Genomic DNA, 230686 nt, shown 5'->3' with positions numbered 1-230686 from the left:
AAAGAGGCAAAGTTACCCATGGCAAGACAGGTTAAAGCCTGCATGACTGAACCTTTCTGGTGGGTCATCATCCTATATTTCCTTCTATTCCAGCTTTCCGGCATGGTCAAAAACGGTTCTATGAGCTACTACAGCCGGTGGATGTTCAACGGTGTGACCGGGGAGGGAGCCGCAGGCGGGGCTATGAGCGCTCTTGGTCTGATCGGCGGCATCCCCACTGCTATTGGCATGGTCCTGGCTTGGCCGATCGCCAATAAGCTGGGCAAGAGGAAAGCTGTGGCCTGGGGGATGGTCATTGCCGTCATTGGAGGATCATTCAGCCTTATTGACGTTCATAGCCTGAAAATGGTCTGCATAGGTGTCGCCTTGAAGGGGGTCGGCTCCATTCCTGCCATGTATGTGACTTTGGCTCTTCTTTCCGATGTACTGGACCACTTGGAGGCTAAAAACGGGTTCCGTTCGGATGGATTCACCATGGCAGTCTATGGAGCGATCATGGTTGGAATGACTGGCTTAGGCAGCGGTCTGATCAATATGCTTCTGACCGCGTCAGGTTATGACCCTTCTCTGCCTCGACAGAACAGAACAGTCCAGTCAGTGCTGGTTGTCTGCTACATAGGTTTCGAATTGGTCTGTTATGCGGCCATCGCGGTTCTCATGATTTTTCTCAATGTGGAGCGCCATTCGGACGAGGACCATGCCTTGATTCTCAGGCATCAGAAAGAGAAGGTTTTGGCGGCAGGTGGAGAGTGGTTGGACCCTTCCGTCCGTCTGCAACGGGAACAGGATGAGGCGGTTAGAAAGGCCGAATCCGTAAGACAGGAAGAACTACGCCAACGATGCGTCAGGAAAGGGCTGGACTTCGAAAAGGAGGAATCCAAGTATCAGGATAGGCAAAAAATTCTGCTGAGTTGGAAGCGCAAGCTCCATCTTGAGCAGTAGCAGCAGGGGGTAGAGAAGCAAGACTCGGTGCTTGTTCATCAAGCATCAAAGTCGCACAAACAACGAGGAGGTTGTGTCATGAGAAATGATCGTCGTATACAGGCCTGGAGGGGGATGACAACGGTTTTTGCATCATTGCTGGCCTTGTCTCTTTCAGTTACAGGGGCCGTCAATGGTTTTCGCACGGATATTGATAAGTTTCTGGGAACCAAAAGCTCACGTTTCGTCACAGCCCAGGGCAAGGATGCCAGGAAGGCTTACACCTACCGTTCTGATTACTCAAGTACCAAGGAATTGTTGACATCTGTGGCTGATTTGGGTAGACGAATGAGCGCAGAGGGCTCTGTTCTCTTAAAAAACAACGGAGCTTTGCCCTTGACGGAGAAAGAAACCCATCGAGTCTCCCTTTTGGGATTCTCGAGCTATTATCCGGTCCTGGGCGGCGACATGGGTTCTTCTGTGAGTATGAACAAGGGTACCGATGCCGACACGGTTGATTTGGTAGCCGCTCTTCGCTCTAGGCAGTTTGACATCAACTCAACGCTTCAGCAGCTTTATCAATCTAAAAAAGATGAATTCTCGACAGAAATCAATAATTTCGGTCATAAAAGCAAGGTCACACGTATTACGGCGCCCCTTATCGGTGAACGGTTCTCTAGCAAGGAGCTCTCCCAATCCCAGATGGATCAGGCACGGCCTGATTGGCGGTCGAGTTTGGATAAAAACAATGTAATGATTGTAACCTTGGCAAGGGCTTCGGGAGAGAATAGAAACTATACGCCAGGCAAGGACGGGGTGGACAGCAAACAGCACCTCGATCAACGTGATCCCTTGGGACTTTCGGACGATGAGCGCCAGTTGATCGACGCTGCAGTCAAAGCCAAGCAGACCAATCATGGCAAGGTGATCATTCTTATCAATAGCGTTAATCCCATGCAGATTCAAGAGCTGGCAAATCAAGATGGAGTAGACGCCATCATGCAGGTGGGCCTGCCAGGCGCTTATGGCTTCAATGGTGTTGCTGATCTTCTCTGTGGCAGAGAGAATCCATCCGGACGCTTGACAGATACCTGGGCTGCCAACAACACCAGCGCTCCGGCAGTCAACAACTACGGAAACTACAGTTGGACTAATGCGGATCCTGCCCACAGCATTAACTCCGAAATCGTCGAAGCTGAGGGCATCTACACCGGCTATAAGTACTATGAGACCAGATATGCCGATAAGGTGCTGGGTCAGGGCAAAGCAGATGCCAAGGTTGGTTCGACTACTGGCGATGCCTGGGATTACAACAGGGAAGTAACCTATCCGTTCGGTTATGGTCTCTCTTACACCAGCTTTCGTCAAACATTGGACCAAGTAGCAGTAGATATGAAAGAGGGCACAGTAACCGCGCGCATCCAAGTGACTAACACTGGTAAGGTGGCCGGCAAGGATGTTGCACAGTTCTACGTAAGCACTCCTTATACCGACTATGACCGTGAGCATCATGTTGAAAAATCCGAGGTCCAGTTGTTGGACTATGGCAAAACCGATTTGCTTCAGCCCGGTCAATCGCAGACCTTAACGATCAAAGCGGATGCCCAGTATATGGCCAGCTGGGATTCCACTCTTGGCAATCACGGACGTAAAGGGGGTTATGTCCTGGATGCTGGGGACTATTACTTCGCTTTGGGAGATGATGCCCACCAAGCTGTGGAAAATGTCCTTAAGGCCAAGGGCGCATCTGTAGATGGCATGATGGATCAGGTGGCAAGCTGGAATCTGGCGCAGCGCGACACCAGTCGTTACGCAGTCAGCAAGACAGGTGCCAAAGTGACCAACCAGCTAGCGAATGCAGACTTGAACTTCTACAAGCCAGGTTCGGTCACTAACCTGAGCAGAAGCGATTGGGAAAGCACTTGGCCCAAAACTTATAAGGGGTTGACGGCGAGCTCCAGTATGCTCAAGCAGGGTCTGACCAATCAGACTTACCAGATAAAATCCCAAGGCGATCCTAAGTCGGTAAAGTTCGGTGCCAATAATGGGATGACCTTGGCCCAGCTGAAGGGTGTTACAGACATCAAAGATAAGCGATGGTCCAAGCTCATGGATCAGTTGACCTTGCCGGAAGCCATGATCAGGACCGCTTTCGGAGGAACTTCGACCAAGCCCATTCGTTCCATCAGCTCACCTGAAGTAGTTCAGAACGACGGTCCCAATGGATTTGCTTCTTATCCTTTAGGGCAGTATGCCAACAAGGACAAGCAATCAGGTGATCCTTATGCGGTTGACGGGACGGATCACAACCTTTCCTATACCATGGGGGTCATGGCCGTGGAAACCGTTATCGGCCAGACATTCAGCAAGGACTTGGCAGGTCAGTGGGGTAAGGCCCTGGGTAATTATTCGATCTGGGCCAACACTGCGCTTATCTGGGGTGTCGGCACCAATCTTCATCGCACCGCGTACAATGCCCGGAACCATGAATACTATTCCGAGGATCCTATGCTGACTGCCTATCAAGCGGCTTCCTCCGTCCGCCAAGCCAGAAAGTACGGCTGTATTTTGGCGCCCAAGCATTTTGCTTTCAACGACACAGAGATCAATCGCACGGGCATAGCTGTTTTCATGACTGAGCAGAAGGCGCGTGAGGGCGAGCTTAGAGCTAACCAGAGCATAGTCGAAGATGCCGGAGCCTTGGGTATGATGACCGGATTTAACCGGATTGGTGTGGTTGCTGTCAATGCCCATACTGGACTGCTCATGAACATACTCCGTAAGGAGTGGGGCTTTAAAGGTGTGCTTTCCCAGGACTTCATCATGGATACCGAATATCAAAATCTACCGGCTTCTGCCCATAACGGGGTAACCATGCTGACCAGTACCGGAAATGACAGCCTGGATGCCGTATCAAGAAAGTGGCCAGAGTGGAACCTGAAGAATGTCAGCAAGGACGCCCAGCTCATGAGTGACTTGAAAAGGAACATGACTTGGCAGAATTACGCCTATGCGAACTCCAATGTAATGGACGGTTTGGATGCGAAGTCACATTTGGAGACTATCCGCACTTGGTACGACAAAGTTCTGATGTGGTCGACGGCGGGTACGGCTCTGCTGACCCTTTTGAGCTTGGTCATGTACGTGGTCAGTCGTCGCCGTTATTACAGGTCAATCTGAAAGGTGGAGATCATGGATTTTTTCAAGCGTCAATCAATCGGTTTCTATATGGGCACCCTAACCTTCATTGTCACTTTGGCTGCCTTGATTTATGCTGAAATTAACGGGAAAACAGCTTACTTCCAAAATTTGGGAGTCGAGCCAAGTGTCTTGGTTTGTGCCATCGTAGCTATGGCGTCAGAGATTTTCGTCCTTGTCTCCGGGCAGGTTTATCAAGGCAGCAGATGGTTAGCCTTGGCTCGCGATATAGTTCTTTGCTTAGCAGCCGTACTGCTCGTACTGAGTATGGTGAGTTTTCTGGCAAGTCGGATCAATGGCTTTGCCAGCATCATGACTTTCGAGCAAAATGCGCAGAATATGGCTGATTTGCAGAGTGCCTCGATTGCCATAGTCCTTTTCGCGCTGGCCTCTGTATTGGCCATTGTCACCTCTTTCTTTAGGGTGCGTAAGAATACCGGCAGATAAGGCTTTCAAACTGGATTGATGTAACTGTAATCGGATACAGTTGGGGCTCCATCGTAAAGGATGGAGCCCCAACTTTTATTAACCATGACTCAGATGTGGAAGTAGAGCTCGTACTCCAGAGGGGTGGGAGCCAGACGGGTTTGGTCCAGTTCACCGCGCTTCAAGTCCAGCCAGGTCTGGATTAGATCGTCGGTGAAGACGTCGCCTTCGCTCAGGAAGTCGTGGTCCTCTTCCAAGGCGTTCAGGGCCTCCTCCAGGGAGCCCGGCACCTGCTTGATCTGGGCGTGCTCCTCCGGAGGCAGCTCATAGAGGTCCTTGTCAATGGGGGCCGGGGGCTCGGTGTGGTTGAGGATGCCGTCCAGTCCTGCCATAAGCTGAGCCGAGAAGGCCAGGAATGGGTTGCAGGAGGGGTCGGGCGCGCGGAACTCGATCCTCTTGGCAGCAGGCGAGGTGCCGGCCAGGGGGATGCGGATGGCTGCCGAACGGTTCCGAGCCGAGTAGACCAGGTTGACCGGGGCCTCATAGCCGGGCACCAGCCGCTTGTAGGAGTTGGTGGAGGGGTTGGTGAAGGCCAGGACGGACGAGGCATGCTCAATTAGGCCGCCCACATACCAGCGGGCGATGTCGGAGAGTCCGCCGTAGCCATTCTCGTCATAGAAGAGGGGCTTGCCATCCTTCCAGAGGGACTGGTGGCAGTGCATGCCTGTCCCGTTGTCCCCGGCGATGGGCTTAGGCATGAAAGTAGCGGCCTTGCCAGCCAGAGCGGCGGTCTCGTGGACCACGTACTTGTACTTCATCAGGTCGTCGCCAGCGTGCAGCAGGGTGTTGAAGCGATAGTTGATCTCCTGCTGGCCAGCGCCGCCCACCTCGTGATGGGAGCGCTCCAGAATCAGGCCCACTTTTTGCAGGTTGGCCACCATGTCGTCGCGCAGATCCTGATAGTGGTCGATGGGCGGTACAGGGAAGTAGCCCCTCTTGACCCGGTTCTTGAAACCGATGTTGTCGGAGCCGTCCTCTTCGACATCCACGCCCGAGTTCCAGGGGGCTTCGATGGAGTCGACCTCATAGAAGGAGCGTTGCATGCTGTTCTCGAAGCGAACCTTGTCGAAGATGAAGAACTCGGCCTCGGGAGCGAAGGAGGCCGTGTCGGCGATGCCGGTGGACCGCAGGTAGGCTTCGGCCTTGGAGGCGATCTGCCGGGGGTCGCGCGAGTAAGGTTCGTCGGTCACCGGGTCCACGATGGAGAAGGCCACATTCAAGGTGCGGTGGCGGCGGAAGGGATCCAGATAAGCTGTTTCAGGATCCGGAATCAGCTTCATGTCGGACTCGTTGATGGCTTGGAAGCCTTGGACGGAGGAGCCGTCGAAGGCCATGCCGTCCGTGAAGGCGTCCTTGAGGAATTCGTTGGCGGGGACGGTGAAGTGCTGCTGGACCCCGATCAGGTCTGTGAACCTGACTGAGACATATTCCACGCCCTCCTGGTTTATCAGAGCTTCGCAATCGGCCTTTGACTTAAGTTCGCTCACTGAACTGCTCCTTTCGTGGAAACCGTAACGGTCACCCAGTCTAGGGGACCGGTTTTTTCGGCAATGCGCCACTGAGGTTACGGGGGTGTTTCATGCGAAGGTCCCGGCACCTCCCTGAGGGAGATGTCGGGACCTTGGGAAACATCAGCGCCCGCGCATGGCTTTGCGGCTGACGTGTATCTTGGTCGGATCAATGCCCTTGGGCATCCCCAGGGCGCTCTGCCGCTTTTGCAGGGTGACCAGCCGGTCGTTCAGCGTCTCCAGTTCGGTGGCGGTCAGCTTGACCTTCTTCTTGATCACAGTGCGCTGGAGCTTGTTGAGCGGGACCTGGTCTGGACCGTGGCCCACGCTGATCCGGTAGATGGGGATGGCCGACCCGCGGGTGATGCGGCGGATCTTCTCCTCCTCGCGGTTCATGGCCTTATTGACGCGGTTGTAGTCGCCCTCAGCTATCAGGTAGACCCCGGTGCGGCCGGTGCCCCTCCAGATGGCATCCTTGGTCTTGGCATCAATCCAGACGGGTTCCTGGGGGAAGGAGAATCCTGCCTTGGAGATACTGCTCAGCACGGCAGCGGCAGCGCCTGGACGGCCCTCCATCTTGGCGTAGCCGACCCTGTCGGAGCGCCTGGTCAAAGTCATGGTGGCCAGGAGCAGGCCGACCATGATGCCCAGAAGAACGGTCAGTATCCAGGACAGCCAGCCGAAGTGGGCCAGCAGGCAGATCACCACTGCTATCAGTGTGGGTACCAGAATGGCCGCGGCCAGCAGCCAGGGAAGGGCCTTGTCCTCTTCATAAGTGAATTGGTAGATCTTAACGATCTGGCTGATCGTGCTGCTCTTCTTTTTTGCTTTTTTGCCCTTAGTGTCCTCTGTAGCCATGCCATCCTCACTTGGAAACGTTCACTGGTTGACCAGTCTACCGCATGTCTACCGCATGTTCAGGGGTCTGCCATCAGCCTTGAGCAAGGCTTCTCCAATGGCTTCCGAGAAGGTGGGATGGGGGTGAATGAGCCCGGCTGCCCGGTGCAGGGGGATCTGGTTACCCACCAACTGCTGGGCCTCGGCGATGTTCTCGGAGGCCTGGGGTGAGACCATCTCCAGACCGACAACCATCTGCTTCTCCATGTCGGTGGCCGGGCAGGCGGTGATCAGGCTGAGGGTGCCCTGCAGGCCGCTCATGCGCATGCGCGAGTTAGACATCATGGGGTAGATGGTCTCCTTGACCTGGTTCAGCGATGGATCGTTCTCAGCCTCCTGACGGCTGAGGCCCACCGCTGCGGCCTGGGGAGAGGAAAAGACCACACGAGGGATGGTAGCCTCGTTGACCGGCTCGGGGTCCAAACCGGAAGCGGCATCGGCCAGGGTTATGCCCTGTTGGAAGGCCCTGTGGGCCAGATGATGACCGGGGGTGATGTCGCCCAAGGCCCAGACCCGATCACGGCTGGTGCGCCCCTGAGAGTCGGTCAGAACCTGGCCCTGCTCGTCCAGGTCAATGCCCAGCTCCTGCATATGCTTGGGATCAGTATTAGGATCCCTGCCAATGGCGACCAGGACCAGATCAGCCTCGATCGCTCCTGCCTGGCCCGTGTCGTCAGCCGGTTGGTAGTCGACCTGAATACCCCCATTTGCGGGCAGACGGTGACCGCCCGAGCAGCGGGCATGGGTAATGATCTGAATTCCCTGACGCTCCAGCTCCCGGGTCATGATCTGCCCGGTCCGGCGACCCCAGTGGGAGAGCACCCGGTCCCGTCTGACCATCAGGGTCACCTGGCAACCGGCTTGATTCCAAATGGTGGCGAATTCCAGGGCCACAGCCCCTGATCCAATAATCAAGGCGCGTCGGGGGAAGGGCTTGAGGCTCAGGGCCCGGTCAGTGTCAATGACCAGATCCCCGAAGGGGAGTTCTTCCAGGGCCCTGGCATGAGAACCGATGGCCAGGATGGTGTCGCAGGTGGTCAGGCGTGTTCGATTGCCGTCATCGTCAGTCACTTCTACCAGACCGTCGCCGACGATGGTGCCATGGCCATGCACCACAGTGATGCCACGTTGTTTCAAAAGATTCGACAGGCCCCCGGTCATGGCATCCACCATCCGGTCCTGATAATCCTGGAGCTTCTGGTAGTCGATGTTGGCCGACTCGATATTGATGCCCATGGCGGCTCCGAGATCGGCTTGTTCCAGAACCTGGGTGGCGGTCAGCAGAGCCTTGGTGGGGATGCATCCCCGGTTCAGGCAGACGCCACCAACCACAGGATCCTGTTCGACCAGGGCCACCCGTCCGCCCAGCTCTGCCGTGCGCAGGGCCGTGGCATAGCCCCCCGGGCCGGATCCGATGATGATGGTGTCGTACTGGCGGCTGTCGGCATCCCAAGGGTCAAGAGACTCCGTGCCGGCTTGGTTGATCGATTGCTGCATAACAATCCATGCTAGTGGTACAGGCTGGGAGAATGAAGACCATTCGCAGAATGTGGAGCGAATACGAAAACCGCCCGGAACCTCAAGAGGAACCGGGCGGAGTGACCGACCGCAGGTCGGAACATCAAAAACACTCGACTGTCACTTGGGCCAGTGCCCACGCTTGCTCTGGCTGGGCTTGGGGACCCGCCAGCGCCGGACCATCATGGCTCGTTGCCAGGCATAGGAGGCCGAGCGGGAACCCTTGGCCACCGAGCGCTCGCCGAACTTGTCGATCAGCAGCCGCTTGAGCTTGCGCCACATCAGCCAGGTGTCGATCAGGGCCACGATCAGGTAGCCATATAGAAGGATGGTCACCACCATGGTGAAAGTGGCGTAATGCTGAGGACCCACGAACATACCCATCAGGGTGGCCACGAACATGAGGATGATGGCCGGGAAGATCCATTCCAGCAGATTGAAACGGGCATCCACATAGTCGCGGATGTAGATTCTCCAGGGAAGGCGCTCCGACTTGGGCATGTGGTCGATGTCGCCGGTCCTCATGGCCTCGTACTGGGCATCCTCACGGGCTCGAATCCGGGCCTTGGCGGCCTTGCGCGAGGCCTTGCGGTCCTTGGGGACCAGAGGGCGCAGGTTCCGGGCCTCGGCCTGCTTGCGCTTAGGGGTGGGGCGTCCCTTGCCTCGTACCTCTTCAGTGGAGGCCCTCTGGTCCGCCTCCGCCTCTTTGTCCCGTCGATCCTTGCGTGAGAAGGGGTTCCATGTCATGCGAACAGGTTACGGTGACGCCTAGACTCGCAAGCATTGATACGCAAGCAATTATAGGAGGTAGCGATGGCGGGACTGGGCCTGGAGACGATCCGCACCCGTGTGCAGGACGATAGGAGCCGGATCGTCGATCTGCTCAAGGACAAGATTGCCCTGGCCTCGGTCTCGGCCAAGGGGATCACCGGGGATCACATGCGCCGCTCGGCCGACTATGTGGCCGGGCAGCTTAGGCAGGTGGGCGTGGATGCCCGGGTGGTCCAGGCCACCAATCCTGACGGCACCCCGGGCGCCTTCGAGGTGATCGGATCCCGGCAGGTGGATCCCGATGCTCCGACTGTCCTGCTCTATGCCCATCACGATGTGCAGCCGGTCCCCGATCCCTCCCAATGGTCCACTGATCCCTTTACCGGTGTCGAGAAGGATGGACGGCTCTACGGACGCGGATCGGCCGACGACGGCGGCGGCATCGCCATCCACTCGGGGGCCCTGCATGCCTTGGACAAGGACCTGCGCGTCAACGTCAAGGTCTTCATCGAGGGGGAGGAGGAGATGGGCTCGCGCAGCTTCATCCCCCTCCTCCAGGCTCATCGGGACGACTTCGCCTCGGACCTGATCATCGTGGCCGACTCGGGCAACTGGTCGGCGGACACCCCGAGTCTGACCACCTCACTGCGAGGGAATGCGGACCTAGATGTCACGGTCACAGTCCTGGAGCACCCAGTCCACTCCGGGCAGTTCGGCGGGCCCATCCTGGATGCCAACACCCTGGCCGCCATGCTGATCGCCTCCATGTATGACGACCAGGGTCAGCTGGCGGTGCCCGGCCTGGAGGGCGGACAGCCCATCGGCGGCCTGCAGCGTGACCTGGACCAGGCCCAGCTGCGTGCCGATGCCGGCGTGGTGGACTCCTACCGGCTGGCCGGAACCGACTCCCTGGCCTCCCGGCTCTGGACCAAGCCGGCGGCGGCTGTGATCGGCTTCGATGCCCACCCGGTGGAGGGTTCCTTCAACGTGCTGGCCGATAAGACCCGCTTCCGCATTTCCCTGCGCACTGCGCCCACCCAGCGTCCTGAGCAGGCCGCGCAGGCACTGGCCGATTTCCTGATCGCCCATGCTCCTCAGGGGGCCAGGGTGGAGGTCACGCCCGGCGACATGGGCATGGGATGGGCCATGGATGCCGACAGCCCGGTGGTCCGGCAGGCCGAGGAGGCCATGCGGCAGGCCTTCGGACGCGACCCGGTCAACAAGGGCGAGGGCGGATCCATCCCCTTCATTCCCGAGCTCAAGCGGCTCTTCCCTGAGGCTCAGGTTCTGGTGACCGGCCCCGAGGATCCCCAGTCCAACGCCCACAGTCCGAACGAGTCCATCTCCCTGCAGGGGCTGGTCGACAACATCATCACGGAGGCCCTCCTGCTGGATTCCCTTGACCATCGTATGTTCTAGGATGGCAGGTGACACGGGGGCCGTATGCCTGAGGGCGTGCGGCTGAGAGGAGGCTCAGCCTCAACCGGACGAACGTTTACCGGGCAATGCCGGCGCACGGATGTCACTGGACCCGTGCCTGAACGGGATGGCGCTCATAGGGAGCGCCCCGAGGAAAGGCACAAGATCATGACCGATGGTCATTTCATAAACAACACTTCTTCCGGATCAGAGCCGGAGTCCGGGGGGACTCCCTCCCAGGTCAGAATCCCCTCCAAACGGTGGAGGGTGGTGGATATCGCCGTCGCCTCGGTCATCGGGGTGGCTTCCGCCGTCATCTACTGGGTGGTCGCCATGGTGACCACCATTCCCTGGTCCTTCCTGGACGGGGTTGTGCCCGGTCTGGGAGGTATCCTCAACGGTCTCTATCTATTCGCCGGGCCCTTGGCCCTAGTCATCGTGCGCAAGCCGGGGGCTGCCGTCTATGCCGAGTTGGTCGCAGCCATCCTGGAGTCGCTGCTGGGTAGCCTCTGGGTGCCTGTGGAGACCATACTGATCGGTCTGCTTCAGGGCTTCATGGCCGAGCTGGTCTTCATACTGCTGCGTTACCGGCGCTGGAACATCTCCACGGTGGCACTGTCGGGCGCTGCCGCTGGTTTCGGCTGCTGGCTGTATTCCTTCTGCACGCACCTGCAGGCCATCAACCTGACCGGTCCCTATGGGGTGATCTATCTGATAGCCACCCTGATTTCGGGTGCTCTGATTGCCGGAGTGCTGGTTTGGTACCTCTATAAGGCCATCGCCGCGACCGGGGCTCTGGACCGCTTCGCCTCCGGCCGCGATATTCGTACGGCCGGGAAGTAGAGGCCCGGGCGTGGACCAGAGCATCCAGGACAACCCCTACCGACCAGCGGCCTTGGAACTGCGCGACTGGGGTTATCGGCATGCCTACCGGAACCACTTCGCCGTCAGGGATCTGTCCCTGAGCATTCCTGCAGGTCAGCGGGTGCTTCTGCTGGGAGCTTCCGGCATTGGCAAATCGACCATCCTTGAGGGTGTGGCCGGGTTGCTGGGCGATCATGCCCCGCAGAGCAGCCAGGACCAGGTAGAGGATGACGAGGGCGGGGTGACCCAGGGCCAGGTCCTGATTGACGGTAATCCCGCTGTCTCCAGCCGGGGGCGTGTGGGCCTGGTCCTGCAGGATCCGGATGCTCAGGCCATCTTTCAGCGGCTGGGTGACAATGTGGCCTTCGGGCCCGAGAACATGGGGCTGCCCCGCCAGGAGATGTGGCCACGGGTGCGGAAGGCCATGGCCGAGGTGGGTTTGGCTGACCTGCAACTGACCCGGTCCACCATGCACCTGAGCGGAGGGCAGATGCAGCGTCTGGCCCTGGCCGGCGCCCTGGCCATGCAGCCCGGGCTGCTCTTATTGGACGAACCTACGGCCAACCTGGACCCGGTCGGCGTCGAGCAGATAGTCGATGCCGTCAGGAAGGTCCTGGACCGGCAAGGCTCCACCATGGTTCTGGTCGAGCACCGGGCAGGGCCTTGGATGGACATGATCGACCGGGTCATCGTGCTTGGGCTGGGCGAGGTTGAAGATGGCACCGGCGGTTCGGGTGCTGCGGCCTATCGCAAGACTGTGATCATGGCCGACGGCAGCCCCCGGGAGGTCTTCACTGATTCCGGGTTGGACCTGGCATCCCTGGGTGTCTGGGTTCCAGAAGCCTACAGGAGCGCCGGGGATTCGCTCCCTGAGCTTGGACGGGTCCAGGCCAGGTCAAGGCAATCCTGCTCCGGCCAGGATGATCATCCCGTCCTGCTGGCTGCTCAGGATCTGGCGGTGGGTCGTCAGGGCAAGGCAGTGGCCGAGCACATCAATCTGGAATTCAGGGCCGGTCAAGTCACCGCCCTGGTGGGGGCCAACGGGGCCGGCAAGTCCACTTTGGCCATGACCCTGGCTGGTCTGCTGGAGCCGGTGACCGGTTCGGTCCTTGCCCGGGATCGCCTGCTTCGGGGACCCCAGGGGCAGATGCCTGCGGAGCCCGAGCCCATCCGGTGGACCTCATCCCAGCTGGCCGCGCGCATCGCCTACGTATTTCAGAATCCTGAGCATCAGTTCGCCCGGGGTACGGTCCTGGATGAGGTCAAACTGGCCCCTATCCGCACCGGCATGAGCGAGGAGCAGGCCCAGGTTCGCGCCCAGGAACTGTTGGGCCGCTTCAGGCTGAGGCAGTATGCCCGCGCCAACCCCTACACGCTCTCGGGCGGCGAAAAGAGGCGGCTCACCGTGGCCTCGGCCCTGGCCGCTGCACCCCAGGTGCTGATTCTTGACGAGCCCACCTTCGGCCAGGACAGGAACACCTGGGTCAGCATGGCCCAGTTGATTGCAGACCTGCGCGACCAGGGAGCCTGCATCATCCTGGTCACCCACGACCGGGAGCTGGTTCAGGCCCTGGATGCCCGCCTGGTGGAAATGACGCCTCCGGGAGCCCAGAAGACCGTCTGGCCTGCAGCCGGGTCAGATTTGCAGACTCGTCAGAAGACTGTTGCCGCCAGGCTGACCGTCACACCAATGGACCAGCGGGACGAGCCGGTCAAGCCGGCCAGCCGGTCGCCATACATAGCCTCCATCAATCCGGCCTTCCGTCTGATCGGGGCCTTTCTGGCGGCTCTGCCCCTGCTGATAAGCTTGGACCCGGTCTCGGCCACGACTGCCCTGATTCTGGAGTTCCTGCTGCTGGGCTCGGCAGGCTTCACGCCCCTGCGCGTGGTCAGATCCACCTGGCCCATCTTCCTGGGGGCGCCAGGTTCGGCCCTGGCGATCATCCTCTATGGCAAGAGCGGTGGCGCCACCTTCTGGCAGTGGGGGATGATCCACATCACCCAGCGCTCGCTGGACCTGGCCCTGGCCACTGCCCTGCGAATCCTGGCCATCGGAATTCCCGCCATCATCACCGTACTGGGAATAGACGCCACCGACCTGGCCGATGCCTTCAGCCAGGTGCTCCACCTGCCTGATCGCTTCGTCTACGGAGGGCTGGCCGGCATGCGGCTCTTTACAGTTCTCAAGGATGATTGGTCAGCCCTGACCGCTTCGCGCCGCAGTCGTGGACTGGGCGATGAGAACCGTTTCAAGGCCTTTATGCCACAGGCCTTCGCCCTGTTGGTCCTGTCCATCAGGCGTTCGACGACCTTGGCCACGGCCATGGAGGCCAGGGGATTTGGCGGCGGTACACCACGCACCCATGCCCGGGTCTCCCAGGTCGGACCACGTGATGCGGGCTTCCTGCTCATATGCCTGGCTGTGCCCGCGATCTCCCTGACCGTGGCTGCGCTGACCGGCTCCATCGCCTTCTTCGGCAACTGACTGCCGGGGATTTCTGCAGCAGACTCCAGATATGGAGGGACCCTGGTCCTTTCCGCCTCCCGCAGAGAGGGGAAAGGACCAGGGTTCGCCTGTGGTTGGAAGCGCTGGTCTTTTACCTGGCCAGTGTGGTGTTGATGTTGCGCACCTCGTCGAAGCGCTTGGAGGCATCCTCCCAGTTGACGATGTGCCACCAGGCCTTGACGTAGCTGGCCCTGTCATTCAGGTACTCCAGGTAGTAGGCGTGCTCCCAGAGGTCCAGCAGGACCAGCGGGAAGATGGTGACGGGCAGGTTGCCCTGGTGGTCGTACATCTGCAGGGTGACCAGGCGCTCACCCAGCGTATCCCAGGCAAGGACGGCCCAGCCGGAGCCCTGGATGCCTGCGCACATGGACTCGAAGTAGGTCTGGAAGCCCTGGAAGGACCCGAACTGGTCCTCGATGGCGGCCTTGAGTTCGCCAGTGGGCTCCTGGCCGATGGCCGGGGCCATGTTCTTCCAGAAGATGGAGTGGTTCTTGTGCCCGGCCAGGTTGAAGGCCAGGTTCTTCTCCAGCAGGTTGGACTGGGCCACGTTGCCGGACTCGGCTGCGTCATGAATCTGCTCCAGGGCCTTGTTGGCCCCGTTCACATAAGCCTGATGGTGCTTGTCATGGTGCAGCTCCATGATCTTGCCGGACACGTACGGCTCCAGTGCCGAGTAGTCGTAGGGCAGATCGGGAAGTGTATATACGGGCATATTGTCTCCTCACAATGATTCTGGCCAAGCCAGATGTGCCATGGTCGGTCTGCGCCATACCAATGACGGACGTGGTCGACCCGACCAGTTCTTTTACCCTAGCCCCTTGTCCGGGGAGCACAAGGGGTGCAAGCCTTTCTTTCAGTGAACTTTCCCACAGATGTAGGCCGATTGAGGTCCGATCGCAGTGCTCTCGACTGTCGAGGCTAGAGTTATGCCCATGCCCTTTGATGATTCCATTCTCGACAATCCCCGTGCCCAACGAATTCGTCGCCTGGCTGAACTGCAGGATCGACGGGCACGGCAGCGTCATGGCCGCTTCCTCATAGAGGGGCCGCAGAGTGTGCGCGAGGCGGTCCGCTGGCGTTCTGACCTGCTGACTGACCTCTATATTCAGTCGGACGAATCCTTTCCTACAGCCCAGGGCGGTCATCCACGGCCGTTCAACGAGACTGTGGGCGCCATCATGAAGCAGGCTCGGGAGCTGCCTGACTGCTACGGACATTTCGTCTCCGCCAGGGTCATGCGTGCCATCAGCGGCAATGCGCAGGGAATCTTGGCCCAGGCGCGTACGGACGGATTTCTGGCACAATCGATGGACCTCGAGGATCCCCAGAGCCTGGCGAAAGAAGGGCCCGACCTGGTGGCAGCTTTCTGGCAGATTCGTGACCCAGGCAATGCTGGCACTGTGATTCGCACTGCCGATGCCACTGGCTGCAAGGCAGTCATCCTGGTGGACCAGTGCGTGGAACTCACCAATCCTAAGGTCATTCGCTCCACGGCTGGATCGGCCTTTCACATACCCCTGATGACCATGGGCACCGAGGACTTCCTGGACCTGTGCAGACGGCAGGGTCGGACCACGGTGGCGGCCGATGTCTATGGAACACCGGATAAGCCTGTCCGCTCCCTGGCTGATCTGATGGCGAGCGGAGCCCTGACCAGGCCAGACTCGGCGGGTCGGCCCATGGTTCTGCTCTTCGGCAATGAGGCACGCGGCCTGCCCAAGGAGTTGCTGCAGGCCATGGATCAGATCGTCCGCATCCCTATATACGGGCGGGCTGAATCCCTCAACTTGGCCACCTCTGCTGCGGTGCTGCTCTACGCCATGGCCATGTCGAGTCGTATTGAAAGAATGTGAAGGCGTCAACGACCGGGATTTCCGCTGATTTGCGGCCCGGATACGGCATTGGCAACAGTGGAAAGGTCCATGGTGGCACAGGAAGAATTCGACCCCGCGGCGATGACCGACGAGGTCAACGAGGGCATCGGCAGGATTCGCGAAGCCTCCGATTTGGCAGAACTCAAGGCGATCAAGGCCCGGTATGCGGGGACAGGTTCAGCCCTGGCCGGATCCGGTCGGATTATCGGTACGTTGCCAGCGGATCAGAAGAAGACCGCCGGCCGCCTAGCTGGCAAGCTCAAGGCCGACTTTGGCCGCGCCTACGGGCTCAAGGAGCGGCAGCTGCGCCAGGAGGAGGAATCCCGCCGTCTGGCTGCCGAGCAGGTGGATATGACCCTGCCGGTCAACCGCCATCCTCAGGGCGCCCGGCATCCACTGTCCAAGCTCATGGAGGACGTGGAGGACTTCTTCGTCTCCATGGGTTGGAGTATCGCCCAGGGCCCCGAGTTGGAAGCCGAGTGGTACAACTTCGATGCCCTTAATTTCGGCCCTGACCATCCTGCCCGCCAGATGCAGGACACCTTCTATGTCAAGGGCAGCCAGGCCAGGGACGCCGCCGGTTTTGTCGGCTCCAACATGGTCATGCGCACCCATACTTCGCCCGACCAGGCCCGTTCTCTGATAACCCGCGGCGTGCCGCTCTATGTGGCCTGCACGGGCAGGGTCTTCCGCACCGACGAACTGGATGCCACCCACACCCCGGTCTTTCACCAGTGCGAGGCCATCGCCGTCGATGAGCACCTCACCATGGCCGACCTCAAGGGCACCCTGGACAAGCTCGCTGTTGCCATGTTCGGTCCCGAGGCCCGGACCAGACTGCGTCCCTCATACTTCCCCTTCACCGAGCCCAGCGCCGAGATGGACCTCTGGTTCCCCGACAAGAAGGGCGGCCCTGGATGGATCGAATGGGGAGGCTGCGGCATGGTCAATCCCAACGTTCTGAGGTCGGCCGGCGTGGATCCGCAGCGTTATTCAGGCTTCGCCTTCGGCGTGGGCATGGAGCGCACCCTGCTCCTGCGCCATGACATCAACGATATGCACGACCTGGTCGAAGGTGACGTGCGGTTCAGCCAGCAGTTCGAGATGGGGGAGTGACCGTCAGATGCCAATGGTAGATATCGACTGGCTCAAGGAGCATGTGCAGGTCCCTGAGGATCTGACCTATGAACAGCTGGCCAAGGACTTGGTTCGGGTCGGTCTGGAGGAAGAGGACATTCATGAGTCCACGGTGACCGGTCCTATCGTGGTCGGCTATGTGGTGGATGCTGAGCCTGAACCTCAGAAGAACGGCAAGACGATCAACTGGTGCCATGTGGATGTGGGCGAGCAGTACAACGCGGTGGATGACCAGGGCCACAAGGTGCCCCGGGGCATCGTCTGCGGGGCACCCAACATGGCTGCGGGCGAGAAGGTGGTGGTGACCCTGCCGGGGGCCGTCCTGCCTGGGGACTTCCGTATCGAACCGCGCAAGACCTACGGCCACATCTCGGACGGCATGTGCGCCTCCGAGCGTGAGCTGGGGCTGGGTTCGGACCATCAGGGCATCATCCTGCTGCGCAATTACGGGTTCACCCCCGAGCAGTACGAGCAGCTCAAGCCAGGTGACGATGCCATAGCTCTGCTCCATATGAACAGGCCTGTCCTTGAGATCAACATCACACCCGACCGCGGCTATGCCTTCTCCTACCGGGGGGTTGCCAGGGAATACCACCACTCCACGGGTGCTGAGTACACGGATCCGGTGATTGAGCTGAACAAGACAGTGCCGGCCTCTGCAGCTCAGGAGGATCAGGCTCCGCTGGCCGTGCGCATTCAGGACGAGAACCCTATTCACGGTCAGCCAGGCTGTGATCGGTACTACCTGCGTGCCTTGACCGGCTGCGACCCCAAGGCGGCCACTCCCAGCTGGATGCGTCGGCGGTTGGTACGTGCCGGCATGCGCTCCATCAGTCTGCCGGTGGACATCACCAACTATGTCATGCTGGATCTGGGCCAGCCCCTGCACGCCTATGATCTGGACAAGCTCAGTGGGCCCATCGTAGTCCGTAGGGCCAGGCAGGGTGAGCACCTGACCACTCTGGATGGCAAGGATCGCGAGCTCAGCACCGAGGATCTGCTCATTACCGACTCGCCCGAGGGGCAAGAGGGATCCCGTATCTTGGGTCTGGCCGGAGTCATGGGCGGTCTGTATGGAGAGGTGACCGATCAGACGCGGAATATTCTGATTGAGTCCGCCCACTTCGACCAGGTGACAATCGCCAGGACCGCACGTCGCCACAAGCTGCCCTCCGAGGCTTCCAAGCGCTTTGAGCGCGGGGTCGATCCGCAGATGCAGCCGGCTGCCGCGGCTATGGCCGCTGACCTGCTGCATCGCCTTGCCGGTGGCCAGGACCTGGATGCTCCGCTGGATATGAACCAGACCAAGCCCATGTCAGTCATCGACTTTGCTGTCAGCGAGGTGGCCAGGCTGACTGGACTGGATGTGGAACCCCAGCGCATTGTGGCCATTCTGCGCGACATAGGCTGCACGGTCCAAGGCGATCCTCAGGACCGGCTGTCCGTGACTCCGCCAACCTGGAGGCCCGACCTGGGCGAGGGCTGCGACCTGGTCGAAGAGGTGGCCCGCCTGGTGGGCTACGACCGTATCCCCGTCACCGTGCCATCACCCAAGGTTTCCGGAGCAATTGGTCTGACCGATCGCCAGCAGCGTCGCCGTTGGGTGGCTGACACCCTGGCCGAGTATGGGCTGACCGAGGTTCTGGACTATCCATTTGTTGGTGACAATGATTTCAAGGCCTTCGGCATGGATCCTGATGAGGTCCATATCAACAGCGTGGAGCTGGCCAACCCCATGGCCGCTGATAGGCCCTATCTGAGGCAGAGCCTGCTGCTGCCGCTGGCCAACACCGTGGAGCGCAACCTGCGACGTGGCAACACTGATGTGCGTCTCTTCGAGATCGGTTATGTCTTCCGTCGCGATCCCAAGGCTCCTGCGGTGCCTACACTTCCGGGCGGCGTGCGGCCCAGCGACGAAGATTTGGCCCGCCTGGACCAGGGTCTGCCAGAGCAACGGCTGCATGTGGCGGCCTTGCTGACAGGCCGGGCCCAGGAAGACGGCTGGCTTAAGGACAGCAGGGATGTGGACTGGACCGATGCAGTCGAATCGGCTCGCCGGGTTTTGGACAGGCTGGGTGCCGATTATCGGCTGGAGCAACCCTCAGCCGAGCAGGTGCCTGACCAGTGGCATCCGGGCCGCACCGCCAGGCTGGTCCTGGATGACGGCACGCTCGTCGGCATGGTGGGCGAGCTGCATCCTCGGGTTGATCAGGCTCTGGGTTTCCCTGCCCATTCTGCCGCTTTCGAGCTGAGCCTGGACATGGTGCTGGACCACCTGGACTACACACCCCTGCAGGCCAAGCCGGTCTCTACCTTCCCGCCGGTCCGTCAGGATCTGGCCTTCACTGTGCCGGACACGGTCTCGGCAGCTGATCTGACTTCCGCCATCAGAGAAGCGGCTGGGTCTAGTCTTGAATCCATCGAGCTGTTCGACGTTTTCACTGGCGATCAGATCGGTGAGCATGCAAAATCACTGGCCTTCGCAGTCACCTTCCGCGCCCCGGACCGCACCTTGACGTCCGAGGACAGCGAATCCCTGCGTCAGGCCATCGTTGACAAGACTGCGGGTCTGGGTGCCGTACTGCGCGCTTGACCGGGCATCACAAGGGGGCCGAGGGGCATGACGGATTCTCAAGAACAGGGCACAGCCGGTGGACCTGACCGCCAGGATCATGATGGAGGCGACCAGCCCTTGTACGGCGCACGCGCCGATCGTTATCCAGGGTGGAATCCGTACATATACGGTCGCCCAGACCCCGAACCTAAGGCCAAGGAATCCGATTCGTCACAAGGCAACCCCGCCAACCGGCCTATGCCCATGGCGGGGCAGCCGGCCCCAGGACGCGGCGGAAATCCCGGGAATCCTCAGGCCAGTCCAGGCGCTCCGGTCTGGCCTCCACAGGGCCTACCCGATCTGAACGACCCCTCCCAAAATCCGGTCTACGGTCACTGGGATCCCTGCGCCATCATCGCCTTCCTTATGGCCCTCTTCTTGCCCATGCCTGTGATTCCCGCTCTGCTGGGTGGCGTTTCCATGTATCGGACCCGCCGACTGCATATGAAGGGCTATGGATTGGCTATGGCTGCCCTGATCATCAACCTGCTTTTCACGCTTGCCTGGATCTGGCTGCTGGTCAACGGCATCTCCCTGAATGATTTCTACCAGCAGATGATGCCATCGCCCTCGACGGGCGGCGGCGGATCCGGCTCAGGTGGCGTCAGTGCCTGAAAACTCAAGGCGCTGGCTCCTTCTGGATGCGATTATGCATTTGCATTAGCCGGAATTCATGTTTGTGCATATGCTGTCAGCCTTGAGATATAGAGATCTACGAGGGGGATGTTCAATCAGATGGGTTTGGATATTAATATCGTCGTATTCGACGGGTTTGAACCCTTGGATGTTTTTGGCCCCTTTGAGGTTTTCATCAATACTGATGGCGCCCGAGTGCGGCTTTTCTCTCTTGACGGGCCCGGCATGAAAGTCGGTGAGGGCGGTGTCAGGGTCGAAACTGTAGGGCCAGAAGATATCAATTCCCAAGGGGTTCTGCTGATACCCGGCGGGTCCGGTACTCGAACTCTGGTTGGGGACGACCAATGGACAGGGCAGCTGGCAAGCTTGGCCGCCAGGTCGCCGCAGGTAATGACGGTCTGCACAGGCTCGGCTCTCTTGGCTGCCGCTGGTGTGCTCGACGGTCGGCGTGCGACCTCAAATGACTTGGCCTTTGACTGGGTCGTCAGCACAGGGAAGCGTGTGGACTGGATCAAGGATGCGCGCTGGGTGGTCGATGGCAAGTTTCGTACATCTTCGGGTATCTCGGCCGGCATCGATATGGCCTTGGCCTTTGTAGAGGAGGCGTGCGGGTCCGAGGCTGCGGAAAAGGCCAGCAGGCAAATGGAATATATCCGCAACAGAGACTCCGGTTATGACCCCTTCGCATAGTTGAAAGTGTTGCACAGCTAGAGCAGATATATAGCGACACGCCGAATTGCATAAATATGCGTTTTACTGCATGAGTATGTATGATGGTGCCCGATGAAGGGAGCACTCATGCGGCAATACACGGTGGCTGTAGCGGGAGCTTCGGGGTATGCCGGCTCGGAGATGATCCGTCTATTGGCGGCCCATCCAGCCTTTCAGGTATGCACGGTCACCGGTCATGGCTCCGCTGGCCGGTTGCTGGGGGAGTTCTCGCCCAACCTTCCGGAGTCGATAGCCTCGCTGCAGATTCAGGATACCGATCCAAAGATCTTGGCCGGCCACGATCTGGTGGTTCTGGCACTGCCTCACGGGGCTTCGGGTCCCTTGGCAGAGCAGCTGGATCCGCAATCGCTGATGGTCGACCTGGGTGCTGATCACCGGCTGGAGGATCCTGGCGACTGGCAAGACTACTACGGCGGGCCTTTCTCAAGCCCGTGGACCTACGGGATGCCTGAGCTGCTCAATCCGGGTGGCGGTCGCCAGCGTCAGCTGCTTGGACAGACTCGGCGGATCGCTGGTCCTGGCTGCAATGTCACGGCGGTCACTCTGGCCTTCCAACCTGCTTTAGCCGCCGGACTGGTGCAGACCGATGATCTGGTTGCTGACCTGGCGGTCGGTTACTCGGGCGCCGGACGCTCAGGCGGCAGAATGGATCTGCTGGCAGCCCAGGCCATCAATTCAGCCCATCCCTACTCGGTCGGAGGCACCCACCGGCATATCCCTGAGATTCTGCAAAATCTGCGTAAGGCCGCAGCTGCGAACCCGAGCATAGGGGGTCTTGGGAAACAACCCATCCGCATGGGGCTGACCCCTATACTGGTCCCCATGTCAAGGGGGATTCTGGCTGTGGTCTCAGCCAAGCTGAGTACGCGTGGACGGAGCATGGAGGTGTCTGATATTCGCAGAATCTGGGAAGAGGTCTATGCCGAGGAGCAGTTTGTCGATCTGCTCCCCGAGGGCAGGCTTCCCTCCACGGCCGATGTCTACGGCTCCAACCGGGCCCAGGTCCAGGTAGCTGTGGACCAGCGCGCTGACCGCCTCTACGCTTTTGCAGCCATCGACAACCTGACCCGGGGCACCGCAGGCCAGGCTCTCCAGGCCGTAAATCTGGCCTTGGGCCTACCTGAGGAGACCGGACTGACAACTATAGGAGTGGCACCATGAGCATCACCTACCCTGCAGGCTTCCGGACCGGCACCGCCATCGCCCACCGTCCGGGAGGCTCACAGCGCCGCAATCTGGCCCTGGTCGTCAACAGCGGACCCATGGACACGGCTGTGGGGGTCTTCACACCTAATCGTTTCCGGGCCGCTCCGGTTATCTGGACCAGCAAGATCCTTGAAGAAGGCCGTGCCGGAGCCGTGGTCATCAACTCTGGTAATGCCAACGCCTGTACTGGTCCTGAGGGCCTGGACCAGGCCAGAGCCATGGCCGAGCGGACAGGAGAGAAACTAGGCCTGCCGAGCAATCGGGTCGCTGTCTGCTCCACCGGGATTATCGGTCATCTGCTTCATCTGGATTCCATATTGACTGGCATCGACCAAGCTGCCCAGGGGATGTCGTCCAGTCAGGAGGCTGGTGAAGAGGCCGCCAAGGCCATATTGACTACCGACACCTGCACCAAGACAGTGGCCGTGGACGGGTCTGGCTGGCGGCTGGGAGGCATGGTCAAGGGTTCCGGGATGATTGCCCCGCAGCTGGCCACCATGATCTGTGTAATCACCACTGATGCCATTTTGGAGCCGGAACAGGCACGTCAAGCCCTATCCGAGGCTTGCCGGCTCAGCTTCAACCGAATCGACGTGGACGGGTGTATGTCTACCAACGACACCGTCCTGCTGATGGCCTCCGGGGCCTCTGGTGTACGGCCTGACTCCGAGCAGTTCCAGGAAAAGCTCGGTCAGGCATGCACGGATCTAGCTCATCGGATCGTGGCTGACGGCGAGGGCAGCAGGCATCGGATCCGCATCCGTGTGGACGGTGCCGAGAGCGAGAATGCAGCCCTTGCCTGCGCCCGCGCGGTCTCCGGCTCCACGCTGCTCAAATGCGCTGTGGCCGGGGAAGACCCTAACTGGGGTCGAGTGGTATCTTCCCTGGGCACTGTGCCTGTTTCTACGGCGGCCTATGATCCGGCCCATGTTGATGTCAGCTTCAACGGCATCAAGGTCTGCCAAGGAGGTCGTCCCGGCCAGGACCCAGAGCTGGTCGACCTGCACGTTCCCGAGGTCCATATAGACATCGACCTTGGCCAGGGCGACAACCAAGCCACGGTATGGACCGATGATCTGACCCACGAATACGTGACCATCAATGCCGACTACCACACCTGATAGGAAGTCTGATCGGACGCAGTGCCAAGAGCCGCAGCAATCGGAAGATGGTCATAAGGAAGGGGAAGAGGATGGCGGATGACGAGCAGGATGCCGAAGCTGAAAAGGCCTTGGACGACGCCCGCAAGGCCCAGGTGCTCATTGAGGCCCTGCCCTGGCTGGAGGAGTTCGCCGGCCAGCGAATCGTAGTCAAATACGGCGGCCATGCCATGGTGGACGACCATCTGCGCCAGTGCTTCGCCCAGGATATGGTCTTCCTGAGGCAGGTGGGCATGCATCCGGTGGTGGTGCACGGTGGCGGTCCGCAGATATCCCACATGCTTCAGGCCCTGGGGATTCCATCAGTCTTTCGTGGCGGCCTGCGGGTAACCACTCCGGAGACCATGAAGGTGGTTCGCATGGTGCTGACCGGACAGGTAGGCAGGGATCTGGTCGGTGCCATCAATGCTCATGGTCCCATGGCTGTCGGCCTGTCAGGGGAGGATGCCGGCCTGTTCAGTGCGGCCCGCCGTACTGGCATAGTGGACGGCCAACCGGTTGATTTAGGCCTGGTAGGCGAGGTCGTGGGCGTGGATGCCTCGGCCGTCGAAGACCTGATCGATGCCGGGCGGATCCCTGTCGTCTCCTCCGTGGCTCCTGACGAGCAGGATCCCACCCAGGTGCTCAACGTGAATGCCGACGCGGCCGCATCTGCTCTGGCAGTAGCTCTGGGGGCTCGGAAACTGGTCATTCTCACCGACGTGGAGGGATTGTACGCCAACTGGCCCCAGGCCGATTCACTGGTCTCCAGCATCGGCGTGGACCGACTTGAGGATATGTTGGAGGACATGCATGAGGGGATGCGCCCCAAGATGGAAGCCTGCCTGCAGGCCGTGCGCTCCGGGGTGGGCGAGGCGCACGTCATCGACGGACGGCGACCGCATTCCATGCTCAACGAGATATTCACCCGCAACGGCATCGGCACGGTGGTCGTGCCGGGCCGGGACATGATCATGAGGAGGATCCATGACGAAGGCTGATGCGCCCACTGCCGAAACTGCTGAGCCTATGAGGACTCCCGAAGGGCCGCAGAGCAGTCAATGGGCAGACCGCTATGACCGCGTTCACATGAAGGTCTTCGGACGCCCGGGCAGAGTCATGGACCATGGCCGAGGCGCCTGGATCTGGGACCTGGACGGCAACCGCTATCTGGACATGATGGCCGGAATCGCGGTCAATGCTCTGGGTTACGCCCATCCTGCCTGGAACAAGGCACTGGCTGAGCAGGCAGGAAAGATGGCCCACATCAGCAACTTCTTCGCCTCCCAGCCTCAGATCGAGCTGGCCGAACGATTGCTGGACCTGGCACAGGCTCCGGAGGGGTCCCGCGTCTTCTTCGCCAACTCGGGAACCGAGGCCAATGAGGCGGCCATCAAGCTTGCCCGGCTGCATGGCGCTCGCATGGGCGGTCACCCTGGCCGGATCCTGGCTCTGACCCATAGTTTCCACGGCCGCAGCATGGGCTCCTTGAGCCTGACATGGAAGCCGGCCATCCGTGAGCCCTTCCAACCCCTGGTCCCGGGTATGGGCTTCCTGCCGGCAGAAGACGGCGATGCTATAGAGAAGGCCTTTGCACAGGGGGAGACCTCAGGAGAGCCGGTGGCTGCCGTCATTCTGGAGCTCATCCAGGGAGAGGCCGGGGTGCTACCGCTGAATCCTGACTATGTTCGTGAGGTGCGCGAGCTCTGTAGCCGGTATGGGGCCCTGATGATTTTGGACGAAGTGCAGACCGGCATGGGCAGGACCGGTCACTGGTTCGCATTCCAGGACCAGAGCCTGTCCGGCGGAGCCTGCCCAGACGTGCTCACCTTCGCCAAGGGGGTCGCAGGCGGCTTCCCCATGGGCGGGATGATCACCTTCGGTCCTGGGCCATCGGGCCTGCTGACCCCTGGCATGCACGGGTCCACCTTCGGTGGCAATCCTCTGGGATCGGCCCTGGCACTGACAACCTTGGAGACCATCCAGCGGGAGGGTCTGCTGGAACGGGCGCGGCAGATGGGGGAGAGGCTGCGTGCTGGCCTTACTGATTGCGGCAATCCCCTTTATAACCAGGTCAGAGGCAGGGGGCTGCTGGATGCGGTCCAGCTGAGTGCTCCCTGTGCCGGGGATCTGGCCTCCTGGGCTTTGGACCATGGGCTGATCGTCAATGCAGTGGCCCCTGATGCCCTGCGGCTGGCTCCGCCCCTGATCATCGAAGCCGACCAGATCGACCTGGCCGTGGATATCCTGTCTAAGGCTCCGGTCAGTCTCGGGAAGGGCTTGGGGCAGGATGATCAGTGAGATCAGCCATCAATGACGTGCGTAATCATAGCGATAGGGAGGCAGAGATGAGCAACGGTTTGCGGCACATGCTGCGTGACAACGACCTCAACCACGAGGAGCAACTGGAGGTACTTCGACTAGGCATGGCCTTCAGGACCAATCCCTATTTGTCCCAGCCTTACCATGGGCCTCAGGCCGTGGCGATCATCTTCGATAAGCCCAGCACGCGAACCAGAACCAGCTTTTGCGTAGGCGTGGCCCAGCTGGGCGGCTATCCTATGGTCATCGACAGCTCTGGCTCGCAGCTTGGCCGTGGCGAGCCTGTGGCGGACACCGCCAACGTGTTGACACGGATGACGTCCACCATAGTCTGGCGCACCTTTGGCCAGGATCGGGTGGAGACCATGGCTGCCCATGCCACCGTGCCCGTCATCAACGCGCTGACCGATTCCTTCCATCCCTGCCAGGTTCTGGCCGACTTCCTGACCCTGGCACAGCACCGGGGCGGGGTCGATGCCCTGGCTGGCATGACCATTGCCTACCTGGGCGACGCTGCCAACAACATGGCCAACTCCTATCTGCTGGGCGGGGCGGTAGCCGGTATGAACGTGCGGATTGCCGGACCCCATGGTTTCCTGCCCGATCCGGGTCTGGTGGATCAGGCGCGGACCCTGGCTGCTGAAAACGGCGGATCCATTCTGGTCACTACGGATCCGGTGCAGGCCGTGGAGGATGCCGACTGTGTCTTCACGGACACCTGGGTCTCCATGGGCGAGGAGGATCAGTATGAAATTCGCTCCCACCCATTCATGCCCTATCAGGTCAACGCCGCACTTATGACCCATGCCCGCCCGGATGCCCTCTTCCAGCACTGCCTGCCTGCATACAGGGGTCGAGAGGTGACGGCTGAGGTCATTGACGGCCCCCAGTCCGTGGTCTGGGATGAGGCCGAAAACCGACTGCACGCCCAGAAGGCACTGATGACCTGGCTGGTAGCCCGCTCCAGGGGCGATGAGTCACTCCTGCAAGGGGTGTGCTGATGCGTCCGACGACCAAGGTGGCCCGGCTGGATGCCATCCGTCAGGCCCTGAACCGACATCGTGTCAATTCCCAGCAGCAGCTGTCAGCCTTGCTGGCGGAGCAGGGCATCGAGGTGACCCAGGCCACCCTGAGCCGGGACTTGGACGACCTGCACGCCACCAAGTTGCGGTATGCAGACGGCAGCATGGCCTACTGGATTCCCGCCACCACCGATCAGCAGGCCATGGAGGCCGCTGCCGCCGAGGGGCCTGAGGTCGAAGGGGAGAACAAGACTGATGCCTACCTGGCCAAGATTCTGACCGGGCTGATCACCTCGGTGGCACGGGCCCGCAACCTGCTGGTGGTCAGAACCCCGGCCGGTGCCGCCCAATATGCGGCTTCCGCCCTGGACCGCCAGCCCATCAATGGAATCCTGGGCACAATAGCTGGGGACGACACGATTCTGATCATCGCTGCAGACGATGAATCGGCTTCATCACGGGCCGACTGGCTGATGACCATTGTCTCCGGCCAGGAGGATGCCCGGGGCCGATGATCGCTGGAAGCACGGACTGAATATCTAAAAGTGTGAAATTAGAAGGAAAGAGGATCGCCATGACCGAAAACAATCGCATCGTGCTGGCCTACTCGGGCGGCCTGGACACTTCGGTGTCCATTCCCTACCTCAAGGAGCGCACCGGCAAGGATGTGGTGGCCGTCTCCCTGGATGTGGGGCAGGGCGGGGAGCGTCTGCAGACCATCCGCCAGCGTGCCTTGGACTGCGGGGCTGTCGAGTCCGTCGTGGTGGATGCCCGGGACGAGTTCGCCAGGGATTACTGCATGCTGGCGCTCAAGGCCAATGCCATGTACGAGGGCGTCTACCCGCTGGTATCAGCCATCTCAAGGCCGCTGATCACCAAGCATCTGGTTCAGGCGGCCCACCGGTACGGTGCCGACACCATAGCCCACGGTTGCACCGGCAAGGGCAACGACCAGGTCCGTTTCGAGGTCTCCATCATGTCCATCGACCCCACGCTGAAGGCCATCAGCCCCATCCGTGATCTGGGATTGATGCGGGATGTGGAGATCGCCTACGCCAAGGAGCACCATCTGCCCATCGAGCAGACCGAGGAGAGCCCCTATTCCATCGACCAGAACGTCTGGGGACGGGCCATCGAGACCGGCTACCTGGAGGATCCCTGGAATGGGCCCACCAAGGATGTCTACTCCTACACCGACGATCCAGCCTTCCCGCCGGTCGAGGATGAGGTGACCATCGACTTCGAGCAGGGTATCCCAGTGCGCATCGACGGCAGGGCCGTCACCCCTCTGGAGGCCATCGAAGAGATGAACCGGCGCGCCGGAGCCCAAGGGATCGGACGCGTGGATCTGATCGAGGACAGGTTGGTGGGCATCAAGTCCCGCGAGCTCTATGAGGCTCCTGGCGCCGTGGCCCTGATCACCGCCCACCAGGAGCTTGAGAACTGCTGCTTGGAGCGCGAACAGCACCGGATCAAGCGCGACATCGACAAGCGCTGGGGAGAGCTGGTCTACGATGCCCAGTGGTATTCGCCGGCCGTCCGCTCGCTGAACGCCTTCATCGAAGAGACCCAGCGCTATGTCTCCGGCCGCATCCGCATGGTCATGCACGGGGGACGGGCCGTGGTCACGGGTCGGCACTCCGACAGCTCCCTTTACGACTACAGCCTGGCCACTTACGAGTCCGGTGACAGCTTCGACCAGAATGCCTCCAACGGGTTCATCGCCATCTATGGCCTGGCCGACAAGGTGGCCGCCGCCCGTGATATGCGCTTCGGCAGCGGCATTGCACAGGACGGACAAGAGCAGTGAGCACCGGCGACAAGCCTATGGCTCTCTGGGGCGGGCGCTTCAGCGGTGGTCCCTCGCCGGCGCTGGTCGAGCTGAGCCGGTCCACCCAGTTTGATTGGCGACTGGCCGATGACGACCTGGCCGGTTCCCGGGCCCATGCTCGGGCTCTCAACCGTGCTGGGTTGCTGGATGATGACGAACTGGCACGCATGGAGAAGGCACTGGATGAACTCCAGGACCAGGTGGATTCCGGCGCCTTTGCCCCTGAACCTGGTGATGAGGATGAGGCCACTGCTCTGGAGCGTGGTCTGATCGACATAGCGGGGGATCAGCTGGGAGGCAAGCTGCGGGCCGGGCGTTCGCGCAACGATCAGATCGCCACCCTGATTCGGATCTGGCTGCGCCGTCACGCCCGGGTGCTGGCCAAGGACCTGCTGCGTACAGCACAGGCTCTGATGGATCAGGCCCGTGCGGCGGGAACTACGGTCATGCCTGGCCGCACACACATGCAGCACGCTCAGCCTGTCCTGCTGTCCCACCAGCTCATGGCCCATGTCTGGCCTCTCATCCGTGACCTGGAACGCCTGAGGGACTGGGACCAGCGTGCCGATGCCAGTCCATATGGATCCGGCGCGCTCGCCGGCACCACCCTGGGTCTGGACCCACTACCAGTGGCACGGGATTTGGGCTTTAGCCGGGTCTGTGCCAACTCCATCGATGGGACTGCAGCAAGGGATGTGGTGGCCGAGTTCGCCTTTGTCGCTGCCATGATCGGCGTGGATCTGTCCAGGCTGGCCGAGGAGATCATCATCTGGAACACCCAGGAGTTCGCCTTTGTCCGCCTGGACGACAGCTACTCGACCGGGTCCTCCATCATGCCTCAAAAGAAGAATCCGGACGTGGCTGAGCTGGCTCGTGGCAAGGCCGGTCGGCTGGTCGGGGATCTGGCTGGCCTGCTGACCACTCTCAAGGGGCTGCCGACAGCTTATGCGCGCGACCTGCAGGAGGACAAGGAGGCGGTCTTCGACCAGGTGGACACCCTGGAAGTCCTGCTGCCCGCCTTTGCCGGCATGGTCGCCACTTTGACCTTCAACAAGGATCGCCTGGAGGAGCAAGCCCCCACAGGATTTGCTCTGGCCACCGACTTGGCCGAGTGGCTGGTCAGACAGGGGGTGCCCTTCCGGCATGCCCACGAACTCTCCGGGGCCTGCGTCAAGCTGGCCGAGGGTCGTGGTTGCGAGCTGGCTGACTTGGATGATGACGATTTCGTCAGGGTCTTCGCTGACTGGGTACCTGCCGATCAAGCCCCGAAGGTCCGTTCAGTCCTGACCGCCGGGGGAGCCGTGCGTGCTCGCCAGGGCCAGGGGGGCACTGCGCCGGAGAGGGTAAAGGAGCAGATGGACCAGGCTGCACATGCGTTGGAGGAGCTGAAGACCTTCGCTGACTCGCAGTCTGATGGGCCTGCCTACCGTCCGCCCAGGTGAGCTTTCTGGTTTCCGCCAGGCCGGTGTCCGCGTTAAAATTCCGAACGGCAATTCCCCAAGAGGGACGGCAAACGGCGAAAGGCGGCGGCGGACATGAATCCGGTGGCACTGGTCCAGGCTTGGTGGGCCAAGGAGCACATCACTCTGGCAAAAGAGCCGCCTGGCTCACGCTGCGGGCTGTGTTCGCCTCCGGACCAAGGCCGTGACCTGGAGCCGCTGACCATGCTGGTGGTGGGCGACTCCATGGCGGTCGGCTGCGGGGTAGAGGACCAGAGTCAGGGCTTCGTCCCTGACATAGCCGCATGCCTTGCCACTCGGCTGGGGCGTCCGGTCTCCTGGTCGACCCAGGGTCGGCTGGGGGCCACCATCCGCAGGGTCCGCTACCGGTTCCTGCCCGCCTTGCAGGACCATCCTGATCTGCTGGTCCTGTGTGCAGGTTCCAACGACATCATGGCCAACCGCACCGATGAGCAGTGGCGGGATGACCTGGCAGCCAGCATCGAGCTGGCCAAAGACAAGGGCCGCCAGGTGCTGGTCCTCAGCTCCGGTCAGCTCTATCGGGATCCAGCTCTGGGCCGGGCGCTCAGGGCCGAGGTGGAGCGTCGGATAGCCCGTCAGACACAGACCAGCCGTCAGGTCTGTCAAGAGGCCTCGGTACCTTTCGTGGATGCCACCCGCGACGACGTTGGCACCGACCGACCCGACTTCTGGGGCATCGATCACTTCCATCCGGGGGTTGAGGGGTACCGGCGCATGGCTGCCTGTGTGGTCGACCATATTCCCCAAGACTTAATTGATCAGTTGTCTGTGAATGCGCATTCCTGACCTGAATGCAGCGATTACGCTGAGACGTTCCCGCTGGTCGTTCTGCCTTAGCGAGACGGTTAGCGGTCAATAGTCAATCAACAGCGACTGATTAGCAATGAATAATCAGTCCGGCTTGATGCGGCCTTGTCTGCGGTGGTCCGGGGCTCTGCCGTGTCGGTATCTGTTGCAAGAATAGTAGGGTTTAGCATACATTCATTAAATATTCGATAGGGAGTAGCCTCTCATGTCGCAGGTCACCGATTTCAGGCAGGCGGGTTTCGACTCGCTTTTCGACGAACTCAAGTGGCGCGGTCTCATTGCCCAGTGCACGGACGAGTCCGAGCTCAGGAAGGTGCTGGCCGACCCCTCGGTGACCTATTATTGCGGATTTGACCCCACGGCCCCCTCACTGCACGTGGGCAATCTGGTCCAGCTGCTCAACATGCGTCACCTGCAGGCGGCCGGTCTGCATCCCATCGCCGTTGTGGGCGGGGCCACCGGGCTGATTGGCGACCCTCGGCAGTCGGGGGAGCGTACCCTGAATCCCAAGCAGACCGTGGCCGAGTGGACCGAGCGGCTGCGTGGCCAAATCGGACGCTTCCTGGACACCGAGGGGGACAACCCCGTCCGGTTCGTCAATAATTATGAGTGGACCGGCTCCATGAGTACCATCGACTTCCTGCGCGACGTGGGCAAGAACTTCCGCATGGGTACCATGCTGGCCAAGGACACGGTGGCCCGCCGTCTGGACTCCGACGAGGGCATCTCCTTTACCGAGTTCAGCTATCAGGTGCTCCAGGGCAATGACTTCCTGGAGCTCTTCGACCGCTACGGATGCAGTCTGCAGCTGGGCGGCAGCGACCAGTGGGGGAACCTGACCAGCGGCCTGGACCTGATTCGCAAGGTGCGCAATGCCTCTGTCAACGTCATGACCAGCCCGTTGATCACCGACTCCCAGGGCAAAAAGTTCGGTAAGTCCGAAGGCAACGCGGTCTGGCTGGATCCCACCATGTTCAGCCCCTATCGCTTCTACCAGTTCTGGTTCAACCAGCCTGACGACCAGGTGGTCAAGCTGCTGAAGACCTTCACCTTCCTGCCCAAGGCCGAGATCGAGCGTTTGGAGGAGAGGACCGCCCAGGATCCAGGCGCTCGCGAGGCCCAGAAGGTTCTGGCCTGGCAAGTGACCTCATATGTGCACGGCGAACATGCCGCACAAGGGGCGATTGATGCCTCTGGTGCCCTCTTCGGTCGCGGCAAGACCCTGGAGGAGCTGGACGAGGATGTGCTGGATTCCGCACTCGACGGCCTCAAGGTCGATGATGGTCAAGGTGGGCGAGCTCTGCCCGCGGCCAGCGAGGGTCAGCGTCTGGTTGAGGCCGGGGTTGCGGCCGGGCTCTTCCGCTCGGTCTCCGAGGCACGCAAGACTGTGGCATCGGGTGGTTTCTACCTGAATAACCAGCGGATCGAGGATCCGGATCAGGTATTGGGGAACAAAGACTTTCTGCATGGGCGCTTCGCCCTGGTTCGCAGAGGAAAGAAGGCCCTGGGCGCGCTTGAGCGTCGGGCCGGCAAGTAGGAACGTAGGAATTAAGGACACTAATGGCAGAAGAACACAATCATTCCCGGGGCGATCGCGGACGGGGCCGGGGCGGTTCGCGTCCGGGCGGATTCCGGTCGGGTGGCCGTCGCTCTTCGGGCTTCCACAAGGGCGGTTCGCACTCGGGCGGATACCACTCCGGAGGCTATCGTTCGGGGGGTCACCGTTCCGGTAACTTCCACAACCATGACGGCGAGGGCGGCGAAGAGCGCCGTTCCGAGAATAGGAATGGCCAGCGGCCCTTCCGCGGGCGCGGGCACGACCGGTTCGAGCGCGACAATCGCGGATACAGACATGACCGTCAGGATGGTCACGGCGGCTTCCGCAGGGATTCCGACCGGGATCGGCATTTTGACAGGCGTGACGACCGCCACGGCCGTCGGCAGGATGGCGACCGTCCACGTCGCGACTTTCATGCCAACGGGAATGGCGGATATGGGCATCGTGATCGTGACAACAACCGCGGTCGGTCGGGGTATGGCGATCGACGTTCCGGGCGCAGCTACCAGCGGCATGACCGTGACCGTGATCGTGGCCAGGGCTTCCACGGGGACCGCCGCCGGGATGACGACCGGAGGTTTGATCGTCGGCAGGATGAGCGGTCCGGTGGGGGTCGCCCCTGGAACAACCGCTCACGTGATGACCGTCCACGTCAGGACCGTTCACGTGGGGATCGTCCCTACGGCAACCACTCCTATGGCGATCGTTCCCGTGATGACCATCGTCAAGGCGGCTATCGGGGCGACCGTTCCCGTGACGGCAGGTATCAGAGCCAGCATGGCCGTGATGACCGTCGTCGTGATGATCATCGCCATGACGACCGCCGAGGGGCCTATCAGCGTGACCGCCAGAATGGCTATGACCGTGGTCGCCGCAACTCTGACGGGACCATCTCCTACCCCTCGCAGAACCCCTATACGGATCGTCGGCCTGGCGAGCCTAAGATGCCCAAGGGCCTGGAATGGTCCATGCTCTCCAAGGATGATCGCCTGCGCCTGCGCGGACTGAGCAAGGAGCACGCAGAGAACATCGGCCTGCACATCCTGGCCGCCTACGCGCTGGAGGAGACTGATCCCCAGGGGGCCCTGGCTCATGCCAAGTGGGCTGCCCGACAGGCATCCAGGATTGATCTTGCCCGTGAGACCCTGGCCCTGGTCGCCTACCGTCAAGGCGACTACAAGCTGGCCTTGAAGGAATTCCGTACTGCACACCGTATGAACGGCTATTCTGATTACCTGCCTTTCATCGCAGACTGCGAACGTGGTCTTGGCAATCCCCGCAAGGCCATTGAGGAGGCTACCTCCGAGGAGGGCAGCCAGCTGCAGGGCGAGTCCAAGGCGGAGATGTTCCTGGTTTATGCCGGAGCGCTGGGCGATTTGGGCTTATGGGACAAGGCTATCGAGACCGTTCAGGCCCTGGTCAAGGCCCGCGGGCTCAGCGGTGACTACCGGATGCGTGCCGTGCAGGCCGAGCAGAACTTCCTTGAACAGGCTGGTCGCAGCCAGGAGGCTCTGGAGTTGGAACCCCTGCTGAATCGACTGGAAGCGGAGTATGCCGACGAGGATGAGGGCGAGGATGGCCAGAAGGACGGACAGTCCGAGGAGATCCTGATTGACTACGACCTGGAGCACCTGGATCCGGCCATGATGGAGGAGCTCTCCATTGACCCGGATGGTGGTGAGGATGACTCGGATGAGGCTGAAGCCACTGATGCATCCGATCAGGGTGCCAATGGCAGTAAGGTTGAGGAATCTCCTGAATCTGTAGCTTCGAACAATTCGGCTGACTCAACTGACACAGGTGACTCAACTGATTCGACTGAATCTTTTGATTCAGCTGATACATTCGATACATCTGATTCAACTGGTCCGTCTGACTCAGCTGGTTCATCCGAAATGCCGGAATCGTCAGATGCTGTGAAGGAATCAGGCGGAGAGCCAACCCACCTTGATGCAGAAACTTCGGACGATGGTTCTCAAAGCGGTCAAGCTGGTGACGGAACTGACGTGGCTGTTGCCGATGATTCGGCTATCGACGACAGTGACGCGACTGCACAAGCTGCAGGATCCGAGGCAGACACTATCGATCAGGAAAATGAACAGACAAAAGATAAGCAGGTCAAGGGGTCCGATGCTTCTACTCTAGGCAAGGCTGAATCATGACCGCCTTCCTCAAAGGAACTGATGACGCTCCGGCAAAGATTTACCGTCTGGCTCTACTGGACCTGGATGGAGTGGTCTACCGGGGCGCTGATCCTGTAGAGCATGCGGCCGAGGGCATCGACCGCGCTCAGACGCTCGGCATGCGCATGGCTTACACCACCAACAATGCATCCCGGTTCCCTCATGTGGTGGCCGATCAGCTGCGTGGGTTCGGTCTCACCCTGGACGATGGCCAGGTCATCACTTCGGCCGTCGTAGCCGCACGAATGCTGCGCCGACACTTGAAAAAGGGTGCCAGGGTGCTCGTCATTGGTTCCGATCATCTGCGTGACCAGATTCGCATCAACGGGATGGTTCCGGTAGACAAGGCAGCAGATCAGCCAGAGGCCGTCATCCAGGCTTGGTATCCCGAATTGAGTTGGCAGGATCTGGCCCAGGCCGCCTTTGCCATTGAACACGGTGCACGTTACTTCACTACCAACAAGGATCAGACTCTGCCCCGGGAAGGTGGCATGGCGCCCGGCAATGGAGCCATGCTCCAACCGGTGATTCTGGCTACTGGTGAGCAGCCGGAGGACTCGGCCGGCAAGCCGGAATCGGCCATGTACGATGAGGCTCGGCAGCTGTTGGCCGACAGACAGGAGAAGATCTTGGACATTGACCGATGCCTGCCTGTGGGCGATCGTCTGGACACCGACATCGAGGCAGCCAACCGGGGCGGGTACGACTCAATGCTCGTCCTGACGGGTGTGGCCCGAACACCCGCCATTCTGACTGCACCTGCCAAGTTGCGGCCTACCTATCTGGCTGAAGACCTGCGCGGCCTGACTGCACCACAACCCCAGCCCAGTAAGGAGGCCGACCAGACCTGGCACTGCGGCGGCCAAACCGCAAAGGTGAATGATGATGGGCATGTGACTCTGCATGCTCTTGATGGTGGCGGCGACCCCCTGTCCGATCTGGATGCTGTGCGGGCCTGCGCCTGTGCGCTCTGGGAGTACCAGGATCGTGGCGGAGACATGGACGCGCTGGATCTGCCCGCCTTCGTCGTAGGGGCATAGAGGCCATGACGGAAGAGGTCGACTCCGGACAGCCGGGAGCGAGTGGACCATCCCAGGAGTCCAATCACTACGGGCCACCTGAGCAGTCCGGCCAGACCGGGCAGCCTCTAGAGTCTGAGCGTTCTGGACGGTCCTCTCAGGCAGATGACGAGGATACGACTGCCTCAGTACCCGAAGAGCCCATGGATAAGCAGGCTATGGCACCTCTTTTGGAACGTTTCCCTGATTTGGCTCAATTGGATGATCTGGACGATGCCCAACAGGTCGAGCTGCTCGGCAAGGTGCTGGCCGGGCTCCAGCAGGACCTGAACCGGGAGGGCAAGTGAACGTTGAGGACACGGTCGTCAGCGCTGGGGACGGTCGTCGAAGGACTGTGGCTCACACCCGCGACCGGCTTGACCGTATCCTGTCTGCACAGGGGCTGACGGATTCACGTGCCAGAGCCCAGGTGTTGATTCGGCAGGGCCGGGTTACGGTCAACGATCATCTGGCATCAAAGCCTGCTCAGAGCGTCCAGCCAGGCGATGTGATTCTTCTGGATCCGGGCGATGACTATGCCTCCCGGGGAGCGCTGAAACTGGAGGGCGCCCTGACGACTTTTGCGGCGCAGGGGATGCCCGGTCCGCAGGACAGGCTCTGTCTCGATATCGGGGCTTCCACGGGCGGTTTCACTGACGTTCTGCTCAGGCACGGGGCAAGGCGAGTTATCGCCCTTGATGTGGGCCACGGACAGCTGCTGAAAAGGATTGCTGCTGATCCTAAAGTGATTGACATGAGTGGTGTCAACATACGCGAAGTCCAGCCGGGGGACCTGCCTTATCGCCCGGAGTATGTGGTCTCGGATGTGTCCTTCATCTCACTGACCTATGTCATTCCTGTCCTGCCTGCCTTGCTGGCGCATGCTGCCAACTGTCTGTTGCTGGTTAAGCCCCAGTTCGAGGTCGGACGTAGCCTTCTGGGCCATCATGGCATTGTGACGGACGAAGACCGCAGGCAAGAGGCTCTGGAACGTGTCTTGGCCTGTGCACGTGAGCATGGATTCGTTATTCGTGCTACCATGCCATCGCCCATAACAGGAGCCCATGGCAACGTGGAATATTTGCTCTGGCTGTCTTGGTCAAAGTCGGCCTAAAACCTGTGGTTTCTCGCTTTCTGTGCGACACACCAGACTGGACAGAATCCACAATTGCGGTAATATAAATGAGTTGTCAAAAACGAGTTCCTCGTCAAGATGACATGCGCCAGTAGCCCAACGGATTAGAGCAGCTGACTACGGATCAGCAGGTTGCAGGTTCGAATCCTGTCTGGCGCACCGAGAGCCTCTGGAAGCATTAGCTTCCAGGGGTTATTTAATATCCGGGTCATTCCCCTTCAGACACGATTAGACACGATGGGTGAAAGTGCTTTAGTTCAGTGGCCTGTCTCGCTGTTGTTCCAGGATCTGGGCTATAGGAACTAAACGCGTTGTTTATGTTGGGGGTTTGGCCTTGTGGCTGTAAGCGTGTTGGGTGGTTGTTAATAGGTCGGGTTGTTAATAGGGGTCTTGCAGGGGTGCCCGTTCCTGTTCGATTGGGGAATGAGAACCAGATCGAAGAGGGCCAGGCATTGCCCCATATGCCATGGGCGGATGCGCAAGCATGGGCGCAACAGATCAGGCACGCAGCGCTGGATGTGTCCGTCCTGCTCGATCACGTCCACCGCGCGCAGGCAGGACCGGGCCCGCGCCGCGCAGTTGAGGGAGTTCCTGGACTGGCTGCTGACGGGCAGGACCCAGGAACAGATGGGGGCCATGGGCGCCAGGGCCTGGCGTAAACGGGTCGGCTGGTGCTGGAACATCAAGCCGGCAATCACACCGGACGGGGTGGTCCATCACACGCTCATGGCCGACGGCACGTATATGGCACACGGCTGGTGCCTCCTGATAGCGATCGACGGGCAGACGGGCCAGGTCATCGACTGGCAGTGGTGCCATCAGGAGAACACGGCGGCCTACACGGCCCTGTTCTCCCGCATCCCCGGGCCCGACGTGCTCATCACCGACGGCCTTCGCGGCGTGCAGAAAGCCTGCCATGCCTGCTGGCCGGGCACGCGCATCCAACGGCACGCGCATCCAACGCTGCCTGGTGCACGTGCAACGCAACACCAAAACCGACCTGACACTCAAACCACGACTTCAGGCCGGCAAGGAACTCAAGCGACTCTCCGACCAGCTCACCCGGGTCCATACCATCGAGGAAGCGGTGCGTTGGGGTGAGGCCTTGAACGCCTGGCACGAAAGATGGAAAACCCTCATCGACGAACGCACCATGGCCAAGGACGACCCAGCCAACCCCAAAGCCAGCCACCAATCCTGGTGGTGGACCCACCAGGAACTCCGCCGCTGCTACCGCAGGCTCGAACACCTCTTCCAAGACAGGCAGCTCTTCGCCTTCCTGGAACCCGAACTCACCGCCGGCGGGCCAGTGGAACGCACCACCAACCGGCTGGAAGGAGGAGTCAACTCACCCATCAAACGCACCCTCCTGCAACACCACGGCCTACCCGAGAGCCACATGAGACGCGCCTGCGAATGGCACTGCTACATGAAAACCGACAACCCCGACCCCGCCAGCCTGATCAGGGACGAACACCACCAGCCACAACCAGCACCCAAACGGGAAACCAGACAGGAACAGGACGAGCCCGAACACTACGGCACCGCCATCAACTGGAACGAGTTCCACACACCAGTCAGATACCCCAACACCACACTCTGACCAACACACAACCAAACCCACACACAGAACCTAAAACAACGCGTTTAGTTCCTATAGGCCCTAAATTAGGTATGCCCTTAGCGCATACGAATCGTACTTTACAATAACTTTTGACTTATTGCATCTTTTGTCAATAATTTATGGAAGACTTTTAACCGTCACGCAAGCAATACTTGTATTGCGTCTCAGTGTAAAGTTCGCTGTAGCTTTTCGCGTTGTGGATTCGTATGGTGCTCGGGGTTTCGTCGGGCTGTGGATTGGGGTTGGGTATGGCTGGTGAGTTTCTGTCCCTTGAGGGTGTCTCCTATCATTACGGTTCGGGCGGGGCCGGCATCACCGACGTGTCCCTGCAATGCCCGCCTGGGTCGTGGACGGCGATCATGGGGCCCTCGGGCGCGGGCAAGTCGACCCTGCTGAATTGCGCCTCGGGCCTGCTGCCGGTCGACCAGGGCTTGGTGCACATCGGGCAGCATGACCTGGCCCGGATGGGAGAGGCCGACCTGACACGTGTCAGGCGTGACCTGATCGGGTTCGTGTTTCAGGACTACAACCTCGTCGAAGCGTTCACATGCCTGCAGAACGTGATGCTGTCCTTCCTCTTCGGCGGGCCGCGCATCGAGGTCGACGACGCCGTGCGGGCCCTGCAGGCGGTGGGTCTGGATGGTTTCGCCGACGTCTATCCCTCGGACATGTCGGGCGGGCAGCAGCAGCGTGTGGCGGTGGCCAGGGCTTTGGCCTCGAGGCCCTCGGTCGTCTTTGCCGACGAGCCGACGGGCGCCCTGGACACCGCCGGCTCCCAGCTGGTGCTGGACGCCTTCGGCCAGGTGGCGGCGCGGGGGTCCACGGTGCTGATGGTGACCCACGACCCGGATGTGGCGGCCCGTGCTGGCAGCACCGTGTTCCTGGTCGACGGCCGCATCCACTCGGTGTGGTCGGGCTGCACGGCCGAGCAGCTGGCCATGCACCTGGCCGAGACCACGTTGAGCGGGGCCGACCGGTGAGCGCGGGCATGGCCTCCCCGGCCCAGCAGGCGAGCCGACCCTGGCGCAAGCGGCCAACAAGGGCCAGCCTGTCCTTCTCCCTGGTCAGGGCCCACCGCTCCTCCTACTGGATCATGTGCCTGGCCGTGTTCGCCGCCACGACCCTGTCCTGCGCGACCCTGCAGGCACGTCAGGCGGGCCTGGCCTACGACGGCCTGCACGGCCTGGAGGGCCTGAACGCCTACCACCGCATTCTGACCAAGGCCTACTACGACCTGGCATTGAACACTGTGTCGCTGATCGCGCTGGTGTTCTGCCTGCTGGTGACGGTGTTCCTGGTCCTGTCATCGGTGTCCTTCCTGGTCCAGGAAAGGCGCCGGGAATACGGCCTGATGCGGCTCAACGGCGCCTCGGGCAAACAGGTCGTGGCCATGGCCCTGCGAGAGTTCTCCCTGCCCCTGGCCCTGGCCGACGCCGCGGGATGCCTGGCCGGATCCCTGCTGACCGTTCCTGTGGGCATGGCCTTCATAAGGGCCATGGGCACCACGGACATCGACCTGCTCTTCCACCCCAGGGCCCGCCTGTGGGTGGCGGCCGTGGCCTTCGCCCTGATGATGGCGGTCTGCCTGCTGGGCGTGTGGCTGGCCACGCGCAGGTTCGGGGCCGAGACCCCCCTGAAGCTGATGACACAACCGGCCGTCAAGGACAAAAAGGCCAGCCGGTTGCGGATCGTATGCTCCCTGGCCCTGTTCCTAGCCTCTATCACGGTCGCCTTCATGCCGGTCGACCGCTCGGAGTTCTACGACCGGCTGCTGGGCTTGATCGTCCTACTGATAATCACCGTGTACGTGGCCGCCCCCCTGCTGGTCCCCCCGGTAGCATCCCTGCTGGGCCTGCTGGCCGAAAAAACCGCGGCCGGACCGGGCCTGCTGGCCCGGCAACGGGTCCGCAGGGGCAGGGCAGGCGCCACGGCCATAGCGTTGCCGGCCATGATGGCGCTGACCATTCTGGTCTCCTTCATCCTCATCATGCAGGCGGGCCGCATGAGCTCGGTGGTGCTCAGCATCGAGCCCATGAAGGCCGACGTGGTGGCCTCCTCGGACGACCTGTCCCAGGCCGGCAGGATCTCGCGCACGCTGCAGGGGCTCGGACGGGAGGTCGGCACAGCCGACATCTACCAGACCCAGCAATGGGTCCTGACCGACAAGCACGGAAACATCCAGATGGACACCTTCCCCCAGGTCACCTGGGCCCAGGCCCGTGACCTGGCCGACCCCAGCCACAAGGACACCGCCCCCAAGGTGCTCCAGGGCAGCCTGGCCGACCTGGGCGCCGGCAAGGTGGCCATAAGCAGAGCATACGACAACCAGCGCAAGCCGGGCGACACGATCACCCTCATCGACCGCCACGACAAAAGACACCAGGTCCAGGTCGTGGCCGTCATCGAGCCGCCCAAGACCACCCCCCACGTGAACATGGACATGCTCACGACCGAGGATGGCCTGCCCAGGGAGGGCGAGAACGGCCGACTGTACGCCTTCATCACCGCCCGCGACCACACCCAGGCCGACGACATAGCCCAACAGATAAGGGACACCACCCACAAGATCACCGCCTTGAACAGGCAGGACTTCATCGACGACTACATCAAGACCAGCATCAAGGAGCAGCAGGGAACACCGCTCATGATAGCCGGCGGCACCATCCTGGCCCTGATATTCCTCGTCCAATCTATAGCCATAGGAATCAGCGAACGACGCATGCAGAACCGGCGCCTCAACCAGATGGGCGTCACCCGCGGCGCCCTCGCCTGGTCAGCGGCCATCGAGACCACACTCGACGTCACCGCCGGCATCATCCTCTCCCTCGTCGCCGTGGCCATCACCGAGGCATCCGTGGCGATAAGCTTCGTCCGGGACGGGGTCGGCATACAACACACACCCATCATCGCAGACATCTTCCTACCCATGTCCCTCCTGCTCCTGGCCGTCGCCATAGCCACCACCATCCTCTGCACACGCCTCACCCACAAGAACCAACCCACAAAACACTAGAGGCCAGGCCAACCATGAACTTTATCCACGTCGTCAGGAAATACATGCCGGGGCACATTCTTGCATACACGGCAAGCCTTCTGCTGGGAATCCTCGCACAAGCGGTCGTCCTGCTGCAACCACAGCTCAGCGGAGCCCTCATAGACGGCGTGCAACAACACAAAGCAATCGTATTAATCGCGGTGCAATTGGGAATACTGTTCATTCTTGGCGCTGTATTGACAGCAATCCAGCAAGCCATACTAGGCACAATAGGGGAGAAATCATTATATTCCATTCGCAACAGCATGGTCGACAAGTTTTTCCGGATGAGTTTGCTTGATAGGGAACAGAAACCTCCGGCCTGGTATTCGCAAAGAGTTTCCAATGATGCCGCTTTGATAAAGTCGGTTCCATCGCAATTCCTCTCACTGGTGCAAGGAATAATCCTGATTGTAGGTTCAGGGCCTATAGGAACTAAACGCGTTGTTTTAGGTTCTGTGTGTGGGTTTGGTTGTGTGTTGGTCAGAGTGTGGTGTTGGGGTATCTGACTGGTGTGTGGAACTCGTTCCAGTTGATGGCGGTGCCGTAGTGTTCGGGCTCGTCCTGTTCCTGTCTGGTTTCCCGTTTGGGTGCTGGTTGTGGCTGGTGGTGTTCGTCCCTGATCAGGCTGGCGGGGTCGGGGTTGTCGGTTTTCATGTAGCAGTGCCATTCGCAGGCGCGTCTCATGTGGCTCTCGGGTAGGCCGTGGTGTTGCAGGAGGGTGCGTTTGATGGGTGAGTTGACTCCTCCTTCCAGCCGGTTGGTGGTGCGTTCCACTGGCCCGCCGGCGGTGAGTTCGGGTTCCAGGAAGGCGAAGAGCTGCCTGTCTTGGAAGAGGTGTTCGAGCCTGCGGTAGCAGCGGCGGAGTTCCTGGTGGGTCCACCACCAGGATTGGTGGCTGGCTTTGGGGTTGGCTGGGTCGTCCTTGGCCATGGTGCGTTCGTCGATGAGGGTTTTCCATCTTTCGTGCCAGGCGTTCAAGGCCTCACCCCAACGCACCGCTTCCTCGATGGTATGGACCCGGGTGAGCTGGTCGGAGAGTCGCTTGAGTTCCTTGCCGGCCTGAAGTCGTGGTTTGAGTGTCAGGTCGGTTTTGGTGTTGCGTTGCACGTGCACCAGGCAGCGTTGGATGCGCGTGCCGTTGGATGCGCGTGCCCGGCCAGCAGGCATGGCAGGCTTTCTGCACGCCGCGAAGGCCGTCGGTGATGAGCACGTCGGGCCCGGGGATGCGGGAGAACAGGGCCGTGTAGGCCGCCGTGTTCTCCTGATGGCACCACTGCCAGTCGATGACCTGGCCCGTCTGCCCGTCGATCGCTATCAGGAGGCACCAGCCGTGTGCCATATACGTGCCGTCGGCCATGAGCGTGTGATGGACCACCCCGTCCGGTGTGATTGCCGGCTTGATGTTCCAGCACCAGCCGACCCGTTTACGCCAGGCCCTGGCGCCCATGGCCCCCATCTGTTCCTGGGTCCTGCCCGTCAGCAGCCAGTCCAGGAACTCCCTCAACTGCGCGGCGCGGGCCCGGTCCTGCCTGCGCGCGGTGGACGTGATCGAGCAGGACGGACACATCCAGCGCTGCGTGCCTGATCTGTTGCGCCCATGCTTGCGCATCCGCCCATGGCATATGGGGCAATGCCTGGCCCTCTTCGATCTGGTTCTCATTCCCCAATCGAACAGGAACGGGCACCCCTGCAAGACCCCTATTAACAACCCGACCTATTAACAACCACCCAACACGCTTACAGCCACAAGGCCAAACCCCCAACATAAACAACGCGTTTAGTTCCTATAGCCCCAGGATCTCGGCTACTTCATCCAGACGGTCAGGCCAGAGCGACGCATACACATTCAAAGTATGCTGGCATCCGCATGATTCCAGGTGTTTTGGACCGTTTTCACGTCTGCCCCTGCAGCGATGGATAGAGATGCGAAAGTGTGGCCGAGACTTATGTATCGTGAGCCCAGGTAGCTCAAGTCCGTTCCTGGCCACCGCTTTCACCCAGATGCGGTTATACCAGTTCTTTATGTTGATGTGCTCTCCGCGTTTGGGGAGGAAAACGAAGGCATCTGGTGGTAGCCCTGAACAGACCCTTTTGAGGGGGACGACGAGGAAGCGGGGAATCGCAACACGCCTGCGTTCCCAAGTTTTCGAAGATCCTAGGACCGGTTTGCCTTTGTCATCTTCCTTCCAGGTTCGTAGGACACTGGCCCGCCGCTTCTCAAAGTCCATATCTGAGACTCTCAGCGCTGTTGCCTCGCCGATCCGCGGACCCACATATGCGAGGAATCGAACTAGAGTACTTGATATGGCTGGATCAATCTTGTCTGCTTCCTCTGCCAGGTTTTCTACTTTCGCATAGGTCAGATATATCTGTTCGACTGTGACCTGTTTGCGAGGGAGTGTGATTCCTGACAGTGGGTCGATGGTAAGCCACCGGCGTTTAGGGGCTACCGTATACCGTAGCACGCTGCCGAAAGTAACTTCCGCTGTGCTGGGAATGCTGTTGGGTGACAGTGGCTTGGGGTTTGTGGGTGGTACTGAACTCGCAAGGGACTTCGCCTTTGTTGAGATCCTCGATCCAGGTGTTTATGTCCGTCTCCGTTACGGCGTTCACTGCACGTTGCTGCATCGTGGAAGCATATACTTCTTCTGTTCGCCGACAATATCGATTGATGCTTGATGCCTTCAGGTTATGCTTCGAACTCAGCTAGTCCTTGGCTGCCTCCCTGAAAGTAATTCTTCTGAGTGTGTCCGGTACGTACTTGCCGCTTCTCAGATCCCCTTCGACTGCATCCCTGTATGATTAGGCATCATCCAGCTTGGGGATATGCATCTTTGGGCAAGATATCAATACCTTCATGCCTTTTATCAGGCGGTGGTGGAAGCGTTCGGGACAGAGATGTCACGGTGGTGCTGTTGGTTGGCCGTGATTTCGACCAGGCAAAGTTGGGGCGGATTCCTGAGGATATATTCATCCACCAGTCTGTAGACCAGCTGACGGTCCTTGAGAGGGCTGACCTGTTCATCACGCATGGCGGCATGAACAGCGTGAACGAGGCTCTTTGCTACACGATGCCCATGGTGGTCGTTCCCATGGCCGATGATCAGCCGATGGTAGGGGCGAGAATCGCTGAGCTCGGGCTGGGAACGGTCGTGAGCCGAAGAAAGATCAACGGGCAGACACTAGGGCGTGCCGCCTCGAAGATTCTGGTAGACAAACAAATTGCCGACAATGTCAACAGTATCAGCGAGGACATGCGAAAGTCCGGCGGCAACGAGCAAATAGTCAAAGATCTGGATCACATCCTCAACCAAACCTGACCAACCCAACCCAGCAATCCGTGCGAAAAAAGATAGGACTAGCATCCCCACCAGGAAACCCTTGTGCCTGCTTATCATATCAACCATTTCCGCAAAAGAGACAGAGAAGTGTTGATCCTGCATTTAGGAGCTGATGAAGTTCGCTCGACCAGATAAGAGTAAAAGCACATTGAACAACGAGAAGATTTTTATCCAAAGTAGCTTGATCCTAGCATTTATACCGGTCTTCTGACTGCCTGCATGAATTTATTGCCTCACAAATGTGATGATTTTATATATTTGAATACTATCTGTATTCTATATAATCGCTTTTTTGACATATTCGTATGACATATGTATTCTCTTAATTACGAAAGGCAATTGCAAGGTCGCAAGGAGAAGAATGGTTGTACACGTCGTCATCATGGGTGTTGCAGGTTGTGGTAAGACCACGACAGGTGAGGCTGTGAGCAATCGATTAGGCTTTGTCATGGCAGAAGGTGATGATTTTCATTCTCAAGCCAACATTGAGAAAATGAGTCGTGGCATTCCACTCACAGATGAGGATCGTTGGCCTTGGTTGAGGGCCATCAACCGGTGGATGATTCGTTGCGATACTCAAGGAAAATCAACTGTGGTCTCCTGTTCGGCTCTTAAGCGTGCCTATCGTGACATTCTTCGAAATGACGTTCCGGTGCTTTTTGTGCATTTGTCAGGATCTTTGCAGCTGATTGCCGACAGGCTCGCCAAACGGACTGGCCATTACATGCCTGCATCCTTGCTGCCCAGTCAGTTTGCTGACCTAGAACCGTTGGAGGCTGATGAAACGGGCAGCACTGTATCAATTGACGGTACAGCGGATGAGGTTGCAGACCACGTCGTTGATGTCATTGATGAATACCGTCGTGTATCAGAAGGAACTGATGCAGATCGGAAACATTGAAACTTGTGATGTGAACGCGACCTCATTTATGGCGCCCTCCGAGGGTGGCTACTGCCAAGTAAATGAAGTTCAAATAATACGACATCTCTACAGAAAGGAAAACAAAGTAATCAAAATGATGCAGACATGGTGAAATACATGGATGATGTCCATAAAAAGTATTGGCAATATACTCTGACAAGGGAGTCAATAATGACTACATTAAGAACAGCTATCATTGGTTGCGGCAAAGTCGCCGACTTTCACGCTAAGGCCTTCGTAAACCTGCCTGATTCGCAATTCGTGGCAGTGTACGATCGCAATCTTCAAAGAGCCCAGAAATTCGCTGAACCGTACAAGGTTCACGCTTACGATGACATTCGGGCGATGATCAGCAAAGAGCATATAGATGTTGTCAGCATCTGTACACCCCATCCGGCTCATGCGGCGCCGGCGATTGAAGCTATGAAGGCCGGTGCGCATATTCTCGTTGAAAAACCGATGGCTTCGTCTTTGGAGGATTGTGATGCCATGTTGGCTGTGGCTGAACAGGAGCACAAGAAAGTCGGAGTAATTTCGCAGCGTAGATTCTATAGACCATGTATGCGTATTAAGCAGGCGATTGATGCAGGGAAGATCGGCAAACCAGTGCTTGGCGCGGTTCGTATGCTTGGATGGAGAGACAAGCCATACTACGACAGTGATCCATGGCGGGGAACTTGGGATGGCGAAGGTGGCGGTGTTCTGGTGAACCAAGCTCCGCACCAACTTGATCTGCTGCTTTGGTACATGGGTGAGGTTGATGAGGTCTATGGCGTTTGGCGCAATTTCAATCACCCTTATATTGAGGTAGAGGACACAGCCGTCGCCGTGATCAAGTTCAAAAATGGCGCTTTAGGAAATGTTGTAGTCAGCAATTCCCAAAATCCCGCGTTGTACGGCAAGGTGCACGTGTATGGCGACAACGGCGCAGGGGTCGGCGTGCAGACCGATGGGGGAGCAATGTTCATCGCTGGAATGTCAACGATCACTGAACCCCCGTACAACGATTTATGGACCGTTGAAGACGAGGCCGATAAATTGGAATCTTGGAAGAAAGAGGACAGCGACTTCTTCAATAGCGTGGATTCTATGCACTATTATCATCAGCTGCAGGTCGAGGACTTCCTCAAGGCTGTCATCGAAGACGGCACGCCTTTAGTCGATGGATATGAAGGACGCCGAACGGTCGAGCTGTTTACCGCCATCTACCGGAGTACCAAGGGCGATGCTGTCATCAAGTTTCCCCTGCATGCCAGTCAGGATCGGTGATCGGTTATGAAACTTGGATTTAACGAAGCAACTTCTAGAGATTGTTCTGATTTATCAACCGATTTGAAATTATGCGAACGCGCAGGTTTTGATTCCATTGAAATCCGTTTGGACATGCTCAGGAACTACATGAAGGATCACGACCTTGATGAGCTATCAGATTTCTTCGCTACGAGCCATCTGAAGCCTCATGCAATGAATGCCCTCTATCTGTATGAGAAGCTATTCGCGCAAGACGATGATCCAGCCGAGCGAGAAACCGCCATGAACGATTTCAATCTGGCCTGTCGTGCAGCCCAGCATATCGGTTCCAGATATCTGATCGTGGTGGTGCCTCTGCATAGAAAGCCGGACCTTGAAGGCCCTTATGACGAGCCGTGGCCAGAGGTATTCTCCAACTGCGTTCGAATTCTGATGACCCTAGGGCAGATGGCTGCGCCATTCAAGGTGAATCTGTGCCTGGAATTGGTTGGACACGAATACAGCGCCGTTAGAACGGTAGAACGGGCTTGGGACATTGTCAAAGCAGTCGATATGAGCAATGTCGGTCTTTGCTTTGATGCATGCAACCTTTATCTTTATCATCATCTTCAGGATTTTTCTGTGATGGAGTTGGTGAATCCGGAGAAGATCTTCGACGTGCACATCAATGACGCGGATGATTCTCCCATGCAAGGATTGATGCAATCCAACAGGGTCTTCTGCGGAGAAGGAAATATAGATCTGATGGACTTCCTTCGTGTGCTTCAACGCCTCGATTACCAGGGCAATGTATCCATCGAGACATTCCGGCCCGAGTATTGGAGTCGTTCGCCGCAGTGGGTGGTGGATAATGCCTATCAGTCCACTCGATCAATGATGCAGAAGGCAGGTATCGTCTTCTAGCAATACCAGCTAACGATGCGGTGAGCAGGAAATGCGACTATGCCGTCGATTGCTGACCGCATCTTTAGAGGGGACAAGAACGTCAACATACCAGGAGGTACACCGTTGACACCGACAATTTTTCTTATAGTTTTGGTGCTAGCAGTCGCACTGCTTGTCTACACCACCATCAAGCTGAAGATTCATCCGGTCATTTCCCTGTTCGTCATAGCCGTAATACTGGGTTTGGTGCTCGGCGGCTCTCTTGGCGACACCATGGACAAGATCAATAAATACTTCGGATCCACTCTGGCGGGCATCGCCATTGTCATCATCTTCGGCGCCATTATCGCCATGGGTATCCAGGACACTGGTGCAGCCACAAAAATTACTAATTTCTTCATACGAATCTTCCGAGGCAAGCATCTTGAGCTTGCGCCATCCTCGGCTGCTTTCGTAATGACGTTGGCAGTGTTTGGAAATATTTCCGAGGTCCTGACCGCGCCGATTTCTGCCATCATAGCCAAGCGCAAGAAGATCACTATGGCGTTGATTGCGCCTCTGGTCTGTTTGGGATTGACACTGACCCACGGACTTGTTCCGACACATCCGGGGATTCTAGCAGTGAGCATCATGTTCAAGGCCAACATCGGCAAGGTGATGGTATGGGGCATCATCATCAGTTTCATCGCTTTCGTTGCCTCTTATCTCATCAGCAGACCCTTCTTGGGCAGAGAATACATCGCGCCAAATCCTGAATTCGCGGCTGGCTATGAGGAGGCGCCGGAAAACGCCCCGCTCGATCAGCTCTACATCAAGGAAGAAGGCACTCCTTCGACCTTCTGGTCTTTCATGCCTCTGATTGTGCCGCTGGTTCTGATAGCCGCCGGATCCTTGGGAACCCTTGGCGTGAAGAAAGGCAGCACAGCATATGCAGTTTTCAATTCCCTAGGCAACACCACATTTGCCCTTTTCGTAGGGGTCGTCCTGGTTGCTCTGCTGGTTGTCGGGCGCAAGAACAAGGTGCTCGCCAGCGCTCGCAAAAGCGATGCATCCTTGTCCGACAAGTCTTCTGCCTTGGAGATCACTATGAACAGCTGGGTGGGTCGTGCCATGAAGACCGCCATCGACCCATTGATCATGATTGGCATGGGAGGAGCCTTGGGCGGGATCCTTCAAGATAATGCCGTGGTCAAGCAACTAGGCGCCATGATTGTCAACCTCAGCGTTCCTGCGGTCATCATTCCCTTTGTGCTGGCGGCAGTGATGATGGGAGCCACAGGTTCTATGACCATTGCAGTCATGATCTCTGCATCACTGGTCAACCCTATGATGGGCGCTTTGGGATTGTCTCCGGTCGTCGCAACTCTTGCTATCGGCTGCGGCTCCATGGTATTCTGGCACGTCAATTGCAGCGGCTTCTGGATGATGACTTCGCTGTTCAATCTCAACACCAAACAGGGTCTCAAATATCTGACCACACTGAATGCCTTGGGGGGAATCATCGGTTTCGCTGTGCTTTGCGGAGCTAGCGCCCTGGGCTGGGTCTGATTAGACATTCTGGAATCTCGAATACCCAACGGGTCATTATCAGGTGCGGGCTAACCTGCATAAACAGGTGCCTGCACCTGTTTATGCCATAATTGCAGCTTCTTCATTCATTTGCAGAGTTTCAAGGTTCAGGCCTGTTCAGTTGTGGTCCGTACTTCGTCGACGATACGAGTCATGGCCTCTCTGGCAAGGTCAGGTTCTCCCTTCCATATCGCTTCTGCCGCCTGATCATGTGCCTCCAAGGCTTCCGGTCTGGGCTTGGCTGGGTACATGCCTAGTTCGACCCTGCTGGAGAGCATGGTGTTGACCAGCGGTGAAAGCGAGGCGAACAATTCATTGCCGCTGTATTTGAGGATTTCATCGTGAAATCGGATATCGAGCTGGTGAAATTCCTCTAATTTCCGGATTTCCCGTCTTTGTGCATTTTCATTGCTAGAACCGGCATCAAGGCACGAACTTCAGTCGGAGCCCTTCGTGCGGCATCTTCTGCAGCTATCGGTTCCACTGCCAAGCGTAGTTCAGTTAGGGAAAGCAGCTGTTCCTTACGATGAGAGGAATGTAATTCCCAACACATGACTTGCGTGTCCAATGAATTCCATTGATCAAGGCTCTTGGCAATGAGCCCCACCCTATTTTCTAATATTCACAGCTTGCACGGATTGCGACGTTTGTGCTGTCTCTCTGGCTATAATTCGGGAGACCGAAAAACGTTGCTGTATGTCTGCCAGGGTAATGCTCGTTGTAGGCGGCCAGCGTCCCTCGATAATGTCAATGGCAAGCAGCTCCGCAATATGAGCAGCATCGGGCCTGGCGGATTTTTTCGGTGTCACAGTGGCCGGATGCTCTGCTGCGGGACTTTTGCGAAGCACTCAGTGTTTTGCCGCTTCCCGTTCTTGTTGGTGACGTTTCAAGACTGCTGGTAGCGCTCATAATTTACAGATCATCAATATCATATGGCCGAAGAGAGTTCCTTCTGGGAATTTGGATAAGCGCAGGAAAGGTGTGCTGTAATAGGTGCCCGGCCGTCCAGCGTTTCATCATAATCTGGGCGGCCGCTGCTCAGGTTACTCTGGAGCAGAGTGTACTTGTTATTGCGCCGTATACCCGCCATCAACAACGAACTCGGATCCAGTTGAGAAGGAAGAATCATCACTGGCGAGGTATAGGGCCATATTGGCTATTTCGCGGGCTGAACCCAGTCGACCCATGGGGTGCAGCTTCTCTAGATCGCTGCGCATCTGGGGATAGGCATCGACCATGGGAGTGTGGGCGTATCCGGGATGAATGGAGTTGACCCGGATTGGGTATCCCTGCTGAGCGCAATAGAGGGCGGCCGACTTGGTCAGCAGCCGTACCGCGCCTTTGGCGGCGTTGTATGCGTACAGATTGGCTATGCCAATCAATCCTGCAATAGAGCACATATTAATGATGGAGCCGCCATGCTCCTTCATGTGCCCGATAGCATGTTTGACGCCCAGCATGACCCCATCCAAATCCACAGATAGAATTTTATGCCATTCGTCCATTTCAATATGCTCAGCGTCGTCAAAGAAGAGGATGCCCGCATTGTTGACCAGTACATTGGCTTCGCCAAACTTGTCGCGTGCGGCACTGAAGACAGGCTCCCAGCTGTCCTCCTTTGCGACATCTTGGGCTACGAAAGCTGCCTTGTCCCTGCCTATGGTGTCTAGGGCCTTCTGACCACCTTGCTCATCCAGATCGGTGATGACCACCTTGGCTCCCTCCTGCACGAACAGTTGTGCAGTTGACAGACCGAAGCCCTTGGCTCCTCCAGTAATAATTGCCACTTTACCGTCCAGTCGTGCCATGGTTGACCTCCTTGTTCATATGTGTGCGCCTTGCACACCCGCTCCATGTCTATGCTAGTCGTGTGGTCGATAGCTGGGTGGCTCCTCTATCATGCAAGCTTGAGCTGGATCAAGTGAGCCTGTCGGATTGGGGCCTGACGGATGAGCGCCCATATGGCAGATATAGGAAGAATCCGCTATAGTTGTCAAGTCTCCATGTGAGGTCCTGTTGGCTCCTGGGCCGACGCCAAGGTTGTGTTACTCACATCTGTAAGAAGATAAACGATAGGAATGACAGTAACTCCCAACTATAAATCCCCCCCCCCCCCCCCCCAGAATCCCATCTGTGCAACGTTGCGCAGGCGTGCTTATAGCCCAGGTATGAGCCCTTTATCGAGGGGATGGGTAGTCTGCAAATCTAGTCCAGAGGGGAATGTGTCAAAATTACGATATACAAAATCCAACTTTTCTGTCAGTTCAGCAGATGCGTATCCGCTGTTTTGAGAAACAAATAGAAATAATCATTGCATAATAAGTTATTCAAATACTTCGAAATCTAATAACGAGAAGCTGGACATCACAAATCATTGATACTGGCTGTCTTCAGGCAATTTGAAAAGAAATCAAGACCAATATCTAGTAAAACTCTATCGTTTTCGTTAAACTCGGGAAGATCCTTAAGCTCGCCCACAATCACAGTGCAGTGATTCAGCTCAAATAAGTATGGGCCTCTGAGCAAAAACCTTAGTAGTGAGCTAACGCTTATTGTTCCAGCCTGTTTTTCGAGCAATGACATGAATGACACAGGAGATGAGAACTAAATTCCGTCTGGAACCACCCAATATAGTTTCGAAACATGACCTACTTATATAGCAAAATATAACCAGTTAGAATATCTGTAGAACCCTCATATTGATATAAGAAACTATCTCTTCTTCTGAGTCGAACCAATCTGAATGATTCTCACTGGAGAGAAATCTATATTTTCTTTCTTTTGCAGTCCAGCTTCAATCCAAATGAACTTCTAAATGGATGCAAGTACCTTGGTGGACATTATATTGATCCCACGGTTTTAAAACTGAATTATGATTATCGACTAAATGCTGTTTCTCACCAGGCAGCATAAGGCTAAACCTTTTCTACTCGATGTCGAATCATAGTCAATCCCGCAAAAATTCCTGCGCCTATTAGACTAGCTGCCGCTAGAATTGCGGTATTCGTAGGACCGACTAAGTCTGATAACCAGCCGGTTAGAGATCCTCCGATTAGATATCCGACCGTACCTACCGCGCCTATAGTGGACATCACAGAAGCTCTATATTCATTGGGGGAGAGAACTTGCTCAAGTAATTCTTCAATTACATTGGCAATTGTGTAGAATAAAGAAAATACAAAAAAGCTGCAGAAAGCGAAAATCAGAGATTGACCGCTCAATGCAAACGCGCAGAAGGCTATTCCAGAAGCGATGAGGGACATTGGCAAACTATTTATTGCTGATCGGGTATTTGAGGAAAAAGGTGCAGCTAGTGCTGCTCCAATAAGTGCCCCAATGGATCCAATCGTATTCAAATACCCGTAAACAGAGTTTGGAGCATGTAACACCGTACGGGTAAAAACGACGAGTAAAGTTTCTTGTAGTCCGAGGCCGAACCAAAGTGCAAGAACAACAATGGACAGGGCAGCAAGAAGTCGTTCCTTTTTGATAAGGCCTAAAACGTTTTTTAATCGAATGTTGGTTGAAGAAATTATCCTTTTTAACTTAACCCAGAAGGAAATACTATGACTTTCCCGAAAACCATTGTGTGAATCGACAGTTCGCTTCGAATTATGTTCCTCATGTGAATAGCAACCGTCAAGCGAAGCAGCAATTAAGCTACCAAAAGCAGCAACCGCAAATGCAGCGATACTGTTGAAATTGGTGAGCAAACCGGCAAGGGCGCCTGAGGCGATACCTGCAGCATTGATCATGAAAGATAAAACAGAATTGAGAACTGACAGTTTTGAATCTGAAACTAGTTCAGCAGCTTTTGCATATCGCGCTGGCTTCATAACCGCAGCTATACTTGTTATAACAAAAGCAAGAATAAATGAAACAGCAATGTTATGGTTAAATGCGAGCAACAAACAACAAAGAGCTCGTAGCGTTCCGCCCACTGCTAAAACAATTCTGCGATTATATTTGTCAGCTATACCAGAAAGCAGCGGAGCTACGATTAAATTTGGCATAAAGGTAACTAAAAAAAGGGCACTGACCGCTAGTGGCGACGATCCCGAAATATCGTATACATGAATGGTCAGTAAGAGATTAACGATTCCACCGACAAGACTGGTAAAGAAAGCACCAAGCGACAATGTAACCAATGGTTTGTGTCTCAAAACGTCTTTGAGGGCTATGAATGTTGTCGCTGCTTTACTTAACATGTGGCATACATCCTTCGTCTACTTATGGCTCAGTCAGCAGAATGTTGTTAACCTTCAAGGATTTCATCGTGTGGAATTCAAATTCCTTAATAAATAATATTATGCCTTCCGTGATTTGTTTATCTCTGATTTCAAAATGGCCGATTTGGGTCTAGTAAAATCCGCGCTTCGGCTCAGTACCGTATTTTATGCTCCACGAGTTTAGGTTCAGGTGCTTCGGGGACTTCTTAATCAAATCTTGTCTTCTTGAAAACGATATGCTGCATCTTTGCGGCATTTATATATCAGATTTCCCATGTTGGTGCTACTGCTCGATATGCGTACAGCCATTAGGTATTCTTCATATATTTGTTCGCAATCAGAACTAAAATCCCGGCGATTCCAATAGTAGTGATTGCGGTATTTCGATCCGCACTCCAACCTATGATCGAGTTGCAGACCATGCCAATCAAGCACCTAGCGAGCTCGGAATATTAAGAACAGTGGAACGCTGATCAGATGGAATCAGACTATTCGCAACTGCCGAAGTTATGGGTCCCCTTCCATTCATACCCATTACGACAAGCAGGAATCCGATCGCTACAACGATTGGTGAAGGAACTGCCATGAGCGCGAAACCAGCCGCCCCTATAGTAAAGGCTAAAAAGAGAGCTTTTGATCTTCCCAGGTATACCTCAAGCTTGTCAGAAAGGTAGCTATAAACTGCGGCTAAAATAAGAGCAGTGGATGACAGCAAGCCCCAGTATGACATTGGCAAATTCGTATGTTCATATAAGGGTTGATTTAACGCATAAACAGCGTTGAAAAGCACGAACGAAGCGTTAGATGTGATGCTAACGAAAGCGAGAACAGGCCTTCTTATCAATACGTTTGCTCCCTTCATCAAATCCTGCAGAAATGACCTCTTGCTTGTACTGTGTTTGCGATTGCTCACAGGAATAGAAGGCAGTCTAAGCATGAATAAGAACCCGATGAACGGGACATTAGCGGTTGCATGTGCGGGAAACGAGATATTTAGGTGAGCGAGGTATGATCCGCACAATGAGGCAAGCACGCCACTTATGAGTTCCAGTGATTTACAGAAGCCGAAGACCCCTATTGCAAGCTTGTCTGCATCCTTATTAAGAGATTCGTAAACATATGCTTCTAATATGCTTGAGATTAGCGCAATGCTGAAACCACTCATGTTGTAGAACACCGCATACCAAGCAAAGCCCTGGCCTAGAGCATAGACTATATTTGAAACAGCACTAAGCGCAAACCCAATATAATCGGCGCTTTCTATCAACTTTATCCGCCAAACACCAGAGGGCATTTCGACTAACAATATTGAGAGGAGAAGCACGCTTTCCAGTGTGAAAATCTCTGAGTCGTCTAGGCCTCTGGAAGTAAGAAGGACAGCACTTACAGGAGTATAAAAGTAAGGGCAGAAGCAATTTGGCCACATGCTATCGTGGAAAGACCTTTAGACCCTTTCACTGCCAATCTTGCAGTTGAACTCGTTCTTATTTTATTATAATTCTCTTTCTTGGGCTGATGGAGAATATAATTTATCCGGTCACTTTTCCGTATCGTGAGTGTATCCAAAACGCTCACGGTTGGACCTACGAATGAGTCTGCAATTTCAATCAGGTTTTCTATATTCGCCTTCGTATAAACCCTACACTGTGTGGTAAATACGGAGCGTTGATCCTTCGCCTAATACAATGTCGTTCAATCCAGTTGATTCGCATCAAGATGGCTTCAAGCTCTAGTGACAAAGAGCTACGCTTGGGATGCGTCATAGGAATAGGTGGTTCACTAATGCTGAGGCAATATTCGAAGCAGGGCATGGTGCAGATATGGCAGGATCGTAGCTGGCTAAGACTTTTGTGTTTGAGACCTTAAGCGGGTTCCGGTTCGACGTGATGTTCTCCGGAATCTTGATCATTGTTCTTCTTATCTGAAGCAGGATGAAGCATGTCATTGAATGGATTTGGTCTTCACTGTAAGTGTTCGTGATGGTTCTTAATGGTTTGTCGGATTGGTGCTCTCTGAACGATGGCACGCAGACGATGAGATGTTCATAGGAGTTGAGAACCGAATATGTTCGAACCGATGCGCGGATCTCCGATATTCCTGAAGGCTTTTCAGCAAGGTCACAGACCTGTGGCAGCAGGGTCAGCCTGGTACGGTCAAGGGATTGACCGTGGGATTGTTAATAACCATCCTGTATTGGATAAAAGTTTGATGTCTGCAATCTTCGAAAAATGATATGCAAATTATTTATCATTTTTCTGATAAGGCCGTTACCTTTGTGCTCCGAAGTGGTCATATTATTGCTGGCAAATTCAAAACTATAGATTAGTAGTTGTTGAACTATAGTATTTTAACAATTTTACTTCTTCTTACGTCAGCTGTTCGTTTGTGCAAAATCCAGGAGAACGAGAGAGACTTTTGCGTTGCTCGGGTAAACAGACAGTTTAATTTTTTTTTTTGAAGCAGATAAGGATTACCGATAGACAGCATATGACGATTGTCTCTAATCTGAGGTAAAAAATCGTTAACGTAAGTTGATCATTTAGAGCAACTATCCAGATCTCAACCCAGAGATTCAATTAATCTATCAACTTTAGGTGACACCTTGGAATTCTATACAAAACATGTTCGGCAGACCCAAACCATCAATTCTTTTGAGCAAAAATGCCCCCCCCCCCCCCCCTGTCGCCCGGTACCATGCTTGCGGGGGGGGGGGCAGCAACTGACGGGGAACCCTCACTCATTCCCCGGTCATGCCCTACTTGCAGAATTGGTTCGATACAAGAGGGTAATAATGATTTTGTTAGTCATTTATATCCGTTTATCTCCCGTGGTTGATCAAGATTTTAAATAAATTATGACATATACAATTGCTACTATTTGACTGTATCGAATAACACTATGGACGAGCTAATGGTGGAGAAACTAGTAGATTTAGATTAAATAGTCGTAATTTGTATGGATGCTGTCGCTCTAGAACGAGACGTTCACTCATATAAAGTAATACTAATCGGAGATAAAGGCCTCGGATATTTTCATGGACAATTTATTAAAGAATAGGAACAACAGATTATATCTTTCCTCAGTAGTTACAGATAACTTTGGGAGTTCTTTAATGATGTTTGCGTTACCTCTCATGGTACTGGATATAACAGGTAGCGGAATACATCTGTCATTTATCTCTGCGATCGAAACAATACCGTTCCTTATCTTGGGTCTTCCGATAGGTGCGATAATAGATAGATTAGATGTAAAGAAGATCATTGTCTTTAGTGATTTGATCAGGTTGCTGAGTTATTCGGTTCTTGCTCTCGCATTGGCGTTGAAAATACCGTCAGCATTTATGATTTTTGTCATTTACATAGTTTCGCTTGCAGTAAGTGTTATGAATATTTTAAGTACAGTGTCGGAAATTACTTTTGTTTCATTCTTAGTCAAAAAAGAGGATTTTTCGAAATTAAACAGTACGGTTTACGGAATACAGTATGGTGTCAATTTCGCTTTACCCATACTAGGGGGAGTGCTGTATAAATATTTTCCTCACAGTTTGCTGACTGCAATTTGCGCGGTTTTCTATTTAATTAGCCTATTGCTGGTGAATAATATAATTCTGGTATCCCAGAGCGACCCTTCTGCAAGGTTATCCTCTGTTAAGTACAGTATAAATGTAGTATTCACAGATATAAAGGATGGGGTGCGATACACTGCTAAAATTCGCGCTGTTCTGTACCCTCTTGTGCTTGCCGCCTTGGTTAATGTAGCATCGGCTAACTTTCAGAACGATAGTCTGATCGTCTTACGTCAACAAATAGGTCTTTCTTCTGACCAAATTGGTTTGATTTTGTCCATCGCAGCAGTCAGTGCCCTAATTGGAACAGTCGTAGTAAATTGGTTAAATAAAAAAATCGAGTTTGGTAAACTTTTGGTACTGTCGATTATTGCTGGATCTCTATTTCGGACAGTATTTGCATTAAGCACGAATTTAGTAATTTTAGTTTCTTCTATTGCATGCATTGCGATTAATGAGTCGATTCTCAATATCAGTATAATCACGAATCGACAGAATGAAGTTGGGCAAGAATACCTTGGTAGGGTCACGAGTATATACAAGGCAGTTCTAATCGGTGTGAATTCTATAGGCTATTTACTTGGCGGATTTGTTGCCAATAAGATAGGTTCAAGATTAGGTATCGGAATATCAGCGGTTGAACTTTTCGTAGTCTCAATAGTAGGTATACTGTTGATGACTTTTGTGAGGGTGCATAACGATTAGTTTCACCGTGAAAGATATCCATGAGGACTTTATCGTTAAAGAGAATAGTTATATCTGAGATAGGGGCGGGATGCTTTGATAAAGCTATCGATCCAATTTCCACGGAGTTTTCAGGGCATGCTATAGTGCATCGACCTACAAAGCGACAGTTTTCTAAAACAAATGCAACTCAGGGGCTGCTTTGCGTGCGTCGTTGACTACTGCTTTGACTGGGACTTCATTGATAGCCAGCTTCTTGAGTGCAATTTTGGCGCATGGATTTGGGGTTCGTTAGCTTCTTACGTATGCCAGTGGAGCAGTGAGTAAGCCATTGCTTTTGACGCGTTGTATTACCGTGTGTACACCTCGTATAGCTCTTATATTTTTCATACATTCTTTTGATGTCTGTGTATGTTATTTATGCACTAACGGGCGCACTTCGCTGGGGGTCTGTTGTATTTTACCTTCTGCCATTTGGTTGATCGGCAATTCACTTAACGATACGTGTGGCAGTTAAATACTATAGGTAACGTGTAATCAGGTGATCAGCAGACGCTCAAAGTACTCAATGTATCATTGATTTATGCTGTAGGTGGTTCTTCGGTTTGTGAGAGAAGAACCACCTTCCAGTTAAATATATATTGAAATAATGATGACTAGTCTGCTTTGTGGCTCACTAGCAGTGAACCGGTGTCGGTGATGGTGATGAGTGGTGTGAACAGGGCCATCGTATCGATTGCCAGCTTGTGGTTTTCCGGTGTGGATCCAGCGCAGGCATCTGCTGCCAATCGAACGGCGATACCTTGGTCTGCAGCCGCCAAGGCGGTCTGCAACACACAGGCATCGGTGGCGACACCGCACAGGGCTATCTTCTGGGACCCCTTTATTGCCGCCTGCAATTCCGGCCCCCACTTGCCGAAAGTGCTGAGCGAGACAATTGGATGCCCCTTGGCGAGCTCGGCGGTCTCTGGTGTGAGGTCATACATGGGATCGTCGGAGGGGACCTGGAATTCCGGCCATTCGTTCATATATTCCACCCATACGCCTTTTGGCGGCTGCGGCGCAATGTATCTGGTGTAAGCAACGCGGTCGCCGTATGCCTTGGCGAGACGGATGTAGTTCTTGTTGGTCTGATAGTAGGTGCCGTCGGAGCAGGCCCAACGGGACCACTCGTTGTGGGCGAATACCTCCTGGCGGTCAATCACCACTAGCCATTCATCATCGTTGATCATGATAATTTCCTTTCCTGTTGTGGAGCGTGGAGCGCATCCCTCTGCGCTCCTTGCGATTTCAGTTGATGCTCTCCTGACGACGGATATCGCCCTTCTGGAAGAAAATCGTTCCAAGGAATCCGACAGCCAGGGCTATGATGACACCCAGGTTTGCTGCCGCCCAGGTCCCGTACTTACCTCCGATGGGGCCCAGTAGGTATCCCTGCCAGTTGAGCCAGTTGGCGGAGGAGTTTACGACCAGTCCCCAGCCAAGGAAGGTGGCGATGGTAAGGATGGCAAAAGCGGTGATGTTCCAGGAATCATATCGTCCCTCGGATTGATAGAGGTCGGTGGTGTCATAGTCCTTCCGGCGAAGCAGGATGTCGGCTACGAACATGCCCGCCCAGGCGGCCATGGGTACGCCGAGCGTAATCAGGAAGCCTTGGAAGGGGCCGATGAATGTGGAGGAGAAGAAGGTTACATAGACTACTCCGATTACGGTCAGCACGGCGGTGATGGCCGCTGCGAGTGTCCGCGGGAGCTTGATGCCGAAGGAGAGCAGGGCCAGACCATTGGAGTAGTTGTCCATGATGGCCCCAGCTATCAACCCCAGCACCGCAACGATGGTGAATGGAATCAGATACCAGGTAGGCAATATGCTGGCCATGGCTCCGATGGGGTCATTGCCTACGTTTTCGGCCAGGCCTTTGTTGGAGACGGCCAGAAGCAGGCCGTAGACGATAAGGAAGATGTTGGCGATGGAGGCGCTGAAGGTGGTCCAGACAACGATTCCTGTGTTGGAGGCGCTGTGGGGCAGGTATCGCGAGTAGTCCGCTGCGATGTTGACCCATCCCAGGCCAAAGCCTGTCATCACGAAGAAGCAGCAGCCCAGCATGGCTGGCAAGGAACCGGAGTGGGCGGAGGAGATGGCGGAGAAGTCGATATTGCCCCAGCCGATGATGAAGAAACCTGCAATTACGATCGCGGTGACGATGGTGATGATCTGTTGGAGGCGCATGATCAGGTCGTAGCCGTAAATGCCGGCAACGACAACCAGCCCGATGATTATCCAGGTAGAGATGATTTTGGGGCTTGCGCCTGATCCCCAGCCGAGTTTTTCGATGGTCGAAGACGCTGCCAGTACGGCCGTGGTCGTTAGGGATATCTCCCACCCTAGTGTGGCTATCCAAGACATGGCGGCCGGTACTTTGGCGCCCTCCACGCCGAAAATTGCCCGGGTGAGGACCATGGTTGGGGCGTTGCCGCGCTTGCCTGCGATGGAGATGATGCCAACAAGCAGGAATGAGATGACGACACCTGCGATGGTGGTAAATGTAGCCTGCCAGAAGGAGATGCCGAATCCTAGTGCCCAGGCGCCATAGGACATGGCCAGCACTGAGATATTGGCGGAGAACCATGGCCAGAAGAGACTTGATGGCTTGCCCTTACGCTCAGACTCGGCAATGGTGTCGATGCCTTGGGCCTCAACGCTCAGGGCTGAGCCTTTGCCGGTTCCTTCTTTGGATGCACTGTGCTCATTCATGTTGATTCCTCATATCTTGTGGCGCTCGTTGACGGATTTTGGACGAACGCCATGTTGGTGTTGGTAAAGTCTTGGATTTTCTGTGGTGCGAGCGGGTGGCCGGATCGGCTTTTGTCACAGACAAGGATGCGGCTGGTTTGGCGTAAGAGTTTGTTTCGGGTCGGGGCAGCACTTGGATGGTTTAGTGCAGAGCAACCTATGTATGGCAGTCGCCTGCCTTTTGGTATCCAGAGGGATGAGGGGGGGTCCAAGGATGTCTCGGACCTAGCTGCCCAGACAGAGCTGGGAACCGTAAGGACCGATCTGCACAATCAGAGTCGAGTCAAGGGTTTGGCATAGTTGCGGGAAGGCAACTGTGCCGCCGTCTTCTGTTTCGCCTGTATTAGCCGGTTATTCCATACCAACTTTCTACGCGATGATAGGTACCTCACCATGGTTGGAGGACCAGATGGGGGAGTAGCCCACCAGGGCCTGCACAGCCGTATCTTCTGCCTGACCAAACACTGGTGAGGCATCGAAAATCGTTGTGAGCTGTCTCGGGCTCGGGTGAGACCGAAGAAATCTGAGCAGCGCCTGGGCGCTACGGTGCACCAAATGATGGCTGGTGTTATGCCCGACTTTTGAGCAAGTTGAAGTTTCAAGGAGGGTCGATCACCGTTCAGCGGTTCACCCGCTTCGATCCGCTTGGCGAAATGGCCCGCCACGCTCTGAGATTGGGACCGGCGACCACTGTCGACCGGTTTGGACATCCATGTCATGTCTTCAGTATTGTACAGGTTTATTTGCATGTTGGTTCCGGTTTAGTGAAGAGGAACTTCTGGAAAGTGTGCTCGTTGTTGCCTGATGCTGGCGCGCCACATTTTCCGTAAATCCTGTATGGAAAAGATGAAACTCAACGAAGGGGTGCAAAGTGACCATACCCGGTACCTTTATAGGGTCTCATCGATATCCGCAACATGCTTTGCTCCAGGACCTCGTCTTGCCCGATGGAACGACCTTGCCGCGGGTGGAGTGGGAGGACAACTGTTGCGGTCCGGCATGCATCCAGTCGATTCTGGATGCCGAAGGACTTCCTGTACAGACTCTCGACACTTTGTTGGCTGAGAGGATTGAGAGCGGAGCCTACGATGTTGCCAAAGGGTGGATATTGAGGGTCTTCTTGAAATGGGACGTTCCTTTGGCTTGGATGGTGAGGTTTTCCCCGAAGCCATAATCGGTTTTCTAGAAGGTCTACCCGCAGTCCACGTTGCTCCTATAGTCTCTGTATCCTGCAACTTGCAGCCACTTGGTCGTATTTCGTGGCACTCGGGCGTCTAGCACAGAAGGTGAAGCCTGTTGCTGCGATGATCCTTCAACCTAAGAGCCACTGTCGATGAAGTAGAGCGGACCAAATTTTGGTCAAGCTTCTCCGGTCGTGCGCTTATCTTGAAAAGCGCGAAAGCCTGACAGGAGCTGCTTTCGGTTTATCGTAGATTAACGCTAAGAAGCATATTTTGTTACTCGAAGACCCATCCAGCTTTTTGACATTGCCAATGCTTATCCGTATAGGAATTCTGGACGATACCTGGGTCAGGGCCTGAAGAAGTAGCGAAGTAGGACGGAATCGCCGTTGCCACCAAAGTCTTTCCTCCCCGTCGGATCACTCCAACTAGCGCGTGCATTCCCGTTAGCCTATCATGCAGCAAATCGACTATAGCCTGGAACGTTTGGGCATAGTCTACGTAGACTTCTATATCAGTCACCGCTGGGAATGCCTCGCATCATCGAAGAGAAATGGATGCTCTGCACAATCTGGTGAAAGCAGGAAAAGTACATTACCCGGGAGCAAGCGCCATCTACGCCTGAAAGTTCTAGAAATAACGACACGTGGCGGCAAGCCGCGGATAGGCTCCTTAGTTTCGATGCAGAGCCATATGGACCTGATCTAAATGTGAGGAGCAACGTGAGCTGGTTCCCTTCTGTCAGGACGGAAACATCACCATCGCTTCATACGGCTCCTCTGCCAGGACGCCAAAATCTGACAAGGATCTCAGCTAGGGGAACGTTCATAAGGTCATAGTCCTCGGTTCTGTGACCGTCTACTTGACTTTCGCAATTGCGGACGTATAAATTGCAGCGAGCTTATTCGATACGCTTGCTTTGCTTGCGCCAAGAGATTGGAGCGATCCCGGTTTCTCTGGTGAAAGCCGCGCTGAATGAACTGAGATGCGTATATCCGACCTGCCTGCCAATCCAGGCAATGTCCTCCGTGGTTGACGAGAGAAGGTGGCGGGCCCGGTCCATTCTTTGCTCTCTGATGTACCTGGCGAGACTTGTACCGGTCTGACGTCTGAAGGCGAGGCATAAACGTGTGCGTCCCACATACAGGGATTGGGCTATCTGATCGATCGAGAGGTCGCCGCCAAGATGGGATTGGATGTGAGTTTTGACCTGCTGGACTAGGTCGTGGTCGAGCGACGGTTCGTGGCTCTGTTCAGGTGCAGAGGAAGCCTGGGCCAACATTGCCATGAGGAGGTCGATGTGTGCTTTGATGAGGAACTCCGTCTGGCCCGGCCTTCCGGGGGACAACTTTGACATGGCGGTTAAAGCGGCCAGGGCAATACCGGGTGGCCAGGGTTGGCAGAAGGCGTCAAAGAGTCCCTTGATCTGGCCAGGCCATTGGTTTTCCAGCTCCATGAAATAGTGGGGCAGGATGCAGATGCTCCGGGTCCGTGAGCGGGAGCCTGCCGGCATACGGTTGGTGACTGATCCTGCCCGCTGGACCAGGGAGGCCATATTGCTCTCCTGCATCGTACACGGCTGCAATTCGTAAGGAGCGGCGTTGGATGCCGGGCTTTCATCCAGGGTCAGGCAGGCGTAGTCGGTTATGGCGTACTCACTGAAATCCATCTCGCGCAGGAAGGTGATGTCGTGCCATATGACCAGGCAATAAGGACCTGCCGGATTGGCTTGGAATCTTCCCCGGCAAATGTCGCCATCGACCTGCCCTTCCAGTCCACCCGACCGGTGATGGAGCTCCATGCCGAGTTGTTCCACCTGGGGACGGTACAGGGTCTGAATCTCGCGGGATTCGGAGCGTATCTCGTGGTCTGTCATTGCGCACCTGGTTTCATGCTGCCGGCCTTGCAGCGATCTCGATAGACTTTCGTTTTCGTTCGCACCTTTTATGGATTCATCCGTTGCTCTGTGACGGTCTTCCAGCCGTTGGCTTCTCAGATTACGTTCGATGGCAACGAACGACAAGGCTTTGGATGAAAATCAGGAGGAAAGGGATGACCACAGACCAGGTGGATTCGGGAAGCAAACCGGATCCTATAGAAAGTAAAGCTCAGGGTGGTGGAGGCTGGCCTGGACAGGAGAGGTCGCATGGGCGTAGTTCATTAATGCGGCTGCTTGATTTCGCTGGCCCTCGTAAGGTGTTTTCCTATCTCGGCTGTGGTCTGTCCGCCCTCTCCACGATTGCCGGCCTTGGACCCTATATCTGCATATGGCTGGCGGTAAAAGACCTCCTCGCCGTAGCGCCGAAGTGGTCCCAGGCCACGGGAATCGCCATATACGGATGGGCCGGATTGGGGTTTGCGGCGGCTTCCGTCATTCTGTACTGTGCAGGACTGTTGATGGCGCATCTGGCAGCTTTTCGGAGTGCCTCCAACATGCGTAAAGAGGCCATAAGCCACCTGATGAGCCTGCCTCTGGGTTATTTCGACCTCCATGCTTCAGGGGAGTTGCGTCGCACCATTGATGGCTCGGCGGGCGATACCGAGAATCTGCTTGCCCATATACTCCCTGATGCAGCCGGCTCCTTCGCCATGATTCTGGGTATGCCGATACTGATGCTGATTTTCGACTGGCGTATGGGCCTGGCCTGTCTCTTCCCCATCCTGATTGCCCTGGTCTGCATCCGTGTCATGATGAACGATCAGGGACAGTCCTTTATGAAGGAATACCAGGATGCCCTGGTGCGAATGTCCAAGACGGGAACCGAATATGTCCGTGGCATTCCGGTGGTCAAGGTCTTCCAGCAGACGGTTTATTCCTTCAAGGCCTTCCACGAGGCCATCGAGCATTACAGCCGAATAGCCAGGAACTATGCCATGCAAATCTGCCACCTGCCCCAGACCATTCAGATGACGGCCCTGAACGGGACTGTGGTTTTCATTATTCCTGTAGCTATCCTGCTGGCTCCAGGGCAGAGTGACTTTACCTCTTTCCTGACCGATTTCGCCTTCTATGCCGTCTTCTCGGGCATGGTTCCCACAGCCATGACTCGTCTGCAGTTCTCCAGTGAGTCCTTCAGCAAGGCTGACGATGCCTTAAACAGAATTACCGGCGTGCTCAGTATTGATCCCCTGACGGTAGCTGCCCAACCGAAACACCCGAAGTCGGCGGATGTGACTCTGGATCAGGCGTCATATACCTATCCGGGTGCCAATCGTCCAGCACTGGACCGGATTGACTTCAAGGTGCCGGAGGGTGGAATGGTGGCCCTGGTCGGTCCCTCGGGAGGAGGAAAATCGACCTGTGCCAGCCTGGTGCCGCGCTTTTGGGATGTGAACTCTGGCAGGGTCGCTGTGGGCGGCATTGATGTCAGGTCCATCGATTCCCACGATCTGATGGGGCAGGTCGCCTTTGTCTTCCAAACAAACAGGCTCTTTTCCGCGACCCTGCTCGAAAACGTCCGCGCAGCCAGGCCGGAAGCGACTGCCGAGCAGGTCCTGGATGCATTGAGAGCGGCTCAGTGCACGGACATCGTGGACAAGCTCCCCCAGGGGCTGGATACCATGCTCGGCTCCGGGGGAACCTATCTTTCCGGGGGAGAGGTCCAGCGTGTGGCCCTGGCCAGGGCGATCCTCAAGGAGTCTCCCATTGTGGTCCTGGATGAGGCGACCGCTTTTGCCGATCCCGAGAACGAGGTCCTGATACAGAAGGCGCTGACCAAGCTGACCCAGGATGAAGGGGGTCGGCGGCGAACCGTTCTTATGATTGCCCACCGTCTGTCGACTGTGGCGCATGCCGATCAAATTCTGGTGCTGGATGGGGGCCGCCTGGTTGAGCAGGGCACTCATCGCCAGCTTCTTGATGCGCAGGGTATCTATGCCCGTCTCTGGTCTGATTACGAGCGGGCGGTCTCCTGGAAGGTCGACAACTCTTCGAAGGCTGCCGACAAAGCGGATCAAAACCGCGCAGGCTTCACTGTGGTTGAGGATCGCACCGTTCCCGGTACGGATCCATTCGTTGCGGACATGTCGACCGGTGATTCCGCCGCTAAGAGGGAAGGAGGGGAGGCATAAGTGTTCGCCTCATTCAAGAAGAAGTATGCCCTGTCCGACCAAGGCATGAAGATCGTGGTTCTGGGAACGCTGTGGACCACGCTGACCAATCTGATCATCATGGCGGGAACGGGCTTCCTTCTGCTGGTCATGAAGGTTTTTGTTGAGCACCTGACAGCAGGGGCGCCCCTGCCGGAGATCTTGCCCTACCTGGCTGGTCTCCTGGCTTTTGCCTTGATTCTCTTCGGCTCCTCCTGGTTTCAATACAGTTATTCCTATGGCGCGGTCTTCAGCCAGACCGGAAAGCAGCGGATCGACCTGGCCGAGAGACTGCGCAAACTGCCGCTCTCCTTTTTTGGGCGGCGTGACCTAGCTGATCTGACCGATACCATTCTGGGTGACGTGGCCACCATGGAACATGCCTATGCCCATGCCTTGAGCCAGCTCTACGGTGCGGTCGTCTCATCCGTCCTGATATTCCTGTCGCTTCTGCCTATCAATTGGGCTCTTGACCTGGCTGCCTTCTGGAGTGTGCCGGTGGCCTTCGCTATCATCTTTGCCACTCGACGATTCGTTGAAGCTTCGTCACGGCGCACGAGGCAGGCTCAAATTAGAGTCAGTGATGGCATTCAGGAGGCGCTCGACTGTGTTCGGGAGATTCACGCCACTAACCAAGAAGACAGGTATCTGGACAGGCTCTTCTCGATCATCGATGACACCGAAGCCACCACGGTCCGAACCGAGATGACCAATGGCCTCATATTGAACTCCGCCATGGTGGTTTTGAGGTTGGGTGTGGCAACGACCTTCCTGGTGGCTGCTGGGTTGATCATTGAGGGCAGGATCGACTTCATGGTCATGTTCCTCTTTCTCCTGATGGTTTCACGGATCTATTCCCCGTTTGATCAGGCGCTGATGCTGGTTTCTGAGCTCTTTCAGTCCCAGAGTTCGGCACGGCGGATCCGCTCCATCACTGAGGAACCTGTGGCAGAGGGGAGTGAGGAATTCCACCCCGATGGGCACGATATCGTCTTCGACCACGTTGCCTTTTCCTATCCCGCGCTTGCGGGTAAGGCGGCAGGCGAGCCAGTTCTCGAAGATGTGAGTTTCACTGCCAGGGAGGGGGAGATCACGGCCCTGGTCGGCCCTTCGGGTTCCGGGAAATCGACCTGTGCTCGGCTGGCGGCTCGCTTCTGGGATGCTGCTGCAGGCTCCATCACCGTAGGAGGAGTGGATGTGAGCCAAGTGGATCCGGAGGTTCTTCTGCGCGACTATGCCATGGTTTTCCAGGACGTGATGCTCTTTGATGACACAGTCATGGGCAATATACGGATGGGGCGGAGCGGTGCCAGTGACGAGGATGTGTTGGCTGCGGCCAGGGCCGCCAACTGTGACCAGTTCGTCTCACGCCTGCCACTGGGGTATCAGACGATGATCGGTGAAAACGGCTCCAGACTTTCCGGGGGCGAGCGGCAACGAATCTCCATTGCCAGAGCCATCCTCAAGAATGCACCGATTGTCTTGCTTGACGAGGCTACCGCCTCCCTGGATGTAGAGAACGAGACGCAGGTGCAGGAAGCCCTGTCACAGCTGCTGGTGGGGAAGACCGTCATGGTCATCGCCCACCGGATGCGCACTGTCGAACAGGCCGACAAGATTGTCGTTCTTGACCATGGGCGTGTGGTCGAGCAGGGTTCTCCGCAGGAGCTTATGGCTGCAAATGGTGAGTTCGCGCGGATGGTTCGCTTGCAGGGGGAGAGCGCAGACTGGTCCTTATAGGGAGAGGGATTGAATCGATTCTTCGATGTTGCCTGGTTGGTGCGGGAAGGGACAGTGTTTACGTATTATCTACCTGTCTCACTTACATTGACGATCTCCAATCCCGTGCTACCAGTTTGCGCAAGAGTCACTCTTTTTGAACATTGCTCGCTGACGGTTGCAGAGGGCGAGAAGGTCGCCATCATAGGAGAGCCTGGTGTTGGCAAGAGAGCATTGCTGAACATCCTCGGCCTGCTCGATACATGCTGCTAGGCAGATCCGCGTGCATGCTGTCAGACCTAGAATCTGCCGTATGGAGGAACCAGAAAATCGGGTTCGTGCTGCAGGAATCTGCGCTCATCAGCTCCCTTAAGCATAGTGGACAACGTCAAGCTGCTCCTGCTCCACGTACGGACACCCGGCAAGGGAAATTCCGGAAGATCTGACCAGTTGGTCGACGCTCTCTGGACATCGGGCCTATCGTGGCAAAAACCGCTTGAATGATCTAGTGAGGAAAAGCATGAGCCGTCTTCGCACGGGCCGTCGTCATGAATCCCGAGGGTGTTTTTGCTGACGAGCCCTCTGTCGCTCTCGATTTTGAGAACAGGTCAAAGATTCTACGATTCGGGTTCCACAATCGTCATCATTACGCACGATGCCTCACTGACTGACCAACCTGATCGAATCGCCAAACTTCAACAAAGGCTCAGAACGTGGGTTTCTGGATTAGAGCAGGATCACTCCATGAGTGCCTTGAGCCTGGGACGCTGCTTCAATGCCCAAGCCCCGAGGATGAAAGTAATGATCATGCAAACCGCGCTAAGTGCAAACATTATGGCGTACCCGTGGGGCATGTCCACGATGGTTCCCCAGAAGAGGGCAGCAAAGGCTGAGGCCAAGACTCCGACCATCTGAACTCTGGAGTAAATGTTGGTGTAGTCCTTGGATCCGAATACAGCGCGAACCAGAAGTGGCGTCTGAACCGAGGGGAAAGCATAGGCGAATCCGAAGGCAAAGGATCCAAGTAAAAGCACAGGAGCGATCGTAGGCATCAAGGCCATCAGCGCCACACCCAGAATGCCGCAGCCGATGCCCATCCCCATGCCACCGATGATGCTTCTGTCGTTGGCAGCTCCCAAGAAGACCTTGCCTATGGCCTGTCCGGCCATGCAGCAGGATGCTATCAGACCCGTCAGGGTGGCAATCTGTGGTGCACTGTTCTGGAATGAATGAGCATAGGATGGCAGGAACTGATAGACGGTTTGGTTCATGGTAATAATGCCGCAGAAACCTGCCAGGGCGATGAAGGCGCTGGTTCTCATAGCCCTCGGCGCCATAACGCCTTTGGTTTGGAGCTCAGGTTCATTATCTGCTTCTGTCCGTTCAGAGCCGTAGGGGGCCAAACCCTTTTCTGAGGGATCGGAACGGACGATAAAAATGGTGAATGGGAGAGTGACCACTAATATGATGAGTCCGAATACCAGGTATCCACGGCGCCATCCATCATGCCCTGTTCTGATCAGTACAGTACCCAACTGGTTGAAGATGACCCCGCCGATGCCGGTGAAAGCCATGCAGAGCCCCGTCAGAAAACCTACCTTGACTTTGAACCAGGCATTGATCATGGCGGGTACAGCCAGGTAAAGGAGGGCCGGCAAACCGATTCCCATGACGACTCCCGCTATGTAGAATTGCCAGACGGCCGACATGAAAGATATGGAGAGGCATCCCATCCCCGACAGGAGTGCGCAGCATGTTAAAACGATGCGAAGGTCGAACTTGCTCATCAACTTGCCTGCTATGGGCAGGGCCACCATCATGGTGATGTTCAAGGCGCTGAAGTATCCTGCCACGGCTGCCTTGGAAACATGGAAGTACTCCGAAACGGGTGAGAAGAAGATGCCAGCGCAACTGTAGATCATGGCCCCAGGCACACCGGTGAAAATGATGCCGGAAAGAACGATCAGGAAAGCATATTTGGACTGCTTGGGCTTCTTCATGACTGACCCTGGGTTTTGAGTGGACATAGTTAAGGATTCCTCCCTAAAAAAATGAAATATGCGTCCGGGAACCTAAGACCGGTCAGGCTCCCGGACGGTTCGCCAGGATCGTTAATTTTCCAGGCAATGTTGTGGGATACTGGTTCCGATCAGATAACTTTCTGAGGGTTGAGAATGTTCTTGGGGTCCAAGGCCCGCTTCACAGCACGCATCATGGTGAGAGCCTGAGGCTGGGTTGTGGCAACCAGATAGTCGCGCTTGGCGTAACCGATCCCGTGTTCACCAGAGATCTTTCCTTGAAGCTCGTATGCTTTGCCATACAGAGCGTCGAAGGCCAGACGCAATTTGGTTCGCCAATCACGATCGTTCAGGTCGTCTCGGCATATGTAGAGGTGAAGGTTTCCGTTTCCGGCGTGCCCGAACCCGCCTATTCTGATTCCGTTATTTTCGGAATAGGAGTGCGTGAAGTCCACCATGTCTGCCAAAGATCCTACCGGAACCACAGCGTCAATCTCGTCCATTTGCGATGTCGAGTTTTTGAAGGCCTCGAGGAAGGAGTCCCGCGCTCGCCACACTTGGTCAGAGAGAGATTGGTCATCCAGAACGAATACATCGGCGGCCTCATGGGCCAGGCAGAGTTCAGCCGTTTCCTCATAGGCTTCCTCGATGGCTTGCTGACTGGCTCCATCGAAAGTCAGGAGAAGGTAGGCCTTGAATCCTTTTTCAGGGAAGGAATCGTGGGCGTAGTTCTCCCAGAGGGCAATAGAGTCCTCCTCAAAAAACTCCAGAGCAGTGGGTCTGATTCCAGTGGCTAAAATTCTGGGAACGTTTGAAATAGCTGCATGATAGTCGTTGAATGGGATGAGCAGGCTGGTGCTGAATTTGGGCAGTGGGAAGAGCTTGAGTCGGGCTTCGGTGACGATTGCCAAGGTGCCTTCGGATCCTATGATCAGGTCCTTCAAATCGAAACCAGAGCTGTTCTTGCTGACGATGCCGCCTAAGTTGACGATATCGCCGGAGGCTGTTACCACGGTTATGGCTTCTACCGAATTCCTGGTCACTCCGTATTTTACTGCTCTCATGCCGCCAGCGTTAGTAGATATGTTCCCGCCGATGGTGGCTGTTTTTTCACCAGGGTCCGGTGCATAGAGGAAACCGTGGTCCTTGGCATAGGCCGCTACATCCTTAAGAAGAACACCGGGCTGGGTGATCAGCATGGCATTGGTCACGTCAATTCCGATGATCTTGTTCATGCCGGCCAGGTCAATCATGATTCCACCCTCGACGGCCACCGAACCTCCGACCAGACCAGTTCCCCCGCCTCTGGCAACTACGGGAATCTCGTAGCGATCGGCTATTCTCAAGACCTGGGAGACATCCTCGGTACAGGTCGGCGTAATCAGAATATCGGGCAGGTGGAAGACGGTTTCCATCTCATCGTGCCCGTAGTCAGAGTTGATTTCGCTTCCTGATTTGAGTGCATCCGGGCCAAAGTGTTCTTTCAGTTCCTCCAGGGCCCCTTCGATCCGATCCGACTTCACTGGGTCCATGCTGGTCTGCGAGAACTGAGCAGACTGTGTTGGATTGATATTGTCCATTACCTCATTCCTTTCACGGGTATGTTGTCTTTTCATGTCGTTGCTTTATGCAGAATGATTTGCCCTGCCACTGTGTAGGCCAGTGGCGTAATCTGTGATCCTTGATGGTTAGCTGGAGGATCGGAGCATCTTCAGTCTTGGGTTCAGTCCCTTTCCCAAGTCCTTCTGCAGGAAGAGCCCGAATTCCTTGTACCAGTGGGAAAGCTGACGGCGCGGATCGTAGACGATATAGACTTTGTGGGTGTCCTTGCTGATATTGAGTGGTATTCGTCGCAGCTCGAAGGAATCCAGAAGGATAGTGTCTGCTACCACAGCAACGGCATCGTTGGCCAAGGCTTCGCCTGCTATCGTGATCTCCCCATCCAGGGTGTCGGCTATGTGCAGATCCGCCCAGATATCGGCAAGGCTTTCTCGAATCTCGCGCCCAATAGGGGTGTCATCCCCGTAGGTGATTAAGTTGTATGAGGTTAGCATGTAGGGATTAATGGTCTCGAACGCAGCCAGGGGGTGGCCCGGCGGAACCGCGACCACGAACCGTTCGCCATAGAGAGGAATGAAGTTGAGTTCTTCGAATCTCGGGTCGTAGGAGCAGATTCCCATCTTGTATTTATCGGAGACCAGCCCTTCCAGAATGGGCAGGGAGATCTGGTTGGCCAGTATGAACTTGGGCATTCCCCCATTTATTTCCTGGAAGGCCTTTATGGCGCGGGGAAGATAGGTGCCGATGAAAGTGGGAATGCAGGCTAGGTTCACATAGTCGGCATCACTCTGAACCTTGTCATGGAGTGCTTTGACCCCTTGATCGAATACAGTCAGAGTGGAGCATGCAGTGTTGTAGAACATTTTGCCATATTCGGTAAGTTCTATCTGATGTCCACTCCGCTTGACCAGCAGGCATCCCAGCTCCTTCTCCATGGATTTGATGGAATTGCTGAGTGTCGGCTGACTGATATGCAATTCCTCTGCCGCTATGGTGAATTGTCTGTATTCAACCAATGTTCGAAAGTAACTGAGCTGATGGAGATTCACTGGTCGTACCTTCTTTTCTTCAAGCTACATGAGGAATTTACCTAGCCCGGCAGTCATGTATGAATATGATCTCTTCCTTGCGATTCATTCCCATCGTATGAAAAAAAATCCAACAAATTAAATAATGACTCGCTATGGGTCCATATGTATTTTTAATATAGAGCAACCTTGATGATCTGTTTTGTGAGTTTCTTGTTGGCAAAGTTGCTAATTATATTTTGTTGCCCTATTAAATTATTCCTATTTTACATTGGGAATATGTGAATTGCGTCACTATCGTGAGGCCTAGTTGTGCAGACAGATTGACAGATACTCATCGGGCAAGGAGGCCAAATGGTAGAAGCTGTCACTGGAAAAAACAGAAACCGTTGGTTTGTTTTCACAGCGGCTTTCTTAATTATTTTCTGTTGTGCCGCGTCGTCAGCGTTTTCCGTCTTCGCTGAACCCCTACGCAAGGCTGTAAATGGCACCGCCTCGCAGGTTGCCTTCACATTGACCCTCTACCAGTTCTTCATGGCCTGCTTTGGGGTAGCCTCCGGCTGGATCATGGACAGATTCGGGGCCAAGAAGCTCATGTATGTGGGAGGACTCGTTTTTGGGCTGGGATGGGGCCTGACGGCGTTTGTCCACAGCCTTCCGCTCCTTTACCTGACAGTAGGTTTGATGGCGGGCGCCGGCAATGGAATCATGTACAACCCTGCTCTATTGACTGCTTTGAAGTGGTTCCCTGAGAAGCGAGGCACCATTTCCGGCTTCCTGCTAGCTGCCGCTTCATTGGGGCCTCTGGTCCTGGCTAAGGTCGGTGCTGTCCTCTGTGACAAGTTTGGGATGAACGGCTTCATTCCTATTGGTCTGGCCTACCTCATCATTTGCTGGGCTGTCGGTTGGCTTATGGATTCACCCGAGCAGGTGGATAACACGGGCACAGCGACAACGGCGACCGTAGAGTCCAACGATTACACCCCTGGACAGATGCTCAAGACCGGTCGCTTTTGGCTCATGCTGGCCCTGTTCGCCATCTCCTGCACAGCAGGCATCATGCTGATCGGCTCCTTGTCGCCCATTGCCCAGGTCCAGCTCAGCATGACTCCGATAACGGCAGCCAATATGGTTGTCATAAATACTTTGGCCAACTTCTGCGGCCGTCTAATTACTGGGCGCTTGACCGACAAGCTGGGTCAGACCAAGACCCTGGCTCTGATTCTTATCCTGACCATGGTGGGTTTGGGTGGCCTGAGCGTAGCCCGCAATGTTTGGTTTTTTGCAATTTTCCTCATTCTGCTGGGAGCCTCCTTCGGTGGCGTCTTGGTGGTTTACCCGACCCTGACAAGTAGCGTCTTTGGCCAAACCCACTCCGGTACCAACTACGGCATCATGTTCTTCGGCTATGCCATTGGTGCACTCCTGGGTCCTCAGATCGCAGCGCGTTTTATAGACCAGTCGGCAGGTGTGGGGGCCTATCGCGGTGCCTACATGGTGGCTATTTGTGTGGCCCTGGTCGGACTGGTCATTGATGTATTTCTGATTGCCAAAAAGATTGGCACAAAAGAAAAGGAGCAGTAAGTAATGGAACCAACACAAAAGCTGGTGCATACTCAACCCGGAACCAAAATGACTGATGATGAGTTCCAACTCTATCTGAAGCAGATCCAGCACCTTGCAGAGAACGAATTTGATGAAATGCAGAAGGAGGTGGAAGTTACCAATACCTTCCCCAAGGAGTTCTTCCGACTGGCTATTGACAATGATCTATATAGGTTTGCGCTTCCGCTGAAGTATGGTGGTTTCGGTCTGAACTGCCATCAGATCTTCCAAGTCCAGGAGCGTTTCTCCCGTGGACCCGGCGGCATGAGAATGCACCTGCATTATGCCGCTGATTTGAACTGGAGGATCATGAATGAGTTCGGGCAGCCCGAGCTCAAGGCCGAGGTCATGCCCAAGCTTCAGGACAAAAGCATCTTCACCTGCTTTGCCCTGACTGAGGAAACTGGTGGAACGGGCGCCGATCTGCATACCTCTGCCGTCAGGGATGGCGATGACTTCATTCTCAACGGCGAAAAGACCTTGATTTCTCATACCGACTGTTCGGACGCGGCCTATGTCTTTGCTGTGACCGATCCCGACAAGCCAGGTCCCGAGCGCCTTACTGCTTTCTATGTGCCTGTTGACACACCGGGATATGAGATTGTTCCCATGCCCCACATGATGGGCTGCAGGGGTGCAGGACATGCCGGGCTGCGCTTCACCAATATGCGCGTCAACAAGCGATTCCAACTGGGCGAGGAAGGTGATGGCCTCCATGTGGCGATAGCATCTCTATCCATCTCTCGCGCTCACATCGCCGTTTCCAATCTCGGTATGAGCCAGCGCTTCCTGGAGATGGCCATTGCCCGCGCAAAGGACCGCGTTACCTTCGGTAAGCCCCTGGCCAAGCGTCAAGCTATCCAGCAGATGATCGCCGATATGGGTACCCACATCTTCGCTCTGCGTTGCATGCTGACCGACCTGGCTGAGCAGTATGACAGGGGGGAGGACATCGAGGAGAAAGCTGCCATGTGCAAGCTCTTCAGCATAGACACGGTCAAGCTGGTCTCTGACTACTGCTTCGAAATCTTCGGGGGCATTGGTTACTTCGAGGACAACCCCTATGGTCCTGTAGAACGCATGTACCGTGATTGCCGTGCTATGTGGCTGGAGGAGGGCCCGCGCACGGTTCAGCGCTTGACGGCCTCTCGCAAGCTGATAGCAGACAACGGCATCATCAAGTGACACAAGCTTTCGCCGGCGGTGATGAACCGTCGGCGGATCATGTGGAAAAGGCAAATTTTATGACTGACAAGGTTTTAAGTGGCATCCGCATCGTTGACATGACCACATTCCTGGCTGCACCGACGGTCGCCAGGATCATGGGCGAGTGGGGTGCTGACGTGATCAAGGTGGAGCCTCCCAAAGGCGATGCTGAGCGTACTCAGGGAGCTGTCTTCAACATGCCCTACGCGGATGACGAGAATTTGGGTTTCGATATCTCCAACCTCAACAAGCGTTTTGTAACACTCAACTTGCGGAAGGAGGATGGCCTGAAGGCTTTCATGAAGCTGTTGGAGGGGGCGGATGTCTTTCTGACCAACCTGAGAAGCAAGTCACTCGAACACCTGGGCATTGATTATGACTCCCTCAAGGATCGATTCCCCAAGCTGGTCTACGCTCAGTGTTCCGGTTATGGGGAGGACGGGCCCAACAAGAACACGGCAGGTTACGATGCCACCAGCTATATGGCGCGCGGCGGTGTTCTGGCCACCACTATGGAGAAGGGCACCAGCCCTATGAATCCGCCCAATGGCTATGGCGACTTTCAAGTAGCTATGTGTCTGACAGCCGGCATCTGTGCCGCTCTGATCAGACAGGCCAGAACCGGAAAGGGCGACAGGATCACTGTGGCTCTGCATCATGCGGCCATTTTCATGCAGAACGTTGCCATGGTTTCAGCCCAGTATGGCAATCCCTATCCCAAGACACGCATGGAGGTTTCCAACCCGTTCAACAATTGTTACCAGACCAGCGACAACCGGTGGTTTGTCATGTGTGTGCCGGTATTCAACAGGGACTACAACAAGGTCATGACTCTGCTGGGGCGTGAAGATCTGCTGGATGATCCCAGATACAGGGATATAGACAAGATCAATGCCGAGGGACTCAACCGGGAGTTCATTAGCATTCTGGATGGGGAATTCCGCAAGAGGCCACTTCAGCATTGGCTTGATGCTTTCAAAAAAGAGGATCTGCCCTTGGAGGCTTGCTACCTGCCAACCGAAATCTATACCGATGATGAGGCTCTGGACAATGACGAGGTCAGGAAGATGCGTTTCCCCTCCGGACAGGAGCGGTTCATCCCGACCAATCCCGTCAAATTCGCCTCACTAGGCAAGCCTGAGCTCAGACCTTCGCGTGCCCAAGGAAGCGACACCGAGTCAGTACTGCGCGAAGCCGGCTATACGGATGAGCAAATCCGTCAGATGCTCTTGGACGGGGCGGCGGCTTCTACCAGGCACATCGGCGATCCAATTTGATCCCCATCCATTAAGGGAAGGAAATAAGGAGAGGACATTGGCTTTACTGTATACGCAAGAACAACGTGAATTCATTAGAATGGTTCAGGAGTTTGCTGACCAGACATTGACCCCAGAGGTCGTCAGCAAGTACGACCACTTGGGGCAATGCCCGGTGGAACTCTTCAAGCCCGCTTTCGACATGGGTCTGCACATGCTGGAGATACCCGAGGAATATGGCGGTGCAGGTTTGCCTTATTCCACCACTGCTATGGTCTTCTCAAAACTGGCCGAGTATGATGCTGGATACGCCATCACCTTGGTTTCGACCTTCGTGGCACTTCGCTCAGTCATGCTTGCAGGCAGCGCGGACCAGGCCCGGCGTTTTGCCGACATCATCGAACCAGGCGCTTTCGCAGCTTTCGCGCTGAGCGAGTCTGATGCAGGCACGGATGCGGGATCAGTCAAATCCACGGCCACCCGTGATGGGGATGATTACATTCTCACTGGCGAAAAGACATTCATCACCAACGGCAGCATCGCCAATGTCTATGTAGGTATCTTCCGTACGGCTGACACCGGAAACAAGGGGCTTAGCGCCTTCATGATCGAGCGTTCTCGTGAAGGCATCAGTGTGGGCGCTCATGAAGATAAGATGGGCTTGCGCCTGTCTGACACCTCCACTGTCAACTTCGATCATGTCCGTGTGCCGGCAAGCAACCGTCTGGGGGACGAGGGAGCTGGCTTCAAGGTGGCTATGAACAGTCTTAATCTGTCTCGGGCGTTTGTGGCCACACTGGCTGCCGGCATCATGCAACGTGCGCTTGACGAATCTGTCTCATACGCCCGTATTCGCAGTCAGTTCAAGAGGCCCATCATTCGATTCGAGGCCGTGCAGGAGATGCTGGCCGATATGGCAATCGCACTGGAGACCTCACAAGTGCTGATCCACAACACCATGACCATGATGGATCAGGGCAACCTCGTGCGCAAGGAAGGGGCGATGACCAAGACCTATGTGACCGACGCTTTGCAACGCGTGGTTACCGATGCGGTCCAGGTCTTTGGTGGGTACGGAGTCTCCAAGGCCTATCCCGTAGAAAAACTCATGCGCGACAGCAAGGTCTTTCAGATTTTCGAGGGGACCAACCAGATTCAACGTGTGACCATCGCCAACGAACTTGACAAGGAGTATGCAGGCAAGGAGGTGGGGCGATGAAGGTGCTTGTATTGGTCAAGGGGGTGGTTGATCCTGGCCCCCAGCCTTCTCTTTCTGAAGGTCGTCTCACCAGCGGAGACGTAGTTCTGGATCATTATGGCAAGTATGCGCTCGAAGCGGGTCTTCAGCTGGCTCAGGATCAGGATGACCAGGGTAGCGTGACTGCGGCTTCCGTAGGTCCGGATTCTGAGACGGCACTAAGGGATGCGTTGGCCTTAGGTGCTCAGGATGCTATTGAGGTCAAGACGGACCAGGAAAACGCCGGGCTGGCTGACATTCTTGCCCAGGCTGTCAACAAGGAAGGGCCATTCGATCTGGTTCTTTGCGGGGATCAGGCTACGGATGACAGCCAGGGTGTCCTTCCTGCCCAACTGGCTGCCGCCCTCGATTGGCCCTTAGTGGATGCAGTGGATGCTTTAGGGTTCGTTGGACCTCGTCTTTGCTACACGTCCCTTCTGGACAAGGGGGCGGTGAAAGGCACCGTTCAGCTTCCAGCAGTGGTTTCGGTCCTCGACACCATCAACAAGCCGCGTCTGCCCAGTTTTCGTTTGAAGATGGCGGCCAAACGTTATCAGATCAAGGAGTTCCAAGCGGAATCGAGCCAAAAGGATCCTCTTGAAAAATTGGAGATGGAAGAGGTTCCAGCCTCCAGCAAGGAGGTCATAATGGTGGACTCTGTCGATGACCTGATCCGTGCTTTGGACCAGGTTGGCATTCGACTGAAGAAGGAGTGATCATGCAATTCGATACCGTATTCCTGGTCTTACCCGGTCTTTCTCTTGATGAATCAGCTGGGAGTTTGACTTCCTTTGCTCTTCGTGCGGATCTGGGTTCGAAATTGGAGGCATTGGTCCTGCCTGATCAGGGCGATGCCCGCTACAAGGGACTTGACCAGGTCACTGTTCTGGAGAACCAGGCACTTGGGCCAGCCAATCCCGATGGTGCCGCTCAGGCCGTGGCTGACTATATCAAAGAGCAATCTGATGCTCTTGTGCTCTTTGATGACACCAGATTCTCCCAGCAAATCGCTGTCCGTCTCGCAGCCAGCATGGGAGTACCGGCCGTGACCCATGTCATCGATCTTTCAAAGAAAGCTTCAATACTCACCGTACATAAAAAAGTGTATTCGGGCTCTTTGATCCAGGGCTACCGGTGCAATGTGCCTGCAGTATTCACTGTTGATCTTACGGCTGTACCTCCTGCAGAGAGAGACGAAGCAATTCCAGTGATTCATAAGGAAGCTACCGTCGATGACAATGATGCTCAGTTCACGCTCTCTGATCAAAATCAGGGGCCAGACCTGTCCACAGCCAGATTGGTCGTAGCTGGCGGTCGTGGACTTCAGGATAAGGATGGGGCCGCACTGGTTAACAGTTTGGCGGAGCAGCTGAATGGTGCCGTTGGCGCATCAAGGGCTGCGGTCGATGCCGGGTGGTTCGCTACTTCCACAATGGTAGGTCAATCAGGGAAGACTGTTGCCCCCGATCTCTATCTGGCCGCCGGGATTTCCGGAACGATTCAGCACACTGTCGGGATGGATAAGTCCAAGTGTGTGGTAGCTATAAACACCGATGCCGAGGCGCCCATCTTCGATCTGGCTGACTATGGCTTGGTGGCTGATGCTCGTCAGGCGCTGACAGAACTTATTGAGAAGACTGCAGCGCCAGGATCTGCTGAAGAATCGAACTGATCAAGGTGGTCTGGAGATGAATATGGAGGCTGCAGCCGAAACCGATCAGGTCGTGTCCCGCTCTGTGTTGTCGGGGGATTCGCTCGGCGAACGTTGGAGAAGGCGATGCCGTTCGACGCCAGGATCCGTTTTCCTGATTAGTGAAGAAAGGGAGCTGACCTATGCCGAGGCTGACCGAATGGCCGACCTGGCCATCTCCATTCTTGATCAATGCCATGTGCGTCGTGGCGATGTCGTGGGCTTGCAGATGGAGACGAATCTGACCTATGTGATCATGCTCATCGCATGTTTCAAGGCGGAATTGCTGACCATGCCACTTAGTCTCCGTCTCAATCCAGACGAGGCTTGCTACCTGGTCGAGCAGATGAAGCCATCTCTGCTGGTTATGGACCATGATCAAGGTCCTCTGGCCATGGCCTGCAGGGATGGGGCTCACAATTATAGTGGCGGGAAGGTCCAGCTAAATCAGCGGACTCTATTCATCCAGCGCCGTCTGTCTCTGTCCGCATCTCCTGCGGAATCTGGTTACGACTCCCTGTCTGCAGCCAACCGCCCAGCCGCCATTCTCTGCACCTCGGGCACGACCAGCTATACCAAAGGGTGTCTGCTTTCGAATAAGAATATTCTCGCCAGTGAAATTTCGTTCAATCAAATCTACGAAATTACCGACAAGGATCGATTGATCCTAGCCTCAGGCTTCTACCATGCCATAGGCTTCCATCACGGCATCGTATCGACATTTCTTGCTGGTGGATCCATGGTGCTTCTTGGTCGATACAGCAGCCAGGCCATGATGGAATTGACCAGACGGTACTGTTGTACATACACGGTCACCGTGCCCACCGTCGTCTATGACCTGCTTGCTTGGTATAAGCCGGGTGACCCCCTGAAACGGGTCATCTCCGGAGGCGCGCCTCTGTCACAGGACATGCTGGGTATGGCTTGGAAATCAGGACTTCCCCTTTACAACATATATGGTTTGACCGAGTGCGCCCCCTTTTCCTGTACAACGCCGGCCTATTACCGTGCTCATGAGGGGATGACCACTGCAGGTTTTCCGATATGCGGAACCAAGATTAGGCTGGTCGACAAGACAGGTAGACAGGTGAGGGAATGGGGCCGGTCTGGCCAGATCCTGGTACAAGGGCCCACGGTCTTTCAAGGGTATTACCGAAATCCAAAAGAGACCCATAAGGTTCTCACCAGCGATGGTTGGTTCTCCACTGGGGACCAGGGGCATATGACGCCGGACGGAGCTCTTGTCATAGATGACAGGCTTAAGGACATGGTCATCAGAGGAGGCGAGAATATTTCAACTGGCCTGGTGGAGAGCTATCTGCTGGGGCACCCAGATATAGCAGAGGCGGCCGTGGTCGGTGTTGATGATCCCCGTCTGGGTGAGCGAATAGGTGCATTTATAGTCATGAAAACGGGTAAACGACCGCTTGAATTGGAACAGGTCAAAGAGTATCTGGCCTCGCGTGGAGTAATCAAGAAGTTCTGGCCCGAAGTTTTGAAAGTGCGCAAGTCTCTGCCCAGAACTAGTTCCGGCAAGATCAAGAAGTATCTGCTTTCCTGACGGCATGAAAGAGGTTGTCATGGTCGAGGCCAATGAACATGGATCGTTAACCTTCAGTCCGACCAGGTCGCATGCCCGTCGTAAACCCCGCATGATGCGAAAGAGGTTGGCCTTTTACAGACAGGCCGACTCCTCAATCTTCTTGGACATGGATCTGGATCGAACCTCAAATGCTGATTCGACCCGGTCCAGTGGTCTCCACGACCTTGTCCGAGAAAGCGGCCAAGATGTTCAGACATCGGATGGGGATGTGCCTGGTGTGGTCCAGAGCCTTAGCAAAGCAAGCGAGGATTTGTATGAAGAGGTTTCTGCGCTCCCTCTTGACCAGGATCATCAGTTCTCATATGCCATCGTGGGTGGATTTAATTCCAATGCAATCACTGTTGAGGTAGGCGATATAGACAGAGAGCAGCACGACCTGGACTGGATCGCGCTGCTCACTTTCACAGGCTGTCAGATCACTTATCTGCGACCAGATAAGTCTGGCTATGTTTTTGCTTTGGCTGACGATGACGCCTACGTTTACTGTGACAAGGATCCTTGTGAGGAGTGCGTCTTCAAGTGCAAGAACGGATTTGTCCTGTACCTGCACTGTGCTCAACATGGTGTTTTTAGTCTTCCCCTATCGCCCCGTAGTAAAAACAACAACCGTATCGATAGAGGCAGAGGAAAGAAGGTGACCGGTGACCGAGAGCATTTATAAGGTGCATATCGGCGATTTTTTCGTTGAGCCGAGGATGCTCAACCATTTGAGAATCACCCATGGGGGAGCCATGATCCGCGAGTGCGACTCCGCTCTGGGTCTTTTGGCTGAAAAGTATGTGAATGGGCGTGTTTTGACTGTGTCCATCAGGGACTTCTCCTTTAAGCAACGGACTCATGTTGGCGATCGGATAGATTTCGAAGTTACTATGATCGCCACCAGTACTCATACCATGACCTTTTACGTGAACGTACTGATGCTCGGTTTCGGGCGGCAACCAGTCAGTGTAGGGGAGGGCGTCTTTGTCTTTATTGCAGTGGATGAGAACTTCAACCCCTCGCCTGTACCGGCCTTGGAGGTGCACAGCTCCGATCAGGAGAAGTTCATCAGAGCTGTTAGGAAACGCTATGGCTTGTCCTTGGACGATGTGGCGGTTGCCTGATCATATGCCGACTGGATGGTGATGATCCATCAGCTTTTCCAGTTTGTATCTGGATTAGTGCATTGTCATATTCCTAGGCAGTATGCACCGCTTGTTGCGAGTTCTGAGCTGAGTGAGTTGAGATTATTAGGACAACCCTAGAGATTCTGGATTGCCAGTATTGGACTAAATTAAGAAGCATTGAAAGGCGTGTGTTCAAGAGGCACAGTGCGCATAAAAGGCTGGGACTTTCCTGAATGTTGTGATGTCCGTCATGTGGTGGCTTGGATGCGTGTTCAGTAAAGGGAGGGACGGTAATGGATAAGGGAGGGTGCTGTTCCGGGGCGGCGTGATATGGCTTCATGCATACGAGGGGTGCCCTTCTCATGCTGAATATGCCCTATCAAGGTCATATCAATCCGACCTTGGGAACTGTGTGTCTTTTGGTGGAGACCGGTTATTCGGTCACCTATGTCTTCGATCTACGATGGCGAAAGTAGATAGAAGATTCGGGTGCGTTGTTTGTTCCCTATGATGATTATCCTGAGCAGCCGGACAAGGTGCAGAGTCTTCGTGGCGGGGTTTATGCGATAGAGACAGCCCGGCGTTTGGCAGCCGAGAAGCAGTACGATGCTCTCATGTATGAAGGTCTGCTGCTGTCGGGCAAATGCCTTGCTGATCAGAACGGCGTGCCCTCCATCCGCCTGTCATCCACTTTTGCTTACAATCGATCGATTCTTGCCAAGCTGTCTGATACGGGCGGGCTGCACGTGACCAGTCTGCTGAAGTTTCCTGCCGTTGTGAAACTGATGTCGCTTTCGATGCGACGGCATGGGCGCATTGAATCCGACGATTTCGTCACGGAGATGGTCGACAACAATCCGACACCTACGTACGTCTACACGTCCCGGTCTTTCCAGCTTGACAATGAAGCGTTTTCGGACAAGCTATTCAAGTTCATCGGCCCCTCTCTGGATGGCAGAGCAGCGCAAGCCTAGGATGCCCGTCTGGACGATGAGCTCAACAGAGGTGGGGGGCGGCCTGTCATCTATGCGTCGCTGGGCACGATCTTCAATACCTTTATGCCCTTTTACCAGGCTGTGGTGGCAGCGTTCGGAGATAGAGATGTCACAGTGGTGCTCTCGGTAGGCCGTAATTTCGACCAGATGAAATTGGGCCGGGTTCCTCATAACATATTCATCAACCAGTCTGTAGATCAACTGGCCGTCCTTGAGAAGGCTGACCTGTTCATAACGCATGGCGGCATGAACAGCGTCAACGAAGCCCTCTATTATAAGGTGCCTGTGGTGGTGGTCCCCATGGCCGACGATCAGCCGACGGTAGGGGCGAGAATCGCAGAGCTCGGGCCGGGAACGGTGGTGAGGCGCAAAAAGATCAACGGGCAGACGCTGGGGCGTGCAGCCTCGATGATCCTGGCAGACAAACAAATCGCTGACAATGTCAACAGAATCAGCGAGGACATGCGAAAGTCCGGCGGCAACCAGCAAATAGTCAAGGATCTGGACCACATCCTCAACCACTCCTGACCAACCCAGCATTCCAACGGATTGTTGCGCATCCACATCATGTGAGGCATTGCGACATGCCGACGACCTCTCGTGATTGGCCCTATGAATCATAGAACGCCAATGATGAGAAAGGTTTGGCTTTGTAACACTTGCGAATGACTGACGGGGGGAGCCAAACAACAAGCTTTGATACCTGTGCTTCGTAGTTTTGGACATCTTCCCCTGCAGCGTTTCATGGGCGCATATCGGGTAGTTGAAGCATCTTGGATACAGTCTATTGGCTGATGCTGGCTACTGGCGACAGGCGGGGGGCTCTGATATTGTTCGTCCTGCCGTTCCCCGCGGCGTGGATCGGTCGTTGGCGCTACTGCATCATCCGATGCGGATGTCCTGTCCCGGCTGGCATGGAAGGACGGTTGTCGCGGCTTGGCCTGTATTCACCCGTCTCTGAGAAGGCAGAGGATCTCCGCGCCCTACGGCTCGATGTCCTGCTGATTGATGGCATTGAGAGCAAAGGGCAGTAAGTGAAGATAAGGGATGGATATGCATGAGCATTTCTTGGTATTTGGGGCGGGATCACGAGCTGGGCAGTGTTGCTGTCCTGGATGCCACCAACTAGTTTTCTTGAGCGGTTGCCTGTGTCAAGTCAACCTGGAGCGTATCCGTGTCCTGCAATTTCTTCCTGAACTCGACTTTCAAGGGAGGATACTCCGTCGTATTCTGAGGCATTCGAGCATCTGGCACAAACTGTGAAACGTGCTGCTGCAATAATCTTTCGACCCTAGGAGCCTGTGTCAGTGAAATTAAACAGGGCAGGCCCCGGTCGAGTTTCTGGACCCCATGGTGTCGAGCAATTGGCTGTCCATACAGAAGTAGCCGTTGATTGCCGTCCACTCCATAGTCAACTCCTGGCAGTTCTGAGCTCACTTATCGGATTGTCTGATGTCGGTGTGATGGCGTGGTGTATAAGCCCTCACCCGAGCTGCCATCCTTAAGGTCGCTTTTGAAGATGACCACCATTCCCATGAGCCATCCTTTGAAATTTATGCATATGACTATCCATGAACCGGATCCTTCACGTCTTTGCGGTGGCCAGAGTTGATTTCCAAGCGTAAAGCGCATCCGCTGGCTTAATCCTCCCGATGCGCCTCATGCATTCTACGGTGTATGACGGGGTCTTCGCCCGCTGGCTATACCTTCTTATTCTCGTATCGCATCATTGCATGATCTGGGCTTGGCAATGGGAGGCGAATGTGATTGGTGCTGCGCTGATGACCTGTCCGGGGGTGTTTCTTCAACCTACATTCTGGCTGAGTTATGCTGATAACCCTTGAAAATGAGGGTGTCAAAGACTTTTGGCAGGGAAATTTTTGCTGGGTGAGGGGTTGGGTTGATAGCTTGAGGGGGTCGGACTTGCGCAGGCCTCGATGATGCAAGCGCATAGTCATCAAACCAACATTGGTGAGCGGACGATGGTCAGGGAAAGCGGGTGGCAGGGGTATGGAACTGGGCAATCAGATTCGCCGGTATCGCTCGGAGCGGGGCATGTCCCAGGATGATCTTGCGGGGAAGATATTTGTGGCCCGTCAGACCATATCCAACTGGGAGAACGATCGTACCTACCCGGACGTGCAGAACCTGCTCCTCCTGTCCAACCTCTTCGATGTGACCATCGACCAGCTGATCAAAGGAGACCTCGACATCATGGAGAAGAGCATTGATTCGGAAACCAAAAACCTTCGCCGACTCGGCTTGGTCTGTGGAATTCTCACGGTCTTCATGTTTTTGACCCTTATCGTCGGGTTTGCTCTCTATATGAAGTTGAATAAGTCAGATGTGATTCTGTATGCTATGCTCGCCATGGTTCTAATAACGGGCATTTTGGGTATCATAGCTGCCGCGTACATTGAGCAGATTAAAGCCCGCAATGATGTGCAGACCTATCGGGAGATCAAGGCCTTTCTGTCGGGCGAGGAAGTGGACCGCAGTAAACGAAGCCACTTTGAACGAAAGTGGCTCATGCCCGGAAATCAATACTACAGCCAGGCGTTCAAGTCCCATCCGATTGTGGGGCCGGTCATCCATTTCTGTGTAACTTCAGCCGTTGGATTCTCTCTGGGCGCAGGTATCGTCTGGACTCTGCTTCATATCTTTGGCATGACCTGACTCGCATAGGGAAAGCAGATCGCACCTCAGAAATACGCTTTTGTATGACATTTCTTGGGTAGAAGTTGAGGGGGGGGGGCTATACAGATATTTTTTTTACTACTTCTTGAGGTGAACGGTGGTTGTGGTGCCCATCGCGCTGGCCTTGTAGGTGATTTCACCGTTTTCATACTTGAAATCTTTGGTGTCGTCCTGTGAGGCGAGCAAGCTCTGCGACATTTTGTCCTTGTATCCCTGGCTGGTCCAAGAGTAGCCGTCGGCGGTGGTGGGCGGGGTGAAGCTGCCGGACCAATATAGGCTGGTGGTGTCGGGGCTCACCCAATTGATTTCTATGCTATTAGCGGTCACCGTTGCCTGCTGGTAGTGGTCTTTATCGGAACCGTTTGTCTGCTTCCATGTCCCTGTTAGATCGGCCGGTTGTGGGGCTTTGTTCGTTTTCTTGGGCTCCCTTGTGAACTGGTCGTTTGCTTTCCTGCATCCGAGCTTGTTGAAGAATTTCCTCCGCAGGATGACTAGCCCATCAACATGACTATTGCGGCAACTGTAGCCGCGATGCCCTTACGCATTTGTGCTTCCTCTCGTCTTCAGTGAACGGCAATAGAATATCATGCAGGCCTAAGCGAGATTGAAGTTGGCATTCATATCAGCCCCCCACCCTGTAGGTCACAGAGATGACGGGTTTACGATGCTAATCGAATGCTGTAAAAAACGGCTCCAAGTTTGGAAACAATTCGTTAGCGTTGCTTTTGTACATAGCTCCTATGGACAGGTATTTGATTGGATTGATAAGTTGCAGAATAGGGTCCGCTTGCTCGAAAGTTTAAGCGTGATTCGTGCTTATACTTTTGCAGAGCCAATGTGCTGTCAATCTGTCAATTATTTGAAGAGCAGACGATATTGTTGATTAGGTGCTTGAATGGCAAAGTCATCAGACGATAGATTGAGTCTTTTTTATCAAAGAGGTGTTTGCGTGGCAGGGTTGTTATGTTTGCTGTGACATTAAGGTTAACCCTATTTACCTTAAAGCCCTACCGTTTTCAGGGCGCTTGCTGCTTACTGGGTCAGAATATACGAAAAGTACTGTATTCAGTATGTTTAAGGTTTGATGCAGAGTCACGCCGCATTTTATATTTTTCTTCACATCTTCTGCTGCAGAAGTTATAGCGGACTGGGAAAGCATTGGGAATGTTCAAGAATTTGTTTCAAAGGTAAGTTTGTTTTCAGCAGTCATAGCTAAGACATATAAGCGACGCATCAGTTACTGCCGGTCGATGTTCAGTATCGTCTTGCCGAGTTACTTGATTATGGCATGTTGTAAGTGAGCGAACTTATGCAGAAAGCGATATATCCACACTGGACCTTGCATGAGTCATGCTCTTCGTTCTCTGCAAAGGTGTCCGCTGATGTTTACACGCACTGATAGAGGGAATCCGAATAATGTTGATGGGTTTCCAGGCTGCGGTGTAGCTTATCAATCGTGAGGAAGAGGAAGAATGACAAGGGCACGTTGCTGGGTATTGTCATTCTTGCAGTGCTTGGCGTGATCATCATGCATCCGGTGATCTCAGGAATCATTATTGCGGTTATCATTCTGTTGGTAGTGCTGTATGCGATGGCGCATAAACAGAAGACTCAAGACCTCGGAAATGAGCATATAAGCCCAACTGCTAAGAAAAGGCATGGTCCGAGAGGAAAACATGCAAAACGGCCCGCTGACGAGCTAGTTCCTTTGAACGATAATATGAAACCTGCTGACAACGATGACGGCTTGCCTGCGGATTATGTGGCGCTTGATACCGAGACGACGGGTCTGCGTGCACAGATGGATCAGATCATCGAGATCGGGGCAGTGAAGGTTCGCGGCCGGAGCATTGTCGACAGTTTCGATACCTTGGTCGATCCCGGCAGGAGTTTGGACAGCAGGATTGTCGAATTGACCGGCATTACTGATGCCATGCTGGAGGGTCAGCCGAAGATCGGCGATGTGTTGCCTTTGTTCTGGTCCTGGGTCGGCGACGACCCTGTTGTAGGTCATAATCTGCGCTTCGATATCAGGTTTTTCGAAGCTGAGAGTGCACGAGTGGGGTATACCATGCCCGGCCCAGTGTGCATGGATACCTTGCAAATGAGCCGAGCTTTGTTTCCACAGGAGAAGCACCATCGGCTGCAGGATCTTATTCGCAGATTCGGCATCGCAGAGAACGAGGAGCATCGTGCATTGTCTGACGCCGCGCAGACGCAGGAGTGCTTTGAATGGATGCGCCGGTATATGAGCGAACTAGGTGGAGGGTTCACTACTATCTTCAAATCGTCAGATTCTTCATCCAGTGCTTCTACGGCATTGAAGCAGCCTAGGCAGTCCCGGCGTTTCAAGGGAAGGGGTGTGCATCGCCCATGCAATCAGCGTCCCGATGGTCAGTGCATCGTAGAGGGTATAGATAAGTGGCAGACCGTTGGTGTGTCGGGTGCGGCAAAGCATCAGGATCTGTTTAACCGATTCTCTACCAGTGACGAGGTCTGGGTGAGATTGCTGCATGGATTCATTGAAACAGGTAAGTACAAAGGTTGGCCGACAATCCAAGTCTGGCTTGACGGAGAATATGCGGGATGTCTCACCGTATTGCAGACATCACGCCATTACCGCCAGGTTCCGCCTGAAGGCGGCGTATCGTACGCACATTTCGGCGTGAGAACTAAAAGGGGAACCTGCCAGTTGCGGGTCTCATTCCCCTATGCCCATGCCGAGATGGAATTGAGCCAATTCGCGCAAACAGCTTCACTGAAGAAAGTTGATATGACTGGTTCGGCGCAGATGAAGTTTGAGATGTAGCCAAATATTCAGATCTGCCTTGATAGTTATCGAACAGAACCGTAAAGCAAGGAAGCAAGAAACTTGGCTCAATAGTTCGTATTCCGTGTGAGCTCTGCCTAGACAGACAGCATTTTGAATAGTCGAGGGCCGATGGCTACCTTGCTGTCAGCCGGGCGGCGGGGGCCGCTATCATGAGAGCCGGAACAGGATCGAGCGGGTCCTTCGGATTGGGGCCCGATGAAGGAATGCGTACACTTACATGGCGGATATGGTTGACAATCACAATGACGATGAAGGCCCGGACTTAGGCAGGACCTACCACAGCGGTCCGGTCATCATGCGCGGGCCCATGATTCCCGAGGCGGATGCCAACGCTGGTCTGCTCTCATCAGGCGGCGATACGAACTGGCTGCATATGGACCCCTGGCGGGTGCTACGCATCCAGGCTGAGTTCGTTGACGGGTTCGGTGCGCTGGCGGAGCTGGGTCCGGCAGCCGCCATCTTTGGCTCAGCGCGGACCGGCAGGGATGATCCCACCTATGCTGCTGCGCGCAAGATGGGCGGCGACCTGGCCAAGGCCGGTATGGCGGTCATCACCGGGGGAGGGCCTGGTATCATGGAGGCGGCCAACCAGGGCGCTGCTGAGGTCGGGGGCAAGTCCGTCGGTCTGGGCATCGAATTGCCCATGGAGCAGGGACTCAACCGCTGGGTGAATCTGGGCATCACTTTCCGTTACTTCTTCGTACGCAAGATGATGTTCATGAAATACTCCTCAGGCATCATCGTCTGCCCCGGTGGGTTCGGTACCCTGGACGAGATGTTCGAAGTGCTGACCCTGGTCCAAACCCATAAGGCACCCAGCATGCCCATTGTCCTCTTCGACAGGGCCTATTGGCAAGGGCTCTTTGACTGGTTTTCGGACACGGTGAGGCAGCGGGGCATGATTTCTGAGCTGGACCCCGATCTGGTCATCCGCACTGATGATCCTGATGAGGCTGTCGAAGTCATCCTGCGCCATTGTGGCTGAGAATAATAGGCGAGCAGTGGTCAGCGGGCGCGCGTGGCCATGATCATACCTGTGCCGATGGGCAGCAGACATGATTCCCAGGCATCGTCTTTGCTTATGGCCTCTATGATGGTCCGTAAGGTGGTGGTTTTGGCGGATCTGTTGGCCGGGTTGAGTATGCCACCCTTGTCTGGGTCCTCCAGCAGATTGAAGGCATCCGTGAAAATCAGCTGTCCTCGGTCCTTGAGTAGGCGCGGAGCCTGGTCCATGACCTGTTGGTAGTTGTCCCCATTGCCTGAGACGACGATAAGGTCGTAGTCGCTGGGGTTGAGCCTGGGGAAGTAGGTTCTGGCAGCCGAGTTGACCGCTCGTAGCCTCATGCCTGGGTGGGCCTTCTCCATGCCCGCGAATATTTTTTTTACCAAGGAGGTGCCTTGGGCTGTTGAGTCGACGGCGGTGAACTGGCCATGACCATGCAGGCCCGTCATCAGGCGCAGGGCTTCGACCACGGAGCCGTTGCCGACCAGGATGATGGATGCCGGAGCGTTCCGGCCAGCCAAAAACTGCAGAAAGGCGCCTTGGGACCGGGAACACTGTGCGAATCCGGCCTCCGAAGCCTTGTCTCGCAAGGTCTGCAACTTGTCGGATTCGACGTTCAGAACGCTTGCCTCGGCGAATTCCCATCCTCTGGCGATGTTGTTGTACGAGGTTTTATCCATGCTAACCATGGTAACGACTAGAGGGCACAAGCCTGTCGCCAGCTCTTGCTGTCCTGTATCTGCGTGAGTCTGGCTACTCTTTGACAGCTTCGACTAGCTTCCACATCTCTTCGCCCACGTCGATGCCTCTGGGACAGGGTCGGGTGCAGGCCCGTATGGACTGGCACGCCTGGATTCCGTCCACTTGGTCAATGGCTTCAAGTCGTTCCTGCCGATGGCTGTCACGGGAATCGTTGATGAATCGAGCCGCTGCAATCATGGCTGCCGGGCCGGCGAAGGCCTCACCGCCCGCATAAATTGGACAGGCGCCCTGGCAGAGTCCGCAGGCGATGCAAGTGCTGAGCAGTTCATACCGGGCCAACTCTTCGGGAGTTTGCCGGTATTCTGACGCTGGTTCTGCGTTGGCTGCCTTAGTCTGGGCTGCTTGACTGGTGGCCTTCGCTAACGGGTTCTGGGCAGAATCATGCATTTGCTGCTGATCGGATTCACAGCGATTGTGGTTGCTTTCGGCAAAGGAATCGTCGTGGAGCAGATAAGGCTTGAATCGTCGAATCTGCTCAAACATGGTGTCGGTGTCCACTATCAGGTCTCTGAGTGGGGTGAAGCCCGGGAGGGGACGGATCTCTACCAATGAAGATTTGTTAGAGTCTGAAGTTTTTGTAAGGTGTGTGCTGGCTTTATGGTTTGTGGTTTCTGTATGGTCTGAGGCTCCAGAAGGATCTGTGGCTTTAGGGCCTATGGTTCTAGAGTCTATGCCCGAATCTGAGTGTAATGCCGACGAAGGTGTGGCCGTTGTGGTGGTCGCCGTGCCGGTGCGACGGAAAGCAGGAGGCTGCTGAACCTCTGGACTTCCATTAACAATACCGGGTGTTGCGTACGCATTCGGCATGGTCTCGGAGGCGGACAAGCAGTTGGCGATGGTGGCTGTGCACAGCAGATCCGGACGGCCATTGATGAGCACGGCATCCGATCCGCACATGCCATGTCCACAGGAGTACCGGAAGTTCAGTGTGGGATCCACCTCTCGCTTGATTTGTAGAAGAGCATCCAAGACCGTGCGCTGCGGGGCAATGCGAATGGTATACTCCTGTGTCCAACGACGGCCTCGACTCCTTCGGCTGCCTGATGTGGCGAAAGGATTACTTTTGGCGAATGGGTTGGTTCGTACCGGACGTTCTGATTGAGGTCGTGGAGTGAACCGGGCTATTCGGAAAGTCACCGGACGGGGATCGCGGTCCGATGCGGATGCCTTTGACCCGACTGAGACGGTGGACTGTGATGTCACGGTTGCTCCTGTCCTTGCTCGGGATGTGGCCCGATGCCCACTGATATGTGCGGACTCCATCCTAATCCCTGCCTGACCGGGATAGGTTTTGAACAGGTGCATGTCTGACCAGATTGGACTCAGGATACATCAGTAGTTACGGCCCTCGGGAGGCATGTCGACGATATGAACAGGCTGCCAGGAGACAACTTCCTTGGCATCAATCATAGTGTGAGCTAAGTAGCGTTCGTCATCGCGTTGGGGATAATCGCTCCGGTACAGGGCGCCACGAGATTCCTGACGCTTCAGGCTGGCATTCAGCACGGCTCGGGCCAGGATCAGCAGGTTGTCTACCTCCATGATGGCGGTCACCTCCTGGTTGAGTACTGCTGTGCCACTGTGCGCACGCAACTGCTTGGCATCGGCATCCAGTTGATCTAGGCTGTGCAAACCCTTTTCTATGCTGCTTTGATTGCATCGGACGGCAACGGCCTCCTCCATCAGCCGTCCCAGTTGACCCATCAGTGCGTAAGGGTTGTTTGGGCTGGCACTGTCATCGGGGTCGGATGCTTCGTCAAGGTCGTTAGCCAATGCTGGTTCCGAGAGGTCGGTTTTACTTGCGCCAGAAAGTAACTCGTCCATGAAGGCCTGACGCTTTTGCAGTGCATGTGTGAGCGGAGACGCATCGGCCATGTCGTTTGGCTTGCCGGCATTGGCCATGACGGCGGCGATGGCCTGTCCTGTCCTGGTCCCGAAGAGGCAGGCATCCAGCAGGGAGTTGCCGCCTAGCCGGTTTGCTCCGTGAACGCTGACACAGGAGCATTCCCCGGCGGCGTACAGCCCATCAACGACTCTGCAGCGGCCATCCTGCCAACGATAGACGCGGCCACGATCGGTGATGGGAATGCCTCCCATGGTGTAGTGGGCGGTGGGTTTGACAGGAACCATGTCCACAGTGGGATCCAGGTGGGCGTATCGATGGATGGTCTCGGTGACCTGGGGGAGCAGAGTAGCCATGCGCTGGCTGTCAATGCCGGTCAGGTCCAGCCAGACGCAATCATGAGGCCCGGCCGGGTCCGATGGATCGGCCACTCCCCGGCCTGCATCAATCTCGGCCATGATGGAACGGCTTACCACATCCCTGGCGGCCAGGTCGCCATGTCCTGGCGCGTAATCCTGCATGAAAGCCCGTCCCTGACTGTTTCTGAGCACGCCGCCTTCTGCGCGGGAAGCCTCTGAAAGCAGGATGCCAGTGTGGCCTAGACCGGTGGGATGGAATTGGATGAATTCCACATCCTCCAGCTGCAGACCAGCCTGTAGGGCGAGTGCCATGCCGTCTCCGGTCAGATCCCAGGAGTTGGAAGTCGTATGGAAGAGTCGACCGGCCCCGCCCGTGCATAGGACGATATTGTCAGCTTGGATGGCCTGCAACTCGCCGACGTGGGTGTCTAGGACTATCAGTCCTCGGGCATGGCCGCCGGATTCATCGTCGGTAGGTGGGTCAACGACCAGATCGGTTACATACCATTCCTCTGCAAACTCGACTCCATGACGCAGGCACTGTTGCCAAAGGGCGTGCAGGATCTGGTGGCCGATACGATCGGCTGCATAGGCTGCTCTCCTGACTGGATGGCCGCCATAATCGGCGGTATGGCCGCCGAACTTCCGCTGGGCGATATGCCCATCTTCCGTCCTTGAGAAGGCCACTCCGTCATGCTCCAACTCAACGATGATTCCCGGGGCCTGCTCGGCCAAAATCCGCACGGCATCCTGGTCAGCCAGCCAGTCGCTGCCCTTGACGGTGTCGTAGTAGTGCCAATGCCAGTCATCCTTTTCCTGGTTGCCCAGACTGGCCGCAATGCCGCCTTCTGCTGAGCCGGTGTGGGAGCGCAGGGGCTGAAGCTTAGAGACGACCAAGACCTTTGGAGATAAGCCACTCTTGCTATTTTTGTTCTCTAAAGCTCTGTACAGGCCCAGAGCTGTTGACAACCCGGCCGCTCCGGCTCCGACGATGACGGCATCATAGCGGTTTCTGACCTTCTGGGGATTCATAACAACGATACTGTCACGACCTATTGATAGTGGCACCCCATCCGATCTATGTCTGTTGACGCGGGCAGAATGGGTCTTATGACCGAGCTTTCCTTCTCCCAGCAGGTTTATCAGGTCGTCAGGCGGATTCCTCGCGGCAAGGTGGCCACCTATGGTCAGGTCGCCTCTCTGACTGGTCACCCGCGCAACGCCAGGTTCGTAGGTTATGCGCTTCATGACAATCCCGAACCTGGGGTGATTCCCTGTCATCGCGTGGTCTTTCGTGATGGTTCGCTGGCACCAGGATTCGCCTTTGGTGGTCCGGAGCGTCAGCGTCAACTGCTGGAGGATGAGGGTGTTCGCTTTGTTCCTCCCCATAGTGACGAATCAGCTGGTGCCGATGGTTGGGTGGTGGATTTGGATTGCTGTCGCTGGAAGGCTTGACTCTTCAGGTCTTCGGATCTTCGGCTACCACACATCCGTCCTGCAGACTGACCAGACCACGAATTTCCAGGGATCCCAGCAGCTGCATCAGTTGCCTGACGGAGAGCTCATGTCCCTGATTGGCGAGCTGAACACGAAGCTGTCCCGTCATGGGTGGACCATTCTGACGCTGACAGTTGCGGATCGCCACCAGCACTGTGGTCTCTACCTTGGTTAGGCGCTCATCGCCGGCTTTTTTGCATTCATGGTCCATAGCTGGATTTGATGGCGGGGTTGAAGAATCCTGTTTGCCCTGAGAGCGGGCCGAAAGCCTGTCTCTATCTGTCCGGGATTGTTTGAGTGTGGTTGAAGGTGGTTGACTGCCGTGGCCGGTCTGGGTCGGACGATCGGAGCCAAGCGGCGGTATGCGCTGCGTGGGCTGTCGACTTGCTCGGTGGTTCTCATGATCTTCGGTGGTTTTGACTGAAACGCCGGTGCCCTGTTGAACGGATTTGTCAGGGTGGATAGGTGCATGGGCGGGATGGCAGATGTCTTGGATATCGGTCGCCGACAGGAGCAACTCCGCCTTGCCCTCATGGATGAGTCTGTTGCAGCCGGTGTTTTCTGGCTGGTCGATTCTTCCGGGGGCAGCCAGTACACGACGGCCCAATTCCAAGCCCCAGTTGGCTGTGTTCAGCGCGCCGGATCGGTGTCGTGCCTGTGCCACTACAATGTCGGAGGCCAGGGCGGCGATGATTCGGTTGCGCAGCAGGAACCGCCGTGCCTCGGGGATAGTGCCTGGCGGTAGCTCGCTGATCAGTGCGCCACCATCTGCCTCAATGTTCTCAAACAGACGACTGTTGCGTTTGGGACCCATATGCAGCAAGCCTCCAGCGAAAACGGCCACCGTTCGTCCGCCGCCAGCTGCCAGTGCTCCCCAGTGGGCGGCGGCATCCGTGCCCATGGCCCCGCCGGAGACGACCAGGTGGCCTTTACCAGCAGCCTGTATGGCTATCTGGTGGGCGGTGGACCGGCCATACTCGTCGCATGTCCTTGATCCGACTACGGCCAAGGGGCGGTCACAGCAGATCAACGCTTCAGGATTGCCTTGTCCCCACAAGCAGAGGGGAGGTGCCCAATCAGAGCGACTTGCCAGGTCACCCACCTGACCTGGCCAGCAGGGGTCGCCAGGGGTCATCACCCAGAACCGACCTCCACCAGTCATCATGGTCCGCACCTGGTCAGTGTCCATGGCCAGCAAGGGTGTTAGGCGTCTTCGCCAGGAGTCACTGATCTTATGGAACCGAGTTAGGTCTTCAGGGCTCGTTCGTCGTCCCCATCGAGCCGTCCCCTTCAGAAAGCGTTCGTCTAGTCTGGCGCGAGCAGCATCATGAGGGCCGTCACCATCCGAGTGGTTCGGTGCCCTTAGTTCGATCAGATTTCGACAAAGGTCGGCCGCCTGGTTCGAGCCCAGCAGACAGCTGATCATGAAGGCATCCGGACCGTCTGCAGCCAGGGTCAGCACAGCTCTGGCAAGCCAGTCACTTTCTACCATGGTCATCGGTCGCGGTTGGTCTGCTGGCATGGTTTTCATCAAGGGTTTGGTCATCTCAGACGGCCCTTGTCCTGAGTAGGATGCCGGTGGTCACATCGTCGGCACCGGGGCTGGGCCGTCCGTCCAGGTCTGCCAGAGTCCATGCCAGGCGCATGGTCCTGTCGGCCCCTCGCAGACTGATCCGTTGTCTGCGCAGTGCTTGATCCACGATTGAACGCGCCTTTGAAGATGTGTTCTGACGCAGCCATTCTCCGCTGATCTGGGCGTTGCAGGTCCAGCCTTCCTTGTGGAAACGCTCTTTTGCCGTCTGGCGTGCACGTGTCACACGCTTACGGATCTGGACGCTTTGCTGGCGTGGACGGTGATCGTCGAATCCCGGGTCGATCACCGGGGGAACCGTGGTCTGGATGTCGATGCGGTCCATGATGGGTCCTGACAGCCTGTTCCAATAACGGAGGCGCTCGCGGGGCGTGCAGGTGCAGCGCTCGCCTGTGCCGTATCCATATCCGCAAGGACAGGGGTTGGCGGCCATGACCAGCTGGAAACGAGCCGGGAAGGTGGTGCTGCCCTTGGCCCGGGACAAGAAGATCCGCCCGATCTCCAGGGGCTCGCGTAGGGATTGGATCACCCTTGGAGAGAATTCCGGCGCCTCATCCATAAAGAGGACTCCGCGATGGGCACGGGTGATGGCGCCAGGGGTGGCCAGTCCGGCCCCGCCCCCGACCATGGCCGCCATGGAGATCGTATGATGAGGGGCCTCGAAGGGTGGCATATTGGTAATCCCATACTGGCTCAGCGTGCCGCATAGGGATCGGATGGAAGCCACCTCAAGCTGTTGAACAGCATCCAGAGCGGGCATGATGCTGGGAAGCCGTTCCGCAAGCATGCTCTTGCCGGCTCCTGGAGGACCGACCATGAGCATGTGGTGGCCGCCGGCTGCAGCCACCATCATGGCCCACTTGGTCTCCTCCTGGCCAATCACGTCAGCCATGTCCGGCTTCGGTGGAGCTGGTTCGGCATTGGCGGGGGAGTTGACATTACTAGCTGAGTTCCTAATGTGCACACTCGCTATGGCGGTTGGCTCGTCGGCTTTCTTATGGCCGTCTGCTTCAGGGACGGCGATTCTGCTTCGCCCGCCCAAGGCCTGAATGAGCTGGCCCAGGTGACGCAGTCCGACAACCTCAATATCGGGAACCAGACGGGCCTCGTCAAGGTTGTCTGCGGGGACGAAGGCTCGCGTGATTCCCTGAGCTCTGGCCTGCGTCAGGATGGGCAGCAGACCGTTGATAGGCAGAATCGTGCCATCCAAGTTAAGCTCGCCCAAGATGACTGTATGATCCAGGCCTTCCGTCGGCAGCGCACCGCCGGCTTCTAGGACGCTGGTCGCAATGGCCAGGTCGTGTGAGGAGCCGTGTTTTGGTTTTGAAGCAGGGGACATGTTGACGGTGACTCTGGTCTGCGGCCACCGAAATCCGCAGGCCGAGCAGGCGGATTTGACCCGTTCCCGCGACTCGGACAAGGAGGCATCCGGCAGCCCGATGATGGAGAAGTAGGGCAGCCCTGGGGAGATGAAGGACTGCACGTGGATGAGAAAGGCCTTGAGCCCTATCAATCCTACGGATTCAGCAGATCCAAGACGCATCAGAAGGCCTCTTTGGTGTGCCTGAGGAAGACTGATCCCGGTTTCCATCCGCCCCTGCCCGAATGGTTGGATCCTCTGACGGTTTCGGCGGATGTCTGACAGGAAGTCAGGGGATGGGCACCCTCGGAATACATGCTTCTGCCAGGGTCGGACTTGACTGACAGGCTGATGACATCGAATCGGGTGCTGCGATGCCGTGCGTTGGGTTCTCGGTCGTGGCTTATCAGCCATTGGACTGCTGCGTGACGCAGGTGGATCTGCTTGCGCGGGCCGACAGCCTGTTCTGGGGATCCGAACCGACCGGTGCGCCTGGTCTTGACCTCTACGAATACCAGAGTCGCCTCGGGATCCAGAGCGATGATGTCCAACTCGCCGAATCTGCTTCTCCAATTGCGGGCTAGAATCTTCCAGTTTCGTTGCCGCAGCCACTGGCAGGCGTAATCCTCGCCCAAACGTCCGAGCTCTCGGCTGTTTATGCCACTGACTCTGATCTGTCGTTCAATATCTGCCAGTTCTATGTCGATGGATTCATCGTTGTTCGTACTAAACCTTGCTCCACTAGTTCGTGTGTTTTCTGGGTTGTCGAAGGATCTCTTGGAATCGGGCAGAGCTCTTATGGGTCGCGCGACCAATGGGTCTGTGATCATAATGTCGGCATCGGTTCTGCCACCCCTGTCGTTTACGGCTGTGCGGAGATTATTTGGTCTAGTCAGTTCTTGTGTGTCCATGTTTCTAGGAGACCACTGGAAGTAAGTCGGTGACTAGCCGAACCAGGCATGTGGTCGAATGATCCTGCGCACGCACGAAAGTGGATGAACGAGTGGATTCCCGATGCTGATGCTGTATCGATTGCATTCATCTCTACACCAGGCAGAGTCGGCAGAGGCAAGAAGAACTGAAACAGAAGCGAAAGAAAGCGTAAGCAAGCAAAGCGGAACTAAGTAAAACAGAAACCAAGGAAACACAAACGCACGATACAAATAGAGAGAAATAAGCGAAGGGAGCAGAGCATCAGGCAACTAAGAAACCAGGAATAAAGAGATAACAGAGACCGGAAGGTACCGCCGGCGAATTCGCTGGCAACGCCTTCCGGTCTGCTGTGTTCGGGTTGCTCTATGACTGATTTGTCACATTGTCGACCACGCATCTGGCTGGCAAGAATGCGCCGATTAAGGCGGTCTAGGTTTTATTCATCCACCTTGGTCTTCCACTTTTGACAAATGCCCAGACTCCTATGTCGCTTTCGCGACCTTGGGCTCACAGCTCCTGCACCAGAGCAGTCATCTGCCCCAGGTCCAGCTCAAAACTGACCCCGCGTTGCTGATAGTCGGGTTGATTGCGCGTGTGCTGCATGGCCGAGCGGACGAATTCCCCGGCGATTCGGGCGGCATCGGCCAAGCCTCGTCCTGTAAAGAGCGCCCCGCAGAGGCTGGAGGCGAAGGCATCACCGGTGCCGTGAATCATGAAGGGCAGCTTGTCGTGGACCAGCTCGGTGCGCTCGCTGACTCCGCCATGATCCGCCGAGGCCACGAAGTTGCGCAGCTTGCCGTCCTTCCTGTCGATGCCCTTGATGATGACGTTTTTCGCGCCCATGTCCAGCAGACGGCCCAGACGCTCACCAACCTGGGCATCGTCGAGGTCCTGGCCTTCGTAGTCGATGCCGGTCAGCAGACTGACCTCGGTCAAGTTGGGCATGAGCAGGTCGGCTCCATCAACCAGATTGGTCACGGCCCGGCACATCTCCTCGGTGTAGGTGGGATACATTGATCCACCGTCGCCCATTACCGGGTCGACCAGCCTCAGGGCCTTGGGGTATTCCCGATACATGCGCTGAATAATGTCAACCTGTTCGGCGCTGCCCAGGAACCCGCTGTAGATCCCGTCCAGGTCGACACCCTCCTTCTGCCAGGCATCCAGGTATCTCGGCAGCATCTCGGTGGTGTCGTGGAAGGTGTAGTCCTTGAACATGGTGTGCGCGCTGAACAGGGCTGTAGGCACCGGGCAAACGTCGCATCCGGCCGCCGAAAGAATGGGGATGGCGGCCGTCAGCGAGCACTTGCCATACCCGCACATGTCATGCACAGCGGCGACTCGGGGGATGTACTTGTTGTCGCGCTGGTAGAGCCTGTTCTGATCGTCCGTCTGTCCGGCCATCTTTTGAACTCCTTCATGCCTGCTGAGGCTGTCCGCATCGAAGCTTTCTCCGTTGCTTACTCGACTCTACAGCGGAGGGATTAAACGGGTACTGCCGCGTGTGCAATGTCGAGACAAAAAGGCCCGCTTTCAACCTTTTGGAAGCTGTTATAAAAAAGGACGATACCGAAAAGTCCTTTTTGGCTTGAACAGGTGGGCTTGGGCCGCTTATGGTCACATTCAAGAACTTACAAGAGTACGCACGTCACCAACAGATAGGAATCGACATGACTGACCAGAACCCGCACAAGTACCATTTCGAGACGCTTCAGCTCCACGTGGGCCAGGAGCAGGCCGACCCCGCCACTGATTCCCGGGCCGTGCCCATCTACGCCACCACCAGCTACGTCTTCCACGACTTCGACCACGCCGAAGCTCGGTTCGCGCTGAAGGATCCGGGCAACATCTACGGCCGTCTGACCAACTCCACCCAGGGGGTCTTCGAGGACAGGATCGCCGCCTTGGAGAACGGCACTGCCGGCTTGGCCGTGGCATCAGGGGCAGCCGCAGTGGAGTATGCATTCCGGAACATCACCCAGACCGGAGACCATATCGTGTCCTCCAAGAACATCTACGGCGGAACCTTCAACCTCCTCAAGCACACTTTGCCCCGCGATGGTGTCGAGACCACCTTCGTGGATCCTTCGGACCCATCCAACTTCGAGTCGGCCATCCAGGAGAACACCAAGCTGGTCTTCTTTGAGACCTTCGGCAACCCCAACGCCGACCTGCCCGACTTCGAGGCCATCTCCAAGATCGCCCATGACCACAACCTGCCGGTGATTGTAGACAATACCTTCGCCACTCCTTACCTGTTCCGTCCGCTGGAGCACGGCGCTGACATCGTCGTGGAATCGGCCACCAAGTTCATCGGTGGCCATGGCACCACCTTGGGCGGGGTAGTCGTGGAAGGCGGCAAGTTCGACTGGGCGGCAGTTCCCGGCAAGTTCCCCACCCTGACTGAGCCTGACCCCAGCTACCACGGTCTGCGCTTCTACCAGGATCTGGGTGCTGCGGCCTTCATCACCCGCATTCGTGCCATCCTCCTGCGCGACACTGGCGCCGTCATCTCGCCCTTCGCAGCCTTCCTCCTCCTGCAAGGGACCGAGACGCTCTCGCTGAGGGTTGAGCGCCACGTTGAGAACGCCCTGAAGGTAGTGGACTACCTGCAGACCGTGCCGGAGGTGGAGTCGGTCAGCCACCCGGCCATCGAGGGGCGCCCCGACCACGAGCTCTACAAGCGCTACTTCCCGAACGGCGCCGGCTCCATCTTCACCTTCGATCTAAAGGGCGGCAAGGATGCGGCCAGGGTTTTCATCAACAACCTACATCTCTTCTCACTTCTGGCCAACGTGGCTGATGTGAAGTCGCTGGCCATCCATCCAGCATCGACCACCCACTCCCAGGAGACACCGGAGGAGCTGGAGGATCAGGCAATCCATCCCGGCACCATCAGGCTCTCCATCGGAACGGAGAACATTGAGGACATTCTGGATGACCTCAAGGGTGCCTTCCAGGCATTGAAGGAGTCCGGTCTGGCCAAGTAGCCGACAATCAAACTTCCTTCTTGGTGCCGTATCCGCGTGATATATGACCGAGAAGAGGAAGAAGCACAAGGTGCCTGTCGAAACCTCATTACGTTTCGATGGGCACTTTTGTATATGTTTCCCTCTTCCCCTCTCCGGTGGCGGACAGCATCTGACTGGTCAGGCGGAAATATTGTGGTGGGTAAAATGGAAGCATGAAACATGGAGCAAAGACGAGGACGTCTTCTGATTTGTCGTCCGGTGCGGGGAAACCGAGGCAGATCGCCCAGGTGGCCATCAAGGCCAAGGGACTGACCAAGGACTATGGGAGTGGGGAGAACCTGGTCCATGCCCTACGGGGTGTTGATGTCGAATTCGAACGGGGCAGGTTCACAGTCATCATGGGTCCCTCCGGGTCGGGCAAGTCCACTCTCATGCATGCCTTGGCCGGCTTGGACACCGCTACCTCCGGACATGTCTACCTGAATGGGGCCGATGCTGCCGGGGTGAAGGGCAGTCGAGCCAGCCGCCATGGAGGGCGGAGGGGAGTGGTCGACCTGACCAAGCTCAACGACAATCAGCTGACCCTCTTGAGGCGCCAGAGCCTGGGCTTTATTTTCCAAAGCTTCAACCTCCTGCCCATGTTTACGGCCAAGCAGAACATCCTCATGCCTCTGATCCTGGATGGGGCCAAGCCAGACACAGCCTGGCTGGAGGTTCTGGCCAAGACCCTGGGCTTGGAGGAGAGGCTGAGCCACCGGCCCAGCGAGCTTTCGGGCGGTCAGCAGCAACGTGTGGCCATCGCCAGGGCCCTCATTACCAAACCTTCCATTGTCTTTGCAGACGAACCCACCGGAAACTTGGACACAGCCTCTTCGACCGAGGTCCTCAGCTTTCTGCGGGACTCGGTCCGCGAGCTGGGACAGACCATCATCATGGTCACACATGATGTTTTTGCGGCCTCCTTTGCCGACCGCGCTCTGGTCTTTGCGGATGGGCGAATCGTGGCAGACCAGGACAGACCCACTGTGGATTCTATGAACGCACTGCTCTCCGAGGAGGTCATGGCCTCCGCGGCTACAGCTGACTCGGCTGCTCATCGCTGAGGGTAATGCTTATGTTGTTCGTTGCCAGAAAAATGATGCGGCATGACCTGGGCATGATGGTTCCCGCCGGTATCGCCATTGTCGTCGGAACACTGTTTATTGCCATGACCTTCCTCTTCGGTAACACCATGGACGTTTCCATGCGGCGGATGGTCTCATCCGATGCTGCGCAGGCCAACTACGCCATCATCCCAGCGGAAGGGAGCCATTCCGATCAGAAGAGGGTGAAGGACTTCAAAACCGAGGAGCTGGCAAAAGTCCCAGGCGTTCACGGAGTCAGATCAGACACGCAGCTCATGGTGGATGTTCGCGCCGGCAAGATCAAAAGCGAGAGTGTGATTGCCATTCCCATGGCGGATTCATCGCTGATGCCGGTCGGTTTGTCCAAGGGATCCTGGCCCAGCGCTGATGACCAAGTGGTCTTACCCGGGCCGACTGTGTCCAGACTCAAGCTCTCCCTGGGTGACAAGGTGAATCTGAACCTCTCGCCTAACATGCTGTATATTTCCGATGACCTTGGGCCGAAAGGGCAGGCCAGCGTTGACCAGGTTGTGGGCAGGTTCATATCGAAGCCCCTGACCTTGTCGGGCGTCAGCTCGAACCAGGGCAACGAGGGCGGCGAGTTTGGCGAGTCAGGCGGCGCAATCGTGCTGACCCCCAAGACCATAGATGCTTTTATGGCTACAGCAGGTCTTGGTGAAATGGGTAACCTGTATGCCCAGAACGTTTACCTGAATGTTGGCGGGCAGGGAAGCGACCTTGATGGGAGTCTGGCTTCTCTGCGCAGGCTCATGCCTTCCGGCTATTCCCTTGAAGACCGTCACACCATGGAGGACCGACTGGTCAAGACCGCGCTCGGTGGTTCCCAAAACCCCGTGACCACTTTCCTTCTGGTCTTTGGCACACTGGCCATGTTCGTGGCTGCCACCGTCATCGCCAACACCTTCCAGGTCATGGTTGCTCGGCAACGTCGCTACCTGGCCCTCCTGAGGACTATAGGCGCCAATAAGAGCCAGGTCAGGGCCAGCGTCCTGATTCGTTCCATCATCCTGGGCGCTGTGGCATCCTTGATCGGGGTCGGCGCCGCCATTGGCATCATGGCTATTCTGGGTGCAGTTAAGGCTCATACGAATTCCCTCTACTTCCAATTGAAGCTGACTCCGGCGGTTATCCTGGTGCCTCTCGTTTTCGGCATCGTCGTTACGATCTTGGCCTCCCTCAACTCCTCATGGGCCGCCACTAGAGTCAGTCCTTTGGAGGCGCTGAGGCCTGCTGATCTTCTGGAGAACAAACAGACGAGCAGGATACGTCTGTTTTTCAGCGTTGTCATGATTCTGTCGGGCATCACCATGACTGTCTGGTCTCTCTGGCAGGTCAGGCTCAATGTCGCGGGAGACAAGGCCGGCAAGGCATATGGAGACGGGCCGAATATTGTTGCTGTCATAGCTGTCATTGGCATTATCCTTGCCTTTCTGGGCATTTTGCTCAGTGCCAATCGTTGGATTCCTTTCATGCTCAAGGGAATCGGATCCCTGGTTTCGCGGGTTGGGCCCTCGTCCACAATCGCCGTGGCTAACATCGCGCGGAATCATTCCCGTGTGGCGGCAACAGGTACCGCACTCCTGATCGGCGTGACACTGGTCGCCACGCTGGTCACAGGCGCCGCTAGCGCCAAGCAGACTATGGCCGACATGCTGGATGAGCACTACTCAGTCGATTTGCAGATCAGCGCTGATGGTCTGGATGCCAAGGCTCTGAACGACATTCGACGGATCGACGGGGTTGCACAGGCCGAGCTGGTGCCCCAGTATGCAGCCATGGTCAAATCAGGCGGCGAGAACGGGTCGGGAATGACTATTTTCGCCCTGGATGCGCATAAGATCGATCGTCTTCTGAACTCCAGGGTCGGAAAGGATCTTTCCGGACCGGATGCCCTGCTGCTTCCAGAAAGCCTCATGGACAAGCAGAAGGATTTTCACGACGGCGGGAATCTTGGGCTCAATATTCTCAGCCCGATTCAAGGCGACGCTCATGGCGGATCCACGTCGGTGGCTCAAAGACTCTTCGTAACTAGCATCTATGCGCCCTACCAGGGGATTGATGCCAGCAATTTATATGGCATGACCGACTCATCCTTGCTAAATGGCGTCCAGCCTCAGACCGTGCAGATCTGGGCCAAGGTTGATGGCTCGCCAACAGTCTCGACGTTTATGGACAAGGTGAAGAGTGCGCTTTCTGGATATTCGGCTGTTTCCGTGAAGGGTGGGTTGGCTGAAAAGCAGCAGTGGGATCGGACCATCGACAGCCTGCTCATGATTATCCTGGGCCTGCTTGCGGTTGCAGTGGCCATCGCCCTGATCGGCGTAGCCAACACGCTTTCCCTGTCGGTGTTGGAACGTCGGCGGGAGTCTGCCACCCTGCGGGCCATCGGGATGACCCGCAAACAGATCAGACGTTCCCTGGCTGTGGAGTCAGGTCTGATAGCCCTGGGGTCGTCCTTGTCCGGCATGGTCCTGGGCCTGCTCTTCGGCTGGGCTGCAGCCTATGAGATCTTCTCCTCTCTGGGGACGGTGGCTTTCCCGATTCCTTGGTCCATTGGCCTGGTGATTCTGCTGGTAGCGCTCGTAGCGGCGATTCTGGCAAGCGTCCTGCCTGCAAGGCGCGTCAACCGGACTCCACCGGTCGTGGCTCTAGCAGAGGAATGACGACCAGCAGTCAGATCGCATCAGAACCAGCCAACTTTCACCAAGGCGCACCTTGGTTGGCGTCGGGAATGAATGATTTATTCTGCCAGATGATGTTTTCCTTGAGGCTGCTTGGAAGCGCGCCGGCTTGATCGCGGGGACCTCGTTATTCTCGTAGTCGATTAAGGGGATCGAGGCAATTGTCTCAATCCTCTGGTCTGATGGATCCATGTCTTTAGGCTCATGTCTTTTGTGCTGAACATGATTTGCTTCATCTCCGCAGAGTCCATCCCCCGTCGCCCGCGTTGATTTGAATGGTGCCAGCCTAACAGGAAGAGTTCTTCAGTGCACTCATCCGTAAGGATGATTATCTTCATCGCTCCTAGGGAGCATATCGCTGCAGCCGATAGCCGGATACGGTCGGAAGCTGACGGGAGAAAGGCTTCCTCGCGGATAAAGGAGCACCATGCAGAACAAAGCGGATACTTCGTCTTCACAAGGTTTAATCGACAGAGCAGTCTCGGGTGTCGCGGGACCGCCTGCCGTCAGTGCCAGACAGCTGACCAAGGATTATGGGCAAGGTTCGAACGTCGTCCATGCCCTGCGCGGAATTGACGTGAATTTTGAGCAAGGCCGGTTCACTGCCATCATGGGCCCTTCAGGTTCAGGCAAATCAACACTTATGCACGTTCTGGCTGGTCTGGATAATGTCACCTCAGGCCATGTCTATATGGCCGCTGATCTTCTGCATTCGAAGAGCGGAGATCGTCACCATCCATCGATTGATCAGGCCGGCCGAGTCGACCTGACACGAATGGACGACCGTCAGTTGACCCTTATCAGGAGACGGCATCTGGGATTCATCTTCCAGAGCTTCAACCTATTGCCTATGTTCACTGCCAAACAGAACATCCTCATGCCGCTGGTACTGGACGATGTTCGGCCCGACACCTCATGGATGGAGCAGCTGGTAGAGACTCTGGGATTGTCGGAGAGGTTGGACCATCGGCCCAGCGAGCTCTCGGGTGGCCAGCAGCAGCGTGTGGCCATTGCCAGGGCCCTCATCACCAAGCCTTCAATCGTCTTTGCGGACGAGCCTACGGGAAACCTGGACACGGTTTCCTCGACCGAGGTGCTCAGCTTCCTTCGGGATTCGGTCCGCGAGCTGGGGCAGACCGTCATCATGGTCACTCATGATGCCTATGCCGCATCCTATGCCGACCGTGCGCTGGTCTTTGCAGACGGACAGATCGTTGCGGACCGACAGGATCCGACGGTGAAGGCCATGAATGACCTTCTGTCTGAACAAGTGTCGGCTGGCACTGCTGGCGATTCCCAGGTACGGGACTAGGGGGTGCACTGTGTGGCGGATAACCCGTACGATGATGAAGCGCGATGCACGTATGATGATGCCGGCTGGCCTGGCCATCGTGATCGGCGCCCTCTTTATCTGCCTGACGCTCCTTTTTGGCAACGTGGCGAATGCCTCCATGCGTCGTGAGATTAGCCTGGATGCCGGTCGAGCCAACTATGCTGTGACCTCCAGAAAGGATCAGGACAAGCCAATCCTGTTCGACAAGTTTGACAGCAAAGGACTGTCGAAATTGCAGGGGGTTCGTGGTCTGCGCCCTGATGTCAGCCTCATGATGGATATGGAAGCAAACGGTCAGTCCAGCAAGGGGATTCTTGCCATTGCGGGTGCCAGGCAGGAACTCATGCCTGTTGATCTGGACCGGGGGCAATGGCCGGATTCAGATGATCAGGTTGTGTTGCCGCATTCCGTTTCCGACAGGCTCCGTGTGGGTCTGGGCGATAAGGTGCGCCTGCATTTGTCCTCGGCGATGCTGCCAGGTGGTGATAGCGATAGTGCTCAGGATTCTTCAAGTAAAGAACGCCTTGTTGACCAAGGCACTGTAGACTTGACCATCTCAGGCATCAGCAAGAGCCATGGAGGAAAGTACGACGACTTCGGCGGAGCTGTGGTGCTGACGGGTACTCGGATTGATCGTCTGCTGAGTATGGCGGGAATGGTTGGACTGGAGTCCCCTCCTGTGGGAAACATCTATCTGCAGGTTGATGGCCAGGGCAAGGAACTCCAGAACACTCTGCAAAATATCAGTCGATACGTTCCCGACGGATACCAGCTGGAGGACCGTCGTGCCATGGAGGACAGACTGCTCAGTGAGCAGACCGGCAATGTTGTGAACTTCATGACTGTTTTCCTCATGACTTTCGGTGTGCTGGCCATGGTGGTGGCTGCCCTGGTGATTGCCAACACCTTCCAGATCATGGTGGCCAGACAGCGCAGGTATCTGGCCCTGCTGAGGGTTATTGGTGCTGATCGATGGCAAATCAGGGCAGGCGTGTTGCAGCAGGCCCTGTTCCTTGGCGTTATATCTTCCCTGGTCGGCATCTTGTTGGCTATGGGATTGATGGGCCTTGCCGGTTGCCTTGGTTTGCATTCGGGCACCATGAAGCTTGAACTTCTGCTTACACCTACAGCCCTTCTGGTTCCGTTTGTGCTCGGCGTTCTGGCAACCTTGGTGGCTGCCTTTGGGTCTACTCGTACGGCTATCAGGGTCAGACCGCTTGAAGCCCTGCAACCAGTGGATCATCAGGAACAAGGCAGCAGGAAGCGGACCGGTTTGTGGATCAGCATCCTGCTGGCAGTCAGTGGCTTGGTATTCGTGATCTGGTCCTCTTGGCGCGTCACAGAGCTGGTCAGGACAAACTCTGGCGATACAGTCCAGACCAGTAATCAGCAGGAATTATTGCTAGGTCTTGCGGTATTGGGTGTTTTGCTGATTTTCCTGGGTGCCCTGATGGGTGCGCGTCGATGGATTCCGGCTCTTCTGCGTTGCCTGGGTGCACCTGTGTCCAAGATTGGACCATCCTGCAGGGTCGGAGTGGCGAATATCGCTCGAAATCCCTCACGAGTCGCTGCCACAGGTGTTGCTCTGCTGATCGGCGTAACCTTGGTTTCCACTCTGGCTGCAGGTGCGGTAACCACTAAACGGACCTTGGCCAAGGATATTGATCAGCGTTATTCCTTGGATATTGAAATATCCGGTCAGGGGCTAAATAAGAATAATGTGCGGGCCATTAAGCGTATCGAAGGTGTTGCTGATGCAGAGCTTGTGCAGCGGTTCAATGCCGAGGTCGAGTCAGGAGGCCCCTCACAAGATTCCATGACTGTCTATGCCTTGGATGCTTCACGGATTAGGCGTGTGCTACATGCCAATCTGGGTCCAGGTATGCAAAGGTCTGATGCGTTGTTGGTGTCGACCAGAACGATTTCCAAGCATTCCGGTTACCGGGATGGAAGTCAGTTGAAGTTGTTGATAGCTGATCCTCAGGCGGACGATGAACGTGGAAAAGAGGCAGACGCAAGAAGAACATTGACTGGGGTCTTTGCCGGATTCGGCGGGCTGGATACCAGTGGCGTCTATGCAATCACGGACTCTCAAAATGTTGCCGGGATTGACACCAAGACGCATGAAATCTGGATCAGGACGCAGGGAGATCGCGATGCTGCACTGCTCTTGGATGACATACGTCAGGCTGTTGGAGAGCATGACGACATGGCTATGAGCGGAGGGCTGACGCAGAAGAGGATATGGGGTGAAAGAATCGATTCCTTGTTGGCAATCATGGTGGCATTGCTGGGGGTTGCCGTCATTATCGCCCTCATTGGGGTCTCCAACACTTTGATGATGTCGGTGCTGGAACGCCGTCGTGAGACTGCCACACTCAGGGCAATCGGCATGAGCAGCGTCCAGGTTCGCCGATCCTTGGGAGTGGAGGCCTGCATGATTGCCCTAGGAGCCAGTCTGGCTGGAATGGTTCTAGGAACGCTATTCGGATGGATAGGAGCTTATCAGGTCTTTGTGCCTTTAGGGTCCGTGACCTTCACCGTTCCATGGTCGGCTTTTGCGCTGATACTGCCAGTGGCCTTGCTGGCTGCTGTGGTAGCAAGTGTGCTGCCAGCCAGGGAGGCAGTCAAGGTTTCACCTATTGAGGCGCTCAACGACGATTGATACCGCCTGACGGCCAGGTTCATACCAGGTGGTTTTCGTAAGCGAAGACCACCGCCTGGACGCGGTCGCGGGCATTGATCTTCTGAAGAATGTGAGTTACATGAGTTTTCACTGTGGGCAGTGAGATCCCCAGATTGTCGGCGATCTCCTGGTTGCTCAGGCCCTGGGCTATGTGAACCAGGACCTGCAGCTCACGATCAGTGAGCAGGTCCGCCTCGGGATCGCGATAGATCGATCCCGATGGCATGGACCCGGTCGCAGGCATGTCATGGGCCATATGTTCGATCAGGCGTTTTGTAGCCGAAGGAGCGATGATTGCATTGCCCTGGTGAACTGTACGGATGGAGGTCAGGAGGGTTTCAGGCTCGGTATCCTTGAGCAGAAATCCTGATGCGCCGGCTTTTATAGCCGCCATGACGTATTCGTCAAGATCGAAGGTGGTTAGCACAATGACCCTGGGCTCAGGGCGGTCAGGTGACAAAGCAGTGATCCGGCGGGTGGCTGTCAAACCGTCCATGCCGGGCATGCGGACATCCATGAGGATCACATCGGGCCGTAGGCGCGAGGCCAGATCCACTGCTTGCTCGCCGTCCGCGCCTTGGCCGACCACGGTCATGTCATCCTGGGAGCCGATAACCATGGCAAAGCCAGCCCGGACCAGATCCTGGTCGTCCACGATGGCAACGCTGATGGGTTCGGTCCGTTCCATGACTGCCTGCTTCTTTCCGCTAAATGGTGGCCAGCGCCACCATCCAATTTTATCTGAGTTGAGTGTTGCTCGGAATTACAACTGGATTTAACTTGGATCCAGGGTAATCGCTGTCTGGTTGATTGTTGATTGAGTAATTGTTGGCTAAGCGACTGTCGTCGGAGAGACTTTCAACTGGTGAAGTTATGCTCGTCAGCAATCGATTCCCCGAGTGCCTAATCTTCGGGTGCGTGGTTCATGGAGTGCTCAATTTTTCGATTGTGCTGATTACCTGACACGGTCATTTTCCTGTTTGCTATCCATAGGAGGTGCTCATCATCAAGAACGTTCACGCCTGGAGATTGGGTGGTCCTATTGGTCCGATGGGGCATGCTCTGGTTCCTTATCCTGTTGCGATTGTTGCGAATAGTTGTCAAGCTGATCATCAAGATCTACTGGCAGGGGTTTGGCTGGGTGAAGAGCCGGTATATGTGGGTTTTTACGGGTGGGCTCGCCAATATGGTTCCTGTCTGAGTTGAGGCTCTTGTTTGGGGAATCGGCGGTGTCCGTGTTTGAGCGCAAACCGGTGCTGGAACTGTGACGCAGGACGGTGAGCAGTTGTCGCATGCGAGCCAGGGCCTGGCGTCCTTGAGTTGCAATGTCGCCGAAGGCTTGCGCTACCTGCTCTGGGGAAGGGTTCACCCCCTTGACTTGATAATGGTTCAACTCGGAGATGGCTTTGGTAGTGGATGCAATGACTGTATTCAGGGTTGCAGCCACTTCTACCTGCATGGTAGAGCCAATGAGTTCGCGCTCTTGATTGGCTGCCAGAGCCTGGCTTTCCTGCAGGGTCTGGTTTAGCGCGCGCTCGCGTTCCTGCTGGAGGAGCAGGACCGAACCACGAGTACGTCGGCGTGAGGCAATCAGAATGGTCAGCAGACAGATCAAGGCCGGTGCGGCCATCACTATGAAAAGTGTTAAATGGGATACAGAGAAAGATGATTTTGCCGGGCCTTCTGTCATGTAGGCCAGAATGGTTGGACACCCTTGGTTATTGGCTACACATCTGACAGCCCATAAAACCGTATCCGTGATGACCGCCAACGGAACCCACCGTCGGGTGGTGTATTTACCGTAAACCATTGCTGAATATACAGCGACTGGGGATAAGACTGCAGCTTCTGGCAGCCAGGGCGAGAAGAGCAGCAGCAGGGCGGCAACTGCAGACACTATGGCGGCGCAAATGCCGGGACGGACCCTGCGCACAATCAGAGGCAAAGCGATACCTAGCGTGGCGATGACCTTTACTGGTCGGCCCGGATCATATTGTCGCATGACAGGTGCTATAGCAACAGCTTGACCTGGATTCTCTACCAATACGAGTCCGATTACCAAACCCAGGTCGGCCGTCAATGGATGGCGTTGAAACCAGACGAAGAGCGTGGAGACAATCGAGCGCAGGGACCATTGAGCTTGTCGATTGGCACGTATCCCCGCTTCAGGGTCGGACTTTGGCGGAGTGGCAAAAGGAATCCACGCTTGGAGGTGGTACCCGCCTTCTGTTTCGGGACCAGTTTGAAGGTTGCCTCCAAGAGAAGTCAGTCGTTCGCGCATCCCTATAAGACCGAAACCTGAATGCGTAGGTCGGTCCATCTGTGGCGGAGAATCTGAATTGGTAGAGGCATGGTCAAATGGGCGGTCGTCAATGGTTAGACACAAACCGTCCGTGAGCCACTGTTCTTCAACTAGCACAGCCGAAGCCGGAGCGGCATGCTTGCGAACATTGGTCAATGCTTCTTGCAGCACCCGGTAAGCAGTTATGGTGCGGCTGCGATCCAGCTTTTCTGGGCAGGGTCGGCCTTCAATGCGTCGGCTGAATTGGGATTCTGGCTGAGCAAGTCGGGCGGCATCTATCAGGTCTGACCATGATTTATAGCTGGTCGGCGGATTGTTTGAAGAGATGGCAACCGAAGGCCAGATACGCGCATTGTCGGCCGTATCAACGTTGGCCTTGGCAGTATTGGTGGCTGGACTCTCTTTGATTGTGTGAAGATGGCCGCTGGCTTGGCTCGGCTGAGTGCAATCTGTTCCGGCTGGATTCAGATTATGAGCGTTCCCGGATTGACTAGCGGAATTCGTTTGGGCAGTTGTTTGAGATTGGTCAAGCGGCTGGATATGGGCTGGGTCCGTTGGTGGTGGGGAAGAAGAGTGTTGGCCTGGAAGAGAATCCGCTGTCTTTTGGCTGGTTTCGGGTGCCGGGTTGGTTGGAGTCTTGAGTTTGCCGAAAAGCGAGCTCAGCTCACGTAGGGCGCGGCGGCTCTCTTGATCAATGGTGCGCATGATCTTGAGAGCAAGGTTCGTATCGGCTGTGGCTGCGTATCTGCCGGCATCTGCCTGCACGATGACGATGGACAGAGTGTGGGCGACGACATCGTGCATGTCACGTGCTATGCGGGCCCGCTCAGCGCTGGCAGACAGGGCCGCGCTTTGTTCTGCCTGCAGGGCCAAGGCGTGGTTGCGTCGCCGGGCCTCATCAATGGCATCCCTTCTGGTCCGCGTCCAGTAGGCTGCAACGATGGCTATGAGCAGCAGAAGCCCCTCGATCAGCAAATTCGATAGGAAGGTGATTGCCAGATCTTTGAATGAGGTCGGCAACATTGAGATATGATCCGGCCGCGTCTTGCCCGGAGGCAGAAACCCCAAATCGACCAATGTGAAGATAAGGCAGGATAGGGGCGTCATGACCCAGGCCACGGTCAGATAGAGTCGACGCCAGGATGGACGTCCGTAGAGCAGACAGGAATAGACCATCACCAGGCAGACTGCGTCGGAGAGCATGATGGCAGGTCCCAACAGGAGCTGAGCCAGAGCCACAGCGACGAAGAGCCCGGCTGCTACGTTCGGGAATCGGCGACGGATAACGACAGGGGCTATGAGCAGGACCGTCCACATCAGGATCAGGTTTTCCTGCAAGGGGATCAGGGCCCCATCTCGTAGATTGGCGCTGGAGCCGCTCACCAGCAGAAACAAAAGGATGGCGAAGAGGGCGTCAGTCAGTAGCATTCGATTATAGGACCTGGAGATTGGTCGCTGCGCTGTTTGACTGACTGTGTTCATGGAATCAACAATATTCGGGGACAGCGGGAGGTGCTATCAGTCCGAGGGATGATGAGGTCAAACGTGGTCCCAGGCTCTCGTAAGGTGGATGAGCCTGAGCAGTTGTAATCGGGAACGGGCGCTTAGTGGTGAGTCAAAAGATGGCGGCCTTGCATATGACGATTGGTGATCAGCTGTCTGACACTTGGGCAGACTTGTTGCCGCTCCTTGCCGTGGTGCTGCTCACGCATTCTACCATCGAATGATTCTCTGCATAGCATGCACGGCCAAGACACGCGCGTACTCTCCAATGCACGTCGCGACCCTTAGATGTATTTAACACTGGCGATAAGAACAGATTCAGTGCTTGGATTCAGACGGCAATAAAAGCGGATATCGGACTTGCCCTCAGTTGGTAATGGGTATGGATGCCATATTTGCACTCAAATGGCAACAAGTATGCATCCAGTATCCATCCATCCAGCCTGTATCGCACAGATACCAGTCAGGCCGACGAATCGTCGTGCATTTTTCGCAACGGTTCATCGGCCTGACAACGCAAGGGAGGGGGTCAGCAGCGCTCTACTTGTATAATCGGTGGACCCTGACCAGCGGACCCTGGTTACAAGATCCCGGTGGTCAGGATTCCGATAGCTCGACCTTGATGGCTCCGGCCCCGAACGTCCAAACTCAGGAGAAACGTAGCCTAATCTGCTCGGCCGTGCCGTAGGAGGCCTGCGCCCCCTGCCCGGTGGCGGCGTAGGCGGAGACGTAGGAGGCCAGCTGGGCGGCCTGCACCAGGGTCATGTCGGAGGCCAGGCCGGCCAGCACGGTGCCCATGAAGGCATCCCCGCAGCCAGTGGTGTCCACGGCGTCCACATGCACGGCGTGAATCCGGTAGGTCTGGCCATGGTCCAGCACCATGGATCCTTCGCCGCCCAAGGTGACAATGGCCCGGTGGAAGCCGAAGTCCTGCATGGTCTGGTTGATCTGGTCCCAGTCGGCCCCCAGCCAGTCGCCGTCCTCGGGTTCGTCGATGCCCAGAAGCTGAGCCATCTCATGCTCGTTGACCAGGATCAGGTCCGAGTTGGCGATCAGGTCGGCGGGCAGGTCGGCGCGGAATGGGGAGTCATTGAGCAGCACGGTCATGCCGGCCTCGTGGCCCATTCGCGCGGCCTCGGTGACCGTCTCGATGGGGCTCTCCAGGCACAAGCCCAGCACCTTGGCCGAGGTAAGGGCCTGGCGGGAGCGGTGGGCGTAGTCCACATCCACCTTGCCGTTGGAGCCGGGGGAGTAGACGATGGTGTTCTCACCGCGCGCATCCACAGTGATGACTGTGGTTCCGCTGGCTCCTGGCACGGTCATCACATGGGAGACATCCACTCCGGCGTTGCCCAGCTGTCCCAACAGGAAGTCGGCGTTAGAGTCGGATCCTACGGCCCCGAAGAGCCGCACCTGGGCGCCGATGCGGGCTGCGGTCGCTGCCTGGTTGGCCGACTTGCCCCCGGGAAGCACCTGCAGGGGACCTCCGTTGATGGTCTCGCCGGGCTTGGGCAGCCTGTCGGTGTTGACGGTGTAGTCCGCATTCATGGACCCGACCACCGAGATTGATCCCTTGATGGTATCCAGTCCTTTGAGCACTTGGTCGGATGCCGCCGCCATATCTTTAATCATGTTTCTCCGTTCCTTGATGAGCTTGTCCACCTTGTTGATCACACTGTGACAGGTTCAGGGATCCTGGCCGGTATGCGCGGGCGGGCGCCCCACCGAGGCGCAGTGGCGGTAGCTGGTCTGCAGCCGGACCGACCGCACGGGCGAGCCTGCCATCAGCTGCAGGAGCATGTCTACGCAGCGGGTCCCCATGGCATCGATTTGTTGGGAGATGGTCGACACTGCCGGGGTCAGGATGCGGAAGACGGGCAGGTCGTCGAAGGTGATCATGGACAGGTCCTCGCCGATGCCGATTCCTCGGGACTGGGCCGTTTTGATGGCGCGTATGGCATCCAGGGAGGACCCGAAGAGCAAGCCGGTGATTCCCTGCCGGGCCCAGAGGTCGATCATATCGGGGTCGAAAGTGCCGGTCTCTACCTGGCCGGTCAGGGGGTCGTCCATGCCCTCGATGCCTGCCAGCAGGTTCCGGTATACGTCCAGGCGTTCGCGGAAGGTGGCCGATTCCCTGAGGGGTCCGGGCACTAGGGTGATGCGTCGGTGGCCCTGGGCGTGCAGATCCTCAAGGGCCTGCCTCAGGCCGGGTTCGGGGTCGGCGTCCACGCAGGGGATGGCCCACCCATCGCGTCCGGCGGCACCTTCGGCGGCACGGTCCACGCAGACCAGGGGCAGCCCGCGTCGGGTCAGCTCCTCCAGGGTGTGGGAAGAGTGCGGCCCGGGCACGATGATGGCTCCGTCAATGTGCTGGCCCAGCAGATTGCGCACCTGGGCCCGGTCCTCGCCTGGGTCGCCCTGGATTGAGGTGCAGATCAGGGTCTGGAAGCCATGGTTGAGCAGCTGGCCCTGGATCAGGTAGGCCAGGTCCGCGAAGTAGGAGTTGCGGATGTCGGGGATGAGCAGGCCGATGGTGCGCGAGTGGGCGGAGTGCATGGATCGGGCTCGGGAGTCCGGCACATAGTGCAGGTCGTGGATGACCTGGTTGATGCGCTGTCGTGTGGCGGGGGAGATGCGCCCGGAGTCGTTGAGGGCTCGGGAGACCGTCGATACGGAGACACCGGCCCGTTGGGCCACATCCCTGATCGTCGCGTACGCCATCATGGCCTTTCGTCGAAGTGGTCGGCCGCCGGGCCGGACTGCCGACCTCGGCGGTTGCCTGACCGCCGCCCTGGGCAGGCGAACGGTTCTGACAGCCTTCAGTTATATCAGTGCGGTAACGATACCGCAACTTTTACAGCATGGCCCGTCAAGGCTTGGCTATGAGTGAAGGCGGGCGAGGCTGAATGCTCGAGGATGAGGCTGTTGTTTGCGCGAGTATGCTGGGGTAGGGAGATGAACAGCGGCCGGGCTGGCTGGGGGCTGTTAAGCCTCCTGACCGACCTGGCCGTGTTTCCTCCTCTGCCAGGCAGGGGCGGGGGCGTGCATGCCTGCCCTCGGTTTCCGCCTGCGGAAGTGTGGTGAGGCGCGGGAGGGAAGTGTTGGCTCTCTTGGGGTTTGAGCCTTAAGTGACACTTTTCCTCCCCGCTCCCCATATATGGGCCGGGGGCGTGGGGATTGATACGCCGCCCCCGGCCGTTCTCACCCGTGCGAAGCAAGTGAGAGACTATGTGTTTCCCTCCGGTGGCGGCGTGATGCCAGGACCCCGCCCATGCCGGTCATGCCGGTGGCCAGGGCGAGCAGGATGCCTTCCCCCCCAGCATTGGGGAGCACACCTGCGGGAAGGTACGTGTATTGGAGGGAGGTGTCCGGCGTTTTGGGTGCGCCGCCCAGCGTGTAGTCCACGTTGACCGTGACCGTGCCCGGCGCGTGTGCGGACGTCGTCACGGTCACGCTGCTGCCATCGCCGCGCGTCAGCCCTGATGCGGGGGTCTGGTCGAATCTGACCCCGGTGATCACCAGCTGCAGGTTGAACGACACCGGCACAGGAGCAGGATTCTGAGCTTTACTGTTATATTGCCCTGTGGGAATGCTGTCGTTGCCGAGCTGGCCATTCTCGTTGTCCCCCCAAGCGTAGGCGTTGCCGTCGCTGCCTACGGCTAGCGAATGCTGGTATCCGGCGCTGACCTGTTCGGCTTGCAGTCCTTTGCTCTTGTCCTTGGGGCTGGAGGGGTCGCGCACGCGCATAGGAACAGGATTCGTGTCACCCCACCAGATGGCGATGTTGATGCCGAGCACGCCCTTCTGGTTGGACCCCCATGCGTAGGCGTTGCCGTCGCTGCCCACGGCCAGCGAATAATTGTTCCCGCCGCTGACCTGTGTGTAGGTGAAGTCCGCGGGAGTGTCTGCAGGCGACATGACTTTGACCGGCGTAGTCCGGCGGGTTGTCGTCCCGTCGCCGATCTGGCCAGTGTCGTTATATCCCCATGCGTAGGCGTTGCCGTCGCTGCCCACGGCCAGCGCATGATAGCCTCCGGCGCTGACCTGTGTGTAGGTGAAGTCCGCGGGAGTGTCTGCAGGCGACATGACTTTGACCGGCGTAGTCCGGCGGGTTGTCGTCCCGTCGCCGATCTGGCCTTTGTCGTTTTCTCCCCATGCGTAGGCGTTGCCGTCGCTGCCCAGGGCCAGCGAATAATAGACTCCGCCGCTGACCTGTGTGTAGGTGAAGTCCGCGGGCGTGCCTGCAGGCTTCTTCACTTTGACCGGCGTAGTCCGGCGGGTTGTCGTCCCGTCGCCGATCTGGCCGGAGTAGTTATGTCCCCATGCGTAGGCGTTGCCGTCGCTGCCCAGGGCCAGCGAATGATAGGCTCCGCCGCTGACCTGTGTGTAGGTGAAGTCCGCGGGCGTGCCTGCAGGCTTCTTCACTTTGACCGGTGTCGTCCGGGGGGAAGTGTTGTCCGTCCCGTCGCCGATCTGGCCTTTGCTGTTTTCTCCCCATGCGTAGGCGTTGCCGTCGCTGCCCAGGGCCAGCGAATGCCGACTTCCGGCGCTGACCTGCACGTAGGTGAAATCCATAGGTGTGTCTGCAGGCTTCGGCACCGGGGCGGGCGTGTTCCGCTGGTCGGGCTTGTCGATGCCGAGCTGCAGGCCAGCTGATTCCGGCACCGGGCTGGTGAAATCGGGCGTGTTCCGCTGGTCGGGCTTGTCGATGCCGAGCTGGCCATAGTAGTTGCTTCCCCATGCCCAGGCGTTGCCGTCGCTGCCCACAGCCAATGAAAAGCCATAGCTGATCGAACTGTCGTACATTGATCCGCTGACCTGGGTGAACCTAATGCCTCGGCTGGTGTCTGGCGGGGTGATGGTGGTGGTTTCGTTGCCGAGGCGGCTACCCTGGTCGGGGTTGATTTTCCACGTGTTGTCGGGGTCTTTGAATGTCCATCTGGCGGTGAGGGTGAGGCTCTTGGTGACGGGCTTGCTGAAGTCGTAGGCGACTTCCCCGGTGAACCATCCGTCGAACAGGTAGCCTTCACGCGCAGGGTCGGGGGAGGGTCGTTTCACCCTGCCGTTTGGAGTGGAGACGTTCTGGTCTGCTGGTTCGGGGTTTCCCCCGCCCGTATCGAAGTGGACCGTGAACGTGGATCTTGGTTCGGCGCCTCGTGTCAGCGGCTGGTCGACCGTGTAGTTGAGGTTTTTGGTGAAGGGTTGGCCGTCCTGTCTGCCGACGATGAGAACAGTGGTTGGTCCCGGCTTGCTGGCGGGCATGTCTGTCTGCCAGGCGTCGTTGTTCTTAGTGAGATTGAGCGGCTGGCCGTTCAGGCTGGCTGACTCCAGGATGGACGCTGTGGTGGTGCTGACTCTTGCTGGCTTGCCGGGCTGTCCCTGCCCGTCCACGTCCCACGTGAACATGCTGCCTTGCCGGTCAATGGCGGTGATCCTGCTGCCGGTGCTTGCGGCCTGCATATACCGCTTGTTCCCGTCGTCCGCGCGCATGGGTGCTTCGCCGGGCTGCCAGGACCATACGTGGCCCTCCGTGTCGGTGATAACGGCCTGGCTATCATTGGCTGTAATCGAGTTGGTTTTTATGTTTGCCGGCAGGTTGACGGCTGTGGGACTGGTCGTGTTGTCGGCCAGGTAACGGATCCGCCTTTCCGTGTCCAGGAGGAGGAACCCCTGGTTGAGGGCATGGGCCTGGATGATGCGCATTCCCGGGTCCTGCTTGATGCGCGCGGGCTTGGCGCTTCCGGTATTGGCCGTCTCCCAGGTCCAGGCCTGCCCGTCAGCGTCCACGATGAGGATCCGGCCGGGGGAGGCGATGGCGGTCACGGCCTGCGCCTTTCCGGGCAGGCTGGTCTCGGCTTGTTTTGTGAATTTCGGGTTCGGCTCCTGGCTGCCGGCATCCCTGGTCTGATAGGCGTGGGCCTGTCCCTGCTGGTCCACGGCCAGGAGTCGATTATCGTTCATGCCGATGCTGGTGAACCTGGTGTCCTGTCCGGTGTCGAGGATCGTGGGCGTCGCTTGACCGCTGTTCCAGGTGTAGATCCGCTGGTCGGATCCCAAGGCGGCCTGCCGGTGGCTGCCGGCTGCGGCCTGCAGGTAGCGGAACCCGTCGGCAGCATGGGTGGGGAGAGGAAATTGCACAGGTGTGCTGTCCTGCGTCCAGGTGTAGATGCGGCCGTCGCCGGTCAGGCCGGCAATCTGGTTTCCTGCGGCTTGGATGCTGGCGATTTGAGGTTCCTGCCTGTCGGGCGGGCTGATGGTCAGCCGCGCCCCTGTGGCGGGCCCGTGATCCGGGCTCAGCGTCCAGTCCGTGACCTTCGTCCACCGGGCTTTCAGGGTCGTGTCCTGGAGGACGGGGGTTTGGAAATCATAGGGCCGGCCGTCAAGCGTCCAACCCTCGAACCGGAAGCCCTCACGCTGTGGATTCTGTTGCGGGGCAGCAGCGAGGGTGCCGGTCTTCACGCTCGCCTGGGTGGGCTTGCTGCTGTCGGCCGGGTCGAAAAGCACCGTGTGCGAAGCCTGATCTTCCGTCTTGTCGGCCGATTCAGCCGGAGCGGGGGCTGTGCTGTCAGGCGTGCCCGCCGTCGACGACAGGGTGCTGGGCGTGGGGCTTAATGGTGTGGTGGTTTGTATCGGCGATGGTGAGGACAATGGAGTGTCTGTTGCGTTGCTAGGGAGAGTGCCGGGGGTTCCGTCAGCTACGCTAGGGGTCTGACGATCAAGGATAGGAGCGTCGTCTTGGGCGGATGCGACGCCCAGGCCTGCCAGCAGGCCCAGCAGGACGATCATCATCGCCAGGATGCGACGCAGCCGGGTACCCAGATGCATGAAACCGAAACCCCTTCACCGAACACCAAGCAGGGCAAACGCCGCTTGCAGAATAAGGTTCTTCCCGTCGGGAAGCTACCAATACCTCAACGCCAGTCCGCGCAACAGATTGTGCGAATCATAGAGGAAGCCAGCCGGCTTCCCGACGTCCCCTGTCTCTCAGCCTATCACCCAGCCCACAGACAACACATAAGTCAGGTCCAACCGCCCGGCGACAATGAACCCGACTGACCTGTAGGAAAGGAGCCAGCGTATGACCAACCAGGGATACTATCTGCCGGGACTCTACGTGTGTGAGGGGTCTATCCCCGTTCCTCTGGACTGGGCGGGCAGTGAACCTGGCGTCTGGCGAGCCGAAGATCATTCGGACCAGGCGGTCATCCGCGTCTTCTACCGCGTGGTCTGCGCCCCCGAGCATATCCACGACGATCTCCCGCTGCTGGTCTACTTGCAGGGCGGACCCGGGTATGGGGCTCCACGGCCGCTGAGCGCCGTTGCCGACGGGTGGATGGCCGAGGCCTTGCACCACTTCCGTATTGTCCTGCCCGACCAGAGGGGTACAGGTCGATCCAGCGCCATCGACGGAACCACTATGGCATCCATAGGAGAGCCCCGTGCCCAGGCCGATTATCTGAAACATTTTCTGGCGGACTCCATCATTCGGGACTTCGAGCACTTGCGTCGCACGGTCTTCGCCGGCCGCCCCTGGGTGGCCTTGGGTCAGAGTTTCGGCGGCTATCTGACCCTGGCCTACCTGTCGAACTTCCCCCAGGGGCTTGCTGCGGCCTTCACCGCCGGGGGCGTGCCTCATATCCCCACTGATGCCTATGAGCTCTTCTCTCATACCTTCACCAAAATGGCTCAGCGGTCCCAGGCCTTCTACCAGCGCTATCCGAGGGATCAAGACCGTGTGGCGGCCATTGCCGAACGGCTGGCCCAGGGTGATGTGGTCCTGCCCGGCGGCGACCCTTTGAGCGTGGAGCGGCTGCAGACCCTGGGCGTCGACCTGGGCAAGAGCGGCGGGTTCGAACGTCTCCACTGGCTGTTGGACACGGCCTTCCTGGACGGCGACGGCAGCCTGCCCGCTTCCGGAGCTAGCAGCTACCGAGCCACCCTCTCGCAGACCTTCCTGGAAGGGGTGCGGGCGGCTACCTCGGTCAGCCCGCTCTACTGGCCCTTGCAAGAGTTTATCTACGCCGACGGGGACTGCGGCCCCCTGCACTGGGCAGGGCAGCGGGTGCGCGATGCCCGACCCGAATTCGATACTGCTGCCCGACCGCTCATGTTCACCGGGGAGGCGATCTTCCCTTGGATGTTCGAGCAGGAGTCCGCCCTGCGTCCCTTCGGTCCGGCGGTCAGCCTGCTCATGGAGGAGGGCTCCTGGGGCCACCTGTACGATCCCGACCGTCTGGCCGGCAATCAGGTTCCCCTACAGGCCGTGGTCTACGCCGACGACCTCTACGTGCCCTCCGAGCTCCAGCTGGACACCCTCTCGCGTGTGGGCCACGCCCATGCCTGGGTGACCAACGAGTTCGAGCACGACGGCCTGCACGGGGACAGGGTCTTCGCCCACCTCTATAGGCTGGCCCTGGAGCGCGGCGATCTGGAGGGGCTCTTCCCGGCGCGCGGCTAGACTTGAGGACATGAACACGGACTCATTGACTCTTGGATTCATCGGATACGGCAACATGGCCCAAGCCATGGCCCAGGGGCTTGTCGACGCGGGTGTGCTGCCCGGCGGCCGGATTGTGGCCTGTGCAGCCCACTACGACCGGCTGGTGGAGCGGACGGCCCAGCTGGGGGTGCGGCCCATGCACTCCGGCACCGAGGTGGCCGCAGCCGCCGACCTGGTGATTCTGGCCGTCAAGCCGGGGCAGGTGGCCCAGGTCTGCGAGCCCATCCGCCATGAGCTGGCTGACCCGGACCGCATGGTTCTCTCGGTGGTCGGCGGCATGACCCTTGAGGACTATGCCGACATCCTGGAGGAGGGCACCCACCTGATCTGCGCCATTCCCAACACCCCCATTTCAGTAGGGCAGGGGGTTCTGGTCACCCAGGAGGACGATACCCTGACCGACCAGCAGCGGGAGCTCTTCACCCAGGTCTTCGATCCGATAGCCTTGATCGAACGGCTGCCTCGGGAGCTGGTCTCGGTGGGCACGACCATCGCCGGATGCGCGCCCGCCTACACTGCCATGTACATGGAGGCCATGGCCGACGCCGGGGTGGAGCACGGGCTGCCCAGGCAGGCGGCCTACCGGCTGGCGGCTCGCATGGTTCAGGGGACCGGAGCCCTCTACCTGGCCACCGGCACCAACCCCGGGGCCATGAAGGACGCGGTCTGCTCGCCGGGCGGAACCACCATCAAGGGGGTCGCCTCCCTGGAGAAGCATGGCTTCCGTGGAGCGGTCATCGAGGCCATCGATGCGGTGGAGCGCGGCGACTAGGGGGAGCCACGCCGGGGCAGTCCGGGCAATAGACTGGTACATATGTCGTTAACCATAGGAATCGTCGGGCTGCCCAACGTTGGCAAGTCCACACTCTTCAACGCCCTTACCCGCAACAACGTTCTGGCGGAGAACTACCCCTTCGCCACCATCGAGCCCAACACCGGCATCGTGCCCCTGCCCGACGACCGGCTGCCCGTCCTGGCCAAGCTGGTCCACACGGACAAGATCGTGTCCGCCACGGTCACCTTCGTGGACATCGCCGGCATCGTCAAGGGGGCCTCGGAGGGGGAGGGGCTGGGCAACCAGTTCCTGGCCAACATCCGCGAGGCCGACGCCATCTGCGAGGTGGTCCGCGCCTTCAATGACGACGACATCGTCCACGTCAACGGCAAGGTGGATCCGGCCGACGACATCGACACCATCAACACCGAGCTGATCCTGGCCGACATGCAGACCATCGACAAGGCCCTGCCCAAGCTGGAGAAGGACCAGCGTGGCGGCAAGATCAAGCCCGCCTACCTGGACACCGTTCGCAAGGCCAAGGAGATTTTGGGCCAGGGGCGGACCATCGACCAGGCGGCCCAGGCCGGGGACATCGACAAGGACGAGCTCTACGACCTGCATCTGATGACCGCCAAGCCCTTCATCTACGTCTTCAATGTGGACGACGACGAGCTGCAGAACGAGGACTTGAAGAAGCAGCTGGCCGACTCCGTGGCTCCTGCGCCTGCCATCTTCCTGAACGCCCAGTTCGAGTCCGAGCTGACCGAGCTGGACGAGGCCGACGCCCGCGAGATGCTGACCGATGCCGGTCTCAAGGAGTCCGGCCTGGACCAGCTGGCCCGGGTGGGCTTCGACATCCTTGGCCTGCAGACCTTCCTGACCGCCGGGGTCAAGGAGGTGCGCGCCTGGCAGATTCACAAGGGCTGGACCGCCCCCCAGGCCGCCGGTGTCATCCACACCGACTTCGAGAAGGGCTTCATCAAGGCCGAGGTGGTCTCCTACGACGACTTCGTGGCCGCCGACGGGTCCTACGCCAAGGTGCGCGAGGAGGGCAAGATGCGCCTTGAGGGCAAGGACTACGTCATGCAGGACGGCGACATCGTGGAGTTCAAGACCGGCATTCCCTCCGGTTCCAAGAAGTGAGCGCCAGGCCCGGGTTCGCCATTCGTCGGGGTCATGGGATGCCGCTGATCTTCGTGCATGGGTCCGGCGTGGACCACCACATCTTCGACGACCTGGACTCCGTCTTCGAGCGGGTGGGCGGCTTCGAGCGGATCTATCTGGATCAGCCCGGCTTCGGCCGCACACCGCCCGACCCGTCTATCCTCGATCTGGACGGTCTGGCCCGGTGGCTGGATGATCAGGTGGACATTTTCAGCGGTGGCGGCCCCTTCGCCCTGGTGGGCAACTCCCTGGGCGGGCTGCTCAGTCGCCATGCTGCCGCCGATCGGTTGGACCGCTGCCGGGGGATGGCCCTGCTCTCCTCGGTGGTCGACCCGGTGACCGCACACAGACGTCTGCCCCCGCGTCAGGTGCTGGTCCGGGACGACCAGGGTCTGGCCGACGTGGACGAGTTCACTAGGCATGCCTACCGGCAGATGGCCGTGGTGGAGTCCCGGGAGCATCTTGAGGCCTACCAACGCACCATCATGCCCGGCATTCGATCGGCCGATGCCGATACGGTGGCTCGAATGGAGGGGGGCTACCAGCTGGATATGGACTTCGACCAGGTCTGGTCCGGATTCATAGCCCCTGTGCTCTTCGTCTGCGGCCGCCAGGACGACCGTGTTGGCTACCTGGACCAGTTCGACCTGGCCTGCCGCTTCCCCCGGGCCTCCTACTCGGTGTTGGACCAGGCCGGCCACAATGTGCAGATCGAGCAGACGGCCCTGGTGTGCGACCTGCTGGAGGATTGGGCCAGGCAAGTGCTGAAAGGTTGAGTCCTCCCTATTTCCTTCTGCCGCTAAAATGAACTGTGCATATAGGTTCGTTCGATGGCGACGAAGGGGAAGGACATGGCTGTCTGGGGATTGGATAGCAAACGCCTTAAGCGGCGTGTGATTGCCATGCTCCGTTGGCTGCTGGACCCTATCCGCCGCACACCTGTGGTGGTGACAACCGCCCTGTTGACGCTGTTGTTGACAGTCATGATCGTCAACCTGATCCAGCCGGTGGATGCGGCCCATGCGGAACGTTCAGCTGGTGCGAGCGCTTCCAGCACAGCCACCGTTTCGGCGAGACAATTTCCCAAGGCGCATCATTCCGGTAAATCCGAGTCCTCCGCTTCATCAGCGAAAAAAGAACAAGCAGGGGAGCGGACAAAGGTTCAGAAGACCGAGCCTGCTGGCGCATCTGCTCAGCCTGTCGATTGGCTCAAGCCTTCGCAGCAGGTCGATTACCCGGATCCTGCGGTCCATCCTGGCCTCTCCCTGGAGGTCAGCCTTCAGGATCAGCGGGTCTATGTGCGCGACGGGTCTCAACTGCTCTACACCATGTACGCCTCGACGGGCATGGACGATTCCACGCCCAAGGGCAGCTTCCGCATCCAGTCTGAGCGCGGCGACCACTTCTACAACCCCAGGGAGGGGATGGGCGCCCGTTACTACACCAGCTTTCTGAACCACGGGGTCTTCCTCTTCCACTCGGTCCCCACTGATTCCAGCGGCAGCTACATCAAGGAGGAGGCTGACTTGCTGGGTGTCCGCCCTAGCTCCCACGGTTGCATCCGACTGACCGCGCCCGACGCCCTATGGATCATGCAGTCCGTGCCCGCCGGCACACCCGTCCTGGTCAAGTGAATTTCAGCACGTCCAAAATGTGACCATTCACCTGCGCTCTCGACTTGGGTTTCCTAATTTTGCCCCTACAACAGAGAGAACTATCGAGAGGAAGTGGTCAGGAATCATGCAAAAGGTGCAGCGGTTCAGTGACTGGTTGACTAAGTGGTTCATTCTGGTGGTCCTAGTTTGGGCCGCCATCAACTTCTTTGTCCCGCAGATTAGCATTTGGGCCCGCAGCTACACCAACTACTTCCTGAGCATTATTCTCTTCGGCATGGGACTGACCCTGAGCCTGGACGATTTCAAGCGAATCGTCAAGATGCCGCTCATGGTCATCGTGGGCACCATAGCCCATTACCTGATCATGCCCCTGCTGGCCGTGCTGCTCTGCCGCATCTTCCGGCTGGACGGCATGATCGCTGTGGGAGTCATCCTGGTGGGCTGCTGCCCCTCGGGAACCTCATCCAACGTCATGTCTTACCTGTCGCGTGGCGACGTTGCCCTGGACGTGTCCATAGGCTTGCTTTCCACACTGTGTGCGCCCTTCATGATCCCCATGCTGATGAACCTGCTGGCCAGCCAGTATGTGGCCATCCCCACCAAGCAGCTCTTCCTGACCGCACTTGAGGTGGTGCTGATCCCCATCGCCCTGGGCCTGGCCGTCCACGCCATCTTCAAGGAGAAGGTGCAGAAGGTGACCGTAGCCCTGCCGGCAGTCTCGCAGATTGCCATTCTGGTCATCATTGGTGTGGTGGTCTCGGTCAACCACGCCAAGCTCTTCACCGCTGCCACCGCCTTGGTTCTGCCGGTGGTCATGCTCCACAACCTGTGCGGGTACGGGCTGGGTTTCCTCTTCAGCCGGCTCATGTACCGGATTTACCCCAAAGGCTTCCGCTACGCCCAGCAGAAGGCCATCACCTTCGAGGTGGGCATGCAGGATTCGGGACTGGGTGCGACCCTGGCCCTGCAGGCCTTCGCCGCCGACCCGATTGTGGCCATACCCTCCACCTTCTTCAGCGTCTGGCACAACATCTCCGGCTCGGTGCTGTCCGCCTGGTGGCGTCGGCATGACGACCGTCTGGGGATTGCCGCCGACTCCGCCCAGGGTCGTCCGGAACCGGCTCGCGCCTGATTCCGGAACGCCTTGATTGCTGGCTGGATCTGCTACATGCCCGGTCCGGCCAGCATGAAACCAAGGGCAGTCAGCAGTGGCGGCAGAAAGATTGAAGCTGCCAGATAGCCCAGAGCCGCCAGGTGCCGTCTCTGCCGGGTCAGGGCCAATACTTCGTTGACCGCTGTCGAGAAGGTGGAGAAGCCGCCCAGCAGTCCTGTGGCCAGCAGCAGCCGTCCCCAGGCGGGCAGTCCGTGGAAGGCGGCCAGGGCAGCCACCAGCCCTGCAGCCAATCCGGCCAACAGGTTGATGATCATGGTCGACAGGGGCAGGTCCACCTGCCAGCGGGCCTTGACCAGGGTGTCCAGCAGGTAGCGCAGTGCGGCACCCAGGCCGCCGCACAGGCAAATCAGCAACGTAAACGTAATGGTCATCGCGCACCTGCCTGGATGCGTGCGGCCAAACGCGCTCCCAGCGCTGCCATGGCCAAGGAGACTAAGAGGCCTCCGGCGAAGGAGACCAGCAGGTAGGCAAGGGTTGCTTGGAGTTGACCGCCTGACAGGCCTTGGACCAGTTCCAGCGAGAGCGTGGACATGGTCGACAGTCCTCCACACAGGCCCATGCCCAGGCCCTTGTCGGTCAGCTGTCTTCGGCGCGCATGCCTGCTTTTGGGCAGCCCGGCCAGGAAGGCGGTCAGCAGGGCGTAGCCTGCGCAAGCGATCAGGTTGGCCAGGAGGGTTCCCGGATGCAGTGGGCCGCTCTGGCCCGGCAGCAGGCTTAGGGCGTACCGGCAGCCGGTGCCCAGGGTTCCGCCCAGCATCACCACCAGGGCCGTGGCCATGTCAGGTCCGGTAGGGGGTTTGGTCATGGAAGGTCTCGGTTCCCGACGAATCAGCATCCGCGGGGTCGGGCTGAATGGCATGCGCCTGCACCCGGCCCGCAGACGGGGTCGTCGAATCATGGTGCAGGAACTGTCAGCGGTTTGCGGTTCGGGGCTTAAGCCCCGGGCGGGTTCCATCGCCCGAGGTTCATTTTAGGAGTGCAAGGGGACCGCAGCCGCCACAGCTGTCGTGGCTGCTCACTCGGTGTGGTTCTCCGGGTCCAGGGTCAGCCGGTCGTCGTCGGCGTCGTAGTCGAAGAGCTCGCCGTAGCGGCCCCAGGTGATGGCGGTGTCGAACTGCTGGACGGCCTCCTTGTCCGAGTGGTGGGCCCGCAGCAGGTCCAGGATAAGGGAGCCGTGCAGGCTCTTGTCGTCGCTGTTCTTCAGGGCCCGGTCGATGATGCGGATCAGGGGAACGTGATCCATCAGCATGCGTGAGAACATCTCCTTGCTCTCCAGGATGTCCGCGTCGTGCCAGGCCCGGCCCTGGTCGGTCAGCCTGACGTGCCCGTTGTCCGCCTGGAAGATGCCCAGCATGAGCCCGGCGTCGATCAGGGGGAAGAGGTCGTCCACCTCGAAGGAGAGCTTGGCGGCCAGGTCGGCCAGGTCCATGCCGTTGGGCTGGTTGACCATGACATCGGCCAGACCGGCCAGGCCGCCGGGGGTGGCGTCGGGCAGGTTGCGCTCGGCGGTCTCCTCGTCCCGCACCGAATCCCGCACGGCCTGACGGTTGCGCACCTTGGTCTGCAGACGGCGGCGGATGTCCTCGCTGTCGCGCTGGCCGGTCAGGATGGAGTAGAGGTAGTCCACGCAGGACTGGAAGAGGTCGGACTGCTTGTTCCGAGGCCTGTCCAGGTTGATTGGCACGTTGGCGATGACCCGGCCGGGATGCGAGTCCAGGACCAGGACCCGGTCGGCCATCTCCACCGCCTCCTCGATGTTGTGGGTGACGATCAGGACCGACTTGACGCTGCCTGCCTCCTCGGACCAGACCTTGAGGACCTCCTGGCGAAGATTCTCGGCGGTCAGCACGTCCAGGGCCGAGAAGGGCTCGTCCATGAAGAGGGCATCAGGCTTGAGGACCAGGGCCCGGGCGATGCCCACACGCTGGCGCATGCCGCCGGATAGCTCCTTGGGGTAGGCGCTCTCGAAGCCGTCCAGGCCGATGGCGTCGATGGCGGCCAGGGAGAGTTTCTCGCGCTCCTTTTTGGGCACGCCACGGGCCTGCAGGCCCAGCTCGACGTTGTCCTTGACGGTCAGCCAGGGCATCAGGGCGAAGCTCTGGAAGACCAGAGCCACGCCGGGGTTGGGCCCATCCAGCTGCTTGCCCCGGTATTCGACGCTGCCCTTGCTGGCCGGGACCAGGCCGGCCAGGATGCGCAGCAGGGTGGACTTGCCAGCACCGGAACGGCCCAGGATGGCCACCACCTCGCCCTCGTGCAGGGTGAAGTCGATGTTGTCCAGGACGGTCAGCTCCGCGCCCTTGTCAGACTGGTAGGTCTTGGTCACGTGCTCGGCCGTGATGATCCCGTTGGAATTGATCTTGGTCATTGTCGAACCTTTCAGACTTCTCATGTCAGGGAATAGCGCCGTTGTGCCAGTGATTGCAGGGGAGACCAGAAGAACCGGTCGGCCAGGACCACGAAGATGCTCATCACGGCCACACCAAGGATGATGCGCGGAGTGTCGCCGGTGGCGGTCACCTGGGCGATGTAGGCACCCAGGCCTCGGGCCGTCAGTTCGGTTTTGCCGTAGGAGACCACCTCGGAGACGATGGAGGCGTTCCAGGCCCCGCCGGCCGCTGTGATGCCGCCGGTGCACCATGAGCCGAACAGTGCAGGCAGGATCAGGGTCTTCCATCGTTGCCAGCGGTTCTGGCCCAGGCTGCGAGACATCTCCAGCAGGTCGTCGGGGATGGCTGAGGCCCCGGCGATGACGTTGAAGAGGATGTACCACTGGGTGCCCAGGGCCATGAGCAGGATGCTGCCCCAGTTGATGTCGATCCGCCAGATGATGAAGACCATGGTGACGAAGGGGAAGATGAAGTTGGCCGGGAAGGAGGCCAGGATCTGCACCAGGGGCTGCAGGTAGCGGGAGATGCGCGGATTCATGCCGATCAGAGCACCTATCGGGACCCAGACGATGGTGCAGACCACCATCAGGATCAGCACTCGCAGGAAGGTCAGCAAACCTAGCTGGAAGACGTGCCCGACCTCGCCCAGGCCCAGAGGATGGATGACCATACGGTCCAGCTGCCAGAGACCCCACAGGCCGATCAGAGCCAGGCAGGCCCACCAAACCAGATCGCTTGCCCTCCTGCGTCCACCGGCACGGCTCCAACGCGCTCCAGTGCGGCCCAGGGGGCGGGTGATCCGATCCAGCATGTCCGCCAAGGGGTGGCCAACCAGACCCAACAGGTCCTTGACTCCGGATAGGCGGATGACCGTCAGTACCAGGCTGCGCCGGGGCTCGGTGGATTGGCTGTTCGTGTAGCGGAATTTTTCGGCCCATGCGGTCAGCGGTTTCCAGAGCAGGAAGTCAATCAGCAGGACCACCACGATCATGGTCAGGATGGCCAGACCCACTTTGCCCAGGTCTTGCTCGGCGGTGGCCTCCTCTACGAAGGAGCCGATGCCGGGCAGGGCCAGGGTCCTGTTGTTGACCGAGATCATCTCGGAGGCAGTCAGGAAGAACCAGCCGCCGCCCATGCTCATCATGCAGTTCCAGAGCAGGGGGATCATGGCGTTGGGCACGTCCAGCTTCCAGAAGCGCTGCCAGCGGGTCAGGCGCATCAGCCTCACCGCTTCGTCCAGGTCGGCGGGCTCGCTGGTCAGGGAGTTATAGAAGGAGAAGGCCATGTTCCAGGCCTGGCTGGTGAAGATGGCGAAGATGGAGGCCGCCTCCACGCCCATGATGGACCCGGGGAAGAGGACCAGCCAGATGGAGATGGTGGCCGACAGAAATCCCAACACGGGCACCGACTGCAGGATGTCAAGCAGGGGGATGAGCACGGCGCCCAGGCGGCGGGAGCGCGCGGCGGCCAGTCCGTAGAGGAAGGCAAAGACCAGGGAGATGATCAGGGCCGTGAACATGCGGAAGAGGGAGCGCAGCGCGTAGTAGGGCAGGTTGGCCGGGTCGGTGGAGACGTGCGAGGGTACGCCTGCGGGGCCTATGGGCGCGCCTAGGGCCGGCAGCAGATAGGCCAGAGCCCCCAGCAGGACCAGTGCGCCTATGGCTACGGCCAGACCCGTCCATATTCGGGTGGAGCGCGATGCCTGGCTGCGGTCGTCGTTCAGTGGCGAACGGAGCATTCCTGGCAGTGCGACAGTATTCACGATGGCCTCCCTCCAAGGTGCGGAACATCCCTGTCGGCAGCCTCGAAGACGGCGTGGAGATCGGCCATGAGCCGACCATTGTCATCGTTCAAGCTTCGGCTTCGCATGGTATTTGGCCCTGCATTAGTCCCTGCCTTGATCCGACGGGGACTGTTGACCTGCGCGGGGTGTCTCCACCACTTTGCGGCAGCATGCCTTGTCCATGCGGTAGCTTCACCTACCGACCACCCAATAACATAGATGGGCCCAGGAGCAGTGTCAAGCATTTGCCGAACCAGCGTTGCCGTCCTTGCCAGGACTGACAATGACAAGGGTCTGCACACAGTCAGTGCAGACGCGAAATGGAATGTAAGGAGCGAATCCCCATGAAGATCGTGGCAGTCACGGCCAACCCCGAACCCAAGAGCCTGACCGATGCGGCGGGCAATGCCCTGCTGGACGGGGCGGCCGAGGGCGGGGCTCGCACCGAGTTGATCGACCTTTGCGCAGAGGGGTTCAATCCCGTCTTCGGCATGGAGGACAGGACCCACTACCTGGGCCAGGGACCCATGCCCGAGGATGCCCAGGCCATGCAGGAGCGCATCAAGGATGCGGACGTGCTGGCCCTGGTCTTTCCCATTTACTGGTACAGCATGCCGGCCATCATGAAGGGCTTCATTGACCGGGTCATCTGCCGAGGTTTCGCCTATAACGCTGATGGAACCCCCGGGGCCCTGGCCGGGCGCCGGGTGGAGCTGGTCATGCTAACCGGCGGGGAAAAGGAATGGTACCAGTCCAGCGGCATCGGAGAGGCCCTGGACAACCAGCTGCGCAGGCAGACCTTCCTCAAGTACTGCGAGGTCGCGCAGGTGGAGACCATCTATGTGGACAATCTGGATTCGGGCAACGACGAGCAGCAGGCGCGCGAGGCAGCCGACCGGCACCTGGTGGCCTTGGCCCTCAAGGGTCGCCAGCTGGCCGCAGGGACCGAACCTGAAGCAGGCCAGGACGCTCAGTGACGCTCAGCATTGGGTTCGTCTTCGATGACACCCTGGATGTGTTTGACGGGGTCCAGCAGCACATTCTGACCCTGGGACGTGAGCTGGGCAGGCGGGGCCATAGGGTCCAGTACCTGGTCGGTCAGACCGCCCATCCCCCCGTTGATGGGGTTCACTCCTTGTCCCGCAACGTCATGGTCTCCTTCAACGGCAACAGGATGCGCATACCTCTGCCTGCACCCAAGGCGCCTATCCACCGGGTCCTGGAGGCCGGGCACTTCGACCTGTTGCACGTCCAGGCCCCCTATAGCCCCTTCCTGGCAGGGCGGGTCATCCGTGCCGCAGATCCGGCAACGGCCCTGGTGGCCACCTACCACATTGCCCCCACAGGAAACCTGCAGTTGCTGGGCGGTCGGCTTCTGGGGATGATCAACCGCAGGACCCATAGACGCATCGACAGGGTCATCGCGGTCTCGCCTGTGGCGGCTAGTTACGCCCGGCAGACTGCCGGTGTGTCCAGCAGGGTGGTGGCCAATCCCGTGGACGTGGCTGCCCTGCGTCGGGCCCGACAGGCCGCTGGCGACCAGGAGGTGGCGCGCCTGCACGGCCAGGGGCCGCATCTGGTTTTTCTGGGAAGGTTCGTGGCCCGCAAGGGGGCAGGGATCCTGCTTTCGGCCCTTCAGGCGGGGGAGCGGTCCGGCATCCTGCCCGAAGGCCTGCATGTGACCATGGCTGGCAAGGGTCCGCTGCTGGAGGACTGCCGTCGAAAGGCCGCCACCCTGCGCACCCCGGTGGCCTTCCCCGGCTTTGTGGACGAGAAGGACAAGCCCGCCCTGCTGGCCTCATCCGACCTGACCGTCTTTCCCTCAACCGGGGGCGAGTCCTTCGGTATCGTCCTGCTGGAGGCCATCGCCTCGGGCACGGCTCCGGTGCTGGCTGGGGACAATCCCGGCTACCGGTCCACCCTGATGGGCGACGAGCGGGCTCTGGTCCCCGTCGACTCGCCCAACACCCCCGAACTGATGGCCCGGCGAATTGCCCAGGCCTTAGGGGATCCCTCCTGGAGGCGGAATGTGCGCCACGACCAGCTGACGCTCCTGGACCGCTACGACGTGACCGTGGTGGCCGATCAGGTGGAGGAGGTCTACCAGCAAGCCATTCAAGACCGGCGTCTCATGTAGGCTAGGTACATGTCATTCTTTGATTTCTTCGGCTCCATGTTCGACCCTGAGGGCGGTCCAGGCGGACCAGGTCGGCGTCGCAATGAAGACGACCCGGTCATCCTGCACGTGCAAACCGATGGGGAGGGTTCTGACCAGGGGGGCAGCGGTACACCCCGTTTCCGCTTCCCCGGACCAGGTGACCCCCGGCTGACTTCCCGTAAGAAGTGCAATCAAGGGCCTTCCCGGGGCTCGAGGATCCTGGCCGTGGTTGTGGCCGTCGTCCTGGTCGTCTTACTGCTCCTGTTCGCGCTCAGTCGCTTCATCACCGATGTCATGTGGTTCTCCCAGCTGGGAGCGGCACAGATCGTCTGGACCCAGCTGGGCATCAAGGTGGGTCTGTGGCTGGCCTATGCACTGCTGCTGGCTGCGGTGACCCTGCTCTCGGCCATCCTGGCCATCCACAGCCGCCCTGATTCGCCTGACGGGTCTACCATCAGAGTCAGGGGCGATCTGATCGAGGTGGGCAAGGGAGTCTCTTCACGCACAGCGCTCAAGGTGGCCGTGGTGGTCTCCCTGGTCGTCGGCGTCTTCTTCGGCTTCCAGTTCAACGCCGACTGGAAGCAGGTGCTCCTGCTCTTCAACGCCCAGTCCTTCGGGGTGCGCGACCCCCAGTTTGGCCTGGACAACGGCTTCTATGTCTTCATCCTGCCCGGCCTGCAGCTGCTGGTCTCCTCCCTGCTGATGATGCTGCTGGCGGCCACGATATTCAGCCTGGTCACCAACTTCCTCATGGGCGGCATTCGCTTGACCATGCCCGTGCATGGACGCGGCATTCTGGAGATGACCCGTCCCGCCCGCCGCCAGGTGGCCCTCTGGCTGGTCCTGTTCATGCTGGTCTGGGCGGGTGACACCGCCCTGGGCGTCTTCGGCAGGCTGACCGAGGAGGGTGATCGGATCACCGGCGCCTCCTACACCTCGGTCAAAGCGGCCATCCCAGTGACCCTGATTATGGCCGTGGTCATAGCCCTGCTGGGCATAATCCTGGCCGTCTGGATTCTGAGGTCGCCCACCCTGGAACCCGGTCGTGTCCATGCAGGATCCCTGGGTTCGGCCGTCAAGCAGTGGAGGATTCCCGCTCTGGCTGTAGCCGTTACTATCGTTCTGTCCCTGCTGTTGACCGTTTTCTGGCCGGCACTGGTCCAGCGATTCCGGGTCAACCCCAACGCACAGGAGATGGAGTCCGCCTACATTCAGCGCAACATCACTGCCACCACCACGGCCTATGGGTTGGACAAGCTCAAGACTGAGGCCTACGATGCCACCACCGAGGTCCAGTCGGGCGCCCTTTCCCGGGATGCGGAGACCACAGCACAGATTCGTCTGTTGGATCCCCAGGTGGTCTCGCCCACCTTCCGGCAGCTGCAGCAGTCCAAGCAGTACTACACCTTCGAGGACACCCTGGCCGTCGACAAGTACGACATCGACGGAGTCAGCCAGGATACGGTCATCGGCGCTCGCGAGCTGGACCTGGAGGGCAACGACAACCGCAACTGGGTCAATGACCACACGGTCTTCACCCACGGATACGGCATCGTGGCTGCCTACGGCAACAAGGTCACCCCGGACGGGCAGCCCGAATTCTTCGAGCAGGACATCCCCACCAAGGGCAAGCTGACCGACAGCCAGCACTACGAGCCGCGAATCTACTTCTCGCCCAACGCGCCCGAGTACTCCATCGTCGGCGCGCCCCAGGGCTCATCGGGCTGGGAGTTCGACTATCCCACTGGCTCCAAGGGAGCCACCAACACCTTCAAGGGCAACGGCGGCCCCTCGGTGGGTAACTTCCTGGCCCGGGTCCTCTACGCCATTCGCTTTGGATCCGACCAGATCCTCTTCTCGGACCGCGTCACGCCCGATTCCCAGATCCTTTACAACCGCTCGCCCAAGGAGCGCGTGGCCCAGATCGCCCCCTATCTGACCCTGGACGGGCGCGTCTATCCGGCTGTGGTGGACGGCAGAGTCAAGTGGATCGTCGACGGCTATACCACATCTGACGCCTACCCCTACTCGCAGAAGGTCGACCTGGGTCCCATCACCCAGGACACGACCACCCTGAGCTCAGAGGCCGTCAAGGGCCTGGGTTCCCAGAAGGCCAACTACATCCGTAACTCAGTCAAGGCTACGGTCGATGCCTACGACGGCTCGGTGGATCTGTATGCCTGGGATGCCAAGGATCCTGTGCTCAAGGCCTGGCAGAAGGTCTTCCCCGGCCAGTTCAAGCCGCTCTCGTCCATCTCGGGCGACCTGATGAGCCACATGCGCTACCCGGAGAGCCTGTTCAAGGTACAGCGTCAGCTCCTCTCCCAGTACCACGTCAACTCGGCCAGCCAGTTCTTCTCCGGCGAGGACTTCTGGCAGACCCCCGTGGATCCGACCGGGACCAGCAAGGAACAGAAGGCCGGGATCAAGCAGCCTCCCTACTATCTGACCCTGCAGACCCCGGGGACCGACAAGCCCGCCTTCTCGCTGACCTCCACCTTCATTCCCGCCGGCACCTCCACCAGGGAGATTCTGACCGGGTTCCTGTCCGTGGATTCCGATGCCGGGTCAACCAAGGGTGTGATAGGCCCGGACTACGGGACCATCCGGCTGATGGAGCTGCCCAAGAATTCCAATGTGCCCGGCCCTGGGCAGGCCCAGAACAACTTCAACTCGGATGCCGCTGTCTCCACCGAGCTCAACCTGTTGCAGTCCGGATCCACCAAGGTCAAACGTGGCAACCTGCTGACCCTGCCCATAGGTGGCGGACTGATTTACATCCAGCCTGTTTATGTGCAGTCCAGCGGCGCCACCAGCTTCCCCTTGCTCAAGCGGGTCCTGGTGGCCTTCGGAGACAAGGTCTCCTCCTCGGCCACGCTGGATGCGGCCCTTGACAAGACCTTCCAGGGCAACTCGGGCGCATCGGCAGGCGATGCCGACAACACCGGACGTACCAATTCCGATGCTGACCAGAGCGAGCAATCCGACAAGGCCCCTGACAAGACCGTTGGGTCTGGCGGGACATCGGCCACAGAAGGGCAGGCCCTGAAACAGGCCTTGGACAAGGCCAACCAGGCCATGAGCGACGCGGATGCAGCCCTGAAGAAGGGTGACTTCAGCGCCTACGGTGAGGCTCAGAACCGTCTGCGTGAAGCCCTCAAGGAGGCCTCCGACCAGGAGGGCGGCAACAAGTGAGCGCCACCCCGCGCATCCGGCTCTGTCGTCGCGGGGACCTGGAGGCGGTCACCGCCATCTACAACCAAGCGGTCATGGATGGCGGTTCCACGGCGGATACGGCTCCGGTCAGCCTGGACCAGCGCCTGCAATGGTGGCTGGACCACGATCCTGACCAGGGCCATCCGGTCCTGGTCCTGGAGCAGGAGGGCAAGGTGCTGGCCTTCGGTTCCCTGTCGGCCTACTACGACCGGCCCGGCTACCAGGAGACCTGCGAGCTCAGCTATTACGTGAATCGCGACAGTCGTGGACAGGGCTTGGGCGCCCTGATGGTCCATTCCCTGCTGGAGCGTGCCCAGCAGGTGGGTATGCGTCTGGCAGTGGCGATCATCTTCGATGACAATTCGGCTTCCAAGGCCCTGCTGCACCGGTTCGGATTCAGCCGCTTCGGCTTCCTGCCCCAGGCCGCCTGGGACCGGTTCGCCCTGCATGACGTCTCCTACTGGAGCCTGTCCCTTGAGCGAAACGGGGTCGGGGAGCCTGTGTAGAATCTCACCGTCCCGTTTGAGAGCAGGAGGTATCACCTACATGGCATCCGATTTCTGGCTGATAGCCGGACTGGGCAACCCGGGTGACGAGTATAAGGGCACCAGGCACAACATGGGCTTCATGTGCGCCGATCTGCTGGCCGAACGCTGGTCGGTCAACCTGCGCGACCACAAGGGTCTGGCCCAACTGGGCAGGGGCACCCTGGATCTTGACGGACGCCGCATACCCTTCTTCCTGGCCAAGCCGCTGACCTACATGAACGACTCCGGCGATGCCTTGGCCTCCATCTGCTCTTACTACCACATACCTGTTGGCCGGGTCTTGGTCATCCATGACGACATGGACCTGGAGTTCGGCCGGATTAAGGTCAAGGCCGGCGGATCCTCTGGCGGGCACAATGGCATCCGTTCCATCGACCGCTCGCTGGGTAGCAACGCCTACGCCCGGGTCCGCATGGGGGTGGGGCATGCCCGGAGAGGTCCTGATGCCCATCGGCGTACTGTGGATTGGGTTCTAGGCACCTTTATTGGCGATCAGCGCAAACGCCTGCCTGAGTTCCTGGCCGACGGCGCAGATGCCGCAGAAATCGTGATCACCAAGGGCCTCAGCCAGGCTCAGGAGCAGTTCAATGGTCGATGAGCATACACAGAAGGCGGAACCCCAGGAATCGCTGAACGGGTCTCTTCGTCCTCTTCTGGACGACCTGCAGGCAGATGCTGCCTTCACCAGATTGGTCCAAGGAGACTCCCAGCCCGCGGCCGACACCGACACCTCCCTTATGGTCCAGGCTCCCCAGGGCATCAGGCCAGCCCTGGCCGCCGCAGCAGCCGGTGGGGCAGCGGTTGTTTTGGTGGTCCCTTCCGAGCGTGACGCCCAGGAGATGACCGGCGCCATCCGCTCCTGGTATGAGGGAGACCCTGGCGACGTGGCTCTGCTGCGCTCTTGGGAGACCCTGCCTCATGAGCGGCTCTCGCCCCGAGCAGACACCGTGGCCTCCAGGATGGCCGTCTTCAGGCGACTGGCCCATCCGGTCCAGGACGATCCTGATTTTGGACCCATCCGTATCCTGGTCATGCCCGTGCGCTCCCTGTTGCAGCCCGTGGTCAAGGGCCTGCAGGATGTGGAGCCTCTGGTCTTTCTGCGCGGCCAGGAGCTGCCCCTGGACCAGGCGGTCGAAGCTCTGGTCCGCAACGCCTATACCCGGGTGGACCTGGTCATGGAGCGCGGCCAATTCGCTGTCCGAGGTGGCATCCTGGATGTCTTTGTCCCCACCATGGCCCACCCGGTGCGCATCGAGTTCTTCGGCGACGAGGTGGACACCATCCGCAGCTTCCACGCCTCCGACCAGCGCACCTACGGCCCTGACCTGGACCGGATATGGGCGCCGCCCTGCCGCGAGCTGCAGCTGACCGACCAGGTCCGCGCCCGCGCACGTTCCCTGATCGGGAACATTCCCAACGCCGATGACATGCTGGAGTCCATCGCCCAGGCCATTCCTGTAGAAGGCATGGAATCCCTCCTGCCTGCCCTGGTCGACGACCTGGTGCCGGTAGGGTCCATGCTGCCCGAGGGCGCTCTGATTCTGCTGTCGGAGCCGCAGCTGCTGGCTCGCTCCGCTCAGGACCTGGTCAAGACCGCCAACGAGTTCCTCGCCGCCAGCTGGCATGTGGCAGCCTCCGGGCAGGGTTCGGGCGCGCCTATCAGCTTCGACAGGGCCAGTTTCCTGGACTACGACGAGGTCATCTCATCCCTGGAGTACCGCAAAGGGGAGGTCTGGAAGCTGACCGACTTGTCGGTGGACCCGGACCGGGAGGGGACCGAGCGTCTGGATGCCCTGGCCCCGGACCAGTATCGCGGCGACGAGGATCGGGCCGCCTCGGGCATCGCCTCTCTGCTGGAGCGTGGCGACCGGGTTGTGGTGACCGCTCCGGCCCAAGGGACGCTGAGCCGTCTACGTCGGGCCGTGCAGACCACGGGAATCACCGGGCTGGAGTACCACCGCTCCCTGGCTGTGGACGGCTTTGTGGACCAGTCCGCCCATCTGGCCCTGCTGACCGAGCGTGACCTGACCGGGCGCACCAGCGTGGCTGCCGGAAGCAAGACCTCCAACCGTCGGCGCAAGGCCATCGACCTGGACGAGCTCAAGCCCGGCGACTATGTGGTCCACGACCAGCACGGCATCGGCCGCTTCCTGGGCATGCGTCAGCGCAGCGTGGGCGTGGGCCCCAGCAAGGGCAGCCGGGAGTATCTGGTCCTGGAGTACGCCCCCTCCAAGCGCAACGCCCCGCCAGACAAGCTCTTTGTGCCTGCCGACCAGCTGGACCAGGTCAGCCGCTACGTCGGTGCCGAGATCCCCAGACTCAACAAGCTGGGCGGATCCGATTGGTCGGCCACCAAGGCCAAAGCCCGCAAGCACGTCCACAAGATCGCCCAGGGACTGGTCAAGCTCTACTCGGCCAGGCAGCGCACCAAGGGCTTCGCCTTCAGCCCAGACACCCCCTGGCAGAAGGAGCTGGAGGATGCCTTCCCCTACCAGGAGACCCCCGACCAGCTGACCGCCATCGACGATGTCAAGGCAGATATGGAGAAGCCGGTGCCCATGGACCGGCTGATCTGCGGGGATGTGGGCTTCGGCAAGACCGAGATAGCCATCCGTGCCGCCTTCAAGGCAGTCCAGGACGGCAAGCAGGTGGTGGTTCTGGTGCCCACGACCCTACTGGTTCAGCAGCACTATCAGACCTTTACCGAGCGCTTCGAAGGCTTCCCGGTGGACGTGGCCGCCATGAGCCGCTTCCAGACCGCCAAGGAGAACCAGGCCACCATGGAGGGCCTGGCCAGCGGGGCCGTAGACGTGGTCATCGGCACCCACAAGCTGCTCAACCCGCGTATCCGCTTCAAGGATCTGGGCCTGATGATCGTGGACGAGGAGCAGCGCTTCGGCGTGGAAGCCAAGGAGACCCTCAAGGCCATGCGGACCAACGTGGACGTCCTGTCCCTGTCTGCTACGCCCATTCCGCGCACCCTGGAGATGGCTGTGACCGGCATTCGGGAGATGTCCACTTTGGCTACGCCCCCCGAGGATCGTCTGCCTGTACTGACCTATGTGGGTGCCTACGAGGACGCTCAGGTGACTGCGGCCATTCGCCGCGAGCTCCTGCGCGGGGGCCAGATCTTCTACATCCACAATCGAGTGGAGGACATCAGCAAGGTTTCGGCCAAGGTGCAGACTCTGGTCCCCGAAGCCAAGGTGGGCGTGGCCCACGGCAAGATGGGGGAGAAGCAGCTGGATGGGGTCATCCGCGACTTCTGGCACCGTGACATCGATGTGCTGGTTTGTACCACCATCGTCGAGACCGGCCTGGATATTCCCAATGCCAACACGCTGATCGTGGACCGGGCCGACCGCTTCGGGCTTTCCCAGCTCCACCAGCTGCGCGGACGTGTGGGGCGAGGCCGTGAGCGCGCTTACGCCTACTTCCTCTACGACCCCAGCAAGCCCATGACTCAGACCGCCCACGACCGGCTGGCCACCATTGCCCAGAATACGGCCCTGGGGTCCGGCTACGACGTGGCCATGAAGGATCTGGAGCTGCGCGGCACCGGCAACCTTTTGGGCGACGAGCAGTCCGGCCATATCGAGGGGGTCGGCTTCGACCTCTACGTGCGCATGGTCTCCGAGGCGGTGGAAGAGTACAAGGAGCCTGGGCGGACTGAGCCGGTAACTGTCAGCATCGATCTACCCTTGGAAGCTTCTATTCCGGTGGACTACATTGATTCGGACAAGCTACGTCTGGAGGCCTACCGCAAGCTGGCCTCCGCCCGCAACGAGCAGGATCTGCGCGACCTGCACGAGGAGCTGACCGACCGCTACGGGCGTCCGCCGGCCCAGTTCGACACCCTCTTCGCTGTGGCCAGACTGCGGGCCAAGGCTCGCTCCTTGGGCATAGCGGAGATTGCCTCCCAAGGCTCTAGAGTGCGGATCAGGCCCGTAACCATGCCTGACTCCCTACAGGCCAGGATCGCACGAATATACAAGGGCAGCCAGTACCGCCCTGTGACGCAGACCCTGCTGATTCCGGCGCCATTCGCGGGCTCCCTGGGTTCGGGACCCATGGATTCGGCAGCCATGACCACCTGGGTTGACACCCTGCTGGACGACCTGGCCTGGGGACTGCCCAAGTCCTCCGACGATGGCACGCCAGCGGGTCCCGCGCCCGTCCAACAAAACTAGTATCCTGTAAGAGACATCACAACAACTTATTGAAGGAGCAGTTGTGGCAGCAATTGAAAGCGTGTTCGCGCGCGAAATTCTTGATTCCCGTGGCAACCCGACCGTCGAGGTCGTTCTGCAGACTGAGGACGGCGCCGAGGGGCGTGGTCTGGTTCCTTCCGGTGCTTCCACCGGCGAGGCCGAGGCCTGGGAACGTCGGGATGGCGACAAGAAGCGCTATCAGGGCAAGGGTGTGCTGGACGCCGTCAAGGCGGTCAATGAGACCATCGCTCCCAACGTCATTGGTATGGACGCCACCGATCAGCGTGCCCTGGACGAAACCATGATTGATCTGGACGGTACCCCCAACAAGGGCAAGCTGGGCGCTAATGCCATTCTGGGCGTCTCCCTGGCTGCGCTCTATGCGGCTGCTGAGTCCGCCGAACTGCCTCTCTACCGTTACCTAGGCGGCACCAACGGCCACATCCTGCCCGTGCCCAACATGAACATCATGAACGGCGGCGCCCATGCTGACTTCGCCACCGACATCCAGGAGTACATGATCTCCCCCTACGGCTTCGACTCATACCGGGAGGCCCTGCGCGCCGGCGTCGAGGTCTACCACACCCTCAAGGGCATCCTGAAGAAGGACGGCCATGAGACTGGCCTGGGCGACGAGGGCGGCTTTGCCCCCAAGATGAAGTCCAACGAGGACTCCCTGAAGTACATCGTCGATGCCATTCAGGCTGCCGGCTACGAGCCTGGCAAGCAGATCGGCCTCTGCCTGGACGTGGCCTCTTCGGAGTTCTACAACAAGGACACCGACAAGTACCACTTCGACGGCGAGGACCGCGACGCTGACTACATGCTGGACTATTACCAGGGCCTGGTCGAGAAGTACCCGCTGGTTTCCATCGAGGATCCCTTCGCTGAGGAGGACTGGGGCGCCTGGCAGAAGATCACCGCCGCCATGGGCGACCGCCTGCAGTTCGTGGGCGACGACCTGCTGGTGACCAACCCCAAGAGGCTGCAGAAGGGCATCGACCTGAAGGCCGCCAACTCCCTGCTGGTCAAGCTCAACCAGATCGGCACCGTGACCGAGACCCTGGACGCCATCGAGCTGGCCACCGCCAACGGGTTCACCTCCATGGTTTCCCACCGTTCCGGCGAGACCTCTGACACCACCATCGCCGACCTGGCCGTGGCCAAGAACACCCGCCAGATCAAGACCGGTGCTCCGGCCCGTGGTGAGCGCATCGCCAAGTACAACCGTCTGCTGGAGATCGAGGAGGAGCTGGGCTCCACCGCCGAGTACGCCGGCTACAGCGCCTTCAAGGCCTGCAAGAAGTACACCAAGTAAGGCCTTGCTGGTCGGGCTTAAGCCTTTGCAGGTTTTGACCCGGCCGTACAGTCTTTCACCCGTGGCGGTCCGCGTCGGCTGCCACGGGTATTTTTATGGGTATGGCCAAGAACAAGCGTGACGGCGGCGACCGGCGGACAAGCAGGCGGTCATCGGGACCCATCACCTTCTTTGTGGCGGTCATCATCGTGGCCCTGGGGCTGATTCAGCTGGTCTCCACCTTCCACTCCTACGCCATTAATCTTTCCGAACTCAACGGCCTGCGCAACCAGCAGGCCCAGCTAGTCGAGCATAAGCGTGACTTGGAGAACCAGATCCGGCGCTGGGACGACAAAGCCTATGTAACTGCCCAGGCCAGGGATCGGCTGGGATTCGTCTTCCCCGACGAGGAGGCCATCCGGGTCTTGCATCCGGAGGCGGTCACGGGCAGCAAGGACAAGGACCAGGCCGGAAGCAAGGGGGTCCGGGCCCCTAGGAAGAATTCCCTGCCCTGGTATCAGGAGATGGCCTACTCCTTTGCCAAGGCCGACCAGGACCCGGCGGCCAATGGGAACAAGGGGAGCACAGGTCAGCAACCAGGCGACGGAGCCAGTCCGAATGGGTCCGCCAGTCCAACTGGTTCCAACAGTCCAGGTGGATCTGATAGTCCCTCTCCATTCAAGGGCGGGGGAACGCAGTGAACTCCGAAGGTTCGGATTTCGCCGCGCCAATGGTTAATGAACTTAGCAGTAGCAAACAATCAGGAAAGATGAGGACAGCGTGATCAAGGCCCAGGAAAGGCCCCAGGCAGCAGTGGAAGCTCAAGCCGTAGATAAGGTCCGGGTCGAATCTAAAGCATCCAGCCTGGTTACTGACCGGGACCTGACCATGGTAAGAGATCGAGTCCAGGAGCTTCTGGCGACGCCGGCCACACCGGATCAGATAGCCGCCGTTAACCAGCAACTGGGCCGTTTTCCGCGGGGCATGGTGGCCGTGGGCGCCCGCTGCGTCTGTGGCAACCCCCTGGCTGTGGTTACCCGGCCTCAGCTGGAGGATGGCACACCCTTTCCGACCACCTGCTATTTGACCAGCCCCGAGGCTGTCAAGGCCGTCTCACGCTTGGAGGCCGACGGCATCATGTCCGACTGGAATACCGAGCTTGGTTCGGATCCGGATCTGGCCAGCGCCTATTGTAGGGCCCACGAGCTCTATCTGGCCTTCCGCTCTGCCCTGGCTCAGCGGCTGAGCGACGACGAGAGTCACATAGTCGGAATCTCGGCCGGGGGCATGCCCAAGAGGGTCAAGTGTCTGCATGCTCTGACCGCTCAGTCTCTAGTTATGGGCCCTGGGGTCAATCCACTGGGTGACCGGGTTCTAGGCCTGGTGCGTCAGGTGTTCGATCCGCAGGTCTGCAGGTGCGCCCAGCCCTGGGCCGAGGCATCCATACAAGAGAACCAGCAAGAGAACCAATGAAGGGGGCTTCCATGGATCAGGTAACAGTGGCGGGCGTGGATTGTGGCACCAACTCCATACGTCTGCTGATAGCCCAGGTAGACCGGCAGGGGCTCCATCCAGTGGTTCCCAGGCTGATGCGCGTCATCCGACTGGGGGAGGGCGTGGACCGCAATCATCGCTTCTCCGATCAGGCCTTGGAGCGGGCCTTTGAGGCCTGTCGGCTCTTCGCCCAGCAACTGCAGGAGCACCCGGTGGATGGCCTGCGCTTTGTGGCCACTTCGGCCACCAGGGATGCCGACAACCGGGAAAGTTTCGAAGAGGGGGTGCGCTCCATCCTGGGGGTCACGCCCGAGGTCATCAGCGGTTCCCAGGAGGCTTCGCTGAGTTTTTTGGGAGCGGTCAGTGTGCTGGAGCAGCGGGGCAGCGACGGCATGCCTCCTGCTCCATACCTGGTGGTTGACCTAGGCGGCGGCTCCACCGAGCTGGTCCTGGGCGGGGACGGGAGCGATCTGCCTGTTGACCATGTCAGGGCCTCCTACTCAATGAACATCGGCTCCGTACGGATGACCGAGCGCCATCTGCTGGATGATCCGCCCAGCCAGGTGCAGATCGGCCAGGCGCTTGAGGATGTTGACAGCTGGATCGACCGGGCCTTCGACAAGGTCCCTGTAGCTGGGGTAGGCAGTGTGATCGGAGTCTCCGGCACGGTCACCACCATGAGCGCTCTGGCCCTGGGATGCCAGGTTTACGATCGCCATGCCGTCGATGGTCAGTCCATATCTGTCGAAGCGGCTCGCCGGGTTGACGACAAGGTGTTGAACATGAGCCGGCAGGAGCGTCGGGGACTCAAGACCATCCACCCCGGTCGTGTTGATGTGATCGGCGGTGGCGCCCTGATCTGGAACTGTCTGCTGGAACGTCTGGGCCAGGCCAGTCCGAGTGCGCTGGCTTCGGGAACCTATGTGGCTAGCGAGCACGGCCTCCTGGACGGTCTGGTCATGGATTATGGTCGGACCCTCCTGCGTGAATGATATACTAAGGCGTTATGGGTTATGGCCCCGGTGGCGAAATGGTATACGCATCGGACTTAAAATCCGCCGCCTTCACCGGCTTGTGGGTTCGATTCCCACCCGGGGCACCAAGGCCTCATCGGCTTGGACGGCAGTGTCGCAACTTGTCACCCGACCGACGAACCGATACTCTGGTACGCAAGAAAACCAAAGGAGTTGTCATGAGTGACCAATCCATGCCCGAGGTGAACGCCGAATTCGGCGCCACGCCGACCATAACCTTCCATGGTCCGGCACCCAGCGGGCTGCGCGCCGTGGAGCTGGTCGAGGGGGACGGGCCTGTCGTCCGCAAGGGCGATACCGTCACCGTCAACTATCACGGCGTCGTTTGGGGTTCGGATCAGGTCTTCGACTCCAGCTTCCAGCGTCATCAGCCGGCCAGCTTCGGCATCGGCGTGGGGCAGGTCATTCGCGGCTGGGACCAGACGGTGCCCGGTCACAACGTGGGGTCCAGATTGGTGGTCTCCATTCCGCCGGAGTACGGATATGGTCGTCAGGGGATGCCCCAGGCGGGCATCGGCGGCGACGATACCCTGGTTTTCGTGATTGACATCATATCGACACGGTAGACAAAGGTCTCCAGGCGCCGGTGAGGGCCGGCGCCTTTTTCATACCCTTGACTTTGCAGTTCAGGTCGGGCCACGAGACAAGTGCATCAAACAAGGAGGAATCACATGGCTGAGGAAAAGACGATTCTGCTGACACAGGCCGCTTACGACAAGCTGAAGGAGGAGCTTGACCACCGTCAAGGCGAGTACCGCGACGAGATTACCGAACGCATCGCGGCGGCTCGGGCCGAGGGCGATCTGAGCGAGAACGGCGGCTACCAGGCTGCCCGCGAGGAGCAGGGCAAGAACGAGGGGAGGATCAACGAGCTGATCGTCAAGCTTCGCAACGCAAAGATCCTCAAGGCTCCCAAGGCGGGCACGGTGGGCAATGGCTCCCTGGTGACCCTGACCATGGCCGGCAACGAAATGGTTTATGTGCTGGGCTCCAGGGACCTGACCGTGGCCACGGATTACGACGTCATCAGCCCCGAGTCGCCCATCGGCGCGGCCCTCATGGGCGCCAAGAAGGGTCAGACCGTGACCTACAAGGCTCCCAATGGTAAGGACATCTCGGTCACCGTCAAGGATGCCCAGCCCCTCAAGTAGCGGGACGACCCCTCACCGTCCCAGCTCGGCCTGAATGAAGCCGCTCCTCGCCATGATTGGCGGGGGGCGGCTTCATCTATAGGTGACTGCTCTATGAATGACCACTTGGTTCATAAGGCAGGCCGATGGTCTTTGTTGAAAGGGCGGTTCGGCTGGAGAGCCGCTCAGCGTAGGTTGCAGACCACCAGGTAGATGGCCACGATGTGGCAGGCGTAGCCGATGACCGTGCCGCAGTGGAAGATCTCATGGAAGCCGAATACCCGGGGCCAGGGGTCCGGCCGACGCAGACCGTAGACAATCGCCCCTAGGATGTAGGCCAGGCCGCCGGCCACGATCAGCCAGACCACCGGCGGACCGGCCATGGGGGAGTCCCAGAAGAGCTTCAGGAAGCCCACCCCCGAGACTCCGAAGACCACGTAGACCAGGGTGTAGAGCCAGCGGGGAGCATCGATCCAGAAGACGTGTACGATCATGGCCACCAAGCTGGCCCCCCACATGCCCAGGATGATGATCCGCCGCCAGAAGGGGTCCAGCGCGAAGGAAATAGGCGTGTAGGTGCCGGCGATAAGCAGGAAGATGTTGACGTGGTCCAAGCGGCGTAGCACGTCTGTGGTACCTGGGGTCCAGTCGCCCAGATGGTAGAGGGCCGAGTTGCCGAAGAGGGCCAGTGAGGCGACCATGAAGACCGCGCAGGCCAGTTTGAGGCCAGTGCCGTGGGCCAGGCAGATCAGGACGATGCCGGCGGCCAGGGCCAAAGGGGCGGCCACAGCATGGATCCACCCGCGCAGGAGGGGCTTGGGACGGCCGTGTACATCCAGGCGGACCTTGCGCTCGATCTCCATGTCGGGGATGCCCTCGATTCGTGAGGCTTTAATCTCGGCCTTGGCCATGATCCGCGCAGCCTTGACCTTGGCCTTGGCGCGCACTGCGTCAGCCCTGGCCTGCAGATGGGCCTCGTGAGCCACCTCCGCATCCCGGCGCAGATAGGTCAGCTCCTGGCGGCGCTGCTGGCGACGGCGTTCGAGATCGGGATCGACCTCCTGGTCCTCAGGCGGTCTGCCGTCCTCGCTGGTCCTGGTTGCCATGGCCCTCCCTTGGCCCCTTGACTGGTCCGGGCCTGTAGGGTCCGGTAGCTGGGGCGAAACATCCGTGAACCACCCTACCCCAGACCTGTGTATTGGACGTGCATGTCATCATCGCCTTGGGCATGACCCGCCTGTCTGCTTCCGCGGGCCCTTTGTATGATGGAGGGCATGGCTGATTTTTCCGAGATTCTGGCATCCTGCGACGACTGCAATGAGGAGGACCGCGAGTGGCTCCACCACCTGGTGGCCGACTGGCAGGTCATCGCCGATCTAAGCTTTGCCGACTTGCTGCTTCTGCTGCGCACCGGCGAGGAGGAGTTCACTGTGGCCGAGCAGTGCCGACCCTCTACGGTCATGTCTCTGCGCACCGAAGACGTGGTCGGAGAGCATTTCCCGGCTGATCGCAGCGAGGAGCTGGAGGCGGCCATGCAGTCCAAGGGGGTGCTAAGATCCACCAAGTTGCGGACCATCGGCCGCGCCACGGTCTGCGATGTCTATGCCCCTATCCGTCACCAGGGCAAAACCCTGGGCCTGGTGGTCCGCGAAACCAACATGGCCACGCGCGAGTCCAACGGCCGTTACGAGAGCGAGAGCATCAACGCGGGCAAAGAACTCTTCGAGATGATCACCCGCGGCGAGTTCCCATACGCGGATTCGGTGCTCAACCAGCGTCACAACGCCAGGGTGGCCGATGGTTTCTTTGTGCTGACGGCAAGTGGCGTAGTGCGTTACGCCTCACCCAACGCCATCAGCTGCTTCCGTCGGCTGGGCTCAGTGGAGACCATGATTGGCCAATACTTAAGCGAGATCGGCACCTCCCTGCTTAAGGAGAACGATCCTGTTCCCGACTCTCTGCCGCTGGTCTTGTCGGGCAAGGCGGCTGTGGACTCGGAGCTAGATGCCAACGGGTCGGCTGTCTCCATGCGTTCCCTGCCCCTGTATGGCAAGCAAGGCAGGACGGGCGCCATCGTTCTCTGCCGGGACGTGACCGAGCTCCGTCGCCGGGAGAAGGAGCTGCAGACCAAGGATGCCACCATCTCTGAGATTCATCACCGGGTCAAGAACAACCTTCAGGCAGTGTCAGCCCTGCTGCGGCTGCAGGCCAGGCGCACCAAGTCCGACGAGGTCCGCAAGGAGCTAGAGGAGGCCCAGCGCCGCGTCCAGACCATAGCCGTGGTTCACGAGGGCCTCAGCCAAACCGCCGACGAGATTGTGGACTTCGACAAAGTGATTGCCAACCTGCTGAAGATGAGCGTGGACCTGGCTACCACCAGCGACCAGCACATCACCATCTCCTATGTAGGCAAGTTCGGGATGATGCCCGCCCAGGATGCAACACCCCTGTCCCTGGTGCTGACCGAGCTGGTCAACAACGCTGTCGAACACGGTTTTGAGGGCCGTGAGGAGGGGCATATCACCATATCGGTAGGCCGGGGCGGCAACAACCTCAATGTGGTGGTCGAGGATGACGGCAACGGCTACAGCACCGAGTCGGATCAAGGACAGGCTCGTTCCACCGGGTCTGGGCTGGGCACGCAGATCATCAACACCTTCGTCACCAACGACTTTGGCGGCACGGTCAAGTGGGAGCCTCGTCGGGATGGTGGCACCCGGGTGGTCATCAACATTAAGCTGCGCGTGGCCCAGGACGTGTGATGTCCTGAACCTTGTAGCTCGGAATCCTTTAGTGAAGGGTGTTCTTCAGAAATAGAGAGGGGCGACGGCATCAAGCCGTCGCCCCTCTCTATTTGACGCAATCGGAAAAAGTCAGGACTGCATCTGCATGGCCTGGGACCTGCGCGCACGCATGGCCCGGCGCTTCAGAGCCCTGCGTTCGTCCTCGCTCAGTCCGCCCCAGACGCCGTAATCCTGATTGGTGTCCAGCGCGCACTTCAGACAGGCGTCAATGACCTTGCAGGTCCGGCACACGGCCTTGGCCTCCTCGATCTGCTGATAGGCTGCACCTGTGTTGCCAACGGGGAAGAACAGCTCAGGGTCCTTATCACGGCAAGCAGCCTTGGCGCGCCAATCAAACGCATTACTCATCTACCTAAGCCTCCAAGAAGTTTTTATCGGTGCTTTATCACTACCCTATGCAAGATAAGCACGATGGGTGACTTTTTTCAAGGGTCCATTTGTTTTACGGCTAAAGAGAACACCTGTAGCGGAATGGCGTGACCCGCCTCCAGAACCAGACACCGTCCAGGAATGGTGCTGGCCCGGGTGGATAGGGTGGCAAGCTGATCGGCGGGGATGCCAGCTGCCAGATCGGCCCCCCGTTCGCCACAGGGGAACACCAGACGACGGCTGAAACGCTCCGGTCTGCGCAGAGCGCTGGTCGTATCCACAGCCAGGACCACGCTGGTTCCCTCCTGTCCCAGAGCCTCCTGCAGCAGCTGGGCCAGAGGATCCCGACTGAGGGGATCCAGCAGATCCTGGGCATCGTCAAGAATCCAGACCAGCCGACGCTTGCTATTCTGACGGCTGTGAGGCGGTGCTGGCACTTGACCTGGGAAGTCCCTGCTGCTGTAGCCATGGCTTGTCCGACGAGTTATACGCAGGTCGAAGCTGGACTCTGGCCGGGTTTCCGGTTGCATCAGGGGTAGCAGGGAACGAGCCAGCAGGGCCAGCAGGTTGCTCTTGCCACGGCCGCGAGTTCCGATCAGGGCCGTATGACCTTTAAGCGGCAGGCGATAGAGGTGGAGCAGGACCCCGTCGTCGATGCGTCCGAGAGGTATCAGGGGCCATCCTGACTGCCAGAGGATCTGTCCGTAGGCTGGATCGTGTTCAGGCAGGGGAGGCGAGAAGAGCGGTGCAGGCGGTCGGCTGCCGCAGAAGCGACTGGCCTTGATGATCTGGTCTATCAGGGCCTGCGGGTCAGCTGCTGGGCAGGTGCGGAAGGCTTGTGGACCCCGTCCCCGCTCCAGAAAGCCCTGACCTGGACAGGCTGGGTCAATTGCCGTGGCGCAGGAGGAGCCCAGCAGCTCCCTGGACTGCAGGGGGTCCCGCACTCGCAGGCAGATGCCCAGGTTCATATTGGCCCGCATCTGAGCGCTGACCTGTCCCATGGTCTGCTGGGTGCAGGCCACCAGATTCATACCCAGAGACCTGCCCTGGGAGGCCAGCGAGGTCAGCCTGTCCAGATAGTCAGGCAGAAGTTGGCGCAGGGCCTGGAACTCGTCAATAACCACCACCAGTCGTGCCGGTGGGTCAGCCATAAGGGCAGTATTCTCCACTCCTGCTCCGGCAACCAGGCGCTGACGTCGCTCCAACTCCCGCTGAAGACCGTTCAGCGCGCGCACGGCCCGGTCCAGATCCAGATTGGTCACGCAGCCCACGGTGTGAGGCAGTCGTGCCAGCAGACCGAACCCGGCACCGCCCTTGAAGTCCAACAGGACCAGATTGAGGTGGTCCGGCGGCTGACTGGCGGCCAAGGCCAGACACCAGGTCTGCAGGAAGACCGATTTGCCTGATCCGGTGGTGCCTGCTACCAGGGCGTGGGGTCCGTCGCTGGGTAGATCGATGACCAGCGGACTGTGATCAGGACGGATACCGATGACTGCCGGGGCTGTAGAACCTGATGCGGCAAGCCAGGTGTGGACGATGCTCTGCCAAAGCTGGCCATGTGCTCCCGAAGCCCCTGATCCCAAGAGCCGGGACTCTAGCTGAGGGCCTGGGTAGGATGCCAACTGGGTCATCTCCTGGCGGATTTGGTCCTCTGTGGTCGTCGATGTGAATGCACGACCCGATGCTGTGTTGTATTCCACTTGCGCTCGGGCCGGTGAAGCGGACGGTGGCTGACGATGCGCTCGCAGCAGGCTTAAAAGCACCATGGCCAGAGTGCCCGTCAGGCTGGGCAGCAAGAAGAGAAGCAGCATCCAACGGCCCTGGGCGACCACGTACCAGATCATGCCCGCCTGTGCCAGAGCCGGAGCCGTCTGTGCAACAAGGGTCAGAAAGACCTGTGTTCTGCCCTTGTTGGCAGGGTGCGGATGGTCATTCTCAGTCTCGTTCAAGGTTTCTGGGCCGACCCTCACCCCTTCGGGGGGTGCAGCTGTGAGCGAAGGGGCTTTAGTCATGCTTTCAGCATGAAAGATCCTGCTGCTGATTGCAAAAGCGAATCTGGCATGTGGTCGAATATGGATGGGCCTGAAAGGACTCGAGAAACGCCTGTCGGATGTTGCTGTCAGATGCCACCTACGGTGCCGGGAGCGTGACTGCCCTGGGCTAGCTGTTCAAACAGGTCAGTGTTGCGGGCCTGGTCTAGCAGCACGGTGGAACCGACGCGCCAGTTTGGGTAGTAGTTGGGGTTTGTCCAATAAAGGCTTCCGGTGATGCCCTTTTCACCACTGGCGCTGCGGAAGGCCAAGAGCATGCGCACCAGGTCTATGGCGTTGGTTCGCTCATCCACGATCAAGGAATCCAAGCCAGCCGAAAGGACCTTGCCAGCTGCGGCGGGATTGAGCAAGATCGAAGGTTGCAGGACCTTGGAGGTGATGGCCGAAATGGTCTGACGCTGCCGCTCTGCCCGCCCGAAGTCACCCTTGGGGTCCGAGTAGCGCATGCGAGTGAAAGCCAAGGCCATGCCGCCATCGGCCTGATGGCAGCCCTTGGACCAGACCATGCCGGATTGTGGGTCATTAACGTCCGCGTCATAGCAGAGGTTAATGCCACCTATGGCATCGACTACCTTGCTGAGACCCCCGAAGCGGATCAGAGCAACATGGTCGACCTTATGGCCCGTGATGTCCTCGATCTGGCTGGTCAGGGAGGGGTAGCCCGATGTGTATGCCACGGCGTTGATCTTCATGTATTTCCCATCCTGTTTGACCAGAGAGTCGCGGGGGACGGAAATCAGGGAAGCAGCTCCTTGCTTAGGCTTGGTCAGCACCAGAATGGTGTCGGTCCGGAAACCGGTGATGCTGGTGTCCTGGCCGGCTCCCGGGGAGCCGTCACGCTGGTCTGACCCCAGCAGCAGCCAGGTGGTGGCCCCTGAACCTGGGGCGTCCGTCAGCATTTGCTCATGAGTGAGCTTGGCATTGATCCAGAACCATCCGCAGCCCGCCAGTACGACCAGGGCAAGCAGGATGACCAGGAGCAGTATGGCTACGAACCTGCGCACTGGATGCCTGCGGGTTAGGGCAGCACCGGACAGCATGCCACGATTGCTTCGGTTGCTGCCATTGCCCCAGCCATTCCCGCTGGGAGCAGCCTGGGCCACTGGCCTGCGTGTGGTCCGTGAGGAGCCGCTGGTGCGTCTGGCTGTTCGGGTCGTGCTGGTCCCTGAGGAGGGCGAGAAAGTGGGAAGCTCCTGCTGCCTGCCGCTGCGTCTAGCCGGGGAGGCAGGAGCGCTAGGGGCGGCTTCAGGACGACGATGCCTGGAGGGCATGAAGCTGGGTGGCTCCTGTTCCTGTCCGCCTTGGTCTGTTCCAGTCTGCATGCCTTCGACCTCCATAGCTTTGACCGACTAGGCAAGCAATAGCATGCCTGAACGACCCAAGTGGGTCTATCGGCTATCTCTGCGCCGGAACCGCACAGACTGTGGCGAACAGGTAGCGATCGGCCATGCCAATGTATTGCCCGGTGTTCGCATCCTTGATGGTCCCGTCGTTCGGATCCACGATTCCACCTGTGCTTGGATCGATCAGAGTCTTGTCGGGCATGGTGATCAGTCCCGTGCGTGGATCCGGCTCAGGCAGAGCGCTGGCGGAGGCAGATGGAGTCTGGGTGGCGGCCCCAGTTACAGAGCTCTTGCTAGGGGTTTGAGTATTGTTCTGCGCCCTTTGGGTGTCTTGGGGCTTCTGCTCGTTGTTCGCTTGAGTGTCTGACGAAGATGTGTCTGATGATGAGGTGCGCGACGAAGATGCTGACTCGGCTTCCTCATTGGCCTGAGTTAGTGGCTTGCCCTGACGCAGCAGGTGCCAGATGGTTTCAGCCTTCTCGGTCCATACCACCCGGTTTCTGTCTTGGGACCATTCCTCGACAGGTATGGTCCGGGCGTAGATGTGCGCGGTGTCTATATGCTTGAGCGAGTTGCCCAGGCCTAGCAATGTCTGGAAGCTGCCCAGGCCTTCGCTCAGCTGTAGGGTCGACATGGATGTGGTGGCAAGGCGGTAGGCCTTGGGCAGGTCGGAATAAATATCAACGGTCTTTGCCTCGTTAACCAGGCTCTTGATCAGGTACTGCTGGCGGGTGGTGCGCATGATGTCCGATCCGTCGGCGCCGGTCCCATGTCGCATGCGGGCGTACTCAGTGGCCTGGGTCCCGTCCAGGTGGTGCAGCCCGCGCTTCAGATTGATGCCGGTGTAGCCGTCCCAGGTGTCCTTAGGGATGCACACATCAACACCGCCCAGGGCGTCGATGATGGATTTGAATCCATTGAAGTCGGCCACCACGAACTGCTGGATGTCAAGGCCGGTCAGGGACCGTACCGCAGCCAGGGAGCAGCTGGCGGCTGAGTTCGCGTCGCCTCCTTGGTTGTAGCCCTCAGCGAAAATGGAGTTGAACATTACGTGGCGTCGGGCTGGGATGGTCTTGCCATTGCTGGTGACGCAGGCCGGCGCATTCACGATGGAGTCCCTGGGGATGGAGACCACGTTCACATAAGAGCGGTTGGCTGCGATCTGGACCACCATGGCCGTGTCAGACTGGTGGTTCTCCTCCAGACCATCCCCGCTGCCGCCCACTTCGGAATTGCCCTTGCCGTCGCGTGTGTCCTGGCCCAGCACCAGAACATTTAGGGTTTTGCCCTTGTAGATGTCTTCCGGGGCCTTGTGCGCTTGGGTCAGGTTGATGGGCTCGAGCACGTGCATATGCCCGTTGATGTCGGTCCAGAAGGCTGCCACCGTTGAAGCAAGGAAGCAAAGAACGAAGGTGAGGGCCAGACAGATGCCCGTACGCAGGGAGTGGCTGCTGCGGAACCCGTCGCTGTGCTGGGGCTTGCCGTTCCTGCCCGCCTTGATGTTGGGCAGACCCATCTTTCTGGTTGGGGACGTCAATGGTTATGCCTTCCTCATCGGCTGTCGCTGTAGGGGTCATTCCGGCGGGAAGAACCGGGATGGCGGTGACGCGTGCTTGAACCAGTCACAGTATAGTCTGACCCCCATCCGCAGCTCCTCTTCGGGCGATACGGCCTCCTCGACGTGTTGCTCAGTTGCGCTTGCAGTCATTTAGGGGTTGACAGAAGACCTCCGTAGCGGCTGTAATAAAAGTGTGTAAACACACTAGGGACTGGGGGGTCGCTATGAGTGGTTTTATAGACACTCGATACAGCAGTACAACTAAAAACAGGCTGACGCCGCTAATGCAATGGTTCGAAGTCAACATCGGACCATCTTGGCGAAGCGAGGCGCTCTGTGCACAGACCGACCCGGAAGCATTCTTCCCAGGCAAGGGAGGCTCCACTCAGGAGGCTAAACGGGTTTGCGCCGACTGCACGGTCCGGAAGCAATGCTTGGACTGGGCGGTCGAACACGACGAGCGCTTTGGCATCTGGGGCGGCATGAGTGAACGGGAGCGCCGCCGTTACAAGAAGAGGATGCGCGCGCAGCGTCAGGTCTGAATCGCCGCAAGTGCCCGAGCGAGGCTCCGGTGACCTGGATTGCGTAGACTGGAACGCATGAGTTTCGTCGCGCCTCAAGCCCAGGATGTTCGGCAGGTCCTCTCTGCAGTCATGAACGAATGTTCACCTGCCGCCAGTCCTTATGTTGAGGATGCTGTGGCGGCGGTGATCACGGTCGAGCATGACCTGACCTATCTACCAGACACCCTGCGTGCCCTCTTGCGACAGAGCCTCTTGCCCAGGATCCTAGTTATTGCGGACTGTTCGGGGGCCACTGTGGAGCCTCTCTATGCGCAGTTCCCGGTAGACGGGTCAGCGCGGGTGGAAGTGCAGGTGGTTCGCGCCCGAGGCGCATCCTCCTTCGGCGATGCCGTGGGCAAGGCGCTTGGCTATGCCCGTTTGCCTGGTCGGATTCGCGCTCTTTGGCTTCTGCACGACGACTGCCGTCCGATGGATAAGCATTGCCTGGACAAGCTGGTGGACACCTGGCACAGCAATCCCACTGCTTCCCTGTTGGGTGCCAAGCAGTATGACTGGCAGGGCGAGGGACTACGGGATGTGGGTCGGTATGCCTATCATCACCGAACGGTGAGCCTGGTAGTGGACAGCGAGCCCGACCAGGAGCAGTATGACGCACGCCAGGATGTCTTTGCGGTGAGTCTGGCTGGTGCCCTAGTGCCCATGCAGACCATGAAGGACCTGGGTGGACCAGGCGCATGGGCGAGCACTTTTGGCCAAGCCGACGACCTTTGCCGCCGCATATGCCTGTCAGGGGGACGTGTGGTAGTGGTGCCCAGCGTCCGGATGGCCCATGCCAGTGCTCGGATGAACGGATTGCGCGACCGAAATGGACGGCCGGTGCAGCCCGACCGTCCCTTGGATGCCTCAATGGGCCCCATACTGGCTCGCGAGCGCTACCTGCTGACCGATTTTGCCCTGCCTTGGTGGCTGCTGGTCTGGCTCTGGCGGGTCCTGGCGGCGCTCTGGTTCATGGCCGTTGACCTTATCGGCAAGCGGCCCTACAGGGCCCTCTGCCGTCTGTGCGCGCCCTGGCGGATCCTCGCCCGTCCTGCAGCCTTGCTGACCATGCGTCGCCGTCTGACTTCCGCCTGCCATGGCGGTCCCCGTCGATTGGACGTTCTTCAGGCCAACGGCCAGCAGATCCGGCAGTGGCGTCAGCGCAGGCAGGCCTTCCACGACCAACAGGAGCATCCCATGCTCAGCCACCTGGCCCTGGCTCATCTGCGCCAGCAGTTCCTGCGTCGCCTGGCCTGGGCTTCAGGGATGACCATAGCGGTCTTAGTGGCCTTGGTGGCCACCCACTGGCCCTTGTGCCGTTCCATCTTCTCGGGAGGGGCTATTCATGCGCCCTTCCTGCCCTCGTCAGGAGCCGACTGGTCCCAATTGCTGGCGGCGGCAACCACCTCTTGGTCATGGGCCGGGGGCGTGGGACAGCCCGCCGTTCCTGCTCCATTCCTTCTGGTCCTTCTGCCCTTCGCTCTGCTGACCGGCGGTCATGTGGCCCAGGCCATGGCCCTGATGCTCCTAACGGAGATGGGACTGGCCGCTCTGTCTTTTTGGGCTCTGGCCGGCGTGGTCACCAGGTCCAATCCCATCCGAGTCCTGCTGGGGCTGCTCTGGGCTTGCCTGGCATTCGCCCTGGGCATTGTAGATGGTCTGCAGCTGCCCATGCTGACGGTCATGGCCTTCATGCCTGCCGCCTTTGCCTTCGTTTTCAAGGCCGTGGGGCTGTATCAGACCGAGGCTCCCGTGCACCCCAAGGCTTCGGTGCAGCAGGCGGCTCTGGCCTCCGTCTGCTTCCTGCCGGTCCTGGCAGCCGAACCCCAGCTCATGCTGGCTATAATTCCACTCTTCATCATGGCGATCTGCCTGGTGCCAGCCCATCGGATCATGCTGCTGCTGATGCCCCTGCCTTCGGTGCTGGCCCTGGCACCCACCCTGGTGAACTCCCTGCATCATGCCAAGGATGGGCTTTGGAGGCAGCTTTTCGCAGACCTGATGGTTCCTTCGGCAGACCTGACTGGCCAGCCTCGAACCGGGAGCCTGGGAGAGATGCTGGCCCGCCTGCTGGGCCTGGATGTTTCGGCTCTGTGGCCTATCAGGTGGCGGTCTGAACTCTGGCGTCCGGTCACGCTGGTCTGCTGCCTGCTGGCGGTGGCCCTGCTGGCCTTTGTCGCCCTGGTTGTGTCTCGGGCGCTCAAGGCGGCCAGGATTCTGTGGATCACGGTTCTGTTGGGCCTGGTCCTGGCGCTGGTCTCGCAGGCGGTCTGCACCGGTCTGGATGAAACAGGTCCAGTGGCTGGTTCGGTCCTGCCCGGCGTGATGATGGCCTTCATGGGGCTGCTGACCTGTCTGGGCCTCCTGGCAGGCAGGGCCGTCCGTCCCTTCTCGCCCCTTGCTCCCGGGCATGACCAGACCCCCGACAACGATGCCGATCGTCCGCCCCTGCCTCCTGCGCAGTCCTCCCCGACGTCAGCGGTTGCAGTCGGTGGTGGCGGAAGGGTTTTAAGGCTCCTTCTGGGCCTGCTCCTGACCCTGGTCACTTCAGGCGTGGCAGTGGCCGGTCTGGCTGCGCCTGCCGGCGGGCCCCTGTCGGCTGACGGCCGACGGCTTCCGGCAGTGGCGGCGGACTACCTTGACAAGGACCCATCCCATCGGGTGCTGGTGCTGACCTCGCCCTCCCATGGCCACGTGGCCTACACTGGTCTGCACACTTCACGAGGGGATCTGATCGATGTCTCGCCTGCCCTGCGTGCCCAGCGGGTGAACGGCGGGCGGATGACCGGCGAGGATGTCCTCTCGCATTCGGCGGCGTCTCTGATGGCCAATGCCGACTCCAAGGCCGTAGCCGCGGTGACCGACCTGGGCTTCGGCGGAATCTACGTGCCCGTCGACCGTTCCGGGGCAGCGGGCTTGGGGTCCACGCCCAACGATGACCTGGTATCCAACATCACCGCCAGTGACGGCGCCCAACAGGTTGTGACGAACGCCCAAGGAACCTATTTTCGTTTGAGCTCGCAGTCCGGCAAGGATGTGGGCGTTGATATGGCCGGGGTCGATCAAGCAGAGGCCAGCACCTGGAGGAGGGTCTGGCTGTGGACCCTGGGCCTGATCCTGCTGGGATACTGCCTGGTGGCGCTGCCGCGTCCGGGCTATTTCGGAGGGGAGCAACTATGAGTGGACGAAGCAAGGGATCCCTGGTGGCCGCTCTGGTCACGGCACCCCTGGTGGCGGTTTTGATTGCAGCTCTGCTGATCTGGACGCCTCCGGCCTCCCTGGCCGATGGGGCCAAGGGCTCGACTGTCGTGGCCAGCCGGGTCAGCCAGCGGGAGGTGGCGGCCTACTGTCCGGCCCGCCTGGCGGTGGCGGACGAGGACAAGGTCGGCGATGACCAGTTCAAGGCATCGGAGGGCGATCTGAGCTCCCGTGTCACCGCCGCCGCCTTCGGATCCATCGGCGGTTCCAGCCTGATTCCAATGGGGGGTGGGCAACGCACCACGGTGACTGATCCTGATCTCTTGGACGGGCAGAAGGCCATGGCCGCATCGCTCGATCCCGGTGCCTCGGCAACAGCATTCGATTCCCGGATGCTCAAGTCCCAGCCGGGCACAGGGGCTGCCGTCGGCATGGTCTCATGGGCCACCAAGGGCGATCTTAGGGGGATTCAGGCGCTGGCCTGCCCCCGGGCCGTCATGAATGCGGACTTCCTGCTGCCCGCCACCAGCAGAGGGACCACCCAACGGTTGGTGGCCTACAATCCGTCATCCAAAGCCACGGTGATCAGTATTGAGGTCCAAGGTTCGCACTCCTCGGGCCACCTGTCCCTGGAGACCGGGAAGACCATGACCGTGGCTCCCGGCGGCCATGTCTCATACGATCTGTCTGCTGCGGCCCCTGGCCAGCAGGCTATTTACGTCCGGGCTCGCAGCTCCCAGGCCCCGGTGGCTATGTCGGTCTCCGTTAATGTCATGTCTGGGCTTGATCCACGCGGATCGGATCAGGTGGCCGCCTTGCGGGCTCCCGGCCGTGATCTGGTCATTGCCGGTCTGCGAGGTGCAGACCAGGCCACTCTGCTTCTACAGGGCTCCCATGCCACGGCGGTAGACCTGTCCTGGGTGGATGAAGGCGGTCAGCAATCCTTGCGGCGGGTGGATCTGCAAGGCTCTCAGGCCACGGCGGTGAACCTGGGTGGTGTGCCTGATGGCAAGCTGGCCCTGCAGGTGCATGCCGACCGGCCTGTCCGCGCTGTCCTGCAGGTGACCGGCCAGAGCAGCCAGGACCAGTCGCAGTCCGATCTGGCTCTGATTCCTGCGGGAACTGCTGCCGCCTCTTCGGCCCTTACCATATCCCAGCCCGCCCAGGCTGCGCTGACCCTGGTCAACCCATCGGCGGATCCGATTAAGGCCGAACTGGTTGGATTCGACGAGAAGGGCAACAAGCTGGGGGAGCGCTCGCTGACTATTGAGGCAGGTCAAGCCAATGAGCTTTCGACTCACGATTTGGGCGACCATGTGGCCGCCGTGCGGCTGAATGAGGACTCTGGGCATGGCTCTTCCCGACTGGTTTGGAACGCTCGCTTGAGCGTGGACGCAGTCAACCAGGCTGGCCTGGCTGGTCTGGCGGTCATGGCTCCTGACGGGCTCATGCCCACCACCACTGTGATTCGCTCCGGCCCCGACTCCACCGTCCTGTCCTGAGATCCGGACTTCAGCGTCCCCACATGGGGTCGATTTCCTCGGGGTCGCGCCCGTAGAGGTCAGCCAGCTGCAGGACAAGCTCGTCGCGGATGATCAGCTCCAGCTCCGTGCGGTCTCGGGTCTTGCTCTGGATGGGCATTCGGTAGAGAACGATCCTGGCGGGGATGCCGCGGCCTGCCGGAAAACTGCGTGAGAAGAGGTCTGACTGGTCCTCCCATGGGGTGGGGTCGGAGGGCGGTACGTCCTCGACCGCGAATTGGACGGGCTTGACCAGTTGTGGCCAGCCGGAGCCCAACCGCCGAATCTGGGCTGCGGTCAGATCGTCGAAGATCCCGCATCTGGTGCGATAGCGGGGCAGGCGGGTGCCGAAGGTGGGCCGACGAATCCCCCGGCCATGACTGTCCCGGTAGACGCTACGGGACCAAGGCGGCTGATCGTTGATCATGACACTCACCATAGCCCCCAATCCGGAGGCATTTTTCGATTCAGGGTGTCTTGTAGCATGGAGCGATGATCGACAAGCGGATGGGAGTAATCATGGCGGAGGATGGTGCGGTGAACGTGGCCTGGTGGGGCAGCCAAGACATAAGGTCCATCTGCGCACGGGCAAGGGTGCTGGCCTTCGATCTGGACAACACCCTGGCGCTGTCCAAGACCCGCATGGACCAGACCATGGCTGTCCATTTCGCTGCCCTCACCCGGTTCCGGCCCGTGGCCATCGTCTCTGGTGGGCGGTTCAGCCAGTTCCGCGACCAGGTGCTGGATGCCCTGCCTGAGGATACCTGTTTCAATCAGCTGCATCTGATGCCCACCAGCGGCACTCGCTACTACCGCTGGCAGGATGGAAGCTGGGATTGCGTTTATGCCCACGATCTGAGCACCCAGGACCGGCAAGCCGCCGAGGCCAGCCTGGAGCGCAGGGCCAAGCAGCTGGGAGACTGGGAGGAGCAGGTCTGGGGGCCGCGAATAGAGGATCGCGGCAGTCAGATAACCTTCTCCGCCCTAGGTCAGCAGGCACCCGTCCAAGCCAAGGAGGCCTGGGATCCGGACAACAGCCGAAAGGATGCCCTAGCCCGGGCCGTGGCCGCAGACCTGCCCCACCTGCAGGTGCGATCCGGCGGCTCCACCAGCGTGGACATCTCAGCCAAGGGCATCGACAAGGCTTATGCCATGACCTCCCTGGCCAAGATACTGGGCGTGGATGTCGGTCAGATCGCCTTCGTGGGCGACCGGATGGATCCGGACGGCAACGATTATCCAGCTGCTATGGCCGGGGCCATGGCTCTGCGTGTGCATAATCCGGCCGATGCCCTGGACCTGATCCGGGCTCTTGAGGCAGATCTGGCCTGAACCTACTGAACCTGTCCGCAGACAATCCTGTGGACGGATGGTCTGTTCATGCACATGGCTCTGTCTTGCTTTCCTATCCTCAATGTTTGAGGGTTGGCTAGGCGTTATGCGCAACCTTTCATCGGCATCCGGCCGGTTCCGACAGGCCGCTTGTGCTGTCGCCTCAGCCTTGGCAAGCTCGGCCCTAGACCTGCTGGCTCCTCGAGCCTGCGCCGGCTGTGGCCGCCCTGATCTTCTGCTATGCCCCACTTGCATATCCCTGCTCTTCCGGCCCCTATCGGTGCCTGCGCCCGCCTATGCTATAGGCCTGGCCCTGGCCTGTGCTCCATATCGAGGACCTGTCAGGCGGATCATTCTAGCCTGGAAGGACCACGACAACCGGCCCTTGGACGCACCCTTGGGCCAGGTCATGGCCGATCTTGCCCCGGTCCTGGCTAGACTGATCGATCCTCTGCTCCGGTCCAAGCCTGCAAAGGCGATCCTGGTGGTTCCCGCTCCATCCTCGTCCGCATCCCTGCGCAGGCGGGGGAGAGTTCATCTGCAGCCGATCCTTCTGTCTCTGGTCCAGTCCCTGCAGCAGCAGGGTCTGACTGTCCGTGTGGAACCGGCGCTGATCATGAACTCCGTCAGAACCAAGTCCGTCCAGGCGGGCGGCCGTCGGAACCGTTCACGTCGGCTAGCGGGCCGGATCGCAGTTGCGGATCCCTCACGCCTGGCTGGCCATCCCGTCCTGGTGGTGGACGACATCATCACCACAGGATCCACCATCCGTCAGTGTGCTCGTGCCCTGGAGACTGCAGGCGCCCTGCCGTTGGCTGCCTTGGCTCTGGCGGCCGTTCCTCCAGGCCATGAGGATCTCTAGCGGGCCTGGGCCACGGCCATCTCGTCCCAGCGGGTGGTGGCCCGAGGGGAGAGCATGCCCCGGTTCATGGCCCAGTCGGCCCCCGTATCCTCGTCGCTCCGGCCCTGGCCGCGGATGCCTCCGTAGCCTACGCCCACCCGGAAGGGACCGAAACGACGGGTGGCATCCTCCAGGACATTCCCCAGACCATGGGTGTCCCGGGCTGCGTCCAGACCTTCCAAGGTGTGGAAATGGTCAGCATTGGTCAGGTCCAGCAGAACCACCCCGGCCCGGATCCAGCGGGCGTGCGGATCTACTCGGCCCTTGAGTGCCCGGCTGGCTGCGCCGGCGATGACCAGGGGGTCGTCGCTGGGATCCTCCAGGACGACAGTCCGGCCGGCTGTGCAGAACTGCTGGGGCGCATAGGGGCTGGTGGAGCAGAAGACCCGCACTTTGCCACAGAGGCCGTGCTGCCGACGCAGACGGCGACAGGCCTTCTGGGCATAGATGCTCAACGCCTGGGCCAGGGTGGCGTAGCCCTCGATGGGGTGGGAGAACATGCGCGAGCACAGAATCTGATCGGTGCGCACGCCCCTGGCGGCATCCGTTTCGGGCTCGATGCAGGGCTGCCCCCTCAATTCCAGGACGGTGCGCTGCAGCATGACGGAGAACCGGTGCCGGATTAGGGAAGGCTCAGCGTCGCGCAGATCCAGGGCAGTGGTGATGCCCATGCCCATAAGTCTGCCGGTCAGCCGTCGGCCCACCCCCCAGACCTGGTCAACGGGCACTGATGCCAGAGCCTGGTCGCCATACTGGGACTCCACCTGGCTCCAGAGGGTGATCCCCTCGGTCGAGGGATGGTCCTTGGCCCAGTGGTTGGCTACCTTGGCTAGGGTCTTGGTAGGTGCCACACCCACGCTAACGGGAATGCCGGTGGATCGCAGGACTGCGGCACGCAGCTCCCGGCAGATCTTGACAGTGCATTTGTCGTTCCAGATGCTGTCCATGAAGCACTCGTCGATGGAGTAGACCTCCTGGTTGGGCAGAAAATGGGCCATGATGGCCATCATGCGCCTGGAGAGGCTGGCGTAGAGCTCATAGTTGGAGCTGCGGGCCACCACCCCGTCCTGCAAGGCCCGTTCACGAATGGTAAACCAGGGTGTGCCGTTGGTGATGCCCAGGGCCTTGGCCGGACGGTTGCGGGCCACTACGCAGCCGTCGTTGTTGGAAAGCACGACCACCGGACGGTCAGCCAGGGAAGGATCGAAGACGGCCTCGCAAGAGGCAAAGAAAGAATTGGCATCAGCCAGGACTATCCGGCTTGTCAGAGCGGTTCCGGATGCAGGATCGGCCGGTCTCTGCGCGCTCATGCCGACCCCCAGCCCGTAGAAGGGTAGGTGGGTTTCCGGTCTTGGCTTCCTGTGCGCCCGCGTCCGTGCGGAGTGTGTCCGGGATAGGTGACCTGAGGCAGGGGAGAGCTGCTCCGGGATTCGCCTTTGGTATCCACCCGCTGCCAGTGGTAGTTGCCGATGACCACCCCCCAGATGACCAGTTCCTCGCCCTCCTGGGGCATGAAGTCGGGGTAGGCGGGGTTTTCGGCCCGCAGCATGGTCCTTCCCTTGCGCCTGGCCAGACGCTTGACCAGCAGCTCGTCGTCCAGAATGGCGATGACGATGTCCCCTTCGCGCGGCTCCAGGGAACGGTCGACCACCAGCAGGTCCCCATCGAAGATGCCGGCGCCGGTCATGGAATCGCCGGCCACATGGATGATGAAAGTGGAGTCGGGATGGACGATGACGTTCTGGTCGAAGCTGAAGTCACCGCTGAAGTAGTCCTGGGCCACTGAGGGGAAACCGGCGTGGACGGCCTCCAGGGCCTGGGGGACAGGGCTGGGGTGTCCTCGGAAGAGGCTCAGGGCATCGACCCGGCACTCCGGCAGGGAAGCAGGGGCCGCATCTGGCGACCCATGGATGGTAGCGACCATGGCACACCTCGAACTCGATGGCATTCGAACAAATGTTCGATTTCATTATGAGCCGAAGTGCGCCTCCCCGTCAATGCGGCGCGTCGGAACCGCCGGAGCGGCTCCCGTCCCCCTCGTCCTCGTCGGGTTCGCGATGATATCTGGGCAGGGTGATCTCGAAGTCCGCTCCGCGCGGATCGTCCACCACCTGTACCTGGCCTCCATGCAGTTGGGCCGCCCAGCGTGCGATGGACAGCCCCAGCCCGGTGCCTCCCGACTCGGTGCCTGGTCCGGCCTTGCCCTTGACGAAGCGCCGGAAGATGTCGGTGCGGGCTTCGGGGGGTATCTGCGAGCCGAAGTTGACCACGTTGGTGACTATGGTCTCCTGCTGCCGATCTTCGTGGGCCTGGATCAGCACCGTGGTGCCGTCGGCCGAGTGCTTCAGGGCGTTGCTGATGACGTTGGTGAAGAGCTGGCGCAGCCGGTCCTGGTCGCCCTCCATTCTCAGGCCTTTCTCCAGGTCCACCTGGATGTCGTGGGCGTGCCCGGCGTCGGCTATGGCCAGGGGCTGGAGGGTCTCGTCAATGAAGTCCCCGAAGTCGAAGTCCTCGATCTGCAGGCTGGCGGCCCCGGCCTCCATCCTCGACAGGTCTAGCAGGAAGGCAATCAGGTCGGACAGGCGGTGTGTCTGCTCCAGAATTCCCTCCAGGTTAGCTGGAGTGGGCTCGGTCACCCCGTCCGCCATGTTCTCCACCATGGCCTGCAGGGCCGAGACCGGAGTGCGCAGCTCGTGGCTGACATTGGCCACCATGTCCCGGCGCATCTGGTCGGCGTGCTGGAGCTCCTCGGCCATCTCGTTGAAGGACTGGGCCAGGAGTCCCACTTCGTCATGGCTGGTCGTCGTGGCGTGGACCCGGACCGTGTAGTCCCCGTCGGCCATGGCTTCGGCCGCATCCCGCATCTGCCGCAGGGGAGCGGTGAGCCCTCGGGAGAAGAAGTAGGTAATTCCCAGGGCCACCACCAGGGTCAGCGGCATAGCAATCCAGCCGCTCCAGCCCATCTTCAGCAAGAACCAGGCCATGACAAAAGCAATGGCTGTGGAGATGATGATCAGGACGCTCAGCTCCACCTTCAATGAGGCGAAGGATCCGATAGGCCGTTCGCGATCTACCCGCGCACTCAGACTGGGTCCCTTGCGCCGGCTTCTGCCGTCCTTGCTCATGGCGTGCATCCGTGGTCGTTACCGCTGATCCTGTTCCTGATCCTCGGGCGGCTCGAAGGCGTATCCCACTCCATGCACGGTGCGGATCATCTGCGAGCCCAGCTTGTGGCGTAGGGCTTTGACGTGGGAATCCACCGTCCTGGTGCCCGAGGCATCCACCCAGTCCCAGACCTCCTCCAGCAGCTTCTCGCGGGTGAGCACGGACTTGGGCCGACGGGCCAGCGTGGCCAGCAGGTCGAATTCAGTGGGGGTCAGGTGGATCTGCTCCCCGCGCAGTGTCACGATGCGCTGGGCCGGGTCGATGACCAGGGATCCGAAGTCCAGCACCTTTTCGTTCTCGGAGTTCTTGGCGATGACCTTGGCCCGCTCCACCCGGCGTAGAAGGGCCTTGCAGCGGGCGATCAGCTCGCGCATGGAGAAGGGCTTGGTCATGTAATCGTCGGCACCGGCGCCCAGACCGGTCACCTTGTCGGCCTCGTCGTCTCTGGCGGTCAGAATCAGCACCGGTACCGGCCGCTCGGCCACGATCCGCTTGGTGGCCTCCAGTCCGTCCATGACGGGCAACATGATGTCCATGATGACCAGGTCGGGTTTGATCTGGGATGCGGCCTGCACGGCGCTGGCACCGTCCGAGGCCACCCGGGCCGTCCACCCTTCGGCGGTGATGCGCTGGGCGATGGCGGTGGCCAGGGTGGGTTCATCCTCAACCACCAGGATGGTGCTGGGTGTAGTGTAGCGGCTTGTGTTTTTGATCATGCCTACCTCTGTCTTCGATCACTGATCCGCAAAACGATGCTCGTCATGCGGGGTGGAGCCTTGTCGGCATTCGTTCCACCACCGTCGTTTCTTCCAGAATAGTCTTCAGAGCCTCCAGGGGAAGTGTGCTCGCAGAGAATCGCGTCGCCTCCGAGTCCCCGTCGGCAAGTCCATGCGCAATGACATTATTATATGGTATTTTATCGACTCGTTCTGGAGGACATATGGGTTACAAGGTCGGTGACATGGTCGTCTATCCGCGTCATGGGGCCGCCAGGGTGGACGCCATCACCGAACGGACCGTCAAGGGCGTCACCCGCAAGTACCTGCAGCTGTCCGTGCTCTCCTCTGATGGGCTGGTCATCAACGTCCCCGTCGAGAACGCAGCCAAGGTGGGCGTCAGGGACATCGTCGACGCCAAGGCGGTGGCCAAGGTCTTCGAGATCCTGCGCACCCCGGTGGTCGAGGAGAAGGAGATGAACTGGTCCCGCCGCTACAAGCTGAACGTGGAGAAGATCGCCACCGGCGAGGTCAACAAGATCGCCGAGGTGGTGCGTGACCTTTCCCAGCGCGACGTGGACGAGCACGGGCTGTCGGCGGGCGAGAAGCGGATGCTGATCAAGGCCCGCAAGATCCTGACCTCCGAGATCGCCCTGTCTGAGAAGTTGGACGAGGACGAGGCCCAGCGCCTGCTGGACGTCAACCTGGGCTATGCAGACCCCATGCCCGGTGACGACAAGCACCATACCAAGTCCCCCAAGGAGCCGGCTTCCAAGACCCTGGCACGGGTGGCCCAGGAGGCTGCCAAGAACAAGGGCAAGGGTAAGACCAAGGCCAAGCGCTGAGGCCGGAGCCGGTCATGGGTCATCCAAGCGTCGGACTGGGCTTTGACGCCCATCGATTCGACCCGACTGGCGGGCGCCCCCTCTGGCTGGCATGTCTGTTCTGGAATGACGGAACCCCCGGCCTGCTGGGTGATTCTGACGGCGATGCGGCTGCCCATGCCCTGATTGATGCCATCTTGTCAGCCGCCGACCTGGGCGATATCGGCACTTTATTCGGCCTGGGAGCACAGGCTCCCGGGGCGGGCATGCACGGGGCGGCCATGCTGGAGGAGACCATGGGCTGCCTGCATGAGCACGGTCGCAGGTTGCTTAACGCCTCCCTGGTCATAGTCGGCCAGCGCCCCAGAATTTCCTCCCGCCGTCACTTGGCCCAGCAAGCCATGAGCCAGGCCGTCGGGGCACCGGTTCGGCTGACCGCTACCACCACTGATGGCATGGGTTTCACCGGTCACGACGAGGGCATCGCCGTCATGGCCACCGCCCTGGTGGACTGACCGGCATCAGGCGCGCAGGGCCGCCCACCCCTTGGCCAGAGCCCAGAAGAGAGTGGACAGGGTCACGATGACGAAGCTTGGAGGGGCTGGCACCATGGCCGAAATCACCAGGCCTCCCCAGATGGAAGCCAGGCAGATCAGTCCCGACAGGAGCATGGCCCGCAGGGGAGAGGCCACCAGGATGTTGGCCGTGGCCGCCGGGGTGACGACCAGGGCGAAGATGAGCAGGGTCCCCACCGCCGGCACGGCGATGGTGATGACCCCCGCCATGATGGCCATGAAGGTCAGGTTCATCAGCCCGATGGGCACGCCACGGGCCTGGGCCACCTGCTCATCCAGGGAGCTGAAGAGCAGGGGCCGGTAGATCAGGGCCAGCAGGATCAGCAGGATTGCATCGAAGATTATGAAGCCGATGACCTGCCCTCGGGTGATGGTCAGGATGGATCCGAAGAGGATGGCCTGCATCTGCTGGGAGGCCGAACTGGACATCCTGGCGAAGAAGAGCCCCAGACCGGTGGCGAAGGCCAGGACCGTGCCCGTGGCGATCTCCCTCTGGGAGGCCCGCTTGCCCAGGGCTCCGATGACCAGCGCCCCGCCCAGGGCGAACAGCCCCATGCCGGCAGAGACCGGCAGCCCCAGCAGGACGGCCCCCGTGGCGCCGGGCAGGCCGATGTGGGCCAGGGCATGGGCGGCGAAGGTGGAGTGCCTGGCGATGGTGAAGTAGCCCATGGCTCCGGCGGCCATGGCGATGCACAGTCCAGCAACCATGGCGTTGCGCATGAAGGGGGCGGCGAGGATCTCCATCCAATGGGAGTCGAAGACTGGTGTGGTCATGAGGTCCTTTCCCGGTCCGTCCCGTGTAGGCGGGCCACCTGGCTGGGTTGATAGCGATTGTGGACGGGTCCGATCGGCTCATCCATGTCGGGGGCCACGAATATGTCCCCCTGGGGAGTGGTGACCACCTCCACCTTGGTGCCGTAGAGGTGGGTGAGCAGGTCCGAGTCCAGCACGTCGTCCATGCGGGCGTAGTGGGGGTGCCCGTCCAGCAGGTAGACTGCCCCGGTCAGTACAGGTAGCAGCATGTTCAGATCATGGGCCACCACCTGGATGGTCATGCCCAGACGGCTGTTGAGCTGTGCCAGCAGATGGACGGTGGCGCGTTGACCGGCCAAGTCCAGATTGGCCAAGGGCTCATCAAGCATGAGCAGATCAGGATCACAGACCAGGGCCTGGGCGATGGCCACCCGCTGGCGCAGGCCGCCGGAGAGCTGGGAGAGGCGCAGGTGGGCCCTATCCTCCACGCCGACGAAGCACATGGCCTTTCTAGCGCGCTCGCGGTCCTGCCTGGTGACGGGGTGAATGCCGAACCGGGTGCCGGTCAGCCCCAGCAGAACGGATTGCTCGGCCGTAAGGTTGGAGTCGATATCCGAGGTGTAGCTCTGGGGTACGTAGCCGATGCGGTCGTTGGCCTGGCCGGCCGGCTGCCCCAGGACCTGCAGACTGCCGGCATCCAGGGGGAGCAGACCCAGCTCGGCCTGCATCATGCTGGTCTTGCCGGTGCCGTTGGTGCCCACGATGGCGGTCACGGTTCCCGATGGGATGGTGAAGGTCCCCTCCGACCAGATCAGCCGCCCGGATCGCCGGATGGCGGCATGGTCGAAGACGATGCAGGCCTGCGTGGATGTTCTATCCGTGTCCTTGTCCATGGCGTCCTTCCCGCAGGCATCCCAATTGGTGATCCTGCTCTTATTGAGCATGATTCTCATTATCGCTGGGGAGAGGACAGCGCGCAACTTCATCGCCAAGTCTTCCGTACCGGCTCTTGGACGATGCTTCCGGTCGGGGAGGAATCTGCGCTAGTCTGGCTCAGACGGCTTCGACAAGGGTTTGCGCCCGCTTGGATGATGGAGATGTATTGACTGCAGTGAAACTGGACGGCAAGGCGGCGGCTGCGGAACTCAAGGAGGACCTGCGCGCTCGCGTGGCGAGGCTGACGGCCATGGGACGCACTCCTGGCCTGGGGACCATTCTTGTGGGGGAGGACCCTGGCTCGCTCAAGTATGTGGAGGGCAAGCATCGTGACTGCAGCCAGGTGGGCATCCGGTCGATCAGGATCGATCTGCCCGCCGACGCCGGCAAGGAGCGGATTCTCGCTGCGGTGGATCAGCTCAACCAGGACCCTGACTGCACCGGCTACATCGTCCAGCTGCCCCTGCCCGAGGGCGTGGATACCACGGAGATCATCGATCGTATCGATCCGGCCAAGGACGCCGACGGCATGCATCCATACAACCTGGGCCAGCTGGTCCTGCATACCGACGGCGGGGTGCGGACCCCTCTGCCCTGCACACCGCGGGGGATCCTGTATCTGCTGGACCATCACGGGATTGACCTGGCCGGCAAGGAGGTCTGTGTGCTGGGCCGAGGATTGACCGTGGGCCGCACCATCGGGCTGCTCCTGACCAACCGTGGGGTGGATGCCACAGTGACCCTCTGCCATACCCGCACCAGGGATATCGATGCCCACCTGCGCAGGGCTGACGTGATCATCGCAGCTGTGGGTCAGGCCGGGCTGGTTAGCCCGGACCAGGTTCGCCAGGGTGCCGTCCTGGTGGATGTGGGCGTCTCGCGAATCCGGGATCAGCAGGAGGGGCGTTGGCGGATCAAGGGCGACATTGATCCGGCCGCCAGGCTGTCTGCAGCCGCCTATACGCCCAACCCCGGCGGGGTGGGACCCATGACCCGGGCCATGCTCCTGGTCAACGTGGTCGAATCCGCTGAGCGGGCCGCCGGAATCCCTGCCTGCGACACGCCCGAGGCTCCCCGGCGACAATGACCGTGGTGTCTCCTATCATGGAGAATGTTCGCGCCCGCCGGCGGGAACGCATAACTCAATACGGAAAAAAATATCCACCAACTATACAAGAAACAATTTAATTAATGGCAGAGAACAAGAAGGAAGTCCCCCAGGTCGCAGTCAATGACATCGGATCCGAGGAAGACTTCATCAAGGCAGTCGATTCCACCATCAAGAACTTCGACGATGGGGATCTGGTCGAGGGGACGGTCGTTAAGATCGACCATGACGAGGTTCTGCTGGACATCGGCTACAAGACCGAGGGTGTGATTCCCTCCCGCGAGCTTTCCATCAAGAAGGATGTCGATCCCGACGACGTGGTCCAGGTCGGTGACACCATCGAGGCTCTGGTCGTCACCAAGGAGGACAAGGAAGGTCGTCTGATCCTGTCCAAGAAGCGTGCTCAGTACGAGCGTGCCTGGGGCGACATCGAGAAGATCAAGGAGGCTGACGGGGTCGTCGAGGGCACCGTCATCGAGGCCGTCAAGGGCGGACTCATCGTTGACATCGGCCTGCGTGGCTTCCTGCCCGCATCCTTGGTCGAGATGCGTCGCGTGCGCGACCTGTCTCCCTACATCGGGCAGAAGATCAAGGCCAAGATCCTGGAGCTGGACAAGAACCGCAACAACGTGGTCCTCTCCCGCCGCCAGTACCTGGAGGAGACCCAGTCCGAGGTGCGCGAGACCTTCATGGCCCAGCTCAAGAAGGGCCAGATCCGCGAGGGCACGGTCAGCTCCATCGTCAACTTCGGCGCCTTCGTCGACCTGGGCGGTGTGGACGGCCTGATCCACGTCTCCGAGCTCTCCTGGAAGCACATCGATCACCCCAGTGAGGTTGTCAAGGTGGGCGACAAGGTCACCGTCGAGGTGCTGGATGTCGATATGGACCGCGAGCGCATCTCGCTGTCCCTCAAGGCCACCCAGGAAGATCCTTGGCAGCGCTTTGCCCGGACCCATGTGCCCGGACAGATCGTCAAGGGCAAGGTCACCAAGATTGTGCAGTTCGGCGTCTTCGTCTCCGTCGAGGACGGTATCGAGGGCCTGGTCCACATCTCCGAGCTGGCCAACCGCCACGTGGAGAACCCCGAGACCGTCGTCAAGCAGGGCGAGGAGATCTTCGTCAAGGTCATCGACGTCGACCTGGATCGCCGCCGTATCTCCCTGTCCCTCAAGCAGGCCGATGACTCCGTCGATCCGACCTCCGAGGACTTCGATCCGGCCATCTACGGCATGCCTGCCGAGTACGACGAGGACGGCAACTACAAGTACCCCGAGGGCTTCGACCCCGAGACCAACGAGTGGATCGCCGGCTACGAGAAGCAGCGGGAGGAGTGGGAGTCCCAGTATGCGGCTGCCCACGACCTCTGGGAGCAGCACAAGGCCTTCGTGGCCAAGGAGCTGGAGAACGCCGAGGCTTCGGCCGCCGAGGACAGCCGGTCCTCCCAGGCGCCTGCCGCCGGTTCTCACTCCCACCGTCAGAGCTCCGAGGAGACTACCAACTACAGCTCGGAGTCCAGCTCCGAGGGCACCTTGGCCTCCGACGACCAGCTGGCCGCCCTGCGCGAGCAGCTGCTCAAGGAAAAGAAGTGAGCATTAAGTAGTGAATGGAGGGGTCCGGCCTCGGTCGGGCCCCTCCATTTGTATCTGCCGCCATAAGGTATATGTGGGTATATGTGGGAGGTCGGGATGATACGTGTGGGATTGACCGGCGGGATAGCGGCCGGCAAGAGCACGGTGGCGGCTCGGCTGGCTCAGGACGGGGCCAGGGTCATCGACTACGACAGGCTCTCCCATGAGGTCATCGCTCCGGGCGGACCTGGTGTCGGGCCGGTCCTGGAGCGATTCGGAGCAGACTGCGGGGACGGCCATGGGGGAGTGGACAGGTCAGCCCTGGCTGCACGGGTCTTCGGAGGGCCGACGGCTGACTGGGACCGCAAGGACCTGGACGAGATCATTCATCCGCTGGTCTATGACCTGGCCGCCAAGGCCGAGCAGCCCTGGCTGGAAGGTTCCGAGGTGGTGGTCCATGAGGTGCCTTTGCTGACCGAGGTGCGCTCTGCCATTCCTTTTCATTTCAACAAGGTTCTGCTGGTAGAGGCCCCCAGCCAGGTGAGGATTACGCGCATGGTGAATCAGCGGCATATGACCACGAGTCAGGCTGTTGAGCGCATCGGCTCTCAGGCCAACAGCAGTGCGCGACGCGCTCAGGCCGACCTGCTGGTGAACGGGTCCCAGCCTATCGAACAAATGTTCGAGTCTGTTGATAGAATATATAAAGAATTGAAGGCCTTGGCCAAGGGATCCTCGCACCGTGACTGACGGCCTTGGCGAATGACGCATCCTGGAAGGGAGTTTCATGGGGTTCAACATTGAGCGGACCAATAAGCCCTTCGTGGTCAAGTCTCCCTACAAGCCCTCCGGCGACCAGCCAGAGGCCATTGAGGAGCTGGCTACGCGGATCGAGAATGGCGAGAACGATGTGGTGCTCATGGGCGCCACCGGCACCGGCAAGACCGCGACCACAGCCTGGCTGATCGAGCGTCTGCAGCGGCCCACTCTGATTCTGGAGCCCAACAAGACCCTGGCAGCCCAGCTCTGCGCCGAGTTCAGGGAGCTCATGCCCGACAATGCGGTCTCCTATTTCGTCTCCTATTACGACTACTACCAGCCTGAGGCCTACATCCCCCAGACGGATACCTATATCGAGAAGGACTCGAACATCAACGACGACGTGGAGCGGCTCCGGCACGCCGCCACGGCCAACCTGCTGACCAGGCGCGACTGCGTGGTGGTGGCTACCGTCTCCTGCATCTACGGCTTGGGCACGCCCGAGGAGTATGCCGGACGCATGCTCTTCCTGCACGAGGGGGACCGGATCAACCGGGATGACCTACTGCGCAAGTTCGTGGACATGCAGTACAAGCGCAACGACATCGCCTTCACCCGAGGTACCTTCCGCGTGCGCGGCGACACGGTCGAGATCATCCCCGTCTATGAGGAGCTGGCCGTCCGCATCGAATTCTTTGGTGACGAGATCGATCGCATCTCCACTCTGCACCCGCTGACCGGGGACGAGATTGCCCATGAGAGCTCCGTGCACATCTTCCCCGCATCCCACTATGTGGCCGGTCCCGAGCGGATGGAGCGCGCCCTGAAGACCATCAAGGAGGAGCTGGACTGGCGTGTGGGCCAGCTGCGCAAGCAGGGCAAGGAGCTGGAGGCCCAGAGGCTGACCATGCGCACCACCTACGACCTGGAGATGCTCACCCAGATCGGCACTTGCTCCGGAGTGGAGAACTACTCCCGTCACTTCGACGGGCGCGAACCTGGGACACCTCCCCACACCCTGCTGGACTTCTTTCCTGACGACTTCCTGCTGGTCATTGATGAGTCCCATGTGACCGTCCCCCAGATCGGAGCCATGTATGAGGGGGATGCCAGCCGCAAGCGGACCCTGGTGGAGCACGGCTTCCGTCTGCCCTCGGCTATGGACAACCGCCCGCTGAAGTGGCCCGAGTTTCTGGACAAGGTGGGCCAGACCGTCTACTTGTCAGCAACACCGGGCGACTATGAGATGGGCCTGTCTGACGGGGTAGTAGAGCAGGTCATACGGCCCACCGGTCTGCTGGATCCCGAGGTGGAGGTAAGGCCTGTCAAGGGCCAGGTGGACGACCTTCTGGACGAGATCAAGACCCGGGTGGATCGTCATGAGCGGGTCTTGGTGACCACGCTGACCAAGAAGATGGCCGAGGACCTGACCGACTATCTGCTTGAGCGCGACATCAAGGTGGAATACCTGCACTCTGACGTAGACACCCTGAGGAGGGTGGAACTCCTACGCGAACTGCGCGAGGGCAAGATCGACGTCATCGTGGGCATCAACCTCTTGCGTGAGGGGCTAGACCTGCCCGAGGTCTCCCTGGTGGCCATTCTGGATGCGGACAAGGAGGGCTTCCTGCGCTCCTATCGCTCACTGATCCAGACCATCGGCCGTGCCGCCAGAAATGTGTCCGGCAAGGTCATCATGTACGCCGACGAGGTCACTGACTCCATGGACAAAGCCATCAGCGAGACCAACCGTCGCCGAGCCAAGCAGATCGCCTACAACAAGGAACACGGCGTGGATCCCAAGCCGTTGATCAAGAAGATCAGCGACGTCAACGACATGCTGGCCAAGGAGGATGTGGACACACAGACCCTGCTGGCGGGCGGCTACCGCAACGCCAACAAGGCCGGCAATTCCCACCTGGGCGTGCCCCTCTACGACAAGGAGGAGGCCGACAAGCGGCATCAGGAGATCCTCCAGGCCGGTCTGCCGGCGCAGGACCTCGCCGACCTGATCCGTCAGCTGAGCGACCAGATGCACACGGCTGCGCAACAGCTGCAGTTCGAGCTCGCAGCCCGCCTGCGCGACGAAATCAAGGATCTGAAGAAGGAGCTGAGACAGATGACCGAGGCCAAAAAGTAAGTTTGCTCCTTGGTCCGGAGCTCTTGACCAGTGGCCTGCCCCGGCCATGCTTAGGGCCTGTGATGCCAAGAGCATCACAGGCCCGATCCGCTGACCGCTCTCTGTGAGGATGTTCTGACATGCAGAGGGGCAGATGAGCACGTCATATCTTGCCGCTAGAGTCAGGTGATATGTCCGAGACACCTCTGCCGTTCATGGTTGTGAGCCTGGTTGTGCTGGCCGTTTTCTTCGTGGTTGATCTTCTGGTGATCGGGCGGCGGCCACATGTGCCCTCGACCGGCGAATGCGTGAGGCACATCGGCTTCTTCGTGGTCATGGCCTTGATTTTCGGGGCACTGATCTGGAAGGTGGCCGGATCCAAGCCGGCCATCGAGTTCTACTCGGGCTGGCTGACCGAGTACTCGCTCAGCATCGACAACCTCTTTGTTTTCGTCATCATCATGGGCAATTTCGCCGTGCCCCTGCGGCTTCAGCGTTATGTGCTCAGCGTCGGCATCACCATCGCGCTGCTGCTGCGCGGCGTCTTCATCCTGGCCGGAACGGCGCTGATCACCCGCTTCACCTGGATCTTCTTCATCTTCGGCTTCTTCCTGCTCTACACCGCCTGGAACATGGTCTCCAGCCGAGGCAAGCAGGAGGAGTACCACGAGAACGGGCTTATCAGGGTCCTGCGCCGGGTCATCCCCATCACCAGCCACTATGACGGTGAGCACCTGCGGACCACCTTCGAGGGCAAGCGCTACTTCACGCCCATGCTGGTGGTCTTCCTGGCCATCGGCACCACCGATGTCATGTTCGCCTTTGACTCCATTCCGGCCATCTTCGGACTGACCAAGGACCCCTTCATCGTCTTCACCTCCAACGTCTTCGCCCTGCTGGGCCTTCAGCAGCTTTACTTCCTGTTGGGGTCCCTGCTGGACAAGCTGGAGTATCTGCCCCTGGGGCTGGCTGTGGTCCTGGCCTTCATCGGGGTCAAGCTGATCATGGAGGCTCTGCACGGCAACACGCTGCCCTTCATCAACGGCGGACAGCCCCTGACTGCCGTGCCGGAGATACCGACCTGGGCCTCCCTGCTGGTCATCGTTCTGGCCGTGGGCACCGCGGCCCTGGCTTCAGTGCTTAAAAGCCGCCATCAGTCCTCCCAAACCGATCCACAGGGAGTAAAGCAGTAAGGAAACCATTAAGCCACAAGGGTTGTTAGCGCTAACGGGAAATACTGGTCCACAGCAGCCTGAGTCTGTACAATGGAAAGGTAAGCAAGAAAAAGAACAGGCAGGTAGCATATGCGCAAAGCCAAGATCGTCGATACCATCGGGCCGGCTTCGGAGTCGCTTGAGAACATTACCAAGCTGGTCAAGGCCGGCATGGATGTGGCCAGGCTCAACCGGTCCCATGGCACCCCCGAAGATCACCTCAAGGTTTACAACAACGTGCGTCAGGCCAGCAAGGAGACTGGGCGCAACGTGGCGGCCCTGGTCGATCTGCAGGGTCCCAAGATTCGTTGCGGTTGGTTCAAGAAGAACGAGCAGGGCGAAGACAAGGTCATCCTCAAGGAGGGCCAGGAGTTCACCATCACCACCGACGATGTCGAGGGTGACGAGCACATGACCTCCACCACCTTCAAGGGTCTGCCCGGGGACTGCCACCCCGGCGATCCCATCCTGATCGATGACGGCAAGGTCCGTCTGGAGGTCACCAAGGTCGAGGGCAACCATGTCCACACCAAGGTGGTCGTGGCCGGCCCGGTCTCCTCCCACAAGGGCATCAACCTGCCCGGTGTGGCCGTGAGCCTGCCGGCACTCACCCCCAAGGACGAGGAGGACCTGCGCTGGGGCATCCGCACCGGTGCCGACATCATCGCCATGTCCTTCGTCCGTTTCGCCACCGACATCGATCGCGCCCATGAGATCATGGACGAGGAGGGTCGCCGCATCCCCATCGTGGCCAAGATCGAGAAGCCCCAGGCCGTTGAGAACCTGGAGGAGATCGTCAAGGCCTTCGACGGCATCATGGTTGCCCGCGGTGACATGGCCGTGGAGATGCCCTTCGAGCAGGTCCCCCTGGTGACCAAGCGTTGCATCGAGCTGGCCCGTCAGTACGCCAAGCCGGTCATCGTCGCCACCGAGGTCCTGGGCTCCATGGTTCATTCGCCCATCCCCAGCCGTGCCGAGGCCTCCGACTGCGCCAACGCCGTGCTGGACGGCGCCGACGCCACCATGACCTCCAACGAGACCGCCGTGGGCGACTACCCCGACACCACGGTCTCCACCATGGCCCGGATCTCCGAGTACGCCACCACCCACGGTTTCGACCGCATCCCGGATATGCACAACCTGGACATGTCCAACTCCGGTGCCGTCTCCTCCGCCGCTGTGGACCTGGCCGACAAGATCAATGCCAAGGCCATCGTGGCCTTCACTCAGACAGGCAACACCGTGCACCGCGTCTCCCGTGAGCGTCCGGCCGCCCCCATCTATGCGCTGACCACCGATGAGCACACTTATCATTGGCTGGCACTGAGCTGGGGCACCGAGGCATTCATGTGCGAGCAGGATTACCACGACTTCAACCGTGCAGGCCTCATGGCCTTCGTGGACGCCACTCTGAAGAAGCAGGACAAGGTCTCCGACGGCGATTGCCTGGTGGTGCTGAGCAGCGCCCAGGGCGAGTATGAGCCAGGAAACACCGACTGCATCTACGTGCACACGGTTGGCGCCAACGACTGATTCTCCGGCATGCCGCCTGGCTGTCGACTGAGTCAGCCAGGCGGGTGGCCGTCAGGTTCATTCGGTATTGATAGAGCAAGAAACCGGTGGTCTTTCCCCCGCCCGCCAAGGTAGGGGAGAGGCCACCGGTTCGTCATGCGGGGGTTCCTGCCTCAGTGCAGGTCCGACAGTCCGATTTTCGCCCGCAGGATGGCGATGGTGGTTTTTGCATCCAGTATGGTTCCTGCGATCACCATGTCGTAGGCCTCGTCCACGGTGAAGAGTCGCACATTCTGGTGGGGGGTCTCCGGTGCCAGGCTGGCAGGCTGGACCGGGGTCAGGCCCTCGGCATAGAAGAGGGTGGTGTGCTGCGTGGAGAAGCTGGGGGTGTTGATGAACCTGGCGAACTGGTTGAAGGAGGCGGCCTTGTATCCGGCCTCCTCGCGCAGTCGTCTGGTGGCTACATCGATGGGGGCTTCCTTGTCGTTGAGCGGATGGCCGGCCGGCAATTCAAGGGTCCAGCGGTGGGTGGGCAGACGGTACTGCTCGACCAGTGGTATCCGTCCGTCGTCGGTGATGGCCAGGACGGCGATGGTGTCTCCATGCTTCTCGCTGACGATGCTGCGGTCGAAGGTCTGATTGTCGCTGGATTCAAAGGTGACCCTGTCGACGCTGAAGTAGTGGCTGTCCATAATTTGCTTGCGGGCTTTCTCCTGGACGGGGGAGGTGCGCCAAGGATCGAACCGTCGATAGATCTGAGTGGTCATCATGCTCTCCTTCGACTGCTGATGTGCCTGTATACATAACTGTCTTCATTCTAAGGCAGATTCAACACGGATAACCTTGCGTCGTCGCCAAAGTATGGTAGATTCTCTGTGGTAACGAAAAGCCCCCGTATCCCAATTGGTAGAGGAAACGGCCTCAAAATCCGTGCAGTGTGAGTTCGAGTCTCACCGGGGGCACGATAAAGCGAACCCCATCCGTCATTCATCGGTTTTCGGTGAAGCCAGGATGGACTTTCAGGAAACGAGGTTGAAAGTGGCTTCAGAGAGTAAGAACCGCAGCGATTCCCCAGAAGGGCGGACCGTGGTTGTGGCGGAAGATGAGGCTTTGATCAGGCTCGATACCGTCGAAGCTCTCGAGGATGCCGGCTATGACGTGGTAGGTCAGGCGGCCAGCGGCCAGGAGGCCATTGATCTGACTCGCGAGCTGAGGCCCGATGTAGTCGTTATGGACGTGAAGATGCCCGGCACTGATGGCATTACCGCCGCCACTGAGATCGGCAAGGAGAATCTGGCTCCTGTGGTTATGCTGACGGCGTTCTCCCAGCAGAGCTTGGTCGAGAAGGCGGCTGATGCTGGGGCCATGGCCTACGTCGTCAAACCCTTCGCTCCGGAAAAGCTGTTGCCGGCCCTTGAGGTGGCCATCTCCCGCTTTGACCAGATCAACGCCCTGAAGGACGAAGTCACCGACATGAAGGCCCGTTTCGAAGCCCGCAAGCGTGTGGACCGGGCCAAGGGTCTGCTCATGGAGAGTATGGGCATGACCGAGTCCGAGGCCTTCCGCTGGATCCAGAAGACCTCCATGGACCGCAGGCTGACCATGCAGGAGGTGGCCGACGTGGTCATCAACAACGTGGCCAATCAGAACGACCGTTAGTCCTTCTATGGAAGACCAGACGAAGAAGCAGGACAAGGACGGCCGCACCCTGCTGGTCGTCGATGGACATTCGCTGGCCTTCCGGGCCTTCTATGCCCTTCCCGTCGAGAGCTTCACTACCTCGACAGGGCAGCCCACCAACGCGGTATGGGGCTTTGCCACCATGCTGGCGGATGTCATGGCCAAGGAGAAGCCCACCCACATGGGCGTGGCCTTTGACGTCAAGGGCGGCACCTTCCGCAACGCCATGCTGCCCCAGTACAAGGGCACCCGTGAGGCCGCTCCCAAGGAACTGCTGAGCCAGCTGCCTCTGATCCAGGACTTGCTCAAAGGCCTGGGTATTACCTATATCGAAAAGCCGGGTTATGAGGGCGACGACATCATCGGCACGCTGGCCGCCATGGGGGAGCAGGCCGGGTTCAAGACCCTAGTCCTGTCGGGGGACAGAGATGCTTTCCAGCTGGTGGACGACGACATCACTGTGCTCTATCCAGGCCACCACTTCAAGAACCTCAAGCACATGACGCCCCAGGCCATCATGGACCGCTATAAGGTGACCCCGGAGCAGTACCCGGATCTGGCCGCCATGCGCGGCGAGGGAGCCGACAACATCCCCGGTGTGCCGGGCGTGGGCGACGGTTATGCCGCCAAGTGGATCAACAAGTATGGATCGCTTGATTCCATTCTGGAGCACGCTGACGAGATCGGCGGCAAGAAGGGCCAGGCCTTGGCGGATAATGCCGACCAGGTGCGGCTCAACCGAAAGGTCAATGCCCTGGTGCGCGACCTGGATCTGGGCGTTAAGGTCGAGGATCTGCGTTTCGGCACAATCCATACGGATCAGGTTCTGCCCATCTTTGAGCAGCTGCAGTTTGGCCCGCAGACCCGCAAGAAGATCCTGCGGGGATTCAATACTGTCGCTGATTACGACTATTCGTCGGCTTCCGCCCTGGTCGACGTCAGTAACGAGCAGGAGGAGTTCACCCAGCCTGAGCGTGATAAGGCGGAGTCCGCCGACCAGCTGAGAGACTGGTGCGAGAAGCATCTACCGAACAAGGCCCTTTGTCGGCGCTCGGCGGACCACGTCAAGGCCATGGCTGATTCCCTGGACAAAATCAAGGACATCGGCGATTCCGATCAGAACGCCATGCGCTGCAGCGAAGCCATGAAGGAGCACTGGGTTCTCCACGCCATCGGCTGGGCCAAGCATGGCGACTATGGCCTGGAAGAGTTGGCTATTCTCTCTATGGACGGTCACGGTCTGGTCCTCATGGCAGAAGATATTGACGTAGACATGCGCGGTGCCATTCAGGAACTTATAGACCAGCGGATCGGCACCTGTGTGGTCCATGGCTACAAGGAGCACCTGCATCTACTGGAGAGCCAGGGGCTGCACATGCCATTGCCTCTGTTTGACACCAAGCTGGCAGGCTACCTGGCCCAGCCTGATTTCCATGCCGACAACCTGGAACAGGCCGTCGCCCATTTCCTGGCCATCCCCGTAGAGGAGGAGCCTGAGGCCACCCAGGGAGCCCTGGCTTTGGACGGGCGAGAGGATGAGGACGAACGCCGACGGGGGACTCGGATTTTGCGTCAGGCGCAGTACGTCATGATGGTTTCTGAACGTCTGCAGGAGCTTATGGACGAGCGTCATCAATACGGACTACTGCGAACCATAGAGCTGCCCACCTCCGCAGTCCTGGCGCAGATGGAGACCGAGGGCGCCAAGGTGGACGATGCCCGTCTAAAGGAGATGCACGACCGGTTCGCCGCTGAGGCCCGCCAGGCTCAGGAAATTGCCTGGGATAAGGCCGGCAGCCGTGTCAACCTGCAGAGCCCCAAGCAGTTGAGTAAGGTGCTCTTCGATGATATGGGCCTGGTGCCCACCCACAGGACCAAGACCGGCTCCTATTCGACCAACGTCTCGGTCCTGCAGGACCTGTACATCAAGTCGGTCAACAACGAGCGGGCCAACGACTTCCTGGGCGCGCTGCTCAAGCACAGGGAGACCAACAAGCTCAAGCAGATCGTGCAGACCCTGCGCGAGGCTGTCAATCCCCGGGATGGACGGCTGCACACCACCTACGAGCAGACCGTGGCCGCCACTGGTCGGCTGAGCTCGGTGGATCCCAACCTGCAAAACATCCCCAACCGGGATGCCCGAGGCCGCGAGATCCGTTCGGCCTTCGTGCCTGGCAGCGGGTACGAGGCGCTGCTTTCCTCGGACTACTCCCAGGTGGAGCTGCGGATCATGGCCCATCTTTCCGGGGACCAGGCCCTGATCGATGCCTTCAAGTCTGGCGCCGACTTCCACCGGTACGTGGCCAGCTTGGTCTACGACATCCCTATGGAGGAAGTCACCGGGGACCAGCGCTCCCATGTGAAGGCCATGAGCTATGGGCTGGCCTATGGACTGAGCACCTACGGCCTGGCCCAGCAGCTCAAGATCAGTCCGGCCGCGGCCGATGTGCTGCGCGCCAAGTACTTCGCCACCTTCGGCAAGGTCCATGAGTACTTGGAGTCCCTGGTAGCCGATGCCCGTGAGAAGGGTTACACCGAGACCATGTTCGGTCGGCGGCGCTACTTCCCGGGGCTGCGCTCCAAGCGTCGTCCCACCCGCGAGGCTGCCGAGAGGGCCGCTTTGAATGCGCCCATCCAGGGATCAGCTGCCGACATCATGAAGATCGCCATGATCAAGGCCAGCCGTGCCTTGTCCGATCAGGGGCTGAAGAGCCGCATCTCCCTGCAGATCCACGATGAATTGCTGGTGGAGATCGCTCCCGGCGAGACCGAAAAGGCCACTAAACTGGTCAAGGATTCCATGGAACATGCCGTTGAATTGGCCGTGCCCTTGGATGTATCCACCGGCATCGGCCAGGATTGGGAGCTGGCTGCTCACTGATCTGACATGGGGTGGCCTGGGACTAGCCCGGAAGGATCCGAGGAGGGATCGTCATGTCTGATGAACAGGATGAGGTTCAGAGGCCCTCGTTGCCCCTGGGTCAGGTGGTGGATCTGCTAGAGGGGCTTTACCCACTGGATTACGCGGAAGACTGGGACCATCCGGGTCTAGCCGTAGGGGATCCGTCCTGGCCGGTCAGACGGATCTGGTGCGCTGTGGATCCTCGGCCTGATGTGGTTCAGGAGGCTCTGGACCACAAGGCCGACCTGCTGATCACCCATCATCCGCTTTTCTTCAGATCGGTCCACCAGGTTTCCGGCCTTGACTTCCGCGGGGATATGATAACCAGGCTGATCGAGGGCCACTGCGGGCTCTGGGTGGGGCATACCAACGCTGATGCCGCCTACCGTGGCGTGGCCCAGGCGGCTGCTGATGCCCTGGACCTACAGGAGGCGAGACCGCTGGCTCCTCGGCCGGTCTCAAACCGCGATCTGCACGCCGGTCAGGGGATCCAGGTAGGCCTGGGTCGTTGGGGTCGGCTTCCGGAGCCCATGCCATTTGATAATTTGGTTCATACGGTGGCGGATCTCCTGCCCAGGACGGCTCTGGGTGTTCAGGCGGTCGGTCCGTCCGAGGCCATAGTCTCCACAGTCGCCCTGCTGCCCGGCTCGGGGGACTCCGAGTTCGACCTGGTCCGGTCCACGGGGGCCGACGTCTACATCACCAGCGATTTGCGCCATCATCCTGCCACGGATGCCTACCAACAGGCCCTCTATGAGGCCCGGATGGCCGGTCGGCCCAATCAACCCAAACCTATGCTGATCAACACCCCGCACTCAGCAATTGAGCGCCTCTGGTTCCGCTACGCCAAGGGAGACATTGCCAAGGCCTTGGAGACGGCTACCGGTGTTCGTCCGCAGGTGGAGGTCTCATCCATCGTCACAGATCCCTGGACCATGGTGATGCGTTGACAGCTGAGGGTTGATGGTTGAGGAGGAGTGATTTGATGAGCGATGAAGCACAGGCTCTGCAGGCACGATTGGCTGCCAGGCTGGACGGCCGCGATGGACAGGGACCTAAGGGCATCGATATGACCCGCGCTCCCGAGCTGATGGATGACAGGGAGGTCTTCCGCGGCCCGATATTCGTTATCGACCAGCAGCAGGTGGCTATGTTCCGGCGCGACGGTTCCAAGGAAACCATCGACCGACAGCTCATCTGTCACGACCCCTGCGTGGTCATGCTGGTGCACGACTGCGCTGCTGATGCCTATCTGCTGACCCGCGAGTACCGGGTGGGTGCCCAGGCCTACGTATTCGGCCTGCCGGCCGGCTTCATCGACCCTGGGGAGAGCCCGGCCAAGGCTGCTCTGCGCGAGCTGCGTGAGGAGACTGGTCTGGTGCCTGGACCTGAGGGCGCACCGGCCTCAGAAAGCCATCTGAATCCTGAAGACGGTTGGATCGATGCTGCTCCCGATGTCTACTCCTCCCTAGGCATGAGCGACGAGCTCGGCCACATTGTAGTCCTGCATCTACGTCGCTGGCACCAGGGCTCCACCGACTTCGACCCAGGCGAGCATATCCAGTCTGCCTGGGTCTCCTGGCAGGAGCTCTGCGCAGCTGGAGTCGCCGATGCCAAGGCGGTGGTGGCCATCCAGCATGAGGCTATCCGTCGACTGCAGAAGGATTAAGGTTCCAGACATCAATGCTCGTGATTGGGCGAGCAGAACATACCAGTGGTATGATAGGTTCTTGTCAGAAAAGATGGTCATGCCAAGATGATCAGGCATTGATTGTGCTGACTGGGAAGGGAGTACTGCATGGGCACGCCGAAGGATCCTGAAGGACATCGCAATCAGATCCTCGATGTAGCGCAGCGGCTCTTTCTGGAAAAGGGTTACGACGGAACCAGCATCCAGGACATCGTCGATGGTCTGGGCGGCATGACCAAGGGAGCGGTTTACTACCATTTCCCCTCTAAGACGGCTATTTTCCACGCAGTTACCGAGCGCATGGCCTCGTCCTCATCCCAAGGTGACTGGCTAGGGGACTGGCCGGGCGAAACCGGGCTGGACAAGCTGCGCAACGAGCTGATTGCCTCCTTGTCGGCCTATTCGCGTCTCGATGTCACTTTTTCTGCTAGAACTCTACTGAAGAGTCCCCGAATGGTAGGGGAGATGTACCTGAAATCCATGGACAGGATTGTGGACGTGATCACCCCCTATGTCCGTGAAGGCATGGAGGACGGTTCTATCGCCCCTTGCAATCCCGAAGATCTGGCCCAGGTGCTTTATATCCTGCTCAACATGTGGATAGGGATTCGATTCTCGACCATGACTCGAGACCAGGTGGTCTCCAAGTTCACCCTGCTGGCCGATATGCTCAAGGGAATAGGGGCGCCGGTCATCGATGATCGGGTTATTCATGCAGCCGTGCACTTGCATGCGCATCTGAAGAGCAGTCCTCTGACTGCCACCGGCGGGGAGTCCACGCAAGAGAAATTTGACAAGAATCGAGATCAAGGGGTCTCTTAGAGCCGATAGATCTCTTAAGGCCAGAGGGCTCTGGCTACTAGTAAGATTCGGGTGCTCAACGAGTGAGTGGTTTTTGTTTTCAATAAACATACCGATGGTATTTTATGGAGGGAGTTTCATGAAGGTGCTGGAGGCGGACGGTATCGTCCAAGTATTTGAAGGCAGGGAGGTGCTGTCCGGACTGGATCTGACCCTGGAGCAAGGTGAGATTTTGGGCTTGCTGGGTGCCAACGGTGCTGGCAAGTCCACGCTGTTGAAGATTCTGACCGGGATGCAGAGGCCCGTCGACGGTCGGGTCCGCTTTCTGGGGAAGCCTCTTAGCGAAAGCTACCCAGGCATTCTTGCCAGGATGGGGGTGTCCATCAACGAGCCTGTCTTCTACGAGTTCCTTAGTGCCAGGGAGAACCTGGAGATTGACCTGGCCTACCTTGCGCTGGCAGACGGGAAGCATAGGGTCGCTGGGATCACTGGAATCAGCCAACTTTTGGAGAAGGTTGGATTGACTGCGGATTCAACCACGCCCGTTGGCAGATATTCCATGGGCATGAGGCAGAGGCTGGCCTTGGCCAGATGTATGGGTCATCATCCCGACCTTTACCTACTGGACGAGCCGCTCAACGGACTGGATCCGGTAGCTATCGGACAGTTGCGAGACAGCCTGCGAAGTCTGACCGCCCAAGGCAGTGCGGTCCTCTTTTCCAGCCATATCCTCTCCGAGGTGCTGCGCACTGCCGACCGCGTGATGGTGGTGGCGGACGGCAGGGTCAGCCTGCGAGCCAGCGTGCCGGAACTGCTCAGCAAGGGCCAGGAGACCGCCGAACAAACCCTGATCAAGGCTATGGAGGGCTGATATGAAGACGTTTTTGACATTGGAGCTGAAAAAGACGAGACTATGGCCCTGCATCTTCGGAGGATTGGCGGTGGTGGCTGCAGCCTTGGCCCTGGGTGGCATGTTCCTGGCCATTGGCCACACGAGCGGACGGTCTGATCCGCGGCTGTCCAGTCTGGTCTTCGTGCTGCAGATGGCCATGATCATCCTTCTGGTGGGTTTCTCTTTGGTGGCGGCTGCCCTCTGCAACTTGGTCTTCATCGAACCCTACACAGGAAGGAATCTGGCGCTCACCCTGTCATGCCCTGTATCGCGGGGCCGAATACTGTTGGTCAAGCTGATATTCGTCGGCCTATTCACGGCCCTGTCCTACCTGGTGGGGGCGGTCATCACCCTTGCCGTCATTCTGTTGGTTGACCGTCTTGTGGGCTCGCTTGGAACGGGTTGGCCGGGCAGTCTGCTCGGACAGGTTCTACTCATGTTGGTCACCAGTCTCGCAGGACTGGTGGGACTGGTCGGCATTGCCCTTTCCTTGGGTTTCTGGAAGCGCTCGATGCCTATCATGTTCGGGGTCCTGCTCCTGCTGGACGCTGTGGTGGGCAACCTGCTCTCCCTTTCCCCGCTGCTGTCCGCGTTGGTGCTTATGATCATCTTTCTGGCCTCTCTGCCGGCTTGGTGGCTGCTTCACCGGACCCTCATGAAGATCGAACTGCCCTGATCGGCGGCTGACCATGCAGGAGCTTTTGAAGAACAAGCCTTTCGTGACCATGGTTCTGGCCAGTCTGTTGAATACGGTCGGAGGCGAGCTCTTCAACATCGTCTTCATCGTCTATGCCCAGACCATGTCCTTTGCCGGACTGGCCGTCTCCATAGCTTCAATGGCCTGGTTGGCGCCAACGCTGACGGCCATTCTGACCGGATACTTGGCCGACAGAACCGCGCACAAGACACGGATGCAAGTGGTGATCAAACTGGTTCAGGTTTGTATCTATCTAGTCATTGCCACGGTGATCGGCAGATCCAAGCGCCTACCCGTCTTTCTGCTGCTGGTAGCCATGGACATGGCATCTTCCATGCTTGAGGGATATGCGAGCAGTCTGTGGATGCCGGTCCTCAAACACCTGGTCCGGCCAGGCCAGCTCCATCAGGCGACCTCGATCACCTCCGCTACATCCAATGTCGCGGCTGTCATCAGTGCAGGCGGAGGTGCAGCGTTAATCGCTATCCTAGGCAACAGTTTCACTGTATTCGCGCTGATCAACGCAGCCACCTTTCTGTTGGCGGGGCTTTTGGTAGCCATAGGCTATAGGGAATTCGCCAGGGCGGAGGTCTCAGACAATGGTTCACCTGTGGGCAAGCATGTGGGCCTGTCCTCCAGCCTCCGTGTGACCTTGGGGGAGTTCCGCAGCTCCACCTTCCTGGTCCTGATGGTGGGCTTCGGCTGTCTGGTCAACCTTCTGGGGACGGCTCTGCAGCCCCTGATCAACCTGGGGCTGATTTCCATGCCCGGGGTCTGGTGGGGAAGCTATGGAACGACCATAGCTGCCGTCAACGGCATCTCCTCCCTGGGACTCATCCTTGGTGCACTCCTTGCCTCAGATCCGCTCCGGCGGCTGTCCATGGCCCACCTGCTGACCGGAGTCATGGCCACAGCCGCCATGGTAGGGGTCAACCTGGTCTGGCTGCACATTCCTGCCCTGCTGTTCCTTCTGCTCCTGGTCATGAACTATTTTCTGGGCAAGATCAACCCTCGGTTCATGACTATGCTCATCAGCACAGTGGCCGAGGACCACTTGGCTGCAACTATGGGAGTGGTACAGACTGTCATGATGATAGGGGCACCTCTGGGGCAGATGATCTTTCTGACCCTAGGCAATTTGGTCGGCATCGCCATTACCATGTCTATTTATGCGGGCTTGACAGGCCTGCTGGCTCTGGCGATTTTCTTTACAGGTTTGCTGGGCATGAACACCAAGGATCCGACTCCCGACATGGGACGAAGGCAAAAGTCGGGCTAGCCGGATTTGAACCGGCGACATCCTGCACCCAAAGCAGGCGCGCTACCAAGCTGCGCTATAGCCCGGCGCTCATAAGTATCAACGTATGAGCACAATGTATCAATATAGCACAGGGTCGGGTCCTCACTGGACCTCTAGAGGTGAGCAGGGAGCGGAAACAGCTCTGCGCCTGCGGTTACCATGGTGACCATGACAGTGGAAGAGACATGGGTGGCGCCGCAGGCGGGTGGCCCCCTGGATGCAACGGTGACCATACCAGGGAGCAAGTCCCTCTCGAACAGGTATCTGATTTTGGCGTCCCTGGGAAGTCGCCCTGTCAGGTTGACTGGTCTGCTCAAGTCGCGTGATACGGACCTGATGATTCAGGCTCTAGAGGCCCTTGGCGTGGACTGTCGGGCTGACCTTGACAGCCCTACGGAAGTGACAGTTGTTCCACCGTCAGGCGGACGTTTCCGTGGCGGCGCTCGGGTGGACTGTGGACTGGCTGGAACCGTTATGCGCTTCGTGCCGGGCCTGGCCATGCTGGCTGACGGCCCCACACACTTCTACGGAGACCAGCAGGCCTATCGGCGCCCTATGAGGCCCCTGTTGGACGGCCTGACCCAGCTGGGAGCCAGGATCGAGTACCTGGGCCAAGAGGGCTTCCTGCCCTTTGTGCTCACGCCGCCGACTCATCTGGTTGGCAGAGAGGTGACCATAGACTCCTCGGCATCCTCGCAGTTCATTTCTGGCCTTCTGCTGCTGGCTGCCAGGGCTGATGGCACTATGACCATCGTTCACTCTGGACAGCATCTCCCCAGTCTTCCTCATATTGCCATGACCGTTGAAGACCTACGTCAGGCCGGAGTCCAGGTTCAGGCCAATCCCGACCGCTGCAGGTGGAGCGTTGAAGGTAGGGGAACTGGTGGGACGCAACTGCCTGATCAGGTCCAGGTGGAGCCCGACCTGTCAAATGCGGCCCCTTTCCTGGGAGCGGCTTTGATAGGAGGTGGGCAAGTCAGTGTGCCCAACTGGCCAGACCGGACCACACAGCCAGGTGGCTTGCTGCCCAAGTATCTGGAGATTATGGGCGCGAAGGTAAACAGGGTTCGCGACGTGCAGGGTAGCGCCACATGCAGGGTGACCGGCGGGGAGGCCATCCATGGACTCGGCGACTTCGATCTGTCCCCGGCAGGGGAGATCGTGCCCTCTATTGCAGCCATCTTGGTCTTTGCCGACGGGCGCAGCCGCCTGCACGGCATCGGCCACCTGCGTGGTCATGAGACCAACCGGCTGAAAGCGCTAGTCACAGAAATCACCAGAATAGGCGGCCAGGCTCGCGAGCTGGATGATGGCCTGGCAATCGAGCCTGTGCCTGTTCAGAGCATGCACGGGGCCGTCATCGAGACCTATGCTGACCACCGCATGGCCACCTTTGCTGCCATGATTGGGCTCAAGATACCTGGCATCCGGGTGCGCAATATTGGCACCACGGCCAAGACCATGCCTGACTTTCCGGATATGTGGAAGCGGATGCTGGCAGGCGAGGGCCAAGGCTGAGCCACAGCGATTCAAGCGAAAAGGAGCCGTATTATGAGCATCGTGGCTGAAAGGCAGACCTGGCAGGAGGATCTGGACTTGGCCATTGCCATGGCCGATCAGGCGGATCAGGTCACCGTTGGCTACTTCAAGTCGCCGGATCTTAAAGTGGAACGCAAGGCGGACAATACCCCGGTTACTCAGGCTGACAAAGAGGCGGAGGCGGTAATTCGTCGCGTCCTTGCCCGAGCTAGACCGAACGATACCATCTATGCCGAGGAGCTGGGAAAGCAGGAGTCCAAAGGCAGACGGTGGATCATCGATCCGATTGACGGGACCAAGAACTATGTGCGCGGGGTCCCCGTCTGGGCGACCCTTATCGGTTTGGAGGTAGACCATCAGATGGTGGTCGGTGCGGTCTCTGCTCCCATGCTGGGCACCCGCTGGTATGCTGCGCAGGGTCAGGGAGCCTACATGGCTCGCCAGGGTGAAGTTCCCAGGGCCATCCACGTTTCAAGAGTGGATCGGATGGAAGATGCCTCTATGTCCTTGTCATCGCTGACTGGGTGGAAGGCCATAGGTCGCCGGGAGAGGCTTCTTGACCTGACCGACCGGATCTGGCGGCTGCGCGGATTCGGCGACTTCTGGCAGTACATGCTCCTGGCCCAGGGTGCCATCGACCTGGCGGCCGAACCGGAACTTGACCTCTATGACATGGGTGCCCTGGTCCCCATTGTGACCGAGGCCGGCGGCAACTTTACCGACCTAGCGGGCAATCCGGGTCCCTGGGGTGGCAATGGTCTTGCCAGTAACGGTCTTCTGCACAAGGAAGCCCTGGTGGCCTTGGGCGACTGACATATATGACATATAGAAGGAGGCTGGTGACCACATGTATTGCTGTAGTCACCAGCCTCCTTGGTTCTCAGGACCAGGTTCTCAAAACTGAACCCTGACCTCAGTCATCCATCATCCAACCATCAGTTGGGTTGAGGGGGAAAGGTCCGGTCAACGGTCAGGCCTGGAACTTGTTGCCGTAGGCATCGCCCTGGCTGGCGACGACCTCGGCCTGGCGGGCGATGGAGAGTTCCTCGTTGGTGGGGATGACGCAGACGGCGACCGTGCTGTCGGGGGTGGAGATGATTCGGGCCTCCTTGGACCGCTGGTCGTTCTTCTCCTGGTCCAGTTTCACACCGAAGGGCTCCAACTGCTCGATGACCCGGCGACGCACGATTTCATCATTCTCGCCAACGCCAGCCGTGAAGGTGATAGCGTCCAGGCCGCCCATCTGGGCCGTGTAGTTGCCGATGTAGCCGACGATGCGGTGGATGTAGATATCCAGGGCCAGCTTGGCGTCCTCGTCACCCTCGGCGATCAGCTTGTGGACCTCGCGCATGTCGCCATGGCCGGTCAGGCCGGTCATACCGGAGCGCTTGTTGAAGAGGGTGTCCAGCTCGTCAACGCTCATGTGGGCGTTGCGGATCAGGTGGAAGACGACGGCAGGGTCGATGTCGCCGGTGCGGCCGCCCATGACCAGGCCCTCCAGAGGAGTCAGGCCCATGGAGGTCTCGACGGGATGCCCGGAGACCTGCGCCGAAGCGGAAGCCCCGTTGCCGATGTGCAGGACGATCTGCCGCAGGCCTTCTGCAGGCTTGCCCAGCAGGCCGGGAACCAGCTGGCCCACATACTGGTGGCTGGTGCCGTGGGCGCCATAGCGACGGATGTGGTACTGCTTGGCGATGTCCTTGTTAAGGGCGTAGGTGGAGGCCTTCTTGGGCAGTTCGAAGAAGAAGGAGGAGTCGAAGACGAAGACTTGCGGGGTCTGCGGCATCAGCCGGCTCATGACCTCGGCGCCCTCGGCCTCGGGTCCGTTGTGCAGGGGGGCCAGCACGGCAAGGTCCTTGACCTGGCTCAGGGTCTTCTGGGTCAGGAGGGCAGGCTTGGGGAAGATGGCTCCACCCTGGACGACACGGTGGCCCACGGCGATGATCCCGGCCTTGTCCAGATCAGGGCCATACTCCTTGAAGAAGCCCAGGACGCGCTTGAGTCCAACCTCATGGTCGTGGATGGGCTCCTCAAGCTCATGCTTCTCGCCGTTGACCTCGTGCTTGTAATGGCCGTCGGTGGGCTCACCGATCTTCTCGACCAGACCCGAGGCCAGGCTCTGGCTGGTCTCCAGATCGACCAGCTGGTACTTGATCGAGCTTGAACCCGAATTGATGACTAGGACGGTTTTCGCCATTGGGGCATCCTCCTGATGTGCTTGTATAGAGCCTGCGCTCCTCAATCAGTCTTCAAGATTACTCGTCGGCCCTTACAAGGCGCGGTATATTGCCAGGCCGACATGATTTTGGGGCTGCTACTGGATCGGTTTTGGTGATAGGATCCAGCAGCAGCCCCAGAGGTTTATATAGACGTTATAGGGACGGTGATCAGTCCTGGGCCTCGACGGCAGTCAGGGCCACCGTGTTGATGATGTCGGCCACCAGGGCGCCGCGTGAGAGGTCGTTGACCGGCTTGTTCAGACCCTGCAGGACAGGTCCGATGGCTAGGGCGCCCGAGGTGCGCTGTACGGCCTTATAGCCGATGTTGCCTGCGCTCAGGCTGGGGAAGATGAATACATTGACCTTTCCGGCAACCGGATCGCCTTTGGCCTTTGTGGCTGCCACAGTGGGGGACCAGGCTGCGTCGAATTGAATGGGGCCCACGATGGGCAGGTCCGGCGCCTTCTCCTTGGCCAAGCGGGTGGCCTCTTCGACCAGGTCGACATCCGGGCCCTTGCCTGAGCCCAAGGTGGAGTAGGAGAGCATGCCCACGCGCGCGTCCACGCCGAAGGAGCGAGCGGTTTGGGCTGACTGAATAGCAATGTCTGCCAGTTGTTCCGAGGACGGGTTGAGGTTGATGGCGCAGTCGGCGAAGACCGCCACATGGTCAGGGAAGCACATGAGGAAGGCTCCGGAGACCAGCGAGGCACCCGGCTTGGTCTTGATCACCTGAAGAGCGGGACGGACCGTGTTGGCTGTGGAGTTGATCGAGCCGGATACCAGGCCGTCGGCCTTGCCCAACACCACCAGCATGGTGCCGAAGTATGAAGGATCCGCCAGCTGCTTGCGTGCCTGCTCCGGGGTCATGCCCTTCTTGGCGCGCAGCTGGCAGAGGCGATCGACCATGGGGACCAGCACCTGCTCGTCATCCATGGGCTGGAAGGAGGCCTTACCCAAGTTGTTGAGGCCAAGCTCCTTGCCCCGCGCCAGAATGGAATTCTTGTCGCCTACGATGATCAGGTCGACGATGTCGCGTTCCAGCAGGTAGTCGGCAGCCTTGATGATGCGGTCCTCGCCACCCTCGGGCAGAACTATGGTCTTCTTGTCAGCCTTGGCTTTGGCCAGCAGATCGTTCTGGAAGGCCACAGGCGTGGTGGCCTTGGGGCTGGCGGCTTCGGCGGCCTTCAGTACCTGGTCGACATCCACCTCCTGCTGAAATGTCTGGCTGGTGGCCTGGCGGGCCTGATCGGCGGACGGATCCGTGTCGAAGTCCATCTTGGAGACGGTCCAGGTCGGCAGGTCGTATTCCTGGAAGGCCTCGGTAAGTGGCGCTTTCTGCTCGGGCTGGCATCCGGTGATGAAGACACCGGCAAGTACGGCTCCCTGGGCCTCGATGGTTCGTCGGCAGGCGGCCACGGTCTTCATGACCTGGCCGGGCTCCCTGCCGATGGTGCAGACGGCCAGCATGACCGGGGACCTCAGGTCGGCGGCGATCTGTGCGTTCAGAGCAAACAGACCAGGATCAAAGAGCTTTGAGGCATCGCTGCCCACGATCAGGACACGTTCGGGGTGGGTCGCCTCCACCAGCCCGTCGTAGGCGTTGAGGACATCGGCCCGGGTCTGCATGGGGTCCTCAGTGGCGTGCCCGGGGCACTTGCCACGGCAGATCTCCGGATCAGTGTCGGGGAATGAGCTGGCTGCAACCAGTTCCGGGGTCAACGGGTGCTTCCTGCAGGCGATTGGTCTGAATACCGCCGTTTTGGCCTTGGCGCTCAGGGCCTTGGTCAGGCCGTAGGCCACGACATTGCGACCGTTGGCGGCTTCTGGGCTGATGATGGTGATGCTTGCAAGACTCACTGTGTCTTCTCCTGTCCGGACGTGGTTGCCTTGATGACTGCTTTGTTCACAACCTTGTCCAGTATACAGAAACCGCCCGTCATGCGGGCTGCGCATGACGGGCGGTTCCAGAGTCGGATCAGTATATCACTCGTTGTCTCCGGCGGTCGCGGCGGTGGCGGAGATGGTCTCCTGGCCGGCGCGGTTGGCATCGGGCCAGACCCAATCGGTGTAATCGGGGTGGTCGTAGCCCTTGTCTACGGCGAACTGGAAGGCCTCGTCACGGAACTTGGTCCACTTGTCGATCTGGTCGGCGTACTTGCCAGCGTCCACCAGCTTCAGGGCGGAGGCGGCCAGGCACCAGCGGTCCATGTTGTTGACGCGCACCATGTCGAACGGCGTGGTGGTGGAGCCCTGCTCCTCGTAGCCGTGCACGGAGAAGTTGTCGTGGTTGGGACGTCCGTGGATCAGGCGGTAGATGGAGCCGGGGTAGGCGTGGAAGGCGAACAGGACCGGCTTGTCCTTGCTGAAGAGCTCGGTGAACTCCTCGTCGGACAGAGCCTGATCGTTCTCCTCGGTGTCCTGGATCTTCAGCAGGTCGACCACGTTGACGAACTGGACCTTGAGGCCCAGCTTCTGCAGCATGTCGTCGGCGGCCAGGGCCTCCTGGGTGGGGATGTCGCCCGCGGTGGCGATGACGACATCAGCATCCTCGGCATCCTTGGCGTTGGAGGCCCAATCCCAGCGGGCGGCCCCCTTCTCCAGCTCGGCGGCGGCCTCGTCCACGCTCTGGTAGGTGGCGGCGGGCTGCTTGCCGGCGAAGATGGCGTTGATGCAGTTGGTCGACTTGTAGCAACGCTCGCCCACGTTCAGCAGCATGTTGGCGTCGGCGGGGAAGTAGATGTTGACCACGTGATCGTTGTTGAAGTTCTTGTTCAGCAGGATGTCGACGAAGCCTGGATCCTGGTGGGAGAATCCGTTGTGGTCCTGACGCCAGACGTGCGAGGTGACCAGGAGGTTCAGGCCGGCGATGGGCTTACGCCACGGGATCTCGCGGACGGTGGCCTCCAGCCACTTGGCGTGCTGGTTGATCATGGAGTCGATGACGTGCACGAAGGACTCATAGGAGCTCCAGATGCCGTGGCGTCCGGTCAGCAGGTAGCCCTCCAGGAAGCCTTCCATCTGGTGCTCGGAGAGCTGCTCGATGACCTGGCCGGTATGGGCCATATGCTCGTCGGTCAGCTCCGACAGGTAATCGGCATCCCACTGCTTGTTAGTCACTTCGTAGGCGGCAGCCAGACGGTTGGAGGCCGTCTCGTCAGGCCCGAAGATACGGAAATCGGTGGGGTTCTTGGCCAGCACGTCGCGGGTGTAGTAACCCAGGACGCGGGTGGCCTCTGTGGCGCCCCAGCCATGGCCGTGCTTCTTGACGTCGATCTCGTAGTCGTGGATGTCAGGCAGCTCCAGCGGCTTGAGCAGACGCCCGCCGTTGGCGTTGGGGTTCTCTCCGATGCGCAGATCGCCCTTGGGCATGAAGCTGGTGACCTCGGGACGCAGGGCGCCCTTCTCGTCGAAAAGCTCCTGGGGCTTGTAGGAGGCCAGCCAGTTCTTGAGAACCTGGAAGTGGGCCTCGGTGTCGCGGGCGGAGGTCAGCGGAACCTGGTGGGCGCGCCAGGATCCCTCGGTCTTCTTGCCGTCGATGAACTTGGGGCAGGTCCAGCCCTTGGGGGTGCGGAAGATGATCATGGGGTAAAAGGGACGGGTCATGTCGTCGGTTTCGGCCCGGGCCTTGATGTCGCAGATCTTGTCGAAGACGGTCTCCAACATGTCGGCGAAGCGACGGTGGATGGACAGATGATCCTCGTCGTCGAATCCGGCAACGAACTCGAAGGGCTCATAACCCATGCCATGGAAGTACTCATGCAGCTCTTCGTCAGAGATGCGCGAGAGAATGGTCGGGTTGGCGATCTTGTAGCCGTTCAGGTGCAGGATGGGCAGGACGATGCCGTCGGTGCGGGGGTTGACCAGCTTGTTGGACTGCCAGCCGGTGGCCAGAGGGCCGGTCTCGGCCTCGCCGTCGCCCACGATGCAGGGCACGAAGAGGCTGGGGTTGTTCATGATGGCGCCATAAGCGTGGGAGAGGGCATAGCCCAGCTCGCCGCCCTCGTGGATGGACCCGGGGGTCTCAGGCGCGAAGTGGGAGGGGATGCCTCCCGGGTAAGAGAACTGGCGGAAGAACTTCTGCAGGCCAGCCTCATCGTTGGTGATCTTGGGGTAGTACTCGCTGTAGGTGCCATCCAGGTAGGACTGCGAAGTGCCGGCGGGGCCGCCGTGGCCGGGGCCCATGATGATCACGGTGTTCTGCTGATGGTCGGCGATCAGACGGTTGATATGGCCCAGCAGGAAGTTCAGGCCGGGGGTGGTGCCCCAGTGGCCGACCAGACGATGCTTGACATCCTCCCGAGTGAAGGGCTCCTTCATCAGGGGGTTGCTGCGAAGATAAATCTGTCCGATGGAAAGATAGTTGGCCGCCCGCCAATACTTGTCGACGGCCTCGAGGGTCTCCTCGGCGATTGGGGTCTCCAGCTTCGCCCAAGGGGTGCCGATAACAGGATTCGTCATGTGTACTCCTGCACTATAGTGCGATTGTTTATTTACTTCGGTTACGGGCTCGTACGGTGTCATTTCAGGCATCCGTCGGGTTCGTACCCAATGCCTACATGGTACGTGAACGAGCAGACTTTTCTGAACGTTTTTTTGCAGTGTGTGTTCGCTCTTGTGAGAAAATGCGAGGGAATTGTCTGCTTGCAGATATGAACTTCCATTGGGGCTGCCGATCTGGGCTCAATGACGGTAGCATTGTCGAAAACTGCAACCATACTGGACTTGTTCGAGGGCCTCGAATCGTCGCTCTCGGGCATCCATAGCAGATACAGCATATATATAAGGAGTCTTATGGCACAGGGTCCCGTCCTGGTGGTCGATTTCGGTGCACAGTACGCCCAGCTGATCGCTCGTCGAGTCAGGGAGGCGGGGGTCTACTCCGAGCTGGTGCCTCATTCGATGAGCCTGGATCAGATGCTGGCCAAGGATCCCAAGGCGGTCATCCTTTCCGGCGGCCCGGCCTCTGTCTACGTGGACGGGGCGCCCAACATAGATAAGAGAATTTTCGAGGCGGGGGTGCCCGTTCTGGGCATCTGCTACGGCTTCCAGGTCATGGCCCATGAGCTGGGCGGTGAGGTGGACAAGGCGGCACTGGGGGAGTACGGCAAGACCGAGGCCTTCATCGACAGCGCTAAGGGAATACTACAGGATTCGCCCGCCCGTCAGGATGTATGGATGAGCCATGGCGTTGCCGTCAATCGTGCGCCTAAGGGCTTTGAGGTTCTGGCGCATACCGAAGGTGCTCCGGTGGCGGCCATGCAGGATCCTTCCCGGGGGCTGTACGGAGTCCAGTGGCATCCCGAGGTGACCAACACCCCTCTGGGACAGGATCTGATTGACCGCTTCCTGCACCAGTGCGCCGGACTGCCGTCGGACTGGAACGCCTCAGGCATCATCGGGCAACAGGTGGAGAAGATCCGTCGCACGGTGGGTGACGACCAGGTCATTTGTGGCCTGTCAGGCGGCGTTGATTCAGCTGTGGCGGCCGCTCTGGTCCACAGGGCCGTCGGGGACCAGCTGACTTGCGTCTTCGTAGATCATGGCCTGTTGCGCAAGGGGGAGGCCGAGCAGGTCAAGCATGATTTTGTGGCCGCCACTGGCATCAAGCTGATAGCCGTGGATGCCTCGCAGGATTTCCTGACCGCCCTCAAGGGCGTTTCCGAGCCCGAGCGCAAGCGTAAGATCATCGGCGAGAAGTTTATCCGCACTTTTGAAAAAGCCCAGCGGCAGGTGATTGAAGAGGCAGGCAAGACCGGCAAGGAGGTCAAGTTCCTTGTGCAGGGCACGCTCTACCCTGACGTGGTCGAGTCGGGCGGCGGAGATGGAGCGGCCAATATCAAGTCCCATCACAATGTGGGCGGTCTGCCCAAGGACGTCAAGTTCCAGCTGATCGAGCCTCTGCGCACCCTCTTCAAGGATGAGGTACGGGCCATCGGTACCGAACTGGGCCTGCCTGACCAGATTGTCTGGCGTCAACCCTTCCCCGGCCCTGGTCTGGGAATCCGCATCATCGGCGAGATTACCCGGGAACGTCTGGAGACCCTGCGCGAGGCGGACGCCATTGCCCGCGAAGAGCTGTCCAAGGCTGGGCTGGACCGGCAGATCTGGCAGTGCCCGGTGGTGCTGCTGGCCAATGTGCATTCGGTAGGTGTGCAGGGCGACGAGCGCACCTATGGCTCGCCGATCGTGCTGCGTCCGGTTTCCTCTGAGGATGCCATGACTGCCGACTGGACACGTCTGCCCTATGACGTGCTGGCCACTATTTCCACACGCATTACCAACGAGTGCCCGGGCATCAACCGTGTGGTCCTGGACTGCACATCCAAGCCGCCGGCAACCATTGAGTGGGAGTGAGCATCTAGGCCGACGAGCCATATGGCAATACGTCGAAGACAGTATAGTCACATATGACTTGTCGGCCCAGTTATTTGGTTCTCGGGCTATTGAATTCCGATAGTCGATAGAAGAACTCAGGTGCTGCAATTCATTGTTTACTGCTTTGTGGTTTACTGCTTTGTGATGGCCGCGTTAATCTGGTTGACCAGCTCGCGGGGTTGTTCCACCCCGAGCACCAGTCGGTCATAGCGCTCACCCTTGAGTTGGATGACAATGGGGCTTTCCGGTCTGGTGACATTCCAGATTGTCTTTTCCCCATGCTCAATGTATGTGCCGGCCCATTTACCGGGAACATGAAGGCCGGGCGCACGCAGGCCTTTGGCATCATCAAGAATGCCCGGATCCTCGCTCGCACCCAGAACATGCTCGAGCGGCACCACCAGTTTCCCTGTGAACGACCACATCTTATCCAAACCCTGCGGTTCAACTTCCAGCGTCCGCCCGACAATTGCCACCTTGTTGTTCATGACTTATCTTCTTTCATCATCAGGCTGCAGACGAATATGTGCACGCTGCAGCAGCGTCTCGCCAAGGAGCGTGGCGATATCAAGGGCCACAGCATTAGTATCGTCATATCCCGAGCTGGACAGCTTCGCAAGGTAATCCCTGACCAGCCCACGAACCTCAAGATCATGATCTGACAGCTCCATGAGTGCCACCAATACCAGATTGAGCACTCCTGAATCGCCCGACTCAGAATCCGTTGCATCACGTAACGCAGCCACGAACATGCCGCGCTTGCTGCCGAAGGCACCGTAGAGACTGCCCCGGAGCAGACCCGTGGCCTTGACGAGAGCATCAATCGATGTGCCCTCATAGCCATGCTCCAGGAAAACCTCGCGGGCACGGGCAAGTACCTCATCATCATCGAAACTTCTCTTGCGACCCATGCCCGTCAAGATAGCATTAATTGACTAATCAGTCAAGAATGATAAATGGTTATTTGATGGACGTCTTGAGCGAGCGTTCATATTCCTGCAACCATTCCTTGGTCACTGGTTCGATTCGTGTTCCGCCCTCGCCGTCCGGATTGGCCATGAGTATTCGTATTTGCTCGTCTTTCTTAGCTGTGCAGAAGGTGAATTCTACGTTTGTGGCGACCCCCCATTCTCCTCTCTTGTTGAGAGCGATCATTGAGATCTCGCCTACTTTGCCGTAGCGGTTCCTCAGGAGGTCGTCAAATTTGTAGACTGCAGAATCGCAGGCTTCCTGCGGGCTCAAGCCGCTTCCCATCAGGGCGACGATCCGATAGGAGAGGCACCCTTTCATGATGTCTTCTCCCAGCCCGGTGGCGGCCGCCCCGCCGATGGTGCTGTCCACATAAAAGCCCGAGCCGGGTAGGGGAGAATCGCCTACTCTGCCAGGTTCCTTCATGAAGAGACCCGATGTTGATGTGCCGGCAGCCATCGAACCATGTGCATCCAAGGAGATGGCCCCGACCGTATCGTGCCCTCGATAGGGGCCTGCAGACTCCGGTGTTGTGGTTTTGGCGGCTTCCAGCTCCCAGCGCTTTCTGGCCCTGTCCGTCAGCATATTGCGCATTTCGAACCCGCTGACCTGGGCGTAACGAGTCGCCCCCTGCCCGACCAGAAAGCTGCTGGTATGGCGTCGACTCAGCTGCCTGGCCACGGATATGGGGTGGAGTACATGCTGGATGCCGGCCACGGCTCCCAAAGCCATGCTGTTCCCGTCCATGAAGGCGGCGTCCATCTCCATCTCACCTTCCCGGTTGGGCAAAGCACCATAACCGACGGAGGTGTAATCGGGGTTGGCCTCAACCTCACGGATCAGTGTCTCAACAGCATCGCCCGCATGGCCATCCTCTTCAAGATCGGAATTTGACTTGACCATCCCTTCATAGGCCATCCGCCATGTGGCAATAGAGGCCCATGTGGATTGATCGTGGCTGACTATCTGTGAGGATGAATCACTCATTTCCTTGGTTCTTTCTATCGGTGCGGTCGTTGACTGCTCTTGGGTGGATCACAAAAACTGTTTTTAAGCAGAAGAGCAGGCGAGACCTCAGCCGGTCGATGAATGATCGAGCTGATGGACCATGCTCCTGAGGGGACAGCCGTCAGTAGCGGGCTTACCTCGCCCGCATGCAGACAGCAACGATGTCCTCTGCCTTATCTCTTCTGTCAATGATAATTAATAAAGATACTTTTGTTTCGGAATGTCTTGCCAGCGCTCCTATTGTTTTATCAGCATCAGCTTTTGCGTACATACCTTAAGGCAGGCTTAAAAGGCCGAGTTCCAACAATTTGTTTGGTGAACGCTGGATGGCAGATCCGGCCGATTCTGCGTGACGCAACACCTTCGGCATGTACAGTTTCCAATTTGATATATACTATTAACAAACTATTATCTATTGAAATAGTTCGGGACCAAGATGGTTCATTGAATCTAGTTGTGTGCAGTACATGAGTCAATCAAGTGCTCGCCATCGTAAATGCGAATGCGATGACAGTTCCGAGGAAGGGACTTTCATGGAGTCAAAAGAGAAACAGGTGAACACCAGTTCACCGATTTTGATGTTGGGCATCTTATCCATATCATTCCTGATGTCGGTTTCGAACGCCGTCTCGGGGACCATCCCGCTGATGAAGGAGTACTTCTCCAATATCTCGGAGGCCAACGTAGAGCTATTGGTCGTCATCCCCACGGGAGGCGTCCTGCTGGGAACAGTGGTCAGCGGCCTCATATCCAACAAGCTGGGCAAGAAGTACACGGTCCTTTTGGGGCTCATCGTCTCCTTGGTCTTCGGAGTCATCCCTGCCTTCTTCTACAACTACCCAGCCATTTTCCTGTCGAGGGCCATGTTCGGCGTGGGCATGGGCATCTTCACCCCGCTAAGCGTCTCCTACATCACTGATGTCTTCCCTGAGAAAATCAGGAACAGGCTTTTGGGTTGGAGGAACTCCGTCGGCGCCATCGGCGATTCGATCATGCTCTTCATTGCAGGATTCCTGATCAATATCTCCTGGCATGCCACTTATCTGGTCTTCCTCTTCCTGATCGTTCCAATCGTCCTCGTCTCCCTTTTTGTCCCCAAGCGGCTTGACCGAGTCATCGTGGAGGATGGCAAGGAGGTTGAGGAAGACACTTCCATCAAGCCGTCTACCAACGGCGGCGTCATCCAGCTGGCCATCCTCTTCCTCTTCGTCTGCCTCTTCTATTCGGCTATCTCCCTGAAACTGGCCAGCCATATGGTCGATTCACACATAGGCTCTGCAGCTGATGCCACCAGGATCTTCGGCTTCCTGGTACTCTGCTCGATCATCTCAGGCATCGCCTTCGAACAGCTCGCCAAGTGGTGCGGACGATACACCGTCTTCATCTTCGAGGTTCTGACGGCAGTGGTCATGATCGCTATGCCCTTCACCAACTCCATTCCGATCTTGCTGGTTCTGGTCCTGGTGGCAGGGTTCTGCAATGGCATCATCAATCCGGCTCTGACTGCCCGCATGGTGGCCTATTCGCCCAAGGGCTCCATGAACCTGACCACTTCGATCATCCTAATCGGCATCAACATCGGCTCCCTGGTGGCTCCCTACTTCTTCCAAGCCTTGGGCGGGGTGCTTGGCAATAAAGACCCAGGTTTCATGATCATGTGCGCAGGTATCTGCTACGTGATTCTGGCCCTTTATGATGCCTTCGTCGTCAAGAAGGACAAGCTGACCATCTGAGAGTGGTCATTGCGACTCGTATCAATCAACAGAAACAGAGGCAAATAATGAGCGATACCGTGGAATGGTTCAAGCAAGCCAAGTACGGAATGATGATTCACTGGGGTCTCTATTCACTCCTGGGAGGGGAGTACCAGGGGAAGTCGTCTAGCAACTATGCTGAATGGATCCAATCCAAGCTTCAGATCCCCAACAAGGAGTACGAACGCCTGACCCAGGCCTTCAACCCCATTTATTTCGACGCGGATGCCATAGTTGACCTGGCCAAGCGCTGCGGCATGCAGTACCTGGTCGTCACAACAAAGCACCATGACGGCTTCGCCATGTACCGGTCGCTGGTGGATCCTTACAATGTCTATGATGCGACGCCCTTCCACAGGGATGTGATCGGCGAGCTGTCATTGGCCTGCCGCAAGGCTGGTCTGCGATTTGGTCTCTACTATTCGCAGGACCTGGACTGGCACGAAGCGGATGGCGGCGGATACCTCTCAAACGACATCGAGACGGCAGGCACCACCTGGGACAACAGCTGGGACTTCACAGGGGAGAAGAACTACGACCGGGCATTCGAGCACAAGATCATGCCGCAGATTGAAGAGATCATGAGCAACTACGGGGAAATATCGGTCGCTTGGTTCGATGTTCCTATGACCCTCAGCGATGAGCAGAGCCAGACCATCTACGATACAGTCAAGCGCCTGCAGCCCGACTGTCTGATCAATTCCAGGCTGGGTAACGGCCGCTATGACTATGTCTCTTTGGGGGACAACGAGATTCCCGAAGATTCGGATGCCAGCGACAAGGCCGTCTCGGATGGAAATGTCGATTACAACTCGATCGAAGGATTCAAGCCCTCAAAGCTTGGCCTCTACGAGACCGCCGGGACCATCAACGATTCCTGGGGATTCTCATATCATGACCAAAACTGGAAGAGCCCGCAGACCATTCACGATTACAAGGCCCATCTGAACAAGTACGGCATCAACTATCTGCTCAACGTCGGTCTGGATGGATTGGGACGAGTTCCCATGGCTGCTGAGCAAGCACTACTGGGAGCGCGAGCTTTGGAGGCCTAAGGAATCGGAATTCTATGAATCAGCCAAGGAACCTTGTCGAATGGATACCATTCCCGTCCGACAAGGTCCCTTTGCTAGCTACTTGTTTAGCTTCACAGTCTTGGCGACTTCACAAAATGGGACTTCTGTGTTTGGGGGTTTATGCAGGTTATAGGTTCAGTCATACTTATAGCGGTACTTTACAACTGTGAAAGCAGATGTTTGACGAATACCGTGTTTGCGTGAACCCTTATTTTGGAAGAAATTTGATCGCTTTCGCTGCAACTGAAATAATTGTCTTGCTATTTTTTGCGACGAAACTACCAGCTACCAACAAGCCTCCGCCGATGGCGGTGATGTTTTTCTTCGCATGATCTGCGCTGTCTTTTCTTTTTGCTAGACAGCGAGCACAGTAAATACCATCCGGATTATCGAGGAAAGTGTGGCAACTACGGGATCTGCATACGGCCATCAGTTGTGAGCCGCATTTCGGACAGTAATCGAAGTCTTTTTTATAATGGACGTTCTCTTTGTAAGAGTCACATTCCTGGTTGGTGCAACCTCTAACGCTCTTCATGGATCTCATCCGTTTCAGCAGATAACTTAAGGTACAAGTGTTTCTCGGGCAATGCTAGGGATTTGCTTAGATTGGAAACGTCAAGTTGAAGTGCGGCTCGAGATCGCCAAATTCCCTGTTCTGTTCCTGTATCGGAGCGATCGCATTCTGCTAGAAGGCCGGCATTGTCTCCCACAGTCGACTTGATAAAGTGCGAATATGTTTCCAAGGCTTTCGCCATGGCCTTGGGCTCTCCTTGCTCGCAAAAAATGGCCGCTCTGGCAATTGACGCCTTGTGTATGGCAGGAAAGCAACCGTTGATGCTCTCCATTCTTTCATCGATGAGTTTTGTGCGTCTGCCTTTTTCATGCTCGTAGTCGCCATTAGCGAGATATTTTACGTCAGACTCCATTTCCAACTCGAGTTGGGCCTCTGCGTCCGATAGAGCGCGCAAGGCCTGAGATATAAGGAGCTTTCTAAGAGTTTCATCGTCAACTTCACGGGCTTGCAGATAAAGGCGCATACCGCTCTGTAGGATGCCGAGCCTGTCGTTCTGTTGCCCCTCGAGAACTTCCTGCACGCGCACATCTATGACTGCAATTTGGCGGGCGATGTCTTCAAGCTGACCTTGAATTGCCCTGAGTTGTATTGCGTTCGCCGCTTGAAAGGGATCAACTCCCTCGCTGAAATCCTCGCGCTTGATGGGCAATTTCTTTCCATATCGCCCGTTAGGATCTAAAAGTTGGGCAAAGGTGTTGCCTGCTCTATCGGTAGTTAGCTTGATGTCACCATTAGCGATGGCATCGAGAGTATTTTTTGGAACATCTACCACCAGACGAAAATCGTTATTCATGGCTTTATGAGCCAAGGCAAATCCGGAGGATTCACGTTCCAGTGCATGAACCATGTCTTTAATGGCGGTATTGCTTTTAGAGATGCCATTCCTTATTCCGTTCCGGAAAAATGCCAAGGGCGAGTCCGGATCGGCGCTGAACTCAGATTCTTCAGGCTTCAACGAAACCCCCTATTGAAAGACATGTCGGCTGCACGCTAATAACTGACGATAATTAATTAGATTATAACCGTCCATTGCTCAAAGGCACTTAAAGCAATTGCTTTGTTTGGGGGGAGTCAGTAACTAAGACAAATATCAACGAATTGGCACGGCAAAGTACTTGCAATACCCCAACCCAACGTCGTTCACACGGCTGCCCTCATCAACAGCAGCCTTAGGCAAGGAAAGTGAGGTATATCAGACTCTTGGTATTCCACAGTAGCTAGGTCAGAATTTTATCTCACTAAACTTAAACTTCCTTGCGCACATCTGGCTTTAATTGTGTATCGCTCTGGCATATAGTTTTAGCGTTTAGAGGTCCTTGGCATGGACCATCAGGTAGTCCCAGGCACGGGTGGGGAGCAGGGAATGAAGGGCGATCAAGGGTTTGGCTCCGAAGCCCAGAAGGTAGCGTGGACGAGGATGGCGTACTATCGAGGCATGGACAATGGCCCTGGCGATAACGGATGGCTGGGTCAAATGTCTGCTGCAATAGAGCTTGCGCAGTCCGTTAGCAGCTCGAAACCCCGACTTTTGATAGGCGCTTTTGCTGGTGACTGACTGAAGGTGGTCGGCGGCGATCGCACCCCAGTTGGTGGCAATGGCCCCAGGCTCGATCAGGACCACGTCGATGCCGAAGGGACGCATTTCCATGCGCAGGGCGTCACTGAAGGCTTCAAGGGCATACTTGGTGGCATGGTACCAGGCACCCATATAGGTGACCATCCGGCCTGCCATGGATGAGGTGTTGACGATTCGGCCGCGTCTGGCCCGGCGCATGGCGGGCAGTACCAGCTGGGTCAATCGGGCAAGTCCGAAGAGGTTGACCTCGAATTGTCGACGGACCTCGTCAATGGAGACCTGCTCTACCGGGCCATAGGACCCGTAGCCGGCGTTGTTGACCAGCAGGTCGACACGCTTTTCCTTCTGCAGAATTCGTGCGACAGCCTTCTCGATGGATGCAGAATCGGTCAGATCCATCTGCACAGCCGTCACCCCCTTGTTGCCAAGCTGCTTCAGTCGTTCGACACGTCGTCCTACCGCATATACCTGGTATCCACGGTCGGCGAGAAGTCGAGTAGTTTCATACCCTATGCCGCTGGTGGCTCCAGTGACGAGTGCTACTCGATTGGTCATTTCCTCACCCCTTTTGGCCGACACATCCAAGAATTCTGTCTCTTGTTTGTCTTTGAGGCAAAGTATATGACAGAGACCTCAATGCATGGGCGCAACAGTCGGATATGGAATGGAAGCTTGTAGGGGGGGGGCTATCTGAATATGCTGATTACGGATTCGTGGGCTGCGATTCGCCAGGATGGTGAATGAGCGATTCGAGGAAACATCCCAAAGGAACCTCAACATAAATCTCGGAAAATTTGAGATCAATCTCGTCTGGCTTCGCCTGTCTTGTCATAGGCACGTTTATTTTGGATGCTTGTGGCGTCCGCAAAATGGAAGCACCTGGTCAAATAGTGGTCGCGTTCATTGGATTGCTGGAACTTCGCTGTACGCTTATTATTAATGCTGATTGTAGATTCCACAGGAGGTTTCAGCATGCAGGGCACACGATTTACCTATTGGTGGCACGGATTCGATCTGTGACGCCGGGTGCCTTGTAGGAACGGTTGCACGGATCGGAACCCACCGGCCCTGCAGTCGTCGACAGCATTTCCCATGCATCGTCACCGCATAGTCGGTAAGGCAGCACCAACAACAGTGGTTGTAGTAACCGCATGGGAAAGGACAAGCCAATGACATTGGCGGATCATATGAATGCCAGGGTCAAAGCTCTGGCGCCGAGCGACATACTCGAGTTCAACAAGGAGATCGCCGGAATAGACGGCATCGTGAAGCTGACTCTGGGTGAGCCTGACTTCTTCACCCCAGAGCACGTCAAGCAGGCGGGTATCCAGGCCATCCAAGACAACCACAGTCATTACACCGAGAGTCGCGGCATGCCCAGTCTTCGTAAGGCGGCTGCCGACTATCTTCACGCCAAGTACGGGCTGGACTACGACCCTGACAGCCAGATTGTGATCACAGCCGGGGCCACAGGGGGCATCTTCTCGGGCCTTACCGCCATGATCAACCCGGGTGATACGGTCATTCTGCCAACGCCTATTTTTCCTCTCTATATTCCAATCGCCCAGCTGAGCGGCGCCAAGACCGTCTTCGTCGACACATCCGATGACGGCTTCATTCTTAAGCCGAACAAGCTGGAGGCCGCCATCGAAAACAGTGATGGTCCAGTCAAGGCCCTGGTGCTCAACTATCCGACCAACCCTACTGGCGTGACCTATGCCCGAGAGGATCTGGAGGCCCTGGCCCAGGTGGCACGCAAGCATGGCTTCTTCGTGCTCAGCGATGAGATCTACGCCGAGCTGACCTACCAGGGCACTCATGTATCCATGGGCACTATCCTTCCCGAGCAGACGGTCGTTCTTGGCGGGGTTTCCAAGTCCCATGCCATGACTGGATGGCGGGTCGGCATCGCCGCTGGCTCCGCCGACGTGATTGATCAGATCAGCAAGGTCAACGAGTTCACTGTTACCTCGGTGACCACCAATGCCCAGTATGCAGCTCAGGAGGCTCTGACCAAGGGCATGAATGACACGGATCCGATGCGCGAAGCCTATCGCAAGCGGCGGGACTATCTGGTCAAAGCTTTGCCTGAGGTCGGGCTGGACGTGATCGATCCTAAGGGCGCCTTCTACATCTTCGCCCGACTGCCCGAGGGCATGCGCGACAGCTGGAGCTTCGTCTACGACCTAGCGCGCAAGGCCAAGGTGGCGGTAATTCCCGGAGCAAGCTTCGGGCCCGGGGGAGAAGGCTACGTCCGCATCTCTTATGCCGCCTCCATGGAGGATCTGCACACCGCCGTGGAGCGGATCGGCGACTATATGCGTCAGAATTGCGGATGATTCTCTGGCGATTCATCCGACAACCATCAAAGAAGATAGATACCAAGGACAGGAAAAATGACCAGCATTCTCATGTATTCAGTACGCCCCGACGAGCAGGAGGCCATTCAGGCCTGGGCCCAAGCCAATGACATTCAGGTGGACACCACCGACCGCGATTTTGGGATGAAGACCGTGGACATGATCAAGGGATACGACGGAATCGTCATCCAGCAGCATGCGGCCCTGTCTGAGCCCGAGCTCTACCAGCGGCTCAAGGAGTATGGTCTCAAGCAACTGACCCTGCGAATCACCGGGTATGACATCGTCAACCTGCAGGCCGCTCGGGAGAACGGGTTGGTCGTCACCAACGTGCCTGCCTACTCGCCCCGGTCCGTCTCCGAACTGGTTCTGGCCCAGGTCATGCGTCTGGTCCGGCATCTTGGCGAGGCCAGCGCTCGCGAGGCCAATGACGACTATACCTGGGATGGGCTTCAGGCCCACGAGATCCACAACCTGACCGTGGGGATCATCGGAGCCGGCAAGATTGGATCGGCCGTGGCCAGAATCTTCCGGGCCCTGGGCTCCACCGTCATCGCCAACGATCCGGTTCACCGCCCCGAGCTGGCAGACACACTTGATTACGTGGATTTGCCCACCCTTTTGAAACGGGCCGACATCGTCACCGTTCATACGCCGTTGGACGAGACCACCCATCATTTGATCAACGCGCAGGCCCTGGAAGCCATGAAGCCCTCGGCCTTCCTGATCAACGCCGCCCGAGGCCCCATTGTGGACACCCCGGCCCTGATTGAGGCCCTGCAGACCAAGTCCATCGCCGGTGCTGCCATCGACACCATCGAAGGGGAGGCCGGCATCTTCGAAAAGGATCTGAGCGGGACCAAGGTCGACAACCAGGCCCTGGAGACCCTCAAGGCCATGTCCAACGTGGAGGTCTCGCCCCACATCGGCTTCTACACCGATGCCGCCGTGACCTCCATGGTCAACATCTCCCTGAACGACGTGAAGACCATTCTGGAGGGTGGCACCAGCGAGCATCAGGTGGACTGACCGTATTATTTACGCGACCCAGACCGGACGCCGACCTGCTCAGGCAGGATTGGGAGCAAAGGTAATGGTGCCCTGGTCCGGGTCCATGCTTTCCACAATGGCCAGGGACTTGAGGTTGTAGCCCTCTTTGCGCAGGGTACGGCCACCCTCCTGGAAGCCCTTCTCCACGGCGATGCCGATGCCCTCGATGACGACCTTGGCGTCGTGGCAGATGTCGATCAGACCGTGCAGGGCGTTGCCCTTGGCCAGGAAGTCGTCAAGGATCAGCACGTGCTCGCCCACCTTGAGAAAGCGCTTGGCCACGATGACGGGGTACTCACGCTGCTTGGTGAAGGAGTAGATGCGGGCCGTGTACTGGTCGCCGTCAAGGTTGATGGACTGGGTCTTCTTGGCGAAGACCACCGGCACGTCCCCGAAGTGGCGGGCGGCCAGGCAGGCGATGCCGATGCCGGATGCCTCGATGGTCAGAATCTTGTCGATTTGGTGACCGGCAAACAAGCGGGCCCACTCAGCTCCCATGTGGTCGAAGAGCCGCACGTCACACTGATGGTTGAGGAAGGCATCCACCTTGAGTACATTGCCAGGCTTGACCGTGCCCTGGCGGCGGATTCGCTCCTCAAGTTCCTGCATGTCATCGTCCTTGTCGTCATGAAAGCGGGACCCTTATGGTCCCGACGGATAGACACCAAGATAACCCGGTTCTGGGACTGTGGTCCGGCTGCCCTGATCCGTCAGGTTTCACCGCCAGCGGATTGGAGTGTCTTCCTGGCGTGTCAGCCCGTCAATCCGCGGATTTAAGGCCCTGACTGTTACAGTGAAAATTGACCGCAATGGTCACGCATCGTCGCGGTGCGTTAAAGGACCTAAGGAGGACCATATGGGGATTCTGGATGATGCAAAGGATGCCATGAAGTCTGCCGGCGAGAAGATTTCCGACGTCGCAGGCGATGTAAAAGACACCGTTATGGACAAGGCATCCGATGCCAAGGACGCCGTTGCCGACAAGATGGGCGACGCCAAGGACGCTGCCCAGGACAAGTTGGGTGACGCCAAGGACGCCGCCTCCGACAAGATGGACCAGGCCAAGGCCGATGCCAAGGTCGGCAAGGCCAAGGCTGAGCAGGGCGCCACCGAGGCTGTCAACAACGCCAAGGACCAAGTGCGCAACTGACTGGGTCATCTCGACTTCCCCCGACTAAATCCCGTTCGCTTTCCCTATCTAAGGCGGACGGGGTCTTTTATGTCTGCTGACATCTCTGCTGGCTAACCCTTGAGCCAAGATCCGATGACACCGCTTTGTGGTAGAAATGGTTGTTTGCCGGGTGTGCGCCATCCGGCCTGTGACGGTGACGGAGACCAGATGGCAAGAGGTGGCTTGTGAACGAGGAACCGGACTTGATCCAGCGCAGTGCCAAGGAGCTGCTCAAGGGGCTCAACGATCGGCAGGCCGAGGCAGTACAATACCAGGGGCAGGCCCTGCTGATCGGTGCAGGTGCAGGCTCGGGCAAGACCAGGGTGCTGACCCGCAGAATCGCCTGGATTCTCAGTCAGTTTGGCGCCTGGCCCAGTCAGATTCTGGCCATCACCTTCACCAACAAGGCGGCCTCCGAGATGCGCGAACGTCTGCGCAGGTTGATTGGGCCTGTGGCCGACCGCATGTGGGTGTCCACCTTCCATTCAGCCTGCGTGCGTATTCTGAGGCGAGATGGCAGGGAGATCGGCTTGCGATCGGGCTTCACCATCTATGACACAGCCGATTCCGAGCGCCTGATCAAGCTGATCGGCAAGGATCTCAACATTGATCTGAAGCGCTACACCCCAAGAAACATTCTGAGCCACATATCTGACTACAAGAACAACCTGCAGGATTGGCGCACGCAGCTGCAGGAGTACGCCCCCGACTACCGGCCCGGTCAGCGCGGCCAGCAGATCACCGCCCGCTTCGGCAACGAGGAAGAGCTTTACTCCGTGGTCTACGCCGAGTATGAGCACCGGCTGGCTCAGGCCAACGCCGTCGACTTCGACGATCTGATCGTACGCACGGTCCAGTTGCTCCAGCAGTCCCCAATGGTGGCGCAGTATTACCACCATCGCTTCCGTTATGTGCTGGTGGATGAGTACCAGGACACCAACCATGCCCAGTACGTGCTCATGCGTGAGTTGGCCGGTGCCGATGTCGATAAGCAGGATCCCGCCTGGATCACCGTGGTAGGGGATTCAGACCAGTCCATCTATGCCTTCCGTGGGGCCGATATCAGCAACATCAGGGACTTCGAGAAGGATTTCCCCGGAGCCCGGACCATCCTCCTGGAGCAGAATTATCGTTCCACCCAGACCATTCTGGATGCGGCCAACGCAATCATCGTCAAGAACGAGGGACGCAAGCCCAAGAAACTCTGGACCGCCCTTGGCAAGGGGGAGCCCATCGTGGGCTACGCAGCCGACAATGCTCAGCAGGAGGCAGCCTGGATCGCCACTGAGATCGCCCGGCTGCGCAGTGAGGAAGGCATTCCATACTCCGACATGGCCATCATGTACCGGGCCAACGCCCAGTCCCGCGCCCTGGAAGAGGGGTTGATCAATGCTGGCCTGCCTTATCAGCTGGTGGGCGGTACCCGCTTCTATGAGCGCAAGGAGATCAAGGACGCCCTGGCCTATCTGCACGCCATCGCCAATCCCCAGGACGATGTGAACATGCGGCGGATACTCAACGTGCCCAAGCGGGGTCTGGCGGCACGTGCCGAGGCGGCGGCGACCTCCTATGCGGATCTGCATCAGGTCTCCTTCTGGGAGGGGGTGCAGCATATCGAAGAAGTGCCTGGGGCTTCCACGCTGATGGTCAAGCGGATGAAGGCCTTCAGGGATCTGATCACCTCCCTGACCGGCTTTGCCGCAGAGCACGATACCAAGCCGTCCCAGATTGTTGAGAAGGTTCTGGAGGAATCCGGCATGTTGGACGAGCTGCGCAAGTCGGTCGATCCACAGGATGCCTCCCGGCTGGAGAACCTTGGCCAGCTGCAGTCCGTGGCCGCCGAGTTCGAGCAGAAGACTCCTGACGCTACGCTGGCCGGCTTCCTGGAGACCACGGCACTGGTGGCCGACTCGGACCAGCTGCCAGGCCTGGGCGACGACTCGGGCAAGGTGACGCTGATGACCCTGCACACGGCCAAAGGTCTGGAGTATCCGGTGGTCTTCCTGACCGGCATGGAGCAGGGAACTTTCCCGCACTCCCGTTGCCTTGAGGATGCCGACGAGATGCAGGAAGAGCGTCGGCTGGCCTATGTGGGCGTGACTCGTGCCAAGCGGCGTCTCTACCTGACCCGGGCGGCCGTCCGCTCTCAGTGGGGGCAGGTCAATGAGATGCTGCCTAGCCAGTTCCTGGACGACATCCCTGACGAGTTGATCGACTGGAAGCGTCGACAGGCAGGAAACGAGCGGATGCGCGCAGGTTGGGACCTGGGTGATGACGAGAACGAATTCGGTGGTTTCGAGGATGAAAGCGATGGCCGCGCATTCGGTCATAGTTCATTCGGCGGCTTTGGCTCGGCACGCAATGGGTACGGACGGTCGCGAGCCTCCTCTCAGCGGTCATTCGGATTATCCGGATACGGATCTCGTAGCTCTTCCTCCAGGAATGGAAGGGTCACGACCCGGAGGAGCACAGCAAGCTCATCGTCCTCCGCACACGCTGGCAGGGCCTCGGCCCAGCCCAAGTCGAATGGCCTGTCCATTCAGGATTTCTCCCTGGGAGACAGGGTGGCCCACGACCAGTATGGCCTGGGCAAGGTGGTCGACATTCAGGATAAGGGGCACAACTCGGTTCTGACAGTGGACTTTGGCTCCGAGGGGACCAAGAGGCTGATGCTGCGCTTAGCTCCGATCGAAAAGCTCTGAACACTCGAGACCTTAGAAGCTGTATGCTCACGGCTCTTGCGAGGACAGCCATTCCACGGCGAGCTGGGTCCGGTTGGACAGGTTGGTCTTGGACAGGATGGCTGAGATGTGATTGCGGACGGTGCCCTCACTGAGATAGAGCCGCTTGGCAATGGCCTGGTTGTCGAGGCCGTCGGCCACCAGAGCGACGATTTCACTCTCACGGTCGGTCAGTGTTTGGAAGCGCCGGGTAACAGGTTCTGCTGGGTCTTTTCGTGTTTGCTCCTCCTGCCTGCCAAGTGAGAGATTAGCCACTGCTTCAGCGCCAAGAACCGTCTGTCCCGCCATGACGGCTTGGAGGGCCGGCACCACCGAAGCCACGTCCTGCTTGATCACATAGCCCTTGGCACCCAAGGCCAGAGCACGGGAAATATACTCCTTGTCTGCAAAGGTGGTCAGAAAGAGCACACGGGCAGCCGAATCCATGGCGATGATGTGCTCCGCCGTCTCCAGACCGTCCATGCCAGGCATCTGCACGTCAAGCAGCAGCACGTCAGGCCTCCCACCAGCGGCCTGGTAACAATCCAGGGTTGACTGACCGTCATTGGCAGTCCAGAGCACGTCTGCAGTACCGGTTGCCGTTAAAATCGTTGATAGGGACGAGCAAACGATCGGATCGTCATCAGCGATAGCGACTTTCATGCCATTACCCTCTTATTCTCTAGATGCTTTGTTGCGCTTTGGTTGGTCCAGGGTTCCTTGGGCAAGGATACGAAAACCTTCCACCCTTGTCGGTTGGGTCCGCTGTTGGCCGTGCCTCCCAAGGCTCTGGCCCTGGCTTCCATATCGGCCAGCCCCATGCCACGCTGGAGCCCTGGCTTCTTTAGGTGCGAGCTGTCAGGCTGCGATTGCTGAATCCCGCCGTCGTCCTGCACCACCATCTGCCAGAAGGCCGGGAGGTCGCGCAGAATGACCTGTGCCGTCCTGGCTGAAGAATGCCGGACCGTATTGGTAAGGGCCTCACGAACAATGGTGGCCAGGCAACGACACACTGGTGCAGGGGCTGTCTTAATGCCGTTGTTCAAATCGACCTTTAGCCGCCCCATGGAAGCCTTGGAGCTGGCATCCTCCATCTGGGATGCGAAATCGGTGCCCTCATCCTCCAAGTCATGCACTGAACGACGAATCGTAGTCATGGCCTGGTCCAAGGTCTTGCCGACACTTTCAAAGACCTGCTCGGTACCCTGATCGCCCTTGCTCTGAGCAACCACCCGGCCAGCCTGTGTCTGCATGATGGCTCGGGTGAGCAGGTGGCCCACATTGTCATGAATATCTCGGGCGATCCGGGTCCGTTCCGATAAGTGCGCCATCCGGGTCGCCTGGGCTCTCTCCTCGTCCAGATCGCTGATGCGGCCATGCAGTTGGCGAATCCTGTAGCGCTCGGTGTCTTCAATCTGCCATACGCGACCCTTAGCCACGGCTAAGTGCGCGCACGTCAGTCCGCCGCCTTGCGCCAGTGCCGAGGTCAATGAAGCCAGCAGGGCATAGCGTTGGGGAAGGCCTTTGAAGAGTATGAGGTCGGCCATGGCAGGTATCAGCCAAAAGAATGCCGGCATCAAGGCCAAGAGCAGCCTGGGCCAGGCCAATCCGGAATTCTTGGCTTGGGGATCTTTCATGCCGAATGACCTGGTGACTGGAACCATGGTTCCGAGCCCGACGCCCGCCTCAAAGGCCAGGGCTGGCAGGAAGAAGAGCCAGTCTGGTATGAACGTTGCCAAAAGCGATACCAGAGCGCCGCCCCACATGGAACCTGGCGCAGGCAGCAGCCATTCACACAGGGCTCCTGCGGCTACTGAGGCCAAAAGGCCAGCGATCAGGGTGCCTGATACCCCTGAACCATACCATGATCCGCATAAGGTCCCCAGGCCAAGCAGGACCAGCCAGCCAGCTATCCTGCCCATGAATGTCTCCTCGCCCTGTTGCTCTATTGTCTCAAATAGTAATTGTCGGGCTACCCGTTCCTGAGCCTAAGCGCAGGCAAGACTACCCATGACAAATGTCATAAGTTGTGATTTGACCGTCTACAACATTGATGACGGCTGTCATGGTGTTGGGCCAGCCCTAGCTGGGATGATGGAATCATGAACAGTTCACGTGAGCAAGAGCCGGCCTTGCAGGTCAGCGCATTGGTGAAGCGCTACGGCGACATGGTGGCCTTGGACCACTTCGACATGGAAGTCAGCCGAGGTGAGGTATTTGGACTGCTTGGCCCCAATGGTTCAGGCAAGTCAACCGCCATCAACTGCATACTGGCCCTGCTCAGCTTTGAATCGGGGACGGTTCGGATATTCGGGCAGGAGATGACCCCGACCTCCTACGACCTTAAAAGTCATATAGGCGTGGTTCCACAGAATGTGGCCGTCTTCAACGAACTGAGCGTGCAGGAGAACATCGACTATTTCTGCTCCCTCTATGTGCCCAAGAAGGCCGACCGCAAGGATCTGGTTGAGCAGGCCATTGACTTCGTGGGACTGGGCGACTTTCGCAAGTTCCGTCCCGGCAAATTGTCGGGCGGTCTGCTGCGTAGGCTCAACATCGCCTGTGGCATCGCCCATCAGCCCGACCTCATCTTTTTCGACGAGCCCACCGTCGCCGTTGACCCCCAGAGCCGCAACGCCATCCTGGAAGGCATCGAACGGCTGAACGCCCAAGGGGCCACGGTGGTTTACACCAGCCATTACATGGAAGAGGTGGAGGAGATCTGTACGCGCATCATGATCATGGACCACGGTCGTCAAATTGCCCTGGGCACTGCCGAGGAGCTCAAAGGCATGGTCCAGGTCGGCGAGCAGGTCACCGTCGAGACTCTGGATCTGCAGGACTCCACCCTAGCCCGGATTCGTGCCCTGCCCCTGACCCAATCCGTCGACTATGACGGCAAGGAACTGGTCATCCATTGTCGCCAGGGTGAGCACAACCTGCAGGACGTGCTGACGGTCCTGGAATCCACCAAGACCAGCTACGGCCACCTGACCAGTCGTCCGCCATCCCTGAACGACGTGTTCCTGGAACTGACCGGCAAGGAACTGCGCGACTGAGCGCGGTCCCAAGGCTCAATTGCCGTAAGGAGCACCTATCCATGTGGAACTCATTCCTGATCAACGTCAAGACCTCGATACGCAACACTTCCTCTCTCTTCTGGGTCCTGGCCTTCCCAGTCATTCTGGCCGCTCTGATGCTGGGCATCATGGGCAATCTGCAAGACAGTTACACCGCCGAGGCACAGCACTTCGCCATTGTTTCGGACGCTAACTGGAAAGCCAACCCAGGTACTGACGAGTTGGTTTCCTCACTATCGAAGAAACCCAAGGCAGGATCCGAGGACACTCAGCTGCTTGTCCCGACGACAGTAGCTTCCCGGGACGAAGCAAATACGCGTCTGGATAGCCGGAAGGATATTGGCTACCTGTACGCGGGCCCTGACGGACTGGTCAACATGGTCCTGTCCGACCGCGAAGCCGCCAGTATCCAATCCGATGCAACCGCCTCCGAAGGCATCGCGGTCTCCATTCTGTCTGCCTCGCTGGGCAGCTTCAACCAGGCCAACTCCGCAAGGGCAGCCATTGCCTCACCAAGCAACCAAATTCTGCTGCAATCCGGCGGGCAAATCTACACAAAGCAGATCCGCCTGACGCACATCCACCCTTCAATGACTGCACCCTACTTCTTCGCTGTGCTCGCTATGGCCTGCCTTATCGGTGCCAGCACCGCCGCCGAGATGATAGCCAAGACTCAGCCCAACCTTTCAGCCCTAGGAGCCCGACGGGCCAGCTCGCCCAGCCCCAAGTGGAGGCAGGCAGCGGGCGCCTTCCTGGCCTCCTGGCTCGTCTCCGCAGTCAGCCTCCTGGTCGCCTACATCTTCGTCCGCACAGTTTGCGGCGTGCAAACCGGTGGTCGTGACCCGATAGCCCTCATAGCCATCGCCGTGGGCACCTTTATGGCCACCGCTTTCGGCTCTATGATGGGTGCGATTCCCAAACTCCCCACCGAAACGAAGGTTGGCCTGGTCATAGGCATCGACTGCACCCTGAGTGCCTTTATCGGCCTCTACGGCAGCATGACTATGGACCTCAACAACGCCATCCAGGAGCATGCTCCTATCCTTCACCTGCTCAACCCAGTCAAGCAGGTCTCCAACCTCTTCTATGACATTGTCTACTACGACAGCCTGGCACCCTTCGCCCGCACCTGCGGCATCCTGGCCATTATGGCCGCTATCTTCCTGACCACCTGTGGTCTGCTCCTAAGGAAACAACGGTATGAATACTTGTAAAACAGCACTACGCGTCATCTGGGCGCATAAGTTCTACCTCCTCCTGTACCTGGTGGGCATGAGCCTGATCATGATTGTCGTCGGTTCCGCGAATATGCAGGCCGCGGTGCGTGCCAATGCCTCAAGCTCGGTTGGTCGCTTTGAACCCGCACGTGCGAAGGTGGTCGTCATCAACAGGGATTGCGGTAACCAGGCTGGTTGCGATCTGGGCCAGGGTCTGAAGAAGTATTTGGGCAAGTCGGCCCATCTGGAGACAGTCGACGATAAACCTCAGGCTCTGCAGGATGCCAACGTATCCGGCAAAAGTGATTTAACTGTCATCATTCCTAAGGGATATGGTCAACGGTTCCTTGAGGCACTTGAAGACACTGCTGCCCAAGCTCACAGCGGCGGTAAGACGTCCGATTTTCCCAAAGTTGAAACGGCTGCCTCCTATAATTCCAGCCGTGGCAGTCTGGCACAATTGCAGGTGGACAGTTATTTTGATGCTCTTCGTACTGCCTTGCTTACGGGTCTGGGCCAAAACGATTCGATGGATCTGCATTTGTCTACGGCGGTCAAGGATGCTGCTGCTTATGCTGTGGCCCACTATTCCGGAAACCAGCCACATGTGGGCATCCATGCCAGCCCGAAGACTGATGGCCACGGAGCCCTGTTGAAAGGCTTCGCTACGACAGTCGCCCTGGCTGCTTTTCCCTTAATGACGGCATTGACGGTCTGCGTTGCCACGCTCTTCGGAGCTTTCATTTCTCCTGACCGACATCGACGCCTGCTTGCCTCTCCAATGCGATCAACCAGCCTGAATGGGCAGGAACTCACGGCAGCCCTCATTGTGGCAGGCTTCTCCTGGGCATACTACGTGGCACTTGTTGCCTTCAGTATGGCGGCATCGGGGGTGTCCCTGATCTCGCTTGGCTGGGGGAGGGTGCTGCTGAGCTTTTTCGTCATGCTGATATTTGCTGTGTCGGCGGCCTCCTTTGGATTCATGCTTGCTCAGTTCAATCCTTCCTCTTCTCTCATAAACTCCGTCGGGGTCACCTTCGGCTTGGTGGTTATGTTCACCTCCGGATCGAGTGCCGGCGGCGCCCTGCCTCCGGTCATGCAGACCATCGGCAAACTGACGCCGGGCTGGTGGTACAACACTGCAGTCCAATCAATAATGGATTCAAGCACAACTGGTTTGGCCTCCTGGGGCCTTCCACTGACTGTGGTTGCACTGTTCGCTCTGGCTTATGTCTGTGTCGGTCTCATGGTCTCCCGTCTGACACGCACCCGGGCCACCCTGGTCGCTCCTGTCAGCTCCGACCCCAGTATGATCGGATGACGCCTGATTTTGCCAGTCATTCGTCCGGTTTCATGGCCAGCCTGGCTATCAGACAGGTAAGCAGTGTCACTATGACTACTCCAGTGATAATCAGGGTCATGGGGCAGTGGTCGATTAGTGGGCCGAAGGCGGCCTGTCCCAGCGGAATCGCACACATGCATAGACTGTTGGTCAGCCCTATTACCTTGCCTATCAGCATTGCAGGGGTATGAATCTGCTCATAGGACAGGGAAGTGATGTTGACCGTCTGCACTATTCCCGCAGCCAGAGCTATGCACCCGGTTACCAGGGCGAAGAGGACATATGTAGGCAAATGCAAAAGCAGCCCTGCCGCAATGGGCAGGAGGACCAGGGCGCTGCTCGAGAGCAGTATGGGTATCCGTTGCAGATAGAACCAGTTTGGACGGATGGAAACCAAGATGGCTCCAAGCAGGCTCCCGCAGGCCAGTATTCCTTCAGCCAGCCCCTGCATGGCATTGCTCAGACCCAGCGTGCGAGTGACCATATATGGCAAGGCCACGTTGATGTAGGAGGCAAAGATCAGGTTGGCCGCCAGGCTGAGTCCTATGACCACTTTGAGGTTGCCATGTCTGACCAGAAATTGTGCAGCGGCTTTGGTGTCCTCGACCAGGTGGATAACCAGCGCTCTTGGGCCTTGTGAGGGGCCCTGCGCTGGTTCGGGAATCCTGACGGCGATTTTGATCCAGACGGCGGAAAGAAGACAGACCAAGGCGGCAACCCCGACCACTTGCATGATGCCGAAGAATCCCATGACCATGCCGGCCAATACTGGTCCGATCATTCCTACCAGGGAGATCGCCTGGGAAACCAGCGCTGATGCACGGGTCAGGTCTTTTCTGTCCACCAGACAGTGAAGGGCCGCCTGCACCGTTGGGCTGTAACAGGCTCGGTAGGCATTGACCAGCATCATGCAGGCCACGGTCAAAAAAACCGGGTCGATTTTGTGGCTTATCAGGATGTACAAGAAGGCGGTCAATGCCGACAGAATGTCCAGAACCGCCATGGTGGACTGCTTATGCAGACGGTCGGCCAGAGCCCCGCCCAGAGGGGTCAGGAGTATGGATGGAAGGACTGCCAGAGCGGATGCCATGCCATAGAGGGATGCCGATCCTGAAATATTGAGCAGGTGAAGCGGCAGAGCGAAGACCAAGCATGTTTGCCCCAGATTGGAGAGAATCTCAGTCGTCAGAAGAGCAATGAAGGGCGGTGTCAGCAGCCCCCTGCCCTTGGAGCGGCCTCGACCTGAGTCTTGGTCGTGAGCGGGCGGGTTCATATCGCGACTTCGCTTTCGGTCTTTTCCTTCTCGTTGCCCTTGGTGTCGGTGCCGAAGGAGGCCAATAGGTCGGAGAATCCCTGATCTTGCAGGGGGATGCCCAAGCTTTGCATGATCGAGAAGAAACAGGCGGCTCTGGTGCGCAGCTCTGCCTGCGTGCCCCGGCGAAAGAAGGGCAGCAGCCACATGTTGGCCAGTAGGCGAAGGATCTCTGCGGCTTGTTTGACGTGTTCCACATGCAGAGAGCCGTCCTGGTTGCCCTGTTCCAAGAGGTCGACAAAGTCGTCCCGCTCGTCCACCACGGCGGTGAATTCCATGCCGATCATCTTGGGATTGGCTTTTGGATTGAATTTGCGGAACATCAGATCCGCGGCCTCCAGTCTCTTTCGCGCTCGCTCAGGGGAGAAGAGCGACTGCAGCTGCTCCAAAGCCGTGCCTTGCTTCGACCAGTTTTGGGCTTTGCCGGACGTCTCGCTCATGGTGTTCATCAACCTATTGGCCACGGCGTCGAAGAGATCTTCCTTGGACTGGAAGTGATGGTAGACGGCTCCCTTGCTCAAGCCTGCTGTCGCATTGATGATGTCTTGCATGCTGGTTTTGTCATAGCCCTGGCTGGTGAAGAGCTCAGTGGCGGCTTTGATGATCCGCTCCTGTGTCAGCTCGGGGTGTGCGTTGCGGGCCATGGCCGTCTTCCTTTCAGGTCGCTGAGTTCAATCGTCATTGATCGGTTGGGGGAATCTTCATGCCTTGAATCAATTACATACCGACCGTTGGTATGAATATATCACAACATACGCTCTGCTGTAGGTCGCGCTCATGTGGTTTAATAAACACTTGGTTTGAGCATTTGTGCGCGAACCTATCTGGAGTCTCAGCCCATCAATGGGTCGGCGGCCGCAAGGTCGTTCGTGCTTGGCACGGTGAAGCATTGGAGAGGCCTGACTCGACGGTTTCGGCCGTCTTCGTTCAGATAACGACAGAAGCAAGTAAGGATTGCATCAATGACTAACATTCAGCGTGCGCGTCGCCAGGTCCGCCTGTCCCGCGCTCTGGGCATCGCCCTGACTCCCAAGGCCCAGCGCCTGTTCGAGAAGCGCCCCTATGGCCCCGGCGAGCACGGCCGCAGCCGCCGTCGCACCGAGTCCGACTACGCCGTCCGTCTGCGTGAGAAGCAGAGGCTGCGCGCCCAGTACGGCGTTTCCGAGAAGCAGCTGCGTGCCGCCTATGAGCGGGGCACCCACGAGTCCGGCCAGACCGGTGCCGCCATGCTTCGCGAGCTGGAGTGCCGCCTGGACAACCTGGTCCTGCGCGCCGGCATCGCCCGTACCACCGCCCAGGCCCGCCAGTACGTGGTTCACCGCCACATCCTGGTCGACGGCAACATCGTGGACCGCCCCTCCTACAGGGTCAAGCCTGGCCAGACCATCCAGGTCAAGCCCAAGAGCCAGACCATGGTCCCCTTCCAGATTGCCGCCGAAGGCGTCCACCGGGATGTGCTGCCCGCAGTCCCCGGCTACCTGGACGTGGACCTGGCCTCCCTGAAGGCCAGCCTGGTCCGCAAGCCCGAGCCGGAGGAGATCCCGGTTCAGATCAACATCCAGTACGTGGTCGAGTTCTACGCTCGCTGACCACTAGGAACTTCCACTAGTAACTTTGAGGCCCCGGTCCGTCCGGGGCCTTTTGCATGTCAGGATCTGCCGAGCCTGCTGGGACATGGGTGGGATAATGGGGGCATGTTGCTCCATCTGTATGTCGTCCGCCATGGGCAGACCTATTTCAACCGCTACAACCGTCTTCAAGGCTGGTCCAACTCGCCGCTGACTGCATCGGGGCTGGAGGATGCCGACCGTGCGGGCCATAAATTGAGCAAGGTGAACTTTGCTGCCGCCTACTGCTCGGACACCACCCGCGCCCAGGAGACAGTCCGCAGAATCCTGGACCAGAACCAGTCGGAGAACAAGCCTGAGCCGGTCAGCGACAGCCACTTCCGCGAGCAGTTCTACGGCTACTTCGAAGGGCAGGACATGGCCATGGCCTGGTGGGCCGCAGGCGCGCCTCATGGGGCGGGCACCTACCAGCAGATTGTGGATCAGTTCGGCCTTGCGGCTACCAGGGACTTCCTCAAGGAGGCCGATCCCTTCGGTGATGCGGAGTCCGACAGCGAGTACTGGACGCGCATTGCCGGCGGATTCGCACTGATTGCCGCCGACCCGCATCTTAAAGATGGCGACCGTGTCCTGCTGATCTCGCACGGCAACACCCTGCTCAGTCTGGTCAACCGATTCGGCGGCGGGCGTTATGACACCAGCAGCCGCCCGAGCAACGGAAGCGTCACCATATTCGACTTCGATACGGAGGCCCCCTTTGAGCGCGCCCTGCAGGTTCGGTCCTTCAACCGTTGAACCGGCTTCAACCGGCCGGTCATGGCCTGGTCTGATAGACGGCGCGTGCTAGCGTTGTCCCCAGTATCGTACCAATGGAAGAGAGGTAGCAGATGGACGTAGGACAGATTGCCGGCCTGATAGCGGCCATTGCCTTCGCTATCTTGGCAGGGTTTCTGATCTATCCCCTGATTCGTCTGGGGAAGCTCTTCGACCAGCTGGCACAGACCATCAAGCAGGCGGGCGACCATGTCGTGCCCACCCTGGACGAGTCCGCCAGCACGGTCACCCAGCTCAACCAGACCCTGACCGACGTCAATCGCATCTCCGCAGCGGCTTCGACCACGGCAGGCAACGTCGGCGCCCTGACCGACCTGTACGGATCCATGCTGGGCAAGCCGGTCATCAAAGTGGCAGCCTTCCTCTATGCCCTGCGCAAGACGATCTCGTCATTCCTTTCTGGTGGCCGCAACAGCGCCGAATCTAAGTCCTCCACAGCAAAAAAGGCCAATGACGGCCAAGGGAACGAGGGGAGTACCCGCTGATGTTCAAACGGATCTTCTGGATGGGCCTGGGCGTCACGGCAGGCGTACTCCTGGTGACCAAGGCCGAGGCCTATGTCAGGGCCAATACCCCCAAGCGTGCAAGGGAATTCGTGCTGGGCGAGGACCAGGACCAGGTGGCCTCACGGACCCTGTCCGGCCTGGTACGCCAGTTCACCCAGACCATGCACCAGCGGCAGGATGAGCTGGACCGCCGCTATCTGGACCGTTTCCAGGGCTGAGCCTGGGGCGGACAGGCCAGGACAGATGCGCCTGGCCGGTGTAAAATCACCATATTCAGCTAAGAGTCCGGAGTGCGGGCGACCTGTTCGCACCCCGGACAACCGAGTTATTTGGACGACCCGTTATCCCCTCGGCGTTCATCGGGTCTGAAGGAGCAGAAGCAGCATGCGCACATCGGAAATCGCCAAGCGTTTCCTCGATTATTTCCAGGACAAGGATCATCTGGTGGTTCCCTCCGCCTCCCTGATCTCGCCTAATCCCACCACGCTCTTCACCATCGCCGGCATGGTTCCCTTCATCCCCTATCTGCTGGGGGAGCAGACCCCGCCCAAGAGCCGGATGGCCAGCAACCAGAAGTGCGTGCGCACCCTGGACATCGATGAGGTGGGCAAGACCACCCGTCACGGCACCTTCTTCCAAATGCTGGGCAACTTCTCCTTCGGGGACTACTTCAAGGAGGAGGCCATCCACTATGCCTGGGACCTGCTGACCAAGCCCCAGGATCAGGGCGGCTACGGCTTCGATCCTGACACGATCTGGGTGACCACCTACACCGATGACGAGGAGGCTCGCTCCCTGTGGAAGAACGAGGGCTTCGACCCCGAACACATGGAGATCCTGGGCATGGAGGACAACTTCTGGACCACCGGCGGCCCCGGCCCCGGCGGCCCCTGCTCCGAAATCTATGTGGACCGCGGCCCTGCCTATGGCAAGGAGGGCGGCCCCTCGGCCGACGAAAACCGGTATATCGAGATTTGGGATCTGGTCTTCGAAAACTACGAGGTGGACAATGTCCGCTCCAAGACCGACCTGCACATCGTGGGGGAGCTGGAGCACAAGAACATCGACACCGGCGCCGGCCTGGAGCGCCTGGCCTATCTGCTTCAGGGCAAGCAGAACATCTATGAGACCGATGAGGTCTATCCCGTCATCCAGGCTGCCGAGGGCCTGTCTGGCCGGCACTACGGCGACGACGCCCAGGATGACGTGCGCTTCCGTGTGGTGGCCGACCACGTACGCTCGGCCCTGATGATCATGAGCGACGGCGTCCGTCCCAGCAATGTCGGCCGGGGCTATGTGCTGCGTCGACTGCTGCGCCGGACGATCCGCTCCATGAAGATGCTGGGTGTGGACCAAGAAGTCCTGCCCCAGCTCTTCCCGGTCTCCAAGGAGGCCATGGCCCCCAGCTACCCAGAGCTCAACGACACCTTTTCCGAAGTGGCCGAATCGGCCTATGGCGAGGAGCTGGCCTTCCGCCGGACCCTGGACAAGGGGACCACCATTCTGGATACGGCCGTCAACAAGGCCAAGAGCGGGAAGGGCGAACCTGAGGTCTCCGGCAAGGATGCCTTCACCCTGCATGACACTTACGGGTTCCCCATCGAACTGACCCTTGAGATGGCTGCTGAGCAGGGCGTCAAGGTGGACCAGGACGAGTTCCGAAAGCTCATGAATGAGCAGAAGTCCAGGGCCCGCGCCGATGCCATGAAGAAGCGGCACAACGTCGATCTGAGCGTATACGACGATATGCGCAAGAGCCTGGACGAACCTCAGGTCTTCCTGGGCTACACCGACTTTTCCAGCCGCTCGACCGTCCTGGGCATCATCCAGGAGGGCAAGGGGGCGGTTCCGGCCGTCAAGGCCCCTGCCCAGGTCGAGGTGATTCTGGACCGCACGCCCTTCTATGCCGAGGCAGGTGGACAGCTGGCCGACCAGGGCGAGATTCTGACCGACGATGGGGCCGTCCTGGAGGTGGACGACGTGCAGAAGCCCATAAAGGGGCTGACCATCCACCGCTGCCGGCTGACGGAAGGGACACTGACCCTGCAGGCCAAGGTCACGGCCAACATCGACCGGAACCGGCGCGGGGCCATTGCCCGCTCGCACACCGCCACGCACATGGTCCACAAGGCCCTGCGAGAGGAACTGGGTCCCCAGGCTACGCAGCGCGGTTCCGAGGATGCGCCCAGCAGGCTGCGTTTCGACTTCCAGTGGTCGCAGGCCCCCAGCCGCCAGGCCATGGATGCTGTGGAAGCCCGTGTCAACGACCGGCTGCGCGACAACCTGGCTGTGACCGCGCAGGAGATGAAGTATGACGACGCCATCGCCCTGGGCGCCATGCACCTGTTCGGGGAGAAGTACGGCGATGTGGTCCGTGTGGTCTCCATCGGCGAGGACGGATGGAGCCGTGAGCTCTGCGGGGGAACCCATGTGGACCACGTGGGCAAGATCGGCGCGGTCTCCATCATGTCCGAGGCCTCGGTGGGCACCGGCGTTCGTCGTGTCGATGCCGTGGTGGGCCAGGGGGCTTACGAATACAACGCCCGTGAGCACGCCCTGGTCTCTCAGCTCTCCGACAAGCTCAACGCCCGCCCTGACGAACTTGAGTCCAGGATCTCGGCTCTGCTGGCCAAGCTCAAGGAATCCGACCGTCGACTGGCGGCCACATATGAGCAGCAGATGGCCCAGGCTGTGCCCGAGCTGGCCAACCAGGCCCTGCATGCCCCGGGTGAGGTCAAGGTTGCATCCCGGAACATGGGGCATTTTGGCTCGGTCGATGCTCTGCGCAAGACGGTGACCGACCTGCGGGCCCGCATGGGCGAGGAGTACCCGGTTGTGGTCGCACTGGCCGGTGTCAGCGAGGATGACAAGCCCGTCATCTTCGTAGCCACCAACCAGGCGGCCCGTGACCGCGGTCTCAGGGCCGGCGATTTGGTCAGGACGGCTTCCAAGGTCCTGGGAGGCGGCGGTGGGGGCAAGCCTGACTTTGCCCAAGGTGGCGGCCAGGATGCCTCGGCCATCGATCGGGCCTTGAAAGCCCTGAGCGATCAGGTCCAAGAGGGCTGAGCTTTCCCGTGGGATTACAGACAGCCGTGTGGCTGGGGGTGGATCTTGGTGAGGCCAGGGTGGGTCTGGCCCTGTCGGACCCGGAGCTGACCCTGGCCTTTCCCGCTGGCAACATCAGGGTTCATGGTGACTACTTCCAAGCCCTGGACCAGGTGGAAGACCTGATTATGGACAAATGCGTGTCCAGGGTCGTAGTCGGACACCCCCTGCTTCTGAGCGGCCAGGCTGGTCGCAGCGCCAAAAAGGCGGCCCGTTGGGTGCGTGCCCTGACTGGTCGCCTGCAGGAGGCGGCCCAGGATGCCGACATTGCCCCTGAGCAGCTGCCCAGTGTAGTATTGCGAGACGAACGACTGACGACCGTCAGCGCCCATCGTCAGCTCTACGATGCCCGTGTGGACGGGCGAAGACATCGTCCCGTGGTCGATCAGCAGTCCGCTGTTGTGCTGTTGCAGTCGGCCCTGGACGACCAACGTGCCGACAAGGAGTGCTAATTGGCCGACGACATGCAGGAATTCTTCCAGGATAAGGTCCAGTGGGTTGCCGATGGGCAGGCCCCGGTTTCTGCCATGCCGCCGCGTCCTCCTCGTTCACGCCGTGAGATGCGCCGTCGGCGCGAAAGGCGCAAGCATCGCAAGCAGATCATGTGCATCATCATCGCCCTTGCGGTCGTGCTGGCCACCTCCTGCGTGGTGATTCTGGTAGGTGGGCTGCGCCATGGCGCCCCCCGGATCGTAGCCACCAAGGAGGTCGCCCCCGACTATCCAGGCCCGGGCGGACAGCCCCTGGAGTTCACGGTCGAGAGCGGCCAGGGGGCTGATCAGGTGGGCGCCAATCTGGTCAAGGCGGGAGTGGTCAAGTCCACGGCTGCCTTCCTGCACGCCATAACCAGCACCCAGTCCGAATCAAGGCTCCTGCCTGGTACTTTCGATCTGCGTCTGCGGATGAAGGCCTCAGACGTGGTGGCCATTTTGACTGACCGGAGCAAGGCCGGAGGCTTCCTGCAGGTGAGGGCCGGCGAGCGGGTCCGCGATGTGGTTGCCCGGGCTGCCCAGCTTTCCGGGGTTCCGCAGAGCGAATTCGACGCTCTGATCCAGGCCAAGAGCGAGGACATCCTGCCCCAGGAGGCGCAGGGTAACTTCGAGGGTTGGCTGCAGCCTGGTGAGTACGACGTGCGCAAGGCCGGGTCGGCCAAGGCCATCCTGGGCAACCTGGTCTCCAAGCGGATTGAGCACCTGGACCAGTTGGGCGTTCCCGGAGGCCAGGATCGGCAGACCATACTGAACACGGCCTCCATCACCGAGGCCGAGGTCAACAAGTCGGAATACTACAGCAAGGTGGCCAGGGTCATCGAAAACCGATTGGCCAAGGGAATGCCCCTGGGCATGGACAGCACCGTGGCCTACTCCAACAATGTCTCGGCCTTGAAGCTGACCGATGCCATGCTGAAGAATGCCAACGACCCCTACAACACCAGGATCCACCAGGGTCTGCCACCAGGCCCCATCGGTAGCCCTGGGGACGAGGCTATCCAGGCGGTCATGCATCCTGAGTCGGGCGACTGGCTCTATTTCGTGACCGTCAACATGGACACGGGAGAGACCAGGTTCAGCGACAACCCTGATCAGTTCAACCGCGATGTCAAGGAGTACAAGGCCTGGGAGTCCCAGCACAACGAGCAGGGCAAGTAGCGCATTGTCCCTGGATTCCAGGACCTCGATTGTCCGACTGACTGCCGGTCCTAGATGGCTGCGATGAGCAGGGCCACCACCGCTGCGGCTAGGATGACCGGGACGTAGGCCAGCGAGAGAGGGCCGTCTGTCCTGGCCGACCCGCGGCGACGGGCCAACCAGACCAGAGCCAGGGCGACCAGCCCCAGCAGGCCCATCATCAGCCACCAGACCAGGATGGTGGTCCATCCCAGAACAGACAGGCTCAGGGCGACCAGACCCGTAGCCGTCACGTCGCCCAGTCCCAGGGCACCGGGTCGGACCAGGGCCAGCAAGAGCTGAAGGCCTGAACATGCCAGAGTCAGTAGCAGGCACTGCACCAGCAGCATCGGTTGAGCCTGGATCAGGCAAAAGCACAGCAGGGTCACGGTCTGCAGTATCAGTCCGAAGAACACCAGAAGACGTGGGACTCGCCGGGAACGGATATCGATAAGGGCCAGGAGGAGGGCGGTCAGCAGTCCCGGCGCTGGGATGAGGTAGACCATCTTCTAAGATAATCATAGGTAGCCCTAACCTGGCAAACGAGGAACGAACGAGGAGCTTGAATATGTTGCGCTGGCAGACGGCAGGGGAATCCCATGGAGAGGCCCTGGTGGCCATGATGGAGGGTCTGCCCGCAGGGGTTGCCGTGTCCACCAAGGACATTGAATCGGCCCTGGCCCGTCGTCGGCTGGGCTATGGCCGCGGGGCCAGGATGGGCTTTGAGCAGGACAAGGTGCGTCTGCTGACCGGAGTCAGGCATGGGCGCACGCTCGGTTCACCGGTGGCCATCGAGATCGGCAACACGGAGTGGCCCAAGTGGGAGCGGATCATGAGCGTGGACGAGCTGCCCGCCGATCAGGAGCCCCCGGCGACCGGTCGCAACGCCCCGCTGACCAGGCCCAGGCCCGGCCACGCCGATCTGACCGGCATGCGCAAGTACGGATTTACGGATGCGCGTCCCGTCCTTGAACGCTCTTCAGCCAGGGAGACCGCCTCCCGGGTGGCCCTGGGGTCGGTGGCCGCCGACTTCCTGCGGCAGGCCCTGGGAATACGGACCGTCTCCCATGTCATCTCCATCGCCGGTGTCGGCCTGGAAGGTCATGAAGTCACGCCCGGTCCTGAAGACGGGCCAGCTCTGGATGCCTCGCCGGTCAGGACCCTGGACAAGGACGCCGAAAAGCGGATGATGGCCAGGATCGACCAGATTAAGAAGGACGGCGACACCGCCGGCGGGGTCTTCGAGGTCATCGCCTATGGCGTGCCTGCAGGCCTGGGCACCTATGTGGAGGACGACCGGCGTCTGGATGCGGCCCTGGCCGCCGCCTTCATGGGCATTCAGGCCATCAAGGGCGTGGAGATCGGCGACGGATTCAGGGAGGCTGATCGCCCTGGTTCACAGGCCCATGACGAGATGGAGCCCGGTCCGGACGGCACGATCCGCAGGCTCAGCAACCACGCAGGCGGGCTGGAGGGCGGCACCTCCAACGGCCAGCCCATCAGGGTGAGGGCCGCCATGAAGCCCATCTCCTCGGTGCCGCGGGCCCTGCGCACGGTGGATGTGGCCACCGGCCAGCCTGCCCAGGCCATCCATCAGCGTTCCGATGTGACCGCCGTGCCTGCCGCCGCAGTGATCGGCGAAGCCATGATGAACCTGACCCTGGCCCGATTCGCTTTGGAGAAGTTCGGCGGCGACTCGCTCGAGGAGGTTCGGCGCAACGCCCAGGCCTACCTCCAGTCCTGGCCCGAGCATCTGCGGTGAGGGGCGGTCTTGCATGATTGAAAGCAGCAGTATGCCCAAGGCCGTCGTCATCGGCATGCCCGGCGCGGGCAAGACCCGTCTGGGCAGGGAGACGGCCGCCCTGATCAAGGCGCCCTTCCGGGATACGGACCAGTGCATCGAAAAAGAAGCGGGTCGGTCGGTCAGTGAGATCTTCGACACTCAGGGCGAGCAGGCTTTCCGTGACATGGAGACCCGGGCGGTCCTGGACCTCCTGAAGGATTTCCCCGGCGGCATCCTGTCCCTGGGTGGAGGCGCACCCATGAGTACCGGTGTCTTCCAGGCGCTCCAGGACTATCGGCGGGCAGGCGGTGCTGTGGTCTACCTGCAGATCGACCCCGAGGAGGGCGTAAGCCGGGCGGCTCGCTCGGATCACCGCCCCCTTCTTCGCGGCGGCGCATCAGAGCGCTGGATGGCTCTCTATCGCGAGCGCCGCAGCGTCTACCAGGAGCTGGCCACCATCACCCTCAAATCCAGGAACACCACCCCCCGGGCCCTGGCCAGACGGCTGGCCGATGCCCTGACTGAGCGGGTGGTTCACGTCAGCGGTCCCGACCCCTACGATGTGAGGATCGGCGCCGGGGTGACCGGGCGACTGCATGAGCTGCTTGGCGACCAGACCATGCGTGTGGCCCTGATTCACACCCAGCCGGTCCAGCGCCATTCCGACCATGCCCGGGCCCTGCTTCGCCAGGCCGGGTATCAGGTGGTGGATCTGACCATTCCCGACGCGGAGGCCGGCAAGACCATCCAGGTCAGCCAGGGCATCTGGGAGCGCCTGGCCACCGAGGGCTTCACCCGTTCCGACGCGGTTGTGGGACTGGGTGGGGGAGCGGCCACAGACCAGGCCGGGTTCATCGCCGCCACCTGGATGCGCGGCATTCGCTATGTGAACTGCCCCACCTCCCTGCTGGCCATGGTCGATGCCTCCACCGGCGGCAAAACCGGCATCAACCTCGAGCAGGGCAAGAATCTGGTCGGCAGCTTCTATACCCCTGCCGGCGTCCTGGCTGACCTGCGGACCCTGCGGACCCTGCCCAATGAGATCTTTGTAGAGGGCCTGGGCGAGGTGGCCAAGTCCGGATTCATCATGGACGGCGGCATCCTGCGTGAGCTGGAGGAGCGGGCCGAGTCCCTGCGCGCCTTCGACGGACGGGAGTCCGACCAGTGGTTGGGCACGGTTGTCCAGGAACTGATCGAACGTACCGTAGAGGTCAAGGCCCGGCACGTCTCAGTGGACCTCAAGGAATCCGGCTTGAGGGAGTTCCTCAACTATGGTCACACCCTTGGCCACGCCATTGAGAAGATCGAACACTTCACCTGGCGGCATGGTCAGGCCGTGTCCGTGGGCATGGTCTTCGCAGCCGAGCTGGCCAGGATCACCGGCCACCTGGATCAGGAGGCGGTCGACTACCACAGGAGGCTTCTGTCTTCGCTGGGACTGAGAACCTGGTGGAATGGGGGAGACTTCGATCAGGTGTTGGCCCTCATGCATCGGGACAAAAAGGCCCGTGGCAACAAGTTGAGGTTTATCATTCTTGATGGTTTGGGCAAACCCACCCACCTGGACGACCCGCCGGTCTCGGCACTCAAGAAGGCCTTCCAGGCCATACGCGAGGAGGGATGACAGATGGCGGATGCCGACAAGGGCAGGCAGACGGTTCTGGTGGTCAACGGACCCAACCTGGGTCGGCTGGGTGTGCGGGACCCTGAAGTCTACGGTCGTCAGGATCTGGCGACCCTGACCAGGGATTGCGAAGACTGGGGTCGGCAGCTGGGTCTGGATGTCGAGGTGTTGCAATCGGATGACGAGGGCCAGGTCATCCGTTGGATGCATCAGGCAGTGGACCAAGGCAGTGCCGTAGTGCTCAACCCGGCCGCCTTCACCCACTACAGCTATGGGCTTGCCGATGCCGCCGTCCAGGTCACCCAGGCAGGGCTGCCGCTGATGGAGGTCCATATTTCCAATCCTTCATCCCGGGAGGCCTTCCGTCGGCGCAGCGTCATCTCGCCAGTGGCCACCGGAACCATCACAGGCATGGGCTTCTACGGCTACCGGCTGGCCCTGGAGGCTGTGGCCCACCTGTTGGAGACCGCATGAGTGAGGGCGGGGAGACCGGCAAGAAACTCTCCGCACCGCCCAAGGCCATCCTTGTCCGCGGCGCCAGGGTCCATAACCTGCGCAATCTGGATGTCGACATTCCTTTGAATCGCCTGGTGGGCATCGCGGGGGTCTCGGGCTCCGGCAAGTCCTCCCTGGCTTTGGGGGTCCTCTATGCCGAAGGCTCCCGCCGCTACCTGGAGTCCCTGTCCACCTACACCAGGAGGCGGATGACCCAGGCCCAGCGTCCCCAGGTTGACTCGGTGCGCTTCCTGCCTCCGGCTTTAGCTCTGCGTCAGCGGCCGGGCGTGGGCGGCATGCGCTCCACCTTCGGCACCGCCACCGAGCTGCTCAACGTGCTCAGGCTGATGTTCTCCCGGCTGGCCAGCCACGTCTGCCCCAATGGCCATCGCCAGGCGCCCACCCTGGCCGTGGCGGCCGAGATGCCCGCCACCTGCCCGATTTGCGGCGCTAAGGTGGAGCCCCCCAGCGCCGAGGAGCTGGCCTTCAACTCCCTGGGAGCCTGCCCCACCTGCCAGGGGACCGGGACCGTGCGCGAGGTGGACGACGCCACCCTGGTCCCCGACGACAGCCTGACCATCGACCAGGGGGCCGTGGTGCCCTGGCGGACCTTCGGCTTCAATGTCCAGCCCGACATCGTTCGCGAGTTCGGAGTCCGCACCGACGTGCCCTGGCGGGATCTGACCGATCGGGAGCGGAGGATCGTCTTCGAGGGCCCGGCCGAGAAGAAGCACATCACCATCACTTCGATCAAGGGGGTCCACGAGCTGGACTTCACCTTCCGCAACGCACGGTTGACCGTGACCGAGGAGCTCAAGAGGGCCAACGACGACAAGCGTCTGGCCAAGGTGGCCAAGTTCCTGACCGAGCGGACCTGCCCGGACTGCAAGGGCACCAGGCTCAACCAGCAGGCGCGTCTGCCCGAGATCAACGGGGACAATTTGGCCGAGGTCACCTCCTGGCCCCTGGATAAGGTGCTGGACTGGGGTCGGAAAATGCCGCCCACATTGCCCGAAGCCATGCGGCCCATGGCCTCGGCCCTGTGCAAGACCCTGGACGAGATGGGCAGGCGGTTGATCCAGCTGGGACTGAGCTACCTGACACTGGACCGCTCCAGTGCCTCCCTGTCCACAGGTGAGCGGCAGCGGGCCCAGCTGGCCAGGGCTGTGCGCAACGAGACCACCGGCGTGCTCTATGTGCTGGACGAGCCCTCGACCGGTCTGCATCCTGCCAACCTGGAGGGGCTCATAGGGGTCATGCGCGACCTGCTGGCCGACGGCAATTCGGTGGTTTTCGTCGACCACGACGTCAAGGTTCTGCAATCAGCCGACTATCTGATTGAAATGGGTCCCGGGGCAGGGGAGCGCGGCGGCAGTATACTCGCCCAGGGAGCCCCAGAGCGAATCGCCGCAGACCCGGATTCGCGCATCGCCGGCTTTTTGGACGGACGTGAATCCGTTTTGGTACGGGACCGGCATCCCATGCCTGCAGGGAATGGGTGGATCCGCATGCAGTCAGGACCCATTCACACGGTACACCCTCTGGATCTGGCCATTCCTCGTGGGTGCATGACGGCTGTGACCGGCGTATCCGGCTCCGGCAAGACCACCATGATCCTGGAGTCCCTGGTCCCGGCCCTTCAGGCCCGCATCCAAGGCCACCCCATGCCCAAGCATGTGCATAGCCTGGATCCGGCGGGCATCGACAGGGTTCGCCTGGTGGACTCCTCGCCCATCGGCATCAACGTGCGCTCCACGGTGGCCACCTACTCGGGGCTCATGGACCGGCTGCGCCGCCTCTTCGCGGCCACTGACCAGGCGAAAAGGGAGAAGCTGGGCATCTCGGCTTTCTCCTACAACACAGGATCGCTGCGCTGTCCCCAGTGCGACGGCACCGGCCAGATCAG

Annotated in this window: 180 protein-coding genes, 4 tRNA genes, 6 pseudogenes and 2 riboswitches (2 of these 192 running past the window's edge); of the genes and pseudogenes, 125 read left to right on the top strand and 65 right to left on the bottom strand. The window is 58.9% G+C overall.

Annotated features, from left to right (window positions below; translation table 11 throughout):
• The 3 genes from ACUIAI_RS04795 to ACUIAI_RS04785 form a co-directional block, all read left to right on the top strand.
• Positions 1–942, top strand: the 3' portion of a protein-coding gene (locus tag ACUIAI_RS04795; protein ID WP_445341700.1) for an MFS transporter. 768 nt of this gene lie to the left of the window's left edge; only the last 942 of its 1710 coding nucleotides appear in the window; the start codon falls outside the window, past its left edge; the stop codon is at positions 940–942.
• Between the two features lie 78 nt (positions 943–1020).
• Complete coding sequence (locus ACUIAI_RS04790) at positions 1021–4101, top strand: glycoside hydrolase family 3 C-terminal domain-containing protein (protein ID WP_445341699.1); 3081 nt, start codon at positions 1021–1023, stop codon at positions 4099–4101.
• 12 nt (positions 4102–4113) lie between these two features.
• The gene (locus ACUIAI_RS04785) at positions 4114–4566 is read left to right on the top strand and encodes a hypothetical protein (RefSeq protein ID WP_445341698.1); all 453 of its coding nucleotides are present in this window, start codon (positions 4114–4116) and stop codon (positions 4564–4566) included.
• 89 nt (positions 4567–4655) lie between these two features.
• On the opposite strand, the gene glnA is transcribed toward ACUIAI_RS04785, so the two are convergent.
• The 4 genes from glnA to ACUIAI_RS04765 form a co-directional block, all read right to left on the bottom strand.
• Positions 4656–6092 carry a type I glutamate--ammonia ligase gene (gene glnA, locus ACUIAI_RS04780; protein ID WP_445341697.1) on the bottom strand — a complete coding sequence of 479 codons (1437 nt, stop codon included), beginning with the start codon at positions 6090–6092 and terminating at the stop codon, positions 4656–4658.
• Positions 6093–6236: 144 nt separating this feature from the next.
• Positions 6237–6971 (bottom strand): DUF4191 domain-containing protein, encoded by a 735-nt coding sequence (locus tag ACUIAI_RS04775; RefSeq protein WP_254477319.1) that lies wholly within the window; start codon positions 6969–6971, stop codon positions 6237–6239.
• A gap of 48 nt (positions 6972–7019) precedes the next feature.
• Positions 7020–8507: a dihydrolipoyl dehydrogenase family protein gene (locus ACUIAI_RS04770; RefSeq protein WP_445341696.1), complete on the bottom strand. Its 1488-nt coding sequence runs from the start codon at positions 8505–8507 to the stop codon at positions 7020–7022.
• 141 nt (positions 8508–8648) lie between these two features.
• The gene (locus tag ACUIAI_RS04765; protein ID WP_445341695.1) at positions 8649–9275 is read right to left on the bottom strand and encodes a DUF3043 domain-containing protein; all 627 of its coding nucleotides are present in this window, start codon (positions 9273–9275) and stop codon (positions 8649–8651) included.
• A 66-nt stretch (positions 9276–9341) separates the two neighbouring features.
• On the opposite strand from ACUIAI_RS04765, the gene ACUIAI_RS04760 reads away from it, so the two are divergent.
• The 5 genes and pseudogenes from ACUIAI_RS04760 to ACUIAI_RS04740 all read left to right on the top strand — a co-directional run bounded on the left by ACUIAI_RS04760 (position 9342) and on the right by ACUIAI_RS04740 (position 14067).
• A complete protein-coding gene (locus tag ACUIAI_RS04760) occupies positions 9342–10718 on the top strand; it encodes a dipeptidase (RefSeq protein WP_445341694.1) in 1377 nt (458 codons plus the stop codon).
• 114 nt (positions 10719–10832) lie between these two features.
• A complete protein-coding gene (locus ACUIAI_RS04755) occupies positions 10833–11561 on the top strand; it encodes an ECF transporter S component (protein WP_445341693.1) in 729 nt (242 codons plus the stop codon).
• A gap of 10 nt (positions 11562–11571) precedes the next feature.
• Positions 11572–12132 (top strand): annotated as a pseudogene (locus ACUIAI_RS04750) (energy-coupling factor ABC transporter ATP-binding protein); the annotation flags it as partial.
• Positions 12106–13029 (top strand): annotated as a pseudogene (locus ACUIAI_RS04745) (ATP-binding cassette domain-containing protein); the annotation flags it as partial. The pseudogenes ACUIAI_RS04750 and ACUIAI_RS04745, both read left to right, overlap by 27 nt.
• A gap of 42 nt (positions 13030–13071) precedes the next feature.
• A complete protein-coding gene (locus ACUIAI_RS04740) occupies positions 13072–14067 on the top strand; it encodes an energy-coupling factor transporter transmembrane component T family protein (RefSeq protein WP_445342819.1) in 996 nt (331 codons plus the stop codon).
• 112 nt (positions 14068–14179) lie between these two features.
• Here ACUIAI_RS04740 and ACUIAI_RS04735 read toward each other — a convergent pair whose 3' ends face one another.
• On the bottom strand, positions 14180–14800 hold the full coding sequence (locus ACUIAI_RS04735; RefSeq protein ID WP_015022073.1) for a superoxide dismutase: 621 nt from the start codon (positions 14798–14800) through the stop codon (positions 14180–14182).
• Positions 14801–15020: 220 nt separating this feature from the next.
• Between ACUIAI_RS04735 and ACUIAI_RS04730 the strand changes: the two genes are divergently transcribed.
• The 24 genes and pseudogenes from ACUIAI_RS04730 to ACUIAI_RS04615 all read left to right on the top strand — a co-directional run bounded on the left by ACUIAI_RS04730 (position 15021) and on the right by ACUIAI_RS04615 (position 41990).
• Positions 15021–15941 carry a TrmH family RNA methyltransferase gene (locus ACUIAI_RS04730; protein ID WP_445341692.1) on the top strand — a complete coding sequence of 307 codons (921 nt, stop codon included), beginning with the start codon at positions 15021–15023 and terminating at the stop codon, positions 15939–15941.
• 69 nt (positions 15942–16010) lie between these two features.
• Positions 16011–17078 (top strand): phenylalanine--tRNA ligase subunit alpha, encoded by a 1068-nt coding sequence (gene pheS / locus ACUIAI_RS04725; protein WP_445341691.1) that lies wholly within the window; start codon positions 16011–16013, stop codon positions 17076–17078.
• Between the two features lie 7 nt (positions 17079–17085).
• A complete protein-coding gene (gene pheT / locus ACUIAI_RS04720; protein ID WP_445341690.1) occupies positions 17086–19692 on the top strand; it encodes a phenylalanine--tRNA ligase subunit beta in 2607 nt (868 codons plus the stop codon).
• A gap of 27 nt (positions 19693–19719) precedes the next feature.
• Positions 19720–20328, top strand: coding sequence for a DUF4190 domain-containing protein (locus tag ACUIAI_RS04715; protein WP_198208359.1), 609 nt, complete (start codon positions 19720–19722; stop codon positions 20326–20328).
• Between the two features lie 120 nt (positions 20329–20448).
• Positions 20449–21039 (top strand): DJ-1/PfpI family protein, encoded by a 591-nt coding sequence (locus ACUIAI_RS04710; RefSeq protein WP_198230062.1) that lies wholly within the window; start codon positions 20449–20451, stop codon positions 21037–21039.
• A 108-nt stretch (positions 21040–21147) separates the two neighbouring features.
• Positions 21148–22242 carry an N-acetyl-gamma-glutamyl-phosphate reductase gene (argC, locus tag ACUIAI_RS04705; protein ID WP_445342818.1) on the top strand — a complete coding sequence of 365 codons (1095 nt, stop codon included), beginning with the start codon at positions 21148–21150 and terminating at the stop codon, positions 22240–22242.
• Positions 22239–23408, top strand: a complete 1170-nt coding sequence (gene argJ / locus ACUIAI_RS04700) for a bifunctional glutamate N-acetyltransferase/amino-acid acetyltransferase ArgJ (RefSeq protein ID WP_198190943.1) — start codon at positions 22239–22241, stop codon at positions 23406–23408. The genes argC and argJ overlap by 4 nt, the downstream gene beginning before the upstream one ends.
• A gap of 71 nt (positions 23409–23479) precedes the next feature.
• Positions 23480–24427 carry an acetylglutamate kinase gene (gene argB, locus ACUIAI_RS04695; RefSeq protein ID WP_445341689.1) on the top strand — a complete coding sequence of 316 codons (948 nt, stop codon included), beginning with the start codon at positions 23480–23482 and terminating at the stop codon, positions 24425–24427.
• 28 nt (positions 24428–24455) lie between these two features.
• Entirely contained in the window at positions 24456–25727 is a 1272-nt protein-coding gene (locus ACUIAI_RS04690) for an acetylornithine transaminase (protein ID WP_445342817.1), read from the top strand.
• A 47-nt stretch (positions 25728–25774) separates the two neighbouring features.
• Positions 25775–26749, top strand: a complete 975-nt coding sequence (gene argF / locus ACUIAI_RS04685; protein ID WP_445341688.1) for an ornithine carbamoyltransferase — start codon at positions 25775–25777, stop codon at positions 26747–26749.
• The gene (locus ACUIAI_RS04680; RefSeq protein ID WP_254477328.1) at positions 26749–27285 is read left to right on the top strand and encodes an arginine repressor; all 537 of its coding nucleotides are present in this window, start codon (positions 26749–26751) and stop codon (positions 27283–27285) included. The genes argF and ACUIAI_RS04680 overlap by 1 nt, the downstream gene beginning before the upstream one ends.
• A gap of 59 nt (positions 27286–27344) precedes the next feature.
• On the top strand, positions 27345–28580 hold the full coding sequence (locus tag ACUIAI_RS04675; RefSeq protein WP_445341687.1) for an argininosuccinate synthase: 1236 nt from the start codon (positions 27345–27347) through the stop codon (positions 28578–28580).
• A 17-nt stretch (positions 28581–28597) separates the two neighbouring features.
• A complete protein-coding gene (gene argH, locus ACUIAI_RS04670) occupies positions 28598–30043 on the top strand; it encodes an argininosuccinate lyase (protein ID WP_445342816.1) in 1446 nt (481 codons plus the stop codon).
• Positions 30044–30136: 93 nt separating this feature from the next.
• Complete coding sequence (locus tag ACUIAI_RS04665; protein WP_445341686.1) at positions 30137–30868, top strand: SGNH/GDSL hydrolase family protein; 732 nt, start codon at positions 30137–30139, stop codon at positions 30866–30868.
• Positions 30869–31094: 226 nt separating this feature from the next.
• Entirely contained in the window at positions 31095–32426 is a 1332-nt protein-coding gene (gene tyrS / locus ACUIAI_RS04660; protein WP_445341685.1) for a tyrosine--tRNA ligase, read from the top strand.
• A 23-nt stretch (positions 32427–32449) separates the two neighbouring features.
• Positions 32450–34609, top strand: a complete 2160-nt coding sequence (locus tag ACUIAI_RS04655) for a helicase (protein ID WP_445341684.1) — start codon at positions 32450–32452, stop codon at positions 34607–34609.
• Positions 34606–35670, top strand: coding sequence for an HAD-IIA family hydrolase (locus tag ACUIAI_RS04650; RefSeq protein WP_445341683.1), 1065 nt, complete (start codon positions 34606–34608; stop codon positions 35668–35670). Before ACUIAI_RS04655 ends, ACUIAI_RS04650 begins: the two co-directional genes overlap by 4 nt.
• 5 nt (positions 35671–35675) lie before the next feature.
• Entirely contained in the window at positions 35676–35996 is a 321-nt protein-coding gene (locus ACUIAI_RS04645) for a hypothetical protein (protein WP_445341682.1), read from the top strand.
• A gap of 47 nt (positions 35997–36043) precedes the next feature.
• Complete coding sequence (locus tag ACUIAI_RS04640) at positions 36044–36802, top strand: TlyA family RNA methyltransferase (RefSeq protein WP_445342815.1); 759 nt, start codon at positions 36044–36046, stop codon at positions 36800–36802.
• Positions 36803–36908: 106 nt separating this feature from the next.
• Positions 36909–36982, top strand: a tRNA-Arg gene (locus ACUIAI_RS04635).
• 264 nt (positions 36983–37246) lie between these two features.
• Positions 37247–38426: pseudogene (locus ACUIAI_RS04630) on the top strand (IS1249 family transposase).
• A 269-nt stretch (positions 38427–38695) separates the two neighbouring features.
• On the top strand, positions 38696–39427 hold the full coding sequence (locus tag ACUIAI_RS04625) for an ABC transporter ATP-binding protein (protein WP_445341681.1): 732 nt from the start codon (positions 38696–38698) through the stop codon (positions 39425–39427).
• Positions 39424–41460 (top strand): ABC transporter permease, encoded by a 2037-nt coding sequence (locus ACUIAI_RS04620; RefSeq protein ID WP_033512067.1) that lies wholly within the window; start codon positions 39424–39426, stop codon positions 41458–41460. Before ACUIAI_RS04625 ends, ACUIAI_RS04620 begins: the two co-directional genes overlap by 4 nt.
• Before the next feature lie 44 nt (positions 41461–41504).
• Positions 41505–41990, top strand: coding sequence for an ABC transporter transmembrane domain-containing protein (locus ACUIAI_RS04615; protein ID WP_445341680.1), 486 nt, complete (start codon positions 41505–41507; stop codon positions 41988–41990).
• Here ACUIAI_RS04615 and ACUIAI_RS04610 read toward each other — a convergent pair.
• The 3 genes and pseudogenes from ACUIAI_RS04610 to ACUIAI_RS04600 all read right to left on the bottom strand — a co-directional run bounded on the left by ACUIAI_RS04610 (position 41965) and on the right by ACUIAI_RS04600 (position 44516).
• Positions 41965–43144 (bottom strand): annotated as a pseudogene (locus ACUIAI_RS04610) (IS1249 family transposase). The gene ACUIAI_RS04615 and the pseudogene ACUIAI_RS04610 sit on opposite strands and share 26 nt — an antisense overlap.
• 124 nt (positions 43145–43268) lie before the next feature.
• Positions 43269–43949 carry a tyrosine-type recombinase/integrase gene (locus ACUIAI_RS04605; RefSeq protein ID WP_445341679.1) on the bottom strand — a complete coding sequence of 227 codons (681 nt, stop codon included), beginning with the start codon at positions 43947–43949 and terminating at the stop codon, positions 43269–43271.
• A 402-nt stretch (positions 43950–44351) separates the two neighbouring features.
• Positions 44352–44516, bottom strand: a complete 165-nt coding sequence (locus ACUIAI_RS04600; protein WP_368041648.1) for a hypothetical protein — start codon at positions 44514–44516, stop codon at positions 44352–44354.
• Between ACUIAI_RS04600 and ACUIAI_RS04595 the strand changes: the two genes are divergently transcribed.
• The 5 genes from ACUIAI_RS04595 to ACUIAI_RS04575 all read left to right on the top strand — a co-directional run bounded on the left by ACUIAI_RS04595 (position 44439) and on the right by ACUIAI_RS04575 (position 49431).
• A complete protein-coding gene (locus ACUIAI_RS04595; RefSeq protein ID WP_368041646.1) occupies positions 44439–44804 on the top strand; it encodes a nucleotide disphospho-sugar-binding domain-containing protein in 366 nt (121 codons plus the stop codon). The genes ACUIAI_RS04600 and ACUIAI_RS04595 overlap by 78 nt on opposite strands.
• A 382-nt stretch (positions 44805–45186) precedes the next feature.
• Positions 45187–45726 carry a gluconokinase gene (locus tag ACUIAI_RS04590; RefSeq protein WP_211121081.1) on the top strand — a complete coding sequence of 180 codons (540 nt, stop codon included), beginning with the start codon at positions 45187–45189 and terminating at the stop codon, positions 45724–45726.
• Positions 45727–45852: 126 nt separating this feature from the next.
• On the top strand, positions 45853–47016 hold the full coding sequence (locus ACUIAI_RS04585) for a Gfo/Idh/MocA family protein (RefSeq protein WP_445341678.1): 1164 nt from the start codon (positions 45853–45855) through the stop codon (positions 47014–47016).
• A 6-nt stretch (positions 47017–47022) separates the two neighbouring features.
• Complete coding sequence (locus ACUIAI_RS04580) at positions 47023–47901, top strand: sugar phosphate isomerase/epimerase family protein (RefSeq protein WP_254477337.1); 879 nt, start codon at positions 47023–47025, stop codon at positions 47899–47901.
• 39 nt (positions 47902–47940) lie between these two features.
• Entirely contained in the window at positions 47941–49431 is a 1491-nt protein-coding gene (locus tag ACUIAI_RS04575) for a GntP family permease (protein WP_445341677.1), read from the top strand.
• Between the two features lie 128 nt (positions 49432–49559).
• On the opposite strand, the gene ACUIAI_RS04570 is transcribed toward ACUIAI_RS04575, so the two are convergent.
• The 4 genes from ACUIAI_RS04570 to ACUIAI_RS04555 form a co-directional block, all read right to left on the bottom strand.
• A complete protein-coding gene (locus ACUIAI_RS04570) occupies positions 49560–49838 on the bottom strand; it encodes a FadR/GntR family transcriptional regulator (protein WP_445342814.1) in 279 nt (92 codons plus the stop codon).
• Between the two features lie 681 nt (positions 49839–50519).
• Complete coding sequence (locus tag ACUIAI_RS04565; protein ID WP_445341676.1) at positions 50520–51260, bottom strand: glucose 1-dehydrogenase; 741 nt, start codon at positions 51258–51260, stop codon at positions 50520–50522.
• 1107 nt (positions 51261–52367) lie between these two features.
• Positions 52368–53660 carry an MFS transporter gene (locus ACUIAI_RS04560; RefSeq protein WP_445341675.1) on the bottom strand — a complete coding sequence of 431 codons (1293 nt, stop codon included), beginning with the start codon at positions 53658–53660 and terminating at the stop codon, positions 52368–52370.
• Between the two features lie 448 nt (positions 53661–54108).
• Entirely contained in the window at positions 54109–55107 is a 999-nt protein-coding gene (locus tag ACUIAI_RS04555) for an MFS transporter (protein ID WP_445341674.1), read from the bottom strand.
• A gap of 1608 nt (positions 55108–56715) precedes the next feature.
• On the opposite strand from ACUIAI_RS04555, the gene ACUIAI_RS04550 reads away from it, so the two are divergent.
• The gene (locus tag ACUIAI_RS04550) at positions 56716–57951 is read left to right on the top strand and encodes an MFS transporter (RefSeq protein WP_445341673.1); all 1236 of its coding nucleotides are present in this window, start codon (positions 56716–56718) and stop codon (positions 57949–57951) included.
• 635 nt (positions 57952–58586) lie between these two features.
• Here ACUIAI_RS04550 and ACUIAI_RS04545 read toward each other — a convergent pair.
• From ACUIAI_RS04545 to ACUIAI_RS04535, 3 genes are all read right to left on the bottom strand, one after another.
• Entirely contained in the window at positions 58587–59162 is a 576-nt protein-coding gene (locus ACUIAI_RS04545; RefSeq protein ID WP_254477342.1) for a cysteine hydrolase, read from the bottom strand.
• A 58-nt stretch (positions 59163–59220) separates the two neighbouring features.
• Positions 59221–60684, bottom strand: a complete 1464-nt coding sequence (locus ACUIAI_RS04540; RefSeq protein WP_445341672.1) for a purine-cytosine permease family protein — start codon at positions 60682–60684, stop codon at positions 59221–59223.
• A gap of 2121 nt (positions 60685–62805) precedes the next feature.
• Entirely contained in the window at positions 62806–63927 is a 1122-nt protein-coding gene (locus ACUIAI_RS04535) for a helix-turn-helix domain-containing protein (protein ID WP_445341671.1), read from the bottom strand.
• Positions 63928–63935: 8 nt separating this feature from the next.
• On the opposite strand from ACUIAI_RS04535, the gene ACUIAI_RS04530 reads away from it, so the two are divergent.
• Both ACUIAI_RS04530 and ACUIAI_RS04525 read left to right on the top strand, forming a co-directional pair.
• Positions 63936–65975 carry an ABC transporter ATP-binding protein gene (locus ACUIAI_RS04530; protein WP_445341670.1) on the top strand — a complete coding sequence of 680 codons (2040 nt, stop codon included), beginning with the start codon at positions 63936–63938 and terminating at the stop codon, positions 65973–65975.
• A complete protein-coding gene (locus ACUIAI_RS04525; protein WP_445341669.1) occupies positions 65976–67733 on the top strand; it encodes an ABC transporter ATP-binding protein in 1758 nt (585 codons plus the stop codon).
• Between the two features lie 716 nt (positions 67734–68449).
• Here ACUIAI_RS04525 and ACUIAI_RS04520 read toward each other — a convergent pair.
• From ACUIAI_RS04520 to ACUIAI_RS04510, 3 genes are all read right to left on the bottom strand, one after another.
• Complete coding sequence (locus ACUIAI_RS04520) at positions 68450–69712, bottom strand: MFS transporter (RefSeq protein WP_445341668.1); 1263 nt, start codon at positions 69710–69712, stop codon at positions 68450–68452.
• A 149-nt stretch (positions 69713–69861) separates the two neighbouring features.
• On the bottom strand, positions 69862–71310 hold the full coding sequence (locus ACUIAI_RS04515; RefSeq protein WP_445341667.1) for an FAD-binding oxidoreductase: 1449 nt from the start codon (positions 71308–71310) through the stop codon (positions 69862–69864).
• 108 nt (positions 71311–71418) lie between these two features.
• Entirely contained in the window at positions 71419–72339 is a 921-nt protein-coding gene (locus ACUIAI_RS04510) for a LysR family transcriptional regulator (RefSeq protein WP_445341666.1), read from the bottom strand.
• Positions 72340–72672: 333 nt separating this feature from the next.
• Between ACUIAI_RS04510 and ACUIAI_RS04505 the strand changes: the two genes are divergently transcribed.
• From ACUIAI_RS04505 to ACUIAI_RS04450, 12 genes are all read left to right on the top strand, one after another.
• Positions 72673–73902 (top strand): L-lactate MFS transporter, encoded by a 1230-nt coding sequence (locus ACUIAI_RS04505; protein WP_445341665.1) that lies wholly within the window; start codon positions 72673–72675, stop codon positions 73900–73902.
• Between the two features lie 3 nt (positions 73903–73905).
• Complete coding sequence (locus ACUIAI_RS04500) at positions 73906–75108, top strand: acyl-CoA dehydrogenase family protein (protein WP_110413084.1); 1203 nt, start codon at positions 73906–73908, stop codon at positions 75106–75108.
• Positions 75109–75167: 59 nt separating this feature from the next.
• Positions 75168–76406 carry a CaiB/BaiF CoA transferase family protein gene (locus tag ACUIAI_RS04495; protein ID WP_211121112.1) on the top strand — a complete coding sequence of 413 codons (1239 nt, stop codon included), beginning with the start codon at positions 75168–75170 and terminating at the stop codon, positions 76404–76406.
• Positions 76336–77604 carry an acyl-CoA dehydrogenase family protein gene (locus ACUIAI_RS04490; protein ID WP_302328177.1) on the top strand — a complete coding sequence of 423 codons (1269 nt, stop codon included), beginning with the start codon at positions 76336–76338 and terminating at the stop codon, positions 77602–77604. The genes ACUIAI_RS04495 and ACUIAI_RS04490 overlap by 71 nt, the downstream gene beginning before the upstream one ends.
• Positions 77601–78338 (top strand): electron transfer flavoprotein subunit beta/FixA family protein, encoded by a 738-nt coding sequence (locus tag ACUIAI_RS04485; protein WP_445341664.1) that lies wholly within the window; start codon positions 77601–77603, stop codon positions 78336–78338. Before ACUIAI_RS04490 ends, ACUIAI_RS04485 begins: the two co-directional genes overlap by 4 nt.
• Positions 78339–78340: 2 nt before the next feature.
• Positions 78341–79294 carry an electron transfer flavoprotein subunit alpha/FixB family protein gene (locus ACUIAI_RS04480; RefSeq protein WP_445341663.1) on the top strand — a complete coding sequence of 318 codons (954 nt, stop codon included), beginning with the start codon at positions 78341–78343 and terminating at the stop codon, positions 79292–79294.
• Between the two features lie 16 nt (positions 79295–79310).
• Positions 79311–80873, top strand: a complete 1563-nt coding sequence (locus ACUIAI_RS04475; RefSeq protein WP_445341662.1) for a class I adenylate-forming enzyme family protein — start codon at positions 79311–79313, stop codon at positions 80871–80873.
• 4 nt (positions 80874–80877) lie between these two features.
• Entirely contained in the window at positions 80878–81576 is a 699-nt protein-coding gene (locus ACUIAI_RS04470; protein ID WP_445341661.1) for a hypothetical protein, read from the top strand.
• Positions 81557–82018 (top strand): acyl-CoA thioesterase, encoded by a 462-nt coding sequence (locus tag ACUIAI_RS04465; RefSeq protein WP_445341660.1) that lies wholly within the window; start codon positions 81557–81559, stop codon positions 82016–82018. Before ACUIAI_RS04470 ends, ACUIAI_RS04465 begins: the two co-directional genes overlap by 20 nt.
• 497 nt (positions 82019–82515) lie before the next feature.
• The gene (locus ACUIAI_RS04460; RefSeq protein ID WP_445341659.1) at positions 82516–82995 is read left to right on the top strand and encodes a hypothetical protein; all 480 of its coding nucleotides are present in this window, start codon (positions 82516–82518) and stop codon (positions 82993–82995) included.
• A gap of 9 nt (positions 82996–83004) precedes the next feature.
• A complete protein-coding gene (locus ACUIAI_RS04455; protein WP_445342813.1) occupies positions 83005–83544 on the top strand; it encodes a nucleotide disphospho-sugar-binding domain-containing protein in 540 nt (179 codons plus the stop codon).
• 1482 nt (positions 83545–85026) lie between these two features.
• Positions 85027–85692, top strand: a complete 666-nt coding sequence (locus ACUIAI_RS04450) for a helix-turn-helix transcriptional regulator (protein ID WP_445341658.1) — start codon at positions 85027–85029, stop codon at positions 85690–85692.
• A gap of 99 nt (positions 85693–85791) precedes the next feature.
• Here the strand turns inward: ACUIAI_RS04450 and ACUIAI_RS04445 are convergent, their stop codons facing one another.
• Entirely contained in the window at positions 85792–86040 is a 249-nt protein-coding gene (locus ACUIAI_RS04445) for a hypothetical protein (RefSeq protein WP_445341657.1), read from the bottom strand.
• Positions 86041–87169: 1129 nt separating this feature from the next.
• Here ACUIAI_RS04445 and ACUIAI_RS04440 point away from each other — a divergent pair.
• Both ACUIAI_RS04440 and ACUIAI_RS04435 read left to right on the top strand, forming a co-directional pair.
• On the top strand, positions 87170–88522 hold the full coding sequence (locus ACUIAI_RS04440) for a 3'-5' exonuclease (protein ID WP_445341656.1): 1353 nt from the start codon (positions 87170–87172) through the stop codon (positions 88520–88522).
• 241 nt (positions 88523–88763) lie between these two features.
• Positions 88764–89531: an LOG family protein gene (locus tag ACUIAI_RS04435; protein ID WP_110413071.1), complete on the top strand. Its 768-nt coding sequence runs from the start codon at positions 88764–88766 to the stop codon at positions 89529–89531.
• 20 nt (positions 89532–89551) lie between these two features.
• Here the strand turns inward: ACUIAI_RS04435 and ACUIAI_RS04430 are convergent, their stop codons facing one another.
• From ACUIAI_RS04430 to ACUIAI_RS04415, 4 genes and pseudogenes are all read right to left on the bottom strand, one after another.
• Entirely contained in the window at positions 89552–90229 is a 678-nt protein-coding gene (locus tag ACUIAI_RS04430; protein WP_181414928.1) for an O-methyltransferase, read from the bottom strand.
• A 73-nt stretch (positions 90230–90302) separates the two neighbouring features.
• Positions 90303–90839: pseudogene (locus tag ACUIAI_RS04425) on the bottom strand (4Fe-4S dicluster domain-containing protein); the annotation flags it as partial.
• A 303-nt stretch (positions 90840–91142) separates the two neighbouring features.
• Positions 91143–91574, bottom strand: a pseudogene (locus tag ACUIAI_RS04420) (2Fe-2S iron-sulfur cluster-binding protein); the annotation flags it as partial.
• 69 nt (positions 91575–91643) lie between these two features.
• Positions 91644–93545, bottom strand: a complete 1902-nt coding sequence (locus ACUIAI_RS04415; RefSeq protein WP_445341655.1) for an FAD-dependent oxidoreductase — start codon at positions 93543–93545, stop codon at positions 91644–91646.
• A gap of 78 nt (positions 93546–93623) precedes the next feature.
• Between ACUIAI_RS04415 and ACUIAI_RS04410 the strand changes: the two genes are divergently transcribed.
• Positions 93624–93968: an MGMT family protein gene (locus ACUIAI_RS04410; RefSeq protein ID WP_445341654.1), complete on the top strand. Its 345-nt coding sequence runs from the start codon at positions 93624–93626 to the stop codon at positions 93966–93968.
• Between the two features lie 4 nt (positions 93969–93972).
• On the opposite strand, the gene ACUIAI_RS04405 is transcribed toward ACUIAI_RS04410, so the two are convergent.
• The 4 genes from ACUIAI_RS04405 to ACUIAI_RS04390 all read right to left on the bottom strand — a co-directional run bounded on the left by ACUIAI_RS04405 (position 93973) and on the right by ACUIAI_RS04390 (position 99298).
• A complete protein-coding gene (locus tag ACUIAI_RS04405) occupies positions 93973–95508 on the bottom strand; it encodes a DNA-processing protein DprA (RefSeq protein WP_445341653.1) in 1536 nt (511 codons plus the stop codon).
• A 49-nt stretch (positions 95509–95557) separates the two neighbouring features.
• Positions 95558–97144, bottom strand: coding sequence for a YifB family Mg chelatase-like AAA ATPase (locus ACUIAI_RS04400; protein ID WP_445341652.1), 1587 nt, complete (start codon positions 97142–97144; stop codon positions 95558–95560).
• Entirely contained in the window at positions 97144–97791 is a 648-nt protein-coding gene (locus tag ACUIAI_RS04395; RefSeq protein WP_232342048.1) for a YraN family protein, read from the bottom strand. Before ACUIAI_RS04395 ends, ACUIAI_RS04400 begins: the two co-directional genes overlap by 1 nt.
• Positions 97792–98401: 610 nt before the next feature.
• Positions 98402–99298 (bottom strand): pyridoxamine kinase, encoded by an 897-nt coding sequence (locus ACUIAI_RS04390; protein ID WP_198190910.1) that lies wholly within the window; start codon positions 99296–99298, stop codon positions 98402–98404.
• 266 nt (positions 99299–99564) lie between these two features.
• Here ACUIAI_RS04390 and ACUIAI_RS04385 point away from each other — a divergent pair, with 266 nt between their 5' ends.
• The 5 genes from ACUIAI_RS04385 (at position 99565) to ACUIAI_RS04365 (ending at position 108690) form a co-directional block, all read left to right on the top strand.
• Positions 99565–100884 (top strand): O-acetylhomoserine aminocarboxypropyltransferase/cysteine synthase family protein, encoded by a 1320-nt coding sequence (locus tag ACUIAI_RS04385; protein WP_445341651.1) that lies wholly within the window; start codon positions 99565–99567, stop codon positions 100882–100884.
• Positions 100885–101078: 194 nt separating this feature from the next.
• Positions 101079–101969: an ABC transporter ATP-binding protein gene (locus ACUIAI_RS04380; protein WP_445341650.1), complete on the top strand. Its 891-nt coding sequence runs from the start codon at positions 101079–101081 to the stop codon at positions 101967–101969.
• Positions 101970–101980: 11 nt separating this feature from the next.
• Entirely contained in the window at positions 101981–104674 is a 2694-nt protein-coding gene (locus tag ACUIAI_RS04375) for an ABC transporter permease (protein ID WP_445341649.1), read from the top strand.
• Positions 104675–105119: 445 nt separating this feature from the next.
• Positions 105120–106004 carry an ABC transporter ATP-binding protein gene (locus tag ACUIAI_RS04370; protein WP_445341648.1) on the top strand — a complete coding sequence of 295 codons (885 nt, stop codon included), beginning with the start codon at positions 105120–105122 and terminating at the stop codon, positions 106002–106004.
• Positions 106005–106035: 31 nt separating this feature from the next.
• A complete protein-coding gene (locus ACUIAI_RS04365) occupies positions 106036–108690 on the top strand; it encodes an ABC transporter permease (RefSeq protein WP_445341647.1) in 2655 nt (884 codons plus the stop codon).
• A 19-nt stretch (positions 108691–108709) separates the two neighbouring features.
• Here the strand turns inward: ACUIAI_RS04365 and ACUIAI_RS04360 are convergent, their stop codons facing one another.
• The 5 genes from ACUIAI_RS04360 to ACUIAI_RS04340 form a co-directional block, all read right to left on the bottom strand.
• Complete coding sequence (locus tag ACUIAI_RS04360; RefSeq protein ID WP_046323043.1) at positions 108710–109399, bottom strand: response regulator; 690 nt, start codon at positions 109397–109399, stop codon at positions 108710–108712.
• A 351-nt stretch (positions 109400–109750) separates the two neighbouring features.
• Positions 109751–112441: a DUF7134 domain-containing protein gene (locus ACUIAI_RS04355; RefSeq protein WP_445341646.1), complete on the bottom strand. Its 2691-nt coding sequence runs from the start codon at positions 112439–112441 to the stop codon at positions 109751–109753.
• Positions 112442–113164: 723 nt separating this feature from the next.
• Entirely contained in the window at positions 113165–114148 is a 984-nt protein-coding gene (locus tag ACUIAI_RS04350; protein WP_445341645.1) for a ribokinase, read from the bottom strand.
• Between the two features lie 54 nt (positions 114149–114202).
• Entirely contained in the window at positions 114203–115240 is a 1038-nt protein-coding gene (locus tag ACUIAI_RS04345) for a LacI family DNA-binding transcriptional regulator (RefSeq protein ID WP_445341644.1), read from the bottom strand.
• A gap of 477 nt (positions 115241–115717) precedes the next feature.
• The gene (locus ACUIAI_RS04340) at positions 115718–119341 is read right to left on the bottom strand and encodes an RCC1 domain-containing protein (protein ID WP_445342771.1); all 3624 of its coding nucleotides are present in this window, start codon (positions 119339–119341) and stop codon (positions 115718–115720) included.
• Positions 119342–119594: 253 nt separating this feature from the next.
• On the opposite strand from ACUIAI_RS04340, the gene ACUIAI_RS04335 reads away from it, so the two are divergent.
• The 6 genes from ACUIAI_RS04335 (at position 119595) to ACUIAI_RS04310 (ending at position 125706) form a co-directional block, all read left to right on the top strand.
• On the top strand, positions 119595–120974 hold the full coding sequence (locus ACUIAI_RS04335) for an alpha/beta fold hydrolase (protein WP_445342770.1): 1380 nt from the start codon (positions 119595–119597) through the stop codon (positions 120972–120974).
• Between the two features lie 10 nt (positions 120975–120984).
• Entirely contained in the window at positions 120985–121788 is an 804-nt protein-coding gene (gene proC, locus ACUIAI_RS04330) for a pyrroline-5-carboxylate reductase (RefSeq protein WP_445342769.1), read from the top strand.
• Positions 121789–121830: 42 nt separating this feature from the next.
• Positions 121831–122937, top strand: coding sequence for a redox-regulated ATPase YchF (ychF, locus tag ACUIAI_RS04325; RefSeq protein ID WP_445342768.1), 1107 nt, complete (start codon positions 121831–121833; stop codon positions 122935–122937).
• Complete coding sequence (locus tag ACUIAI_RS04320) at positions 122934–123734, top strand: alpha/beta fold hydrolase (RefSeq protein ID WP_445342767.1); 801 nt, start codon at positions 122934–122936, stop codon at positions 123732–123734. Before ychF ends, ACUIAI_RS04320 begins: the two co-directional genes overlap by 4 nt.
• Positions 123735–123788: 54 nt before the next feature.
• Positions 123789–124592, top strand: coding sequence for a L,D-transpeptidase (locus ACUIAI_RS04315; RefSeq protein WP_198219183.1), 804 nt, complete (start codon positions 123789–123791; stop codon positions 124590–124592).
• 106 nt (positions 124593–124698) lie between these two features.
• Positions 124699–125706 (top strand): bile acid:sodium symporter family protein, encoded by a 1008-nt coding sequence (locus ACUIAI_RS04310; RefSeq protein ID WP_198219181.1) that lies wholly within the window; start codon positions 124699–124701, stop codon positions 125704–125706.
• Positions 125707–125738: 32 nt separating this feature from the next.
• Here ACUIAI_RS04310 and ACUIAI_RS04305 read toward each other — a convergent pair whose 3' ends face one another.
• The 4 genes from ACUIAI_RS04305 to ACUIAI_RS04290 all read right to left on the bottom strand — a co-directional run bounded on the left by ACUIAI_RS04305 (position 125739) and on the right by ACUIAI_RS04290 (position 129876).
• Positions 125739–126119 carry a fluoride efflux transporter FluC gene (locus ACUIAI_RS04305; protein WP_445342766.1) on the bottom strand — a complete coding sequence of 127 codons (381 nt, stop codon included), beginning with the start codon at positions 126117–126119 and terminating at the stop codon, positions 125739–125741.
• A complete protein-coding gene (locus ACUIAI_RS04300; protein WP_198177670.1) occupies positions 126116–126553 on the bottom strand; it encodes a FluC/FEX family fluoride channel in 438 nt (145 codons plus the stop codon). The genes ACUIAI_RS04305 and ACUIAI_RS04300 overlap by 4 nt, the downstream gene beginning before the upstream one ends.
• Positions 126554–126643: 90 nt before the next feature.
• A riboswitch (Fluoride riboswitch) is annotated at positions 126644–126716 on the bottom strand.
• A 47-nt stretch (positions 126717–126763) separates the two neighbouring features.
• The gene (locus ACUIAI_RS04295; RefSeq protein WP_445342765.1) at positions 126764–128140 is read right to left on the bottom strand and encodes an ABC transporter ATP-binding protein; all 1377 of its coding nucleotides are present in this window, start codon (positions 128138–128140) and stop codon (positions 126764–126766) included.
• Positions 128137–129876 carry an ABC transporter permease gene (locus tag ACUIAI_RS04290; protein ID WP_445342812.1) on the bottom strand — a complete coding sequence of 580 codons (1740 nt, stop codon included), beginning with the start codon at positions 129874–129876 and terminating at the stop codon, positions 128137–128139. The genes ACUIAI_RS04295 and ACUIAI_RS04290 overlap by 4 nt, the downstream gene beginning before the upstream one ends.
• 97 nt (positions 129877–129973) lie before the next feature.
• A riboswitch (M-box (ykoK) riboswitch) is annotated at positions 129974–130132 on the bottom strand.
• A gap of 133 nt (positions 130133–130265) precedes the next feature.
• On the opposite strand from ACUIAI_RS04290, the gene ACUIAI_RS04285 reads away from it, so the two are divergent.
• From ACUIAI_RS04285 to ACUIAI_RS04225, 13 genes are all read left to right on the top strand, one after another.
• Positions 130266–130898, top strand: coding sequence for an NAD(P)H-dependent oxidoreductase (locus ACUIAI_RS04285; protein ID WP_445342764.1), 633 nt, complete (start codon positions 130266–130268; stop codon positions 130896–130898).
• Positions 130895–132058 carry a glycosyltransferase family 4 protein gene (locus tag ACUIAI_RS04280; RefSeq protein WP_445342763.1) on the top strand — a complete coding sequence of 388 codons (1164 nt, stop codon included), beginning with the start codon at positions 130895–130897 and terminating at the stop codon, positions 132056–132058. The genes ACUIAI_RS04285 and ACUIAI_RS04280 overlap by 4 nt, the downstream gene beginning before the upstream one ends.
• Before the next feature lie 9 nt (positions 132059–132067).
• On the top strand, positions 132068–135274 hold the full coding sequence (locus tag ACUIAI_RS04275) for a UPF0182 family membrane protein (RefSeq protein WP_445342762.1): 3207 nt from the start codon (positions 132068–132070) through the stop codon (positions 135272–135274).
• A complete protein-coding gene (locus tag ACUIAI_RS04270; protein ID WP_445342761.1) occupies positions 135271–135801 on the top strand; it encodes a GNAT family N-acetyltransferase in 531 nt (176 codons plus the stop codon). The genes ACUIAI_RS04275 and ACUIAI_RS04270 overlap by 4 nt, the downstream gene beginning before the upstream one ends.
• A 40-nt stretch (positions 135802–135841) precedes the next feature.
• On the top strand, positions 135842–136441 hold the full coding sequence (gene pth / locus ACUIAI_RS04265) for an aminoacyl-tRNA hydrolase (protein ID WP_445342760.1): 600 nt from the start codon (positions 135842–135844) through the stop codon (positions 136439–136441).
• Positions 136431–140033, top strand: coding sequence for a transcription-repair coupling factor (mfd, locus tag ACUIAI_RS04260; protein WP_445342759.1), 3603 nt, complete (start codon positions 136431–136433; stop codon positions 140031–140033). Before pth ends, mfd begins: the two co-directional genes overlap by 11 nt.
• Positions 140034–140076: 43 nt before the next feature.
• Positions 140077–141372 (top strand): phosphopyruvate hydratase, encoded by a 1296-nt coding sequence (gene eno, locus ACUIAI_RS04255; protein WP_015021986.1) that lies wholly within the window; start codon positions 140077–140079, stop codon positions 141370–141372.
• A 95-nt stretch (positions 141373–141467) separates the two neighbouring features.
• Entirely contained in the window at positions 141468–142052 is a 585-nt protein-coding gene (locus ACUIAI_RS04250; protein WP_445342758.1) for an FtsB family cell division protein, read from the top strand.
• Positions 142053–142131: 79 nt separating this feature from the next.
• On the top strand, positions 142132–142824 hold the full coding sequence (locus ACUIAI_RS04245; RefSeq protein ID WP_445342757.1) for a DUF501 domain-containing protein: 693 nt from the start codon (positions 142132–142134) through the stop codon (positions 142822–142824).
• Between the two features lie 11 nt (positions 142825–142835).
• Positions 142836–143837, top strand: a complete 1002-nt coding sequence (locus tag ACUIAI_RS04240) for a Ppx/GppA phosphatase family protein (RefSeq protein ID WP_445342756.1) — start codon at positions 142836–142838, stop codon at positions 143835–143837.
• A gap of 24 nt (positions 143838–143861) precedes the next feature.
• Positions 143862–143947 (top strand) — tRNA-Leu (locus ACUIAI_RS04235).
• A gap of 90 nt (positions 143948–144037) precedes the next feature.
• Entirely contained in the window at positions 144038–144445 is a 408-nt protein-coding gene (locus ACUIAI_RS04230) for an FKBP-type peptidyl-prolyl cis-trans isomerase (protein WP_024627330.1), read from the top strand.
• 105 nt (positions 144446–144550) lie between these two features.
• Positions 144551–145030: a GreA/GreB family elongation factor gene (locus ACUIAI_RS04225; protein WP_024627331.1), complete on the top strand. Its 480-nt coding sequence runs from the start codon at positions 144551–144553 to the stop codon at positions 145028–145030.
• Between the two features lie 164 nt (positions 145031–145194).
• Here the strand turns inward: ACUIAI_RS04225 and trhA are convergent, their stop codons facing one another.
• Entirely contained in the window at positions 145195–146115 is a 921-nt protein-coding gene (gene trhA, locus ACUIAI_RS04220; RefSeq protein ID WP_445342755.1) for a PAQR family membrane homeostasis protein TrhA, read from the bottom strand.
• 168 nt (positions 146116–146283) lie between these two features.
• Here trhA and ACUIAI_RS04215 point away from each other — a divergent pair, with 168 nt between their 5' ends.
• Positions 146284–147771, top strand: coding sequence for a sensor histidine kinase (locus tag ACUIAI_RS04215; protein WP_445342754.1), 1488 nt, complete (start codon positions 146284–146286; stop codon positions 147769–147771).
• A gap of 111 nt (positions 147772–147882) precedes the next feature.
• Here the strand turns inward: ACUIAI_RS04215 and ACUIAI_RS04210 are convergent, their stop codons facing one another.
• The 4 genes from ACUIAI_RS04210 to ACUIAI_RS04195 all read right to left on the bottom strand — a co-directional run bounded on the left by ACUIAI_RS04210 (position 147883) and on the right by ACUIAI_RS04195 (position 153113).
• Complete coding sequence (locus ACUIAI_RS04210) at positions 147883–148161, bottom strand: WhiB family transcriptional regulator (RefSeq protein WP_015021978.1); 279 nt, start codon at positions 148159–148161, stop codon at positions 147883–147885.
• 77 nt (positions 148162–148238) lie between these two features.
• Positions 148239–150194 carry an FtsK/SpoIIIE domain-containing protein gene (locus ACUIAI_RS04205; RefSeq protein ID WP_445342753.1) on the bottom strand — a complete coding sequence of 652 codons (1956 nt, stop codon included), beginning with the start codon at positions 150192–150194 and terminating at the stop codon, positions 148239–148241.
• Between the two features lie 107 nt (positions 150195–150301).
• On the bottom strand, positions 150302–151555 hold the full coding sequence (locus ACUIAI_RS04200; RefSeq protein ID WP_445342752.1) for an LCP family protein: 1254 nt from the start codon (positions 151553–151555) through the stop codon (positions 150302–150304).
• Between the two features lie 73 nt (positions 151556–151628).
• Positions 151629–153113 (bottom strand): LCP family protein, encoded by a 1485-nt coding sequence (locus ACUIAI_RS04195; RefSeq protein WP_445342751.1) that lies wholly within the window; start codon positions 153111–153113, stop codon positions 151629–151631.
• A gap of 305 nt (positions 153114–153418) precedes the next feature.
• On the opposite strand from ACUIAI_RS04195, the gene ACUIAI_RS04190 reads away from it, so the two are divergent.
• The 3 genes from ACUIAI_RS04190 to ACUIAI_RS04180 are packed head-to-tail and all read left to right on the top strand — an operon-like array spanning position 153419 to position 158394.
• A complete protein-coding gene (locus ACUIAI_RS04190; RefSeq protein WP_029678496.1) occupies positions 153419–153676 on the top strand; it encodes a WhiB family transcriptional regulator in 258 nt (85 codons plus the stop codon).
• Positions 153677–153733: 57 nt separating this feature from the next.
• The gene (locus ACUIAI_RS04185) at positions 153734–156874 is read left to right on the top strand and encodes a glycosyltransferase family 2 protein (RefSeq protein ID WP_445342750.1); all 3141 of its coding nucleotides are present in this window, start codon (positions 153734–153736) and stop codon (positions 156872–156874) included.
• Complete coding sequence (locus ACUIAI_RS04180) at positions 156871–158394, top strand: DUF5719 family protein (RefSeq protein ID WP_445342749.1); 1524 nt, start codon at positions 156871–156873, stop codon at positions 158392–158394. The genes ACUIAI_RS04185 and ACUIAI_RS04180 overlap by 4 nt, the downstream gene beginning before the upstream one ends.
• A gap of 10 nt (positions 158395–158404) precedes the next feature.
• Here the strand turns inward: ACUIAI_RS04180 and ACUIAI_RS04175 are convergent, their stop codons facing one another.
• A complete protein-coding gene (locus tag ACUIAI_RS04175; RefSeq protein ID WP_198190881.1) occupies positions 158405–158839 on the bottom strand; it encodes a metallopeptidase family protein in 435 nt (144 codons plus the stop codon).
• A 65-nt stretch (positions 158840–158904) separates the two neighbouring features.
• On the opposite strand from ACUIAI_RS04175, the gene ACUIAI_RS04170 reads away from it, so the two are divergent.
• Both ACUIAI_RS04170 and ACUIAI_RS04165 read left to right on the top strand, forming a co-directional pair.
• Positions 158905–159744, top strand: coding sequence for an HAD-IIB family hydrolase (locus ACUIAI_RS04170; RefSeq protein ID WP_445342748.1), 840 nt, complete (start codon positions 158905–158907; stop codon positions 159742–159744).
• An 82-nt stretch (positions 159745–159826) separates the two neighbouring features.
• On the top strand, positions 159827–160606 hold the full coding sequence (locus ACUIAI_RS04165) for a ComF family protein (protein WP_445342747.1): 780 nt from the start codon (positions 159827–159829) through the stop codon (positions 160604–160606).
• Here the strand turns inward: ACUIAI_RS04165 and ACUIAI_RS04160 are convergent.
• The 4 genes from ACUIAI_RS04160 to ACUIAI_RS04145 form a co-directional block, all read right to left on the bottom strand.
• Positions 160603–161955 carry a Y-family DNA polymerase gene (locus ACUIAI_RS04160; RefSeq protein ID WP_445342746.1) on the bottom strand — a complete coding sequence of 451 codons (1353 nt, stop codon included), beginning with the start codon at positions 161953–161955 and terminating at the stop codon, positions 160603–160605. The two genes, ACUIAI_RS04165 and ACUIAI_RS04160, sit on opposite strands and share 4 nt — an antisense overlap.
• On the bottom strand, positions 161952–162569 hold the full coding sequence (locus ACUIAI_RS04155; RefSeq protein ID WP_445342745.1) for a LexA family protein: 618 nt from the start codon (positions 162567–162569) through the stop codon (positions 161952–161954). Before ACUIAI_RS04155 ends, ACUIAI_RS04160 begins: the two co-directional genes overlap by 4 nt.
• Positions 162570–162639: 70 nt before the next feature.
• A complete protein-coding gene (locus tag ACUIAI_RS04150; RefSeq protein WP_445342744.1) occupies positions 162640–163770 on the bottom strand; it encodes a sensor histidine kinase in 1131 nt (376 codons plus the stop codon).
• 18 nt (positions 163771–163788) lie between these two features.
• On the bottom strand, positions 163789–164526 hold the full coding sequence (locus ACUIAI_RS04145) for a response regulator transcription factor (RefSeq protein ID WP_110413031.1): 738 nt from the start codon (positions 164524–164526) through the stop codon (positions 163789–163791).
• Positions 164527–164750: 224 nt separating this feature from the next.
• Between ACUIAI_RS04145 and ACUIAI_RS04140 the strand changes: the two genes are divergently transcribed.
• On the top strand, positions 164751–165371 hold the full coding sequence (locus ACUIAI_RS04140; RefSeq protein ID WP_110413030.1) for a CarD family transcriptional regulator: 621 nt from the start codon (positions 164751–164753) through the stop codon (positions 165369–165371).
• A gap of 14 nt (positions 165372–165385) precedes the next feature.
• The gene (locus ACUIAI_RS04135; RefSeq protein WP_445342743.1) at positions 165386–165865 is read left to right on the top strand and encodes a 2-C-methyl-D-erythritol 2,4-cyclodiphosphate synthase; all 480 of its coding nucleotides are present in this window, start codon (positions 165386–165388) and stop codon (positions 165863–165865) included.
• Positions 165866–165871: 6 nt separating this feature from the next.
• Here the strand turns inward: ACUIAI_RS04135 and ACUIAI_RS04130 are convergent, their stop codons facing one another.
• Together ACUIAI_RS04130 and ACUIAI_RS04125 are read right to left on the bottom strand one after the other, a co-directional pair.
• The gene (locus tag ACUIAI_RS04130; protein ID WP_445342742.1) at positions 165872–166699 is read right to left on the bottom strand and encodes a metal ABC transporter permease; all 828 of its coding nucleotides are present in this window, start codon (positions 166697–166699) and stop codon (positions 165872–165874) included.
• Entirely contained in the window at positions 166696–167571 is an 876-nt protein-coding gene (locus ACUIAI_RS04125) for an ABC transporter ATP-binding protein (RefSeq protein ID WP_445342811.1), read from the bottom strand. Before ACUIAI_RS04125 ends, ACUIAI_RS04130 begins: the two co-directional genes overlap by 4 nt.
• Before the next feature lie 209 nt (positions 167572–167780).
• Here ACUIAI_RS04125 and ACUIAI_RS04120 point away from each other — a divergent pair, with 209 nt between their 5' ends.
• From ACUIAI_RS04120 to pyk, 6 genes are all read left to right on the top strand, one after another.
• Positions 167781–168701, top strand: a complete 921-nt coding sequence (locus tag ACUIAI_RS04120) for a bifunctional methylenetetrahydrofolate dehydrogenase/methenyltetrahydrofolate cyclohydrolase (protein WP_445342741.1) — start codon at positions 167781–167783, stop codon at positions 168699–168701.
• A 104-nt stretch (positions 168702–168805) separates the two neighbouring features.
• Positions 168806–170311, top strand: a complete 1506-nt coding sequence (gene rpsA / locus ACUIAI_RS04115) for a 30S ribosomal protein S1 (RefSeq protein ID WP_110413025.1) — start codon at positions 168806–168808, stop codon at positions 170309–170311.
• A gap of 81 nt (positions 170312–170392) precedes the next feature.
• Positions 170393–171040, top strand: a complete 648-nt coding sequence (coaE, locus tag ACUIAI_RS04110; protein WP_445342740.1) for a dephospho-CoA kinase — start codon at positions 170393–170395, stop codon at positions 171038–171040.
• 37 nt (positions 171041–171077) lie between these two features.
• Positions 171078–173189 carry an excinuclease ABC subunit UvrB gene (gene uvrB, locus ACUIAI_RS04105; RefSeq protein WP_445342739.1) on the top strand — a complete coding sequence of 704 codons (2112 nt, stop codon included), beginning with the start codon at positions 171078–171080 and terminating at the stop codon, positions 173187–173189.
• A gap of 170 nt (positions 173190–173359) precedes the next feature.
• On the top strand, positions 173360–174361 hold the full coding sequence (locus ACUIAI_RS04100; RefSeq protein ID WP_445342738.1) for a TerC/Alx family metal homeostasis membrane protein: 1002 nt from the start codon (positions 173360–173362) through the stop codon (positions 174359–174361).
• A gap of 111 nt (positions 174362–174472) precedes the next feature.
• On the top strand, positions 174473–175915 hold the full coding sequence (gene pyk, locus ACUIAI_RS04095; RefSeq protein ID WP_445342737.1) for a pyruvate kinase: 1443 nt from the start codon (positions 174473–174475) through the stop codon (positions 175913–175915).
• Between the two features lie 152 nt (positions 175916–176067).
• Here the strand turns inward: pyk and ACUIAI_RS04090 are convergent, their stop codons facing one another.
• On the bottom strand, positions 176068–176661 hold the full coding sequence (locus tag ACUIAI_RS04090) for an NUDIX domain-containing protein (protein ID WP_024627356.1): 594 nt from the start codon (positions 176659–176661) through the stop codon (positions 176068–176070).
• Positions 176662–176782: 121 nt separating this feature from the next.
• Here ACUIAI_RS04090 and ACUIAI_RS04085 point away from each other — a divergent pair.
• From ACUIAI_RS04085 to ACUIAI_RS04045, 9 genes are all read left to right on the top strand, one after another.
• Positions 176783–176856 (top strand) — tRNA-Leu (locus tag ACUIAI_RS04085).
• A 49-nt stretch (positions 176857–176905) separates the two neighbouring features.
• Positions 176906–177553: an ANTAR domain-containing response regulator gene (locus ACUIAI_RS04080; RefSeq protein WP_015021953.1), complete on the top strand. Its 648-nt coding sequence runs from the start codon at positions 176906–176908 to the stop codon at positions 177551–177553.
• A 7-nt stretch (positions 177554–177560) separates the two neighbouring features.
• The gene (polA, locus tag ACUIAI_RS04075) at positions 177561–180455 is read left to right on the top strand and encodes a DNA polymerase I (protein ID WP_445342736.1); all 2895 of its coding nucleotides are present in this window, start codon (positions 177561–177563) and stop codon (positions 180453–180455) included.
• A gap of 53 nt (positions 180456–180508) precedes the next feature.
• Positions 180509–181426, top strand: a complete 918-nt coding sequence (locus ACUIAI_RS04070) for a Nif3-like dinuclear metal center hexameric protein (protein ID WP_445342735.1) — start codon at positions 180509–180511, stop codon at positions 181424–181426.
• A 35-nt stretch (positions 181427–181461) separates the two neighbouring features.
• Positions 181462–182145 carry an NUDIX hydrolase gene (locus tag ACUIAI_RS04065; RefSeq protein ID WP_445342734.1) on the top strand — a complete coding sequence of 228 codons (684 nt, stop codon included), beginning with the start codon at positions 181462–181464 and terminating at the stop codon, positions 182143–182145.
• A 129-nt stretch (positions 182146–182274) separates the two neighbouring features.
• Complete coding sequence (locus ACUIAI_RS04060) at positions 182275–182988, top strand: TetR/AcrR family transcriptional regulator (RefSeq protein ID WP_445342733.1); 714 nt, start codon at positions 182275–182277, stop codon at positions 182986–182988.
• Positions 182989–183106: 118 nt separating this feature from the next.
• Positions 183107–183838, top strand: coding sequence for an ABC transporter ATP-binding protein (locus ACUIAI_RS04055; RefSeq protein ID WP_445342732.1), 732 nt, complete (start codon positions 183107–183109; stop codon positions 183836–183838).
• A gap of 1 nt (position 183839) precedes the next feature.
• Positions 183840–184535 (top strand): ABC transporter permease, encoded by a 696-nt coding sequence (locus ACUIAI_RS04050; RefSeq protein WP_445342731.1) that lies wholly within the window; start codon positions 183840–183842, stop codon positions 184533–184535.
• A gap of 25 nt (positions 184536–184560) precedes the next feature.
• Complete coding sequence (locus tag ACUIAI_RS04045; RefSeq protein ID WP_445342730.1) at positions 184561–185835, top strand: MFS transporter; 1275 nt, start codon at positions 184561–184563, stop codon at positions 185833–185835.
• On the opposite strand, the gene ACUIAI_RS04040 is transcribed toward ACUIAI_RS04045, so the two are convergent.
• Positions 185827–185900 (bottom strand) — tRNA-Pro (locus ACUIAI_RS04040). The genes ACUIAI_RS04045 and ACUIAI_RS04040 overlap by 9 nt on opposite strands.
• Before the next feature lie 118 nt (positions 185901–186018).
• Between ACUIAI_RS04040 and aroA the strand changes: the two genes are divergently transcribed.
• Positions 186019–187374, top strand: coding sequence for a 3-phosphoshikimate 1-carboxyvinyltransferase (gene aroA, locus ACUIAI_RS04035; RefSeq protein ID WP_445342810.1), 1356 nt, complete (start codon positions 186019–186021; stop codon positions 187372–187374).
• A gap of 33 nt (positions 187375–187407) precedes the next feature.
• Positions 187408–188208 carry a histidinol-phosphatase gene (hisN, locus tag ACUIAI_RS04030; protein WP_445342729.1) on the top strand — a complete coding sequence of 267 codons (801 nt, stop codon included), beginning with the start codon at positions 187408–187410 and terminating at the stop codon, positions 188206–188208.
• Between the two features lie 157 nt (positions 188209–188365).
• On the opposite strand, the gene ACUIAI_RS04025 is transcribed toward hisN, so the two are convergent.
• From ACUIAI_RS04025 to ACUIAI_RS04015, 3 genes are all read right to left on the bottom strand, one after another.
• Positions 188366–189592: an acetate/propionate family kinase gene (locus tag ACUIAI_RS04025; RefSeq protein ID WP_029678529.1), complete on the bottom strand. Its 1227-nt coding sequence runs from the start codon at positions 189590–189592 to the stop codon at positions 188366–188368.
• A gap of 190 nt (positions 189593–189782) precedes the next feature.
• A complete protein-coding gene (gene pta / locus ACUIAI_RS04020; protein ID WP_445342728.1) occupies positions 189783–191471 on the bottom strand; it encodes a phosphate acetyltransferase in 1689 nt (562 codons plus the stop codon).
• Positions 191472–191597: 126 nt separating this feature from the next.
• A complete protein-coding gene (locus ACUIAI_RS04015; protein ID WP_121914753.1) occupies positions 191598–194072 on the bottom strand; it encodes a phosphoketolase in 2475 nt (824 codons plus the stop codon).
• 333 nt (positions 194073–194405) lie between these two features.
• Between ACUIAI_RS04015 and guaA the strand changes: the two genes are divergently transcribed.
• Entirely contained in the window at positions 194406–195968 is a 1563-nt protein-coding gene (gene guaA / locus ACUIAI_RS04010; protein WP_445342727.1) for a glutamine-hydrolyzing GMP synthase, read from the top strand.
• 152 nt (positions 195969–196120) lie between these two features.
• On the opposite strand, the gene ACUIAI_RS04005 is transcribed toward guaA, so the two are convergent.
• The 3 genes from ACUIAI_RS04005 to ACUIAI_RS03995 are packed head-to-tail and all read right to left on the bottom strand — an operon-like array spanning position 196121 to position 197945.
• Positions 196121–196477 (bottom strand): hypothetical protein, encoded by a 357-nt coding sequence (locus tag ACUIAI_RS04005; RefSeq protein ID WP_445342726.1) that lies wholly within the window; start codon positions 196475–196477, stop codon positions 196121–196123.
• A gap of 3 nt (positions 196478–196480) precedes the next feature.
• Complete coding sequence (locus ACUIAI_RS04000; protein ID WP_110413006.1) at positions 196481–196900, bottom strand: helix-turn-helix domain-containing protein; 420 nt, start codon at positions 196898–196900, stop codon at positions 196481–196483.
• Between the two features lie 49 nt (positions 196901–196949).
• A complete protein-coding gene (locus ACUIAI_RS03995; protein ID WP_445342725.1) occupies positions 196950–197945 on the bottom strand; it encodes a N(4)-(beta-N-acetylglucosaminyl)-L-asparaginase in 996 nt (331 codons plus the stop codon).
• Between the two features lie 488 nt (positions 197946–198433).
• Between ACUIAI_RS03995 and ACUIAI_RS03990 the strand changes: the two genes are divergently transcribed.
• Together ACUIAI_RS03990 and ACUIAI_RS03985 are read left to right on the top strand one after the other, a co-directional pair.
• Positions 198434–199699 carry an MFS transporter gene (locus ACUIAI_RS03990; protein WP_445342724.1) on the top strand — a complete coding sequence of 422 codons (1266 nt, stop codon included), beginning with the start codon at positions 198434–198436 and terminating at the stop codon, positions 199697–199699.
• Positions 199700–199746: 47 nt separating this feature from the next.
• On the top strand, positions 199747–200775 hold the full coding sequence (locus ACUIAI_RS03985) for an alpha-L-fucosidase (protein ID WP_445342723.1): 1029 nt from the start codon (positions 199747–199749) through the stop codon (positions 200773–200775).
• Positions 200776–201004: 229 nt separating this feature from the next.
• Here ACUIAI_RS03985 and ACUIAI_RS03980 read toward each other — a convergent pair whose 3' ends face one another.
• The 3 genes from ACUIAI_RS03980 to ACUIAI_RS03970 all read right to left on the bottom strand — a co-directional run bounded on the left by ACUIAI_RS03980 (position 201005) and on the right by ACUIAI_RS03970 (position 203501).
• Positions 201005–201331, bottom strand: coding sequence for a hypothetical protein (locus ACUIAI_RS03980; RefSeq protein WP_146210538.1), 327 nt, complete (start codon positions 201329–201331; stop codon positions 201005–201007).
• On the bottom strand, positions 201318–202325 hold the full coding sequence (locus ACUIAI_RS03975) for a hypothetical protein (RefSeq protein WP_445342722.1): 1008 nt from the start codon (positions 202323–202325) through the stop codon (positions 201318–201320). Before ACUIAI_RS03975 ends, ACUIAI_RS03980 begins: the two co-directional genes overlap by 14 nt.
• 351 nt (positions 202326–202676) lie before the next feature.
• Positions 202677–203501 carry an oxidoreductase gene (locus ACUIAI_RS03970; RefSeq protein WP_445342721.1) on the bottom strand — a complete coding sequence of 275 codons (825 nt, stop codon included), beginning with the start codon at positions 203499–203501 and terminating at the stop codon, positions 202677–202679.
• Positions 203502–204115: 614 nt separating this feature from the next.
• On the opposite strand from ACUIAI_RS03970, the gene ACUIAI_RS03965 reads away from it, so the two are divergent.
• Together ACUIAI_RS03965 and ACUIAI_RS03960 are read left to right on the top strand one after the other, a co-directional pair.
• Positions 204116–205285 carry an aminotransferase class I/II-fold pyridoxal phosphate-dependent enzyme gene (locus ACUIAI_RS03965; protein ID WP_445342720.1) on the top strand — a complete coding sequence of 390 codons (1170 nt, stop codon included), beginning with the start codon at positions 204116–204118 and terminating at the stop codon, positions 205283–205285.
• A gap of 57 nt (positions 205286–205342) precedes the next feature.
• A complete protein-coding gene (locus tag ACUIAI_RS03960; RefSeq protein WP_445342719.1) occupies positions 205343–206335 on the top strand; it encodes a D-2-hydroxyacid dehydrogenase in 993 nt (330 codons plus the stop codon).
• A gap of 39 nt (positions 206336–206374) precedes the next feature.
• Here ACUIAI_RS03960 and ACUIAI_RS03955 read toward each other — a convergent pair whose 3' ends face one another.
• A complete protein-coding gene (locus ACUIAI_RS03955) occupies positions 206375–206965 on the bottom strand; it encodes a xanthine phosphoribosyltransferase (protein WP_445342718.1) in 591 nt (196 codons plus the stop codon).
• Between the two features lie 247 nt (positions 206966–207212).
• On the opposite strand from ACUIAI_RS03955, the gene ACUIAI_RS03950 reads away from it, so the two are divergent.
• Complete coding sequence (locus ACUIAI_RS03950; protein WP_046322990.1) at positions 207213–207506, top strand: hypothetical protein; 294 nt, start codon at positions 207213–207215, stop codon at positions 207504–207506.
• A 206-nt stretch (positions 207507–207712) separates the two neighbouring features.
• Positions 207713–210229, top strand: coding sequence for a UvrD-helicase domain-containing protein (locus ACUIAI_RS03945; RefSeq protein WP_445342717.1), 2517 nt, complete (start codon positions 207713–207715; stop codon positions 210227–210229).
• A gap of 27 nt (positions 210230–210256) precedes the next feature.
• Here ACUIAI_RS03945 and ACUIAI_RS03940 read toward each other — a convergent pair whose 3' ends face one another.
• Both ACUIAI_RS03940 and ACUIAI_RS03935 read right to left on the bottom strand, forming a co-directional pair.
• The gene (locus ACUIAI_RS03940) at positions 210257–210910 is read right to left on the bottom strand and encodes a response regulator transcription factor (protein ID WP_254477437.1); all 654 of its coding nucleotides are present in this window, start codon (positions 210908–210910) and stop codon (positions 210257–210259) included.
• Positions 210907–212169 (bottom strand): sensor histidine kinase, encoded by a 1263-nt coding sequence (locus ACUIAI_RS03935; protein WP_445342716.1) that lies wholly within the window; start codon positions 212167–212169, stop codon positions 210907–210909. The genes ACUIAI_RS03940 and ACUIAI_RS03935 overlap by 4 nt, the downstream gene beginning before the upstream one ends.
• A gap of 180 nt (positions 212170–212349) precedes the next feature.
• On the opposite strand from ACUIAI_RS03935, the gene ACUIAI_RS03930 reads away from it, so the two are divergent.
• Genes ACUIAI_RS03930 through ACUIAI_RS03920 form a run of 3 tightly spaced genes read left to right on the top strand, consistent with a single transcriptional unit; the run spans position 212350 to position 215865 of the window.
• Positions 212350–213306 carry an ABC transporter ATP-binding protein gene (locus ACUIAI_RS03930; protein WP_110412994.1) on the top strand — a complete coding sequence of 319 codons (957 nt, stop codon included), beginning with the start codon at positions 212350–212352 and terminating at the stop codon, positions 213304–213306.
• Between the two features lie 41 nt (positions 213307–213347).
• Positions 213348–214541 (top strand): ABC transporter permease, encoded by a 1194-nt coding sequence (locus ACUIAI_RS03925; RefSeq protein ID WP_445342715.1) that lies wholly within the window; start codon positions 213348–213350, stop codon positions 214539–214541.
• Positions 214528–215865, top strand: coding sequence for an ABC transporter permease (locus ACUIAI_RS03920; RefSeq protein ID WP_445342714.1), 1338 nt, complete (start codon positions 214528–214530; stop codon positions 215863–215865). Before ACUIAI_RS03925 ends, ACUIAI_RS03920 begins: the two co-directional genes overlap by 14 nt.
• Positions 215866–215881: 16 nt before the next feature.
• Here the strand turns inward: ACUIAI_RS03920 and ACUIAI_RS03915 are convergent, their stop codons facing one another.
• Both ACUIAI_RS03915 and ACUIAI_RS03910 read right to left on the bottom strand, forming a co-directional pair.
• The gene (locus ACUIAI_RS03915; protein ID WP_445342713.1) at positions 215882–217159 is read right to left on the bottom strand and encodes an MFS transporter; all 1278 of its coding nucleotides are present in this window, start codon (positions 217157–217159) and stop codon (positions 215882–215884) included.
• Positions 217156–217842, bottom strand: a complete 687-nt coding sequence (locus ACUIAI_RS03910) for a TetR/AcrR family transcriptional regulator (RefSeq protein ID WP_445342712.1) — start codon at positions 217840–217842, stop codon at positions 217156–217158. The genes ACUIAI_RS03915 and ACUIAI_RS03910 overlap by 4 nt, the downstream gene beginning before the upstream one ends.
• A 318-nt stretch (positions 217843–218160) precedes the next feature.
• Here ACUIAI_RS03910 and rpsD point away from each other — a divergent pair, with 318 nt between their 5' ends.
• The 7 genes from rpsD to mltG all read left to right on the top strand — a co-directional run bounded on the left by rpsD (position 218161) and on the right by mltG (position 224860).
• Positions 218161–218787: a 30S ribosomal protein S4 gene (gene rpsD, locus ACUIAI_RS03905; RefSeq protein WP_015021916.1), complete on the top strand. Its 627-nt coding sequence runs from the start codon at positions 218161–218163 to the stop codon at positions 218785–218787.
• Positions 218788–218892: 105 nt separating this feature from the next.
• A complete protein-coding gene (locus tag ACUIAI_RS03900; protein WP_445342711.1) occupies positions 218893–219561 on the top strand; it encodes a histidine phosphatase family protein in 669 nt (222 codons plus the stop codon).
• A gap of 92 nt (positions 219562–219653) precedes the next feature.
• Entirely contained in the window at positions 219654–220085 is a 432-nt protein-coding gene (locus tag ACUIAI_RS03895; protein ID WP_445342710.1) for a DUF948 domain-containing protein, read from the top strand.
• A complete protein-coding gene (locus tag ACUIAI_RS03890) occupies positions 220085–220324 on the top strand; it encodes a hypothetical protein (protein ID WP_445342709.1) in 240 nt (79 codons plus the stop codon). The genes ACUIAI_RS03895 and ACUIAI_RS03890 overlap by 1 nt, the downstream gene beginning before the upstream one ends.
• A 166-nt stretch (positions 220325–220490) precedes the next feature.
• Positions 220491–223172, top strand: coding sequence for an alanine--tRNA ligase (gene alaS / locus ACUIAI_RS03885; protein ID WP_445342708.1), 2682 nt, complete (start codon positions 220491–220493; stop codon positions 223170–223172).
• A gap of 8 nt (positions 223173–223180) precedes the next feature.
• Entirely contained in the window at positions 223181–223663 is a 483-nt protein-coding gene (gene ruvX / locus ACUIAI_RS03880; protein WP_445342707.1) for a Holliday junction resolvase RuvX, read from the top strand.
• On the top strand, positions 223664–224860 hold the full coding sequence (gene mltG / locus ACUIAI_RS03875) for an endolytic transglycosylase MltG (RefSeq protein WP_445342706.1): 1197 nt from the start codon (positions 223664–223666) through the stop codon (positions 224858–224860). It begins immediately after the preceding gene.
• A gap of 50 nt (positions 224861–224910) precedes the next feature.
• Here mltG and ACUIAI_RS03870 read toward each other — a convergent pair whose 3' ends face one another.
• The gene (locus ACUIAI_RS03870) at positions 224911–225384 is read right to left on the bottom strand and encodes a hypothetical protein (RefSeq protein ID WP_445342705.1); all 474 of its coding nucleotides are present in this window, start codon (positions 225382–225384) and stop codon (positions 224911–224913) included.
• 62 nt (positions 225385–225446) lie between these two features.
• On the opposite strand from ACUIAI_RS03870, the gene aroC reads away from it, so the two are divergent.
• The 4 genes in view from aroC to ACUIAI_RS03850 are tightly spaced (at most 13 nt apart) and all read left to right on the top strand, a layout consistent with a single transcriptional unit that may run on beyond the window.
• Entirely contained in the window at positions 225447–226640 is a 1194-nt protein-coding gene (gene aroC / locus ACUIAI_RS03865) for a chorismate synthase (protein WP_198205397.1), read from the top strand.
• A 13-nt stretch (positions 226641–226653) separates the two neighbouring features.
• Positions 226654–228285, top strand: a complete 1632-nt coding sequence (locus ACUIAI_RS03860; RefSeq protein WP_445342704.1) for a bifunctional shikimate kinase/3-dehydroquinate synthase — start codon at positions 226654–226656, stop codon at positions 228283–228285.
• Positions 228286–228288: 3 nt separating this feature from the next.
• Positions 228289–228759 (top strand): type II 3-dehydroquinate dehydratase, encoded by a 471-nt coding sequence (aroQ, locus tag ACUIAI_RS03855; RefSeq protein ID WP_445342703.1) that lies wholly within the window; start codon positions 228289–228291, stop codon positions 228757–228759.
• Positions 228756–230686, top strand: partial view of an excinuclease ABC subunit UvrA gene (locus tag ACUIAI_RS03850; RefSeq protein WP_445342702.1) — the 5' portion only. Its footprint extends 613 nt past the window's final position; only the first 1931 of its 2544 coding nucleotides appear in the window; the start codon lies at positions 228756–228758; the stop codon falls past the right edge of the window. Before aroQ ends, ACUIAI_RS03850 begins: the two co-directional genes overlap by 4 nt.

Source organism: Bifidobacterium sp. ESL0827 (assembly GCF_052606685.1).
This window is presented reverse-complemented; position numbering and strand designations above follow the sequence as displayed.

Excerpts from the sequence above, each read along its gene's own strand:
- ACUIAI_RS04240 (WP_445342756.1), top strand. The coding sequence starts at position 142,836 with ATGGATCAGGTAACAGTGGCGGGCGTGGATTGTGGCACCAACTCCATA.
- ACUIAI_RS03920 (WP_445342714.1), top strand. The coding sequence starts at position 214,528 with ATGAATACTTGTAAAACAGCACTACGCGTCATCTGGGCGCATAAGTTC.
- ACUIAI_RS04740 (WP_445342819.1), top strand. The coding sequence starts at position 13,072 with ATGGCCCAGTTGATTGCAGACCTGCGCGACCAGGGAGCCTGCATCATC.
- ACUIAI_RS03990 (WP_445342724.1), top strand. The coding sequence starts at position 198,434 with ATGAGTCAATCAAGTGCTCGCCATCGTAAATGCGAATGCGATGACAGT.
- ACUIAI_RS04580 (WP_254477337.1), top strand. The coding sequence starts at position 47,023 with ATGAAACTTGGATTTAACGAAGCAACTTCTAGAGATTGTTCTGATTTA.
- ACUIAI_RS03950 (WP_046322990.1), top strand. The coding sequence starts at position 207,213 with ATGGGGATTCTGGATGATGCAAAGGATGCCATGAAGTCTGCCGGCGAG.
- ACUIAI_RS03895 (WP_445342710.1), top strand. The coding sequence starts at position 219,654 with ATGGACGTAGGACAGATTGCCGGCCTGATAGCGGCCATTGCCTTCGCT.
- ACUIAI_RS03985 (WP_445342723.1), top strand. The coding sequence starts at position 199,747 with ATGAGCGATACCGTGGAATGGTTCAAGCAAGCCAAGTACGGAATGATG.
- ACUIAI_RS04145 (WP_110413031.1), bottom strand. The coding sequence starts at position 164,526 with ATGATCAAAAACACAAGCCGCTACACTACACCCAGCACCATCCTGGTG.
- ACUIAI_RS04015 (WP_121914753.1), bottom strand. The coding sequence starts at position 194,072 with ATGACGAATCCTGTTATCGGCACCCCTTGGGCGAAGCTGGAGACCCCA.
- ACUIAI_RS04690 (WP_445342817.1), top strand. The coding sequence starts at position 24,456 with ATGAGGACTCCCGAAGGGCCGCAGAGCAGTCAATGGGCAGACCGCTAT.
- ACUIAI_RS04540 (WP_445341672.1), bottom strand. The coding sequence starts at position 60,684 with ATGAATGAGCACAGTGCATCCAAAGAAGGAACCGGCAAAGGCTCAGCC.
- ACUIAI_RS04190 (WP_029678496.1), top strand. The coding sequence starts at position 153,419 with ATGCAATGGTTCGAAGTCAACATCGGACCATCTTGGCGAAGCGAGGCG.
- ACUIAI_RS04760 (WP_445341694.1), top strand. The coding sequence starts at position 9,342 with ATGGCGGGACTGGGCCTGGAGACGATCCGCACCCGTGTGCAGGACGAT.
- ACUIAI_RS04495 (WP_211121112.1), top strand. The coding sequence starts at position 75,168 with ATGACTGACAAGGTTTTAAGTGGCATCCGCATCGTTGACATGACCACA.
- trhA (WP_445342755.1), bottom strand. The coding sequence starts at position 146,115 with ATGGCAACCAGGACCAGCGAGGACGGCAGACCGCCTGAGGACCAGGAG.
- argH (WP_445342816.1), top strand. The coding sequence starts at position 28,598 with ATGGCTCTCTGGGGCGGGCGCTTCAGCGGTGGTCCCTCGCCGGCGCTG.
- ACUIAI_RS03930 (WP_110412994.1), top strand. The coding sequence starts at position 212,350 with ATGAACAGTTCACGTGAGCAAGAGCCGGCCTTGCAGGTCAGCGCATTG.
- guaA (WP_445342727.1), top strand. The coding sequence starts at position 194,406 with ATGGCACAGGGTCCCGTCCTGGTGGTCGATTTCGGTGCACAGTACGCC.
- ACUIAI_RS04185 (WP_445342750.1), top strand. The coding sequence starts at position 153,734 with ATGAGTTTCGTCGCGCCTCAAGCCCAGGATGTTCGGCAGGTCCTCTCT.
- ACUIAI_RS04050 (WP_445342731.1), top strand. The coding sequence starts at position 183,840 with ATGAAGACGTTTTTGACATTGGAGCTGAAAAAGACGAGACTATGGCCC.
- ACUIAI_RS04215 (WP_445342754.1), top strand. The coding sequence starts at position 146,284 with ATGGCTGATTTTTCCGAGATTCTGGCATCCTGCGACGACTGCAATGAG.
- ACUIAI_RS04300 (WP_198177670.1), bottom strand. The coding sequence starts at position 126,553 with ATGACCAAACCCCCTACCGGACCTGACATGGCCACGGCCCTGGTGGTG.
- ACUIAI_RS04090 (WP_024627356.1), bottom strand. The coding sequence starts at position 176,661 with ATGACCACTCAGATCTATCGACGGTTCGATCCTTGGCGCACCTCCCCC.
- ACUIAI_RS03870 (WP_445342705.1), bottom strand. The coding sequence starts at position 225,384 with ATGGTCTACCTCATCCCAGCGCCGGGACTGCTGACCGCCCTCCTCCTG.
- ACUIAI_RS04130 (WP_445342742.1), bottom strand. The coding sequence starts at position 166,699 with ATGACCACACCAGTCTTCGACTCCCATTGGATGGAGATCCTCGCCGCC.
- rpsA (WP_110413025.1), top strand. The coding sequence starts at position 168,806 with ATGGCAGAGAACAAGAAGGAAGTCCCCCAGGTCGCAGTCAATGACATC.
- ACUIAI_RS04295 (WP_445342765.1), bottom strand. The coding sequence starts at position 128,140 with ATGAGAAGTCTGAAAGGTTCGACAATGACCAAGATCAATTCCAACGGG.
- ACUIAI_RS03965 (WP_445342720.1), top strand. The coding sequence starts at position 204,116 with ATGACATTGGCGGATCATATGAATGCCAGGGTCAAAGCTCTGGCGCCG.
- ACUIAI_RS04655 (WP_445341684.1), top strand. The coding sequence starts at position 32,450 with ATGGCAGAAGAACACAATCATTCCCGGGGCGATCGCGGACGGGGCCGG.
- ACUIAI_RS04070 (WP_445342735.1), top strand. The coding sequence starts at position 180,509 with ATGTCTGATGAACAGGATGAGGTTCAGAGGCCCTCGTTGCCCCTGGGT.
- ACUIAI_RS04560 (WP_445341675.1), bottom strand. The coding sequence starts at position 53,660 with ATGTTAAGTAAAGCAGCGACAACATTCATAGCCCTCAAAGACGTTTTG.
- ACUIAI_RS04385 (WP_445341651.1), top strand. The coding sequence starts at position 99,565 with ATGACTGACCAGAACCCGCACAAGTACCATTTCGAGACGCTTCAGCTC.
- ACUIAI_RS04150 (WP_445342744.1), bottom strand. The coding sequence starts at position 163,770 with ATGAGCAAGGACGGCAGAAGCCGGCGCAAGGGACCCAGTCTGAGTGCG.
- ACUIAI_RS04290 (WP_445342812.1), bottom strand. The coding sequence starts at position 129,876 with ATGCTCCGTTCGCCACTGAACGACGACCGCAGCCAGGCATCGCGCTCC.
- ACUIAI_RS04490 (WP_302328177.1), top strand. The coding sequence starts at position 76,336 with ATGAGCAAATCCGTCAGATGCTCTTGGACGGGGCGGCGGCTTCTACCA.
- ACUIAI_RS03925 (WP_445342715.1), top strand. The coding sequence starts at position 213,348 with ATGTGGAACTCATTCCTGATCAACGTCAAGACCTCGATACGCAACACT.
- ACUIAI_RS04250 (WP_445342758.1), top strand. The coding sequence starts at position 141,468 with ATGGGTATGGCCAAGAACAAGCGTGACGGCGGCGACCGGCGGACAAGC.
- ACUIAI_RS03900 (WP_445342711.1), top strand. The coding sequence starts at position 218,893 with ATGTTGCTCCATCTGTATGTCGTCCGCCATGGGCAGACCTATTTCAAC.
- ACUIAI_RS04735 (WP_015022073.1), bottom strand. The coding sequence starts at position 14,800 with ATGCCCGTATATACACTTCCCGATCTGCCCTACGACTACTCGGCACTG.
- ACUIAI_RS03910 (WP_445342712.1), bottom strand. The coding sequence starts at position 217,842 with ATGGCCCGCAACGCACACCCCGAGCTGACACAGGAGCGGATCATCAAA.
- ACUIAI_RS04315 (WP_198219183.1), top strand. The coding sequence starts at position 123,789 with ATGGCGACGAAGGGGAAGGACATGGCTGTCTGGGGATTGGATAGCAAA.
- ACUIAI_RS04135 (WP_445342743.1), top strand. The coding sequence starts at position 165,386 with ATGGGTCATCCAAGCGTCGGACTGGGCTTTGACGCCCATCGATTCGAC.
- ACUIAI_RS04350 (WP_445341645.1), bottom strand. The coding sequence starts at position 114,148 with ATGATTAAAGATATGGCGGCGGCATCCGACCAAGTGCTCAAAGGACTG.
- ACUIAI_RS03955 (WP_445342718.1), bottom strand. The coding sequence starts at position 206,965 with ATGCAGGAACTTGAGGAGCGAATCCGCCGCCAGGGCACGGTCAAGCCT.
- ACUIAI_RS04055 (WP_445342732.1), top strand. The coding sequence starts at position 183,107 with ATGAAGGTGCTGGAGGCGGACGGTATCGTCCAAGTATTTGAAGGCAGG.
- alaS (WP_445342708.1), top strand. The coding sequence starts at position 220,491 with ATGCGCACATCGGAAATCGCCAAGCGTTTCCTCGATTATTTCCAGGAC.
- ACUIAI_RS04205 (WP_445342753.1), bottom strand. The coding sequence starts at position 150,194 with ATGACTAAAGCCCCTTCGCTCACAGCTGCACCCCCCGAAGGGGTGAGG.
- ACUIAI_RS04575 (WP_445341677.1), top strand. The coding sequence starts at position 47,941 with ATGCCGTCGATTGCTGACCGCATCTTTAGAGGGGACAAGAACGTCAAC.
- coaE (WP_445342740.1), top strand. The coding sequence starts at position 170,393 with ATGTGGGAGGTCGGGATGATACGTGTGGGATTGACCGGCGGGATAGCG.
- ACUIAI_RS04480 (WP_445341663.1), top strand. The coding sequence starts at position 78,341 with ATGCAATTCGATACCGTATTCCTGGTCTTACCCGGTCTTTCTCTTGAT.
- ACUIAI_RS04340 (WP_445342771.1), bottom strand. The coding sequence starts at position 119,341 with ATGCATCTGGGTACCCGGCTGCGTCGCATCCTGGCGATGATGATCGTC.
- ACUIAI_RS04715 (WP_198208359.1), top strand. The coding sequence starts at position 19,720 with ATGACGGATTCTCAAGAACAGGGCACAGCCGGTGGACCTGACCGCCAG.
- ACUIAI_RS04335 (WP_445342770.1), top strand. The coding sequence starts at position 119,595 with ATGACCAACCAGGGATACTATCTGCCGGGACTCTACGTGTGTGAGGGG.
- ACUIAI_RS04170 (WP_445342748.1), top strand. The coding sequence starts at position 158,905 with ATGATCGACAAGCGGATGGGAGTAATCATGGCGGAGGATGGTGCGGTG.
- ACUIAI_RS04590 (WP_211121081.1), top strand. The coding sequence starts at position 45,187 with ATGGTTGTACACGTCGTCATCATGGGTGTTGCAGGTTGTGGTAAGACC.
- ACUIAI_RS04625 (WP_445341681.1), top strand. The coding sequence starts at position 38,696 with ATGGCTGGTGAGTTTCTGTCCCTTGAGGGTGTCTCCTATCATTACGGT.
- aroC (WP_198205397.1), top strand. The coding sequence starts at position 225,447 with ATGTTGCGCTGGCAGACGGCAGGGGAATCCCATGGAGAGGCCCTGGTG.
- ACUIAI_RS04225 (WP_024627331.1), top strand. The coding sequence starts at position 144,551 with ATGGCTGAGGAAAAGACGATTCTGCTGACACAGGCCGCTTACGACAAG.
- ACUIAI_RS04530 (WP_445341670.1), top strand. The coding sequence starts at position 63,936 with ATGAAAATCAGGAGGAAAGGGATGACCACAGACCAGGTGGATTCGGGA.
- proC (WP_445342769.1), top strand. The coding sequence starts at position 120,985 with ATGAACACGGACTCATTGACTCTTGGATTCATCGGATACGGCAACATG.
- ACUIAI_RS04375 (WP_445341649.1), top strand. The coding sequence starts at position 101,981 with ATGTTGTTCGTTGCCAGAAAAATGATGCGGCATGACCTGGGCATGATG.
- ACUIAI_RS04435 (WP_110413071.1), top strand. The coding sequence starts at position 88,764 with ATGGCGGATATGGTTGACAATCACAATGACGATGAAGGCCCGGACTTA.
- ACUIAI_RS04305 (WP_445342766.1), bottom strand. The coding sequence starts at position 126,119 with ATGACCATTACGTTTACGTTGCTGATTTGCCTGTGCGGCGGCCTGGGT.
- ACUIAI_RS03915 (WP_445342713.1), bottom strand. The coding sequence starts at position 217,159 with ATGAACCCGCCCGCTCACGACCAAGACTCAGGTCGAGGCCGCTCCAAG.
- ACUIAI_RS04125 (WP_445342811.1), bottom strand. The coding sequence starts at position 167,571 with ATGGACAAGGACACGGATAGAACATCCACGCAGGCCTGCATCGTCTTC.
- ACUIAI_RS04100 (WP_445342738.1), top strand. The coding sequence starts at position 173,360 with ATGTCCGAGACACCTCTGCCGTTCATGGTTGTGAGCCTGGTTGTGCTG.
- ACUIAI_RS04545 (WP_254477342.1), bottom strand. The coding sequence starts at position 59,162 with ATGATCAACGATGATGAATGGCTAGTGGTGATTGACCGCCAGGAGGTA.
- ACUIAI_RS04180 (WP_445342749.1), top strand. The coding sequence starts at position 156,871 with ATGAGTGGACGAAGCAAGGGATCCCTGGTGGCCGCTCTGGTCACGGCA.
- ACUIAI_RS04000 (WP_110413006.1), bottom strand. The coding sequence starts at position 196,900 with ATGGGTCGCAAGAGAAGTTTCGATGATGATGAGGTACTTGCCCGTGCC.
- ACUIAI_RS04675 (WP_445341687.1), top strand. The coding sequence starts at position 27,345 with ATGACCGAAAACAATCGCATCGTGCTGGCCTACTCGGGCGGCCTGGAC.
- ACUIAI_RS03995 (WP_445342725.1), bottom strand. The coding sequence starts at position 197,945 with ATGAGTGATTCATCCTCACAGATAGTCAGCCACGATCAATCCACATGG.
- ACUIAI_RS04770 (WP_445341696.1), bottom strand. The coding sequence starts at position 8,507 with ATGCAGCAATCGATCAACCAAGCCGGCACGGAGTCTCTTGACCCTTGG.
- ACUIAI_RS04410 (WP_445341654.1), top strand. The coding sequence starts at position 93,624 with ATGACCGAGCTTTCCTTCTCCCAGCAGGTTTATCAGGTCGTCAGGCGG.
- ACUIAI_RS04430 (WP_181414928.1), bottom strand. The coding sequence starts at position 90,229 with ATGGATAAAACCTCGTACAACAACATCGCCAGAGGATGGGAATTCGCC.
- ACUIAI_RS04025 (WP_029678529.1), bottom strand. The coding sequence starts at position 189,592 with ATGGCGAAAACCGTCCTAGTCATCAATTCGGGTTCAAGCTCGATCAAG.
- ACUIAI_RS04470 (WP_445341661.1), top strand. The coding sequence starts at position 80,878 with ATGAAAGAGGTTGTCATGGTCGAGGCCAATGAACATGGATCGTTAACC.
- ACUIAI_RS04645 (WP_445341682.1), top strand. The coding sequence starts at position 35,676 with ATGACGGAAGAGGTCGACTCCGGACAGCCGGGAGCGAGTGGACCATCC.
- ACUIAI_RS04360 (WP_046323043.1), bottom strand. The coding sequence starts at position 109,399 with ATGGAACGGACCGAACCCATCAGCGTTGCCATCGTGGACGACCAGGAT.
- ACUIAI_RS04785 (WP_445341698.1), top strand. The coding sequence starts at position 4,114 with ATGGATTTTTTCAAGCGTCAATCAATCGGTTTCTATATGGGCACCCTA.
- rpsD (WP_015021916.1), top strand. The coding sequence starts at position 218,161 with ATGACTAACATTCAGCGTGCGCGTCGCCAGGTCCGCCTGTCCCGCGCT.
- ACUIAI_RS04615 (WP_445341680.1), top strand. The coding sequence starts at position 41,505 with ATGCCGGGGCACATTCTTGCATACACGGCAAGCCTTCTGCTGGGAATC.
- ACUIAI_RS04415 (WP_445341655.1), bottom strand. The coding sequence starts at position 93,545 with ATGAATCCCCAGAAGGTCAGAAACCGCTATGATGCCGTCATCGTCGGA.
- ACUIAI_RS04710 (WP_198230062.1), top strand. The coding sequence starts at position 20,449 with ATGGGTTTGGATATTAATATCGTCGTATTCGACGGGTTTGAACCCTTG.
- aroQ (WP_445342703.1), top strand. The coding sequence starts at position 228,289 with ATGGCGGATGCCGACAAGGGCAGGCAGACGGTTCTGGTGGTCAACGGA.
- ACUIAI_RS04355 (WP_445341646.1), bottom strand. The coding sequence starts at position 112,441 with ATGCTACTGACTGACGCCCTCTTCGCCATCCTTTTGTTTCTGCTGGTG.
- ACUIAI_RS04080 (WP_015021953.1), top strand. The coding sequence starts at position 176,906 with ATGGACTTTCAGGAAACGAGGTTGAAAGTGGCTTCAGAGAGTAAGAAC.
- ACUIAI_RS04155 (WP_445342745.1), bottom strand. The coding sequence starts at position 162,569 with ATGGTCGCTACCATCCATGGGTCGCCAGATGCGGCCCCTGCTTCCCTG.
- ACUIAI_RS03860 (WP_445342704.1), top strand. The coding sequence starts at position 226,654 with ATGATTGAAAGCAGCAGTATGCCCAAGGCCGTCGTCATCGGCATGCCC.
- ACUIAI_RS04475 (WP_445341662.1), top strand. The coding sequence starts at position 79,311 with ATGAATATGGAGGCTGCAGCCGAAACCGATCAGGTCGTGTCCCGCTCT.
- mfd (WP_445342759.1), top strand. The coding sequence starts at position 136,431 with ATGGTCGATGAGCATACACAGAAGGCGGAACCCCAGGAATCGCTGAAC.
- pyk (WP_445342737.1), top strand. The coding sequence starts at position 174,473 with ATGCGCAAAGCCAAGATCGTCGATACCATCGGGCCGGCTTCGGAGTCG.
- ACUIAI_RS04650 (WP_445341683.1), top strand. The coding sequence starts at position 34,606 with ATGACCGCCTTCCTCAAAGGAACTGATGACGCTCCGGCAAAGATTTAC.
- ACUIAI_RS04200 (WP_445342752.1), bottom strand. The coding sequence starts at position 151,555 with ATGCAGACTGGAACAGACCAAGGCGGACAGGAACAGGAGCCACCCAGC.
- argC (WP_445342818.1), top strand. The coding sequence starts at position 21,148 with ATGCGGCAATACACGGTGGCTGTAGCGGGAGCTTCGGGGTATGCCGGC.
- ACUIAI_RS04405 (WP_445341653.1), bottom strand. The coding sequence starts at position 95,508 with ATGACCATGGTAGAAAGTGACTGGCTTGCCAGAGCTGTGCTGACCCTG.
- ACUIAI_RS04065 (WP_445342734.1), top strand. The coding sequence starts at position 181,462 with ATGAGCGATGAAGCACAGGCTCTGCAGGCACGATTGGCTGCCAGGCTG.
- ychF (WP_445342768.1), top strand. The coding sequence starts at position 121,831 with ATGTCGTTAACCATAGGAATCGTCGGGCTGCCCAACGTTGGCAAGTCC.
- pth (WP_445342760.1), top strand. The coding sequence starts at position 135,842 with ATGGCATCCGATTTCTGGCTGATAGCCGGACTGGGCAACCCGGGTGAC.
- ACUIAI_RS04485 (WP_445341664.1), top strand. The coding sequence starts at position 77,601 with ATGAAGGTGCTTGTATTGGTCAAGGGGGTGGTTGATCCTGGCCCCCAG.
- ACUIAI_RS03970 (WP_445342721.1), bottom strand. The coding sequence starts at position 203,501 with ATGACCAATCGAGTAGCACTCGTCACTGGAGCCACCAGCGGCATAGGG.
- ACUIAI_RS04390 (WP_198190910.1), bottom strand. The coding sequence starts at position 99,298 with ATGGCCGGACAGACGGACGATCAGAACAGGCTCTACCAGCGCGACAAC.
- pheT (WP_445341690.1), top strand. The coding sequence starts at position 17,086 with ATGCCAATGGTAGATATCGACTGGCTCAAGGAGCATGTGCAGGTCCCT.
- ACUIAI_RS04450 (WP_445341658.1), top strand. The coding sequence starts at position 85,027 with ATGGAACTGGGCAATCAGATTCGCCGGTATCGCTCGGAGCGGGGCATG.
- ACUIAI_RS04005 (WP_445342726.1), bottom strand. The coding sequence starts at position 196,477 with ATGAACAACAAGGTGGCAATTGTCGGGCGGACGCTGGAAGTTGAACCG.
- ACUIAI_RS04275 (WP_445342762.1), top strand. The coding sequence starts at position 132,068 with ATGTCATTCTTTGATTTCTTCGGCTCCATGTTCGACCCTGAGGGCGGT.
- ACUIAI_RS04550 (WP_445341673.1), top strand. The coding sequence starts at position 56,716 with ATGGACAATTTATTAAAGAATAGGAACAACAGATTATATCTTTCCTCA.
- ACUIAI_RS04765 (WP_445341695.1), bottom strand. The coding sequence starts at position 9,275 with ATGACATGGAACCCCTTCTCACGCAAGGATCGACGGGACAAAGAGGCG.
- ACUIAI_RS04520 (WP_445341668.1), bottom strand. The coding sequence starts at position 69,712 with ATGAAGAAGCCCAAGCAGTCCAAATATGCTTTCCTGATCGTTCTTTCC.
- ACUIAI_RS03890 (WP_445342709.1), top strand. The coding sequence starts at position 220,085 with ATGTTCAAACGGATCTTCTGGATGGGCCTGGGCGTCACGGCAGGCGTA.
- ACUIAI_RS04285 (WP_445342764.1), top strand. The coding sequence starts at position 130,266 with ATGAAGATCGTGGCAGTCACGGCCAACCCCGAACCCAAGAGCCTGACC.
- ACUIAI_RS04165 (WP_445342747.1), top strand. The coding sequence starts at position 159,827 with ATGTTTGAGGGTTGGCTAGGCGTTATGCGCAACCTTTCATCGGCATCC.
- ACUIAI_RS04230 (WP_024627330.1), top strand. The coding sequence starts at position 144,038 with ATGAGTGACCAATCCATGCCCGAGGTGAACGCCGAATTCGGCGCCACG.
- tyrS (WP_445341685.1), top strand. The coding sequence starts at position 31,095 with ATGTCGCAGGTCACCGATTTCAGGCAGGCGGGTTTCGACTCGCTTTTC.
- pheS (WP_445341691.1), top strand. The coding sequence starts at position 16,011 with ATGGTGGCACAGGAAGAATTCGACCCCGCGGCGATGACCGACGAGGTC.
- polA (WP_445342736.1), top strand. The coding sequence starts at position 177,561 with ATGGAAGACCAGACGAAGAAGCAGGACAAGGACGGCCGCACCCTGCTG.
- argB (WP_445341689.1), top strand. The coding sequence starts at position 23,480 with ATGGCGGATGACGAGCAGGATGCCGAAGCTGAAAAGGCCTTGGACGAC.
- ACUIAI_RS04400 (WP_445341652.1), bottom strand. The coding sequence starts at position 97,144 with ATGCGTCTTGGATCTGCTGAATCCGTAGGATTGATAGGGCTCAAGGCC.
- ACUIAI_RS04345 (WP_445341644.1), bottom strand. The coding sequence starts at position 115,240 with ATGATGGCGTACGCGACGATCAGGGATGTGGCCCAACGGGCCGGTGTC.
- ACUIAI_RS04210 (WP_015021978.1), bottom strand. The coding sequence starts at position 148,161 with ATGAGTAATGCGTTTGATTGGCGCGCCAAGGCTGCTTGCCGTGATAAG.
- ACUIAI_RS04600 (WP_368041648.1), bottom strand. The coding sequence starts at position 44,516 with ATGCGTGATGAACAGGTCAGCCCTCTCAAGGACCGTCAGCTGGTCTAC.
- ACUIAI_RS04505 (WP_445341665.1), top strand. The coding sequence starts at position 72,673 with ATGGTAGAAGCTGTCACTGGAAAAAACAGAAACCGTTGGTTTGTTTTC.
- ACUIAI_RS04565 (WP_445341676.1), bottom strand. The coding sequence starts at position 51,260 with ATGGCACGACTGGACGGTAAAGTGGCAATTATTACTGGAGGAGCCAAG.
- hisN (WP_445342729.1), top strand. The coding sequence starts at position 187,408 with ATGAGCATCGTGGCTGAAAGGCAGACCTGGCAGGAGGATCTGGACTTG.
- ACUIAI_RS03940 (WP_254477437.1), bottom strand. The coding sequence starts at position 210,910 with ATGAAAGTCGCTATCGCTGATGACGATCCGATCGTTTGCTCGTCCCTA.
- ACUIAI_RS04585 (WP_445341678.1), top strand. The coding sequence starts at position 45,853 with ATGGTGAAATACATGGATGATGTCCATAAAAAGTATTGGCAATATACT.
- ACUIAI_RS03980 (WP_146210538.1), bottom strand. The coding sequence starts at position 201,331 with ATGAAGAGCGTTAGAGGTTGCACCAACCAGGAATGTGACTCTTACAAA.
- ACUIAI_RS04310 (WP_198219181.1), top strand. The coding sequence starts at position 124,699 with ATGCAAAAGGTGCAGCGGTTCAGTGACTGGTTGACTAAGTGGTTCATT.
- ACUIAI_RS03960 (WP_445342719.1), top strand. The coding sequence starts at position 205,343 with ATGACCAGCATTCTCATGTATTCAGTACGCCCCGACGAGCAGGAGGCC.
- ACUIAI_RS04665 (WP_445341686.1), top strand. The coding sequence starts at position 30,137 with ATGAATCCGGTGGCACTGGTCCAGGCTTGGTGGGCCAAGGAGCACATC.
- uvrB (WP_445342739.1), top strand. The coding sequence starts at position 171,078 with ATGGGGTTCAACATTGAGCGGACCAATAAGCCCTTCGTGGTCAAGTCT.
- ACUIAI_RS04555 (WP_445341674.1), bottom strand. The coding sequence starts at position 55,107 with ATGTGGCCAAATTGCTTCTGCCCTTACTTTTATACTCCTGTAAGTGCT.
- ACUIAI_RS03935 (WP_445342716.1), bottom strand. The coding sequence starts at position 212,169 with ATGGGCAGGATAGCTGGCTGGCTGGTCCTGCTTGGCCTGGGGACCTTA.
- ACUIAI_RS04140 (WP_110413030.1), top strand. The coding sequence starts at position 164,751 with ATGGGTTACAAGGTCGGTGACATGGTCGTCTATCCGCGTCATGGGGCC.
- argJ (WP_198190943.1), top strand. The coding sequence starts at position 22,239 with ATGAGCATCACCTACCCTGCAGGCTTCCGGACCGGCACCGCCATCGCC.
- ACUIAI_RS04370 (WP_445341648.1), top strand. The coding sequence starts at position 105,120 with ATGCAGAACAAAGCGGATACTTCGTCTTCACAAGGTTTAATCGACAGA.
- ACUIAI_RS04395 (WP_232342048.1), bottom strand. The coding sequence starts at position 97,791 with ATGATCACAGACCCATTGGTCGCGCGACCCATAAGAGCTCTGCCCGAT.
- ACUIAI_RS04515 (WP_445341667.1), bottom strand. The coding sequence starts at position 71,310 with ATGGACAATATCAATCCAACACAGTCTGCTCAGTTCTCGCAGACCAGC.
- ACUIAI_RS04060 (WP_445342733.1), top strand. The coding sequence starts at position 182,275 with ATGGGCACGCCGAAGGATCCTGAAGGACATCGCAATCAGATCCTCGAT.
- ACUIAI_RS04775 (WP_254477319.1), bottom strand. The coding sequence starts at position 6,971 with ATGGCTACAGAGGACACTAAGGGCAAAAAAGCAAAAAAGAAGAGCAGC.
- argF (WP_445341688.1), top strand. The coding sequence starts at position 25,775 with ATGAGCAACGGTTTGCGGCACATGCTGCGTGACAACGACCTCAACCAC.
- ACUIAI_RS04730 (WP_445341692.1), top strand. The coding sequence starts at position 15,021 with ATGCCCTTTGATGATTCCATTCTCGACAATCCCCGTGCCCAACGAATT.
- ACUIAI_RS04790 (WP_445341699.1), top strand. The coding sequence starts at position 1,021 with ATGAGAAATGATCGTCGTATACAGGCCTGGAGGGGGATGACAACGGTT.
- ACUIAI_RS04175 (WP_198190881.1), bottom strand. The coding sequence starts at position 158,839 with ATGATCAACGATCAGCCGCCTTGGTCCCGTAGCGTCTACCGGGACAGT.
- ACUIAI_RS04160 (WP_445342746.1), bottom strand. The coding sequence starts at position 161,955 with ATGAGCGCGCAGAGACCGGCCGATCCTGCATCCGGAACCGCTCTGACA.
- ACUIAI_RS04365 (WP_445341647.1), top strand. The coding sequence starts at position 106,036 with ATGATGAAGCGCGATGCACGTATGATGATGCCGGCTGGCCTGGCCATC.
- ACUIAI_RS04680 (WP_254477328.1), top strand. The coding sequence starts at position 26,749 with ATGCGTCCGACGACCAAGGTGGCCCGGCTGGATGCCATCCGTCAGGCC.
- ACUIAI_RS04380 (WP_445341650.1), top strand. The coding sequence starts at position 101,079 with ATGAAACATGGAGCAAAGACGAGGACGTCTTCTGATTTGTCGTCCGGT.
- ACUIAI_RS04500 (WP_110413084.1), top strand. The coding sequence starts at position 73,906 with ATGGAACCAACACAAAAGCTGGTGCATACTCAACCCGGAACCAAAATG.